Source organism: Pseudomonas sp. M5, from assembly GCF_016907075.1.
Lineage (GTDB): Bacteria > Pseudomonadota > Gammaproteobacteria > Pseudomonadales > Pseudomonadaceae > Aquipseudomonas > Aquipseudomonas putida_E.
Map to the genome: position 1 here is coordinate 3,969,063 of NZ_JAFBBH010000001.1, position 230,686 is coordinate 4,199,748.

Below are 230,686 nucleotides of genomic sequence, written 5' to 3' on the forward strand. Positions count from 1 at the left end.
GGTGCGCCTCATCCAGCGGGATGCAGTCGACCGGGCAGACCTGCTGGCACTGCGGCTCGTCGTAGTGACCCACGCACTGGGTGCACAGGTTCGGATCGATCACGTAGATCTCTTCGCCTTGGGAGATGGCCTCGTTCGGGCACTCGGGTTCGCAGACGTCGCAGTTGATGCAATCGTCGGTGATTATCAGGGACATGGGGACTCCGGCCGGGGCTCACCGCCCGGGCATGTTCAACGCAATGGGCACAATTGTGCCGCATTCGCGCCCGCAGTGCACGCGGGCGCGATAATCAGCGCTCAGGCTTACTTCTTGAAACGCTCAGTCAGGGCCTCGGCCACCACCGGGTGCACGAACTTGGTGATGTCGCCGCCCAGCGCTGCGATTTCCCGGACCAGGGTCGAGGAAATGAACGAATAGCGCTCCGAAGGCGTGAGGAACAGGCTTTCGACCTCTGGCGCCAGTTGCCGATTCATGTTCGCCAGCTGGAATTCGTATTCGAAGTCGGACACTGCCCTCAGCCCACGCAAGAAGACGTTGGCGCCCTGTTCCTTGGCAAAATGCGCAAGCAGGGTGGAGAAGCCGATGACTTCGACATTGGGCAGGTGCCTGGTGACCTCACGGGCCAGCGCTACCCGTTGTTCCAGCGGGAACAGCGGGTTTTTCTTCGGGCTGGCTGCCACTGCGATGATCACGTGGTCGAACAGCCGCGAGGCGCGCTCGACCAGGTCGCCATGGCCCTTGGTAATAGGGTCGAAAGTACCCGGGTACAACACTCGGTTCATCGCGTCATCCTGGCTGGAGTGCGTTGGGGAGTCGGATGGTAGCGCAGCGATTGCGCCCGGCCAAGTCATGCGGCCGGCTGATGGCACTATAGACAGCAGGGGCATTTGTTGTCATGCACTCTGTGCCAGGCGGGCTATCAGGGCGTCGGTGAGCTTCGCGCTGATGGCGTAGACCGACAGTTGTGGGTTGGCACCGATGCTGGTCGGGAACAGCGAGCCGTCGTGAATCGACAGGTTTTCCAGCTGATGGTGACGGCCCAGGCTGTCGCACACCGCGTGACGTGGATCTTCGCCCATTGCGCAGCCGCCCATTACGTGGGCGCTGCCCAGCCGCGTATGGAACGGCTCCAGGCGCAAACCGTCGATCATGCGTTGGGCCTGCGCCAGGCTGGCAGCAGCGCGGGCATCGCTGTGCGCGGGTGTAACCTGCGTGGCGCCTGCTGCGAACTGGATCTGCGCCATGCTGTGAAAGGCGCGGCGCAGGCCGTCTCGCAAGTAGTCGGTGACCGGGTAATCGAGCACCGGTGAGCCATCGCCACGCAGTTCCACCGCGCCGCCCGGGCTTTCGGGGTGGAAACCGTCGCGCAACAGCGCAAGCATGACGTGGGTATGCGGTAGCTCGGCCATGCGCCGGGCATTTTCGACACCATCGCCACCGAGCAAGGTGCTGGCCAGCGCCGGGTGCAGGGGCGGCACTTCAAGTTTGTAGCCGACCGCGCCATCGACGCCGTCCTGCCATTGGAAGTGGTCACTGTAGATGGATTGCGGGGCGCCGTAGTAAGGGTCGATGCGTGCGTCGAAGCGTGCCGCGCTGAAGTTGACCAGGTGCAGGAAGGTCCGCTTGCCCAGGCGCTCGTGGGGGTCAGGAGCCTTGGAACGCAGCAGCAGGGCGGGGCTGTTGATGCCGCCGCCTGCGAGGATGTAGTGGCGTGCGCGCACAGTGATGCTGCGCCCGTTGGTGTGTATCCCTTGAGCATCCAGCCCTTGGCAGCGCAGATGCTCGATGCGCTCGCCGTCATGCTCGAAGCGTTCGGCCCGGGCCAGATACAGCAGCTCGCCGCCCTTGTCGAGCATGGCTGGAATGCGCGTCACCAGCATCGACTGTTTGGCGTTGACCGGGCAACCCATGCCGCAATAGCCAAGGTTCCAGCACCCCCGGACATTGCGCGCAATCACGGCCCATCGGTAGCCGAGCCGTTCACACCCACGGCGCAGTACGTCGTTGTTGGCGTTTGGCGGCACCGCCCAAGGCGTAATGCCGAGGTCTTGCTCGATGCGTTCGAACCAGGGGCGTAGCGCGTCGTTGTCCAGCCCTTTTACGTTGTGGGCCGTGGCCCAGTGGGCCAAGGTCGGCGCGGGCGTGCGAAAGCTGGAGGTCCAGTTGACCAGCGTGGTGCCGCCTACCGCACGGCCCTGCAGAATGGTGATGGCGCCGTCCTTGCTCATCCTGCCCAGGCCTTCCTGGTAGAGACTGGCGTAGGCCTCATTCTCAAGCAGGTGGAAGTCACTGCTGGTCTTGAGCGGGCCTTCCTCGATCAGCAGTACCTTGAAACCTGCGGCACTGAGCATCTGCGCGCTGGTGGCGCCGCCGGCACCGCTGCCTATCACGGCAATGTCGGCTTGCAGGCTGAGGTCCTGCCCCAGGCGTGAGCCGTCGTAGGTGATCCAGCCGCGTTCGAGGCCTTGGCGAAACGGGTCGATGACAGGCATTGAAGATGCTCTTGTTGTTGGTCAGATTTTCGGCGGCCCGGGGTAACCACAGGCGGTCCAACTTTCCGGGCGCTCGTACCAGGCCATCGTCAGCAGTTGCACGATCGACGAGTGCCCCATGCGCAGCAGGTTCAGCGAACTGTCCTGCCAGCGTTGCAGAAACCCCGCAATCTGCTGTTCACTGGCCTGTTCCCAGGCGCCCCAGACCCCGGTCAGTGGGCCACGGGTCAGCGGCAGGTTGAGCACATCGAACAATTGCCGGGTGAGCTTGAGCATTTGCGGGGACAGTGCCGCCAGTTTGGCGTCGAGAGTGGGCAGCACCAGTGCTGCGCTTGCCGAAGTACCGGCGAGCACCACCGGGATCAGTGCCCGCAGCAATGGCAGGTCGTCATCGCGCAATACGTGGTACCCGGTTGCAGGCGCCTGAGGGCTGCAACCGACCAGGCTGGCACTGGCCAGAAACACGCTGGCTCCCAGGCTGAAACGCATGAATTCGCGCCGCTGCATGGCCCGGCCCTCAGCGGATGAACAGTTTGTAGACCAGGCGCTGCAAGGCCTTGCCATACGGCGGGTAGACCAGGCGTGCGGCGTTCAGGCGCTGCTTGGCCAGCACTGCCTTGGCCTTGCTGAAGGTCAGGAAGCCGTCGTGGCCGTGGTAGTGCCCCATGCCCGAGGGGCCGATGCCGCCGAACGGCAGGTCGTCCTGAGCGACATGCAGCAGTGTGTCGTTGAGGCATACACCACCGGAGTGGCTGTGCTGCAGTACATGTTCCTGCTCGGCACGGTCGTAGCCGAAGTAGTACAGCGCCAGTGGGCGTGGCCGTTCATTGATGTAGGCCAGTGCGCCGTCGAGGCTGTCATAGGGTACTACCGGCAGCAGCGGGCCAAAGATTTCGTCCTGCATCACCTGCATGCTGTCGTTCACCTCCAGTAGCAGCTGCGGCGGCAGGCGCCTGCCTTGGCGGGGCTCGTCTGGGTACAGGTCGATGATCTGCGCGCCTTTGCTGCGGGCGTCATCCAGCAGGTGTTGCAGGCGCTGCAATTGCCTCGGATTGATGATGGCGCTGTAGTCGGGGTTGTCGGCGATGCGCGGGTACAACCGGTGGACCGCCCTGCGGTAGGCATCGCTGAAGGCGTTCAGGCGCTCGCGTGGTACCAGGACGTAGTCTGGGGCGACGCAAGTCTGGCCGGCATTGAGGGTCTTGCCGAACGCGATACGCTCGGCAGCGCTGTCCAGCGGCACGCTGGACGAAACGATGGCTGGCGACTTGCCGCCAAGCTCCAGTGTGACAGGGGTCAGGTTTTGTGCTGCGGCCAGCATGACCTGGCGCCCGACGCTGGTGGCGCCGGTGAACAGCAGGTGATCGAAGGGCAACCGGGCAAACGCCTGGCCGACTTCCACCTCGCCCAGCACCACGCTGACCAGCTCGTGCGGGAATACCCGCTCAAGCAAGGTTTTCAGCGCCAGGGCGCTGGCAGGTGTGGCCTCACTGAGCTTGAGCATCACCCGGTTGCCGGCGGCCAAAGCGCAGGTCAGCGGGCCGATGGCGAGAAACAGCGGGTAGTTCCACGGCACGATGATGCCAACTACGCCAAGCGGCTGATACAGCACGCGGGCGCTGGCCGGCTGGAAGGCCAGGCCTACGGTTCGCCTTGCGGGTCGCATCCAGCGCTTGAGGTGGCGCTCGGCATGGCGAATACCTTGTACCGAGGGCAACAGTTCGGCCAGCAAGGTTTCGTCGGCGCTGCGGCCGGAAAAGTCCGTATCGATCGCCTCTATCAGCCGTTGTTGATCCGCCAGCACAGCCTCGCGCAGGCTTTTCAGCCATTGCCGGCGTTGGGCCAGGGGCGCCATGGGGTTGCCCGCAAATGCTTTGCGCTGGGTGGCGAACGTGGCCGCCAGGTCGATGTCGGACTGCAAGGGAGGCACGGCGATAGGTGAAGTCACGGCGGCTCTCATCGGGGCTAGAGAATCTCTAGAGCCTATACTCTAATCGGGACGATGGTACGAATATTTTTCCCGCCACCGCACGGTGCATCCGGGCCCTGTTACCCCGTAATATGGACCCTTACCGTAAGCCTGCAGACTGGGAGCTGAGCATGGCCCCGCGCATGAAGACCCGAGAGCGCATCGTGCAGAACAGCCTTGAGCTGTTCAACCAGCAAGGCGAGCGTAGCGTGAGTACCAACCACATTGCTGCGCACATGGAAATTTCGCCCGGCAACCTCTACTACCACTTCCCCAACAAGCAGGCGATCATCGCCCTGCTGTTCAGCCAGTACGAAGAGCTGGTGGACAGCTTCCTGCGCCCGCCGCAGGGGCGCGCCGCCACCGTCGAAGACAAGCGTTTCTATCTCAAGGCGTTGCTCGCAGCGATGTGGAGCTATCGGTTCCTGCACCGTGACCTCGAGCACCTGCTCGACAGCGACCCTGAGCTGGCTGCCCGTTACCGGCGCTTTTCCGAACGTTGCCTGCGCCAGGGCCAGGCGATCTATCGGGGCTTCGTCGAGGCCGGCATTCTGGTCATGGCACCTGCGCAGATCGAATCGCTGACCATCAACGCCTGGATCGTGCTTACTTCTTGGGTCCGCTTTCTCAGCACCACGCGCGAGCACTCCGCTCACCTGGGTGAAGAAGCCTTCAAGCGTGGCGTCTATCAGGTACTGGTACTGGAACTCGGCTTCGTCACCGCCAACGCCCGCAGTGCCGTGGATGCCTTGTGCCAGGAATTCCATGTTCCGTTCAACCAGGCTCTGGAACGTTAACCCAGAGCCTTCGTGCCATCGATCAGGAGATTGTCATGCCCCTTGCGCAATTGATCACCCCGCAGCAACTGGCCGAGCGCCTGGGCTCGCCCAAGTTGGTGATCCTCGATTGTCGGTTTGCCTTGGAAGACGTGGATTACGGCCAACGCAGCTATGCCGAGGGGCATATCGCCGGGGCGCACTTCGCCGACCTGGAGCGCGATCTGAGTGGGCCGGTAAGCAAGGGCAAGACCGGCCGCCATCCCTTGCCTGATCCGCAGCGGCTGGTCGAGCGCTTGCGTGAGTGGGGGCTGGACAATGACAGCGAGGTGGTGCTGTACGACGATGGGCCTGGTGCCTTTGCCGCTCGTGCCTGGTGGCTGCTGGCCTGGTTGGGTAAACGCACAGGTGTGGCCATTCTCGACGGAGGCCTCAAAGCCTGGCACACCGCGGGCCAGCCATTGAGCCTGGACGCGCCGGCACGCTATGAGGGTACGTTCAACGGCGAGCCGGATGCGAAGCTGCTGATTGACGCCGAGCACTTGGCCACTGAGCTTGCAAGCCCCAAGCTGACGCTGATCGATGCGCGTGCCTTGCCGCGTTTTCGTGGGGATGTGGAGCCGATCGACCCGGTGGCCGGGCATATTCCCGGCGCTCAGTGCGCAGCCTTCACCGACAACCTGGGCGAAGATGGGCGTTTCCTGGCGCCAGAGCAGCTCAGGCAGCGCTTTGCCGAGAAGCTGGCGGGGCGTTCACCGGAACACCTGGTGGCGTATTGCGGTTCGGGAGTGACGGCTTGCCATAACCTGTTTGCCCTGGCATTGGCGGGGTATCCGCTGGGCAGGCTGTATGCCGGGTCGTGGAGTGAGTGGATCAATGATCCGGCGCATCAGGTTGCCACGGGCGACTGATACGCCGGGTTATCGCCTATCCACCAGCCACTGCGGAATCCGCCGCTCAAGGTAATACCCCGGATTTCGCAGGCTGCCTTCGACAAACCCCACATGCCCGCCCCGCTCATGCAGCTCGAACTGAGTTTGCGGCGTCAGCTCGCTGGGGGTGGGCAGGCTGTGGCGGTATACGAACGGATCATCGTTTGCCTGGATGATCAGCGTCGGCGTGCGGTTTTCCCCGAGATAGTAGCGGCTGGATGAGCGACGATAGTAGTCGTGTACATCGTCAAAACCGTTGAGTGGCGCGGTCACCTTGCCGTCAAAATCCCAGAAGGTACGCAGCTTGCGCAACGACCCGAGCCGGTCGAGCGCGGCCAGGCCTTCATGATGGCCCTGTGCGCGGAAATGCCGTTGTTTGACCTGCACATAGGCCATCATTTCACGCATGAAATGCGCCTGATACACCTTGGAAAAGCCTTGGCCGATGCGGTCGGCGCACTGATCCAGGCGAAACGGTACGGAAACCGCCACGGCCGCCTGCAGTTGGCTGGCGCTGCCACTTTCACCCAGGTACTTCAGCAGCACATTGCCGCCCAGTGAATAGCCGACGGCATACAAGGGGGCCAGCGGGCGTTGAGCGCGCAGGTGGGCGACGACCTCGGCCAGGTCCCCGCTGGCCCCGGAATGGTAGCTGCGTGCCAGCAGGTTCGGCTCCCCCGAGCAGCCACGCCAGTTCACCGCAACGCTGGCCCAGCCGCGGGCATCGAGCGCCTGCTGCAGGCCTTTGACATAAGGCGAATGGGACGAACCGGTCAGGCCGTGCAGCACCAGCACCAGCGGTGTATCTGGCTGGTGGGGCCCGTGCCAGTCGAGGTCCATGAAGTCGCCATCGGCCAGCCACAGGCGCTCGCGCTTGCGTTCAAGTGCAGGCAGTTTGCGCCACAGCGGGCCCCAAAGGGTTTGCAGGTGAGGGTTGGACAACCCGGTGGCCGGGCGGAATGTGGCGGTAAGACTGGGCATGCTGGGCGACTCGTGTTGTGCCTGCCTAGATTGCCATGAAACACCGCCGTTGTACTTGCGCTATTGGTCGGTCAGGGCAGCTCGGGCAAAGGTTGTTGCGCATGGGGCGGGCCGAGAGTGATGAACACTTCCTGCGCAGGGCTCAGCCATAAGCGCGCGGCTTCGCGAATGTCCTTGGGCGTCAGGGCTGCCAGGCTTTGGATGTAGGTTGCAAAATGATCTGCAGGTTGGCCAAGGTGGCTTGACGTTGCCAGGCTCTTGGCCAGCTCTGCGTTGCTCGCCATGGTGCGATGCAACCTGCCTGCTATCTGGTTGCGCGCCATGTCGCACTCCGCCTGGCTTGGGCCATGCTCGCGCAGGCAAGCCAGCATCCCGGAAACCAGCTCACGCGAGGCATCTCGGTATTGGGGGGCAATGTCCCATTCAATTTGCAGCAGGCTCGCCGCATCAAAGGGTCTGAGCGACGAGCGGATGGTGTAGGTCAAGGCACGTCGGCTTCGTAGCTCTTGTGTCAGACGCGACTCGAAGCCGCTGCCGAGGATTTCGTCAAGCATGGTCAAAGCTGCATACCCTGGCTTGTCGGGTGATGTGGGCAGCAGCAGAGTCAGCGTGGCCCGGGTCGTACTTGCGGTGTGTTCCTGATGCCGGGTGAGCGCCTCTGGCAACGGCGCCGGTGGCGGGAGCTGCCCTGCCCAGTGTTGTGGTAGCGCCTGGAGCAGTTCAGTGATGAGTGTCTGCGCCTCGTCGCGCGAGAGGTCGCCCACCACGCCGATATCGAGGTTGTTGGCAGAGTAGGCGCGTCGGTGGAAATCGCGCAGCTGCTGCTCGTCGATCTGCTTGAGGCTCTCAGGGGTGCCAGCCCAATGTGTGGCGTAGGGGTGGCCATCGAATACATGGCTCATTGTCGCGTGAGACATCCCTGAGGCCGGGCTCGATGCAACTGCGCCAAGGAAGTTGAGCAGTCGTTCGCGGATGCCTGCGACGGCTTCCTCCCGGAAGGCGGGGCGCGCCAGCATTTGCGTGAGCAGTTGCAGGGCGCTTGTACGCAGTGCCGGCAGGCTCAGGCAGCGCAGCGTGATCACGGCCTCATCCTGGTTCATCTGCCTTGCCATGATCGCACCCAGCCCCTCGATGGCCTGTGCGAATTGGGCGGCATCCAGATGCTCGGTACCCTGATCGAGGCTGTAAAGGACAAGGGCGGCCAGGCCCGGGCTAGTGCCGTCGAGCGCACTGCCAGCGCGAAAGCGTAGCGCCAGGTCGAATATCGGGCGGTCATGGGATGGCATGAAGCTGACCTTGGCGCCTTCGTCGGTCTGCCATTGCTGTATCTGGGCCGGCAAGGGCTGGTGCTGCTCCAGGTCCAGGCCTTGCGTGGACTCCAGCCGGGCCATTGCCGCCACGGCGGTATCGGTCATGGGGCCCTTGCAAATCAGTGGCATGCTGCTGGTGGAAAGAGGTTTGTTCATGCCGGTGCTCCTGTTTGCAGATGAGTGATGGTCAGCCTTTCGCGGCTCAGGTAGTCGAACGCTACCTGTCGTAATGTCGCGCTATCGAGGTGGCGGACACGTTCGGCTTCTTGATCGATCAGCGAGGGAGACAGACCAGCGGCCGCCGCTGCGCCGATGCGCCCAGCTTGCAGGGTGACGCTGTCGCGGCTGAACAGGCGGCGGGTAAGCATGCGCAGTTTCGCGCGCTCCAGTTCCTGGGGGGAAAGCAGCGTATGGCGCAGGGTATCGATCAAGGTATAGATCGCTTCTACGGCGTGCTCGTGGGTGGATCTTTGACTGTTGATATAGGTTGAAAGGGTCAACAGCGTGTCGCCACGCACCATTGGCTCATATGACAGGCCGATGCCCTTGAGCAGCCGTCGGTCTCGCACCAGCTCGCTGTAGAGCCTTGCGCTGAACCCTTTGCCAAGCACTTCACAGAGCACGCCCAAGGCAGGCACTGTGGTTGCCTCGGTGGCCGTGGCGTGGCTTGGTGCATTGAAGGACATGAACAAACCATCACGCAGGCCTGGCAATTTCAGCTTCTGGCTTCGCTCCTGCAGGTGCGCGTCATGCCGGGGGACCGGTGCTGCGCCAAGCGGGGCCCTGGCGATGCTGGCGAAATACCGGCTCACGTGCTGGCGAAGCGTGGGGAGGTCGACGGCGCCCACCACCACGAGGGTGGCGTTATTGGGCCGATACCACGTTTGATACCAGGTGCGCACGGTATCCAGGCGCATGTTGTTCAGGTCTGCCGGGTTGCCAAACGCCGCCGTGGCATACGGGCTGCTGCCGTGAGCAAGCGCTATGTGCCGTTCAGCTGCCTGCTGTGCAGGAGCGTTTTCGACTTTGAGTCGGCGCTCGTCTTCGATCGCTTTGACTGCCCGTTCCATGTCTGCCTGGCCAAAGGTTGCGCCCGCCATGGCATCCGCCATTATTTCGAGTGCAATCGGCAATCGTGCCGCGGGTAACAGGACATCGTATGCCGTTGCGTCATCGGTGGTAGTGGCATTGGCCTTTCCGCCGAGCCGCGCGATCACCTGGGTGTATCGGCCCGCTTCGAGTTTGCGGCTGCCTTCGAATATCAGGTGTTCCAGCAGGTGCGAGAGGTTGGTATGGCCGGCCGGTTCATGGCTGGTGCCAACGTGGTACCAGAGCTGGATTGCGGCGAGCGGGGTGCTGTGGTCTTCACGCAGATAGACAGCCAAGCCGTTATCCAGTGTGAAATGCTGCAACGATGTGGGGGTGGCATCCGCGATGGAGTCGATGCCGGCTGACACCGTTTGGTCGTCGAGGGTAAACGGGGGAGTCGATGGCATTGCTCAAGTGCTCCTGGTTGGGGTGACCAGGAGCAGCTTCGGCGAGATTGTGCGCTTGCCTGCGCTATATAGTTAGGGCCTGCGTTCAGGCGCGCTGCCACAGCGCGTAATGCACCTGGCCGGTCTTTTTTTCGCGGTGCAGGCGCCAGTTGCCTGGCATTTGCAGGGTAGAGGGGGCGGCTTCGCTCTCGGTGTAGATCCACGCCTGCTCGCGCAGCCACTGGTTCTGCTCCAGCAGGTTGCAGGTGTTGGCCAGCAGGTCCTGGTGGAACGGCGGATCGAGAAACACGACGTCGAACTGTTGCTTGGCCGGGGCTTGCAAGTAGCGCTGGGCGTCGGTCTGGAGGATTTGCCCGCGCGGGCAGCGCAGGATCTCCAGGTTGTTCTTCAGGTTGTTGATAGCCGCCGCGTTGCTGTCCAGTGCTACGGCATCTGCAGCACCGCGTGACAACGCTTCGAGCACCAGGGCGCCACTGCCGGTAAAGGCATCCAGCACCCGGGCGCCTTCGATGTAGGGCGCCAGCCAGTTGAACAGGGTTTCGCGCACACGGTCGGTGGTCGGCCGCAGGCCTTCGCCTTCAGGCACCGCCAGGCGGCGGCTGCGCCACTCGCCAGCGATGATGCGCAGGTGGCCCTGTCCCTTGCTTTGGCCCTGCTGAGGTCGGGCGGGAGAGGTGGATCTAGGCATTAGTGCTCCGGTACGCCGAGAGGCTGCTCGGCGGGTTTGTCAGTAGGGGCTGGCAGCGGCTTTTGCGGCACGCTCGGGCCGACGGTGACGATCACCAGTTTGTCGGCTGCCAAATGCTTGTTCATGGCTGCCTTGACCTGCTCGACGGTCAGCGCTTGGGACTGCTGCATGAAGTCTTCCAGCCAGGTCAATGGCAGGTTGTAGAAGCCGATGGCGCCCAATTGGCCGACGATGCTCGCATTGCTGGCGTTCGACAGCGGGAAGCTGCCGGCCAGTTCGCGCTTGGCGTCGTCCAGTTCCTGCTGGGTCGGGCCGCTCTTGAGGTAGTCGGCAAGGATACCCTGCACCAGCTTGAGTGTGCCCTCGCTGAGTTCGGCACGGGTTTGCAGGTTGATCATGAACGGGCCGCGCACCTGCATCGGGCTGAATACCGAGTATACGCCGTAGGTCAGGCCGCGTTTTTCCCGCACTTCGCTCATCAGGCGGGTACCGAAGGCGCCGCCACCGAGAATCTGGTTGCCCAGCGACAGGGCTGGCCAGTCCGGGTCCTGGCGGTCGATGCCCAGCTCGGCCAGCATCAGGTGGGTCTGCTTGGACGGGAAGTCGATGTGGGTGGTGCCTGCCTTGGGCTCGACGGGTTGCGCAGGCTTGGCCAGTGCCGGGCCTTTGGGCAGGGCGGCGGAGACCTGGGCGGCAATCGCCTCGGCCTCTTCGCGGCTGAGGTCGCCGACCAGTGCGATTACCGCGTTGCCCGCTGCATAGGCTTTGGCGTGGAATGCGCGCAGCTGTTCCAGGGTGATGCCCGGGATGCTTTCAGCGCTGCCGTCGCTTGGATGGGCGTAAGGGTGGTCGCCGTAAAGTTTGCCGAACAACGCCTTGCCGGCGATCTTGCCGGGGTTCTGCTTCTCGTATTCGAAACCGGCCAGCAGCTGGTTCTTGATTCGTTTGAGTGCGTCCTCCGGGAAGGTCGGCTTGCCGGTTACTTCAGCGAACAGCTTCAGGGCCGGCTCGCGCTTGTCCTTCACACTCAGGCTGCGCAGCGAGGCCACCGCCATGTCGCGGTAGGAACCGTTGCCGAAGTCTGCGCCGAGCCCTTCGAAGCCTTCGGCGATGGCGGTCACATCCTTGCCGGCAACGCCTTCGTTGAGCATGGCATTGGTCAGGGTGGCCAGGCCCGGCGTGTTGCCGTCCTGGCTGCTGCCGGCGGCGAAGGTCACGCGCAAATCGAACATCGGCAGCTCGCGGGCCTCGACGAACAGTACGCGTGCACCTTCGGCAGTGGTCCAGTTCTGGATGTTCAGCTGGCGCCGGCTGGGGGCCTTGCCGTCCAGCTCGGCCAGCGACTGCAGGGTATTGGCGGGGCGGGCCGCGGTGCTGTCGGTTTCGGCGTGGGCAGGGCGAGCCAGGACGCAGGTCATCGCCACCACCAGTGCGATGATGCCCGTGCCGATCAGGGTGTAGCGTGGTGCGCTGCAATCACTCATGAGCGGACTCCTCAGGCAGTACATGGGCAACGCTCAGGCGTTCGCGGGTGAAATAGGTGCGTGCGGCGGCCTGGATGTCTTCGGGGGTCACGCGCTTGAGTTCGTCCAGTTCGCTGTCGATCAGTTTCCAGGACAGGCCGACCGTCTCTAGCTGGCCAATGGTGGTGGCCTGGCTGCTGATGGAGTCGCGGTCGTAGACCAGGCCGGCGATCACCTGGGCGCGTACACGTTCCAGTTCCTCGGCGCTCGGCGGGGTGGTCTTGAGCTCATCGAGCAACTGCCAGACGCCTTTCTCGACATCGGCGAGCGTCTTCTGCTTCTGTACGTTAGGGGTAGCCGAGATCATGAACAGGCTGTCGCCGCGGGTAAAGGCGTTGTAGCTGGACGAGGCGCCGGCCACCAGTTCCTGGCCACGCTCCAGGCGCGCCGGCAGGCGGGCGCTGTAGCCGCCGTCGAGCAAGGCCGAGATCAGCCGCAGGGCGTGCGCGGTGCGCGGGTCCTTGGCGGTGGCAAGGCCCGGTACGTTGAAGCCGTAGATCAGGCTTGGCAGTTGGGTGCGCACGTGCAGGGTCAGCTGGCGCCGGCCTGGCTCGGCCAGCTCCAGCGGCAGCTTGGCCGGCGGCACGGCGCGCTTGGGGATACTGGCGAAGTACTTCTGCGCCAGGCCTTTGACCTCGGCGGCGGTAACATCGCCGACCACCACCAGGGTGGCGTTGTTCGGCGCGTACCAGGACTCGTACCAGTGGCGCAGCTCCTCGACTTTCATGCGTTCGAGGTCGGCCATCCAGCCGATGGTCGGGGTGTGGTAGCCGCTGGCCGGGTAGGCCATGGCGCGGAACAGCTCGAAAGCCTTGGCGCTTGGCTGATCGTCGGTGCGCAGGCGGCGCTCTTCCTTGATCACCTCAATTTCGCGGCTGAACTCATCGGCCGGCAGGCGCAGGCTGGCCAGCCGGTCGGCCTCCAGCTCCAGAGCCACCGGCAGGCGGTCGCGGGCCAGAACCTGGTAGTAGGCGGTGTAGTCGTCGCTGGTAAAGGCGTTCTCTTCCGCGCCCAGGTCGCGCAGGATGCGCGAAGCTTCGCCGGGGCCGACCTTGGCGCTGCCCTTGAACATCATGTGTTCCAGAGCGTGGGACAGCCCGGTCTGGCCGGGTGTCTCATAGCTGGAGCCGACCTTGTACCAGATCTGCGAAACCACCACTGGCGCGCGGTGGTCCTCGCGTACGACCACTTTCAGGCCGTTGTCGAGGATGAATTCGTGGGTGGGTTGCACATCGGCGGCAAAGGCTGCGAGCGGCAGGCAGAGCGTGCTGAGCAACAGGCCAGCGGCGCGGCGGGCTAGAGCATTCATAAGGTGTTTAACCTGTTCGGCGGCCCGCAGGGTTTAGCGTCGGCGGGCCAGGAGGTGCTAGGATACTGATCCGGTTGCCTGGCGACCATGCCTGTCGCCGTTCTGGCCTGCAGGTCCATTAAGACAAAACATTGCGCATGAACCAGCCGGCTTCAAAACAGTCTGTTCTGCGTTTAGAGAATTCCAGATGAGCCGCTGCTGGCCCATCGCTACCCTGAGATAGCCGTCTTCCATGTTTGGTTCCAACGACGACAAAAAAGCGCCGGCCGAGGCTGGCGAGAAAAAAGGCCTGTTCAGCTGGTTTCGCAAGAAGCCGCAGCAACCTGTCGCCGAACAGCCACAAGCCCCTGATGCTCACGCAGTAGAGCCGGTATCGCCGCCGCCTGCCGCCGAGCAGCCTGAAGCGGCTGCGGCCGAGCCGGTGGTTGCCGAAGCGCCCCCGCCTGCCGTTGAGCCGGTACGTCCCGCTGAGCCGGTACTGGCCCCCCAGCCTGCGCCTGTCGTTGAGCCTGCTCCGGCCCCAGAGGTCGCACCGGCCCCGGAGGTCGCTCCGGCTCCTGAGGTTGCACCGGCCCCTGAGCCTGCTCCAGCCCCTGAGCCAGTGCCGGTTCCCGAGCCTGTCCCGGCCCCTGTGAGGGCGGAGTTGCCTGCGAGTGCTGAGCCCGCTGCTGCGCAGCTCGAGAGCCCGGTTCCAGTCGCAGCAGCCCCCGAAGCTCCGGTCAGCAACCTGGTCCTGCCCGTTGCCGAAGAGCCGGTCGCCCTGGTTCCAGACCTTGAGCCAAAAACCCCGCCAGCGATTCCTGAGCGCCCTGCCCCCGAACCGGCCGTCGCGGCCGTCACCCCAGCCGTTGCCGACCCTGCCAAACCCGGCTTCTTCGCTCGCCTCAAGCAGGGCCTGTCGAAGACCAGCGCCAGCATCGGCGAAGGCATGGCCAGCCTGTTCCTGGGCAAGAAGGTCATTGATGACGACCTGCTCGACGAGATCGAAACACGCTTGCTGACCGCCGACGTTGGCGTGGAGGCGACCTCGACCATCGTTCAGAACCTGACCCAGAAGGTTGCGCGCAAACAGTTGGCCGATGCCGATGCCCTGTACAAGTCTCTGCAGGAAGAACTGGCCGCGCTGCTGCGCCCGGTCGAGCAGCCGCTGAAGATCCAGGCGCAGAACAAGCCCTATGTGATCCTCGTGGTAGGCGTCAACGGCGCCGGCAAGACCACCACTATCGGCAAGCTGGCCAAGAAGCTGCAACTCGAGGGCAAGAAGGTCATGCTGGCCGCGGGTGATACCTTCCGTGCTGCCGCCGTCGAGCAGTTGCAGGTCTGGGGCGAGCGCAACCAGATCCCGGTGATCGCCCAGCACACCGGTGCCGACTCCGCGTCGGTGATCTTCGATGCCGTGCAGGCCGCCAAGGCCCGTGGCGTCGATGTGCTGATCGCCGATACCGCCGGCCGTCTGCACACCAAAGACAACCTGATGGAAGAGCTGAAAAAGGTTCGCCGGGTCATCGGCAAGCTTGACGCCGAGGCGCCGCATGAGGTGCTGCTGGTGCTCGATGCCGGTACTGGCCAGAACGCCATCAGCCAGGCCAAATACTTCAACCAGAGCGTCGAGCTGACTGGCCTGGCCCTGACCAAGCTGGACGGCACCGCCAAGGGTGGCGTGATCTTCGCCCTTGCCAAGCAGTTCAACATTCCGATCCGCTTCATCGGCGTGGGTGAAGGTATCGACGACCTGCGCACCTTCGAAGCCGAGCCGTTCGTCAAGGCTCTGTTTGCCGAGCGAGAGCACCCATGATCCGATTCGAACAGGTTGCCAAGCGCTACCCCAACGGCCATGTTGGCTTGCATGAGCTGAGTTTCCGGGCGCGCCGGGGCGAATTCCTGTTCGTCACCGGCCATTCCGGGGCCGGCAAGAGCACCTTGCTGCGCCTGCTGCTGGCCATGGAACGCCCCACCAGCGGCAAGTTGATGCTGGCAGGGCAGGACCTGGGCCAGATCAGCAACGCGCAGATCCCGTTCCTGCGTCGGCAGATCGGGGTGGTGTTCCAGAACCACCAGTTGCTGTTCGACCGCACCGTTTTCAACAACATCGCCCTGCCGCTGCAGATTCTCGGCCTGTCCAAGGCAGAGATCGCCAAACGCGTGGATTCGGCGCTGGAGCGTGTGTCGCTGGTCGACAAGGGTGAGCTGTTCCCGGCCGACCTGTCCACCGGCCAGCAGCAGCGGGTCGGTATCGCTCGTGCGATCGTCCACCAGCCCGCCTTGCTGCTGGCCGACGAACCCACCGGTAACCTCGACCCGCGCCTTGCCGCAGAGATCATGGGGGTGTTCGAGGACATCAATCGGCTGGGTACCACGGTGTTGATCGCCAGCCATGACCTGGCACTGATTGCGCGCATGCGCCACCGCATGCTGACCTTGCAGCGCGGCCGTCTGATCGGCGATGGGGAGGCCGGGCAATGAGCACTACACGTACACCCAAGGTTTCCGAACGGGTCGCCCCAAAGGCCGCCGACGCGGATACCCGGAAAAAGCGCGGCGAGCATGATGATGACGGCCCGGACTTCCGCACGCTGTTGCACGCCTGGCTGGACAGCCACCGTGCCAGCCTGGCCGACAGCCTGCGTCGCCTGGGCAAGCAGCCGATCGGCAGCTTCTTCACCTGCCTGGTGATGGCGGTGGCGCTGAGCATGCCCATGGGCCTTTCGCTGCTGTTGAAGAACGTCGAGAAGCTGGGGGGCTCCTGGCAGCGCGCCGCGCAGATTTCCCTGTACCTGAAGCTCGACGCGGGCAGCAAGGAGGGCGAGGCCCTGGGCCAAGAGATCAAAGGCATGCCTGGGGTGGCCGATGCCTTGTACATCAGCCCAGCGCAGGCGCTGGAAGAGTTCCAGCAGCAGTCCGGGTTGGGTGAAGCCCTGCGTGAACTGCCCGACAACCCGCTGCCTGGTGTCGTGGTGGTGACCCCGACCGAAGTCGACAAGCCGGCTCTGGAGGCGCTGCGGCAACGTCTGGCCGAGCTGCCGCGGGTGGAAAATGCACAACTCGACCTGGTGTGGGTGGAGCGCCTGGCGGCGATCCTCAAGCTGGGCGACCGGTTCGTCTTCGGCCTGGCGGTGATGCTTATTTCTGCCTTGCTGTTAGTAATCGGTAACACAATTCGTCTACATATTGAAAACCGCCGTACCGAGATCGAAGTCATCAAGCTGGTAGGCGGCACCGACAGCTACGTCCGTCGGCCTTTCCTGTACATGGGCGCGTTGTACGGCCTGGGTGCGGGTCTGCTGGCCTGGGGTATCCTCGCGTTCGGCCTCAACTGGCTGAACGAGGCCGTGGTAGGGCTGTCCGGGCTCTACGGCAGCGACTTCTCCCTGGGCGGTGTGCCAGCATCCGATGGTCTGTCGCTCTTGATCGGGGCGGTACTGTTGGGGTATATCGGTGCATGGATTGCGGTGGCTCGGCATTTGAACGAGTTGGCCCCGCGATAGTTTTCTGAGCCAGCATTGACAATTTTTCATTTTTGGAACTTGCACCTTGGTTCCAGGTCTATGTTGGCAGTGCTCACAAGGCACGAGTCTGGTAAGTCGGAGGTTCTTGAATGACCACATCGTTGCAACCTGCCTATGCCCTGGTTCCCGGTGCAAACCTGGAAGCCTACGTGCACACGGTCAACAGCATCCCGCTGCTGACTGTCGAGCAGGAGCGTGATCTGGCCGAGCGTCTCTATTATGAGCAGGATCTTGAGGCCGCTCGGCAAATGGTGATGGCCCACCTGCGCTTCGTCGTACATATCGCCCGCAGCTATGCTGGCTACGGGTTGGCCCAGGCCGACCTCATTCAGGAAGGCAACGTCGGCCTGATGAAGGCGGTCAAGCGCTTCAACCCGGAAATGGGTGTGCGCCTGGTGTCGTTCGCCGTGCACTGGATCAAGGCTGAAATCCACGAATTCATCCTGCGCAACTGGCGCATCGTCAAGGTGGCTACCACCAAGGCCCAGCGCAAGCTGTTCTTCAACCTGCGCAGCCAGAAGAAGCGTCTGGCCTGGTTGAACAACGATGAAGTGCACCGCGTGGCTGAAAGCCTCGGCGTCGAGCCGCGTGAAGTGCGTGAGATGGAAAGCCGTCTGAGTGGCCAGGACATGGCCTTCGACCCGGCAGCAGAGGCGGACGACGACAGCGCCTTCCAGTCGCCTGCACATTACCTGGAAGACCATCGCTACGACCCGGCTGTGCAGCTTGAGGACGCTGACTGGAGCGACAACTCCACCAGCAACCTGCATGAAGCCTTGCAGGGCCTGGACGAGCGTAGCCGCGACATTCTCTACCAGCGCTGGCTGGCTGAAGAGAAAGCCACATTGCATGAGCTGGCAGACAAGTACAGCGTTTCGGCTGAGCGTATTCGCCAGCTGGAAAAGAATGCGATGAACAAGGTGAAGGCGTTGATTGCTGCGTGATTGGCGCCTGATGCACTGAAAAGCCGCTGGCCCATGACAGGGTGAGCGGCTTTTTTGTTTGCGTATGCTTTACCGGCCTCGGGAAGGGGCAGTCAAAGTCAGCGTATCAATTCAGGGCCTGCGCGAAGCATCCAGCTGCATCAGGTAGCTCGGCCCACCCAGCTGGCTCATTTGCCGGCGAATCCAGCCTGCCCGGCTCGCCACGTAGGCGCTCGGCCGGCTGGCGCTCCACTTGATGGGGCTGGGCAGCACCGCAGCCAATTGAGCAGCCTGCTGGCGGTTCAGGCGGCTGGCATCGATACCGAAGTGGTAGCGCGCCGCAGCCTGGGCACCAAATACCCCTTTGCCCCATTCGGCACTGTTCAGGTAGACCTCGAGGATCCGCTCTTTCGACCAGAACAGTTCCAGCAGCGCCGTGAACCAGGCCTCCAGCCCCTTGCGCAGCCAACTGCGACCCGACCACAGGAACAGGTTCTTGGCCACCTGCTGGGTCAAGGTGCTGGCACCACGGATGCTGCCGCCGCGCTCGTTATAGGCTAGCGCCGCCTGGATGGCGGGGATGTCGAACCCCCAGTGGTTGGCGAACTTCTGGTCTTCACCGGCGATGACCGCGACCTTGAGGTCATCCGAGATATTTTCCCACGGCTGCCAGTCGCGCTGCAGGTCGATCGGCTCGCCACTGATCCACGACTGCACCTTGCGCTCGACCATCAATGCCGTGCCGGGAGGCGGCACCCAGCGGAACACCAGCACCAGCACGATGCTGCCGGCAGCGAACCAGAACAGGGCGCGGGCGAGGCGACGGAGTAGGGATGACAGCATGGCGATGGCTTGGCCGGACCGGTGGAACGGGCCATTATACAGACCCGATCCCAGGAGTCGTCCCATGCTTCGCACCTTCCTCATGCTCGCCGCCCTTTTCGGCTTTACCGGTGTCGGCCTGGGCGCATTCGCCGCCCATGGGCTGAAAAACCGCCTGAGCGCAGATTACCTGGCCATCTTCCAAACCGGAGTGACCTATCAACTGGTACATGCCTTGGCAATCTTCGGGGTCGCGCTGCTCGCGGCGCACTTGCCGGGGCGCCTGGTTGGCTGGGCCGGTGGTCTGTTCGCCCTGGGCATCGTGCTGTTCTCCGGTAGCCTGTACCTGCTGACCCTCAGTGGGCTGGGCAAGCTTGGCATCATCACCCCTATCGGCGGCTTGTGCTTCCTGGCCGGCTGGGTCTGCCTGGGCATGGCAGCATGGCGTTTAGGCTGACCAAGCGGTCCACAATCACGACTAATGGCGTGCACCGCCCTTGGGTTAACGCGTTGATCGGCGCTAGAATGCTGGCCCCCAACGCACAATGGTGGCCGTGCGCATGCGCATTCAATTGAACGGTGAACCCTATGAATTGCCCGCTGGCGAAAGCGTCGCGGCGCTGCTGACCCGCCTGGAGCTGACCGGGCGCCGGGTGGCAGTGGAATTGAACCTGGATATCGTGCCACGCAGTCTGCACGACAGCACGCAGCTCAACGACGGCGACCAGGTCGAAGTGGTCCACGCTATTGGCGGCGGCTGATTCCGGCCTGGCGATTCACCTGCAAGCCCAGCAACCTTTTCCAGAGGATCTTTGATGAGCAACGTTCGTAGCGACAAGCCCTTTACCCTGGCCGGGCGCACTTTCCAGTCGCGCCTGCTGGTCGGCACCGGCAAATACCGTGACATGGAAGAAACCCGCCTGGCCATCGAGGCCTCGGGCGCCGAAATCGTCACTGTCGCCGTGCGCCGCACCAACCTCGGCCAGAACCCGGGCGAACCGAACCTGCTCGATGTGCTGCCACCGGACCGTTACACCATTCTGCCGAACACCGCCGGCTGCTATGACGCCGTCGAAGCGGTGCGCACCTGCCGCCTGGCCCGTGAACTGCTCGACGGCCATAACCTGGTCAAGCTGGAGGTCCTGGCAGACCAGAAGACCCTGTTCCCCAACGTGATCGAAACCCTCAAGGCCGCCGAAGTACTGGTCAAGGACGGCTTCGACGTGATGGTCTACACCAGCGATGACCCGATCATTGCCCGTCAACTGGCCGAAGCAGGCTGCATCGCGGTCATGCCGCTGGCCGGCCTTATCGGCACTGGCCTGGGCATCTGCAACCCGTACAACCTGCAGATCATCCTGGAAGAATCCAAGGTGCCGGTGCTGGTCGATGCAGGCGTGGGTACCGCCTCCGATGCCACCATCGCCATGGAAATGGGCTGTGAAGCGGTGCTGATGAACTCGGCCATCGCCCACGCCCAGCAGCCCGTGCTGATGGCCGAGGCCATGAAACACGCAATCGTCGCCGGGCGCATGGCCTACCTCGCCGGGCGCATGCCGAAGAAACTCTATGCCAGCGCGTCTTCGCCGCTGGATGGTCTGATCAAGTAAGAGCTACTGATGACTGAATCGCAAGATACGCCGATCACCACCGACGGCGAAGCGCGTCCACACCGCCGCATCAAGAGTTTCGTGATGCGCGCCGGGCGCATGACCGAAGGCCAGCAACGCGGCCTGGGCCAGGGCGGCCCGCTGTATATCCTGCCGCTGGCCGAAAGCCCGGTGGACTATGACCAGGTGTTCGGCCGTTCGGCGCCACGCACCCTGGAGATCGGTTTCGGCATGGGCCATTCCCTCTTGGAGATGGCCGCTGCCGCACCTGAGCAAGACTTCATCGGTGTTGAAGTGCACCGCCCGGGTGTCGGCGCGCTGCTTAACGGCGTGCTGACCGAGGGCCTGAAGAACCTGCGGGTGTACGATTGCGACGCCATCGAAGTGCTCAACCGCTGTGTGGCCGATAACAGCCTCGACCGCTTGATGCTGTTCTTCCCTGACCCATGGCACAAGGCGCGCCACCACAAGCGTCGTATCGTGCAGTTGGAGTTCGCCGAGCTGGTGCGTCGCAAGCTCAAACCGGGTGGCATATTCCATATGGCCACTGACTGGGAGCCGTATGCCCAATACATGCTGGAAGTGATGAGCGCGGCGCCGGGGTACCGAAACCTGGCCGCAGACGGGGCTTATGTGCCGCGTCCCGAAGAACGTCCGATCACCAAGTTCGAGCGCCGTGGTGAGCGCTTGGGGCATGGGGTTTGGGATTTGAAATTCGAGAAGGTGGCTTGATTGGCTGTTTGAGCCTTTCGATGTTGCGCTGAGCCGCCTATGCAAGCCCTCCGGGGCTTGTTTGTAAACAAGGCCGAGGGGGTACGCCTGACCGCCTCGGTAGCTCCCTGCAAAGGGCAGTCGAGTGGTAGAGCTGCCCTGGTTTTGCGGGGCAGCTTCCAGTCAGTCAGCTTTACCCCCGCCGATCAGCGACCACGCCAATCAACACCAGCACCACCAACAGCACCGGCGCCAACGCGTAGTTGTTGAACTGGCTCAGCCCCTTCACCACCCACGGCGTGGCATAGATCAGCGCCGCGCCGCTGCCGATCATCACCAGCAGCGCCATGAACGGAACCCGCAGGGCACCTGCCAGGCCGCCCAGCCGTTGTTCCACCCAGCCCTTGATATCGGTGCCAAACAGCACCAGCAGGCAGCCCACCAAGGCCAGCGAAATCTCAGACAGGTTGCTACGGCTCCAGCGGGAAACCGTTGCCAGCAGGTCAAGTACCAGATCCATGGGTCATCCTTAGGTCAAGAAATACTGCAGCAGGTCATTGAGGAACAACTGGCCGCGTGGCGTGGCCACCAACCGATCCGGTTCGACCTGCAAAAGGCCTTTTTGTTCGGCGGCGCGGCGGGCCTCGGCCAGTTGCGCCAGTGGCAAGCCGGTACGCTGGCTGAACAGCTCGGCTTCTACGCCATCGGTCAGGCGCAGCGCGTTCATCAGGAACTCGAACGGCAGCTCGTCCACCGGCAGCAGCTTTTCGCCGGCTTTGAACGGCTTGGCCAGGTTCAGGTAGTCCTTGGGCAGGCGGGTTTTCCAGGTGCGCAGGATACGGCCGTCGGTAAAGGTCAGCTTGCCGTGGGCGCCGGCTCCGATGCCGATAAAATCGCCAAAGCGCCAGTAATTGAGGTTGTGCTTGGCAGCACGCCCCGCCTGGGCATAGGCCGAAACCTCATACTGCTTGTAGCCGTGCGCCGCCATCAGTGCCTGGCCGGCCTCCTGAATGTCCCAAAGGATGTCGTCCTCGGGCAGTTCAGGTGGTTGGTTCCAGAATACCGTGTTCGGCTCCACGGTCAGCTGGTACCAGGACAGGTGCGTTGGCCCCAGGTCGATGGCCTGGCGCAGGTCGCCCAACGCATCGTCCAGTGACTGATCGGGAAGGCCGTGCATCAGGTCCATGTTGAAGTTGTCGAAGCCGGCCGCCCGGGCCATGCCCGCTGCGCGAATGGCTTCGTCGCCATTGTGGATGCGCCCAAGCGCCTGCAGTTTGGCCGGCTGGAAGCTTTGCACGCCAATCGACAGGCGATTGATGCCCGTCTGCCGGTACGCCTTGAACTTCTCCTGCTCGAACGTCCCTGGGTTGGCTTCCAGCGTGATTTCAATGTCCGGCGCGAAGGGGATGCGTTGCTCCACGCCGCGCAGCAACCTGCCAAGGGCATTGGCGCTGAACAGGCTAGGGGTGCCGCCGCCGAAGAAGATCGACGAAATTGGCCTTCCCTGAACCGCAGGCAGCTCTTGGTCTAGGTCGGTCAGCAGGGCATCGACATAGGCCTCTTCCGGAAGCTCAGGCCCAGCTGCATGGGAGTTGAAGTCGCAGTAAGGGCATTTGCGCACGCACCACGGAATGTGGATGTACAGTGCCAAAGGTGGCAACGTGGCGAAACCCGCCACGCCAGGCTGGCGCGGCTGGGTGGACAACAATTCGATCATGCCAGGCCCAGACGTTGGCGCAGCAGGGCCATGGCGCGGGCGCGGTGGCTGAGCTGGTTCTTGTCGGCAGGCGCGAGGTCGGCGCTCGAGCAGTTGCGCTCAGGCACCCAGAACAGCGGGTCATAGCCAAAGCCTTGATTGCCGCTGGCTTCGAACATGATGCGCCCATGCCAAAGGCCCTCGCAGAGGATGGGCAGTGGATCGTCGGCGTGGCGTACCAGTGCCAGCACACAGACGAACTGGGCGCCGCGCTGATCTTGCGGTACATCCTTGAGTGCTTCGAGCAGCTTGGCGTTGTTTGCCGCATCGCCCTTGCCGTCGGCATAGCGCGCCGAGTAGATGCCCGGCGCGCCACCGAGAAAGTCGACCGCCAGGCCAGAGTCGTCGGCCAGCGCGGGCAGCCCGGAGATGCGTGCAGCATTGCGCGCCTTGAGGATGGCGTTCTCGACGAACGACAGGCCGGTTTCTTCGGGTTCTACCTGGCTGAACTCACCAATCGAGCGCAGTTGCACGGTCTGGCCGAGCATGGCCTGAAGTTCCTTGAGTTTGCCGGCATTGTGGCTGGCCAATACGAGTTGCTGGAGATTCATCATTCGCCTGGGAACACTTCCTGGTTGAAGCTGAGTTTATGGCTGACCCCACCGGTTTCGACATTCAGGTCGAAGGTCAGCGTCTCGGCCTGTTGGATCTTGAACTGGGCGATGTAGTAGATCGCGCCTCGATCGGTAATCTGCTTGAACGACAGTGGGTTGCTGCGCCCGGTGAGGTCTTTTACCGTGCCGCTGACCACCGCCATGGCGGGTTTGCTGGCCTTGAGCACGGCGATGTTGAGCACCCCCTGATTCTTGCTGCGGACAAGCCCAGTGGCGGCGGCAATGTCCGGCTGCAGCATGCTGGAGGTGAAGGCGCTGTAGTGCACCGTCACGTCGCCGAACACTTCCTTGCGCTCGGGTTTGGCGGCATCGGCAGCCAGTACCGGCAGCGCCAGGCACAAGCTGATCAGAAACAGGGCTAGGCGACGCATGGTGCGATTCCTCTGCTGGGCGTCAGACCGCGAGCTGGTGCTCCTGCAGGCCGGGGCTACTGACGCGGTAAATGCCGATTTCCCCTAACAGATTAGGCCAAAGCCGGCCGCCCCACCCATTGCGGTGCAAGTGGTCGACGGCCAGGCGGTCCAGGACCTTGGCGCGGCGCTCATGGCACAGCTGTTCGAAGTCGGCAAAGGTGCAGAAGTGGATGTTCGGGGTGTTGTACCAGGTGTACGGCATGAAGTCCGAAACCGGCATGCGGCCTTTGGTCGCCAGGTACCAGCGGCAACGCCAGTGGCCGAAGTTGGGGAAGGTGATGATGCACTGGCGGCCTACCCGCAGCATCTCGTCGAGGATGCGGTCGGGGTACTCCACGGCCTGCAGGGCCTGGGTCATGATCACTACGTCAAAGCTGTTGCTGGCGAAGTTGCCCAGGCCCTTGTCCAGGTCCTGCTCGATGACGTTGACGCCTTTGGCCACACAGGCGGCGATGTTGTCGGGGTCGATCTCCAGGCCGTAGCCGGTGACCTGCTTGCGATCACGCAGCGAAGCCAGCAGCTCGCCACTGCCGCAGCCCAGGTCGAGTACCCGGCTGCCGGCGGGAATCCAGTCGTGGATGATTTCCAGGTCGGCTCTCATGCTGTCCTCAGATGGCGATGCGGTTCATGTAGTTCGCGAAACCCTGCATGTAGCGAGGCGTGGGGATCAGGAAGGCATCGTGCCCGTAAGGAGAGTCGATCTCCAGATAACAGACGTTCTTGCGTGCCGCCATCAGGGCATCGACGATCTCGCGCGAACGGGCCGGCGAGAAACGCCAGTCGGTGGTGAACGACATGATGCAGTAGTCGGCTGTGACGTGGGCCAGGGTCGCGGCCAGGTCGCCGCCATTGGCCGCCGCCGGGTCGAAGTAATCCAGCGCCTTGGTCATCAGCAGGTAGGTGTTGGCGTCGAAGCGGCCAGAGAACTCTTCGCCCTGATAGCGCAGGTAGCTCTCGACCTGGAATTCGACGCTGTGGAAGTCGTAATTGAGCTTGTCGCTCTTGAGCTCCCGGCCAAACTTTTCCCCCATCGAGTCGTCGGACAGGTAGGTGATATGCCCGACCATACGCGCCAGCATCAGGCCACGCTTGGGGATCACGCCCTGGTCCTGGAACGAGCCGCCGTGGAATTCGGGGTCGGTGAGGATGGCCTGGCGCGCCACTTCGTTGAAGGCAATGTTCTGGGCCGACAACTTTGGTGCCGAGGCGATATCGACGCAGTGGCGCACGCGGTCGGGGTAGGTCATGGTCCATTGCAGGGCCTGCATGCCGCCGAGGCTGCCGCCGACAATGGCCGCCCACTGCCGGATGCCCAAGCGATCGGCAAGGCGTGCCTGGCTGTGTACCCAGTCTTCAACGGTCAGTACCGGGAAATCGGCGCCATACGGCTTGCCGGTGGCGGGGTTGACGCTGCTGGGGCCGGTGCTGCCGTTGCAGCCACCGAGGTTGTTCAGGCTGACCACGAAGAAACGGTTGGTGTCGATCGGCTTGCCAGGGCCGATGCAGCTGTCCCACCAGCCGGGCTTGCGGTCGGTGGTGGCGTGGTAGCCGGCCGCGTGGTGATGGCCAGAGAGGGCATGGCAGATCAGCACAGCATTGCTTGCGCTGGCGTTCAGGGTGCCATAGGTCTCGTAGACCAGCTCGTAGCTGGCCAGAGAACGGCCACAGGCCAGGGCCAGCGGTTCATCGAACCGGGCTGTTTGCGGTGTAACCAGACCGACGGAATCTTCGGGAAGGACAGTGGACATCGACCCTGCTCACGCTTGACGGAGGCGTAAGTCTAAAGAGCGCTACCCCCAGCGGCAAGCAAAGGCTTGCCGCCGGGAACAACAGGGCTCAGATCATCCGCCACAGTTCCTGTGGCATGCCGGCATAGGCTGCCAGCGGCGGCATGACAAACGATTGCAGCACCTGGATCGCGATGAAGGCGAAGATCGGCGAAATGTCCATGCCGCCCAGGCTGGGCACGATCCGGCGGAACGGCGCCAGCACGGGTTCGCTGATCTGGTAGGCCAGCTCGGCCGCAGGATTGTGGCTGTTCGGCGCGACCCAGGACACGATCACCATGACGATCATCGCGACCCAGAAAATCTTCAGGAACAGCGAGGTGATGCCGATGATCGCCCACATCAGCAGGTGCAGCACATCACCGAAGGTGCCGTAGGTCACCATCAGCACAAAGCCCATCAGCAGAGCCTGGATCACCACCGCCAGCAGCAGAGACGAGGTATCGAGGCCGCCGACGCTTGGGATGATGCGACGGATCGGTTTGAGCAGCGGTTGCGTGGCGCGCACCGCGAACTGGCACAGCGGGTTGTAGAAGTTGGCTTTTACCAGCTGCAGCACGAAGCGCAGCAGGACGATCACCAGATACAGGCTGACCAGGGTTTGCACCACGAAGATCGCGGCGCCCGACAATGCATTCATCTAATACTCCTTATTTGCCCAATTGCTCGGCCAGCTCGGCAGAACGCTGCGCCGCGGCTGCCAGTGCCTGCTCGACGATGGCTTCGAAACCGTTGCTCTGGAACGACTTGATTGCGGCCTCTGTGGTGCCGGCTGGCGAAGTGACCCGGCGACGCAGCTCGGCGGCGTCAACGTCACTGGCCACCGCCATGTGCGCGGCACCCAGTGCGGTCTGCAGGGTCAGCTGGGTAGCGGTTTCGCGTGGCAGGCCAAGCTTCTCGCCGGCGGCAGTCATGGCTTCGATCAGCAGGAAGAAATAGGCCGGACCGCTGCCCGAGACAGCTGTAACGGCATCGAGCTGGTGTTCATGCTCCAGCCACAAGGCGGTGCCGACGGCCGATAGCAGCTGCTCGGCCTGCTGGTGCTGTGTGCTGGTCACTTCGGCGGTGGCATACAGCCCGCTTACGCCTTGGCGCAGCAGGGCCGGCGTGTTGGGCATGCAGCGCACTACCGGGCGGGTGCCGAGCCAGGCCTGCAGGCTGGCGCAGGTGATGCCGGCGGCAATCGAAACGATCAGCTGGCCATCCTGCAGGTTCGGCTGCAGGGCCTCGCAGACGGTTTTCATCACCTGCGGTTTGACTGCCAGGACGATCACGTCAGCCCCGGCGATGGCCTGTGCGTTGTCTTCGAATACCTCGATACCGTGCTCGGCCTGGACCCGGGTGCGGGTTTCGGCGCCTGGATCGCTGGCGCGGATCTGCGTGGCGTCCAGGCCCTGGGCGCGCAGGCCGCCGATCAGGCTGGCAGCCATGTTGCCGGCGCCGATGAAGGCAATACGTGTCTTGCTCATGTCAGGTCCTTGATGGAAAGAGTGAGTAAAGCATGGAATCAGGCGGGGCCGTAGCTGCGGGCGCCGAACAGGGCGGTGCCGATACGCACCCAGGTCGCACCCTGCGCGATCGCAGCTTCCAGGTCGTGGCTCATGCCCATGGACAGGGTGTCCAGGCCAAGATTCAGGCCCTCCTGCAGCTGGCGCAGGCTAGCGAAGGCGGCTTCTTGCTCGGCGCGGTCCTCGCTGGGTTCGGGGATCGCCATCAGCCCGCGCAGGCGCAGGTTGGGCAGTGCGGCCACGGCATTGGCCAGTGCCGGCAGGTCCTCGGGGGCGCACCCCGATTTGCTGTCCTCGCCGCTGACATTCACCTGCAGGCAGATATTCAGAGGCGGCAGGCCTGGGGGGCGTTGTTCAGACAGGCGTTGGGCGATCTTCAGGCGGTCCACGGAGTGTACCCAGTCGAAATGTTCGGCAATTGCTTTGGTCTTGTTCGACTGAATGGGGCCGATGAAGTGCCAGATCAAGGGCAAGTCCCGCAGGTCCTCCTGCTTGGCCAGGGCTTCCTGCAGGTAGTTTTCACCGACATCGCATACACCTGCGGCATGCAGCTCGCGGATGGCACTGGCCGGTTTGGTCTTGCTGACGGCCAGCAACTGGAGGCTGGCCGGGTCGCGTCCAGCGGCCTTGGCTGCGCTATCGATACGGGCGGCAAGGGCGCAAAGGTTGTCTGCTATGGTGGACATGGATCGATGCCGTTGGCTCAGGAGTCAGCGGCATTCTACCTGCTTGATGGCTGTTGGGGAGTCTCATGGACGTGACTGACCTGTTGGCCCGGGCTGGCGATGCAGGGGCGAGTGACCTGCACCTGGCCGCGGGCGAGATACCGATGCTGCGCGTGGATGGTGAGCTGCGGCGCATGGCGCTACCGAACTTGACGCCAGCGGCGTTGACCGATGCCCTGGCGCCGCTGCTCGATGAGTGCCGGCGCCAGCAGTGGGCGCAAGGTGATGAGCAGGACCTGGCACTGGAGCTGCCCTCGCTCGGGCGCTTTCGCCTGAACCTGTTCCGTCAGTTGAATGGCCCGGCGGCCACCTTTCGCTTGATCCCAAAGCGGATTGCGACGCTCGACGAGCTTGACCTGGAAGATGTGTTTCGGTCTGTTGCACAGTGGACTGACGGCCTGATTCTACTCGGCGGGCCTACCGGCAGTGGAAAATCCAGCACCTTGGCGACGCTGATCGATCAGCTGAACCGGCAGCGGTCCTTGCACATCATCACCCTCGAGGACCCTGTCGAAGTTATCCACAACAGCCAGCGAAGCCTGATCAATCAGCGAGAAATCGGTCGGCATTGCCGCGACTTTTCCCAAGGGCTGCGCAGCGCGCTGCGTCAGGACCCGGATGTGATCGTCATAGGCGAATTGCGCGACCTGGAGACGATTCGCCTGGCGTTGCGGGCTGCGGAGACCGGGCACCTGGTGCTGGCAACGGTGCATACGCGCTCGGCTGCTGGCAGTGTCGACCGGCTGGTGGAGGTGTTTGCCGCCGAGGAGAAACCGCTGGTGCGAGCGATGTTGGCGGAGTCGCTGCGTATGGTTATGGCGCAGGTGCTGGTCAAGTGTGTGCGGGGTGGGCGGGTGGCTGCCCGGGAGGTGCTGGTGGGAACGCCTGCGGTGCGTAACCTGATCCGCGAGGGGCGTATGGCGCAATTGAATTCGGTGATGCAGGCGGGTGCTGCGCAGGGCATGCGGACGATGGAGGGGGCGTTGCAGCGATTGAAGACCCAAGGGTTGATCGGGGCCGTGTAGCAGTGGCCCCAGCAATCCATCGGTTGCCTTGCCAGGTCAGCGCTTGGCCAGGGCCAACTGCTGCGGCGCCTTCGGCAACACTCGCTTGGCCACGACATAGTGCTTCTGCCAGTAAGGCTTGCTCAGGTTGTCGATGCTTACCCGCTTGCCGCGGCGCGGTGCATGGATGAAGCGATCGTTGCCCAGGTAGATGGCTACGTGGTTGACGCGGCGGCTCTTGATGTTGAAGAAGATCAGGTCGCCAGGCTTGAGATCGCTTTTGGCCACCTTCACGCCGTGGCCCGTTGCCATGGCATTGGAGGTGCGCGGCAAGTCGACATCAGCCACGTCATTGAAGGCGTACTTGACCAGCCCGCTGCAGTCGAAGCCTTTTTTAGGGCTGCTGCCGCCCCAAACATAAGGGGTGCCGAGCACATTCACGGCGCGGCTGAGCACGTCGCTGCTCTGTTTCGGCGACATGGCAGCCACTGGCACCTGGCCAGCGTTGTTGGCGCGTGCACGCAAGGCGGTGTGCTTGCTGGGCACGTGTTTCACCGTGGCATTGGTGGTATAGCCGGTGAAACCGTTGGGAAGACGTTGCTCACGGTTGGTGGCGTGGGCGGCCAGGGGCAATAATAGGCAGAGGGTCAGCCATGTCTTGAACAAAGGCGGCATAGATGAAGCTCTTGTGAAGTTTTGGTGTTGGTTTTGGTATTGGCGCGCAACTTTATAACAGCTTTTTGATCAATTTCTGATCCGTTTGTCGATTTTCATGCTGCCGTACGTCGGCCTGCGACGCAAAAGTCACATTTTTTTTTAGAAAATTTTCGGCTAACCCATGGGGGCTATGAATGAACAGTTATGAACAAGGGGCGCCGTTCCACGACACCCATAGCAAGGTCATCGGCTATTTGTTGTGGATTTTCGGCTTCACGGGCTCGCATCGTTTCTACTACGGCAAGCCGATCACCGGAACAATCTGGTTCTTCACCCTGGGCCTGCTTGGCATAGGCTGGCTGATCGACCTGTTCCTGATCCCGTCGATGGACCGCGAGGCTGACTTGCGTTTTCAGTCTGGGCGCATCGACTACAACATTGCCTGGGTACTGCTGACCTTCCTCGGCATTTTTGGCGTGCATCGCCTGTACCAGGGCAAGTGGATCACCGCGATCATCTACTTCTTCACCGGTGGCCTGTTCCTGGTGGGTGTGCTGTATGACTTCTGGACGCTGAACAGCCAGGTTTCCCAAGCCAACGCTGAACGCCGTTGAGCACAAAAAAGGCCTTGTCACGCTGAGCGACAAGGCCTTTTTCGTTACTGGCGGGTCTGGCGCTGCTGCAGTAGCAGGTTACTGAACCCCGCTCCGGCCAGTTGCTTCTGCGCACCGGTCAACTGCTCACGGTTGCTGTATGGGCCGACCAGCACGCGGTACCAGGTTTCATCCTTGACCGTGCCCGACTCCACCTTCACCGTCTGGCCCAACAGGATGATCTGCGCCCGCACCTTGTCGGCGTCGGCCTGTTTGCGGAACGAGCCGGCCTGAAGGAAGTACTGCGTGGTGGCCGCAGGTTTGATCACTGGCGGAGCCGGGGGTGGCGTCTGGCCCAACAGTGCAGCCTGGGCGCGCGCGGTATCGATTTTCGCCGCTTCGGCAGGTGTGACCGGGGTGACTGGCTGGGCTGGGACAGGCGGCGTCTTCTCAGGCACGGCTTCTGGCGGCACGATCACTTCCGACTCGGGCAGCAGGGTGTAGAAGTCATACTTGGGCTTTACCGGCTGCTGCGTAGCGGCCGCGGTTGATTTGCCCGCCTCGGCAACTTTCTCGGGCTTCTGCTGCTCGGGCTTGGCGCGCTTGATATCGCCACCGCCAGGCTCGAGCTTCATCAGGAAGACGATGAAGGCGCCGACCGTCAGGCCGACTGCCAGCCATATCCAGCCGGGGATCGGCTGTTTGGCCGGTGCCTGGGTGCGGCTTGCACCGCGCTTGGGAGCTGGTTTTTTCTTGGCAGCCAACTTACATGCGCTCCAGGGTTTCCAGGCCGAGCAGTTCCAGACCTTGCTTGAGGGTGCGACCCGTCAGGGCTGCCAGGCGCAGGCGGCTCTGCTGTTGCTCGGGGGTTTCGGCGGCGAGGATCGGGCAATTCTCGTAGAAGCTGGAGAACAGGCCAGCCAGGTCGTACAGGTAGGTGCACAACACGTGCGGGGTGCCCTTGTCCGCGACGTTGTTGAGGATCTCGCCGAATTGCGCCAGGCGTGCAGCCAGGTCCTGCTCGTGTGCAGCCTGCAGGACGATGCGGCCTTCCACCTCGTCGAAGCCCTTGCCCAGCTTGCGGAACACGCCGGCCACGCGGGTGTAGGCGTACAGCAGGTAGGGCGCGGTGTTGCCTTCGAAGTTGAGCATCAGCTCAAAGTTGAAGCTGTAGTCGCTGGTGCGGTGCTTGGACAGGTCTGCGTATTTCACCGCGCCGATACCGACCACTTCACCGATGTGGCGCAATTCGTCCTCGGCCAGGCTCGGGTTTTTCTCCTTGACCAGTGCGTAGGCACGTTCCTTGGCCTCGGTGAGCAGGTCGATCAGCTTCACGGTGCCGCCGTCACGGGTCTTGAACGGGCGGCCATCGGCGCCGTTCATGGTGCCGAAGCCCATGTGTTCCATTTGCATCGGGTGGCCGACGAAACCGGCGCGGCGCGCCACTTCGAACACCTGGTTGAAGTGCAGTGCCTGGCGCTGGTCGACGAAGTACAGCGCGCGGTCGGCCTTGAGCACATTGCTGCGGTAGCGCACGGCAGCCAGGTCGGTGGTGGCGTACAGGTAGCCGCCGTCGGCCTTCTGCACGATCACGGGCAGCGGCTCGCCTTCGCTGTTCTTGAACTCTTCGAGGAACACGCACTGGGCGCCTTGGTCCTCGACCAGCAGGCCTTTGGCCTTGAGGTCGGCAACCACGTTGGCGAGGTCGGCGTTATAGGCGCTTTCGCCCATCACGTCGGCCATAGTCAGTTTGACGTTGAGCAGCTCGTAGGTTTTCTGGCAGTGCGACAGCGAAATGTCCTTGAAGCGCGTCCACAGCGCCATGCACTCAGGGTCGCCGGCCTGCAGCTTGACCACCAGGCCGCGAGCGCGGGTGGCGAATTCTTCGGACTCGTCGAAGCGCTTCTTGGCGGCGCGGTAGAAGTTCTCCAGGTCGGACAGCTCGTCGCTGGTGATCGGGTTTTCTTCCAGATAGGCCAGCAGCATGCCGAACTGAGTACCCCAGTCGCCCACGTGGTTCTGGCGGATGACCTGGTCACCCAGGAACTCCAGCACGCGGGCGACGCTGTCACCGATGATGGTGGAGCGCAAGTGGCCGACGTGCATCTCTTTGGCCAGGTTCGGTGCCGACATGTCGATCACCACCTTCTGCGCAGGGCCAGCCTTGCGCGCACCCAGGTGCGCATCGGCAAGGGCGGCGTCCAGGCGGTTGGCCAGGGCGTCGGTGTTCTGGAAGAAGTTCAGAAAGCCTGGGCCTGCGATCTCGACCTTGCTGATGTCGGCACTGGCCGGCAGGGCTGCAATCAGCTTTTCGGCGAGGTCGCGCGGCTTCATGCCAGCCGGCTTGGCCAGCATCATTGCGATGTTGCTGGCGAAGTCGCCGTGGGTCTTGTCCCGGGCGTTTTCCACCTGGATCGCCGGCGACAGCCCTTCAGGCAGCACACCGTCGGTGACGAGTTGGGTGAGGGCTTGCTGGATCAGCTGGCGAATGGTGTCTTTCATGGGGATCTCTTTTCGACCGCTAGCGCGGTGGAGCGCCTGGGTGCGCAGGTGGAAAAACTGGGCATTATCCGTTGCTGGGGCCGGGTTGCCAACCTTTGAGCTGCAAGCTTCAAGCTGCAAGAACAAACGCCATCGCCCGGCCTGCTCTTGCTCTTGCTTGTAGCTTGCAGCTTACAGCTCAATATAGGTCGACCGGGTCGACATCCAGCGACCAGCGTACTTGCCGCCCGCCTGGAAGCTGCTCCAACACTAGCAACCAGGCACTGATCAGTCGATGCAGCGGTGCCCGGGTTTCGGCCTGTATCAGCAATTGCGCACGGAAGCGCCCGGCCTTGCGCTCCATCGGAGCAGGCACCGGGCCCAACAGTTCAATGCCGGGCAAGCGCTGCTCGGTCACCAGCCGCTGCGCGGCGCTGCAGGCTTCGTCGAGAAAACCTTCGGCCTGCCCTGGCTTGTGCGCTTCGGCGCGCAGCAGGGCAAGGTGGGAATACGGTGGCAGGCCAGCGGCGCGGCGCTCGTCCAGCGCCTGTTCGGCAAAGGCGAAGTAGCCTTGCTCGGTCAACTGCACCAGCAGCGGGTGGTCGGCCAGGTGCGTCTGGATGACCACTTTGCCGGGTTCCTCGGCACGCCCCGCGCGCCCGGCGACCTGCACGATGAGCTGGGCCATGCGCTCGGTGGCGCGGAAGTCGCCGGAGAACAACCCGCCATCAGCATCGAGAATCGCGACCAAGGTCACCCGCGGAAAGTGATGCCCCTTGGCCAGCATCTGCGTCCCGACCAGGATGCTCGGCTGGCCGCGCTGAATGGTGCTGAACAAATTGTGCATCGCGTCCTTGCGCGCCGTGCTGTCGCGGTCGACCCGCAGGATCGGGTAATCGGGGAACAGTACCTTCAGACGTTCCTCGGCGCGCTCGGTGCCTGCACCTACCGGGCGCAAGTCGACATGGTCGCACTTGGGGCACTGGTGCGGCAGGCGTTCGTCGTACCCGCAATGGTGGCAGCGCAGTACGCCGGCGCGCTGATGCACGGTCATGCGGGCATCGCAGCGCGGGCATTCGCTGAGCCAGCCGCAGTCGTGGCACAGCAGCGTCGGGGCGAAACCGCGGCGGTTGAGGAAAACCAGCACCTGCTGGCCTGCTTCCAGTGTCTGGCGGATGGCCTGTTGCAGCGGGCCGCTGATGCCGCTGTCCAGCGGCAGGCTTTTCACGTCCAGGCGTAACATGCGTGGCGGGCGGGCACCTCCTGCGCGCTGGTTCATGCGCAGCAGGCGGTAGCGGCCGGTCAGGGCATTGTGCAGGGTTTCCAGCGAAGGGGTGGCCGAGCCGAGCAGGATCGGGATGTTCTCCTGGTGAGCGCGCACCATCGCCAGGTCGCGGGCGTGGTAGCGCAGGCCTTCCTGCTGCTTATAAGAGCCGTCATGTTCTTCGTCGATGATGATCAGGCCCGGGTTCTTCATGGGAGTGAACAGCGCCGAGCGCGTGCCGATGATGATATCCGCCTCGCCATCTCGCGCCGCCAGCCAGGCGTCGAGGCGTTCGCGGTCATTGACGGCCGAATGCACCAAGGCGATGCGTGCGTTGAAACGCTGTTCGAAACGCGCCAGGGTTTGCGGGCCGAGGTTGATTTCCGGGATGAGCACCAGCGCTTGCTTGCCGGCTTCCAGGGTTTCGCGGATCAGTTGCAGGTAGACCTCGGTCTTGCCGCTGCCGGTAACGCCGGCCAGGAGGAACGCATTGAAGCTGCCAAAGCCATCGCGCACGGCCTCGAAGGCCACTCGCTGTTCTTCGTTGAGCGGCAGTTCCGGCTGGGCCAGCCAGTGCTCATGGCGTTGATCTGGCAGGTGGCGGCGTACTTCGAGCTGAACCAAGTCCTTGGCCAGTAACAGGTCAAGGCTGTCCTTGTTAAGGTTGAGCTTGCTCAGCAGGCTGTGCGCAACGCCGTGCGGGTGTTGCGCCAGCGTTCTGAGGGCGTCCCGCTGGCGCGGTGCGCGGGCGATGCGCGGGTCTTCCAGGCGGGCACCTGGGGCCACGTGCCAGAAGCGCTCCTGACGCATCTCGGCCGGCTCGCCCTGGCGCAGCAAGGTGGGCAAGGCCCAGCTCAGGGTGTCGCCGAGGCTGTGCTGGTAGTACTGGGCCGTCCACAGGCACAGCTTGAACAGCGGCGCCGGCACCGGTGAAACCGGGTCGAGCAGGGCGCTGGCCGGTTTGAGCTTGTCGGCAGGGACCTCGCTGTGGTCGCAGACCTCCACCAGCACGCCGATCATCTCGCGGCGGCCGAACGGCACCCGGATGCGCATTCCCGGGGTGAGTGCCTGGTGCGCCATGCTCGCCGGCGCCCTGTAGTCGAACAGGCGACGCAGGGGGGAGGGCAGGGCAAGGCGCAGGATGACGTCGGACACGCGTAAGGTCTCGCAGGGCGTTTCGAAGACTGGCGAGCCTATCAGACGACAGTCGGTGCAAGCGACAACTTGCGTCGACGCGGCGCTCTGGTATTATTCCCCGCCTAATTACGTGCGGTATTCAACAATTGGTGTTGGGTGGCGGCACGCAGCTCGAGGAAGTGACCATGAAAGCTGATATTCATCCGAACTACGAAGCAGTTGCTGTGACCTGCAGCTGCGGCAACAAATTCGAAACCCGTTCGACCCTGGGCAGCACCCTGGCGATCGACGTTTGCAACCTGTGCCACCCGTTCTACACCGGTAAGCAGAAAGTGCTGGACACCGGTGGTCGCGTTCAGCGCTTCGCCGATCGCTTCGGTATGTTCGGTACCAAGAAGTAATCATGCGCATGGCGAATCCTTCGGGCTTCGCGTTGTTGCTGAAAAAGGCGCCCCTTGTGGGCGCCTTTTTTGTGGGCGCGCTCTGGCAAGTGCCGGCCCTGGCGTTTTGCCCATTGCCGGACAGGCCGCAGATCGTGGCGGTGCGTCAGGTGGTCGATGGCGATACCCTGCGCCTTACCGATGGTCGCAGCGTGCGCATGATTGGCATCAACGCCCCGGAGATAGGGCGCAAGGGGCGCACCAGCGAACCTTTTGCCGAGGCCGCCAAGCGGCGTTTGCAAGCCTTGGTCAAAGCCAGCGACGGCCGTGTCGGCTTGGTGCTCGGCGTCGAGCCCAAGGACAAGTACGGCCGCACGCTGGCACACGTTTACGCCCGCAGTGGCGACAATCTTGAAGCCCGATTGCTTGGCGAAGGGCTTGGCTATCGCGTCGCGGTTGCGCCCAATGTGCGTTTGGTGGCGTGCCAGCGAGTGGCCGAGCAATCGGCGCGCAAGGCAGGCGCTGGCCTTTGGCGCCCTTCACCGGTACTTCGCGCCAGCCAGGTTCGCCAGTCGGGCTTCGCGGTGATCGGCGGCAGCATCCGGAATATTGCACGCAATCGCGGTGGAGTCTGGCTGGAACTTGAAACTGACGTGGTGCTGCAGGTTCCCGCTCGTCTGCAACGCAACTTCCCCGTCGGCTTCTTCGATAACCTCAAAGGACGCCAGGTCGAGGCGCGGGGTTGGGTGCTGGATCGTTCCCGCAAGGGTGGGCTCAAGCCGGGGCAGCGACGCTGGGTGTTGCCAATCACCGATCCGAGCATGCTGGAACGCATTTCAAGCTGAAAAGATGTAGACATTTCGCTATTGGATTGTACACACTGTTGTTCGAATGCCCCCGTGTGTTATAGCGTAAAGTCGTAGGCTAAAGGCCTTGACACAAGTGACCGACCAGTCTTGTGGCTCCCCGGCTCTTTGCGTATCCTCGGCGGTCCGTCAGAACAGTAAATAGCGGAATGCCCACCATGTCAGACCTGAAAACCGCCGCTCTCGAATACCACGCTCAACCTCGTCCGGGGAAACTGAGCGTCGAGCTCTCCAAGCCCACCGCCACCGCCCGCGATCTCGCCCTGGCCTACAGCCCAGGTGTTGCAGAACCGGTGCGTGAAATCGGCCGTGATCCTGAGCTGGCCTACAAATACACTGGCAAGGGCAACCTTGTTGCAGTTATTTCCGATGGCACCGCCATCCTCGGTCTGGGTGACCTTGGCCCACTGGCTTCCAAGCCGGTCATGGAAGGCAAGGGCGTTCTGTTCAAGCGTTTCGCCGGTATCGACGTGTTCGATATCGAAGTCGAGTCGGAAAGCCCGCAAGCTTTCATCGACACCGTTCGCCGCATTTCGATCACCTTCGGTGGCATCAACCTCGAAGACATCAAGGCACCCGAGTGCTTCGAAATCGAGCGCACCCTGATCGAGCAGTGCGATATTCCGGTGTTCCACGATGACCAGCACGGCACCGCTATCGTTACCGCTGCCGGCATGATCAACGCCCTGGAAATCGCGGGCAAGAAGCTCGAAGACGCCAAGATCGTCTGCCTGGGTGCCGGCGCTGCCGCCATCTCTTGCATGAAGCTGCTGGTCAGCATGGGCGCCAAGGTCGAAAACATCTTCATGATCGACCGTAGCGGCGTGATCCACGCTGGCCGTGACGACCTGAACCAGTACAAGGCCCAGTTCGCTCACGCTACCGACAAGCGCACCCTGGCTGATGCCCTGGACGGTGCCGATGTGTTCGTTGGCCTGTCCGGCCCGAACCTGCTGAGCGCGGAAGGCCTGAAATCGATGGCTGCCAACCCGATCGTGTTCGCCTGCTCGAACCCGGACCCGGAGATCTCGCCAGAGCTGGCTCATGCCACCCGCAACGATGTGATCATGGCTACCGGTCGTTCCGACTACCCGAACCAGGTCAACAACGTGCTGGGCTTCCCGTTCATCTTCCGTGGTGCCCTGGACGTTCGCGCCAAGCGTATCAACGAAGAAATGAAGATCGCCGCCGCTATCGCCCTGAAGGACCTGGCCAAGCTGCCGGTGCCTAAGGAAGTTTGCGAAGCCTATGGCGTTGAAGGCCTGGAATTCGGCCGTGAGTACATCATTCCGAAGCCGCTGGACGCACGCCTGATCACCGTCGTTTCCGATGCCGTAGCCAAGGCTGCCATCGAATCCGGCGTGGCTACCCTGCCATATCCGAAGCACTACCCGCTCAACAGCGTTGACGAAGTATTCAACGGCTGAAGCAGGGTGCAAAAAAGAACCGGCTCATATGAGCCGGTTTTTTTTTGGGTTCAAGCTGCAAGCTGTCGGCTCAGAACAAATCCATGGGCGCCGCTTCATCGGCCGGCAGCGGGCTGCCCGGCGCTGCACCGTTGCCCAGTTCATCCACCGATGGTGGCGAATCTTCAGCCTTGAACAGTTCGAAATACGCGTTAGGCGTGCTCGGGGAGGCCGCACGGCCGCTGACCGGGTCGACACGCAGGCTGAGGATGCCTTCCGGTTCTGCAGGCGGGTGGTTGGGCTTGTCCTTCAGGGCCGCGCCCATGAAGCTCATCCAGATCGGCAGGGCAGCCGTCCCGCCGTATTCGCGGCGACCCAGGGTTTCCGGCTGGTCGAAACCGACCCAGACGGTAGTGACGTAATCGGCGTTGTAGCCGGAGAACCAGGCATCCTTGGACTCGTTGGTGGTGCCGGTCTTGCCCGCCAGGTCCGTACGACCCAGGGCCAGGGCGCGGCGCCCGGTCCCGCGTTTGATCACGTCCTGCAGCATGCTGGTGAGGATATAGGTGGTACGGCCATCGATGATCTGCTCGGCGGTTACCGGTGCCTGTGTGGCGGGTGCAGGCTGGCCAGGAACCGACGGCGCCTCACCAGGCAGCGACGCCGTGCTGATCGGCTGCTCTGGTGCCGCCAGGCCTGCGTCGTCCTCGGCGCCCTGCGGCACGCGCGCAGGGTTGGCGGTGAACAGCGTCTCGCCGTTGCGGCTCTCGATGCGCTCGATCAGGTACGGGTTGATCTTGTAACCGCCGTTGGCGAAGGTGCTCCAGCCAGTGGCGATTTCCATGGGCGTCAGGGTCGCGGTGCCCAATGCCAGCGACAGGTTGGGCGGCAGATCCTGCTTGTTGAAGCCGAACTTGGTGATGTAGTCGATGGTGCGGCCTACGCCCATGGCCTGCAGCAAGCGGATCGATACCAGGTTGCGCGACTTGTACAGCGCTTCGCGCATGCGAATCGGGCCGAGGAAGGTGTTGGTGTCATTCTTGGGTCGCCATTCCTTGTCCAGGTATTCGTCGACGAACACGATCGGAGCGTCGTTGACCAGGCTGGCGGCGGTGTAGCCGCTGTCCAGCGCCGCGCTATAGATGAACGGTTTGAAGCTTGAGCCGGGCTGGCGCTTGGCCTGCATGGCGCGGTTGTAGTTGCTCTGCTCGAACGAGAAACCGCCAACCAGCGCACGGATGGCGCCGTTGTAAGGGTCCAGCGTGATCAGCGCGCTCTGCGCTGCCGGTACCTGGCTGAACTTGAGTTTGCCGTCGTCCAGCCGCTGCACGCGCACCAGATCGCCAACCTGGGCCACGTCTGCCGGCGACTGTGGTGCCCGGCCCTGCGCATTGCTATTGATGAACGGGCGCGCCCACTTCATGGTGTCCCATGCGACGTCTTCTTCCTTGCCGCCGCGGGTCAGTACTTTCAGGCCGCTTTTTTCAACCTGGGTAACGATGGCCGGCTCCAGCCCGCCCAAGGTGCGCTGCTTGTTCAATTCCTGCAGCCAGGCAGCCTGGCCTTTGCCCGGGAAGCGCGATTCAGGGCCGCGGTAGCCGTGGCGCTCATCATAATCGGACAGGCCACCGTGAACGGCCTTGTTGGCCATTTCCTGCATGTCGCTCGGCACTGTGGTGGTGACGCGGAAACCCTCGGTATACGCATCGCTGCCATAGCGGCCAACCATTTCGGCACGGGCCATCTCGGCGATGTAAGGCGCGTTAACCTCCGGCGCCGATACGTGGTAGCTGGCGTTGAGCGGTTCGGCCAGGGCGGCCTGGTAGCTCGCCTCGTCAATCTTGCCGAGCTTGTACATGCGGCCCAGGATCCAGTCGCGACGCTCTTTTGCACGCACCGGGTTGGCCAGAGGGTTGAAGCGCGACGGTGCCTTGGGCAGGCCGGCGATCATCGCCATCTGCGCCAGGCTCACGTCACGGATCGACTTGCCATAGTAAACCTGTGCGGCAGCGTCGATGCCGTAGGCGCGGTTGCCCAGGTAGATCTTGTTCACGTACAGCTCGAGGATCTCATCCTTGGTCAGTTCGCGCTCGATCTGCAGGGCCAGGAGAATCTCGTTGGTCTTGCGCGAGAAGCTGCGCTCGCTGGTGAGGAAGAAGTTCTTCGCCACCTGCATGGTGATTGTGCTGCCGCCGGTCTGTATATGACCGGTTTTCACCAGTTGGGTCGCGGCGCGCATCAGGCTGGCCGGGTCAACGCCGTAGTGATTGAGGAAATTGTCGTCCTCGGCTGACAGAAGCGCCTGAATGAATTGCGGGGGAATGTCCGCGAAACGGATGGGCGAGCGGCGCATTTCGCCAAACTCGGCGATCAGCTTGCCGTCGCTGCTGTACACCCTCAGGGGGATCTGCAACTGGATGCTTCTGAGCGAATCGACCGACGGCAGGTTGGGACTAAGATACAGAAACGCACCGCTCACACCGAGTACGAGCGCGCAGATGACTGCGACGAAAGACCACCAGAAGAACTTCAGCAGACGTATCAAGGCTTTTGGGTGTCCAGGTTGAGGGGTGAATTGCGCACGGAGCCGGCGGACGAAAAAACGCTGGGCATTATAAGCATTTTTCGCCTCGCCGGGTGACCGGCCGGGCGGCCCGCTGCACCTTCCGGCCATCAAGCCTTGGTGCTGGCGCGGGTTTCAGGGCTGTCACAAAGGAGCAGCGATGCTTGGACGCATTGGCAAGGATGCCGGTTCACTGTTGGGGGTTGAAATTGCCGTCGATTCGGTTCGGCTTGTACAACTGCAACGCAGAAAAGGGCGCTGTGAGCGTCTTGCCTGGGAGGTTGAGCGATTCGAGCCCACAGGTGCTGCTGATTGGTGGCAAGTGGCTGATCGCGTCGTGGCGGCGCTGCGTAGCGCTTGTCGGCGCAGTGGCAGTCGCCAGCGCCGGGTCGCAGTGGCCCTGCCTGCCTCGCAGGTAATCTGCAAGTTGTGCCAGCTACCGGCAGACCAGCCAGTAGCCGAAATGGAGGCGCAACTTCTGGCTGATGCGGACAGGTTGTTTCCTTTCCCGCTGGAAGACCTGGTGATGGACTTCCAGGTGTTGGGGGCTTCATGTGGGCAGGCTGGCGCGCGTGATGTTCTGGTGGTGGCCTGCCGGCAGACCCTGCTGCAGTCGTTGGAAGCGATTTTCGATGACGCTGGGTTGCTGCTGGAAGTCGTCGAGGTCGACAGCATCGCCTTGCGGCGAATGATGCCGCAACCGGGTGCAGACGGCTGCGCGCTGCTGCGCCTTGAGCCCGGCAGCGCTACGCTGCATTGCTGGTCACAGGGTGTATTGCCGCAGCGGCGCGAAGTGCCCCTGGGCCGGCTGGCCGAACTGTTTGTCGATGACCTGCAGGTGCAAGACCTGCTTCTGGCTGGGAGCCTGCAGCTTGAGCAAGGTCGGCTCGGTGACTTGATTGACCGGTTGGAAGTGCCTTATCGGGCGTTGCCCCAGGTGGCTGGCCTTGCATGTCACGACGACAACATGGCATTGGCGTCTGCCCTGGCGCTGGGAGCTTTGCGCTGATGCTGCGTATCAATCTTTTGCCCTGGCGCGAACAGCAACGCTTGGCGGCGCTTCGCCGTTTTCAGCTCATGCTGATTGGCAGCGTGGTGCTGGCACTCTGTGTTGTGTTGTTGATGGACCAGCTGGCGCGCCAGCGGGCGCAGCATCAGGCCGCTGCCAACCTGGGGCGCCAGGCCGCGATCGCGGGGCTCAATAGGCAGCTGGAGCAGCTTGACGTCATTCAGCAGGCTCTCGACGCAGCAAGGGCCCAAACCGCCTCGCTGGACGCTTTGTTTGCGGACCGAGGGCTTCTCACGGCGCTGTTCAGCGATCTGGAGCGGGCATTGCCCGAGGGCGTTCAGGTTGTCGAACTGAAGGTCGAGGGTGAGCGGTTGCACTTGGTTGGGCTGGCCGCTTCCAGCGCTGTGATAGCGCAATTGATGCGTGATCTCGGGCGCTCCGGGATATTGCTCGACCTGGAATTGAGGCGGATCAAGAGCTTGCCTGCTGGTGAAGAGTTTTTGCTGCTGGCGCGGATGTCGGACTCTTGGTCGTGAAGCTGCGCGTGCGTCTGGACTGGCAGGCGCTGGTAGCTCGCTCGCGCTTGTTCCGATGTGCCCTGCAGATAGCTGCGGCGTGCCTGGTGTTTGCGGTCGGCTGCCTGATTCGTTGGCCGGAATGGCGGCAACTGCAGCAGGCAGCGCAGGTAAACCAAAGGGCCCTTAACGACAAGCATCATGCCAAGGCCACCCAGGTGTTGGCGCATGTGCATGCACCGCAAGCGCTGAGTGAAGCCCAGCGGCACCTGCACGATATGCGATGGCGCCTGGCAGCCGGGGGCGAAATCAGCGATCTGCTCGATCAGTTGGCCGCGTCGGGGCATGTGCATGGGCTGCATTTCGAGCAACTTGAGGTACTGGATGAGCAGAAGAAGGCAGGTTTTGCACGAACGCCGCTGGATGTGCAGGTAGTTGGGCGTTACGCGGCGTTGCGACTTTGGCTCGATGAGTGGCTTGGGCAGGTTCGCCTGCTGCGTGTCGGCGACATGCATCTGGCCGATGCTCAAGGCAGGCCCGGCTTGCTGCGATTGAGGCTGCGGGTTGACGCCTTCCACGCCGATGGGCCGGTGGCAGAGCCGGAATCATTGGCCTGGATACCCGCCCGGGGTGAGGTCTTGCCAGCGGTTCTCGATCCGTTTTCGACGTGGTCGGGTCGCGTTGTCAGGCGAGGGCTCGCCTCTGTCCCGCTGGCTCAGCTGGAAATGGTCGGAAGCTTGTCCCGGGGCATGGAACATGAGGCTTTGCTGTCATCTGCCGGTAGGCTCTATCGCGTGCGTTCCGGTGACCGTCTGGGGCGCGATGGGGGGCTGGTGGAACGCGTGGATGAGCACCAGGTAACGGTGCGCGAGCGGTTGTTCGTGGGCGGCACTTGGCGCGAGCGCACGGCATTTCTGAGGCTCAGGCAGGGCGTGGACGGGGAGATCAGGGAAGATCATGAACAGGTTGATGAAGTGGGTGGTGGCGGCCTTGCTGCCGATGCCGTTGCTGGCGGCAACGCCTTATCGGGGTGAGCCGATTTCGCTGAACTTCCAGGACGTGGAAGTGCGCCTGGTGTTGCAGGTGCTGGCCGATTATGCCGGCATCAACCTGGTCGCCAGCGACACGGTGCAGGGCAGTATTACCTTGCGTCTGCAGGATGTTCCCTGGGATCAGGCTTTGGAGCTGGTGTTGCGCAGCAAGGGCCTGGCCCGGCGCGAAGAGGGCAAGGTGCTGTTGGTGGCGCCAGCGGCTGAGCTGGCCGAACAAGCCCTGGGCGCGCGTATAGGCTTGGAGCTGGACGCCCAATCGCAGCCGTTGCGCCGCGAGTTGCTGCCGATACACCACGCCGAGGCCTCAGAGCTTGCCGAATTGCTGCTGGCCACGCTGGCCGATGACGGCATTCTGACGGGTCGCGGTAGTTTGAATGTGGATGTGCGCACCAATACGCTGGTGGCGCACCAGCCTGAGGAGCGGCTTGCCGAGCTGCGCCAGTTGGTGGCGCAACTGGATGTGCCGGTACGGCAGGTAGAGATCGAGGCGCGCATCGTCGAGGCCAATGTCGATTACGAGAAAAGCCTTGGGGTGCGCTGGGGCCCGCGGCTCTACAGCGAAGCTGCTGTTTTGGGCAAGGACGTGTTTGTCGATCTTGGGGTGGAACGGGCCGGTTCCAGCATTGGCTTGGGGGTGTTGCGTGGGAGCGTGCTGCTGGACCTTGAACTCAGCGCCATGGAGAAGACCGGCAATGGTGAAATCATCTCCCAGCCCAAGGTGGTCACCGCCAATAAGGAAACCGCCCGCATCCTCAAAGGCACCGAAGTCCCTTACCAGGAGACCACGAAGAGTGGCGCTACCTCGGTTGCATTCCGCGAGGCTTCGCTGTCGTTGGAGGTCACTCCGCAGATTACGCCGGACGGCAAGGTGATCATGACGGTCAAGGTGACCAAGGACGAGCCTGATTTCGTCAATGCCTTGAACGATGTGCCGCCGATCCGCAAGAACGAGGTCAATGCCAAGGTACGGGTAGCTGACGGGGAAACCATCGTCATTGGCGGTGTGTATTCGACCACGCAAAACAATGTGGTCGACAAGGTGCCATTTTTCGGTGATCTGCCGTATGTTGGGCGGCTGTTTCGACGCGATGCATTACAAGAGAAAAAATCCGAGCTGCTGGTCTTCCTGACTCCGCGTATCATGAATGACCAGGCGATTGCTGTGAGTCGTTGATTCTGTGCGAAATTTGATACTTGTAGGGCCCATGGGCGCTGGAAAAAGCACCATCGGGCGCCTGTTGGCCAAAGAGCTGCGCCTGCTGTTCAAAGATTCCGACAAGGAAATCGAACTGAAAACAGGCGCCAACATCCCGTGGATCTTCGACAAAGAAGGCGAGCCGGGCTTCCGTGATCGTGAGCAGGCGATGATCGCCGAGCTCTGCGCGCTCGATGGCGTGGTCGTGGCGACCGGCGGCGGCGCGGTGATGCGCGAGGCCAACCGCCAGGCTCTGCACCATGGTGGCCGGGTGATCTACCTGCATGCCTCGGTGGAACAGCAGGTCGGGCGTACTGCGCGCGATCGCAATCGCCCTTTGCTGCGTACTGCCAATCCGGAGGCGACTTTGCGTAGCCTTCTTGAAGCACGCGATCCGCTCTACCGTGAGATCGCCGACATCGTGGTTGAAACCGACGAACGGCCCCCGCGCATGGTCGTACTGGATATTCTCGAGCGCTTGCAGCAGTTGCCGCCCCGGTAGGCCGGGACTATTCTCGGCCAGCGCCGAGGCGAGGTTCAACGTTACCGCGTGGGTCGCTCAGCCGACGCCGCGCCCAAGTACATTGTGGGGATACATGCAGACACTAAAGGTCGACCTGGGCGAGCGCAGCTACCCGATCTACATTGGCGAAGGCCTGCTTGAGCAGCCAGAACTGCTGGCGCCGCACATTGCCGGCCGGCAGGTTGCCATCGTTTCCAACGAGACCGTCGCGCCCCTGTATCTCGAACGTCTCAGCAAGACGCTGGGTCCCTATTCGGTGCTGCCAGTGATCCTCCCGGATGGCGAAGCCCACAAAAACTGGGAAACCCTGCAGTTGATTTTCGACGGCCTCCTCACGGCCCGGCACGACCGCCGCACCACGGTGGTGGCCCTCGGTGGTGGCGTTATCGGCGACATGGCCGGCTTCGCAGCAGCGTGCTATCAGCGCGGCGTCGATTTCATCCAGGTACCGACCACCCTGCTGTCCCAGGTCGACTCCTCTGTCGGCGGCAAGACCGGCATCAACCATCCGCTGGGCAAGAACATGGTGGGTGCGTTCTACCAGCCCAACGCCGTGCTGATCGACACCACCACCCTCAACACCCTGCCCGAGCGCGAGCTGTCGGCGGGCCTGGCCGAAGTGATCAAGTACGGGCTGATCTGCGACAAGCCCTTCCTTGGTTGGCTCGAGGACAATATCAAGGCTTTGCGCGCCCTCGAGCCAGCGGCGCTGACCGAAGCGATCCAGCGCTCGTGTGCAGCCAAGGCAGCGGTGGTCGGGGCTGACGAACGTGAGTCTGGTGTGCGCGCAACGCTCAACCTGGGGCATACCTTCGGGCATGCCATCGAAACGCACATGGGCTACGGTGTCTGGTTGCACGGCGAGGCCGTGGCAGCGGGTACGGTGATGGCCCTGGAGATGTCGATGCGTCTGGGCTGGATCGATCAGTCCGAGCGCGATCGCGCAATCCGCCTGCTGCAGGATGCAGGTTTGCCGGTGGTGCCACCACAGGAAATGACCCCGGCGCATTTCATGGAGCATATGGCGGTCGACAAAAAGGTGATCGATGGGCGTTTGCGTCTGGTGCTCCTGCGCCAGATGGGCGAAGCCGTGGTTACCGACGACTATCCGAAAGAGATTCTTCAGGCCACGCTGTCGGCGGATTACCGCGCGATCGTGGCCCAGCTTTGAGGTTGTGACAGCGCAATGACCAGTTTGCATGCCGATGAGGCGTTTCTCGACCATTACCAGTTGAGCCACGATCCGTTCGCGCCGCGTGTGCCCGGCTTCAAGTTTTTCCCTGCCCAGCGCAAGCCTGTGCTCGGCCAACTGCACCACCTGGCCCGTTACAGCCAGCTGATGCTGGTGGTTACAGGCCCGGTCGGCAGCGGCAAGACGTTGTTGCGCCAGGCCTTGGTGGCCAGCACCAACAAGCAGTCGGTGCAGAGCGTCGTGGTATCGGCGCGCGGCGCCAGCGATGCTGCCAGCGTGCTGGGCCAGGTGGCCCAGGCGCTGGACGTGGCTCCGGCGGAAGTTCAGGCGATCCTCTCCAAGGTGGTACAGCTTGCCCTCACCGGGCAGGAAGTCTATTTACTGGTCGACGATGCGGAACAACTCGACGAGTCGGCACTCCAAGCGTTGCTGGAGCTGGCGGCAGGTGTCCCGGAGGGGCGCCCGCACGTGTTCCTGTTCGGCGAAGCGTCGCTGATCGCCGGGTTGGATGAGATCCATGTCGAGGAAGAGCGTTTCCACGTCATCGAACTCGCCCCCTACAGCGAGGAAGAGACCCGCGAGTACCTGGAGCAGCGCCTGGAAGGTGCAGGCCGGGGCATCGAGGTGTTCACCCATGAGCAGATCGTCGATATTCATGAACACTCCGACGGTTGGCCTGGCAACATCAACCAGGTCGCCCGCGATACCTTGATCGAAGCCATGATCGCCAGCCGTAGTACGGCGAAGCGACCAACCATGGGGTTCAAAATGCCTAAGAAACACGTGCTCGCGCTGTCCGCTGTCGTTGTAGTGGCCGTTGCTGCCGCGGTTCTCATGCCCAAGAAAAGCGACAAGGCGGCTACGGATGCGCCCGCAGCCCAAGCCCAATTGCCGCTGGGGGAAGCAAAGCCCGCTGACCCGGCCATCGAATTCTCAGGCTCGTCGCAGCCGATGCCACTGCCCCTGGTTGGCCAGTCGCAGCCGGTGATGCGCGAGCCGCTGGCGCAGGCCGCCGGCATGGGGGATGGTGAAGAAGGTGGCCCGGCGGACAGCACTGCGCTGCAGCCAGGCAATCCGCCAACGGTAACGACCATCGCACCACCGCAGGGTGAAGCTGCAGGCCCCGCACCGACCATGGCTCAGGCTACCACCAGTACGCCGCCGGCCCAGCCGGTTGCGCCTGTGCAGAAGCCGGTAGCAACCCAGCCGGCCAAGCCGGTTGCACCCGCCAAGCCCGCTCCTGCACCGACCCAGGTTGCCACTGCCAAGCCCGCTGCCAAACCTGCAACAGGCGGCAGCGGTAACAGCGGCTGGTACTCCGGACAGAAGCCTGGCAATTATGTAGTGCAGATCCTTGGTACCAGCTCCGAAGCGTCGGCGCAGGCCTTCGTCAAGGCGCAGGGTGGCGACTATCGCTACTTCAAGAAAAGCCTGCAGGGCAAGCCGCTCTACGTGGTCACCTATGGTAGCTTCGCCAACCGCGATGCAGCGGTTGCGGCAATCAAGAACTTGCCAGCGAAGGTTCAGGCTGGTAAACCTTGGCCACGTACTGTCGCCAGCGTCCAACAAGAGCTGGCCACGGCCCGCTGATACCTTCCGGGCGGCACCACCCCGCCGCCCAGTTGCTGAGCGATAACTGACTTTCGTCTAGCCTGCTGCGCCCGAGCGCGGCAGGCTTTTCTGTCCCAGGCTGCCGGCCACAAGCCAATCTTGCAGTCATGGCTGAAACGCTTCAGACTCGAGCCAAGCCGCTATCACGGCGCATGGCGCATAAACATTCAAAATTGCGACATAAATTTTCAATGGTGAGACATGAAAATTTGTGGGCATCGCTGTCGCTGTGCAACAATGGTTTTCCATGGCCACCGCAAAAAAGCTGGCATTTGATCGGCGTGGATGGTAAGTGGTTGTTAAAAAAGAGATTTGCCTCCGGTTGAGAGGTGAACCTGGTGAGAAAGTGTCTATGAAAACAGGTCTGTACCATCCCGAAGAATTCAAGGACAACTGTGGTTTTGGCCTGATCGCCCATATGACGGGCGAACCGAGCCACCACCTTCTGCAAACGGCCATGCAGGCCCTGACTTGCATGACCCACCGTGGCGGCATCAACGCCGACGGCAAGACCGGTGACGGTTGCGGTCTGCTCATGCAGAAACCCGATCAATTCCTGCGTGCCGTGGCCCAGGAACACTTTGCCGTCGAGCTGCCCAAGCAGTACGCCGTTGGCATGGTGTTCTTCAATCAGGACCCGGTGAAAGCCGAAGCCGCTCGCGCCAACATGGATCGCGAAATCATCGCTGCCGGCCTGACCCTGGTTGGCTGGCGCAAAGTCCCGATCGACACCAGCGTGCTCGGCCGCCTAGCGCTGGAGCGCCTGCCGCAGATCGAACAGGTGTTCATCGGCGGTGAAGGCCTGAGCGATCAGGAATTCGCCATCAAGCTGTTCAGTGCCCGTCGCCGTTCGTCCGTGGCCAACGCCCACGACGCCGACCACTACATCTGCAGCTTCTCGCACAAGACCATCATCTACAAAGGCCTGATGATGCCGCGCGATCTCGCGGCCTTCTATCCAGACCTGGACGACGAGCGTCTGCAAACCGCGATCTGCGTGTTCCACCAGCGCTTCTCCACCAACACCCTGCCGAAATGGCCGCTGGCGCAGCCGTTCCGCTTCCTCGCCCACAATGGCGAGATCAACACCATCACCGGTAACCGCAACTGGGCGATGGCCCGTCGCACCAAGTTCGCCAACGACCAGATCCCCGACCTCGAAGAGCTCGGCCCGCTGGTCAACCGCGTAGGGTCCGACTCCTCGAGCATGGACAACATGCTGGAGCTGATGGTCACCGGCGGTATCGACCTGTTCCGCGGCGTGCGCATGCTGGTACCGCCAGCCTGGCAGAACGTCGAGACCATGGACGCCGACCTGCGCGCCTTCTACGAATACAACTCCATGCACATGGAACCGTGGGACGGCCCGGCCGGCATCGTCATGACCGAAGGCCGTCATGCGGTCTGCCTGCTTGACCGCAACGGCCTGCGCCCGGCGCGCTGGGTGACCACCAAGAATGGCTATATCACCCTGGCGTCGGAAATCGGCGTGTGGGACTACAAGCCTGAAGATGTCATCGCCAAGGGCCGTGTCGGCCCAGGCCAGATCTTTGCGGTGGATACCGAGACCGGCCACATCCTCGACACCGATGCCATCGACAACCGCCTAAAGTCGCGCCACCCGTACAAGCGCTGGCTGCGTCAGCACGCCTTGCGCATCCAGGCGACGCTCTCCGACGACCAGGGCGCGGCCAGCTACGACGCTGACCAGCTCAAGCAGTACATGAAGATGTTCCAGGTCACTTTCGAAGAGCGTGACCAGGTACTGCGCCCACTCGGCGAGCAAGGCCAGGAAGCGGTCGGTTCGATGGGTGACGACACGCCAATGGCCGTGCTGTCGCAGCGCGTGCGTTCGCCTTACGACTTCTTCCGCCAGCAGTTCGCCCAAGTTACCAACCCGCCGATCGACCCGCTGCGCGAAGCGATCGTCATGTCGCTGGAGATCTGCCTGGGTGCCGAGCGCAACATCTTCCAGGAATCTCCTGAGCATGCCTCGCGGGTAATCCTCAGCTCCCCGGTCATTTCGCCCGCCAAGTGGCGTTCGTTGATGAACCTGGAGCGCGAAGGCTTCGACCGTCAGCTGATCGACCTCAACTACGATGAAGGCATCGGCCTGGAAGCGGCCATCCGCAACATCGCCGATCAGGCTGAAGAAGCGGTGCGCGCGGGCAAGACCCAACTGGTGCTCAGCGACCGCTACATCGCCCCGGGCAAGCTGCCGGTGCACGCTTCGTTCGCCGTTGGCGCGGTCCACCACCGCCTGACGGAAAAAGGCCTGCGTTGCGACAGCAACATCCTGGTCGAAACCGCCACTGCCCGTGATCCGCACCACTTCGCCGTGCTGCTGGGCTTCGGCGCCTCTGCGGTGTACCCGTACCTGGCGTATGAAGTGCTGGCCGACCTGATCCGCACCGGCGAAGTGCTGGGCGACCTGGACGAAGTCTTCAAGTACTACCGCAAAGGCATCTCCAAGGGCCTGCTGAAGATCCTGTCGAAGATGGGCATCTCCACCATCGCCTCCTACCGTGGTGCTCAGCTGTTCGAGGCCGTAGGCCTGGCCGAAGAAGTGGTCGGCCTGAGCTTCAAAGGCGTGTCCAGCCGCATCAAGGGTGCGCGTTTCGTCGACCTCGAGGGCGACCAGAAGCTGCTCGCCGCTGAAGCCTGGAGCGCGCGCAAGCCGATCCAGCAGGGCGGCCTGCTCAAGTTCGTCCACGGTGGCGAGTACCACGCCTACAACCCGGATGTGGTCAATACCCTGCAGGCCGCCGTGCAGCAGGGCGACTACGCCAAGTTCAAGGAGTACACCACGCTGGTCGACCAGCGCCCGGTGTCGATGATCCGCGACCTGCTGAAAGTGAAGGTGGCCGACGAGGCCCTGCCGCTGGATCAGATCGAGCCGCTGGAGGCGATCCTCAAGCGCTTCGACTCCGCCGGTATCTCGCTGGGTGCGCTGTCGCCAGAGGCTCACGAAGCGCTGGCCGAGGCGATGAACCGCCTGGGCGCGCGCTCCAACTCCGGTGAGGGCGGTGAAGACCCCTCGCGCTATGGCACCATCCGCAGCTCCAAGATCAAGCAGGTGGCCACCGGCCGCTTCGGTGTGACCCCGGAATACCTGGTCAATGCCGAAGTGCTGCAGATCAAGGTTGCCCAGGGCGCCAAGCCGGGCGAGGGCGGCCAGTTGCCCGGCGGCAAGGTCAACGGCCTGATCGCCAAGCTGCGCTATGCGGTACCGGGCGTGACCCTGATCTCGCCGCCACCGCATCACGATATCTACTCGATCGAAGACCTGGCCCAGCTGATCTATGACCTCAAGCAGGTCAACCCCCAAGCCCTGGTGTCGGTCAAGCTGGTGGCAGAGGCTGGCGTTGGCACCATCGCTGCTGGTGTGGCCAAGGCCTACGCCGACCTGATCACCATCTCCGGTTATGACGGTGGTACCGGTGCTTCGCCGCTGACCTCGATCAAGTACGCCGGCGCCCCGTGGGAGCTTGGCCTGGCCGAAACCCACCAGACCCTGCGCGGCAACGACCTGCGCGGCAAGGTACGGGTACAGACCGACGGCGGCCTGAAAACCGGCCTGGATGTGATCAAGGCCGCCATCCTCGGCGCCGAAAGCTTTGGCTTCGGTACCGCACCGATGATCGCCCTGGGCTGCAAGTACCTGCGCATCTGCCACCTGAACAACTGCGCCACTGGCGTGGCCACGCAGAACGACAAGCTGCGCAAGGACCACTACATCGGCACCGTCGACATGGTGATCAACTTCTTCACCTTCGTCGCCGAGGAGACGCGCGAGTGGCTGGCCAAGCTGGGTGTGCGTAGCCTGGGCGAGCTGATCGGCCGCACCGACCTGCTCGACGTGCTGCCAGGCGATACCGAGCGCCAGCACTACCTGGACCTGTCGCCGCTGCTGGGCAGCTCGCACATCCCGGCTGACAAGCCGCAGTTCTGCGAAGTCGACAAGAACCCGCCCTTCGACAAGGGCGAGCTGGCCGAGAAGATGGTCGAAATGGCCCTGCCGGCCATTCGCGATCAGGCCGGTGGCGAGTTCGCGCTCGACATCTGCAACTGTGACCGCTCCATTGGTGCGCGCATCTCCGGCGAAATCGCCAAGCTGCACGGCAACCAGGGCATGGCCGCAGCGCCGATCACCTTCCGCTTCACGGGTACTGCGGGCCAGAGCTTCGGCGTGTGGAACGCCGGTGGTCTGAACCTGTACCTGGAAGGAGACGCCAACGACTACGTCGGCAAAGGCATGACCGGTGGCAAGGTCACCATCGTGCCGCCAGCCGGCAGCCCGTTCGAAACTCAGCACAGCGCCATCGTCGGCAACACCTGCCTGTACGGCGCCACGGGCGGCAAGCTGTTCGCCGCCGGCACCGCGGGCGAGCGCTTCGCTGTGCGTAACTCCGGCGCCCATGCTGTTGTCGAGGGTACTGGCGATCACTGCTGTGAATACATGACCGGTGGCTTTGTCTGCGTTCTGGGCAAGACCGGTTACAACTTCGGCTCTGGCATGACTGGCGGCTTCGCCTACGTGCTCGACATGGACAACAGCTTCGTCGACAAGCTCAACCACGAGCTGGTGGAAATCCAGCGTATCAGTGGTGAAGCGATGGAAGCCTACCGTAGCCACCTGGCGCGGGTCCTTGGCGAATACGTGGAAGAAACCGGCAGCGAGTGGGGGCGTGAGCTCTCGGAAAACCTGGACGACTATGTGCGGCGCTTCTGGCTGGTCAAGCCGAAGGCGGCCAACCTCAAGCAACTGCTGTCCAGCACCCGTGCCAACCCGCAGTAAAAACAGCTGCAAGTGGCAAGCCTCAAGCTGCGAGTAATAGCAGCTCGAGGTTTGCCCGGCTTAAGTGATCGTCTTGCGGCTTGCAGCTTGTAGCTTGCAGCTGCTGTTAAGAGGTTTTGAAAAATGGCTGAACGTCTGAGTAACGACTTCCAGTTCATCGAAGTGGGCCGCAAGGACCCGAAGAAAAAGCTGCTGCGCCAACGCAAGAAGGAGTTCGTGGAAATCTACGAGCCTTTCAAGCCCCAGCAGTCCGTAGAGCAGGCACACCGCTGCCTGGGCTGCGGTAACCCTTATTGCGAGTGGAAGTGCCCGGTGCACAACTTCATCCCGAACTGGTTGAAGCTGGTCTCCGAAGGCAACATCCTGGCTGCGGCGGAACTCTCGCACCAGACCAACACCCTGCCGGAAGTCTGCGGCCGTGTGTGCCCGCAGGACCGCCTGTGCGAGGGTGCCTGCACCCTGAACGATGGCTTCGGCGCGGTGACCATCGGTTCGGTCGAGAAGTACATCACCGACACCGCCTTCGCCATGGGTTGGCGCCCGGACATGTCCAAGGTCAAACCGACCGGCAAGCGCGTTGCCATCATCGGTGCTGGCCCGGCAGGCCTGGGCTGTGCCGACGTGCTGGTGCGCGCCGGGGTTACCCCGGTGGTGTTCGACAAGAACCCGGAAATCGGCGGCTTGCTGACCTTCGGCATCCCTGAGTTCAAGCTGGAAAAGAGCGTGCTGAGCAATCGTCGCGAAGTCTTTACCGGCATGGGTATCGAGTTCCGCCTGAACACCGAAGTGGGCACCGACATCACCATGGAACAGCTGCTCGCCGAGTACGACGCCGTGTTCATGGGCATGGGTACCTACACCTACATGAAAGGCGGCTTCCCGGGCGAGGACCTGCCGGGCGTGCATGACGCGCTGGACTTCCTGATCGCCAACGTCAACCGCAACCTGGGCTTCGAGAAGTCGCCGCAAGACTTCGTCGACATGCAGGGCAAGAAGGTCGTGGTGCTGGGCGGTGGCGACACCGCAATGGACTGCAACCGCACCTCGATCCGCCAGGGTGCCAAGGCGGTGACCTGTGCCTACCGTCGTGACGAAGCCAACATGCCGGGCTCGCGCAAAGAGGTGAAGAACGCCAAGGAAGAAGGCGTGAAATTCCTCTACAACCGTCAGCCGATCGCCATTGTCGGTGAAGACAAGGTCGAAGGCGTGAAGGTGGTCGAGACCCGTCTTGGCGAGCCTGATGCCCGTGGTCGTCGCAGCCCTGAGCCAATCCCGGGTTCCGAAGAAATCCTCCCGGCGGACGCCGTGGTGATCGCTTTCGGCTTCCGCCCGAGCCCGGCACCTTGGTTCGAGCAGCATGGCATCCAGATGGACAGCCAAGGCCGCGTGGTGGCCCCGGAGAAAGGCAAGTTCAAGCACCAGACCAGCAACCCGAAAATCTTTGCCGGTGGCGATATGGTGCGCGGTTCGGACCTGGTGGTGACCGCCATCTTCGAGGGTCGTACCGCTGCCGAAGGTATCCTGGATTACCTCGAAGTCTGATGTGACCGATGGGGCCGCACAGCGGCCTCATCGCTTTTTGTATACAAAATTGCTTGATCCACGGCACCCAATAGACAAAACGCATGGTCTCAACCGTGCCTTTTGCGCTGGCGTCTGAGAAAATGCCCGCACTTTTTTGCCGGATGCCGACATGACTGCCCTGAAGAACGATCGTTTCCTGCGTGCACTGCTCAAGCAACCCGTAGACGTCACCCCTGTATGGATGATGCGCCAGGCCGGCCGTTACCTGCCGGAATACCGCGCCAGCCGCGCCAAGGCCGGTGACTTCATGAGCCTGTGCATGAACCCGCAGTTCGCCTGCGAGGTCACCCTGCAGCCGCTGGAGCGCTACCCGCTTGACGCAGCGATCCTGTTCTCGGACATCCTCACCATTCCCGATGCCATGGGCCTGGGCCTGTACTTCGAGACCGGCGAAGGTCCGCGCTTCAAGAAGGTCATCAGCACCCCGGCCGACATCGAAGCCCTGCCAATCCCTGATCCGCAGAAAGACCTCGGCTACGTGATGGATGCCGTCAGTACCATTCGGCGCGAGCTCAACGGCCGTGTGCCGCTGATCGGTTTCTCCGGCAGCCCGTGGACCTTGGCCACCTACATGGTCGAAGGTGGTTCGTCCAAAGACTTCCGCAAGACCAAGGCGATGGCCTACGACAACCCGCAAGCCCTGCACCTGCTGCTGGACAAGCTGGCACAGTCGGTCACCAGCTACCTCAACGGGCAGATCCTGGCCGGCGCCCAAGCCGTGCAGATCTTCGACACCTGGGGCGGCAACCTGTCGGCGGCGGCGTATCAGGAGTTCTCCCTGGCCTACATGCGCAAGATCGTCAGCGGCCTGATCCGTGAGCACGATGGGCGCAAGGTGCCAGTAATCCTGTTCACCAAGAACGGCGGCCTGTGGCTGGAGAGCATCGCCGAAGCCGGCGCTGATGCCCTGGGCCTGGACTGGACCTGCGAGATCGGCGACGCCCGCCGCCGCGTTGGCGACAAGGTTGCCCTGCAAGGCAACATGGACCCGACCGTGCTGTACGCCAAGCCTGAGGCCATTCGCAACGAAGTGGCACGGATCCTGGCGAGCTATGGCAAGGGTACCGGCCATGTGTTCAACCTGGGTCACGGCATTACGCCGGAGGTCGACCCGGAGCATGCAGGTGTGTTCATCAACGCCGTGCATGAGCTGTCGGCGCAGTATCACCAGTGATCTGAATGGCAGTCAGTCAAGCGATTTGGGGCCGCTTTGCGGCCCATCGCCGGCAAGCCGGCTCCCACAGGTACGGCGCACAGCTCAACAACTGCGCGGTCCTTGTAGGAGCCGGCTTGCCGGCGGGCCGTTTTTTGTTGCATTAAGTTTTAATTCAGCGATTGTCGCTAATCTGGTCCCATCGAAACCGAAACAGGACCCGATCCTCATGAAAGCTCGTTACTTCGCTCTGATTCTCGCCCCCTTGTTCAGTACCGCTGCCTTGGCCGCCGGCTATACCGGCCCGGGCGCCCAGTCGGTGACTACCGTCGCTGCTGCCAATGACGCAGCCGATGACACCCCCGTGGTGCTGCAGGGTTATGTCACCAAGAAGATCAACAACGACGACAAGTACGAATTCAAGGACAACACCGGCACCATCACCGTTGAAATCGACGATGAAGACCTGCCGCCGACGCCGTTCAACGACAAGACCAAGGTCAAGCTGACCGGCGAGGTGGAAAAGCACCTGATGAGCCGTGAAGTGGATGTGGATATTGTCGAGATCGTGAACTGATCTGAAGCCCCAATCGCCGGCAAGCCGGCCCCCACAGGTATCCCACTGCCCTTGAATACAGTGGTTTACCTGTGGGGGCCGGCTTGCCGGCGATTGGGCTGCACAGAGCAGCCCTGTTTCAGGCAGCCTTGGGCGCCAGCTTGCTAAGGTGCAACGCCACCAGCAACGCCACCGCCAGGAGGCTGCCGATGAACAGCCCGATGCCACTCCAGCCCCATTGGTGCCAGAACACCCCGCCTGCCGTCCCCGCCACACTCGACCCCGCGTAATAGCAGAACAGGTACAGCGAAGACGCCTGGCCCTTGGCCTTCAGCGCTCGGCGGCCGATCCAGCTGCTGGCCACCGAATGCGCTCCGAAGAAGCCGAAGGTAAAGATCAGCATGCCGACGATAATCATCACCAGTGGGTTGGCCAATGTCATCAACAGCCCGCCCGCCATGACCAGAATGCTCGCCCAGAACACCCGGCGGCGCCCAAGTTTATCTGCCAGCGCACCCACTTGTGCCGAGCTGTAGATACCCGACAGATAGACCACCGAGAGCAAACCGACCAGCGCCTGGTTCATGTGATACGGCTCGGCGAGCAGCCGATAGCCTATGTAGTTGAACAGGGTGACGAATGCGCCCATCAACAGGAAGGCTTCGAGGAACAGCCAGGGCAGACCCGCGTCCTTGAAGTGCATGACGAAGCCATCCAGCAGGCTGCGCGGTTTGAGCGTCTGCGCCCTGAAATTGCGCGATTCGGGCAGCACCTTCCAGAACACCAGCGCTGCGATCAGGGCCAAACCACCGATGGTCAGCATTGCCGTGTGCCAGCTGACGAAGTCGATCAGCACGCCTGTGATCAGCCGACCGCTCATGCCGCCGATGGCATTGCCACCGATATACAAGCCCATGGCCAGGCCGATGTGCTGCGGGTGGATTTCTTCACTCAGGTAGGTCATCGCCACAGCTGCCAGGCCGCTCAGCGACAGGCCGACCAGCGCCCGCGTGGCGAGTACGCCTTCCCAGGTCGGCATCACTGCGCTGACCATGGTCGATAACGCGGCGCAGAGCAGCGCGAATACCATCACCGGCTTGCGCCCGATGCGGTCGGAAATCGGCCCGGTGATCAGCAGGCCGAACGCCAGCATGCCGGTCGACACCGACAGTACCAGGCTGCTCTGCGCGGCATTGATCGAAAACTCCTGCGACAGCAGCGGCATCATCGGCTGCACGCAATACAGCAGGGCGAAGGTCGCGAAGCCGCCGCTGAACAGGGCCAATACGGTCTTCATAAAGGCAGGGGTGCCTTTCTCGATCCAGATTTCGTTCAGCGGTGCAGGCTCGGGGTCGGCAGGAAGGGGGGCTACAGCAGTTTTCACGGGCGGGTACCTCTGGCGCAATGGAAAAAGCATATAGCTGCCTAATGATTAGATCCAATATATTGTTCGACCTATTTAAGACGTTTTGCGACTTGTTCTGGAGGCCCCATGGAACTGCGCCACCTGCGTTATTTCATTGCCGTTGCCGAAGAGCTGCACTTCGGGCGGGCGGCCCAGCAGTTAGGCATTTCTCAGCCACCCCTGAGTCAGCAGATTCAGGCTTTGGAACAGGAGTTGGGCGCGCGCCTGTTCGAACGTACCAATCGTCGGGTCGAGCTGAGTGAGGCCGGTCGGCTGTTCCTCGAGGAAGCCCGTCAGGTACTTGCGCAGGTAGAGAAGGCGGCCGATGTTGCGCGCCGTGCGCAACTGGGTGAGCTGGGCGAAATGAAGATCGGCTTTACCTCGTCGGCCCCTTTTACCTCGAAGATCCCCAAGGCGATTCATGCCTTCCGCCAGCGCTTCCCGGCGGTGCACCTGAACCTCAAGGAAATGAGCAGCCGCGATGTCGCCGAAGGGGTGTTCGACGAGTCCATCGAGGTCGGCCTGATGCGGCCCATGCCCTTGCCGGAAGGGCTGGTGGCCACGGAGCTGTTTCGCGAACCGCTGGTGGCGGTGATCAATGCCTCACATGCGCTGGCCGAAGGGACCGAGCACGGTGTACACATGGCGGCGCTGGCCCATGAACCGTTCGTGTTCTTCCCGCGCAGTTACGGCAGTGGATTGCACGCCCAGTTGCTGAGCCTGGCGCGACAGGCGGGTTTCAATCCGCATTTTGCTCAGGAAGCAGGGGAAGCCATGACCATCATTGGGCTGGTGTCGGCGGGCCTTGGGGTGTCGATTTTGCCTGCTTCCTTTCAGCGCATGCGCATCGAGGGCGTCGTGTACCGAACGCTTCTGGATGAAGACGCCACCTCTGCTGTATGGCTGGTCCAGCGCCAACATGGCGGATCGGCAATGGCCAAGGCCTTTGCCGCATTGCTGACGGGCGTAACCGCAGGGGGCAATTGAACCCTTGCCGTCGGCGTCGGGCAATTGGCGCTGGCCAATGCCGCTGCGCCGCCACATACTCGGGCATTCGTTGATACACGGAGGTCTCTCATGCGGCGCGTGGTGTTCAATCAGAAAGGTGGTGTGGGCAAGTCGAGCATCGCTTGCAATCTGGCGGCGGTCAGCGCCAGTGAAGGTTATCGGACCCTGCTGATCGACCTGGATGCCCAGGCCAACTCGACTCAGTACCTGACCGGCCTTACCGGAGAAGACATTCCGATGGGCATCGCCGACTTCTTCAAGCAAAGCCTCTCCAGCGGGCCGTTCAGCAAGAAGAACAAGGTCGATATCTACGAAACCCCGTTCGACAACCTGCATGTGATCACCGCCACGTCAGAGCTGGCCGATTTGCAGCCCAAGCTTGAGGCCAAGCACAAGATCAACAAGCTGCGTAAGTTGCTCGACGAGCTCGACGAGGATTACGAGCGGATCTACATCGATACGCCGCCTGCACTCAACTTCTATGCGGTATCGGCGCTGATTGCGGCAGACCGTGTGCTGATCCCGTTCGACTGCGACAGTTTTTCGCGCCAGGCGCTGTATGGGCTGCTGGCCGAGATAGAAGAGTTGAAGGATGACCACAACGAAGAGCTGGTGGTCGAAGGCATTGTCGTCAATCAGTTCCAGTCCCGCGCCAGCCTGCCCCAGCAGATGCTCGACGAACTGCTGGCCGAAGGCCTGCCGGTATTGCCGGTATACCTGAGCAGTTCGGTGAAGATGCGCGAGTCGCACCACGCCAGTTTACCGCTGATCCACCTGGAGCCACGGCACAAGCTGACCCAGCAGTTTGTCGAGCTGCATGACTTGCTTGAGCGCACCGCGTGAAATGCTCATCCTTGCGCGAGGAGTAGATAAGCGCTAGCATCTCCCAAAACGGGAGATCTGCTTGGATGCGCGTCATTGCCAAAAGTACATTGGTGAAATTCTGGGAGTTACCAGGGCATGAAGATGCCAAGGCACCGTTGGAGAGTTGGCACGATATGGCACAAAAAGCCACATGGCGAACACCGCAAGAGGTGAAAAGCCAGATTGGCAGCGCTAGCATATGTGGCAACAACCGCGTGGTCTTCAACATCGGAGGCAATAAATACCGGCTAGTGGTTGAAATGCAGTATCGAGCTGGTATTGCCTGGGTGAAATTCGTCGGAACGCACAAGCGATATGACGAAATTGACGTGGAGACGATCAGTGAATATTAAGCCAATCCGCAATGACGACGACCTTAAAGCCGCATTTCTGCGACTGGAATCCATTTATCAAGCACAAGCCGGTACGCCCGATGCTGATGAAATGGAAGTTCTTGTGACATTGATTGAGGTGTACGAAAACAAGCACTACCCCATTCAGCCCGCAGACCCAATCGAGGCTATCAAATTCTGCATGGACCAGCAGGGGTTGACAGCGCGGGACCTGGAGCCTTACATCGGCCCAAGCGGTCGCGTATCTGAAGTCTTGAACGGGAAGCGCAGGCTAAGTCTGTCCATGATCAAACGGCTTCACGATGGCCTCCGTATTCCCTATGAATCCCTACTGGCGAACGCTTGAGGCTTAAACCCCTTGGCTGCGTAGCCACTCCAGCAACGACTGCAGTGGAAACGCGCCGGCCTGGCGGCTGACTTCGCGGCCGTTCTTGAACAGGATCAGGCTGGGAATCGAACGGATACCCAACTGGCCCGCAAGGTTGCGGTTGGCTTCACTGTCGAGCTTGGCCAGGCGGCAGCGGCCGGTAAGCTGGCGGGCGGCCTGTTCGAAAGTGGGGGCGAAGGACTTGCACGGGCCGCACCAGTCGGCCCAGACGTCTATCAGCAGCGGCAGGTCGCCTTTGATCTGGCTGGCATAGTTGCGTTCGTTGAGCTCGAACGGCTGGCTCAACAGCACATCCTGTTTGCAGCGGCCGCATTTCGGCGCATCGCCCAGGCGGGATGAAGGCAGGCGGTTGAGGCCGTCGCAGTGGGGGCAGGGCACTAGCAGTGAGTCGGACATGTCGTTTCCTTGTGGTGTTTGTTCGGACGCTATCGCCGGCCAGCCATCAGGAGGAGCAGCTGATTTCCAGGTGTTTGCCCCACGCGGGCGGTCGCTCGGCGTAGGCCTGCATTCCGGCTTGTTCCTCGAAAGGCGTGCTCAACACCTGATGCAGCCGCCGCACTTCACTGTAGTCACCGGCCTCGGCGGCTTCGATGGCTTTTTGCGCCAGGTAGTTGCGCAGTACGTACAGCGGGTTCACCGCATGCATGCGCTCGCGGCGGCCATCGCCATTACCGGCTTCACGCTCACAGCGGGCCAGATAGTCCGCGCCCCAGGCATCGAAACCTGCCAGGTCGATGAAATCGTCGCGTACGCCCTTGAGTGCCTCGGCCACCGGTTGATCGCCCAGCCTGCGGAAGAACAGGTTGTAGTCCACACCCCCGCTCTGCATGCGTTGCAGCAGGCGCTCGACCAGCGCCATGTCGTCGTCCTCGGCCGTGGTCAGGCCCAGGCGCCGGCGCATCAGGTCCAGGTAATGTGCCTGGTACAGTGGCAGGAACAACCCCAATGCCTCCTTCAAAGGCTCGACCTCGATCACGGTGGTCAGGGCCTGGGCCAGTGCGCTGAGGTTCCAGTGGGCGATCGGTACCTGGTTGGCATAGCTGTAGCGGCCACGATCATCGGAATGGTTGCAGATGAAGTTGGCGTCGAAGTCGTCGAGGAAGGCATAGGGGCCAAAATCGAAGGTGATGCCCAGGATCGACATGTTGTCGGTGTTCATCACCCCATGACAGAAGCCGTACGCCTGCCAGTGAGCAATCAGTTCGGCGTTACGCTCGACGATGGTGCGGAACATGGCCAGGTAGGGTTGTTCGGCCTCACGGCATTCGGGGTAGTGCTGTTCCAGCACATGATCGATCAGTACCCGCTGCTGTTCCGGTTGCTTGGTGTAGTAGAAATATTCGAAGTGGCCGAAGCGCACGTGGCTCTGCGCCAGGCGGGTGAGCATGGCCGCACTTTCGCGTGTTTCGCGCCATACCGGGGTGCTGGAGCCGATCACGCACAGTGCCCGGCTGGTGGCGATACCCAAGGCATGCAGGGCCTCGGATGCGAGAAACTCGCGGATGGAGGAACGCAGTACGGCGCGGCCGTCGCCCATGCGTGAATACGGCGTCTGGCCGGCGCCCTTGAGGTGCAGGTCCCAGTGTTCGCCTGCGTCGTTGAGCACTTCGGCCAGTAGCAGGCCGCGCCCATCGCCCAGGCGTGGGTTATACGAGCCGAACTGATGTCCGGAATAGACCATCGCCCGCGGGTCGGCCTCTTCCCAGAGCTTTTGGCCGCTGAACACTTCGGCGAACAAGGGCAAATCGGCTTGGGCCGGGTCGAGGTCGAGCAAGGCCATGGCTGACTCGCTTGCCACCACCAGGCGAGGCTCTGCGATGGGCTCGGGCAAAACCTGAGTGGAGAACGCATCGCCCAGGCGGGCGAAGCGGTTGTCGAAGGTGAGTTGGTCGAGGGCTTTCACGGGCTGCTCCTGGGGATCGGTGCCAAGGGGCCGCTTTGCGGCCCAATCGCCGGCAAGCCGGCTCCCACATGACTATCGCAGCGGCGCGGACCCTGTGGGAGCCGGCTTGCCGGCGATCGAGGGCGCAGCCCTCGTATGTATTTTGGGTGTTCAAGCGCTACGGCGTCTACTCACACTGGTTGAGTGCCATCCGGTTTCGGTTGCTCCACCGGTATCAGCTGCTGCTTGCCGCCCTGCATGTCCATCAGGTACACCTCGACCTGGCGAACAGAGATCTTGATGTTGTGCGCTTTGAACTCGCGATTGATAAAGCGGTTGATCTCGTCCAGCGTCGGGTTGCGGTCGCCCAGGTCCCGTACATGCATGCGCAGTTCGTGGTCCAGCGAGCTTTCGCCGAAATTGAGGAAGTACACGAGCGGCTCCGGGTCCTTGAGCACCCGTGGATTCTCGTGGGCGCCCTTGAGCAGCAGCTCGCGCACCAGGTCCAGGTCGGAGCCATAGTCGATGCCCAGTTTCAGCGTGACGCGGGTGACCGTGTCGGTCAGCGACCAGTTGATCAGCTGGCCGGTGATGAAGGTCTTGTTGGGGACGATGATGTCCTTGCGGTCGAAGTCGGTGATGGTGGTGGCGCGGATACGGATCTTGCTCACGGTGCCGGACAGGTTGCCGATGGTGATGGTGTCGCCGATGCGCACCGGGCGCTCGAACAGGATCATGATGCCGGAGATGAAGTTGGCGAATATCTCCTGCATGCCGAAGCCCAGGCCGACCGACAGGGCTGCCACCAGCCACTGCAATTTGTCCCAGCTTACGCCGAGGGTCGACAGGGTACTGACGATGCCTATACCGACGATGGTGTACGACAGCAGCGTGGTGGTGGCATAGGCGCTGCCCTGGGCCAGGTTCAGCCGCGACAGCACCAGCACCTCCAGCAGGCCCGGCAAGTTACCGGCCAGGGCGAAGGTGATGCCGACGATCACCAGCGCGCCGAGCAGGTCGCCGAGGCTGATCGGCACCATGCTGGCGGCCGTGCCGGTGCCGCTGGTGTATTCGTACAGGGTGAAGTTGTTGAGGTAGGCGAACACCGTGATCAAGTCGGCCCACACCCAGTACAAGCCGGCAATGAAGCCACCGAGCAAGGCCAGGCGGATCAGGCGCAACGACTGCTGGTTGACCTGCTCGATGTCCAGTGTCGGCTCTTCGGTGATGACTTCGCCATCCAGCCCTTCCTTGGCGGCCGCACGCTTGCTCAGGGCACGCTGGTAGGCCAGGCGTCGCGCGGCAACCGACAGGCCGCGTACGAAGGCGGCCTCGATCACCAGCCAGAACATCAGCAGATAAAGGGTGTAGATCAACCGGTCGGTGAGTTTGAGTGCGGTGTAGTAATAACCAAAGCAGACTGCCACGAACAAGGCGATCGGCAAGGCCGTGAAGGCCAGCCCGACGGCCCTGCGGAACAGCGAGGCGTCGCGGTGCGCGGGGCTGCTCAGCAACAGGCGGCTGAGCAGCCAGGCCATCAGTGCATAACAGGTCAGCACTACCCCGATGCCCAGCACGTCGTCGGCCAGTGCCGACGGCTGGTGCTCGGCCACCGCCACGACGCCGACCAGCGCCAGCACCACGGTGCCCAGCCTGCGCACCCAGCCGCGCAGGAACTCGACTTGCGGCTTGTGCCAGCGGAAGTGGACTTCCGCCACCCCGCCCGGGGCGAGTATGCGGTAGGCGGTGTAGAACACCAGCCAGGCCTGGGCCAGTTGCCAGAGCGCGGAGCCAAGGTTGGCGTTCTGCCCGCGGGCGTCGATCTGCAGGGCATAGCTGCACAGGGCAAGGCCCAGGCTCACTGGCATCGCCAGGAGGATGTTGATCAGGATCGCCTGGGGCGTATGCCACTGGCTGTCACGGCGAAAATGACCGATGTCCTGGTGCACCTTGCTCAGCCGCTGGTACAGGTATTTGCGGCGCCACAGCAGGGCGCCGATCACCAGCAGTAGCGGCAGGAACAACAGTGGGCGCTGGCTCAGCCCGTCGCCCAGCTCCTTCAGGCCAGACCCCCAAGGCACATCGGCGACCTGCTTGGCAAAGCGCTCCGGAACAGACTTCAACCAGTCCCAGTCCAGCGGCTTGTTGCTCGGGATCCAGAACATCTGTTCGTCGAGCGTGGTGCGCAGGCCTTGCGCAGTGCTGAGCAGCTGCTTCTGGTTGAGCTGCAGGGTGATCGATTCGTTGAGCAGCGCCGACAGTTCTCGGTTCAGGCGTTCGAGCAGGTCGCTGCGGGTGATCGCCACTTCCAGCAGGGCTTTGCGCAGGGCCGGGGTGACGTCTTCCTGCGGCTGGTTGGCCAGCAGCTTGTCGACGTAGGTCACGGGGCTGCTCATCTGCTCGCGCTGCTGGTTGATCTCGAACTGGTACAGGCGGATGTCGGCGATCTGGTCGGCCAGGTCACGGTCGAGCTTCAGGTGCGGCAGGGCCTGTTTCTGCTTGTAGAGGATCTTCGAAAGCAGCAGGCTGCCCTTGAGCACGCTGATCTGCTCGTCCAGGGCCTGGTCGGCCTGGGTCAGGCTGTCGAGCTGCTGCTTGGTGCGCAGGTTCTGCTGGGTCAGCTCGTTAAGGCGGTCGGTGCTCTTGAGCAGGTAGTCGGAAAGTTTGAGGTTGGCTGCGCTTTCGCTGGCCAGCAGGCTACTGCCGCCAGCCTTCTGCGCTTCGATCGACTGCTGGGTGACGGTTTGCTGGGATTGGGCCAGACGCTTCTCATTGATCAGCGTCTGCAGGTCCTGGATTTCCTGTTCCAGGCGTGCGGTGCGTTCAATCAGCAGGTCGTGGCGGGCGTTGCCCAGGTCTTGCAGCAGGCCGTTGCCGGCCAGCTCCTGGCGGCGCAGCAGGGTCACGGCATTTAGCGAAGCCAGTTCGGCATTGAGCTGGTTACGCTGGTCGGCATTGATTGATTTGCCGCCATCCTTGCCGCTCTTGAGGATAGTGTTGATCTGCTGGCTGCGGGTCTGGTTGTTGCTGATCTCAGCCTGAGCGCGCTCGGGGCGGGTCTGCGAATTGATGATCAGGCTGTTGGCGTCGGACAGCGCTTTTTGCAGCTCGCCCTGCAGGGTGTTGCGTTCGCTGAGCATCTGTTCGAGTTGCGGCACGCTAAGGCTGGCGTAGCGCTGGGCCACCGGTTGTGGCTTGCTGGCCTTGAGCTTGGCCAGTTCTTTCTGGCTGTCGCTGGTCTCTTTGGGGGCGCCAGCCAGCTGTTGCTTGAGCGCGGCAAGCTTCTTCTCGCTGTCTTCCTTGTTGGCAAGCAGGCTCAGGGTTTGTTCGAGCACCTGCTGCAAGGCTTTCTGATCGGCCTCGGGCAGCTTGCGTTCGGCGATCTTGTCGAGGCTGTTCTGGATACTGGCAGCGCTCGGGGCTTCGGCCGCAGCAGCGGCGAACGGCAGGGACAGGCACAGCCCGAGCAGGGCTGTGCGAAGGTACACGCGCAGGGACATAGGCAGACTACTTGTGGATCATGCAGAAACGAAGTTTAGAGGAACAATCCTGGTCCGGGTCGCGTTCCTTCGGGGAATCTGACGCCCACTTTCTGGATCTTGTTCCCGTCCATGGTTGCCACGGTCCAGATCGTGCCGTGCCATTCGACCTGATCGCCCACTACTGGAGCGCCCCCGACCTTCTGTCGGATGAACTGCGCCAGCGGCATTTTTGCGTCCAGGCCGTCGAGTTTCAGGCCGTAAAGGGCTGCCACCGCGCCCAGTTCGGCATCGCCTTCGAGCACGAAGTCGCCGAAAAAGCGCAGGTCCAGGCCGCGTTGCGGGGCTTGGCTGAACAGTTTGCCCAGTGCTGGCAGGTTGTGTTCGTGGCCGATCACGCAAAGCATGTCGCCGACTTCGAGCACGGTACTGCCGGAGGGGTGCAATAGCTGTTCGCCACGGAACAGCGCGGCGATGCGGGTGCCCTCGGGCATCTTCAGTTCGCGCAGGGCGGCACCGATGCACCACTTTTCCGCACCCAGGCGATAGACGAACAACTCCCACTCGCTGGTGATGTGCACCTCGAGCGCAGACCGCGAGATCGGTGCCGGGTCCGGTGGTACCGTGACTTTCAGCAGTTTGGCCATCCACGGCAGGCTGGTGCCCTGCACCAGCAGCGATACCAGCACGATGAAGAACGCCAGGTTGAAGAACAGCTGCGCGTCAGGCAGCCCGGCCATCAGCGGAAACACCGCGAGGATGATGGGGACCGCGCCGCGCAGGCCGACCCAGGAAATGAAGGCTTTCTCGCGGCCATGGAAGGCCTTGAACGGCAGCAGTGCGGCAACCACCGACAGCGGCCGCGCGATCAGGATCATCCACAGCGCCAGGCCCAGTGCGGGCAGGGCGATCGGCAGCAGGTCATGTGGCGTGACCAGCAGCCCCAGCACCAGGAACATGCCGATCTGGGCGAGCCAGGCCATGCCGTCGAGCATGTGCAGGATGCCGTGGCGGCTGCGGATCGGTTTGTTGCCCAGCACCAGGCCGCACAGGTAAACGGCAAGGAAGCCGCTGCCGTGCAGGGCGTTGGTCAGCGAGAACACCGCCAGCCCGCCAGCGATGACCAGAATAGGGTACAGGCCACCGGCCAGGTTGATCCGGTTGACCAGTTGCAGCATCAGCCAGCCACCGCCCAGGCCCAGCAGGCCACCGATGCCGAACTCGCGCAGCAAGTGCCCCAGCAGGCTCCAGTGCAGCCCGGTCTGGCCGCTGGCGATCATGTCGATCAGGGTGACGGTGAGGAAGACGGCCATGGGGTCGTTGCTGCCCGATTCGATCTCCAGCGTGGCCGTGACCCGTTCGTTCAGGCCTTTGCCCCCGAGCAGCGAGAACACCGCTGCGGCGTCGGTGGAGCCGACGATGGCGCCGATCAGCAGGCCCTGGATGAGGCTGAGGTCAAACAGCCAGGCCGCGACCAGGCCGGTGAGGGCAGTGGTGATCATCACGCCGATGGTGGCCAGCGACAATGCCGGCCACAAGGCCACGCGGAAGCTCGCTACCCGCGTGCGCAGGCCGCCGTCGAGCAGGATCACCGCCAGTGCCAGGTTGCCCACCAGGTAGGCGGTCGGGTAGTTGTTGAAGATGATGCCGCCACCGTCCACGCCTGCGAGCATGCCGACCGCGAGGATGATGACCAGGATTGGAATGCCAAGGCGCGACGACAGCGAGCTGACCAGGATACTTGCGCCCACCAGCAATGCGCCGATCAGGAACAGGCTGTTGATGGTGCTTGCATCCAAAGGCAGGTACTCCGGGATAACGCGGGGAAGAGGACTCGATAGCTTTGAAGAACTAGCAGGTCGCGTGCCAATCGATTCTAACCTGATGAATTGGCAGCATGTAAAGCGTTTCTGCAGATGTAGAAAAGGCACCGCGGTGGGTGCCTTTTCTTGTGTTGCCTATGCCGGCGATGAGGCCGGAGCAGGTCAGGCCTGCTTCACTTCACGCATTGGCTTGCCTTTTACCGGGGCGCCGTTGGCCACGTAGTACTTGGCAGTGCTGCGAGGCAGCGGCTTGCGGTTGCGGATCTTGTCCGAGATTTTCTCGGCGATCATGATCGTGGTGGCGTTGAGGTTACCGGTGATGATGATCGGCATGATCGACGCATCCACCACACGCAGGCCCTGCATGCCGTGCACGCGGCCTTCGCCATCGACCACCGCCATGTCGTCGGTACCCATCTTGCACGAGCAGGACGGGTGGAAGGCGGTTTCGGCGTGCTCGCGGATGAACTTGTCCAGCTCTTCGTCCGTCTGCACGTGCGCCCCCGGGCTGATCTCGCGGCCACGGTACGGGTCCAGCGCTGGCTGGGCCATGATCTCGCGAGTCAGGCGGATACCGTCACGGAACTCCTGCCAGTCCTGCTCGGTGGCCATGTAGTTGAACAGGATGCTCGGGTGCTGGCGAGGGTCCTTGGACTTGACCTGGACGCGGCCACGGCTAGGCGAACGCATCGAGCCCATATGTGCCTGGAAACCGTGTTCCTTCACGCCGTTGGAACCGTTGTAGTTAATCGCGACAGGCAGGAAGTGGTACTGAATGTTCGGCCATTCGAACTCGGGGCGGGTACGGATGAAACCGCCTGCCTCGAACTGGTTGCTGGCGCCGATGCCGGTGCCGTTGAACAGCCACTCGGCACCGATGGCCGGCTGGTTCCACCACAGCAGCGACGGGTACAGCGACACCGGCTGGGTGCAGGCGTACTGCAGGTAAAGCTCGAGGTGATCCTGCAGGTTCTCACCGACGCCCGGCAGGTCGTGCACGACCGGGATGTCGAGGCTTTCCAGCAGGGCGCGCGGGCCCACGCCGGAGCGCTGCAGCAATTGCGGCGAGGCGATGGCGCCAGAGCTTACGATGACTTCCTTGCGGGCGCGGGCTTCGACGCGCTCCTCGCTGTCGCCGACCAGATAGGTCACGCCAACGGCGCGCTTGCCTTCGAACAGCACGCGGTCGCTCAGGGCATGGGTGACGATGGTCAGGTTCGGGCGCTTCTTGGCCTGGTCCAGGTAACCGCGGGCGGTGCTGGAGCGGCGGCCGTTCTTGGTCACCGAACGGTCCATCGGGCCGAAGCCTTCCTGCTGGTAGCCGTTCAGGTCTTCAGTGCGCGGGTAACCGGCCTGTACGCCGGCCTCGACCATGGCGTTGAACAGCGGGTTGTTGCCGGCTTTGGGCGTGGCAACGCTGAGCGGGCCTTCACCACCGTGGTAATCGTTGGGGCCGATGTCACGGGTTTCCGCCTTGCGGAAGTACGGCAGGCAGTCCAGGTAAGCCCAGTCTTCCAGGCCCGACAGTTTTGCCCAGCCGTCGAAGTCCAGGGCGTTACCGCGGATGTAGCACATGCCGTTGATCAGCGAGGAACCACCCAGGCCCTTGCCGCGGCCACATTCCATGCGGCGGCCGTCCATGTGCGGCTCCGGGTCGGTCTCGTAGGCCCAGTTGTAGCGACGGCCTTGGAGCGGGAATGCCAGGGCGGCCGGCATCTGGGTGCGGAAGTCGAGGCGGTAGTCGGGGCCACCGGCTTCGAGCAGCAGGACGGTGACGCTGGCGTCTTCGGTCAGGCGAGTGGCCAGGGTGTTACCGGCCGAGCCGGCACCAACGATGATGTAATCGTATTCCATGGGCTTTCTCCTCGAAAGCAGCGGCAAGCTTCAAGCTACAAGCTGCAAGAAAACACAGCCGTGCGAAGCTCGCGAATGGATTAGGGCTGCAAGGGCCGGGGCATGATGCACCCGGCACTTGCTTGCAGCTTGTTGCTCGCGGCTTGGAGCTGAGTTTCTCAGAAGACCGACGCGTAGCCGCCCAGTTCGACCTGGACCGACTTGATGCGAGTGTATTGCGCCAGCGAACTGATGCCGTTTTCACGGCCGACGCCCGACTGCTTGTAGCCACCGACCGGCATTTCGGCTGGCGATTCACCCCAGGCGTTGATCCAGCAGATGCCGGCTTCGAGCTTGTGGATGATGCGGTGGGCGCGGGTGATGTCGTTGGTGCACACGCCTGCGGCCAGGCCGTATTCGGTGTCGTTTGCGCGACGGATGACTTCTTCTTCGGTTTCGTAGGTGAGGATGCTCATCACCGGGCCGAAGATCTCTTCCTTGACGATGGTCATGTCGTCGGTGCAGTCGGTGAACACGGTCGGGGCCACGAAGGCGCCCTTGGCGAAATCACCTTCGGTCAGACGCTCGCCGCCGCACAGTACGCGGGCACCTTCTTGCTTGCCCTTGGCGATGTAGCCCAGCACGCTTTCCATGTGCTGGAAGCTGACCAGCGGGCCGAAGTTGGTGTTTTCGTCTTCCGGGTTGCCGGCGCGGATACGGGCAACGCGCTCGGCGATCTTGGCTTCGAAGGCCGCTTTCATCTGGGCAGGGATGAACACGCGGGTACCGTTGGTGCAGACCTGACCGGAGCTGTAGAAGTTGGCCATCATGGCGATGTCGGCGGCCTTGTCCAGGTCGGCGTCGGCGCAGATGATCAGCGGCGACTTGCCACCCAGCTCCATGGTGACTTCCTTGAGCGAGGAGCTCGAAGCGCTGGCCATGACTTTCTTGCCGGTGGTGGTGCCGCCGGTGAAGGAGACTTTCTCGATGCGCGGGTGTTCGGTCAGCCAGGTGCCGACTTCACGGCCGCTGCCGGTCAGCACGTTGAACACGCCGTCCGGCAGGCCGGCTTCGGTGTAGATCTCGGCCAGTTTCAGGGTGGTCAGCGAGGTGACTTCCGAAGGCTTGAAGATCATCGCGTTGCCGGCGGCCAGGGCTGGGGCGGACTTCCACAGGGCGATCTGGATCGGGTAGTTCCAGGCGCCGATACCGACGGTCACGCCCAGCGGCTCGCGGCGGGTGTAGACGAACGAGCTTTCGCGCAGCGGAATCTGCTCGCCTTCGATGGCCGGCACCAGGCCTGCGTAGTATTCCAGCACGTCGGCGCCAGTGACGATGTCGACGTAGCGGGTTTCGGAGTACGACTTGCCGGTGTCCAGCGTTTCCAGCATGGCCAGTTCGTCGTTGCGCTCACGCAGAATGTCGACGGCACGGCGCAGGATGCGCGAACGCTGCATGGCAGTCATTGCGGCCCAGATTTTCTGACCGCGCTCGGCGCTTTCGACGGCTTTCTCGACGTCGGCCTGAGTGGCGCGCTGCACGTGGGCGAGGACTTCGCCGGTCGCCGGGTTGATGGCTTCGAAGGTGGCGTCGCTGCCAGCGTCGACATAACCGCCGTCAATGTAGAGTTTTTGCGTTCCGAAACGGGCCATAGTGTCCTCGCAAGTGCAGTGTGTGAGTGGCTTTCGCGTCACGCTCCGGCCGGCTGGGCAAGGGCTGTGCGCGTTTTTTCAGAGGCCGGTGGTTGCGTGTCCGGGCGCTGCTGTTTAGCCAGTTGTAGTTCCAGGTATTCGTAAGCGATCTGTATCGCCTGGCCGGTGTCGAAGGCATCGCCCGACAACGCTCCGCGCAGCCACAGCCCGTCGATCAAGGCAGCCAGGCCGCGGGCGGCGGTGCGCGCTTCATCGAGCGGCATGGCGCGGCGGAACTGGCAGCACAGGTTGGAATACAGGCGGTGATCGTTGATCCGCTGCAACCTGTGCAAGGACGGCTGGTGCATGCTGGAGGCCCAGAAGGCCAGCCAGGTTTTCATTGCCGGGCCATTCACCTGGCTGGCATCGAAGTTGCCTTCGATGATCACCCTCAGGTGGGCTCGCGGGCTGTCGTCGGTCAGCGCTTGGCGACGAGCGATCACGCCCTCGTTGAGCATGTTCATGATGTAGCGCATCGTCGCCGCTATCAGGCCGTTCTTGTCCTGAAAGTAGTGACTGATGATGCCGTTCGACACACCGGCCAAACGGGCAATCAGCGCAATGCTGGCATCTCCCAGGCCGACCTGATCGACTGCTTGCAGCGTAGCTTCGATCAATTGCTGGCGGCGGATGGGTTGCATACCGACCTTGGGCATCTTGCTATCTCCTCAGGCCTGACGAGCAGCCGAAGTGCGGCTGACTCGGCGAGGACCAGTCTATTTTGTTTTGATTGAACGTTCAATCAATAAAGAATAAGCTCTGCGACAATTTGTGCCATTGACAGTTTTTCAGGCTGTTTCGAGGGCACGGATTGACACCCCAGGAAATCGCGTAACCCCCGGAATACAAGGCGTTGACGGGTATGAGCGATGCGAACTGCAGATTCTGCCGAGCGGTCATCGACCTGCGGCAGGCCCTTGGAGCGGGCGGGGTGCTCTGTGACGAATGCGCGCACCAATCTGATTTGGCGAAGCATTTGCGCCGACCACCTGTCTGGTTTTTGCAACGTTTCTATCAGGGATCACGGTTTCCAAGGTGCTTTTATAACACCTGACGCAGTGGGGGTATTCCACCAATTGCTCGGGAAAAGACTGATTAGCCTCCACAGCCGCACTGCCCGGAGCATTCGTGCAATGAGTTCTGCCTCCCTTACCAAACCCCCCGCCGAGAGGGTACGGGTCAATCGCGTGGTGTTTTTCACTTCCGCGCTGATGATCCTCGTTCTGACTGCCTTGCTTATCGCTGTTCCCGAAACCGCCGGTCAGGTACTGGGCGTGGCCCAGAAGTGGCTGACGCGCACCTTCGGCTGGTACTACATGCTGGTGATCTGCGGTTACCTGCTGTTTGTCGTTTACCTGGCGTTCTCCGATTACGGCAAGCTCAAGCTTGGCGGCAAGGATGACCAGCCCGACTTCAGTTACGGCGCCTGGGCCGGCATGCTGTTTTCCTCCGGTATCGGCATCTCGCTGCTGTACTTCGGCGCCTCCGAGCCGCTGGACCACTACTTCAATCCGCCCCAGGGCACCCCTGCCAGCCTCGAGGCCGCGCGCCAGGGCCTGCAACTGACCTTCCTGCACTGGGGCCTGCATGGCTGGGCGATCTACGCCCTGGTCGGGTTGGCCGTAGGCTACTTTGCCTACCGGCACAACCAGCCGCTGGCACTGCGCTCGGCACTGTATCCGCTGGTCGGCGAGCGTTGGGTCAAGGGCGCTGCCGGCAATGCCGTGGACATCTTCGGCATGTTCGTCACCCTGCTCGGTCTGGTGACCAACCTGGGGATCGGTGCGATGCAGGTGTCTTCGGGCCTTGAATACCTGTTCGGCATGGACCACAGCCAGACCAACCTGCTGGTGGTGATTCTGGTCATGGCCGGCGTGGCTACGGTGGCTGCGGTGTCAGGTGTGGAAAACGGCATCCGCCGCCTGTCCAACCTGAACATCATGCTGTTCAGTGGTTTGCTGATCTTCGTGCTGCTGGGCGGCGAGACCCTGCACCTGCTCAACGGCCTGGTGCAGAACATCGGCGACTACCTCAATGGCATCGTGCTGAAGACTTTCGACCTTTATGTCTACGAAGGCGAGGCCGGCAACTCTGAGCGCTGGTTGGGCCTGTGGACCGTGTTCTACTGGGCGTGGTGGATCTCCTGGGGCCCGTTCGTCGGCATGTTCATTGCCCGTATCTCCAAGGGCCGTACCGTGCGCCAGCTGGTCTGCGGCGTACTGCTGATCCCGCTGGGCTTCACCCTGGCCTGGTTGTCGATCTTCGGCAATACCGCACTTGACCTGGTGATCAACCAGGGCGCCGTGGAGCTGGGCAAGACCGCGCTGGAGCAGCCGTCGATGTCGATCTACCAGCTGCTGGAGTATTTCCCAGCCGCCAAGATCGTGATCGGTGTGGCGGTGTTCGTGGGCTTCGTGCTGTTCCTCACCCCGGCCGACTCCGGTGCGGTGATGATGGCCAACCTGTCGTGCAAGGGCGGCAAGGTCGACGAAGATGCCCCGCACTGGATGGTGGTGTTCTGGTCGGTGATCATCACCCTGGTCACCATTGGCCTGCTGTTCGCCGGTAACTTCGAAGCCATGCAGACCATGGTGGTGCTGGCGGGCCTGCCGTTCTCGGTGGTGCTGGTGCTGTTCATGTTCGGCCTGTACAAGGCCATGAAGCAGGACGTTGCCGTGGAGCAGGAGCGTGCCGAGCTGGCCGCCCGTGGCCGTCGCGGTTTCACCGAGCGCCTGAGCCAGCTGGAGCTGCAGCCGACCCAGGCCGTGGTGCAGCGCTTCATGGACAAGCAGGTCAGCCCGGCCCTGAAAGAAGCAGCCGAGCAACTGCGCACCCTGGGCTTTGATGTCGAGAGCCGTGTTGGCCAGTCGCGCAACATGATGGGCCTGCGGGTGATGATGGAAGAGGGCAACCCCTTCGTTTACGAGGTGAGCCTGGACGGTTACATGGCCGCACCGAGCGATGCGCCGGTCGAGGGCGAGCCGCAGGTGCGCCAGCGCTTCTATCGCGCCGAAGTGTACCTGCACGATGGCAGCCAGGAGTACGACCTGATGGGCTTCGCGCCTGAGCAGATCGTGCGTGATGTACTCGACCAGTTCGAGAGCCATCGCCAGTTGCTGGGCCGCGTCTACAGCTGATCCGGTTAGCCCTTGGGCGGCCGGATGCCGGCCGCCCAACGGCTCCAGCTTTATGTAACGCAGCGAACTTTGCCCCTTGGCACATCCTTGCGCTCCATTTGTCGCGAGGAAGCCGCCCCATGCCCATTCAGCCAAGTCCTGTGCCTGACTTTCGTCGGGCAGTTGCTACCGAGTTTTTCAGTCGTCCAACCCTACGTAGTGTTCTGAGCCAGCAAATTCTCGAATTGCTGGTCCCCTGTCATGCCGCTTTGGCCGGCGCCAGGCTGCCCGATGCCGAACCGCTCATACTCAACATCCCTGCCCGCATTGCGTCCGGCCCGCAGACCTACGACGCGTGGACGCCCCGGCCATTGCTGGAGGTCATGCTTGAGGCATTTCACGCCCGCCAACCCCTGGCATCGCTGGGGGCTGACGGTGGGGATTTCCTGCTGGCAGTCCGGGAACCCTGGTTCCTGCGCGACCAGCAGGGCAACAAATTGCCGTCTGGGGCGATTTCGATCCGGCCCCAACTGGCTGCCTTGGATGACCTCCTGCTTATGCTTGCGGACAACTTCTGCCAAGCCCTGGTCGATTACTGGACGGCGTCAGGCAGTCAAGGCGTGAGCCGGGACCTGTGGCTGCAGCACCTGCTCAAAACGGCATTGCTGCAGAATTTGAGATTGCAAAGCCTGGACGACCAGCAACGTCAGTGTTTGCTCAGCTTGCTCAAGAATCACGGCGCCACTCCTTCTGTATTTATGGTCCAGGTGCAACTCGATAACGACGCTCAGTGGTTGCCTAACCTGCTGGTCAGGGGCGAGTGGGACGAGCGCGAGGTGTTTCTGTGGTGCGCCCCGTCCAGCCTGGTGAGGGCATTTGCATCGCTGGATGACTTCGCTGAAACGTTACGTGACGAGTTTGCCGAGCACCAGCGCTTCGAATCCATGGCATGGCACCGCTATGAGTTGGAAGGTGACGTGTTTGCCCAGCAAAGCAGCCTGTTGTTGGAGATCATGCTTGATGACATAGGGCGTTTGCGTTACGCGCAGTTGCCAGACTGTTCGCTGCTTGAGAGGGCTTTTTCTGCGCTGAGCGACCCCGCGCGCTGGTTCATTGAAGGTTACGGCCAAGCCAGCGAGGCACAGATTGCATTGCCGCCTGGCCTGCGAAATAGCAATGCTGCAAATAACTTTGTCTATCAACGGGGCGTGTTCGAACTGGCTTTGGCTCAGGCTCAGTCCGAAGGGGGTGGGGCGCTTGAGGATGTACTTGATCTGCGCAGCTACACCCGTCAGGCGCTGCGGGCGCGAATGCTTGCTGATTTCCCGGTCGAGGCCAACTATTTTCCGGATGACCTGGTTCTGCAACTGACCATCAATGCCGGCTGGCCCGGTGGTGCCGGCGTCGGGCCGGGCGATTCGGCGGTTGAGCACCGCAGCATGACGTTGACCGATTTCGCCATCGGTAACCTCTGGTCGCTGCAGAGCGCGCAGCTTACCGGCATAACGCACCGTGAAAACCAGTTGATCATGGACTGGATGAATGTCGACTACGTCAAGTCGCTGGTGCAGCGTGTCGACATCGGCAAGCACTACCCCACCTACGTCGCGCAGAAGCTGGACGACCCCGCTACACAGACCGAGCGGATCAAACGCTTTGGCCGTGAATGGCGGTGTTCACTACTGTTCAGCGCGCTCTATGCCCGCTTGCAGGGCGGGCTGAGCGACGCAGGCTTGCAGTGTGTGACCGATTTTTGCCACGGCTACCTTGACCCGCAATTGCCAGCGCTGATGCTGATGCCTCTGGCCTTCAGGCGTGAAGCGAGCGCGATCGAGCAGGATGAGGTCCGTGGCATGTATGTTCTGTTCGCTGCTGAGCCTGCAAAGGTTTTGCTGTATCGGCCTCTGTACAACGCAACGCCGCTGCTCGAGTTTGCCAGCCTGGACCTGATGATGGCTGCAATCCGCAAGCCCGGGCCATTGCAGGACAGCGTCCTTGAGTGGATGTCGCCCGCCTCGCGTGCCGCCTACGCATATGGCGGCTTTTACGAGCCGCATTGGCCAGGGCCTATCCTGGCAAGCGATTTGCTGCCTGAGCGAGGGCGCCCACCAACTTTCGCAGCGCAGTTCTGGCGCAATGATGTGGATGTGAGGCTGTATAAGGCCAATCGCAACCTGCTGGTGGAACTGGCTGACCGCGAATCGGTTTCCAATGCCGAGAGTCGCTGGGCGGTTCTCGTTCAGGGGGCTTGGCTGTTGTTCGACGTTGTAACGTTGCTGCTGCGTGGGCCTGTGGCCGTCGTTGCCTGGCTGGTACAGGCCATTTCCGGATTGCACGACGACCTTGTGGCCTTGCGCGATGGCAGTGCGTTCGAGCGCAGTGCAGCTGTGGTGGACCTGTTGCTCAACGCCTGCATGGCCTTGATGCATTTGCGTTTGCCGCGGTTGCACTTAAGCGAGCCTGTAAGGGACCTTCCCGCTCGGGGCGCAATGCCTGCGTGGCCTGGCGCACAAGCAATGGTTGTTCCCATACAAGGCAAGGTTGGTGTTCCAGGAGGGCTGGCGAAGCATGGCTCTACCCGGCTGGATTTTTCCTGGCGTGGCACACAGGGGTTCAATGTGCTCTCACCGCAGCAGCGCAAGGTGGTGTCCGGTATGCGCGTGGATGTATCGCTGGAAGGCCTGGAACCGCTTGCAGCGGGAGCGGAACGCGGGTTGTACCGCGTTGGCGAGCACTATTACCTTACGCTAGGCGATGGTGTGTACCAGGCCACCTTTGAGGAGCAAGGTTTGCGTATGGTGGGGGCCGACGGCGGCCTGGGGCCCTGGTTGGCGTTCGAGCACGGACAATGGCGTGTCGATCGTGGCTTGCGCTTGCAAGGCGGCATGCCACGCAGTCGCCTTGAAGCCTTGAAAGAGGAAAATCGCAAGAAAATCGAGCAACTCAAGAGCGAAGAAACAGTACTGGCCCGCCAGCACAATGCGCTGGCAGATACGCTGAACAGGCACCGCGACCTGCTCGGTGAAAAGGACAAGCGCATCGCAGTGCTCGAGGCGCTTGCCGAGCCGGACGACTTGGCCCTTCGCGAACTGGAACTGACCCAACGCCTGCGCAAGCAGATCAACTTGAAGATTGTCTATGAGGTCAAGAGCCTGATCGGGAACTCACTCGAGCATGAGCGAGTGGTCGCCAGCCTCTTCAGCATGCGCCATGACAACAATGCCTACAGCAATGCTGTCAGGGAGCAGCGCAGCAGGATCCGCCACAGCCTGATCGAGAATATTTCGACGTTCTATAACGAACTGGCTTCCATCATCAATGATGAGGATGTGCAAAGCCTGGCCGACCAGGTCGTCATACACCCTGAGCAGGCAGAGGAGATCAGCCAGTACGAGCACTTTCGCAGCGTACTGGAAGAGGTCATCAAGTGGGAGTCGGACCTTGTGGACATGTCCCGACTGCTCGACACCCTGCTCGACGAAACGCTCAAGGACGACAGTTACGTTTTCAGAAACGATGAAACCCACCAACGCATCAACAAGGAAGCCGAGCTCAAAGGTACTATTGAGGCGCGTCGGGTATCGGCCATCGATCTGGACTTTCGCCTGCTCCAGGACTTGGCGGAGGTCAGCCTGGACCGGCTGGCCGATGTGGAGGAACGGGTGTTGTCGCAATACCTCGAGTACCTGGCCGGCGACAGCCTGAAAAGTGCAGGCAACGCGCACGGCGATCTGGCTGGCAGTAACCTGGCGCTGGCCGAGCAGATCGAGGTCTTGAGCGGCATCCTGGAAGGTTATGAAGAAGCCGCAGCGATGGCCGATTACCTGGGCAGTGTGGGCGGCGCCGCGATCAGGCAGGAACCGTTGCAGCAGTACAAGAGAACGCTGCGCGGTTTGCAGCGTGCCGCCCAGAACGAGCTGGCCCAAGCGGTACGCGAGCAGGAACTGTCCGAGCCTGCCGCGCCGCGTCCGGTGTTCTACACCCCGCGCGGCGGGCGGCGCAAGCTGGTCCGCACCCATCGCGGGCGCAAGGTGCTGGGCGAGGAAGTCGAGCTGGATGGGGTGGCGGTCGTCCAGCAGCGCGACGAACGTACCCGGCATGTGCTGAAAACCTTCCGTCAGCAAGGTGATGAATGGGTCGAGGATGCGCCACAGCCCGATGAAGCGAAGCCGCCATTCTCGCCGCAGATCCCACGCTTGGCACGCAAGCGGGCTCAGGCACTGCTTGACGAGGTCGATCGGATCAACAAACTGGCCAGAAGCTTTTTCCAGGCTGAGCAACCCAATGGTTTGGCCACGGTCGTCGATGGGCACCTGGAAAAACTGCGGATTGCTCACAGTACTTTGCCCCGCATGACCCCTGACGATGCTTTGTTCGAGCAGCTGGGGGCGGCCATTGAACGCTTGCAGGCCACCCGTCGCGATCTGCTGACCGGTATCTACCTGTCAACCGACCATCCGGATGCCAGTAGCCTGCGCTTTCTGCTCGACAACCACCAAGTGACGATACACCGCGCAGGGCCACGCAAGCTGCTGGCAGCGGGCGATTACCTGGATGTCTACGAAATCAGGCGTATGCCGCGGGCCGGGCAGGCTCAAGGCGACGGGCTGTGGGAGGCGCACTTCCACTACCTGGACATGGATACGACGGCGCGGCAATTCAGCAAGGGCCATCTGAAGCTGTGGGCGCAGCGCAAATTGGGGCGCCTGGCGCAGCTGCGGGCAGCGACCAGCGGTGAAGCCCTGGTGGCGATCTACCGGGGTAATTTACGCCTGAACCAGGTGGAGGGCCTGATCCCTTTCGACTGAAATGCCTCAGCGGTTGCTGTAGCGGCCGTGCTTGCCGTGTGCGGGCATTGCCTGATTACCGCGCTCGGCGATCATCTGTGAGAGCGTGATCAGTTCGATGCCCTGGCTCTTGAGCCGGGGCATTTGCTGTTCCAGTACTTGCAGGGTCTGCGGATAAGGATGCCCGATCAGCACAGCCGAGCCTTGCCTGTGTGCCAGTGCCACGCCTTGCTGCAGCTGTGTGGTGATGGCCTCTGTGGTGCGTACGTCGTCCAGAAACACGTCGCGCGACACATGCCCAAGGGCCTGTGCCTGTGCCTCGGCGGCGGCGACGGTGGCAGCACTGGTACGGCTGTCTACGAAAAACAGATGCCGCCGCTGGAGTTCCCCCATCAGCCAGGTCATGGCGCCACGCTGGGCGGTCATGCGGCTGCCCATGTGGTTGTTGATGCCGGCGGCGTAGGGCACTTTGGCCAAGGCCGCGTCCAGTCGCCTGGCGAGCTCCGGCAAGGCGATGTCCGGGTGCCAGGCATAGGGCCCGGTGGCGGGGTCCATGGGCATATGCAGGATTACCGTCTTGCCCGCCTTGTGCGCCTGGCGGGCGAACTCGCTGGCGTGGGGGGTATCCGGCATGATCGCCATCGTCACAGGGCCAGGCAGCGCAAGCGTTCTGCTGTCGCGCTCGGTGCTCTGGCCCAGGTCGTCGATGATGATGCTCATGTAGGCCTTGTTGGCCGGCGCTGCATGGGCGAACGCGGCCGACAGGCATAACAGCACGGGCAGCAGATACCGCAACGGATGAATCATTTGCCTGAGGTGATGTTCAGCCCCTTGAGCAGGCTGAGCGCCTGGCTCAGCTGGAAGTCATCGTCCTGCGGACGCTCCTTGCGCTTGCTGCTGCCGGTCGGGCGGTCAGCGCCACCGTTGCCGTTGCCCAGGTGGCCTTGCAGGTCGGCTTCCTTGAAGTTCTCGGTATCGACCTCTGCTGTGAGTTTGGCCGGGCGCACCTCGATGTCCGGCACGATGCCCTGGGCCTGGATCGAGCGGCCATTGGGGGTGAAGTACAGTGCGGTCGTGAGCTTCAGGGCACGGTCGTTGGCCAGTGGCAGCACGGTCTGCACCGAACCTTTGCCGAAGCTGTCGGTGCCCATCAGTACGGCGCGTTTCTGGTCTTGCAGGGCGCCGGCGACGATTTCCGAGGCCGAGGCGCTGCCGCCGTTGATCAGCACGACCAGTGGCACGGCTTCGCTGGCGTCGGCCGGGTCGGCGGAGAAGCGCAGTTCGGAGTTGGCGATACGCCCCTTGGTGTACACGATCAGGCCCTTGGTCAGGAAGTGGTCGGCCACTTCCACCGCTGACTGCAGCACGCCACCGGGGTTGTTGCGCAGGTCCAGAACAACGCCGCGCAGTTTCTTGCCGTTGTCTTTGCGCATCTTGGCCAATGCCTTGCCCACTTCGTCGCCGGTCTTGACCTGGAACTGGGTGATGCGGATGTAGCCGTAGTCGTTTTCCAGCAACTGGCTCTTCACGCTCTTGACCTGGATCACCGCGCGGACCAGGTTCACGTCGAACGGGGTGCCGCCGTCACGTACCAGGGTCAGGGTGATCTTCTCGCCGACCTTGCCGCGCATCTTGTCCACGGCTTCGGTCATGCTCTGGCCGCGGGTGGGCGCACCGTTGATCTTGACGATCAGGTCGCCTGCCTGCACGCCGGCGCGCGAAGCGGGGGTGTCATCGATGGGCGAGACCACCTTGATGAAGCCGTCTTCCTGGCCGACTTCGATACCCAGGCCACCGAACTCGCCACTGGTGCTTTCCTGCAGTTCCTGGAAGTCCTCGGGGCCAAGGTAGGCCGAATGCGGGTCGAGGTTGCTGAGCATGCCTTTGATGGCATTCTCCAGCAGCGTCTTGTCGTCTACCGGCTCGACATAGGCCGCCTTGATGCGGTCCATGACCTCGGCGAAGGTGCGCAGCTCTTCCAGTGGCAGCGGCGCCCTGGCGGTCACCTCGGTGGCTGGCACCGCGGCGGGCTTGGCGGGCGCCGGCTCGGCAGCGATGGCCAAAGGCATACCAGTCGCCAGGGCGATGGTCAGGGCCAGCTGGGTGAGACGAGGCGAGTGCAGCATGTCGAACGAACTCCTGATCCTGTAGGCGCTCCCTGGGGAGCATCGGCCCAGCGTGGGGCGCCGGGCCGTAAAAAAGTGACTAGGCTTTAACCTTAACCTTTGCACCACTGCGAAGGGTCGGTTGGCCTGCCCTGCTGGCGGATGGCGAAGTACAAGCCGGCGGCATCCTGGCCGCCGCTGTCGCCAACGGTGGAAATGGCCTCGCCGGCCTTGACGATGTCCCCGGCGCTCTTGAGCAGGCTCTGGTTGTGGCCGTACAGGCTCAGGTAACCATTACCATGGTCGAGAATGACCAGAAGTCCAGCACCGCGCAACCAGTCGGCGAACACCACGCGCCCGCCGTGCACGGCACGCACCTGGGTGCCGGGGTTGGCGCTGATCATCACGCCGTCCCACTTGGCTCGGGCATCGCTGCCACGGGCTTCACCGAAACGTGCCAGCAATCGACCATTGACGGGCCAGGGAAGTTTGCCCCGTGCGGCAGAAAAAGCACCGCCGTAGGTTGAGCTGCTGCTGGAAACCAACGGGCCTAGGGTGGTGCGCGCCTTTTTTGGCGGTTCGCTGTCTTGCTGTGCGGCCAGCGCTTCCTGCTGTCGGCGCTTTTGGGCCTCTTGCTCGGCCAGCAGGGCCTTCTTGCGCGCTTCTTCGGCCTCACGGGCCTGACGGGCCAGGGTTTCCTCAATGGTCTTGAGCACCTTGGCAAGGTCGGCCTGGTCTTGTTCACGGGCCTGCAGCTTCTTGTCGCGGTCTTTCATGTCACTGTTGAGCTTGGCCAGCACCTGCTGACGTTTGCCACGTTCGGCTTCCAGGGCCTGGCGGCGGCTGTCGAGATCGGCGCGCTGGGCCAGCAACTGTTCTTGCTGGCGGGAAATGTCCTGTTCGACATTGGCCAGCTGGCGCAAGGTCTCGTTGAAGGCACGCAGCTGCTCCATACGCGCCTTGCTCAGGTAGTCGTAGTAGCTGAGGGTGCGGGCGAACTTTTCTGGGTTCTGCTGGTTGAGCAGCAGCTTGAGGTATTCCTCACGGCCATTGTTCTGGTAGGCGGACCGCGCCTGAATGGCGATCAGTCGCTGTTGTTCAATGCGCGAGCTCTGGAGTTTTTTTTTCTCGGTATCAAGGCGCTCCAGCTCGCCCTCGGTCTTTTTTAGTTCTTGCTGCAGAGCCTCCACCTGCTTTTCGAGGTTGCCGATGTCGGTCTCGGTGGCTTTGAGGTCTTTCTGCACGCCGGATTTTTCTTCCTGGAGCTTGCCCAGCGTTTTCTTGAGCTCGGCGATGTCCTGGCGGGTGGCGTCCAGTTGTTGCTGGGTCTGTGCGCGCTCGTCGGCGAAGGCCGGGCTGAGCAGGCAAGACAGGGCTAGGAGAATCAGGGCGCGAAGCATGAGGTTGGGCGTACCAAGGATGGAGACTGGCCTAGTATGCCCGCCCGGGGCTGCAAAAAAAACGCCTCACGGCGTCAGCGGCAAGCTTCAAGCTACAAGCGGCAAGCAAAAGCAGGCGCCAGGCCAGGTTTCGCTTGCCGCTTGCCGCTTAATCCTCGAGCAGAATCGAGGTACCGGTCATTTCCGCAGGTTTTTCCAGCCCAAGCAGCTTGAGCATGGTCGGCGCCACGTCGGCCAGCACGCCGCCCTCGCGAACCTTGACCTGGCGCTTGCCGACATAGATGAACGGTACCGGCTCGGTGGTGTGGGCCGTATGCGCCTGGCCGGTGCATTCGTCTTCCATCTGCTCGACGTTGCCGTGGTCTGCGGTGATCAACGCTTCGCCGCCCACCTTGTCCAGTGCCTCGACGATGCGACCGACACAGCCGTCCAGGGCTTCGACGGCCTTGACTGCGGCATCGAACACGCCGGTATGGCCGACCATGTCACCGTTGGCGTAATTGACCACGATCACGTCGTAGCGCTGCTGCTCGATGGCCTCGACGATGCGGTCGGTGACCTCTGGGGCGCTCATTTCCGGCTGCAGGTCGTAGGTGGCGACTTTCGGCGACGGGATCAGGATGCGCTCTTCGCCTTCGAACGGTTCTTCGCGCCCCCCGGAGAAGAAGAAGGTGACGTGTGCGTATTTCTCGGTCTCGGCGATGCGCAGCTGGGTCTTGCCGTTTTTGGCCAGGTATTCACCCAGCACGTTGTTCAGGCTGGCCGGGGCAAACGCCGCCGGGGCCGGGATTTTCGCCGAGTACTGGGTCAGGCCGATGTACGCAGCCAGTTTCGGCAGGCGTGCCCGTGGGAACTCGTTGAAATCGGCTTCGACGAACACGCGTGACAGCTCACGTGCGCGGTCGGCACGGAAGTTCATGAAGATCACGGCATCGCCATCTTCGACCTTTACCGCTTCGCCAATACGTGTGGCCTTGACGAATTCGTCGCTCTCATCGCGCGCATAGGCCGCTTCGAGTCCAGCAATGGCGCTGTCTGCCGTGTGTTCGGCAACGCTGTCGACGATCAGGTTGTAGGCGGCGCTGACGCGGTCCCAGCGGTTGTCGCGGTCCATCGCGTAGTAACGGCCGATCAGGCTGGCGATTCGGCCTTTGCCAAGCTTGGCAAAGGCCGAATCGAGCAGCTCGATGGACGATTGCGCGCTGCGCGGCGGGGTGTCACGACCGTCGAGGAACGCATGCAGGTAGATCTTCTCGGCGCCACGCTGCGCGGCCAGTTCGGCCATGGCAATCAGGTGGTCCTGGTGGCTGTGTACGCCGCCGTCGGAGAGCAGGCCGAGGATATGCACGGCCTTGCCGGCACCTGCAGCCTGGTCCACCGCGCCTGTCAGCACCGGGTTCTTGAAGAACTCGCCGTCGCGAATGGCCTTGGTGACGCGGGTGAAGTCCTGGTAGACGACACGGCCGGCGCCCAGGTTCATGTGACCGACTTCGGAGTTGCCCATCTGCCCGTCCGGCAGGCCGACGTCCATCCCTGAACCGGAAATCAGGCCATGCGGCGCGGTGGCACGCAGGCGGTCATAGACCGGAGTGTTGGCGGCATAGATGGCGTTGTATTCGGGGCTTTCGCTGTGGCCGAAGCCATCCAGGATGATCAGGACCAGGGGTTTGGGCGTACTCGTCATCAATCAAACTCACGGTTGTTCAAAGATGATAAAGACACGCATTTTAGGGCAAATGCGCCACCTGCGGCGAATATTCGTCCTGTTCCCTGACCAGCGCGGCGCCCGCGAGAACGGGAAGGTAGTTTTCCCACCGGCCTGTCGGACTTTGGTGGTCATTGGGGGCTGTGTATACTGGCCGGCATTTTCAATCGCCTGGAACACCGCTGATGGTTGCTCACCTGATTCAATTCGCGACAGATCACTACATCCTGGTTGCGATCTTCGTTGTTCTGCTGGTCCTGCTGCTGCTCAATGAAATCCGCCGTGGCGGCCAGAGCCTGAGCAATGGCCAACTGACCGCCCTGGTCAATGCCGAGAAGGGCCTTGTCATCGATATCCGCCCTGCCAAGGAATACTCCGCCGGCCACATCGTTGGTGCGGTGAACATCCCGCAGGACAAGGTCGCCACCCGCATGACCGAACTGGACAAGCACAAAGAGAAGACCCTGATCGTCGTCGACGCAATGGGCCAGCAGTCCGGCACCATCTGCCGCGAACTGCTCAAGGCTGGTTATACCGCCGCCAAGCTGAGCGGTGGCGTTTCCAGCTGGAAAGCCGATAACCTGCCCCTGGTGAAGTGATATGAACGACGTCATCGTCTACTCCAGCGACTACTGCCCTTACTGCATGCGTGCCAAGTACCTGCTCGAGAGCAAGGGCGTGGCCTTCGAGGAAATCAAGGTCGACGGCAAGCCGCAGGTACGCGCCGAGATGAGCCAGAAGGCCGGCCGGACTTCGGTGCCGCAGATCTGGATCGGCAGTACCCATGTCGGTGGCTGCGATGACCTCTACGCCCTGGAGCGCGCCGGCAAGCTCGACGCGCTGCTCAAGGCCTGATTTGCACTGCATTCAAAAACATTAGGATAAGGATCTGCCATGACTGATCAACAGACCAACGGCGCAGCAGCCGAAGACAACAGCCCTCAGTTCTCCATGCAGCGTATCTACGTGCGCGACCTGTCGTTCGAGGCCCCGAAAAGCCCGCAGATCTTCCGTCAGACCTGGGAGCCGAGCGTTGCCCTGGACCTGAACACCAAGCAGAAGGCCCTGGAAGGCGACTTCCACGAGGTGGTGCTGACCCTGTCGGTGACCGTCAAGAATGGTGACGAAGTTGCGTTCATCGCTGAAGTTCAGCAGGCCGGTATCTTCCTGATCAAGAACCTCGACGCCTCTTCCATGAGCCACACCCTCGGCGCGTTCTGCCCGAACATCCTGTTCCCGTACGCCCGCGAGACCCTGGATAGCCTGGTGACCCGTGGTTCGTTCCCGGCCCTGATGCTGTCGCCGGTCAACTTCGACGCCCTGTACGCGCAAGAGATGCAGCGCATGCAGGAAGCGGGCGAAGCACCGACCGTGCAGTAATTTTGCCCGGTAGCAAAGAGGCGACCTTCGAGGTCGCCTTTTTATTACCCGGCTGCCTGCTTCGGGCTTGTCAGCTCCCGGCAAACCCCTGCTGCCGCCACGCCTCATACACCGTCACCGCCACGGTGTTGGACAGGTTCAGGCTGCGGCACCCCGGCCGCATCGGCAGGCGCAGGCGTTGCTCGGCCGGCAGGCTGTCCAGCACCTCGGCCGGCAGGCCACGGCTTTCCGGCCCGAACAGGAAGGCGTCGCCCGGTTGGTAGGCAACCTCATGAAACGGGTGCGAACCCTTTGTGGTAAAGGCGAACAAGCGTGGGTTGCCCAGGCTCTCCAGGCATCCAGCCAGGCTTTCGTGGCGCTTGAGCGTGGCATACTCGTGGTAATCCAGCCCTGCACGGCGCAGCCGCTTGTCGTCGAGCTCGAAGCTGATCGGTTCGATCAGGTGCAGCGCGCAGCCGCTGTTGGCGCAGAGGCGAATGATATTGCCGGTATTGGGCGGAATTTCAGGTTGAAAGAGGATGACGTGAAACATGCACGGCTCCAAGCGTGAAGATGGCGAGCATTCTACCCCCGAACCTGATGTGCGTTCGAAGGGCTTGCCGAAGGTTTTGCTCTCGTTGGCGATCGTCGGCTTGATGGTCGGTTTGATGATCGGCCGTCTGACTGCACCCGAAGCGCTCGTGCTTGAGCGGGTGGAGGTGGTGCAGGACGGGCTGGACCTGTGGTTCAACGATGAACCGAAGCTGCATGGCGAGAATGTCCAGGGTACGGTCGCGTTGCTGTTCCAGGCCGAAGGCAAAGCCCAGCGTGGGCAACTGACCCTGCAGGGCAAGCCGGTGAGCTGGCGTTTGCAGAAAAGTGAGGAAGGGTTGCTGCTGAGCGTGATTGCCGCGCGCCCTCTGCGTGGCGAATGGGCCGGTGCAGAGGACGCGGGGCGCTGGCGGGTGCAGGTGAGGCTGCACGAATAAAAGAGGGGATGTCCCGGCCTGCCTGTACCAGGGTCCCCAAAGCTTGCGCTACTGCGTGTAAAAGAGGGGATTCCCGGCCTGCCTGTACCGAGGTCCCCAAAGCTTGTGCAACTGCGTATAAAAGAGGGGTTCACCCGGCCTGCCTGTACCGAGGCCCCCGAAACTGGAGATACATTACCTATTGCAGGTGGCGTGCCAGTTTTGAAAAGCCTGGAAACATTGGGTTTCAGGGCGATCTGGCCGGTTTTTGAGGGGATTTGTGCCTTGGCGCGGTGCAGCTGGCACAGCTTCGGTGCATGGGCCGGAAATGGTTGGGGCCGCAAAGCGGCCCCAACGGTGTTACTGATTCAGCAGGAAGTCAGTGATCATCGCCCTCATCGTCATCCCCGCCATCCACGTTCATCCCCAGTTCCTTGATCTTGCGGGTCAGGGTATTGCGCCCCCACCCCAGCAGCACCGCTGCATCCCGGCGGCGCCCGGCAGTATGCTTGAGCGCCGTCTCGATCATGATCCGTTCAAAGCTGGGCACGGCGCTGTCCAGCAGGTTGGATTGCCCGCGTGCCAAGGCTTGGTCGGCCCATTGGCGCAGCGCCTGCTCCCAGTTGGTCACCGGTGCAGCGTCCTGCGGCAGGTTGAGCAATTCGGGCGGCAGATCGCCGACCAGCACTTCGCGGCTGGACGCCATGACGGTGATCCAGCGGCAGGTGTTTTCCAGCTGGCGGACGTTGCCAGGCCAAGGCAGGTTGCGGATGAATTCTTCGGTTTCCGGCTTGAGCAGCTTCGGTTCGACGGCCAGCTCCTGAGCGGCGCGGCCAAGGAAGTGGCGTGCCAGCGCGGGGATGTCCTCGCGGCGGTCGGCCAGGCGCGGGATATGAATACGGATCACGTTCAGGCGATGGAACAAGTCTTCACGGAACTTGCCAGCCTGTACCAGTGACTCGAGGTTTTGATGGGTTGCAGCGATGATTCGCACATCGACCTTTACGGGCACATGGCCGCCCACACGATAGAACTCCCCATCGGCCAGCACACGCAGCAGGCGAGTCTGCGTATCGGCAGGCATGTCACCGATTTCGTCGAGGAACAAGGTGCCGCCGTCCGCTTGCTCGAAGCGGCCGCGTCGCAGGTTGGCCGCGCCGGTGAAGGCGCCTTTTTCGTGGCCGAACAGCTCCGACTCCATCAGGTCCTTGGGTATGGCGGCCATGTTCAGGGCAATGAACGGTGAGGCCGCCCGCGGGCTGTGGCGGTGCAGGGCGTGGGCTACCAGCTCCTTGCCGGTACCGGACTCGCCATTGATCAGCACGGTGATGTTGGAGTGGCTCAGCCGCCCAATGGCACGGAACACCTCCTGCATCGCCGGGGCTTCACCGATGATTTCCGGCGTACGGGCCAGGGCCTGGGGCACATCGAGGCCTTGCTGCTCCTGCGCATGCTGGTTGGCGCGCTTTACCAGCGAGACCGCCTCATCGACATCGAACGGTTTGGGCAGGTATTCGAAAGCGCCCCCCTGGTACGACGCCACTGCGCTGTCCAGGTCGGAATGGGCGGTCATGATGATGACCGGCAGGCGCGGGTGTTGGTCGCGAATCTGTGCCAGCAGGTCGAGGCCGCTGGCGCCGGGCATGCGAATGTCGGAAATGATCACGTCCGGCTGCTGCCGGGCCAAGCGGCCCATCACGCCATCGGCGCTGTCGAAGCTCTGGGTGGTCATGCCCTCCTGTTGCAGGGCTTTTTCCAGGACCCAGCGGATGGAGCGATCATCGTCGACGATCCATACGGTTTCACTTCGGCTCATGAGGCGGTGGCTCCTTGTTCCAGCGGCAGGAAGATCGAAAAGGCGGTGTGGCCGGCGTGGCTTTCACACTCGATCAGGCCTTGGTGCTGACTGATGATGTTCTGGGTAATGGCCAGGCCCAACCCGGTACCGTCCGGGCGGCCACTGACCATGGGATAGAAGAGGGTGTCTTGCAGTTCACTGGGGATGCCGGGGCCGTTGTCGATGATCTCGACGCGGGCCACCAGTCGGTGGCGCACATGGCCGATGGTGAACTGGCGCATCGCGCGGCTGCGCAGGGTGATGCGGCCCAGGCGCAACTCGTTCTGTGAGCTGATCGCCTGCATCGCGTTGCGCACGATATTCAGTACCGCCTGGATCATCTGTTCGCGGTCGATCAGCACGTCCGGTAGGCTCGGGTCATAATCACGCACCAAAGTGATGCATCCTTGGCTTTCTGCGTCGACCAGGCTGCAGACCCGTTCAAGGACTTCGTGAATGTTGGTCATGGCCAGCGATGGCAGCTTGTTCGAACCGAGCATGCGATCGACCAGGTTGCGCAGGCGATCGGCCTCTTCGATGATCACGTTGGTGTAGTCGCGCAGGCCATCTTCGGGCAACTCCCGGGCCAGCAGTTGCGCCGCGCCACGGATGCCCCCCAGTGGGTTCTTGATCTCGTGGGCGAGGCCGCGGACCAGCATCTTGGTGGTTTCCTGCTTGCTCAGCTGGGCTTCTTCCTTGGTGATGCGCAGCAGGCGGTCACGCGGGTGTACCTCCAGCAACAGCAGGGTGTTGCCCTGGTGCAGGATGGGCGTCACGGCATAGTCAACGGTGATGGTCTGGCCGGTCAGCGAGGTCAATTGGGCTTCGCGCTTGGTGAACGGGTGCGCCTGCTCGACCGCCTGGCGCAGGGAGTTGAGCGCCTCGGACGATTCGGTGAACAGTTCGCTGATGAACTGCCCGTGGCTGCGCTGCCCACTCACGGCCAGGAGCATTTCCGCAGCCGGGTTCATGTACTCCAGGCGCAGCTCGGCGTTGAGCAAGAGCGTGGCGGTGGTCAGGTTGTCCAGAAGCAGACGGTGCTGTGCATCGCTGATGGTCATAAGGCGTCGTTGACCTCTTTTGGCGCTTGCCGGGCATGGCGGTGAGCGTGGCCGGCGCACTATGGATCTGCTCATGCCAGGCTCTTTGCGTAGAAAATGCAAGAAACAAACCAAGGCTCCGAAAAGAAGCGGGATTGCTTTATAAACCCCCGAAATTGCGCCTATTCGGACCAAAATGCACTGATTTGCCGTTCAACGTGACCTGTTTTGGGGTGCGGGGCGGGGCAGGCAACGTTGCATTGCACCAATATAGAGCATCGGTGCGCGTGGCGTATGGCGCCAAGGTGTTGGGGCGCTTCCGATCGGGACGGCTGGAAAAACAAAAACGGCCTTCATGAGAAGGCCGTTTCCGGGATTTCATCGGCGCAATGCGCCAATCAAATCAGCAGCTGTAGTACAGCTCGTATTCCAGTGGGTGCACGAAGGTACGGACCTTGATCTCTTCTTCGCTCTTCAGTTCGATGAAGGCATCGATGAAGTCGTCGGAGAACACGCCGCCCTTGGTCAGGAACGCACGGCCTTTATCCAGCTCTTCCAGAGCTTCTTTCAGGCTGCCGCAAACTTGCGGGATATCTTTCGCCTCTTCAGGCGGCAGGTCGTACAGGTTCTTGTCGGCAGCATCGCCTGGGTGGATCTTGTTCTGGATGCCGTCCAGGCCAGCCATCAGCAGGGCCGCGAAAGCCAGGTACGGGTTGGCCGATGGGTCCGGGAAGCGCGCTTCGATACGGCGGGCTTTAGGGCTGCCGACGTAAGGGATACGGATCGAGGCGGAACGGTTGCGTGCCGAGTAGGCCAGCATTACCGGGGCTTCGAAGCCTGGAACCAGGCGCTTGTAGGAGTTGGTCGACGGGTTGGTGAAGCCGTTCAGGGCCTTACCGTGCTTGATGATGCCGCCGATGAAGTACAGGGCGGTTTCGGACAGGCCGGCATAGCCTTCACCCGCGAAGGTGTTCTTGCCGTCTTTCCAGATCGACATGTGCACGTGCATGCCCGAGCCGTTGTCGCCGTACAGTGGCTTTGGCATGAAGGTGGCGGTACGGCCGTAGGCGTCGGCAACGTTGTGCACGACATATTTCAGGGCCTGTACTTCGTCAGCTTTCTTCACCAGGGTGTTGAACTTGACGCCGATTTCGTTCTGGCCGGCAGTCGCCACTTCGTGGTGGTGAACTTCGACGGTCTGGCCCATCTCTTCCAGTGCGTTGCACATGGCAGTACGGATTTCGTGGTCGTGGTCGAACGGCGGAACCGGGAAGTAGCCGCCTTTGACGCCAGGACGGTGGCCTTTGTTGCCGCCTTCTACGTCAGCGCCAGTCATCCACGAGCCTTGCTCGGAGAAGATCTTGAACATCGAGCCGGAGATGTCCGACTGGAACTTCACTTCGTCGAAGATGAAGAACTCAGGCTCTGGGCCGGCGAAGACGGTGTCACCGATGCCGGTGCTCTTGAGGTACTCTTCAGCGCGCTTGGCGATCGCACGCGGGTCGCGATCGTAGCCCTGCATGCTCGACGGGTCGACGATGTCACAGGTGATGATCAGGGTCGGCTCTTCGGTGAACGGGTCCAGTACGGCGGTATCGTCGACCGGCATCAGGATCATGTCGGAGGCTTCGATGCCTTTCCAGCCAGCGATGGAGGAGCCGTCGAACATCTTGCCGACTTCGAAGAAGTCTTCGTCCAGGCCATCACGCGCTGGCATGGTCACGTGATGCTGAGTGCCTTTGGTGTCCGTGAAACGCAGATCAATCCACTTGACGTCATGATCTTTGATGAGTTGAACCGACTTCGACATGTTGTCCTCCGGATGGTCTAGAGCGCGGTGGGCCGCTGCCCTGGAAAAAAGGGTGTTGCCGGGCGCGGATAGTCGGCCAAGCTTACCTGCCTCACAAGGGAGCAAATTGCATGCCAGTGCCCGAAAATGGCGAGGCCGGGATAAAAGGGGGCGTTTGCGGGCATTTGGCGGCGGTTTGGCGGGGAAAAACGCACCCTTACGAGGCGGCTTTTGCTGTGGGTGCACCAATAGCGTGCACAGATCGGGTTGTGTGCTTCCTTTAAGGGCCTCATCGCTGGCAAGCCAGCTCCCACACCCTAAGCGCAGTCTTGAGGCCTACCGACGTCCTGTAGATGCTGGCTTGCCGGCGATGAGGCCAGTACAGGCAATATAAATCCAACCTTCTGTACAAAAGTTGGTCAAATCCTGAGCAATTTCCGATATAATTCGCGCCCCTCATTTTTCGGCAGGCCCTGCGCGCGCTGTTAACCAATGAAACTTATCGTCAAAGTCTTCCCAGAAATCACCATCAAGAGCCGGCCGGTACGCAAGCGCTTCATCCGCCAGCTCGGCAAGAACATCCGCAACGTGCTCAAGGACCTCGACCCTGAGCTCGCGGTCGATGGTGTCTGGGACAACCTCGAAGTGGTCACCCGCGTCGAAGACGAAAAAGTCCAGCGCGAGATGATCGAGCGGCTCACCTGCACCCCGGGCATTACCCACTTCCTGCAGGTGGAGGAATACCCGCTCGGTGACTTCGACGATATCGTCGCCAAGTGCAAGCAGCACTTCGGCCACCTGCTGGCCGGCAAGTATTTCGCCGTGCGCTGCAAGCGCGGGGGCCACCATGACTTCACCTCGATGGACGTCGACCGCTACGTTGGCAGCCAGTTGCGCCAGCAGTGCGGCGCCGCTGGCATCGAGCTGAAGCAACCTGAAGTGACGGTGCGCATCGAAATCCGCAACCAGCGCCTGTACGTGATCCACAACCAGCACCAAGGCATCGGCGGCTACCCGCTGGGCGCCCTGGAGCAGACCTTGGTACTGATGTCCGGCGGTTTCGACTCCACCGTGGCGGCCTACCAGATGATGCGTCGCGGCCTGATGACCCATTTCTGCTTCTTCAACCTCGGCGGCCGTGCCCACGAACTGGGCGTGATGGAAGTGGCCCACTACCTGTGGAAAAAGTACGGCAGCAGCCAGCGCGTGCTGTTCATCAGCGTGCCGTTCGAAGAAGTGGTCGGCGAGATCCTCAACAAGGTCGACAACAGCTACATGGGCGTGACCCTCAAGCGCATGATGCTGCGCGGCGCTGCGCGCATGGCCGATCGTCTGGAAATCGATGCGCTGGTCACCGGCGAGGCGATTTCCCAGGTGTCCAGCCAGACGCTGCCGAACCTGTCGATCATCGACTCGGCCACCGACAAGCTGGTGCTGCGCCCATTGCTGGCCAGCCACAAGCAGGACATCATCGACCAGGCGACCGAAATCGGCACCGCCGACTTCGCCAAGCACATGCCTGAATATTGCGGCGTGATCTCGGTGAACCCGACCACCCATGCCAAGCGTCACCGCATGGAGCATGAAGAGAAGCAGTTCGACATGGCCGTGCTGGAGCGCGCCCTCGAACGTGCCAAGTTCATCTCGATCGACCACGTGATCGACGAGCTGGGCAAGGACGTGGAAATCGAGGAAGTAAGCGAAGCGCTGCCAGGCCAGATCGTGATCGACATCCGTCACCCTGACGCCCAGGAAGACGAGCCTTTGGTGCTCGAGGGTATCGAAGTTCAGGTGATGCCGTTCTACGCGATCAACAGCAAGTTCAAGCAGCTGGATGAAACCCGCCAGTACTTGCTGTATTGCGACAAAGGTGTGATGAGCCGATTGCACGCACACCACCTGCTCAGTGAGGGACATGCCAATGTGCGTGTTTATCGTCCGGCATAAGACCCCAGGGCTGTATGGCGGCAGCATCCGCCATCGCCCTCCCGACCGCCGGGCCCGCTGAGCCTTTTACCTTCATATTGGCCGCCTAGACTGGCGGCAACCGAATCCTCTGATCGAGATACAGTTGTGATCGAAAATCTGCGTAACATCGCCATCATCGCCCACGTTGACCATGGTAAAACCACCCTGGTCGACAAACTCCTGCGTCAGTCCGGCACCCTGGAACGTAACGAGCTCAACGACGAGCGCGTAATGGACTCCAACGACCAGGAAAAAGAGCGCGGGATTACCATTCTGGCGAAAAACACCGCCATCAACTGGAACGGCTACCACATCAACATCGTCGACACCCCCGGCCACGCCGACTTCGGTGGCGAGGTTGAGCGTGTAATGTCCATGGTCGACTCCGTGCTGCTGCTGGTCGACGCCCAGGACGGCCCTATGCCGCAAACCCGCTTCGTGACCAAGAAGGCCTTCGAAGCCGGCCTGAAGCCGATCGTCGTGATCAACAAGGTCGACCGTCCGGGCGCCCGTCCTGACTGGGTTCTGGACCAGATCTTCGACCTGTTCGACAACCTCGGTGCTACCGACGAGCAGCTGGACTTCAAAGTGGTCTACGCCTCGGCCCTGAACGGCATCGCCGGTCTGGACCACACCGCCATGGCCGAAGACATGACCCCGCTGTACCAGTCGATCGTCGACAACGTACCTGCGCCGGACGTTGACCGTGAAGGCCCGTTCCAGATGCAGATCTCGGCACTGGACTACAACAGCTTCCTGGGTGTTATCGGCGTTGGCCGTATCGCCCGTGGCCGCGTGAAGCCGAACACTCCGGTGGTCGCCATCGACACCAACGGCAAGAAGCGTAACGGCCGTATCCTCAAGCTGATGGGCCACCACGGCCTGCACCGTATCGACGTCGAAGAAGCCCAGGCTGGCGACATCGTCTGCATCAGCGGTTTCGACGAGCTGTTCATCTCCGACACCCTTTGCGACCCGACAGCCGTCGAAGCGATGAAGCCGCTGACCGTTGACGAGCCAACCGTTTCGATGACCTTCCAGGTCAACGACTCGCCGTTCTGCGGCAAGGAAGGCAAGTTCGTCACCAGCCGTAACATCAAGGACCGTCTGGACAAAGAGCTGCTGTACAACGTTGCTCTGCGCGTTCAGGAAACCGATTCCCCTGACAAGTTCAAGGTATCGGGCCGTGGTGAGCTGCACCTGTCGGTACTGATCGAAACCATGCGCCGTGAAGGCTTCGAGATGGCCGTAGGCCGTCCTGAAGTGATCATCCGCGAAGTCGGTGGCGTCAAGCAGGAACCGTTCGAGAACGTCACCATCGACATCCCTGAAGAATCCCAGGGCAAGGTCATGGAAGAAATGGGCCTGCGTAAAGGCGACCTGACCAATATGGTTCCGGATGGCAAGGGCCGTGTTCGCCTGGAGTACAACATTCCAGCCCGTGGCCTGATCGGCTTCCGTAACCAGTTCCTGACCCTGACCAACGGCGCAGGCATCCTGACCTCGATCTTCGATCGCTACGACACCATGAAGTCGGGCCAGATGTCCGGCCGCCTCAACGGCGTACTGGTTTCGGTCGAGACCGGCAAGGCACTGACCTACTCCCTGGAAACCCTGCAGGCGCGCGGCAAGCTGTTCGTCGAGCACGGCCAGGAGATCTACAACGGTCAGATCATCGGCCTGAACAGCCGTGACAACGACCTGGGCGTGAACCCGACCAAGGGCAAGAAGCTCGACAACATGCGTGCTTCGGGCAAAGACGAAGTCATCGCCCTGGTTCCGCCGGTTCGTCACACCCTCGAACAGGCTCTGGAATTCATCCAGGACGACGAGCTGTGCGAAGTCACGCCGAAGTCGATCCGTCTGCGCAAGAAGATCCTGGACGAAGGCGAGCGTACCCGCGCTGCCAAGAAAGCCAAGAACTGAGTTAGCTCAGGCTTAATGAAAACGCCCCTGGTCGAAAGGCCGGGGGCGTTTTTTTGTCTGGGCTTTTTGTATCGGCTGTACCGGCCTCATCGCCGGCAAGCCGGCTTCCACAGGTCCTTGCGCAACGATTTTGGGGCGGTGAGGCCAACGATCAGCGCGTGGCCGCCTTGGGCTTGTAAGCGCAATACCCCGGCCGCGGCCCCACCTTCGGGTGGTTCCGGCAAGTATCCGGGCGCTTGTCATAAATGGTGCACAGCCGGCTCTTGCGGTCCAAATACATGCAATCATCGTTGCTCATCCGGGTCAGGGTGAAGATCCCCGACTTCTGGTTGAAGCGTTCGATGATGCCTTCCTTCTGCAGGCGTTTGGCCACGTTCTTCGGCGGTTCGTCCTTTTCGAACTCATCCACCACGCCGATGCGGATCAGGTCTTTGATCTTCACTTCCACAGGCAGGGTGCAGCAGGTCGAATGGCAGCCCCCGCACATGTGGCTGGCATAGCGCTGCCAGGTTTCCAGGCGGTCGACTTCGGCTGCGGCAATCAGGGTCGTTTTCATCGTTATAGGTGGCGGATCACGGTCTTGGGGCGCGCGATCATACCGGAGTTGTTCAATTTGTGAACAACCTTTTGCCGGATTGGCCAAGCCGGCATGAAAACTGCGAACCGAGGCTGTCACTCCCTGTCGAAGGGTCTAGTCTCAACACTCTCCCGCCGCTTTTGCCAATTTGCCCGAGGATGCCGCATGTCCCAGGAACCCAAAGCACGTGACGCCGAGGTGGCCGACTTTCGCGCCGCTGTACTGGACAAGCTGACCTACGCGGTCGGCAAGGACCCGGAGCACGCCTTTGACCACGACTGGTTCGAGGCCATTGCCCTGGCTGCCCGTGATCACATGGTCGATCACTGGATGGATCACACCCGTCAGGCCTACCGGCGCAGCCAGAAACGGGTCTATTACCTCTCTCTGGAGTTTCTCATCGGGCGCCTGCTCTACGACAGCCTGAGCAACCTTGGCCTGCTGGACATCGCCCGTGATGCGCTGGAGGGGTTGGACGTGGACCTGGAGCGCATCCGCCTGCTGGAACCGGACGCCGCACTGGGCAATGGTGGCCTGGGCCGTCTGGCCGCCTGTTTCATGGAGAGCATGTCGACGCTGGGCATCGCCGCCCACGGCTACGGCATCCGCTATGAGCACGGGCTGTTCCGCCAGGCCATGGTCGACGGATGGCAGCAGGAACAGACCGAAAATTGGCTGGATTTCGGCAACCCTTGGGAGTTCGAGCGCGCCGAGGTGATCTACCCGATCAGTTTCGGCGGCAGCGTCGAAACGGTGCAAGATACCCATGGTCAGCAACGTCAGGTGTGGTGGCCGGGCGAGACGGTACGTGCGGTGGCCTACGACACGCCAGTGGTCGGCTGGCGGGGCTCCAGCGTCAACACCTTGCGCCTGTGGCGTGCGCGGGCGCTGGAAGAGCTGCACCTGGAGCGCTTCAATGCCGGCGACCACCTTGGCGCGGTGGCCGAAGTGGCTCGCGCCGAGAGCATCTCGCGGGTGCTGTACCCGGCCGACAGCACAGAAGCGGGGCAGGAACTGCGCCTGCGCCAGGAATACTTCTTCGTCTCGGCGTCGCTGCAGGACCTGCTGCGACGCCACCTGAACATGCACAAGGACTTGCTCAACCTGCCGGATGCTGCGGCCATCCAGCTCAACGACACGCACCCGTCGATTGCCGTGGCCGAATTGATGCGGCTGTTGGTCGACCAGCATGAAATCCCGTGGGAAAAAGCCTGGGAGCTGACCGTCGGCACCCTGGCCTACACCAACCACACGCTGCTGCCAGAAGCGCTGGAAACGTGGCCGGTGGCCCTGATGGAGCGCATGCTGCCGCGGCACATGCAGATCATCTACCTGATCAATGCCTACCATATCGATGCCCTGCGCGCGAAAGGCCTGCATGACTTCGACGTGCTGCGGGCGGTGTCGCTGATCGAGGAAGACAACGGCCGCCGGGTGCGCATGGGCAACCTTGCGTTTCTCGGCTCGCACAGCGTCAACGGGGTATCGGCGCTGCACAGCAAGCTGATGAAAAGCACGGTGTTCTCCGAGTTGCACAAGCTCTACCCCCAGCGCATCAACAACAAGACCAACGGCATTACCTTCCGCCGCTGGCTGTACCAGTCCAACCCGCAGTTGACGGCGATGCTGGTGGATGCCCTGGGCCCAGAGTTGCTTGACGACCCGCAAGGGCGCCTGGCCAACCTGGTGCCGTTCGCCGACAAGGGCGGCTTCCTCAAGCAGTTCGCCGCGCAGCGCCTGCACAGCAAGCGCGCGTTGGCCAGCATCATCCAGGAGCGGGTGGGCGTTACGGTCAACCCTGAGGCGCTGTTCGATGTGCAGGTCAAGCGCATCCACGAGTACAAGCGCCAGCTGCTCAATCTGCTGCACACCGTGGCGCTGTACCAGGCCATCCGTAACGACCCGGGCACCAACTGGGTGCCGCGGGTGAAGATCTTTGCCGGCAAGGCCGCAGCCAGCTACCACCAGGCCAAGCTGATCATCAAGCTGGCCAATGACATCGCCCGGGTGGTCAACAACGACCCTACCGTGCGCGGCCTGCTCAAGGTGGTGTTCCTGCCCAACTACAACGTCAGCCTGGCCGAGAGCATCATCCCGGCGGCGGACCTGTCGGAGCAGATTTCCACGGCCGGCTACGAGGCGTCGGGCACCAGCAACATGAAGTTCGGGCTCAATGGTGCACTCACCATTGGTACCCTCGATGGCGCCAACGTCGAGATGTGCGAACAGGTGGGTGCCGACAACATGTTCATTTTCGGCCTGACCGCGCAGCAGGTGGAGGCGCGCAAGCGTGACGGTGATTTTGGTGCCGTGGCCGCGATAGCCGTCTCCCACCGCTTGAACGATGTGCTGCAGGCGATCCGCAGTGGCGTGTTCTCCCCCGATGATCCGTCGCGCTATGCCGGGCTGATCGACGGGCTGGTGGCTTACGACCGCTTCCTGGTCTGTGCCGACTTCGATGCTTACTGGGATGCCCAGCGGCGGGTGGAGGAGTTGTGGCATACGCCGCAGGCGTGGTGGCGGATGGCGGTGCTCAACACCGCGCGAATGGGGTGGTTCTCTTCGGACCGGACCATTCGCGAGTATGCGACCGAGATCTGGAAGGTGCTGGATTGAGGCTTGGGGCCGCACAGCGGCCCCACCTGACCATCGGCCTGGTGAGCGCTGAACTACCGACCTGTTGTGCCGTCTGACTGCCCAGGCGTGTCTCTTTACTCGCTAGCATTGAACTCTCCCTGTAAACTGCGGGGGTTTTTCTCCCCCATCCTTTCGGAGCCATACATGTCCCGCGTTACCTTGAGTCGCTATCTGATTGAGCAGACCCGCAGCAACAATACCCCTGCCGATCTGCGCTTCCTGATCGAAGTGGTGGCGCGTGCGTGCAAGGAAATCAGCCATCACGTGTCCAAGGGCGCCCTTGGCGGCGTGCTGGGCAGCATGGGCACTGAAAACGTGCAGGGCGAAGTGCAGAAGAAGCTCGACGTGATTTCCAACGATATCCTGCTCGAGGCCAACGAGTGGGGCGGCCACCTGGCCGGCATGGCGTCCGAGGAAATGGACAACGCCTACCAGATCCCGGGCCGATACCCCAAAGGTGCCTACCTGCTGGTCTTCGACCCGCTGGACGGCTCGTCGAACATCGACGTCAACGTTTCGGTCGGCACCATCTTCTCGGTACTGCGTTGCCCTAACGAATACCTGAGCCAGAACGAAACCCTGAACGAAAACGCCTTCCTGCAGCCAGGTACCGAGCAGGTCGCCGCCGGTTATGCCATCTATGGCCCGCAGACCATGCTGATCCTGACCCTGGGCAACGGCGTCAAGGGTTTCACCCTGGACCGTGAGCTGGGCAGCTTCGTGCTGACCCACGAAAACATCCAGGTCCCGGCAACCACCGCCGAGTTCGCCATCAACATGTCCAACCAGCGCCACTGGGAAGCCCCGGTCCAGCGCTACGTGGGCGAGCTGCTGGCCGGTGAGACCGGGCCGCTGAAAAAGAACTACAACATGCGCTGGATCGCCTCGATGGTGGCCGACGTGCACCGTATCCTGACCCGTGGCGGTCTGTTCATGTACCCGCGCGACGCCCGCGAGCCGAGCAAGCCGGGCAAGCTGCGCCTGATGTACGAAGCCAACCCGATGTCGTTCATCATCGAGCAGGCCGGCGGCGCTTCTACCAACGGTTACGAACGCATCCTCGACATCAAGCCAGAGAGCCTGCACCAGCGTGTATCGGTGATTCTCGGCTCGAAGGAAGAGGTCGAGCGCGTCACCGCCTATCACAAGGAGTAAATCATGCTCGCACCTTGGCAGCCGTTGCTGGAGTGGTGGTTCGGTTGGGGCACCAGTCCCCAGGCCGTGGCTGACGAGAAGAGCACGCTGTGGTTCGGCAAGCATCACGATGCCGAAGCCCAGGCGCTGTTTGGCGAGCTCGTCGAGCATGCCCTGGCGGGTGGGCTCGAGGAGTGGCAGCAAAGCCCTCAGGGCTGGCTCGGCCTGTTGATACTGCTGGACCAGCTGCCGCGCATGATCTACCGCGACACGCCGCGCGCTTTCGAGGGCGACCGGCGTGCCCAGGTGGTGGCCATGCAGGGGCTGCAGAAGGGCTGGGATTACCAGTTGCTGCCGATCCAGCGGGTATTCGTGCTGCTGGTGCTGGAGCATGCCGAGGTGCTGGACTGGCAGAACCTGTGCGTTGAGCGGTACCAGGTGCTGCTGGATGAGCAGCCCGAGGCCAACCGTCGGTTGTTCGAAGGGTTCCTCGACTATGCCGAGCAGCACCAGCGGGTGATTGCCCGGTTCGGGCGCTTCCCGCATCGCAATCTGTTGCTGGAGCGGCCGAGCACCAGTGAAGAGATGGACTTTTTGCTGGAGCCTGGCTCCAGGTTTTGAGTGATGAATGGGGCCGCAAAGCGGCCCCGTTCGTTTCAGGTCCTGAAACTCCCTACCAGGTGCTTCAACCGTTCGACCTGGTGTTCAAGGTCGGTGCAGGCACGCAAGGTGCTCTGCAGGTTCTGCACTCCTTCCTGGTTCAGCGTATTGATCTCGGTGATGTCGACATTGATCGACTCGACCACCGCCGTCTGCTCCTCGGTAGCGGTAGCCACTGACTGGTTCATGCCATCGATTTCGCCAATACGCTGGGTCACGCTGCCCAGGCGCTCACCGGCCTGGTTGGCAATCCCGACGCTCTGGTCGCTGTGCTCACGGCTCTGGTTCATGGTGCTGACGGCCATCTGGGCACCGGCCTGCAATTCCTCGATCAGGCGCTGGACCTGCTGCGCCGACTCCTGAGTGCGGTGCGCCAGGTTGCGGACTTCGTCGGCGACCACGGCAAAACCACGGCCGGCTTCACCGGCACGGGCCGCCTCGATCGCGGCATTCAGGGCCAGCAGGTTGGTCTGCTGGGAAATGCCGCTGATCACATCGAGAATCTGGCCGATGTTGGCGGTGTGGGCATTGAGCGTTTCGATGTTGCCGCATGAATCGCTGATGCGCGCCGACAGCTGGTTCATCACATCGATGGTGCGCCCGACCACCTGCTGGCCGTCTTCGGCCAGGCCGCGTGCCTCACTGGAGTGTTGCGAAGCCAGCGCTGCGTTCTGGGCGATCTCCTGGGCTGCGGCACCCAGCTGGTTGATGGCCGCGGCCACGCTGTTGGTGCGGCTGGACTGCTGGTCGGCGTTGTAGATCGAGGCATTCGAGGCGCTCACCACCTGCGTGGCCACCGCATTGACTTGGCCAGTGGCCGAGGCCACTTCGCGGATCGATTCGTGAATACGCTCGACGAAACGGTTGAACGACTGGCCAAGGCTGCCGAACTCGTCCGGCGCGTGGATGGCCACGCGCCGGGTCAGGTCACCTTCGCCTTCGGCAATGTCATGCATGGCGCGACCCATCAGGTGCAAGGGCTCCATCAACACGCGGATCAGCAGACCGAGCAGGGCGATGATGACCAGTATCGCGATCAGCGTCGCGACGATGGCCGAGGTACGCAGCTCGCTGAGCATGGCGAATGCCGCGTCCTGGTCGACCACAAGGGCCACGTACCAGTCCGCTGAGGGCACGCCGTCGACGTGGGTGAAACTGATGAACTGCTTGCGCCCATCCAGCTCGACTTCCTTGAGGCCGCTGCTGATGTGCGGCGTGTTGCCTGGGTAGGCATCCGCCAAGGGCTTGAGCGCCTGCCGACCAACGGTGTAGAACGAAAAAGGCCTGTCAGGGAACCAGGGACCGTTTTTCCCGTCGAAGGTCCCTGCAGGCCTCTCGCCTGCATCCACCTTTCAGGAGTGTTCCTTCATGTCGTTGCGTTCCCTCGCCCTGTTGTCCCTGTGCGTCATCCTGACTGCGTGCAGCAAGATCAATCAGGAAAACTATTCCAAGCTCAAGGCCGGCATGAACAAGGCCGAGGTCGAGCAACTGCTCGGCACGCCCACCGAGTGCTCCGGCGCACTGGGCATGAGCAGCTGTACCTGGGGGGACGAAAAGAGCTTCATCAGCGTGCAGTATGCGGCTGACAAAGTACTGATGTATTCAGGGCAGGGCCTCAAATGACGCGTCTGCACCTGCTGCTGGGGTTGTGCCTGGTGATGCTGCTGGGTGGCTGCGCCACGTCGGCCAACGACCCGTTGGCACCCAAGACCGCCGGCGATATCGACCTCAAGCGCTACCAGGGCAAATGGTACGAGCTGGCGCGCTTGCCCATGCCTTACCAGAGCGAATGCGCCCAGTCCGAGGCGCATTACAACCTCAAGCCTGATGGTTCGTACGGGGTGCTGAGCCGCTGCCGCACCATGGGTGACGAATGGCTGCGCGCCGAGGGGCATGCCAACATCCAGCAGCCGGGGCATACCGACAGGTTGTGGGTGGAGTTCGACAACTGGTTCACCCGCCTGGTACCGGGCCTGACCAAGGGCGAATACTGGATCCTGTACGTGGACGACCGCTACCGCACGGCCATTGTCGGCAGCCCCGACCGCAAGTACCTGTGGATACTGTCGCGTACGCCGACCCTGCCGGCATGGGAGCGCGAGAGCCTGCTGGCCAAGGCACGTCAACAGGGCTACGACACCAGCCGCTTGATCTGGCGCATGGCGGACAAGCAGATCGTGCAGATGCATTGAGGCCTTAGGGGGCCGCTTTGCGGCCCTTTTGTCGTCAGCCCAATAACTGTCGCAACACCTCGACATACGCCCGAGCGCTTTCCTCTTCTTGCCCGTGGCGCCCCTGGCGCACCACCCACTGCCCGTTGACCATCACATCGCGTACCTGGCGGTCGCTCCCGGCAAACAGCCAGCGGTTGAGAATTGCATCTTCGTCGGCCGTGGCGATATACGGGTCTTGCCCATCCAGCACCAGCCAGTCGGCACGTTTGCCCACGGCCAGCTCACCCACGGGCTGCCCCAATGCCTGAGCCCCACCCATCAGTGCCGCGTCATACAGGGTGCGGCCAACCATCGGCTGATCTTCGCGATAAAGCCGGTTGCGCCGCTGGTCACGAAGGCGCTGGCCATATTCGAGCCAACGCAGCTCTTCGACCACGCTCAGCGATACATGGCTGTCAGAGCCGATACCCATCCGGCCACCCTGGCTCAGGTAGTCCACTGCCGGGAAAATCCCGTCACCCAGGTTGGCTTCGGTGGTCAGGCACAGCCCGGCCACCGCGCCACTGCCGGCCATGGCCGCCACTTCGTCAGCCTGCGCGTGGGTGGCATGCACCAGGCACCAGCGCGCATCGACCTGCACATGCTCATACAGCCACTGCAGCGGGCGCAGGCCGCTCCAGGCCAGGCAGTCGTCGACTTCCTTCTGTTGCTCGGCGATATGAATATGAATCGGACATTGCTGATTGCCCGCTGCCAGTACCTGGGCAATCTGCCCCGGTGTAACCGCCCGCAGCGAGTGGAAGCACAAGCCCAGCTGCTGCGCGGGTTGTGCAGCGATTGTCGCAGCGAGTTGCGCGTGCAATTGCAGGTACTGCTCGGTGGAATTGATGAAGCGCCGCTGCCCCTCGCTGGGCGGCTGGCCACCGAAGCCGGCATGGCTGTACAGCACCGGCAGCAGGGTCAGGCCGATACCGCTGCTGGCCGCCGCCGCGCTGATGCGGCGGGACAGCTCGGCTGGGTCGGCATAGGCCTTGCCCGCCTGGTCATGGTGCACGTAGTGGAACTCGGCCACCGAGGTGTAACCGGCCTTGAGCATCTCGATGTACAGCTGGCGGGCGATGACCTGCAGTTGCTCCGGGGTGATCTTGCCGACCAGGCGATACATCAGTTCGCGCCAGGTCCAGAAACTGTCGTTGGGGTTGCCCGCGACTTCTGCCAGGCCGGCCATTGCGCGTTGAAAGGCATGCGAGTGCAGGTTGGGCATGCCGGGCAGAAGTGGCCCGGCCAGCCGTTCGGCGCCGTCGGCCGAAGCGCCGGACTCGATGTGGGTCATTGTGCCATCGCTGGCGACCTCGATTCGGACATCGCTGGCCCAACCATCGGGCAGCAGGGCGCATTCGGCGAAGTAGGCGGACATCTGTGAAATCCTGTTATGGCTGACTTGTATATACATATACAGTTGTTTGCCTGCTGGGTAAACTGCGGCAAGCTACCGCCCATTCAATCGCACAAGGATCCAACGCCGTGCCGACACCTCCTGTCTCCGCGCTGGTTGCCCAGATGGGCGAGGGCCCGGCGCCGCTGTACGCGCGGGTCAAACAGATGATCATCCAGCAGATCGACAACGGCAGCTGGCCGCCCCATCACCGGGTCCCTTCGGAGAGCGAACTGGTCAGCCAGCTGGGATTCAGCCGCATGACCATCAACCGCGCCCTGCGTGAGCTCACTGCCGAAGGCCTGCTGGTGCGCATGCAGGGGGTAGGGACATTCGTGGCCGAACCCAAGAGCCGCTCGGCGTTGTTCGAAGTCAACAACATCGCCGACGAGATTGCCGCGCGTGGCCACCAGCATAGCTGCCAGGTGATCACCCTTGCTGAAGAAGCGGCCGGTTCCGAGCGCGCTCTGGCACTGGACATGCGCGAAGGCCAGCGGGTGTTCCATTCGCTTATCGTGCATTACGAAAACGGCATCCCGGTGCAAATCGAGGACCGCTACGTCAACGCGGCGATCGCGCCCGACTACCTCAAGCAGGATTTCACTCGGCAGACGCCTTACGCCTACTTGTCCCAGGTCGCACCGCTGACCGAGGGTGAGCATGTGGTCGAGGCGATCCTGGCCGAGCCCCACGAGTGCCAACTGCTGCAGATCGAGCGGGGCGAGCCTTGCCTGCTGATTCGCCGCCGTACCTGGTCCGGTCGCCAGCCGGTGACGGCCGCGCGGTTGATCCACCCCGGCTCCCGTCATCGCCTGGAAGGACGTTTCAGCAAATGAACCCGTTGCAGTTGTTGCGTGCGCAGGACTACCCGCGGATGCCGTGGAAGAACGGCGGCGGCTTCACCGAGGAAATCACCCGCGACAGTGGCGAGGGCCTGGAGGGGTTCGGCTGGCGCCTGTCGATTGCGGATATCGAAGCGTCTGGTGGTTTCTCGATGTTTGCGGGCTACCAGCGGATCATCACGGTCTTGCAGGGGGATGGCATGCGCCTGCTGGTCGACGGGCAGGCCAGCCGGCCGCTGTTACCGTTCGACGCCTTCGCTTTCGCTGGCGAGAGCCAGGTCAGTTGCAAGCTGCTGGGTGAGAGGATTCGTGATTTCAACCTGATCTACTCGCCGCAGCGCTATCGCGCGCGCTTGCAGTGGTTCGATGGTACCAGCCGGTTGTTCAGTTCGGCGTCGACTGTGCTGCTGTTTTCGGGCAGTAACCAGGTTGAGGTGCAGTTGGCCGGGCATGGTTTGGAGCGGCTGGGCTTGTATGACTGCCTGCGGCTCGAGGGGAACGACACGCTGCTGGAGTTGCAGGTTCAGGGGCGGTTCTGCCTGATCGAGCTGATTCCAACCTGAGCTGGCTGAGGCTGCTGTGCAGCCCTTTCGCGACACAAGGCCGCTCCGGAAACCGCGCCCGTCTGGGCAAACGCGATCTGTGTAGGAGCGGCCTTGTGTCGCGAAAGGGCCGCGCAGCGGCCCCGGTTTTCTCCAGGCTGTTCAAAAGCGGTCCCACTATTTTGGTTGTCCATGCTTGTACATACAAGTAAAGGTGTGTTTGTATATCCAACACGACACACCTGCCCGCGGACGACCGCAGAGGACCCTTCCCGTGACCGACAACAATAAATACCGTGACGTTGAAATCCGTGCCCCACGTGGCAACACGCTGACCGCCAAAAGCTGGCTGACCGAAGCGCCACTGCGCATGCTGATGAACAACCTCGACCCGCAGGTCGCAGAAAACCCCAAGGAACTGGTGGTTTACGGTGGTATCGGTCGCGCCGCCCGCAACTGGGCCTGCTACGACAAGATCGTCGAAACCCTGACCCGCCTGGAAGATGACGAAACCCTGCTGGTGCAGTCGGGCAAACCGGTCGGGGTATTCAAAACCCACAGCAACGCTCCACGCGTTCTGATCGCCAACTCCAACCTGGTGCCGCACTGGGCCAACTGGGAACACTTCAACGAACTGGACGCCAAGGGCCTGGCCATGTACGGCCAGATGACCGCCGGCAGCTGGATCTACATCGGCAGCCAAGGCATCGTCCAGGGCACCTATGAAACCTTCGTCGAGGCCGGCCGCCAGCACTACGGTGGCAGCCTCAAAGGCAAGTGGGTACTGACTGCAGGCCTTGGCGGCATGGGCGGCGCCCAGCCCCTGGCCGCGACCTTGGCCGGCGCCTGCTCGCTGAACATCGAATGCCAGCAGAGCCGTATCGATTTCCGCCTCCAAACCCGCTACGTCGACGAGCAGGCCAAAGACCTCGATGACGCCCTGGCGCGCATCGCCAAGTACACCGCCGAAGGCAAGGCCATCTCCATTGCCCTGCATGGCAACGCCGCAGAAGTCCTGCCGGAGCTGGTCAAGCGTGGTGTGCGCCCGGACATGGTCACCGACCAGACCAGCGCCCACGACCCGCTCAACGGCTACCTGCCGGCCGGCTGGACCTGGGAGCAGTACCGTGACCGCGCGCAGACCGAGCCGGCTGCCGTGGTCAAGGCTGCCAAGCAGACCATGGCCGTGCACGTACAAGCCATGCTCGACTTCCAGAAGCAGGGCATTCCGACTTTCGACTACGGTAACAACATCCGCCAGATGGCCAAGGAAGAGGGCGTAGCCAACGCGTTCGATTTCCCAGGCTTCGTACCGGCATACATCCGCCCGCTGTTCTGCCGCGGCGTGGGGCCGTTCCGCTGGGCTGCGCTGTCCGGCGAAGCCGAGGATATCTACAAGACCGATGCCAAGGTCAAGGAACTGATCCCCGACGACGCCCACTTGCACCGCTGGCTGGACATGGCCCGTGAGCGCATCAGCTTCCAGGGCCTGCCAGCGCGCATCTGCTGGGTTGGCCTGGGCCTTCGCGCCAAGCTGGGCCTGGCCTTCAACGAAATGGTACGCAGCGGCGAGCTGTCGGCGCCGATCGTCATCGGCCGTGACCACCTGGACTCAGGCTCCGTATCGAGCCCCAACCGTGAAACCGAATCGATGCGTGACGGTTCTGACGCCGTCTCCGACTGGCCGTTGCTCAACGCCTTGCTCAACACTGCCAGCGGCGCTACCTGGGTTTCGCTGCATCACGGTGGTGGGGTAGGCATGGGCTTCTCGCAGCACTCGGGCATGGTCATCGTCTGCGATGGTACCGATGAAGCCGCTGCACGCATCGCCCGCGTGCTGACCAACGACCCGGGCACCGGTGTCATGCGCCACGCCGACGCCGGCTACGACATCGCCGTGGACTGCGCCAAGGAACAAGGCCTCGACCTGCCAATGATCACAGGCTGATCGCTGCACTTTGACCGATACTGAACAACAAGAAAGGGCCTGCGGGCCCTGACAGAATGGAGTAGCGAAGTGACCGAACTGACCCTCAAGCCTGGCACCCTGACCCTGGCCCAGCTGCGCGCAATCCACGCCGCACCCGTGCGCCTGCGCTTGGACGCCAGCGCCGATCAGCCGATCAACGACAGCGTCGCCTGCGTCGAACAGATCCTTGCCGAAGACCGCACGGCCTACGGTATCAACACCGGCTTCGGCCTGCTGGCTTCGACCCGTATTGCCAGCCATGACCTGGAAAACCTGCAGCGCTCGCTGGTGCTGTCCCACGCCGCCGGTATCGGCGCGCCGCTGGACGACGACCTGGTGCGGCTGATCATGGTGCTCAAGATCAACAGCCTCAGCCGTGGTTTCTCCGGCATCCGGCGCAAGGTGATCGATGCGCTGATCGCCTTGGTCAACGCTGAAGTCTATCCGCATATACCACTCAAAGGCTCTGTCGGCGCCTCCGGCGACCTGGCACCGCTGGCGCACATGTCGCTGGTGCTGCTCGGCGAAGGCAAGGCACGGTACAAGGGCCAATGGCTGTCGGCCACTGAAGCCTTGGCCGTCGCTGGCCTGGAGCCACTGACCCTGGCCGCCAAAGAGGGCCTGGCGCTGCTCAATGGCACCCAGGCGTCCTCGGCTTACGCCTTGCGCGGCCTGTTCTACGCCGAAGACCTGTACGCCGCCGCCATCGCCTGCGGTGGTCTGACCGTTGAAGCGGCACTGGGCTCGCGTGCGCCATTCGATGCACGGGTGCATGCCGTGCGTGGTCAGCGGGGCCAGATCGATACCGCCGCCTGTTTCCGCGAACTGCTGGGTGATACCAGCGAGATTTCCCAATCGCACAAGAACTGCGACAAGGTTCAGGACCCGTACTCGCTGCGTTGCCAGCCGCAGGTCATGGGCGCCTGCCTCACCCAGTTGCGCCAGGCCGCCGAAGTGCTCGGCATCGAGGCCAACGCGGTGTCGGACAACCCGCTGGTGTTCGCTGCCGAGGGCGATGTGATCTCGGGTGGCAACTTCCACGCAGAGCCTGTAGCCATGGCCGCTGACAACCTGGCCCTGGCCATCGCCGAAATCGGCTCGCTGAGCGAGCGCCGCATTTCGTTGATGATGGATAAGCACATGTCGCAGCTGCCGCCATTCCTGGTGGAAAACGGTGGGGTCAACTCCGGCTTCATGATCGCTCAGGTCACGGCTGCGGCCCTGGCCAGCGAGAACAAGGCCCTGTCGCACCCCCACAGCGTCGACAGCCTGCCCACCTCGGCCAACCAGGAAGACCACGTGTCGATGGCCCCGGCTGCAGGCAAGCGCCTGTGGGAAATGGCCGAGAACACCCGCGGCGTGCTGGCCATCGAATGGCTGGGCGCCTGCCAGGGGCTGGACCTGCGCAAGGGGCTCAAGACCTCGGCCAAGCTGGAGCAGGCGCGCCAGGCGCTGCGCAGCGAAGTGCCGCACTACGACCGTGACCGTTTCTTTGCGCCGGATATCGAAAAGGCCGTCGAGCTGTTGGCCAAGGGCAGCCTGACCGGCCTGCTGCCGGCAGGCGTTCTGCCCAGCCTGTGATGCCTTTGGGGCCGCCATGCGGCCCATTCGATCTCACGACCACAAAAACAAGATCAGGACGTGACATGCAACAAGCTCAAGGTCTCAAGCGTGGGCTATCGGCCCGCCACATCCGTTTCATGGCGCTCGGTTCCGCAATCGGTACCGGGCTTTTCTACGGTTCGGCCTCTGCCATCCAGATGGCCGGGCCGGCCGTGCTGCTGGCCTACCTGATTGGCGGCGCAGCCGTGTTCATGGTCATGCGCGCCCTCGGCGAGATGGCCGTGCACAACCCGGTCGCCGGCTCCTTCGGCCATTACGCCACCACCTACCTCGGCCCCATGGCCGGCTTCATCCTCGGTTGGACCTACGCCTTCGAAATGGTCATCGTCGCCATCGCCGATGTCACCGCCTTTGGCATCTACATGGGCTTCTGGTTTCCTGAAGTGGCCCGCTGGATCTGGGTGCTGGGCATCGTCTTCCTGATCGGCGGCCTGAACCTGTGCAACGTCAAGGTGTTCGGCGAGATGGAGTTCTGGCTGTCGCTGCTCAAGGTCGGTGCCATCGTCGCGATGATCCTTGCCGGCCTTGGCATCATGGCCTTCGGCTTCAGCCAGGTTGGCACCGGGCATGCGGTCGGTTTGAGCAACCTGGTCGAGCACGGCGGCTTCATGCCCAATGGCGTCGGCGGCTTGATCGCGTCCTTCGCGGTGGTCATGTTCGCCTTCGGCGGCATCGAAACCATCGGCGTCACTGCCGGTGAGGCCAAGGACCCGCAACGGATCATCCCCAGGGCCATCAATGCCGTGCCGTTGCGTATCCTGCTGTTCTACGTACTGACCCTGTTCGTGCTGATGTGCCTTTACCCGTGGCCGCAGATCGGCAGCGAAGGTAGCCCCTTCGTGCAGATATTCAGCAACCTGGGCATCGGATCGGCGGCGGCAGTGCTCAACGTCGTGGTGATTTCCGCTGCGGTTTCTGCCATCAACAGTGACATCTTCGGCGCGGGTCGCATGATGTACGGCCTGGCCCAGCAAGGCCATGCGCCACGCGGCTTCAGCCAGCTGTCCAGGCACGGAGTGCCGTGGATGACCGTGGTGGTGATGGGGGCTGCGCTGTTGATTGGCGTGGTGCTCAACTACCTGATCCCCGAGAACGTGTTTCTGCTGATCGCGTCCATCGCCACGTTCGCCACCGTGTGGGTGTGGTTGATGATCCTGGTTACCCAGGTTGCCATGCGCCGCAGCATGAGCCGCGAGGAAGCGGCCCGGCTCAAGTTCCCGGTACCGTTCTGGCCCTACGGCCCGGCCATGGCCATTGCGTTCATGGTGTTCATCTTTGGCGTGCTCGGTTACTTCCCCGATACACAGGCAGCGTTGCTTGTCGGTGTGATCTGGGTGGTGTTCCTGGTTGCGTCCTACCTGTTGTGGTGCAAGCCGCGAGCAGGGCAGGGCGAGGTGGCCCAGGCAGCGGCCGAGCTGCATCGCTAGTTCAGGAGATTGCATATGAGAACCCTCTGGCAGCACTGCCATGTGGCAACCATGGTGGACGGCCGTTACTCGATCATCGAGGACGCAGCGATCGTTACCAGCGGCGGCGTGATCGAATGGCTCGGCCCACGTAGCGAAATGCGGCCGGTCGAGGCGCAACGTACGGTTGACCTGGGCAATGCCTGGGTCACCCCCGGGATGATCGACTGCCACACCCACGCCGTGTTCGGTGGCAACCGCAGTGGCGAGTTCGAGCAGCGCTTGCAGGGTGTAGGTTATGCCGAAATCGCTGCGCAAGGCGGGGGCATCGCCAGTACCGTGCGGGCCACCCGCGCGGCCAGCGAGGATGAGCTGTTCGCCAGTGCCCGCGAGCGGGTACAGGCGCTGATGCGCGATGGTGTAACCACAATCGAAATCAAGTCCGGCTACGGCCTGGACCTGGCCAACGAGCGCAAGATGCTGCGTGTGGCCAGGCGCCTGGCCGACGAATTGCCGGTTGCTGTGCGCGCTACCTGCCTGGCCGCCCACGCCTTGCCGCCGGAATATGCCGGTCGCGCCGACGACTACATTGCGCATATCTGCGACCAGATGCTGCCTGCACTCGCCGCCGAGGGGTTGGTGGACGCCGTGGACGCGTTTTGCGAGCACCTGGCGTTTTCCCCGGCGCAGGTCGAGCGGGTGTTCATCAAGGCCCGCGAACTGGGCTTGCCGGTCAAGCTGCACGCCGAGCAGCTCTCGTCGCTGCACGGCTCCAGCCTGGCAGCGCGCTACCAGGCGCTGTCGGCCGACCACCTGGAATTCATGACCGAGGAAGACGCCGTGGCCATGGCCGAGGCTGGCACTGTCGCCGTGCTGCTGCCCGGCGCGTTCTACTTCCTGCGCGAAACCCAACTGCCTCCAATGGACGCCTTGCGCCGCCACGGCGTGAGGATTGCCCTTGCCAGCGACCTCAATCCTGGCACATCGCCAGGTCTGTCGCTGCGGCTGATGCTGAACATGGGGTGCACGCTGTTTCGCATGACGCCGGAAGAAGCCCTGGCTGGCGTTACCATCCATGCCGCCACGGCGCTGGGCATGGGCGACACCCATGGTTCGCTGGAGGTCGGCAAGGTGGCGGACTTTGTCGCCTGGCAGATCGAGCGCCCCGCCGACCTGGCCTATTGGCTGGGCGGCGACCTGCCCAAGCGCGTGGTGCGCAAAGGCCATGAAATATCCCACTGAGCGAGGCGAGATGGACAAGGTACTGAGCTTCCACCAGGGCCGTTTGCCCCTGCTGATCAGCATGCCCCATGCGGGGCTCAAGCTGACCCCGGCCGTGCGCGACGGCCTGGTCGACGAGGCGCGCAGCCTGCCGGACACCGACTGGCATATCCCGCGCCTCTACGATTTCGCCCATGAGCTGGGGGCCAGTGTGGTGGCGGCAGAGTATTCGCGCTTCGTCATCGACCTTAACCGGCCGGATGACGACACGCCTTTGTACGCAGGTGCAACCACGGGCCTGTATCCGGCCACACTGTTCGACGGTGCGCCGCTGTTCAAGCAGGGGCAGGCACCCTCTGCCGACGAACGGGCCACTTACCTGGAGCAGATCTGGCGGCCATACCACGCCACCATCGAGCGCGAACTGGCCCGCCTGCGTGAGCAGTTCGGCTACGCCCTTTTGTGGGACGCACACTCGATCCGTTCGCTGATCCCGCACCTGTTCGACGGCAAGCTGCCGGACTTCAACCTGGGTACCTTCAACGGTGCCAGTTGTGATCCTGAGCTGGCGCAGTGGCTGTCGGGCGTGTGTGCCGAGGCGCCGGGCTACAGGCATGTACTCAACGGGCGTTTCAAGGGCGGTCACATCACTCGCCACTATGGTAATCCGGGCAACCATGTCCATGCGGTACAACTGGAGCTGGCGCAGAGCACCTACATGGAGGAAACCGAGCCGTTCGCCTATCGTGCGGACCTGGCGCAACCGACTCAGGCAGTGTTGCGACGTTTGCTGGAAAGCGTGTTGGCCTGGGGCTTACGGCGCTACGGGAGTTGAGCGAAACGGGGCGGCCCGCGCACCGCGGCCGCCCTGCACGCTATTGCTTACTCGGTCGATGAGCGGGGTTTGCGATCAGGATCTGCAAAAGACGTAAGCTCGCGAATCAGGCGCAGCTCGCGCGCCTGTTTGTTGCGTTCCAGTGCCTGGAATTCGTCGCCCAGCGTAGCGATTGGCCTGTCAGGGTACTGATCCGGCAGTTCAAGTATCTGGGCCTGGTAGATATGCTCGATGTCTGCAAAACGTTCAGCATGGGCTTGGCGCAAGTGCTGGACCCACCTCTGGTTACCGGCGGCAAAATTCAGGAAATCCTCTCCCAACTCGCTGCGCTGCACTGCCAACTCCGCATACGCCAACTCGTCGATATTGGCATTGATGGCATAGCGCAGGGTGTCTTCGGGCTGGCCCAGCTCAAGCGGGGTATTGAGCTCACGGCGGTAGGTAAGGCGAACTTCCGCTTCGTCCCGGTTGGCAGCCTCGCTCTTGGCAATCTCATCCAGTGCTTGCAGGCGATACAGGCGCCGCAGTTCCCGATAAAGGTTGCCCTCGCTATCGGCCGTATCGATCTGCAGGCGCTGGTTGGCGATGTACAGTTCGATGTTCTGGAACACCAGCAGAGCGCCGTCGTGGCAGGTCTGGTCACCATTGTCCTGAACAAGTGCTTCGTTGGCCTGATGGTTGAACAGCGCAAGGTCGTCCAGGTTGACCACTGCACTGACCAGGACCTTGCGTACGCGCCCGCAGAATGAAACGCGGGTCTTGCCATTCTGGTATGGGGCCGAGTTGCGCAGACGGCCTACCAGCGCCAGAAGATTTTCGGCACCCCCCGATCGCTGCAAACTCTCCCAACTGTCCCTCAGGGCTTGGTTCTCGATGTCCGAGGCAAGCAGCCAGTTTTCCACGTTGGGGACATCGGCAGCTGGGTCCAGGAGGGGCAGGTGGTTATGACCGACTATCCCGCCGTCTCCCGATGACTCGCTCATGCTGTCTGACAGATCGATGCCAAAGGTGAAACTGTGCTGGCTGTTTGAAGATGCACGGGCACGCATGACCGCTTCGTCCGTCAGCGGATTGCTGAACAACAGAATCGAGCTGATGGGGAAATCGTTGTCCAGGTTGGCCAGTATGTGGGCCGGCAGTTCGGTAAGCCGGTTTTCGCTCAGGTCCAGCATCTCCAGTGGGAACAAGCTGTCTACCCAGGCCGGCCACTGCTCAAGGCCCATGCTGTTGAGGTCGAGTCGGCGAAGTGTTTGCAAGGCCTGAGGAGTGTGTGCGATCGCCCCCATTCGGTTGCCCGTGAGGTCCAGCGAGTTGAGGGTGGGTAAGCCGCCCAACGTGTTGATCACGTTCTGGTCGATCAGCAGGCCTGACTGGCGCAAGGCGATGTCCGTCAACCCCGGCAAGCGCAGAAGCGCAGAAGGCAGTGACTGCTCGGCTTGTCGGTAGTTGTCGATCGTCAGGCGCGTCACCCGTGGGAACCGGCTCAGCAATCCATCGAGCTGTGCCGTCGTACCACTGACGCGCTCAAGCGCAAGGTTATGCACCTGTGCGATGAAGAAGGCCGGCAAGCGTCTTGGAAAATGCGCCAGGGCAACATCATTCAGGCGTAAAGCCGCGCGTGTCAGCCCTGTTTCCTGGTAATGCCAGAACTCGTTCAGTGCCGCAGCGATACGGGTTCTGGCAGTCATTGCCGTTTGGCTGACTGGCGCGCTTGAGCTTGAGGCATTCACATAGTTATCGATGGCGTCGCGCAGTTGCTGGCGCTGCTGCAACTGGGCAGCCAGAAGCGTTCTGAACGCATCAGACTGGTCCATCTCAAAACGTGAGGCGCGGCCATCTTCGCTCAACATAACGCGGCGTATATCATCCTCGAAGAGCGGATTGCCCTGCATGGAAACCAGCGCGTGCTCGGCAATGTTGATTCGGTTATCCCGCAAAAGGTGCGGGAGGAGTCTGATCTGGTTGTTGCGCAGGCCAATGTGCCGAACCTGAGTCAGGGTGTTGTAGCCAACGCCCTCTGGCCAATGATCCAGTGCCATGTCGTCCAGGCCCAGGTAATCGAGTGTCAGTTCATTGAAGAGTGGGGGATGCTGCCCCGAAAATCGGTTACCGCTCAGGTCCAGTCGTCGCAGCCGTGTGAGCCCTGCCAGGCTGTCGATGTCTGTTGAGGACAGCGTGAGATTCTGGTTGGTCAGGCTCAGTGTTTCGAGCGCCGGTAGGCGCTGGGCAATCATGGGCAGGCTGAACTGGAATGCTGAAGGAGTTCCTTCAGGCCGGTAGGCGCGGCTGATCTCCAGCGATCTCAGGTTGGCAAACTGTCGGACCAGGCTGTCCAGTTGCGGACCGTGCTGGTTCCAGCCTTCATAATGTTCGGGTGATGTTTCAATCAATTGCAGGTCCGTGACGCTGGCGCTGAAGAAGTCCGGCAGTTCAAGAGGAAACTGCGCCAGGGATAGGCGCTCGAGACGAAGCGGGGCGATGGCTTCGCTGGTCGCCAGGAACGCACGCTCATACCAGTGCTGGGAGATGGCGTTCATCAACCGCTCCAGGCCATCGGTGCTCTGATGAGATCCTTGTGCGGCTTGTCGACGCCAGTCGTCCAGCCGGCTTTGCAGTCGGTCGCGTTGCTCCATCAGCCCGCTGAGCATCTCATCGATCTGAGCGCGGGTCAGGTTTCTGTTTTCCAGCGCGGCCATGATCTGCTCTGCGGGCCGTGGTACGGGAGTGTGTTGGCCGATCCGGCGTATGGAATTGAGCAGCGTCTGCCTTGAAGTGCTGCCAGCGCGGGGGCGGGTGCCGCCCAGCGGGTAGCCCAGCCGCCCATCTGCCAGGCGCATGGGCGAGCGAAAGCCCGGTGGCACGCCCTGCATGCCCAGCACCCGGCGCAATATCGCCCGTGGCAAGAGAGGCGCGTGTTGAATCCTGCTTCTGAGTGCGTGCATGTCCTCGATCGCCAGCGCCTGCCTTTGCTCGGCAGTGAGTACCTCGAACAGCGCCCCATGCAATGAACCGTGGACGCAAAGCTGATCGTCGGGGCGGGTACTGTCCATGACTACGTAACCTGCCCGGGCGCTGATGATCGACTTGCTTGCTGGCACCTCACTGGCGCCGATCTTGTCGATCTGGGCCGGCGAGTTCTGGCGCTGTTCGAGGGTGATGCCGACCTCGCTTGGCCAGCCAGGCAGTTGCTCGAGGGTGTGCAAGACCAGCACGTCGGTATCCCAGTTGCGTACACCTTCCAGATAAAGCCCTTCATAGGCGCGATTCAACCGTACCTGTTGCGCAAGGCAGCGGACTTCTTCGGCGAGCCGTCTGGGGACTTTGCCAGTGGTCAGCTCACCCTGTTCGAAGGTATTGGCATGGCGCAACAACTCCTCGGTGAGGGGTGCCGGAAGCCGCGGATAGCGAGCCTGGATGACATCGGCGCCGGGCACCTGAGGCGCGGGCAGCTGACGATAGCGCCTTTCGAAGGCTGCATGGAGTTGGTTGGGCTCGGCCAGCTCAGGCAGGTGCTTGAGTGTCTGGTAGAGTTTGAAGCGAGACAGGGTGTCTTCCAGTTGTGCGGGTAGCCGCTGGCTGTTGCAGAGCGCATGGCGCAGAACATCTTCCTGGGTACCACTCACCCGCAGTATGCGCAGGGCGGTTTCATCGTCGAAATGCGCGCCAAGGTGGCCGGCACGTCTGAATAATTGCAGTTCTGGCCATTGCTCGGGCCTTTCTGCCGGTAGCAACCAGGCGCCAGCACCGTTGTGGCGTAGCGGCGGTTCATGGCTCAGGGCCTTGGCGGGGTGCACCAGGCGGTACTCACCATTTTCAGATATCCGTTTGACCGAATAGGTGCTGTCTTCGACTGCCAGCCAGGTCTTTCCAGCATGGCGATACAGGCCGGATTCATCCGGCAGCAGGCCAGCCGGTAGCACGACGTCATGGGCGTACGGGCGGGCGTCTGGTCGCCACAGGCGGCTACTGCCATCGGGCATGAGCACGGGCTCGAGCTCTTCGATGAACGAGGGTGTTTCCACGGAAATCTTCTCGACGGCCGGCCTGCCGTCGGCCGCCCCTGTTGCTACGGCCACAGTGGTTAAGGCAACGTTCTCGACAATATCCATCAGGTAATCGAGCGCTTGCTCACCGTCGCCGTCAGCCCAGCTTTCGAGGCCCTCGAAAACCTCGTAGCTCAGCTGAATGAGCGACAGACCGAGCATCAACTGCCCCAAGCCCGGTACGACGAAGGCGCCAATGTTCAAGGCGCCAGAGGTCAGCTGGGTAAAATAGGCCCTGCGTTTTTCGGCGCTTTTCTGGTCTTCCTGGGCCGTGGAAACGGCATGGAACGAAGCATCGTCCATGCGTCGTTGGCGTTTCTGGCTGACCAGTTCGTTGGGTAGTGGCCGGTTGAAGGGCTGTAGCGTTACCGGTACCCAAGCCTGCGGGTCACGAATACGCCTGGCTTGTTCTCCCTGGTGCGCCGGCGCTGGCAGCAGCAGGGTCCAATCCAATGGTTGTAGACAGTCGCGCAGCTTTTCCATGAAGCGGCCACTGTCACGCGCCGGCACGCCTTGTCGCAGATGGCTGAGTTGCATTGCCCACAGCTGCTCGCGCAAGTGCGCCTGGACTTCATGAACGGTAGCGTGCACTTTCAGCGGGACCCCTGCGCCGGGCAGGTACGTTACCAGCACGTTCTTGTACGCAAGACGGGTTGCGTCGTAACTCAGAAGCAACTCTGGAGAGGGTACGAGGCCTATCATCAGCGCACCGGTCAGGGATATGTCAAAGAGCTTGAGAAAGGCGCACCGCATGGGGCTTTGCAGGTAGTGCGCCTCGCCACCTCTGGCGAGCGTCAGCAGAGCCTCATACAAGGGCAGGTCGATCATGTTGCCCAGGTAAGCCCTGTGCAGCTCAAGGCAAAAGGCGCACTGCTCGGCGTTGCCGAGCGTCTCGATAACGCTTGCGCTCCCAACGTCGGTGCCAGGGTGATAAATGGCGTTGAGCAAAGCTTGATAGGTGCCGCCGATGTCCAAGTCGCGCACTAGCGAGGCGAAGGCCTGCGGGGCTATCTGAACCAGGTTTCCGGTGGGCAGGTGCGCCAGGAACTGGTTGTTGTCGAGTATCACGGACTCCAACGTTTGGCCATCGAGGCCGCCAGGCTGGGCTTCGGCAGCTTCAAAATTCTGCAAGGCGCAGTGCAGCAGGCTTTGGGTAGCCAGTTTGAATGCCCGCTGGGCAGTGGTGAGCGGGTCCCCAGTCATGTTGGCTTGGTAGGCTTCGGCTTTGCCGGCGTTGAACAGGTAGGTCCGGGTGACATCCAGCTCAAGATTGAAACGCTCCTTGATCGCCGAGCCCAGCCGCTCCCTGGCGAACGCCGCCAGGTCGGGAAGCAGGGCGAACAGTGCGCCAGCTTCGCTTTCGGCCTTGCGGTACGTTTCATATTCCTTGACCAGCCGGTGGGCGTCAGCCGGTTGCCTCTGGCAGGCTTCGGCGAACCAGGGTACCGGGGTGCTCACGGCGGCGCGCATGTGCTGATGGGTTTCAGGCGTGGCAGTGAGCATCCAGGCCGGGATCTTGCCCTCTATCAGGGCCTGGGGGTGAAAAGTGTCATCGCTTCGGGATGACCTTGCATCGGGAAGGTGCGTCATTTACTGGCCTCGCGTCATAAAGCAGCGAGGCTATCGAGCGCGGTGGCGGGCATGTGCATAACATGATCTACCCACAGACACATGCTCAAAGCGCAATTCAGGTTTATGATGCCCAACGGCAGACTTAATCCTCACACGGAGTGCGCAATGCAGACCCTCTACCCTCAGATCAAACCCTACGCCCGGCACGATCTGGCCGTGGAAGCGCCGCATGTGCTGTATGTCGATGAAAGCGGCTCGCCTGAAGGTCTGCCGGTGGTGTTCATTCACGGTGGCCCGGGCGCGGGTTGCGATGCCCAGAGCCGTTGCTATTTCGACCCCAACCTGTACCGCATCATCACGTTCGATCAGCGCGGTTGCGGCCGTTCCACCCCGCACGCAAGCCTGGAGAACAACACCACCTGGCACCTGGTCGAGGATCTGGAGCGCATTCGCGAGCACCTGGGCATCGACAAGTGGGTGCTGTTCGGCGGCTCCTGGGGCTCGACCCTGGCCCTGGCTTATGCCCAGACCCACCCCGAGCGGGTTCACGGCCTGATCCTGCGCGGCATCTTCCTGTGCCGCCCGCAAGAGATCGAGTGGTTCTATCAGGAGGGCGCCAGCCGCCTGTTCCCCGATTACTGGCAGGACTACATCGGGCCGATTCCGCCGGATGAGCGTAATGACCTGGTCAAGGCATTCCACAAGCGCCTGACCGGCAACGATCAGATCGCCCAGATGCATGCCGCCAAGGCCTGGTCCACCTGGGAGGGCCGCACTGCCACCCTGCGCCCCAATCCGCTGGTGATCGACCGCTTCTCCGAGCCGCAACGGGCCTTGTCCATCGCCCGCATCGAATGCCACTACTTCATGAACAACGCGTTCCTTGCACCCGACCAGTTGATCCGCGACATGCCCAAGATCGCCCACCTGCCGGCCGTGATCGTGCATGGCCGTTATGATGTGATCTGCCCGCTGGATAACGCCTGGGCGTTGCACCAGGCATGGCCCAACAGTGAGCTGAAGGTGATCCGCGACGCGGGCCATGCGGCGTCCGAGCCTGGGATCACCGATGCGCTGGTACGGGCAGCCGATCAGATGGCCCGTCGCCTGCTCGATTTGCCGCTGGAAGAAGCATGAAGGGGCTGCTGCAGCGTGTACGCGGCGCGCGGGTAGAGGTGGCGGGTGAAATTGTCGGCGCCATCGACCAAGGCTTGTTGGTGCTGGTGGCGGTAGAGCCTGAAGATACCCGTGAACAGGCCGATAAGCTGTTGCACAAGTTGCTCAACTACCGCGTTTTCAGCGATGAGCAGGGCAAGATGAACCTGTCCCTCAAGGATGTGGGCGGCGGTTTGCTGCTGGTGTCCCAGTTCACCTTGGCAGCGGACACCCGCAGTGGCATGCGTCCGAGCTTTTCGACGGCTGCGCCGCCAGCGCTCGGTGCCGAACTGTTCGACTATCTTTTGCAGCAGGCCCAGGGCCAGCATGCAGATGTGGCAAGCGGCCGATTCGGTGCTGACATGCAGGTGCACCTGGTCAATGATGGCCCTGTGACTTTTCTGTTACAAATATGAAGGAAAAAACGGCCTTGGTTGCGCGAAACAAGGTGTTTTGTACGATAAATAGTTGATCCAGCCTGATGCGTTGTAACGCATCCTGCTGGATAATCGCGCGCTGTTAGGGCCTGCGTTCGCAGGTTCGTTTTACTCTGACTCGAGCATTGTCTGGAACCGTTTGGGGAATCATTACGCCCTCACGGGGTCCGAACAGTGCTCGCCAACCCGGCATTTGTCGCTGGCCGTTGGTTTCATGATCTGTTTTCGGCGAGGGTTGCTCGTGATTGTTAGTCCCCATAAAGCATCTAGAATCCCCGGCAATCGGCTGCGCAAGGCCCTGATGGCCAGTGCCGCACTGGTCGGCCTGATGAGCGCGGGCCAGCTGTGGGCATTCAATCTTGACGATGTTGCAGCCAAGGCAAAGGATCTCGCCGGCCAGAAGTACGAAGCACCGAAAAGCAATCTGCCGGCAGTCTTCCGCGACATGAAGTTCGCCGACTACCAGAAGATTCGCTTCCTGCAGGAAAAGGCCGAGTGGGCCAAGGACAAGACGCCGTTCAAGCTGTCCTTCTACCACCAGGGCATGCACTTCGACACGCCGGTGAAAATCAACGAAGTCACCGCCACCACCGTCGAGGAAATCAAGTACGACCCGAACCGTTTCGAGTTCGGCGACGTGCCCCACGACCCGGATACCACCAAGAACCTGGGCTACGCCGGTTTCCGCGTGCTTTACCCGATCAACAAGGCCGACAAGCAGGATGAAATCATGACCCTGCTGGGGGCCAGTTATTTCCGTGTGGTCGGCAAAGGGCATGTGTACGGCCTGTCGGCCCGTGGCCTGGCCATCGACACCGCGCTGCCGTCGGGCGAAGAGTTCCCGCGGTTCACCGAATTCTGGGTCGAGAAACCCAAGCCGGCCGACAAGCACCTGGTGATCTACGCCTTGCTGGATTCGCCGCGCTCAACCGGTGCCTACAAGCTGATCCTGCGCCCGGGCAACGATACCGTGGTCGATGTGCAGTCCCGCGTGTTCCTGCGTGACCACGTCAGCCGTCTGGGCATCGCGCCGCTGACCAGCATGTACCTGTTCGGCCCTAACCAGCCCTCCAAGGTCATGAACTATCGCCCGGCCCTGCATGACTCCGAAGGCCTGTCGATCCACGCCGGTAACGGCGAGTGGCTGTGGCGCCCGCTGAACAACCCCAAACACCTGTCGGTGAGCAACTTCAGCGTCGAGAACCCGCGCGGTTTCGGCCTGATGCAGCGTCATCGCGATTTCAAGGATTACGAAGACCTCGACGACAACTACCAGAAGCGTCCGAGCGCCTGGATCGAGCCTAAGGGCGACTGGGGCAAAGGCACCGTCGATCTGGTCGAGATCCCGACTGCCGACGAAACCAACGACAATATCGTTGCCTTCTGGAGCCCGGAAACCCTGCCGGAGCCGGGCAAGCCGTTCGAGTACGACTACCGCATGCACTGGACCATCGACGAGTCGCGTTTCCAGGCCCAGGAGCTGGGTTCGGTTACCCAGACCATGCGTTCCACCGGTGACGTCAAGCAGTCCAACCTGATCCGTCAACCAGACGGTAGCGTAGCGTTCCTGGTCGACTTCGCCGGCCCGGCCTTGGCAGCCCTGCCGGAAGACGCCGCGGTACGCAGCCAGATCAGCGTCGGCGACAACGCAGAAGTGGTCGAGAACAATCTGCGCTATAACCCAGAGACCAAGGGCTGGCGCCTGACTTTGCGGTTGAAGATCAAGGAAGCCAAGAAGGCTACCGAGATGCGGGCCGCACTGGTCAGCGATGTTCCGGTCGAAGCGGCCAAGCCTGCCGAAGAAACCAAGCACGACAAGACCGCAGCCAAGCATGGCAAGGCTGAAAAAGCCGCCAAGGCCGAGCAACCTGCCAAGGCCGAACAACCTGCCGCCGATGCGGCATCCACCAACGGGACCCCGGCCACCACCGAAAAAGTGCTGACCGAGACCTGGAGCTATCAGTTGCCTGCCGATGAGTAACTCAAGCGCAAGGCCGGAATCGCTTGGCGAGTACCTGGCCCACCTCCCACTGAGCGATGAGCAGCGCGCGGAACTCGCCAGTTGCACCTCGTTCAGTGAGTTGCACCAACGCCTGGCGGGCAATGCGACCGCCACCACCACTGAGGCCGTGCAGGCCTCGGTGGGCCCGCGCCTGACTGTAGGCAGCGCGGCCGAACTGGAAGATGCCCAGATGCTTGGCGTCGACGGCAGCGGCCGGCTTTGCCTGAAGATCGCACCGCCGATCAAGCGTACCCGGGTCGTGCCCGAGCCATGGCGCACCAATGTGCTGATCCGCATGTGGCGGCGCATGACCGGCCGCCCCAACGCGCCGCAGCCGCCAAAGCGCGAGTTGCCGCTGGCGCGCTGGCGCACGGTCGGCTCGATTCGCCGCTATATCCTGCTGACCCTCATGATCGGCCAGACGCTCGTCGCCGGCTGGTACATGAAGGGCATCCTGCCTTACCAGGGCTGGTCGTTCGTCGACCTCGACGAAGTGGTCAACCAGCCACTGTGGGACACCGTAGTGCAGGTCTGGCCGTATGCGTTGCAGACGTCCATCCTGATCCTCTTCGGCATCCTCTTCTGCTGGGTGTCGGCGGGCTTCTGGACGGCGCTGATGGGCTTCCTCGAGCTGCTCACCGGCCGCGACAAATACCGTATCTCCGGCAGCAGTGCCGGCAGCGAGCCGATCGCTCCTGAAGCACGTACCGCGCTGGTGATGCCTATTTGCAACGAAGACGTGCCGCGCGTGTTCGCAGGGCTGCGGGCGACCTTCGAGTCGGTCGCCGCCAGCGGCAACCTCGACCGTTTCGATTTCTTCGTGCTCAGCGATACCAACGACACTGACATTGCCGTGGCCGAGCAACAGGCCTGGCTGGACGTGTGCCGCGAGACCAAAGGCTTCGGCCGCATCTTCTACCGCCGCCGCCGCCGCCGCGTGAAGCGCAAGAGCGGCAACCTCGACGACTTCTGCCGTCGCTGGGGTGGCGAATACAAGTACATGGTCGTGCTCGACGCCGACAGCGTCATGAGTGGCGAGTGCCTGAGCAGCCTGGTACGCCTGATGGAGGCCAATCCGGACGCTGGCATCATCCAGACCGCGCCCAAAGCGTCGGGTATGGACACGCTGTATGCGCGCATGCAGCAGTTCGCCACGCGCGTGTACGGCCCGCTGTTCACCGCCGGCCTGCACTTCTGGCAACTGGGCGAGTCGCACTACTGGGGCCACAACGCGATCATTCGCATGAAGCCTTTCATCGAGCACTGCGCCCTGGCGCCGTTGCCTGGCAAGGGCGCTTTCGCCGGCGCGATCCTTTCCCACGACTTCGTCGAAGCGGCGCTGATGCGCCGTGCCGGCTGGGGCGTGTGGATTGCCTATGACCTGCCGGGCAGCTATGAAGAGCTGCCGCCGAACCTGCTCGACGAGCTCAAGCGCGACCGCCGCTGGTGCCACGGCAACCTGATGAACTTCCGCCTGTTCCTGGTCAAGGGCATGCACCCGGTGCACCGTGCGGTGTTCCTCACGGGCGTGATGTCTTACCTGTCGGCGCCGCTGTGGTTCTTCTTCCTGGTGCTGTCGACCGCGCTGCTGGCAACCAACACGCTGATGGAGCCGCAATACTTCATCGAGCCGTACCAGCTCTACCCGCTGTGGCCGCAGTGGCACCCGGAGAAGGCCGTCGCGCTGTTCTCCACCACCATCGTGCTGCTGTTCTTGCCCAAGCTGCTCAGTATCATCCTGATCTGGGCCAAGGGCGCGGTCGAGTTCGGCGGGCGGTTCAAGGTCACCTTGTCGATGCTGATGGAGATGCTGTTCTCCATGCTGCTGGCGCCAGTGCGGATGATCTTCCACACCCGCTTCGTGCTGGCCGCATTCCTCGGCTGGGCTGCGACCTGGAACTCGCCGCAGCGTGACGACGACTCCACCCCGTGGAGCGAGGCGGTACGTCGCCACGGCCCGCAAACCCTGTTGGGTATTGCCTGGGCGGCGCTGGTGGCGTGGCTGAACCCGAGCTTCCTGTGGTGGCTGGCGCCGATCGTTGGTTCGCTGGTGCTGTCGATCCCCGTTTCGGTGATCTCCAGCCGCACACGCCTGGGCCTGGCGGCCAAGGACGAGAAGCTGTTCCTGATCCCTGAGGAGTACGCAACGCCCCAGGAGCTGCTCGCCACCGACCAGTACACCCACGAGAACCGCTGGCATGCCCTGCACGACGGCTTCGTCCGCGCTGTGGTCGACCCTCGGCAGAACGCCTTGGCCTGTGCCATGGCCACTGCCCGTCATGGCCAGGCAGCACCGATCGAGGCGATGCGCGCCGAGCGCCTTGCCAAGGCGATCGAGGTCGGGCCCAAAGGGCTGGACCTGGGTACTCGCCTTGCCTTGCTGAGCGACCCGGTCGCCTTGGCGCGTCTGCATGCACAGGTATGGGCCGAGCACAATGCCGCCTGGATCGACGTGTGGCGTGCATCGATCAACAACGACCCACATTCGCCGTTGTTGCCGTTGCACCCGGCGGACGAGGCGCAACCTAGCCTGGTTGGCGCCTGACCGACTCTGGGGCCGCTATGCGGCCCTTTCGCCGGCTTGCCGGCGACAGGGTTTTCCAATCTTTCTCATCCCCTCGGATTTTGGCCAACAAAGTCCCCCCCGGCTCTAGGTCCCAGGGCCGCCATGCGTTAGCATCCCTCTCCGATAAGCCATGCCGGCCGGTACGGCCGTGCCAACAATAAGATTCGCTACTTTTCTTGCTAGGGGACTTGGTGATGATGAAGAAATACCTTTCGCGGCTGCTGGTCGGCGTCACGGCGCTGGTCGCGGTGGCCTCGGCCCAGGCCGGTGCCATCGACGACGCGGTCAAGCGCGGTACCTTGCGGGTGGGCATGGACCCGACCTACATGCCGTTCCAGATGACCAACAAGCGCGGCGAAATCATCGGCTTCGAAGTCGATATTCTCAAAGCCATGGCCAAATCCATGGGCGTCAAGCTGGAGACCGTCTCCACCGCCTATGACGGCATCATCCCGGCCCTGCTGACCGACAAGTTCGACATGATCGGCAGCGGCATGACCCTGACCCAGGAACGCAACCTGCGCCTGAACTTCAGCGAACCGTTCATCGTGGTTGGCCAGACCCTGCTGATCCGCAAGGATCTGGCTGGCGAGATCAAGTCGTACAAAGACCTGAACAACGAGAAGTACCGCATCACCTCCAAGCTCGGTACCACCGGCGAGATGGTCGCCAAGAAGCTGATCGCCAAGGCCACGTACCATGGCTACGACAATGAGCAGGAAGCGGTGATGGACGTGGTCAACGGCAAGGCTGATGCCTTTGTCTACGATGCGCCGTACAACGTGGTGGCGGTCGACAAGGCCGGTGCCGGCAAGCTGCTGTTCCTCGACGAGCCCTTCACCTACGAGCCGCTGGCATTCGGCTTGAAGAAGGGCGATTACGACAGCATCAACTTCATCAACAACTTCCTGCACCAGATCAAGCATGACGGGACCTACGATCGTATCCACGACAAGTGGTTCAAGAACAAGGACTGGCTGAAGGAAATGGAATAAGAAGTAGCTTCAAGCCGCAAGCTGCAAGCTGCAAGAGGAGGTGGGCCAATACGCGGGCTGCTTTTCCTTGCAGCTTGTGGCTTGCGGCTTGCCGCTTTCTGGAGTAACCCCGTGATCAAACACAAGAAAGCCCAATGGCCCTGGCATGCGCTGACGGCGCTGGTCCTGGTGGGCCTGGCGATCAGCCTGTACCTGGCCACCTCGATGATTTCCTACGAGTGGCGCTGGAACCGCGTACCACAATACTTTGCCTACAAGGCCGAGGACGTGCAGCGTGCCAGCGATTACGGCACGGTGCAGGACATCGTCGTCTCCGGCGATAACGCCCGCGTTACGCTCAAGGATGAGAACGGCGGTGAGCAGGTGCTCGATGTGGCCAAGGACAGCCTGCAACTGAGCCGCGGTGACGATGTGGCCGAAGGTGATCAGGTCGGCGTCACCCGTCACTGGGCTGCTGGCCCACTGGCCTGGGGCCTGTGGACCACATTGTGGATCTCGGTAGTGTCCGGGGCGCTGGGCCTGGTGATCGGCCTGTTTGCCGGGTTGTGCCGGTTGTCGAACAACCCGACCCTGCGCGACCTGTCGACCGTCTATGTCGAACTGGTGCGCGGCACGCCGCTGCTGGTGCAGATATTCATCTTCTACTTCTTCATCGGTACCGTGCTCAACCTGTCCCGTGAGTTCGCCGGGGTGGCAGCGCTGGCGCTGTTCACCGGTGCTTACGTGGCCGAGATCGTGCGGGCCGGCGTGCAGTCGATCGCCAAGGGGCAGAATGAGGCGGCCCGCTCGCTCGGGCTTAACGCCAGCCAGTCGATGCGCCACGTGATCCTGCCGCAGGCGTTCAAACGCGTACTGCCTCCGCTGGCCGGGCAGTTCATCAGCCTGGTCAAGGACACCTCGCTGGTCTCGGTGATCGCCATCACCGAACTGACCAAGAGCGGCCGTGAGGCCATCACCACTTCGTTCTCGACATTCGAGATCTGGTTCTGCGTGGCAGGCCTGTACCTGCTGATCAACCTGCCGCTGTCGCATCTGGCCAGCCGGCTCGAGCGGAGGCTTGCGCAAAGTGATTGAAGTCCGTGACCTTTTGAAAGTGTTCGACACCCGAGGCCAGGTAGTGCGTGCGGTGGACAACGTCACCACCCAGGTGGCCAAGGGTGAAGTGGTCGTGGTGCTTGGCCCGTCGGGGTCCGGCAAGTCGACCTTCCTGCGCTGCCTCAACGGCCTGGAGCATTTCGACGAGGGCCATGTGGCCATCAACGGGCTGCGGTTGGAAGACCCGAAAACCGACATCAACGCCTACCGCCGCGAAGTCGGCATGGTGTTCCAGCATTTCAACCTGTTCCCGCACATGACGGTGCTGGAAAACCTGTGCCTGGCGCAGAAGGTCGTGCGCAAGCGTGGCAAGGCAGAGCGTGAGGCCAAGGCGCGGGCGTTGCTGGAAAAGGTGGGTATCTCGGAGAAGGCCAATGAGTACCCCTCGCGGCTTTCCGGTGGTCAGCAGCAACGGGTGGCGATTGCCCGTGCGCTGGCGATGGAACCCAAGGTGATGCTGTTCGACGAGCCGACCTCCGCGCTCGACCCGGAAATGGTCGGTGAAGTGCTGGACGTGATGAAGACACTGGCCCAGGAAGGCATGACCATGGTCTGCGTGACCCATGAAATGGGTTTTGCCCGCGAAGTGGCCGACCGCGTGCTGTTCTTCGATCACGGCAAGTTGCTGGAGGATTCGGCGCCTGCGGCGTTCTTTGCCTCGCCGAAGGATCCGCGGGCGCAAGCGTTCCTGCGCCAAGTGCTCTGAAAGCAGCTGCAAGCTAAAGCCGGGCGGTGATGGGCGGCCCATAGCGTTCGGCTTTAGCTTGTGGCTTGAAGCTTTCAGAGGCTGAAACGCCCGACCATACCTCGCAGCTGCTGGCCCAGCTGCTCCAGCTCGCCGCTTGAAGCTGCCGTTTGTTCACTGGCCGCACTGGTCTGGTCTGACGCATCGCGCACGCTGATCACACTGCGGTTTATCTGTTCGGCCACCACACTCTGTTGCTCGCTGGCCGTGGCAATCTGCTGGTTCATGCCCTGGATGCTCGACACCGTATCGGTGATCTGGCTCAAGGCATCCCCGGCCTTGCGGCTCAGCTCGACACTTTGTTCGGTCAGGCGCTTGCTGTTGTCGAGCAGGCTGGTCACCTCGTCGGTGCCGTTGTGCAAGCTTTCGATCAATTGCTCGATCTCCTCCGTGGACTGCTGTGTACGCTGCGCCAAGCCGCGCACTTCGTCAGCCACCACGGCAAAACCACGGCCGGCCTCACCTGCTCGGGCAGCCTCGATGGCAGCGTTGAGCGCCAACAGGTTGGTTTGCTCGGAGACCGACTTGATCACATCGAGAATGCTGCCAATGCGCTGGCTTTCGCCCGCCAGATGCTGCATAGCTGCCAGGCAGTCGTCCATTTGCCTGGCCAGTTGCTCGATACGGCCAATGGCTTCAGTCACCACCTCATCGCCCTGCTGGGCCTGCTGGTCGGCGTTGGTTGCCGCCAATGAAGCTTGTTCGGCGTTTTGCGCGACTTCCTGGACCGTGGCGCTCATCTGGTTCATGGCAGTGGCGACCTGATCGGTTTCCTCACGTTGCTGGCTGATGCGCAGCTTGGTGTCCTCGCTGCTGGCAGCCAGTTGTGTGGCGGCCTGAGACAAATGGCCAACACCTTGATCTATACCGCCGATCAGCTTGCGCAGGCTCAGGGTCATTTCCTGCATGCTGGCCTGCAGCTGGCCCATTTCGTCACGACGACCCACAGGCTCCACCTGGCTCAGGTCACCCCGGGCGATGCGCGCTGCCACCGCCAGGGTCTGGCGTAGCGGCTGGGTGATCTGCAAGGTGATCAGCCAGCCGGCTGCTACGCCCACCAGCAAGGCCAGTACCGCAACGCTGGTCAACAGCGAGCGGGCGGCCAGTGCTTCGCTGTCGCGCTGCTCGACCTTCCTTTCACCCAACTCCAGGCTCACAGCACGCAGTTCGTTGCCCATCTGCTCCATTTCGCTTTGCAACTGCTCGACAATCAGGGCGGCGCTTCGATACTGACCGAGGGTGGCTCGGTACTTGCCCAGCTCGACGCCAGGCTGCTCCATCACTGCCCGCGGCAGGCCCAAGGGGGCAAGAGCCTTGATCAGTTGTTCGAGGCTTTTGTCGGCGCGTCCAGTGCAACCTCGCCGACCTTGGCGTAGTCCTCTAGCGGTGAGAAAGTGTAGGCCGGCACGAGGCTTTGCTGATTGGCCCCGTCTACGTGGCGGCTGAGGGTGTCCATCAGCCCCAGTAGGCCACCTTGTTGGGTATCGGCGGGCATTTTCAGCAATGCCTGGGTCTCGAGCTCATCAATGACGGCGTTGAGTTTTTGTTCCTGCGCCTGCATGGCCTCGCGCAGGGCACGTCGGCTTTCGACGGTACGCTGCAAGCTGGCAAAGTTGTCGTTCAGCCGCTGCAGCAGTTGCAGCTTCTGGGTGAGTATCTGGCGTGACTCGTCGACACTACTGCGTTGTTGCAGTGTCGTCAGCATGCCGTCGAGCTGTTGCAGGATGCTGCTTATCTGCGCCTTGCTGGCATCATCGGCCAGCACCCTATAGGTAATGCGCTCGGCACGCAGATCCTTGACCAGATCATTGATCCGGCCAATTTCGCTGAGCTGTTCCGAGCGGGTAATGGCGCCGTCCAGAGCGCGCCAGCCACTGACCGCGGTGGCCAAGGTTAGCAGCAGCACTACGGCGAAACCCAAGGCGAGCTTGGCGCCGACACTGATGTTGCCAATCCTGCGGTTGAGGTAGCTGAACATGGCAAGTCTCCATCCAGTTGAGTGGGTAAGCCACGCTGGCGCTTTGCCGGCATGGCACTCCTGCCCATCGGCGGATGGCTTGTAGGACTTGACCTGAAAATAAGGTAGGAAACTTCAGTAGCGCATGTAGGAATTAGTACCAGCCCTGTCGGCAGCTCGTTTGCGACAGGGCTGGCGTGGGCTTAAAGCCTGAAACGGCCAACCAGGTTCTGCAGGTGTGTGCCCAGCCGCGCAAGCTCGACACTGGAGCTGGCCGTCTCCTCACTCGCCGCCGAAGTCTGGTCGGAGATATCCCGCACATTGATCACGCTGCGGTTGATCTCCTCGGCGGTCGCACTCTGCTGTTCGGCGGCCGTGGCGATCTGCTGGTTCATCGCCTGGATCGACGACACGGTTCGGGTGATGGTCTCCAGCGAAGTGCCGGCGCGGCGGGTCAGCTCGACGCTGCTGTCGGTGAGCTGGCGGCTGGCGTCCATCACGCTGGCCACTCGCTGCGTTCCGCTTTGCAAACCGGCAATCAGCTCTTCGATCTCTTCGGTGGACTGCTGGGTACGCTGCGCCAGGCTGCGCACTTCGTCGGCGACCACGGCAAAGCCACGGCCGGCCTCACCGGCCCGCGCCGCTTCGATGGCCGCATTGAGGGCCAGCAGGTTGGTTTGCTGGGCCACCGACTTGATCACATCCAGCACGCTGCCGATCTTGTCGCTTTCGGCCTTGAGCTGGTTCATCGCCTCGCTGGAGTTGACCACTTCACCGGCCAGGCGCTCGATTTGCGCCACCGCTTCGCTGACAACCCGATCACCTTCACGCGCCTGCTGATCCGCCATGAGGGCCGCCTCCGAGGCTTGCTCAGCATTGCGTGCCACTTCATGCACGGTGGCCGCCATTTCGTTCATGGCAGTGGCCACCTGGTCGGTTTCGACCTTTTGGTTGTTGACCCCGGCGCTGGTCTGCTCGGTTACCGCCGAAAGCTCTTCGGCGGCGCTGGCTATCTGCGTGACACCGTCACCGATACCACCGATCAGTTCGCGCAGGCCTTGGGTCATGCGCTGCATGCTGGCCTGCAACTGCCCCAGCTCGTCGCGGCGGGTTGCCAGAAGGTCCTGGCGCAGGTCGCCGTTGGCCACGCGCTCGGCGGCGGCCAGTGTCTGGCGCAGCGGGACGATGATCTGCCGAGTGATGGCCCAGGCCGCGAGCAGGCCCAGTACCAACGCCAGTGCCGTGGCAGAGGCAAGCAAGGTTTTTGCCTTGCGCGAGCCTGCATCGCGGACTTCGGTCTGTGAAACCGTCATCTTCTGGCTGTTATCCATCAGCACGGTGCCTTGATCAGTCATCACCTGCAGGGCCTGATCACTGGCCGATTGCGCGCTACCGAACTGGTTGACCGCATCGCGGTAAGCGGCGAGGGCCGACATCGAGTCATCGAGGCTGGCGGCATATTCGGCGGGCAGCTTGGCCGGTAGCGCCTTGAGGTTGGTCATGGCCTGGTCGATGGCGTTGAGCGCAGTCTGCTGGTAGTTCGCTTCGCCACTGTAGGTGTAGCCGCGCACCTGGAAGCGTGCTTGCTGTAGCAGGGCACTGACCTCTACCGTGCTCTGGTAGGGCGTGATATCGCCGGCTTGCAGCAGGCGCTCCTGCACCCGGCTGATAAGCTCGGCTGCCTTGTCGGCACTGTCACCCAGTGCGCTTCGGCTGGCTTCGCGTCGCTGCCCGGCCTGCTTGAGGTCGGCGAAAGCTTGCTGATATTTGCGCACCGCCTCCTGCTGTTGCTGCAGGCGCTGATGATCGATGGGTTGCTCGATCTGGCCGAGCATGAGGCTGATCTGGCGGTCGAGGCCAGCGAGGGCTTTTTCCAGTTCGCCGATCGCCGCTTCGTTGCGATCGCGCTGGTAATGCTGACGCGCGATGCGCAGTTCCTGGGTGCCCTGGCTGATGACCGAGATATTGCCCAGCTTGTCACCACGGTCGATGATGCTGTTCATGCCTTGCCAGCCAGTGAAGGTGATGGCCAAAGTCAGTAGCAGTACCAGGCCAAAGCCCAGCCCCAGTTTGCGATTGACGCTCACATTTCCCAGCGTTTCGGTAACCCATCGGAACATGTTCGACTCCCCGGTAAACTTGGCAGCACGGATTATTGTTGTGTTGCCTAGGCATCGGCCTGCGCCGGGGAAACTTGATGGGAAAATCCTGACCCGTTTGTCAGAAAATCCTTGAAAGCAAGGCTGTTACGGCGGTTTCCACACGCAGGATGCGGTCACCCAACTGCACTGGCGCGAGCCCTGCTTTGCCCAGCAGCTCGACTTCGTAGGGGATCCAGCCGCCCTCGGGGCCAATGGCCAGTGTCACCGGGCCTTCGACGGCGCGCGGGCACGCGGGGTAGGGGCCGGGGTGGCCAACCAGGCCCAGGGTGCCGTCGGCGATGGCAGGCAGGCGGTCTTCGACGAACGGTTTGAAGCGTTTTTCGATGACCACCTCGGGCAGCACCGTGTCGCGGGCCTGTTCCAGGCCCAGTATCAGGTTGTCGCGGATGCTCTCGGGGTTGAGGAACGGCGTCTGCCAGAAGCTTTTTTCGACCTTGTAGCTGTTGACCAGGATCAACCGCTGTACGCCCAGTGTGGCGACGGTCTGGAACAGCCTGCGCAGCATTTTTGGCCGCGGCACGGCCAGCACCAGGGTCAGCGGCAGCTTGGCCGGCGGCGGCTGGTCGAAGCCGACTTCAAGCTCGGCTTCGTGCTGTGCCAGACGTACCACGGTGGCGGTGCCCATCAGGCCATTGATGCGGCCCACGCGCAGGCTGTCGCCCACCACCACGCGGTGAATCTCCTGCATATGGGTGAAGCGCCGATCGGCAAGGACGACGCGGTCGGCCGACACAAAGTCGGCCTCTTCAAGAAGCAACAGGTTCACGGCTGGGTCGCTGGTGGCTGGTCGTTGGGGTCGTTTGCCGTGTCATCTTCGGCGTGGCTGCGCTTGCGGATCAGGCTGCCACACAGCACGCCGATCTCGAACAGCAGCCACATGGGCACGGCGAGCAAGGTCTGCGAGAAGATGTCGGGCGGGGTCAGGATCATGCCGACCACGAAGCAGCCGATGATCACGTAGGGGCGGATTTTCTTCAGGTATTGCACGTCGACCACGCCGATCCACACCAGCAGCACCACCGCTACCGGGATCTCGAAGGCAACACCGAAGGCGAAGAACAACGTCATGACGAAGTCCAGATAACTGGAAATGTCGGTCATCATCGACACGCCTTCCGGCGTGGCGCTGGCGAAGAAGCCGAAGATCAGCGGGAACACCAGGAAGTAGGCGAAGGCCATGCCGGCATAGAACAGGAAGATGCTCGACACCAGCAGCGGAATGGCGATGCGCTTTTCGTGGCGATACAGGCCAGGCGCGATAAAACCCCAGATCTGCTGCAGGATGAACGGGATCGCCAGGAACAGCGAAACGATCATGGTCAGCTTGAACGGCGTCAGGAACGGCGAGGCCACGTCGGTGGCGATCATCGTGGCGTTGGCCGGCAGGTGTTCGCGCAGTGGCGCCGAGACCAGGGTGTAGATCTGCTGGGCGAAGGAGAACAGCCCGGCAAAAATCAGGAAGATGGCAGCCACGCAGCGCAGCAGGCGGGTGCGCAGTTCGGTCAGGTGCGAGACCAGCGGCATGGGCTGGTCGTCTTGCGGTTTTTCGCTCATGGGGCTCGCGGCGGTTGAGGCTGTTCGGGCTGCTCAGGCGCAGGCGCCGGCGCTACCGGTGCCGATGTTGGCGTGGCGGCGGGCTGCTCGGTGGCCACAGCGGCGGGTGGCTGCGCAGGCGGCGTCAGCGGGTTGAGGATGCGCTTGGCTTCCTGTTCCATTTGCAGGATGTGCTCGTTGTGCAACTGTCGGCGGATGTCATCGGCACCGATTTCGCGCTCGACTTCCATCTTGATCGAATTGAAGCTGCGCTTGAGCCGGCCGATCCACAGCCCTGCAGTGCGCGCGGCGCCGGGCAGGCGCTCGGGGCCGAGCACCAGCAGCGCGACGAGGCCGACGAGCAGTAACTCGCTGAAACTCATGCCGAACATGGTTCAGTCTTTCCGCTGCGGCTCTTGGACCGGTTGCGCCTGGCCCTCGATGGTGTGGCCCTGTGGCTGTTGTGCGGTGTTCTGCACCGGCGGTACCGGCTGGGCAGGCGGTGGGGTCTGCTCGGCGGGTTTGCTTTCTTCTTCGTTCATGGCTTTGCGGAAGCCCTTGATCGATTCGCCAAGGTCACTGCCGAAGTTCTTCAGCTTCTTGGTGCCGAACACCAGGACGACGACGACCAGCAGGACGATCCAGTGTTTCCAGTCAAAAATACCCATGGTGCTCTCCTAGAATGCTATTTGGTCAGGCCGAGGGCTCGCGAGCGGCCTTTTCATCGTGCCCGGACAGGCCGAAGCGGCGTTCCAGTTCATCGAGCACGGCTTGTGGGTGCTGGCCCAGTGCACTGAGCATGACCAGGCTATGAAACCACAGGTCGGCGGTTTCATAGATGACATCACTGCAATCCTTGCTGACCTCTGCGTCCTTGGCAGCAATGATGGTCTCTACGGACTCTTCGCCGAGCTTTTCGAGGATCTTGTTCAGGCCCTTGTGGTACAGGCTGGCCACGTAGGAGCTGTCGGGGGCCGCGTGCTTGCGTTCTTCGAGCACTTCGGCCAGGCGGTTGAGGGTGTCGCTCATGTCAGTGTCCTGCGTTGTAGATGGCATGCGGGTCTTTCAACACCGGATCGACGGTTTTCCACTGGCCGTCTTCGAAGACGCGGTAGAAGCAGCTTTCACGGCCGGTATGGCAGGCGATATGGCCCAGTTGCTCGACCATCAGGATGATCACGTCGGCATCACAGTCCAGGCGCATTTCGTGCAGCTTCTGCACATGCCCCGATTCCTCGCCCTTGCGCCACAGCTTGCCACGCGAGCGCGACCAGTAGATGGCGCGTTGCTCGGCGGCAGTGAGGGCCAGCGATTCGCGGTTCATCCAGGCCATCATCAGCACGCGTCCGGTCTTGTGGTCCTGGGCGATCGCCGGTACCAGGCCGTCGCTGCTCCACTTGATCTCGTCCAGCCACTCTTTCATCGTCGACTCCAAAACCGGGCCCGCTCCTGTACCGGGCCCTTTGCGCTAGTGTGCCAGCCAGCAGCGCGGCTGGCTATTGGCGCACGATCAGGTAAAGGCCTGCGGCCAGCATCAGCCAAGCCGGCCAGGCGGCCGGGGCGGCGAGGCTGGCGGCCTCGGCGGCGCCGGCGGCCAGCACCGCACCGCCACCCAGCAGGCCGGCACCGAGCAGGCGCAGTGCCCAGCGGTCGCCCTGGCGGCGCCGCTCCGGCAGTTGCGGGTCGTGCAGGTGCGGCTGGGAAAGACGTTCGAGCAGGTCGCGGGTCATGCCGGCCAGGTGCGGCAGCTGTTCGGCCTGGCTGTACAGGTTGCCGAACATGGCCTTGGGGCTGTAACGCTCGCGCATCCAGCGTTCCAGGAACGGTTTGGCGGTACTCCACAGGTCAAGGTCGGGGTACAGCTGGCGGCCCAGGCCCTCGATGTTGAGCAGGGTCTTCTGCAGCAGCACCAACTGCGGCTGGACTTCCATGTTGAAGCGCCGGGCAGTCTGGAACAGGCGCATCAGCACTTGGCCGAAGGAAATGTCCTTGAGCGGTTTTTCGAAGATCGGCTCGCACACGGTACGGATGGCCGCTTCGAATTCATTGACCTTGGTGTGCGCCGGTACCCACCCCGAGTCGATGTGCAGCTCGGCGACACGGCGGTAGTCGCGCTTGAAGAAGGCGATCAGGTTGCGTGCCAGGTAGTCCTGGTCTTCGGCGGTGAGGCTGCCGACGATGCCGCAGTCGATGGCGATGTATTGCGGGCTCCACGGCTTGACCGTGCTGACGAAGATATTGCCGGGGTGCATGTCGGCATGGAAGAAACTGTGGCGGAACACCTGGGTGAAAAACACCTCCACACCGCGCTCGGCCAGCAGTTTCATGTCGGTGCGCTGGTCGGCCAGGGTGGCCATGTCGGTCACCGGCACGCCGTAGATGCGCTCCATCACCAGCACCTTGGGGCGGCACAGGTCCCAGTAGACCTGGGGCACGTACATCAGCTCCGAGCCTTCGAAGTTGCGCCGCAGCTGGCTGGCGTTGGCCGCCTCGCGGAGCAGGTCGAGTTCGTCGTAGATGGTTTTTTCGTAGTCGCCGACGATTTCCACCGGGTGCAGGCGGCGGGCATCGGCCGAAGCCCGCTCGGCGCCTTTTGCGATCAGGAACAGCCAGGCAAGGTCCTGGGCGATCACTGGTTTGAGGCCCGGGCGTACTACCTTGACCACCACTTCCTCGCCGGTCTTCAGGCGCGCGGCATGCACCTGGGCCACCGAGGCCGAGGCCAGCGGCTCGACGTCGAAGCGGCTGAACACCTCACCCACCTTGGCGCCAAGCTGGCTTTCGATCAGCGCCACGGCCTGTTTCGGGTCGAACGGCGGTACGCGGTCCTGCAGCAGCATCAGCTCGTCGGCGATGTCGGTGGGCAGCAGGTCGCGACGGGTGGACAGCAACTGGCCGAATTTGATGAAGATCGGCCCCAGGTCCTGAAGCGCCAGGCGCAGGCGGGCTCCCCGGCTGAGTTCGGAGGGTGTGCGAGGCAACCAGCGCCACGGCATCAGCAGGCGCAGGCTGCGCAGCCACCACGGCAGCGGCAGGTCGAAGAGCAGGTCATCGAGGCGGTAGCGGATCACCACGCGCTGGATGCGAAAGAGACGACGGACGGCGAGCAGCTTCATGCGTTATCGCTGGTATCAAGGGATCGGGAGAGGCGCTGCAGGCGCGCCTCGAGGCGTTCTAAATCGACCTTCAGGGTATCGAGCTCGCTGAAGGCGGCTTCGGCTTCGCGCTTGCCTACCAGGGTGCGCGACTCTTCGGCCAGGTACTCGGACAGGTTTTGGCTGAAGCGTGCCAGGCCTTGGCGGGTCCAGCGTGCACGCAGGCGCACGTGGCCGGCGAGCAGCGAGGTGGCGACCGGGCCGAGCCAGCGTTGCAGTTCGTGTTCCCAGTCCAGCTCCAGGTCTTGCAACACACCGAACAGGTCGAGCAGCACGGCACTGTCGCCATGCAGCTCGACCTGAGGGCTATGCAGCACGGCCGTCTTGTCCTTGGCCACGGCCAGTTGCAGCAGGCTCCCGGCTGGCGCGCGCAGGCTGCAGTCGACCTCGCCTTGCCAGTGGGCGGCAAGCATCAGGCCCTCTTCATCGGGCAGGATGAACACTTGCAGGGCCGGCTGGCGACAATCGATTTCGATGACCTTGCCTTCCAGCGCGCCCAGCCGCGGCAATGCCGTGCTGTCCATGCGCAGGACGCGGTTCAGGCCATGTTCGACGCTGGCGAGCAGCCCTGCCAGCAACATCAGGGCTTGATTCCCCGGTGCACGGCGACGATGCCGCTGGTCATGTTGTGGTAGGTGACCCGGTCGAAACCGGCATCGACCATCATGGCCTTGAGGGTTTCCTGGTCGGGGTGCATGCGGATCGATTCGGCGAGGTAGCGGTAGCTCTCGGAGTCATTGGTGATCAGCTTGCCGGCCAGGGGCATGAAGGCGAACGAGTAGGCGTCGTAGGCCTTGGACATCAGCTTGTTGGTCGGCTTGGAGAACTCCAGGATCAACAGGCGCCCGCCTGGCTTGAGCACGCGCAGCATCGAACGGATGGCTTCGTCCTTGTGGGTGACGTTGCGCAGGCCGAAGGCGATGGTCACACAGTCGAAGTGGTTGTCCGGGAATGGCAGTTTCTCGGCGTCGGCCTGGACGAATTCGATGTTGCCGGCAACACCACGGTCGAGCAGGCGGTCGCGGCCGACCTTGAGCATCGAGTCGTTGATGTCGGCGAGCACCACTTGGCCGGTAGGGCCGACCAGGCGCGAGAACTTGGCTGCCAGATCACCCGTGCCGCCGGCGATGTCCAGCACCCGATTGCCGCTACGCACACCTGACAGCTCGATGGTGAAGCGCTTCCACAGGCGGTGCATGCCGCCGGAAAGCACGTCGTTCATCAGGTCGTACTTGGCAGCCACCGAGTGGAACACTTCGGCGACTTTCTTCGCCTTCTGGCTCTCGGGCACATCCTGGTAACCGAAATGGGTGGTGGGTTCGGCGTGTTCGCCTTTGCGCTGGTCGTTCATATCGCTTCACCGGAAAAAATTATCGCCATTCTAGGGCGAACGGGCGCATTTGTCTTGGCGGGGTGTACCGTGCGGCAGGGGCGGGCATAATGCCGATTATGTCTTCATATCCAGGAACACCCGCATGACCCAGATCAGCGTCGAACGCAAACACTCCCTCGGTCGCGAGGCCGCCCGTGCCAAGGCCCAAGCGCTGGTGGACAAACTGAGCCAGGAATACGACCTCAAGGCCACCTGGAACGGTGACCGTGTGGACGTCGCCCGCAGCGGCGCCAACGGCAGCGTACATATTGGCGAGGACAGCATCCGTGTCGAATTGAAGTTGGGCATGATGCTGTCGATGATGAGCGGCACCATCAAGAGTGAGATCGAGCGGGCGCTGGACAAGGCTCTGGTCTGAAAGCTGCAGCTGCTCTTAGGGTGAAGATTCTAATTTCACTCATTACCTTATGCTCAAGCCCAGCCTCCATGGGCGGTTTCTCCCTCCACTCATGAGCATGAGGTATAGAGCATGGCCAAAGTGAATGTGAAGAAAAAGGATGACGCCCAAAGCACGCTGGGCGAGGTGCGCGGCTACGCGCGCAAGATCTGGCTGGCAGGCATCGGCGCTTACGCCCGTGTTGGCCAGGAGGGTTCGGACTACTTTCAGGAGCTGGTAAAAGCCGGTGAAGGGGTCGAGAAACGTGGCAAGAAGCGCATCGACAAAGAACTCGATGCCGCCAACACCCAGATCGACGAAGCGAGCGAAGAAGTCAGCCGCGTACGTGGCAAGGTCGAAGTTCAACTCGACAAGATCGAGAAGGCTTTCGACGCGCGGGTCGGTCGCGCCTTGAATCGCCTCGGCATTCCGTCTAAACATGACGTTGAGGCGTTGTCCATCAAGCTTGAACAGCTGCATGAGCTGCTTGAGCGCGTCGCGCACAAACCATAAGGAGAGCAGGATGGCTGGCAAGAAGAATTCCGACAAAGACGGCAGCTCCTGGGTCGGCGGGGTCGAGAAGTACTCCCGCAAGATCTGGCTGGCAGGGCTGGGTATCTATTCGAAGATCGACCAGGACGGCCCGAAGCTGTTCGACTCGCTGGTGAAAGATGGCGAGAAGGCCGAGAAGCAGGCGAAGAAAACCGCCGAGGATGTCGCCGATAACGCCAAGGCCTCGACCACTTCGCGTGTGTCCGGCGTGAAAGATCGCGCACTGGGCAAGTGGAGCGAGCTCGAAGAAGCCTTCGACAAACGCCTGAACAGCGCCATTTCGCGCCTCGGTGTGCCAAGCCGGAACGAGATCAAGGCCCTGCACCAGCAGGTCGATAGCCTGACCAAGCAGATCGAGAAGCTGACCGGCGCCTCGGTCACACCGGTCTCCTCGCGCGCTGCTGCAGCCAAACCGGCAGCCAGCAAGACTGCGGCCAAACCGCTGGCCAAGGCAGCAGCGAAGCCTGCGGCGAAAACCGCGGCGGCAAAACCTGCGGCCAAGACTGCTGCGGCCAAGCCAGCAGCGAAACCTGCAGCCAAGCCGGTTGCCGCCAAGCCTGCAGCCAAACCCGCTGCGGCGAAGAAGCCCGCCGTGAAAAAAGCGCCGGCCAAACCCGCCGCCGCCAAACCGGCAGCCCCAGCGGCCAGCGCCACACCGGCCGCTACCGCAGCGCCGTCGCCAAGCGCGGCACCGGCCAGCAGCACGCCGTCGGCACCGGTGAGCGCTGAAGCCTGACACCGGGTTGCCCTCATCGCCGGCAAGCCGGCCCACAGGTACCCCGCTGGTTTCAATGCCAGCAGGGTAGGTGTGGGGCCGGCTTGCCGGCGATGGGGCCAGCTCCAGCACCTTGTAAGCTATCTACCCCTCCAGATACCGCACCGCCAAATGCTCCGCCGCCTCCCGCGCAGGCGCCTGCAGATGCGGCGCCACCAGCATCATCACCTGGTACACCACGATCCCTACATCCCCCTCGCGCCCCAGTACCCGCTGGTAATCCAGCGAAAACATGAGCGTCAGGGTGATCTGCTCCACCAGTTGCCCCAGTGCCTGCGTCTCACTGACCACCTGGCCCTGGCCCTTGAGGCTGGCCAGCAATGCCGCCAGTGTGCGCTTGAGCGCATTGATCAGGCTGCGCATGCCCCGCGCCAGCTTGGGCAGGCGACCGGTCAGGTTCGACAGGTCCTGGAACAGGAAGCGGTACTGGGCCATGCGTTCGACAATCAGGTGCAGAAACAGCCAGTAGTCCTCGGCATCCAGGCGCACTTCCAGCGGCGGGTCCAGCAGCGGCACAAGCGCTTCTTCGAAGCGCTCGAACAGGCCGATTATCAAAGGCTCTTTGCCGTGGAAGTGGTAATACAGGTTGCCAGGGCTGATCCCTAGCTCGTTGGCAATCTCAAGGGTCGAAACGTTGGGCTCGCCCTGCTGGTTGAACAGCTGCAGGGCGCATTCGAGAATACGGTCGCGGGTCTTCATCCAGTCGTTGTGCTCATCGGGTCAGGACATAGGTGCCTGGCGCGGGGCCCAGCGGTGGGTAGGTTGCGTTGCCCAGCTCCACCCGCGGCGCCTTGAGCGGGCCGGAACGTGGGGTTATCCATTCCAGCCACAGGGGCCACCAGCTGCCGTCGTTGCGCTTGGCATCGTGGAACCAGGCCCGCGGGTCGCTCGATAGCCTGGGGTTGTCCAGGTAGTAGGCCTTGGGGTTTCCGGGCGGGTTGATGATGCTCTGGATGTGCCCGCTGTTGGCCAGCACGAACCGTCGCTCGCCGCCCAACAGCAGGGCCGAACGGTACACGGCATCCCATGGGGTGATGTGGTCATTGCTGCCGGCCACGGTAAAGCTGTCGAGGTTGACCTGCTTGAGGTCGATGGGCGTGCCGCAGACTTCCAGCCCGGCGGGGTGGGTGAGCGGGTTGAGCTTGAAGAAGTCCAGCAGTTCGCCATGCAGGGCAGCGGGCAGTCGCGTGCTGTCGGCGTTCCAGTAGAGAATGTCGAAAGCAGGGGGCGTTTTGCCCAGCAGGTAATTGTTGACCCAGTAGTTCCAGATCAGGTCGTTGGGCCGCATCCAGGCGAAGATCCGCGCCACTTCGCTGCCATCCAGTACCCCGCGCTGGTAAGAGCGGCGCTTGGCCGCTTCGATGGTCTGCTCGTCGGCGAACAGGCTGGCGGGGCTGTCAAACTTGCTGTCGAGCAAGCTGACCAGGTAGGTGGCGCTGCGCACCCGGCGCAGTTGGTGCTTGGCTTGCAGGTGGCCCTGCAGCGCGGCCATGGTCAGGCCGCCGGCGCAGGCCCCCATCAGGTTGGGGTCGCGGTTGCCGCTGATACTACGGCAGGCGTTGAGTGCCTCTTCAAGCGCCTCCACGTAGCTGGACAGGCCCCATTCGCGGTGGCGCGGGTCGGGGTTGCGCCAGCTGACCATGAACACTTGCAAACCGTTCTTGAGCATGTATTGGACGAAGCTGTTGTTCGCCTGCATGTCGAAGATATAGAACTTGTTGATCTGGGGGGGCACCACCAGCACAGGCCGAGCGTGCTGTTTTTCACTCATCGGCTTGTACTGGATCAGCTCCAGCATCTCGTTGCGAAACACCACCGCGCCCGGAGTTGCTGCCAGGTTGCCGCCCACTTCGAAGGCCCGCTCATCCACTTGGCGCGGCAGCCCGTCGTTGTGGCGCAGGTCATCGAGCAGGTGTGCCACGCCGCGCACCAGGCTCTGCCCGCCGGTATTGAGCAGTTCCTTGACCGCCAACGGATTGAGCAACGAGTTGCTCGGTGCCAGGGCGTCGTTGATCTGGTTGAACAGGAAATGCGCACGGGCCCGGTCGTCGTCGTCCAGGTGGCTTTCATCTATCCACAGGCGGGTCTGCTTCTGCCAGGCCAGATAGGCCTGCAGGCCACGGCGGTAAAACGGGTTCTGGCTCCATGTAGGATCGCTGAAGCGCGCATCCCGCGGGCTTGGCGAATAGGGCGTGTCGCCGAGCATCACGCGACCCAGCTGGCCGCTTAGGGCGAGCAGGTGGCGTGCGGTATGCAACGGGTTGAGCAAACCATGGCGGCCAACATTGCGCAGCGTGGAAATCAGGTCGCGGCCGCGCAGGCCGACGATCGCGTTCTGTGCGTTCATGCTCATGGCGGGGAGCGTTGTCGTTCCTTTGGCCGGTTTGTCTTTCATGGCAGCACTCCTTCGTCAGGCCACGGTCGGGACAGAACAACAGCAAACAGCACCCTAGCCGCCGGAGGCCGGGCGGGGGTGCATGACCGCGCGCTGACGTTCTTGCTCGAGGAACTTCATGATGATCGGGGCGACGGCCTCAGCCCGGGTGATCAGGAACAGATGACCGTCGTCGATAATATGTAGCTGGGCATTGGGAATTCGCCAGGCCAGCAAGCGCATGTTGATCAGTGGGATCAGCGGATCGTCGTCGCCGGCCAGCACCAGGGTGGGCTGCTGGATCTTGTGCAGCCAGTGGATGCTGGTCCAGCCCAGCCCGGCGAACAACTGCCAGTAGTAGCCCAGCTTGCCGCCGGAGCGCACCTTGGAGGCATGGTGCATGGCAAGGTCAGGGTTGCGGCGAAAGGCGCCGCCATAGATCAGCGGAGCGATGCGGATCACATGTGAGGGCTGGATGTAACGCCGAGGGCTGGCCATGTTCCACAGTACTTTCGGCTTGCCCGGCACCATCACTGCACCGGCGGCGGTAGCGGCCAGCACCAATTTCTTGCAGCGTTCCGGATAGTCATGGGCGAACTGCTGGGCCAGGGCGCCGCCCCAGGACACCCCGATCACGTTGACCTGGCCGTAGTCCAGGTAGTCGAGCATGCGTGCGGTCAGCTTGGCCAGGCCGGGGAAGCGATAGGGGTGGCGGGGGGTGGAGGAGCCACCCACGCCTGGCACGTCGAAGGCAATGACTTCGAGGTCCGGGTCCAGCGCTTCGATGAACGGGAACACCAGCTCCAGGTTGGCGCCGATGCCATTGAAGATCAGCAGCGGCGTCAGGTGCGGCTTGCCTGGGCGCACGGCAGTGCGGATGGACTGGTCGTCCAGCTCGACGGTCCGGAATATGTAGTGTGACGACATGCGCATGACTCTGTGGTGAATGAAGCGCCGTGGCCTGCCGGTGGGCAGCCACGGCGTTACAACTCAACGTTCGTGAACGTAAGTTCCCGGTGCGGCTTCACCTGCGGCATAGGCACGGTTGCCCAGGCGGGCCGGCGCCTTTTTCAGGTCGCCGGCGCGCTCGCTCAGCCATGCCTGCCAATACAGCCACCAGGAGTCGGCATGCTTGTCTGCGTTCTCTTGCCAGGCCAATGCGTCGCCGGGGCGGTCCGCGCCAGTCAGGAAACGCGCCTTGGGGTTGCCCGGCGGGTTGAGGATGCTCTGGATGTGGCCGCTGTTGGACAGGACAAACTCGATCTTGCCGCCAAACAGGTGCGCCGAGCGGTAGCACGACTGCCACGGGGTAATATGGTCGGCGGTGCCGGCCACACTGAAGATGTCGCACTTGACCTTTTTCAGGTCGATGGCGGTCCCGCACACTTCCAGTGCATCGGCGCGGGTCAACGGGTTGTTCTTGAACATTTCGATCAGGTCGCCGTGGAAGGCCGCCGGCAGGCGCGTGGTGTCGTTGTTCCAGAACAGGATGTCGAATACGGGCGGCTCGTTGCCGAGCAGGTAGTTGTTGACCCAGTAGTTCCAGATCAGGTCGTTGGGGCGCATCCAGGCGAACACTTTGGCCATGTCGCTGCCTTCGAGCACGCCGGCCTGGTAGGAGTGGCGCTTGGCCGACTCCAGAGTCTGCTCGTCGACGAACAATGCCACCTGGGTATCCAGGGTGGTGTCCAGCACGCTGACCAGCAGGGTCAGCGCATTCACCTTCTTCTCGCCCAGCGCGGCGTAGTGGCCAACCAGTGCGGTGCAGGTGATGCCGCCGGAGCAGGCACCGAGCATGTTCAGGTCCTTGCTGCCGGTAATCGCCAGGACCGCGTCGACCGCTTCCTTGAGTGCGTCGATGTAGGTCGACAGGCCCCACTCACGCTGGGCTTTGGTCGGGTTGCGCCAACTGATGATGAAGGTCTGCTGATGCGAGCGCAGGCAGAAGCGCGCCAAGCTTTTCTCAGGGCTCAGGTCGAAGACGTAGAACTTGTTGATCTGTGGCGGCACCACCAGCAAAGGGCGGGCGTGCACCTGCTCGGTGATTGGGCTGTACTGGATCAGCTCCAGCACGTCATTGCGGTACACCACGGCGCCTTCGCTGGTACCGAGGTTCTTGCCCACTTCAAAGGCGTCCATGTTGACCTGGCTGGGCATGCCACCGTTGTTGACCACGTCCTTGGCCAGGTTGGACAGGCCGTCGAGCAGGCTCTTGCCGCCGGTTTCGAAGAAGCGTTTGACCGCCGCCGGGTTGGACAGGGTATTGGTCGGCGCCATGGCTTCGGTCATCAGGTTGATGACGAATTGCCCGCGGCTGATGTCCTGGGGCGACAGGTCGCTGTTGCCGATCCAGTCCTGCAGCTCCTTGCGCCAGGCCAGATAGGTTTGCAGGTAGCGGCGGTACAGCGGGTTCTTGCTCCAGGCCGGGTCCTGGAAGCGACGGTCGTCGCCCTCGGGGGCCAGGCTGGACTTGCCCAGCAGCACGTTTTTCAGCTCCAGGCCGAAATGTGCCACGTGTTTGGCGCTGTGCAGCGGCTGGCGCACGGCCTGGCGCAGCACGGTACGCGCAGAGCTCAGCAGGTCCTTGCGGCGGATGCCGATGACCGGGTTCAGGCCCAGGGTGTTGTCCGAGGCTTGCCGCTGCAACTCATCGTTGTTCTTGTTACTCATCTACGACGCTCCGTTGTCCTGAGACGAGTACCGGTTTGCTGTGGCGCATGCACAGTCGACAGCCCGGTACTGCTACTCGGGTGACCAGTGATAAGGAACAGCGGTGCTGCGGGCCGGATGCAATCGGCGATGAGCTGCGGGGGAATCTGCGTGTGAAGACAGCCTGCTTTCGCTCGCGACCTCTACATACCGGCCATGCCCTGACTGCCTTCAAAGCAATGCAGGGAACTTGCCAGCTCCATTGGTTACCCGACTTTCATGTAATGCGCAAGACAGCCCTTGAATGAGCTGTCTGTAGGGCATTCAAGCAGATGAGATTAGAAAATGCGCTCTAAAGCGTGGAAGGCTTGAGCTAGAGCATCAGTTTGACCACTGTTTCGGCAGGATCGCGGGATTTGCCGGCCTTGTGCAACTCATCGAGGTACTCGGCCCAGAGTTGTTCCTGACGCAGGCACAGTTGCTCCAAGTATTCCCAGGTGAACAGCCCGCTGTCATGGCCGTCGTCGAAGGTCAGTTTCAGTGCATATTGGCCAGCGGGCTCAAGGCCGCTGAGGCCGACATTGATCTTGCCGAATTGCAGGATGGGGTTGCCGTGGCCCTGGACCTCGGCGGAGGGGGAGTGCACGCGCAGGAATTCGGCGGGCAGGTGATAGGCCTCGTCGGGACCGTAGGTGAGGCTGAGTGTCCTGGAGGCTTTGTGCAGGTTGATGGCGGTTGGCATGCGGGCCATGGTCTGAATCTCTTCTGAGCGACAAGCTTCAAGCTTCAAGCTTCAAGCTTCAAGCTTCAAGCTTCAAGCTGCAAGAAGTGATATTAGAGCCACCATGGAAAGATCATGTGAGCGCAGTGCTGCAAGCGACGCCAAACAGCTTGTCGCTTGCAGCTTGCAGCTCGCCGCTTAAAGGATGTAGCGCGACAGGTCTTCGTTCTGGGCCAGCTCACCCAGATGGCCGTTCACGTACGCTGCGTCGATCTGGATCGGTGCTTCATCATGTGCACTGGCCAGGTCGCCGGCACTGAACGACACCTCTTCGAGCAGGCGCTCGAGCAGGGTGTGCAGGCGGCGGGCACCGATGTTCTCGGTCTTCTCGTTGACCTGGAAGGCGATCTCGGCCAGGCGCTTGATACCGTCTGCCTTGAACTCGATGTTCAGGCCTTCGGTCTTGAGCAGCTCGCGGTACTGCTCGGTCAGCGAAGCGTGCGGCTCTTGCAGGATGCGCTCGAAGTCTTCCGGGGTCAGCGCCTTGAGCTCCACGCGGATCGGCAGGCGGCCTTGCAGTTCAGGGACCAGGTCGCTCGGCTTGCTCAGGTGGAACGCGCCGGAGGCGATGAACAGGATGTGGTCGGTCTTGACCATGCCCAGCTTGGTGTTGACGGTGCAGCCTTCGATCAGTGGCAGCAGGTCGCGCTGCACGCCTTCACGGGACACATCAGCGCCGCCGACGTTGCCACGCTTGGCCACCTTGTCGATTTCGTCGATGAACACGATGCCGTGCTGTTCGACCGCTTCCAGGGCCTTTGCCTTCAAGTCATCATCGTTGACCAGGCGGCTCGCTTCTTCGTCGCGAACCATCTTCAGCGCTTCTTTGACCTTGAGCTTGCGCGCCTTGCGCTTGCCCTTGCCCATGTTGGCGAACAGGCTCTGCAGCTGGTTGGTCATCTCTTCCATGCCGGGCGGCGCGGCGATTTCGACGCCGACGGCGTCGGCCACCTCGATTTCGATTTCCTTGTCGTCCAGTTGGCCTTCACGCAGGCGCTTGCGGAACAGCTGGCGGGTATTGGAGTCGCTGCTGGTCTGCGCGGCTTCCTCGCTGAAGCTGGTGACCCGGGCCTGCGGCAGCAGGGCGTCGAGAATACGGTCTTCGGCGGCATCTTCGGCGCGGTGGCGCACGCGGATGATCTCTTGCTCGCGCAGCATCTTCATCGCGGCGTCGGCCAGGTCGCGGATGATCGACTCGACATCGCGGCCAACGTAGCCCACCTCGGTGAACTTGGTCGCTTCGACCTTGAGGAATGGTGCGTTGGCCAGCTTGGCCAGGCGGCGGGCAATTTCGGTCTTGCCGACGCCGGTGGGGCCGATCATCAGAATGTTTTTAGGCGTCACCTCGGCGCGCAGCTCGGCTGGCAGCTGCATCCGCCGCCAGCGGTTGCGCAGGGCGATGGCCACGGCGCGCTTGGCGTCGTCCTGGCCGATGATGTGGCGGTTGAGTTCGTGGACGATCTCGCGGGGGGTCATGGACATGATGAAAATGGTCCTCGAGCAGAATGAGTCAGCGTGGAAAAGCCCCGTCACCGGGACGGGGCGCCAGAACAGCTGATCACTCGGCCAGGTCCTGCTCCTCGATGGTCAGGTTGTGGTTGGTGAACACGCAGATGTCTCCGGCGATGTTCAGTGCGGTTTCGGCGATTTCGCGGGCCGAGAGGTCAGTCTTGTTCAGCAGGGCGCGGGCCGCGGCCTGGGCGTAGGCGCCGCCGGAGCCCATGGCGATCAGGCCGTCTTCTGGCTCGACCACGTCACCGTTGCCGGTGATGATCAGCGATGCGTCCTTGTTGGCCACGGCCAGCATGGCCTCCAGGCGGCTCAGGGAGCGGTCGGTACGCCATTCTTTGGCCAGCTCGACGGCGGCCCGCACCAAATGGCCGGAGTGTTTCTGCAGTTGGGCTTCGAAGCGCTCGAACAGGGTGAACGCGTCGGCGGTGGCGCCGGCGAAACCGGCGATGACCTCACCGTTGTACAGGCGACGTACCTTTTTGGCGTTGCCTTTCATGACGGTGTTGCCGAGAGATACCTGGCCGTCGCCGCCCATGACGACTTTGCCGTGACGGCGGACAGAAACGATGGTGGTCAAGGGGAGAGTCTCCACGCAGCGGGGCAAAATTGCCTGATGCAGACTCATATGGGGGTGGGGGGAAGGATTTCAACCGAGGGGGATGAATGGTTGCTATCAGCCTGTGCGGGGCGCGGTCGCTGTAGGAGCGGCCTTGTGTCGCGAAAGGGCCGCAAAGCGGCCCCAAGATCCCGGCACTATTCGGAAATTCCCGGGGCTGCTTCGCACCCCTTTCGCGACACAAGGCCGCTCCTACAGCGAGCGGTGTGCTTACTCAGCCCTCGTGGCAGACGTGCCCGTCGACCACGGTGTAACGCACCGCGCCGGGCAGGCAGTGGCCGATGAACGGGCAGTTGTCGCCGCGCGAGTACCACTGCTCGCCGGCAACCGTCGAGGCCTTGGCATCGAACAGCACCAGGTCCGCCGAGCCACCGACCTTCAGTTCACCCGCCGGCAGGCGCATGGCGGCCGCCGGGCCGCTGGTCAGGCGGGCGAGCAGGGTCGGCAGGTCGAGCAGGCCGTCTTCCACCAGCGTCATGGCCAATGGCAGCAGCAGTTCGACGCTGCTGATACCGGGCTCGGTGGCACCGAACGGGGCCAGCTTGGCATCGCGCTCGTGCGGCTGGTGATGGCTGGAGATCGCCTGGATCACGCCCGATCTGACCGCTTCGCGCAGGCCATCGCGGTCGGCGGCGCTACGCAGTGGCGGCTGCACGTGGTAGAGGCTTGAGAACTCCCGCAGCGACTCGTCGGTGAGGATCAGCTGGTACAACGCCACATCGGCGGTCACTGGCAGGCCGAGTTGTTGGGCCTGGGCGATCAGCCGCGCGCCACGGGCGCTGGTGATCTGGGTGAAGTGCGCACGTACGCCGGCCTGCTCGACCAGCAGCAGGTTGCGCGCCAGGGCCACGGTCTCTGCGGTTTCCGGAATGCCGGGCAGGCCGAGGAAACTGGCCATCGCGCCTTCATGGGCCAGGCCGCCCTGGGCCAGGTCGCGGTCCTGGGAGTGGAAGACCACGGTCAGGTCGAAGGTGGCAGCGTATTCCAGGGCACGGGCCAGGGTACGGTTGTTGGGGATTTCTTTCAGGCCGTTGCCGAAGGCTACGCAACCGGTGTCACGCAGGGCGACCAGTTCGGCCAGTTGCTCGCCTTCCAGGCCCTTGGTCAGGGCGCCGATGGGGTAGACCTTGCTGTTGCCGGCTTCGCGGGCGCGGTCGAGGATCAGCTCGGCCACTGCCGAGGTATCGAGCACCGGCTTGGTCTGCGGTGGGCAGCACAGGCTGGTGACGCCTCCGGCCACGGCGGCGCGGGTTTCACTGGCAATGGTGCCCTTGCGGCTGTAACCCGGCTCGCGCAGCGATACACCGAGGTCGACCAGGCCGGGTGCGGCGATCAGGCCATCTGCCTGGATTGTACGGCTGGCGCTGAAGCCAGCCGGGGCCGCGCCGATGGCGGCAATGCGGCCACCGTCCAGGTGCAGGTCGGTGACGTGGTCCAGGCCACTCTTGGGGTCGATGACCCGGGCGCCAAGAATGCTGAGGGTCACTGGGCGTTCTCCTGGTCGAGTTGACGTTGCGTGTTCTGCCCGCTCATGGCCATGGACAGCACCGCCATGCGCACGGCGATGCCGTAGGTGACCTGGTTGAGGATCACCGAATGCTTACCGTCGGCCACCGCCGACTCGATCTCCACGCCGCGGTTGATCGGCCCCGGGTGCATGACGATGGCGTCCGGCTTGGCGCCAGCAAGGCGCGCGGTGGTCAGGCCGAACAGGCGGTAGAACTCACCCTCGCTGGGCAGCAGGCCGCCGGCCATGCGTTCACGCTGCAGGCGCAGCATGATCACCACATCGACGTCCTTCAGGCCTTCTGTGAGGTCGGTGTAGACCTTCACGCCGTACTGCTCGATACCGATCGGGATCAGGGTTTTCGGGCCGATCACGCGGATGTCCGGGCAGCCCAGCGCCTTGAGCGCGAGCATGTCGGAGCGGGCCACACGCGAGTGCAGGATATCGCCGACGATCGCCACGGACAGGTTCTCGAAGCTGCCTTTGTGGCGGCGGATGGTCAGCATGTCGAGCATGCCTTGGGTCGGGTGCGCATGGCGGCCGTCACCGCCGTTGATCACCGCGACATCCGGGCATACATGCTCGGCGATGAAGTGCGCGGCACCCGAGTCGGAGTGGCGCACGACGAACATGTCGGCGGCCATGGCTTCGAGGTTGCGCAGGGTGTCGAACAGGGTTTCGCCCTTGCTGGTCGAGGAGGTCGACACATTCAGGCTGATCACGTCGGCCGACAGGCGCTGGGCGGCCAGTTCGAAGGTGGTGCGGGTGCGGGTCGAGTTCTCGAAGAACACGTTGCACACGGTCTTGCCGCGCAGCAACGGGACTTTCTTGACGGCCCGTGCGCCGACTTCGAGGAACGAGTCGGCGGTGTCGAGGATCTCGGTGAGCAGTTCGCGGGGCAAACCGTCGAGCGAGAGAAAGTGGCGCAGCTGGCCCTGATCATTGAGCTGCAGCGGGCGCTTGGCGTCGATTGGCGTCATCGCGAGTGGACTCTTAAAGGGCGGAAGCGGTGGCGAGGTCCTGGCGCTCGAGTGCGAGCGGTGCGGGGCCGGTCAATTTTACCCGTTCATGGGCCGCCAGCGACAGGGTGGCACCCAGCACGTTGGGGCGGATCGGCAGTTCGCCGGCGTCCAGGTCAAGCAGGCAGACCAGGGTCACGCTGGCCGGGCGGCCGTAATCGAACAGTTCGTTGAGCGCGGCGCGAATGGTGCGGCCGCTCATCAGCACGTCGTCGATCAGGACCAGGTGCTGGCCTTCGACCTCGAACGGCAGCTCTGACGGGCGCACTTGAGGGTGCAGGCCGTTCTGGCTGAAATCGTCGCGGTAGAACGACACGTCCAGGGTGCCCAGCGGGCTGGCATCGGCCAGTTCCTGCTGCAGGGCCTGGGCTACCCAGACGCCGCCGGTGCGGATGCCGATGTAACGCGGCTCGGTGATGCCGCGGCGGGCGAGATGGGCGCGAAGGTCGACAGCCATCTGCCGGATCAGATCGGCGGGATTGGGTAGGCTCATTGCGTGTCTCCTGGAGGGCGCCGGGTTGGGCCGACGGCAAAGCGGAAAATTAGGTATTGGCCTCCAGCCAGCCTTGCAGCAGCAGGGCCGCGGCGATGGCATCGACCGGGTTGTCACGGTAACTGCCGCGCTGGCCGCCGCGGGCCATGCGCTCGCCCTTGGCCTCGAAAGTGGTCAGGCGTTCGTCGTGGGTGTGCACCGGCAGGTTGAAACGGCCGTTGAGGCGGCGGGCGAACTTTTCGGCGCGGGCGCTCATTTCGCTTGGCGTGCCGTCCATGTTCAATGGCAGGCCGACAACGATGGCATCGGGCTTCCACTCATTGATCAGTTTTTCCACCTGGGCCCAGTCCGGCACGCCATTCTGCGCTTTGAGCGTACACAGTTCACGTGCCTGGCCGGTCACTACCTGGCCGACGGCCACACCGATCTGTTTGCTGCCGTAGTCGAAGCCCAGCAGCAGGCGCAGCTCGGCCATCAGGCGTGGCCCGCCTGGCTGGTCAGCAGGCTGAGGTTGATGCCCAGGCTGGCGGCTGCGGCCCCCAGGCGCTGTTCACTGGCCAGGCCAAAAATGATGTCCGCATCGAACGGGCAGTTCAGCCAGGCGTTATCGGCGAGTTCCGCCTCCAGTTGCCCGGCTTCCCAGCCGGCATAGCCCAGGGTGATCAGGCTCTTTTGTGGCCCTACACCCTCGGCGATGGCGAACAGCACATCCTGCGAGGTGGACAGCGACAGGCCTTGCAGCTCGACAGTGGCCTGGTAGCTGCATTCGCTGCTGTGCAGTACGAAGCCGCGGTCGGTCTGCACCGGGCCGCCCTGGTAGATCGGCACCTGCAGGGTGCTGGCCGGCGGTTCCTCGTCCGGGCGCAACTGCTCGAGAATGTCCGCCAGGTTCAGCTCCTGAGGTCGATTGACCACCAGGCCCATGGCCCCATTGGCGTTGTGCTCGACGATGTACGTGAGGGTCTGGGCAAAGTTCGGATCGGCCATGTGCGGCATGGCGATCAGGAACTGATGCTTGAGGTAGCTCGGGGCGAGGTTTTTCATGGGGGATAGTGTGGCGCCAGGTGGCGAGGCTGACAAGGCATTCGAGCTTGCAGCTTGCAGCTCAGTTACTGGAAAGCCGATCCCCACGGGCAAACCGCCAGGTACGGATGATTTCCAGCCGGTCGTATTCCGCCAGGTCTCCGGTAAACGGCGCAAACGGCGCCGCCAGCCGCACGATGCGTTGGGCTGCCTGGTCCAGCACCGGCTGCCCGGACGACTCGAGCACCAGCACCTCATAGAGCGAGCCATCACGGTTGATCGACACCATCATCCGCAGGTTGCCGTAAATCTGCTGGCGGCGTGCTTCGTCGGGGTAATTGAGGTTGCCCACCCGCTCGACCTTCTTGCGCCACTCCTCCTTGTACCAGGCGCCCTTGTCGCGCATGGTCGAGGCAGCGTTCAGGCGGTGGATGCGCGGGCGCTTGGCGTACATCTGCTGTTCGTTGGACAGCTCGGCCTCGAGGCTGGCGATCTGGCTCGACAACTGCGAACTGTCGAAATCTGGCGTTGCTGCCGGTTTGGGCTGCGGCTTGCTTTCCTTCGGCTTGGGCTCGACCTTCTGCGCCTTGGGGGCTTGGGTGGCCACGGCGGATTTTTGCGGCGCAGGCGGCGGTTTCACTTCAGGTTTTGCCGCCGGCGGCGGGGTGACCTTGTTGATCTTGCTGTCCTGGAACGGCGCGACCTCGGTAGTGGTGGGTACCGCCTTCTTCTCCAGGGTGCCGCTGCCTTGCTGGTTGGCCTGGGCCTGGAAATCGGCCTTCTCGGGCAGCTTCTCGCTTTTGAAGGTGGCCAGGGTGATGTCCATGGTCTGGCGGATTTCAGCCGGCTTGACCACGGTAAAGCCCACGCCGAGGATCAGCGCCAGGTGCACCAGGGCAGCCAGGAACAGGGTAAAACCAAGCCGGTCCACCGGGCGAACGCGGGGTGGAAGCAGGTCGGCGGGGATGTCGGCGGGCAGCGTCATCAGGTATCCACAGTCAGCTACAAGCTACAAGCCGCAAGCTGCAAGTAAGGGCAGGTTGGTGCAGGCCGGCTTTTTTGCGGCTTGCAGCTTGCAGCTTGCGGCTGCGCATCATACCCCACTCTGCGCTTTTGCTCCGCGTCGGCGGTCAGCGCGCCTTCAACTGGCGATCAATGGCATCCATCAGCTTGCCACCGATATCGGTGTTGTAGGCCGCGTCGATCTCGCGGATGCAGGTCGGGCTGGTGACGTTGATCTCGGTGAGGTAGTCGCCGATCACGTCAAGGCCGACGAACAGCAGGCCTTTTGCACGCAGGGTCGGGCCGACCTGGGCAGCAATCCAGCGGTCACGCTCGCTCAGCGGGCGTGCTTCGCCACGCCCGCCTGCGGCCAGGTTGCCGCGTGTCTCACCGCTGGCCGGGATGCGCGCCAGGCAGTAGTCGACCGGTTCGCCGTCGATCATCAGGATCCGCTTGTCGCCGTCCTTGATGGCCGGCAGGTAGGCCTGGGCCATGATTTGCTGGGCGCCGAGTGCGGTCAGGGTTTCGAGAATGACCGACAGGTTGGGGTCACCAGCCCGGTGGCGGAAGATCGAGGTGCCGCCCATGCCGTCCAGGGGCTTGAGGATCACGTCGCCATGCTGGGCGGCGAAGGCGCGAATGATGTCCGGGCGGCGGCTCACCAGGGTAGGCGGCGTGCATTGCGGGAACAGGGTGGCGAACAGTTTTTCGTTACAGTCGCGCAGGCTCTGTGGGCGGTTGACCACCAGCACGCCTTCGGCTTCGGCCTGCTCCAGCAGGTAGGTGCTGTAGACGAACTCCATGTCGAACGGCGGGTCCTTGCGCATCAGGATCACGTCCAGTTCGGCCAGCGGGCTGTCCTGCTCTTCGCCCAGCTCGAACCAGCGCGCCGGGTCGGCGAACACATTGAGTGGGCGCATCCGCGCGCGGGCCTTGCCTTCGGCCTGGTACAGGTCGCGCTGTTCCATGTAGAACAGGCTCCAGCCACGGGCCTGGGCGGCCAGCAGCATGGCCAGCGAGCTGTCCTTCTTGTAGGAGATGGACGCGATGGGGTCCATGACAATGCCGAGGCGAACGCTCATGGGGGTGGTTCCTCTTGGCGGCGGGTAGCCGCGACGAATCGAAAGAAAAGTGGCTCAGGGTGGCGCCGCGAACGCCGCGGGTCAAGGGGCACGGTAGATGGAATGGCCACCCGGAGTGTGCTAAAAATGAGCTGCAAGCCTTAAGCTACAAGCCTCAAGAAAAGCCAGCCATGTGCCAGTCCGCCTTTTCTTGCAGTTTGACGCTTGCATCTTGCAGCTCAATTTTTTCTGGTAGGCATCTATGGAACAACCCCTGAAGGTGATGGTGATCGACGATTCACGCACGATCCGCCGCACTGCGCAGATGTTGCTCGGTGAAGCAGGCTGCGAGGTGATCACCGCCAGCGACGGTTTCGATGCCCTGGCCAAGATCGTTGACCACCAGCCACAGATCATCTTCGTCGACGTGCTCATGCCGCGCCTGGATGGCTACCAGACCTGCGCCGTGATCAAGCACAACAGCGCCTTCAAGGACATCCCGGTCATCCTGCTGTCGTCGCGCGACGGCCTGTTCGACAAGGCGCGCGGGCGGGTGGTCGGCTCCGATCAGTTCCTGACCAAACCATTCAGCAAGGAAGAACTGCTCGACGCGATCAGGGCCCACGTGCCCGGGTTCGCCGCGCACGAACAACACGCACCCTGACCACGCCCGAGGTGGCGTGGCTTTTATTTTCCTGATGGGGAAACAGCATGGCCCGAGTTCTGATTGTCGACGATTCGCCGACAGAGATGTACAGATTGACCGAGTGGCTCGAAAAGCATGGCCACCAAGTGCTCAAGGCCAACAACGGCGCTGACGCTGTGGCCCTGGCCCGCCAGGAAAAGCCCGACGCGGTGCTGATGGACATCGTCATGCCCGGCATGAACGGCTTCCAGGCCACCCGGCAATTGAGCAAGGACCCGGAAACCAGCGCAATTCCTGTGCTCATCGTTACCACCAAGGACCAGGAAACCGACCGTATCTGGGCGCAGCGCCAGGGTGCGCGCGGCTTCGTCACCAAGCCGGTGGAAGAGCACGCCCTGATCGCAAAGCTCAACGAAGTGCTGGGCGCTTGACCACCCGCCCCCAAGGCGCGTCGCTGACCGCCTTCGAGTTGTTGCTGGACATCGACCGGCGATGCCGACTGCTGGTTGCCGACCAGCCGCCGCAGGACACGCGCCTGCAGCAATGGAGCGGTATCGGCTTTCGCGTTGCCGGGCAGTGGTTCGTCGCGCCGATGGGCGAGGTGGCCGAAGTGTCGCGCGAGCCACGCAGCAGTCGGGTGCCGGGCGTACAGCCTTGGGTTTGCGGGGTAGCCAACCTGCGCGGCAGGTTGTTGCCGGTGATGGACCTGAGCAGCTTTTTCGGCCTCGGTCCCGCGGCAACGGGCAAGCAGCGGCGCGTGCTGGTGCTGGACCATGAGGACCTGTTCGTCGGCCTGCTGGTGGACGAAGTGCTCGGCCTGCAGCATTTTGCCCTGGATACCCTGGAACTTGCGCCGCCACAGCCGCTGATTCGCGCCGCTGCACGGTTCGTTCAGGGGCATTTCCCGCGTGAGCGCAACTGGGCCATCTTCAGCCCCTTCGCCCTGGCCCAGGCGCCGGGCTTTCTCGACGTGGCGCTATAGGACATTCGAACGTGAACAAGCCGGCCACCAATGTCGCCCCTACCAGCATGACCCCGCGCACGCGCAGCATCGCTCAGATCACTGTGCTGTTCGTGGTGCTGATCCTTTCGATCATCCTGCTGTTCGCCAATTTTGCGTACCTCAACACCCAGTCCAATCACGACAAACAGTACATCGGCCATGCCGGCGAGCTGCGCGTGCTGTCGCAGCGCATCGCCAAGAATGCCACCGAGGCTGCAACCGGCAAGGCGTTGGCTTTCAAGCTGCTTTCGGATGCGCGCAACGATTTCGAGCAGCGCTGGAGCTACCTGCGCGAAGGTGACAAGTCCACTGGCCTGCCAGCGGCGCCCGCCGCCGTGAAGGATGAAATGGAAGCGGTGCGCCAGGACTGGGAAAACCTGCGCAAGGACACCGATATCATCCTGGCCAGCGAGCAGACCGTGCTATCGCTGCATCAGGTGGCGGCGACCTTGGCCGAAACCGTACCGCAGCTACAGGTCGAGTACGAGAAGGTTGTGGAGGTCTTGCTGCAGAGTGGGGCTCCGGCCAGCCAGGTGGTGGTGGCCCAGCGCCAGTTGCTGCTCGCAGAACGCATTCTGGGGTCGGTCAACACGGTGCTGGCTGGCGACGACGCAGCCGCCCAGGCCGCCGATGCCTTCGGCCGCGATGCCAGCCGGTTTGGTCAGGTGCTCGAAGGCATGCTGGCGGGCAACCCGGCGATTCAGGTGACACGCGTCGAGGATGCCGACGCACGTGCGCGCCTGGCCGAAATCGCCGAACTGTTCCAGTTCGTCGCCGGTTCAGTCGATGAAATCCTCGAAACCTCGCCCGAGCTGTTCCGCGTTCGCGAAGCGGCCGGGAACATTTTCAGCCTCTCGCAAACATTGCTCGACGAAGCCTCGCACCTTGCCAACGGCTTCGAGAACCTGGCAGCCGGGCGTACCCTCGATACTGTGGGCGGGTATGTTCTGGGGCTGCTGGCGCTGGCCTCGATCATCCTGATCGGCCTGGTGATGGTGCGGGCAACCCATCGTCAACTGCAGGAAACCGCCGAGAAAAATGAGCGCAATCAGCAGGCGATCATGCGCCTGCTCGATGAGATCGAGGAGCTCGCCGACGGTGACCTGACCGTGACCGTGTCGGTGACCGAGGACTTCACCGGTGCCATCGCCGACTCGATCAACTATTCCGTCGACCAATTGCGCGACCTGGTGGCCACCATCAACCACAGCGCCGAGCAAGTGGCTGCCGCAGTGCAGGACACGCAAAACACTGCCCGCCAGCTGGCCAAAGCTTCAGAGCACCAGGCCGAACAGATCAGCGAGGCTTCCGAGGCGGTGGGTGACATGGTCGAATCGATCGACCGGGTTTCCGCGCATGCCTACGAATCGGCCAAGGTGGCCGAGCGTTCGGTGGCGATCGCCAACAAGGGCAACGAGGTGGTGCATAACACCATCAACGGCATGGACAACATCCGTGAGCAGATTCAGGACACCGCCAAGCGGATCAAGCGTCTGGGTGAATCTTCCCAGGAAATCGGCGACATTGTCAGCCTTATCGACGACATTGCTGATCAGACCAACATTCTCGCATTGAATGCCGCCATCCAGGCCTCGCTGGCGGGAGAGGCCGGCCGAGGGTTTGCCGTGGTGGCCGATGAAGTCCAGCGCCTGGCTGAGCGTTCGTCCTCGGCGACACGGCAGATCGAGGCACTGGTGCGCACCATTCAGGCCGATACCAACGAGGCAGTGATATCCATGGAACAGACCACCGCTGAGGTGGTGCGCGGTGCACGCCTGGCGCAGGACGCCGGGGTGGCGCTGGCCGAAATCGAAGGGGTGTCGCAGAACCTCGCCGAACTTATCCACAGCATCTCCGACGCCGCCCAGTTGCAGACCTCTTCGGCAGGGCAGATCTCCCACACCATGTCGGTGATCCAGCAGATTACCGCGCAGACCTCCGCTGGCTCCGGTGCCACCGCCGACAGTATCCGCCACCTGGCGCGAATGGCCAGCGAGATGCGCCGCTCCGTGTCCGGTTTCACCCTGCCTGCACCTGCCGAGCGGCACTGAGGAGTCATGATGGCTGCAGCAGTAAGCCCCGAGCGCCACGATACCGTCGCCCTGGCCTGGACCAAGGCGGCCATCCTCGATTGCCTGGGCCAGGCACGCCAGGCCCTTGAGCGCTTTGCCGGGGAGACGGACGATTTGTCCATGCTGGCGTTCGTGGTGGATAACCTGCACCAGGTTCACGGCTGCCTGCGCATGCTCGAACTGCGCGGTGCCACGCGCCTGGCCGAAGAGCTGGAGTTGCTGGCCAGGGCCTTGGCCGAGGGCCAGGTCAGCCCCCGCGGCGACTGCCTGGGCCCGCTGTTCCGCGGCCTTGAGCAACTGCCCTCGTACCTGGAGCGGCTGCGCGGAGCGCGGCATGACTTGCCGTTGGTCATGCTGCCGCTGCTTAACCAGTTGCGGGCTTGCAGGGGGGTAGAGCCCTTGGCTCAAGGCAGCCTGGTCAGTGGTGCGGCGCAGCGCTTTGCAGGCTCGGACGACCTGGCCAATCTAGACCTGTCGCTGGGCAATTGGCGTGAGCAGGTTCAGGCAGGGCCTGGGCGTGACGCCCTGCGTTCGGTGATCAGCGCATTGTGCGACGACCTGATGCGTATCAAGGAGCGTCTGGACCAGTTCGTACGCGGGGATCGTCAGCACAGCGAACAGCTGGACGCCCTGTTGGCCCCCTTGCGTCACGTGGCCGATACCCTTGCGGTCCTGGGCTTTCAGCAGCCTCGGCGGGTCATCATCGATCAGGTACTGGCCCTGCAGGCGTTGGCCCAGGGTGAACGCGTGGCGGATGACGCCGCACTCATGGATGTGGCGGGCGCCTTGTTGTATGTGGAGGCGAGCCTCAATGGCATGGTCGGCCCGCTGGAGCAGGGCGGGCAGGGCGGCTTGCCCGGCTCGGACCTGGCCGAGATTCGCCAACTGGTGTTGAACGAGTCGCTGAACGTGTTGCAGCAGGCCAAAGACCTGATCGGAGATTGCCTGGAGTCCGGTTGGCCGCGTCAGCGCCTGCAACCACTGCCGGGGTTGCTGCAGCAAGTGCGAGGGGCGTTGGCGATGCTGATGCTGCCGGCAGCTGCCGAAGTCTTGGCCGGTTGTGCAGGTTACGTGCACGGCTGGTTGCAGCACCTGGACGTCGAGCCGCCGCCGGAGGAGCTTGACCACCTGGCCGATGCCCTCAGCGCCAGTGAGTGTTACCTGCAATGGCGGGTGGCCGACCCTCTTGCCGATGCCCAACCTTTCCTCGACAGGGCGCGCGCCAGCCTGGCGGCGCTCGGTGTGCGATGCTCGCTTGGCGTCATTGCCCAGGACGGCAGTACCGACGGGGTTGATGACGAGTTGCGCGAGGTTTTCCTTGAAGAGGCCGGCGAGCTGCTGCCACAGATCGAGCGGCACTGGTTGCGCTGGCGCGCTGATAACAGCCTGCGGGATGCCTTGCTGGAGGTGCGCCGGGACTTGCATACGCTCAAAGGCAGTGGCCGGATGGTCCATGCCCAGGCGGTCGCCGAATTGGCCTGGGGCGGTGAGCACCTGCTCAACCGGGTTCTGGAAGGGCGTATGGCGCTGGCCCCGGAGGGTGTGGTGGCCCTGCAGCAGGTCGTGGTTCATTTGCCCGACCTGCTGGCTGACTTTGCCGCCGGCCAGATGCCACAGGTGACCGAGATCGAGCAGCTGGCGAGCCATCTGCATGCGCTGGCGGAAAACGATTCGCCGGCAGGTGCCGAAATCGATGGCCTCGATCCGCTGTTGCTGGACATATTCCGCAATGAAGTGCAGGGCCATCTGGCCAGCCTGGAGGCATTTCTGCAGGGCGCCGGGGGCCATGACACCGATGTCAGCGACACCCTGCAACGCGCCTTGCATACCCTCAAGGGTAGCGCTGCGATGGCCGGCGTTTTGCCGATCGCCGAGCTGGCCACCGCGTTCGACCGGCTGGTACGCGAATACCGGGGCCACCACTTGCCTTTGCAAATGGCCGAACTGGAATGGCTGGAAGCGGCGCGCGCACTGTTGCACCTGGGCCTCGCGCAATTGGGCAGCAGCCCGCTGGCTCCCATTCCGGGCGCGGCGCAGTTGATCGAGCAGGTCGGTGAGGCCGTGGACATGCGCTTGGCCAGCTTGCATGAGGAGCCGCAGCATGGGCGCCGGGGCAAGCGTGATCCACAGGTGATCGCCAGCTTCCTCGCCCAGTCGATGGACATTCTGCTGGATGCCGAGGCCCTGTTGTCGCGCTGGCAGGAGCAGCCTGGGCAACGCCAGTCGCTGGACAGCTTGCTCGATGAGCTGACCACCCTCTGTCACGGTGCGCACCTGGCCGACCTGAGGCAGATGGACGATGTCTGCGAAGCGTTGCTGGACCTGTATGGCGCGGTGGAAGAGGGCAGCCTTGCTGCTGATGAACGCTTCTTCGCCCAGGCACGGCAAGCCCATGGGGTACTTCTCGACATGCTCGACGAGATCGCTGCCGGCCAGGAACCGTCCGCCCGCCCAGCCTGCATCGACGGCTTGCGTGGCTTGCTGGACGACGCACTGGCACCCGATGCTACCGGCCTGGTGGCACCCGGGTCGGTCACGCGCCTTGATGGTCCCCCGGCGTTGGCCGAAGAGGCCGAAAACCCGGGCGACAAGGAGCTGCTTGAAGTCTTCCTCGAAGAAAGCTCTGACATTGTTGAAAGTGCCGCCGCCGCGCTTGCGCGCTGGCAGGCCGACCCGCGCAACAGCGCCGAGGTGGACAACCTGCTGCGTGATTTGCACACGCTCAAGGGCGGGGCGCGCATGGTGGAAATCGCCGCCATCGGCGACCTGGCCCACGAACTGGAGTTCTTGTACGAACTGCTGGCTGCCGGGCGCTTGCCGCCTGGTGCCCCGTTGTTCGCCCTGTTGCAGAACTGCCATGACCGCCTGGCGCACATGCTTGACGCCGTGCGCCTGGGGCAGCCGCTGCATGCGGCTACCGCGTTGATCGACTACATCCGCAACTTCAGCAGCGCCGCCCTGACCGACAGCGCTGCCGGGCAGGCCCCGGCCGGGGCTGCACCTGCCGACGCACCTGCCGCTACGCCGGAGCGGGCCCCCGGTGACCTGGTCAAGGTGGACGCCGAACTGCTCGATGACCTGGGCAACCTGGCGGGTGAGCACTCGGTCATCCGTGGGCGTATCGAGCAACAGGTCAATGACGCCCAGTTCGCCTTGAGCGAGATGGAAACCACCCTGGAGCGCATGCGCGACCAGTTGCTGCGCCTGGATATGGAAACCCAAGGGCGAATCAGCAGCCGTCAGCCGTTCGAAGGGGACGCCTACGAGGATTTCGACCCGCTGGAAATGGACCGCCATTCCCAGCTGCAGCAATTGTCACGGGCGTTGTTCGAATCGGCTTCTGACCTGCTTGACCTGAAAGAGACGTTGGCCCAGCGCGCGCAGGAGGCGCAGGCCCTGTTGCAGCAGCAGGCGAGGGTGAACAGCCAGTTGCAGGAAGGCCTCACCGCTACGTTGATGGTGCCGTTCGAGCGCCTGGTGCCGCGCCTGCAGAGGGTGGTGCGCCAAGTGGCCAGCGAGTTGGGCAAGCAGGTCGAACTGGTGGTCGGCAATGCCGAAGGTGAGCTTGATCGCAGTGTGCTCGAACGTATGGTTGCACCTTTGGAGCACATGCTGCGCAATGCTGTCGATCATGGCCTTGAAACCCGTGAAGCGCGCTTGGCTGCCGGCAAGCCTGAGCTGGGCACCATCCAGCTGAATTTGCTCCATGAGGGGGCCGATATCGTCATCGAGATGACCGACGACGGTGCCGGCGTGCCGCTGGAGGCTGTGCGGCGCAAGGCGATCAAGCGTGGCCTGCTGGACCCCCAGGCACACCTGAGCGACCACGAGATACTGCAGTTCATCTTGCGCCCGGGGTTTTCCACCGCAGAGAAGATCACCCAGATTTCCGGGCGTGGGCTGGGCATGGACGTGGTGCACGAAGAGGTCAAGCAACTGGGCGGCTCGATGAGTATCGAGTCGGCGCAGGGCAAAGGTGCGCGCTTTCTGATTCGCCTGCCGTTCACCGTGTCGATCAACCGTGCGGTGATGGTCCACCTGGGTGAGGAGCAATATGCCATCCCGCTCAACACCATCGAAGGTATCGTGCGCGTGCCGCCGGCCGAGCTGGCTCTCTGTTACCAGCGGGATGTGCCGCGCTATGGCTATGCTGGCCATGAATACGATTTGCGCTACCTGGGCGAGCTGCTGCAAGGCCTGCCACGGCCAAGCCTTCTGGGCCAGAGCGTGCCATTGCCGGTGTTGCTGGTGCATTCGCAGGAACAGTCGTTCGCCATTCAGGTCGATAGCCTGTCGCCGAGCCGCGAGATTGTGGTGAAGAGCCTGGGCCCGCAGTTCGCCGCCGTGCCTGGGTTGTCTGGCGCGACCCTGCTCGGTGATGGTCGGGTGGTACTGATTCTTGATCTGCTTGGCCAGTTGCGCGGCCAACAGCGTCGCCTGGCGCGGCTGCCGGGGGGTAGCGGGGTGCAGCGTACGCTGTTCGGCCCGGCGCCGCGCCGGGCGTCGCTGGTGATGGTGGTGGACGATTCGGTGACCGTGCGCAAGGTCACCAGCCGCCTGCTGGAGCGCCATGGCATGAGTGTGCTGACGGCCAAGGACGGTGTCGATGCCATGGCGTTGCTGGAGGAGCACCGCCCGGATGTGTTGCTGCTGGACATCGAAATGCCGCGCATGGATGGCTTTGAAGTGGCCACCCGCATTCGTCGCGACGAGCGCCTCAAAGACCTGCCGATCATCATGATCACCTCGCGCACCGGGCAGAAACACCGCGACCGGGCCATGGCCATCGGCGTCAACGACTACCTGGGCAAGCCGTATCAGGAGTCGGTGCTGCTGCAGAGTATCGCCCATTGGAGCCAAACCCATGCTTGAGTTGATCGCAGGCCAGCGCAGCAGCCTGACCGGCCTGCTGTTGCCCTTGGGCGACCGAACCCTGGTGTTGCCCAATGTGGCGGTGGCCGAGCTGATCGGCCAGCGCAACCTGGTGTGCCAGCGTGCCGAGCCGGCCTGGCACCTGGGGTGGATCGATTGGCGCCAGCAGCACCTGCCGCTGATCGGCTTCGAGGCAGCGTGCGGTGATGAAACTCCCTGCGGCGAGCGGGCGCGTATCGTGGTGCTGAACGCTTTGGGCGATACCGGGCTGCGATATCTGGCGGTGTTGCTGCAGGACATTCCACGCTCGTGCAAGCTCGACAGCCAGCTCAATTATGTGGATGTGGCGCTGGGTAGCCTGGAATTGGCGGCTGTGCAGGTGGGCGAGCAGGTGGCACGGGTGCCAGACTTGGTTGGGCTGGAAAGGCTGGTGCGTGACGCGCAGTTGCAATGACTGAAGTTGTAAGCTTGCAGCTTGAACCTTGCAGGTGCTTGGGAGGTCTGTGTTTGCATGTATCACGGTGAACGCTTCAACGCTTGGACCCATCTGGTCGGTGCCGTTCTGGCCTGCATCGGCGCCATCTGGCTGATCGTCGCTGCAGGCCTGCAGGGCGACCCCTGGAAGATCGTCAGCTTCTCCATCTACGGCGGCACGCTGTTGCTGCTCTACAGCATCTCGACCCTCTACCACAGCACCCGCGGCCGGGCGAAGGTGATCATGCGCAAGCTCGATCACCTGTCCATCTACCTGCTGATCGCCGGCAGCTACACACCCTTCTGCCTGGTGAGCCTGCGCGGGCCTTGGGGCTGGAGCCTGTTCGGGGTGGTCTGGGGGCTGGCGGTGATCGGCATGCTGCAGGAAATCAAGCCACGCTCGGAGGCGCGGGTCCTATCGATCATCATCTATGCGGTGATGGGGTGGATCGTGCTGGTGGCGGTCAAGCCGCTGCTGCAAAGCCTGGGCACCGCCGGCTTTGCCTGGTTGGCGGCGGGCGGTGTGTTTTACACCGTGGGCATCATTTTCTTCGCATTTGACAGCCGATTCCGCCACTGGCACGGCATCTGGCACCTGTTCGTCATCGCTGGCAGCCTGATGCACTTCGTGGCGGTATCGCTCTACGTGCGTTAAAAATCGCCCCACAGCTGTTGCGCCACCGAAAGGGCCACCACCGGCGCTGTTTCAGTGCGCAACACGCGTGGGCCAAGACGGGCAGCTTGGAAGCCTGCCCCCTTGGCCTGTTCGACTTCGGCATCGCTCAAACCACCCTCGGGGCCAATCAGGAACGCCAGGCGTGCCGGTTTGTCATGACTGGTCAGCGGCTCTGCAACAGGGTGCAAGACCAGTTTCAGGTCAGCATCGCTGCCCTTGATCCAGTCGGCCAAGGTCACCGGTGGGTGGATGATCGGCAGCGTCGAGCGGCCGCATTGCTCGCAGGCGCTGATCGCGACCTGGCGCCAGTGGGCGAGGCGCTTGTCGGCGCGCTCGTCTTTGAGGCGCACTTCGCAGCGTTCGCTGACGATCGGGGTGATTTCATTGGCGCCCAGTTCGGTGGCCTTCTGGATGGCCCAGTCCATGCGCTCGCCGCGGGAAAGGCCTTGGCCTAGATGAATGTGCAATGGCGACTCGGCCTGGCCGGCAACGGCCTGGTCGAGGCTGACGCGCACGGTCTTCTTGCCCACTTCGAGCAATTGGCCCAGGTATTCCTGGCCGCTGCCGTCGAACAGTTGCACGGCAGCGCCGGGGGCCATGCGCAGTACGCGGCCGATATAGTGGGCCTGGGCTTCGGGCAGGTCGTGCTCGCCGAGGCTCAGGGGGGCGTCGATGAAGAAGCGGGACAGTCTCATGGTTCTGCTCAGGAAGAAGGTTGGACATCGTCCTTGTAGGCGCGGCCTTGTGTCACCAAAGGGCCGCACAGTAGCTCCGGTCATTTGGCGGCGCTGCTGATCCTTGGGGCTGCTGTGCAGCCCGTTCGCGACACGAGGCCGCCCCTACAAGGCGTTGCGATTGCTGGTCGGTTAGCCCGGATCGCGGAAGTCGGGGTGGAAGTTTGCCGGTACCGCCACGCTGACGCTGTCTCGCGTGGCAATATCGATGCCTTCACTGGCCACCTCGGCAAGGAAGTCGATCTGCTCGGGCGTGATCACGTACGGCGGCAGGAAGTACACCACGCTGCCCAGCGGGCGCAGCAGGGCGCCGCGGGTCAGGGCATGCTCGAACACTTTCAGGCCGCGGCGCGCCTGCCACGGGTAGGCGACCTTGCCCGCCTTGTCCTGGACCATTTCGATCGCCAGGGCCATGCCGGTCTGGCGGATTTCGGCAACATGGGCATGATCGGCCAGGTGCGCAGTGGCGCTGGCCATGCGTGCGGACAACGCCTTGTTGGCCTCGATGACGTTGTCCTGTTCGAAGATGTCCAGGGTCGCCAGGGCCGCCGCGCAGGCCAGCGGGTTGCCGGTGTAGCTGTGCGAATGCAGGAACGCGCGCAGGGTCGGGTAGTCGTCGTAGAACGCCTGGTACACCGTGTCGGTGGTCAGGCACGCGGCCAGCGGCAGGTAGCCGCCGGTCAGCGCCTTGGACAGGCACAGGAAATCGGGGCGGATGCCAGCCTGCTCACAAGCGAACATCGTGCCGGTGCGCCCAAAGCCCACGGCAATTTCGTCGTGGATCAGGTGCACGCCATAGCGGTCGCAAGCCTCGCGCAGCAACTTGAGGTAGACCGGATGGTACATGCGCATGCCGCCTGCACCCTGGATCAACGGCTCGATTATTACCGCCGAGAGGGTTTCGTGGTGTTCGGCCAGCGTCTGTTCCATGGCTGCGAACATGTTGCGCGAATGTTCTTCCCAGCCCATGCCCTCGGGGCGCAGGTAGCAATCCGGGCTGGGGACTTTGATGGTATCGAGCAGCAGCGCCTTGTAGGTCTCGGTGAACAGCGGCACATCGCCCACCGACATGGCGGCGATGGTCTCGCCGTGGTAGCTGTTGGTCAGGGTGACGAAGCGCTTTTTTGCCGGCTTGCCGATGTTCTGCCAGTAATGGAAGCTCATTTTCAGCGCCACTTCGATGCACGATGAGCCATTGTCCGCATAGAACACTCGGTCCAGACCGGCAGGCGTCATCGCGACCAGGCGCTCGGACAGCTCGATCACCGGCTGGTGGCTGAAGCCCGCGAGGATCACATGCTCCAGCTGGTCGACCTGGTCCTTGATGCGCTGGTTGATGCGCGGGTTGGCGTGGCCAAACACATTGACCCACCAGCTACTGACCGCATCCAGGTAGCGCTTGCCTTCGAAGTCCTCGAGCCACACGCCTTCCCCGCGCTTGATCGGGATCAGCGCAAGCTGCTCGTGGTCTTTCATCTGGGTGCAGGGGTGCCACAAGACCTTCAGGTCACGCTGCATCCACTGATCATTGAGGCCCATTGGCACTTCTCCTGGCGTTACGGCATGTTTGACCGCGTAAGCCTAAGCAATGCCGGGAGGCAGGACAACCGCTGCGGGTCAATGACGACAGGTGCGGGTCCACTCGAGCTTGCGGATATGCACGGTGCCGGCTCTGGAGGTGGAGATGGTCAGGCGTCGAAACGGCCCGGGGAGGTGCTGGTAGCAGGGTTGAGTGCAGAAATGGCCAGGCATGAACTCGGTGTATCCGCTGCCCGAAAGCGTCAGCCAGTAAAAATTGTGCGGGGTCGGGGCAATCCCGTCCCAATCGAAGCCCTCGGTATCCATGAGCATTGTCACATCTTCGAAATGCTGGTCGCTGACGACGTAGCATTCCAGGCGTAGGCTTTCGACTTCCTGGCTGAAGCTGATTTCCACTTCACTCTGCTCGCCAATCACCAGCTCGGTGCCATCTTCACCTTTGAAGGCTTCATGAACACCGGCCCATGAAGTGCCATTGCTGCGGATACGCAAGCCTGAGGGCGTCAGTAACGTTTGTTTGTGCCACAGGAGCTGCCTTTTGATGTGGGCAAAATGCTCCTCATAGGTCATGCGCAGTTCCTTTTGTCGGTTTTTCCAGTCACCCGGACCAGCGTCGCGCAAGGGCAGCAGGCTCGTCTACTGACAAAAATGCCAGTTGCCAAAAGGACTTGATGGCGCTGTGGTGGCAGGGTCGGCATACCTGACGTATTCTTAACGCATCATCTCGGGGCGTCTTTGCCTCTTCCCATTTCTGTAACGTCAACTCGGAGTTCGCCATCATGGCTGCTGCTTGGGTGCGCCTGTGCGCGTTGGTATTGATCGGTGTGTCCAGCGGCGCCGCGCTGGCAAAGGACAAGACACCTTCGGCAATCGTGGTGGGTGGCGGCCTGGCAGGCCTGACTGCAGCCTACGAGCTGCAGAGCAAGGGGTGGCAGGTGACCTTGCTGGAAGCCAAGGCGGGCATGGGCGGCCGTTCGGGCCTGGCCACCAGTGAGTGGGTCGGCAACAGCAAGGCTCAGCCGGTGCTCAACCAGTACCTCGAGCGTTTCAAGCTTGAAACACTGCCCGCGCCTGAGTTCGTACGCACTCCCGGGTATCTGATCGACGGTGAGTACTTCAGCGCCAGCGACCTGGCTACCAGGCAGCCGGCTACCGCCCAAGCCCTCAAGCGCTACGAGAAGACCCTCGATGACCTGGCCCGTTCGATCGATGACCCGCTCAAGCCACAGGCGACCAGTACGCTGTTCGCCCTCGACCAGATGAACGTTTCCACCTGGCTCGACAAGCTGCAGTTGCCCAGCACTGCACGGCAGCTGATCAACCAGCAGATCCGTACCCGCTACGATGAACCGTCGCGTCTCTCACTGCTTTACTTCGCCCAGCAGAGCCGTGTCTACCGCGGCGTCAGCGACCGTGACCTGCGTGCCGCCCGCTTGCCTGGTGGCAGCCCGGTACTGGCCCAGGCTTTCGTCAAGCAGCTGAAAACCATCAAGACCAGCTCGCCAGTCACCTCCATCGTCCAGGACCGCAGCGGGGTCACTGTCAAGGTTGGCAGCGCCAGCTACCAGGCCGATTACCTGGTCATGGCCGTACCGCTGCGTGCCCTGGCCAAGATCCAGATCACTCCGGCCCTGGACACCCAGCACGTCGCGGCGCTGAGGGGCACCAACTATGGTTGGCGCGATCAGCTGCTGCTCAAATTCAAGCAGCCAGTCTGGGAAAGCCGCGCGCGCATGTCTGGCGAAATCTTCAGCAACGCAGGCCTTGGCATGCTATGGATCGAGCCAGCACTCAAAGGTGGCGCCAACGTGGTGATCAACCTGTCGGGTGACAACGCCCGTCTGCTACAGGCCTTCGGTGACAAACAGATGGTCGACCAGGTATTGATCCGCCTGCATGCCTTCTATCCAAAGGCCCGTGGCGCGTTCACCGGTTATGAGGTCAAGCGCTACAGCGCCGACGCCGGGACTGGCGGTGCTTACCTGGCTTTTGGCCCCGGGCAGATCAGCAAGTACTGGCGCCTGTGGGAGCGCCCGGTGCAACGCATTGCATTTGCCGGTGAGCACACCGACGCGCTGTACCCAGGCACCCTCGAAGGTGCCCTGCGCAGTGGCCAGCGTGCCGCCAGCCAGGTGCAGGACCTGCTGGCCGGCAAGTCGTTCGACCCTGTAAAAGCTGCCCCGGTAGCGGCAACTGCTGGGTCGCAGAAGGACAAAGGTGGGTTCTTCTCCAACATGTTTGGTGGGTCATCCGACAAAGAAGACAACGCCGAAAAGGCACCTGCCAAAGCCGAGCCGGTGAAGGCCGAGGAGGCGCGGGTGGACAAGCCTGGTTTCTTCTCGCGGCTGTTCGGCAGCGCTGGCAAGCCCGAAGCCAAGGCTGCTCCGGCGCCTGTCGAGGCAAAAAAGGCCCCAGCCAAATCGGAGCCTGAAACACAGGCCGTTACCCACTCCCAGGCCAAGGCTGGCTGATGGGTGATCGCCTGGCCCTGTCACCGTCAAGCGGACGGCAGGGCCAGGGCTGACAACCTGGAATTACCCGCTATCGTTAATGTTTCCTTAATAGCCAACTCGGACAATTACTATCGGATTTATCGATAATCCAAAGCAATTTTTTGTGCTTTTATTCGATACGTTACGCGTTAGTCTGTGCATAGCTTTCACGGGGAAACACGGCATCATGCAACTGCGCAATTCACCCTCTCGCTATGGCGTGGTCAGCATCCTCCTGCACTGGGGCGTTGCGCTGGCGGTCTTTGGTCTTTTCGGTCTTGGTCTGTGGATGGTCGGTCTCGATTATTACAGCCCTTGGCGCAAGGCAGGCCCGGACCTGCACAAGAGCATCGGCCTGGTGCTGCTGGCTGTCATGCTTGTGCGTGTGCTGTGGCGCTTCATCAGCCCACCGCCGCCGGCGCCTGCCAGCCACGGGGCATTTACCCGCCTGGCCGCCAGGTTGGGGCATTTGGCGCTGTACACAGGCCTGTTCGCGGTGATGATCGCCGGCTACCTGATCTCTACCGCCGACGGTGTCGGTATTCCGGTATTTGGCTTGTTTGAAGTACCTGCCCTTGTCAGTGACCTGCCTGATCAGGCAGACCTGGCCGGCGTTATTCATTTGTGGCTGGCGTGGGGCCTGGTGATTTTCGCCGCGCTGCATGCCCTGGCTGCCCTGAAGCACCATTACATCGACCGTGACGCGACCCTGGTTCGCATGCTGGGCCGCAAAGCTTGACTCTCAACCTCAATTGCAAGGAACTGAAAGGATGTTGAAAAAGACTTTTGCCGCTCTGGCGCTCGGTACCGCTCTGCTCAGTGCTGGTCAGGCCATGGCCGCCGAGTACAAGATCGACAAGGAAGGCCAGCACGCGTTCGTCGACTGGAAAATCAGCCACCTGGGCTACAGCTTCATTCACGGTACCTTCAAGGACTTCGACGGCAACTTCACTTGGGATAGCGCCAAGCCTGAAGCCAGCAAGATCAGCGTCGACCTGAAAACCGCCAGCCTGTGGTCGAATCACGCCGAGCGCGACAAGCATATCGCCAGCGCTGACTTCCTGGACGTGAAGAAGTACCCGGAAGCGAAATTCGTTTCCACTGCCGTCAAATCGACCGGCGAAAAGACTGCAGACGTGACCGGTGACCTGACACTGCATGGTGTGACCAAGCCTGTGACCTTCAAGGCCACCTTCAACGGTGAGGGCAAGGACCCATGGGGCGGTGAGCGTGCTGGCTTCAACGCTACCACCACGCTGAACCTGAACGACTTCGGTATCAAGGGCCCTGGCGCAACCTCGCAGACCCTGGACCTGGACATCAGCGTCGAAGGTGTGAAGCAGAAGTGATCGTTGCCTGAGCAATAAAAACGCCGCCCCATGGGGCGGCGTTTTTATTTGCCGGTAGCGTTAGCCGCCTTTGCGGGTCAGTAACGCAGGCCGCTCGCCACGTGGGCGGCTTGGCAGGTCTTCCAGTTGCTCAGGCGTTGGGAAACGGTCGAGCTTGGATTCCTTGCGGATGATCACAGGCTGGTTTTGCGGCTCTCGCGAGCTACGTACTGCCGGTTCCTGACGGGATGCGTCATCACGGCCGGCCGAACGGTTGCGGCCACCACCGTTGCTATCGCGGCGCGCATCACCTCCCTTGTTGTTGCGCGGCGGGCGTTTCTCGCCACTGGCGCTGCGCGGCTGGCCGCCGTTACGCCCTTGGCCACCACCACTGTTGCTGCCACCACTGTTGCTGCGCCCAGGGTTGGCCTGGCCTTGACCAGCGCCGGCATTGGCACCCGGGCGACGGTTGCGGCCCTGGTTCTTGGCATTCTGGTAGGGGCTGACGTAGTCGGCACGGTTACCGAAGTTGTCGATTTCGTCGTCCAGGAATTCATCCGGAGCACGGTCGGCCGGTGCCTTCGGCACACTGTTCTGGCTGGCTTGCTGTTGGCGCGGCTTCTTGTCACGCGGCTTGCGCGGCTGTTGCTGCTTGTCGGCGGGCTTTTCCTTGTCGGCAGGCTTGTCGGCGGCCTGCTGCTTGGCCTTGCCTTTATCCTTGCCCTTGTCCTTGCGGCCGCCACTGCCATCTTTGCCACCGTCACCACGGGCCTGCTGATTGCGGCCGCCGCGACCGTTGTTCTGCGGGCGTTCACGCACTTCAGGCTTCTCGGCCTCCACCTGGCTTGGGTCGAAGCCCATCAGGTCGCCATCGGCGATCTTCTGCCTGGTGACCCGCTCAATGCTCTTGAGCAGTTTTTCTTCGTCCGGCGCGACCAGGGAAATGGCCTCGCCCGAGCGGCCGGCACGGCCGGTGCGGCCGATACGGTGAACGTAGTCTTCTTCGACATTGGGCAGTTCGAAGTTGACCACATGCGGCAGTTGGTCGATGTCCAGACCACGGGCGGCAATGTCGGTGGCGACCAGTACGCGTACGCTGTTGGCCTTGAAGTCGGCCAGTGCCTTGGTACGAGCGTTCTGGCTCTTGTTGCCGTGGATGGCCGCGGCGCTCAGGCCGTGCTTTTCCAGGTACTCGGCCAGACGGTTGGCACCGTGCTTGGTACGGGTGAATACCAGTACCTGCTCCCAGGCGCCGAGCGTGATCAGGTGCGCCAGCAGCGCGCGCTTGTGGCTGGCGGGCAGGCGGTAGACGCGCTGCTCGATACGCTCGACGGTGGTGTTCGGTGGGGTGACCTCGATGCGCTCAGGGTTGTGCAGGAGCTTGTCGGCCAGGTCGGTGATGTCTTTGGAGAACGTCGCCGAGAACAGCAGGTTCTGCCGTTTGGCCGGCAGGCGGGCGAGGACCTTCTTGACGTCGTGGATGAAGCCCATGTCGAGCATGCGGTCGGCTTCGTCCAGGACCAGGATTTCCACGTGGGCCAGGTCGACGCGGCCTTGCCCTGCCAGGTCGAGCAGACGGCCCGGGCAGGCCACCAGGACGTCGACACCCTTGGCAATGGCCTGGATTTGCGGGTTCATGCCAACGCCGCCGAAAATGCAGGCACTGACCAGCGGCAGGTCGCGAGCGTAAACCTTGAAGCTGTCGTGTACCTGAGCCGCCAGTTCGCGGGTCGGGGTCAGGACCAGCACGCGCGGTTGGCGCGGGCCGTGGCGCTGGGATTTGTCCGGGTGGCCTGCCGGGAACAGGCGCTCAAGGATCGGTAGGGCGAAACCGCCGGTTTTACCAGTACCTGTCTGTGCGGCGACCATCAGGTCGCGGCCTTGCAACACGGCGGGAATCGCCCGCTGTTGCACCGGAGTCGGCTGGGTATAGCCCGCAGCCTCGATAGCGCGGACAAGTGCCTCGGAGAGACCGAGGGAAGCAAAGGACATGGGCAATCCTGTTCTGTGGGGGCTGGGCCCGTAGGGATATTCTGCCTGGCGCGACGGGCATCGGTGAGATGCGATCGCGTCCGGTCCAGCTGGGCTTTCACTGCACATCCGGAAAACGGAGTTAGGACGCAAGGTGCGTCGGTGCCGATCGGGATGCCTGTTGCGAGGCCGAGCGTCCGGGCGTGAGCCGGGCGGGAAGGCCCGAGTATAACAGAGCTATCGCTGTGTGCTGCTTTCCTGCTGCTCAACGGTGTGAGGAAGGTGGTCAGTGCTGCCGATATAGCGTTCGATTATCGCTAGGTAAGCGGGCTCCTGCTTGAAGCGCCGCAGCCCTTCGGTAAACGCCAGCGCCAAGGCATCGCGGCCAGGTTTGCGTGCCAGCCCCAGGTATTGCGCTTGACGGCTGATGACCAGTGGCAGTTCCTCTACCTGTTGCTCCAGGCCGAGTTGGCGGCGCAGGTAGCGCCCGACCAGGCGGTCGGTAACCAGCAAATCGATGCGCCCGAGCACCAGCTTGCCAAAATTGGCTTCGTGGCTTGGCGCCGCTTCACGCCGAAAGCCTGATGCATCGTTGAACTGTGCTCCATAGGCATAGCCCGGTGAGGTGCCGACAGTCAGGTCGGTGAGGTCGCTCAGTCGGGTTATGGCATGGCGACGGCGGCTGGATTGATACAGCACGAACTCGACATCCGACATGGGCTCCAGCGGGTAGACCATGTATGCCTGGCGCGAGTCCACTTTGAAGATGTCCATGACCCCGTCGGCCTGGCCCTGTTCGATCATTGCCAGGCATCGCTTCCAAGGCATGAACTCCCACTCCAGCTCGACACCCAGGCGCCTGAACACCTCAGTGGTGACTTCGTAATCTATGCCCTTGGGCTGGCCGTTGTGCTGGTACACATAAGGCGCCCAGTCATCGGTAACCAGGCGCAGGCGTTCGGCCTGCGCCATGGGGCTCAGGCAGGCGAGCAGCAGGATGCAGAAGAAGCGGACGATGAACGGCATGAGGCGAGATTACGCGCTCGGCTTGGGTAAGGCCAGTTGCAGGCGCTGAGGCAGCACCTTCGCGGGAGTAGTACGCTCAACGCTGTGCGGGCTGCAGCAGATGCGCTTCGATTTCCTTGCGTTGGGCGCCGAGCGAGAGGCGCAGGCATGGGTGGCGCAGGCACTGGCGTAATTGCTCCGGCTCCATCGGGCCATAACGCTCATTGAGATTCTGCAGTGCCTTGTCCCACCAGGCGGGTGCGCAGGCACGGTCAAATTCGTTGGGGTAGGGGTAGCTGCCATACAACAGTTCGCGGGCAAACTGGCGCTCGCGGCTGGGCAGCGTCAGGCTCATGGCCTTGTAACCCAGGCGTTGCAAGGTCGGCGGGCGCGGCAACTGGTCATTCACCAACAGCACGTCGGCCAAGGCGGCGGTGCTAAGTGGCTGGTCTGCGTGCTTGCGCAGCCAGGCCTGTATCTTGGCCCGGAACTGAGCCTTGCGGCTCCAGTAGTGATGGATGACATCGGTGCATTCAGCCAGCGCCAGCTTACGGTAGGTGGCGACCGCCAGGCAGAACTCTTCCAGCGTATAGGCCGTGCGAACCAGTGGATGGAATTCGTCCATCATCGCGATCGAGTGGTCCAGTATCCCCGCATCTTCGGCGGTCAGGCCAATCACCCCGGAGTTGACCATAGGCATCTGGCCGTCTGCCAAGCCCCGCGCCTGGAGAATGTTCTGCAGGTTCTGGTAGAGCAGGCACTGCTGATTTGCGCCGTAGCGCCCGCCGATCGCGTTGCACAGCAGGCTGCCGGCTTTGACTCGCTGGAACAGGTTCAGTGGCGACTTGCGGAAGAATGTGTCGGTATCGATCAGCACGGCCTGCGAATGCTGCTGGAGGACTTGGCGCAACACGACGTGCTTGCTGCGGAAATGGTAGCCGTGAGGTTCGTTCCAGGCCTTGCGCGTTGCCTCATCGAGCAGATGAACGGTAACCGGCAGCTTGCCGTAGGGCTCGGGGTTGTCGGTGTAGACCTGTATATCCATGGCCTCGCCCGCAGCCGTGCCCAGGTGGGCCAGGGCGCTGACGATGCTGAAGCAGGCCTCCTGATGATAGGTGGCAGGGCCGAAGGCCAGGTAAACCAGTTGAGGGCGCTGGGGTTTGAGATGTTGCATGGCTGGCAAGACCCGTCTGAACCGGAAATGAAATAAGGCCTTAGTCTATGACTAAAGCCTTAAGCATTTCTGAATAGGTTTTTACCAAATGATTTCAGCGAGGCAGCTTCAGGTTGTTCCAGATCGCCAGGCTCGCCTCTGCCTGGTTCAAGGTGTAGAAATGCAGGCCCGGTGCGCCGCCTTGCAGCAGTTGTTCGCACATGCGGGTGATGACTTCTTCACCGAAGGCCTGGATGCTGGCGGTATCGTCGGCATAAGCTTCCAGCTGCTTGCGGATCCAGCGCGGGATTTCGGCGCCGCAAGCGTCGGAGAAGCGCGCCAGCTTGCTGTAGTTGGTGATCGGCATGATGCCGGGCACTACAGGAATTTCCACGCCCAGCTTCTGTGCGCGCTCGACAAAGTAGAAATAGCTGTCGGCGTTGAAGAAGTACTGGGTAATGGCGCTGTCGGCACCGGCCTTGACCTTGTGCACGAAGTTGGCCAGGTCGGTTTCGAAGTTGCGTGCCTGCGGGTGCATTTCCGGATAGGCGGCCACTTCCAGGTGGAAGTGATCAGCGGTTTCCTGGCGAATGAACTCGACCAGGTCGCTGGCATAACGCAGTTCACCACTTGCCATGCCCATGCCCGACGGCAGGTCGCCGCGCAGGGCGACGATGCGCTTGATGCCGGCAGCCTTGTATTGGGCGAGCAGCGCGCGCAACTCGTCCTTGGTGTCGCCGACGCACGACAGGTGCGGGGCGGCAGGCACCTTCACTTCGCTTTCCAGCTGCAGCACGGTGTTCAGCGTGCGGTCGCGGGTGGAGCCACCGGCACCGTAGGTGCAGGAAAAGAAGTCCGGGTTGCAGCCAGCCAGCTGGCGGGCAACACCCATCAGCTTTTCATGACCGGCGTCGGTCTTGGTCGGGAAGAATTCGAAACTGTAGCGGCGTTCTTGTGACATCACTCGTTCCTCAAGCAGCAAGCTTCAAGCGGCAAGCTGCAAGTAAAAGCCAGATCGGTGATGGCCGATCTGGCTTGGCATCGTTCAAGATCGTGGGTGCTGGAGCTGCAAGCGGCAAGGGCACGGTCTGCCTTTTCTTGCCGCTTGCAGCTTCAAGCTTGCCGCTTAGTAGCGGTAGGCGTGCGGCTTGAACGGGCCTTCGACAGTCACGCCGATGTAGTCGGCCTGTTGCTGGGTCAGCTTGGTGACCACGCCGCCGAAGCCGCGGACCATTTCCAGGGCCACTTCTTCGTCGAGCTTCTTGGGCAGTACTTCAACGGTCAGGCGTTCGGCTTTCTTCTCGGCCGAAAGGTCAGCGAACTTCTGCTCGAACAGGAAGATCTGTGCCAGTACCTGGTTGGCGAACGAACCGTCCATGATGCGGCTTGGGTGGCCGGTGGCGTTGCCCAGGTTCACCAGGCGGCCTTCGGCCAGCAGGATCAGGTAGTCGTCGTTCTGCGGGTCGAAGTCGCCAGCGCCGGTACGGTGGATCTTGTGGACCTGCGGCTTGACCTCTTCCCATGCCCAGTGCTTGCGCATGAAGGCGGTGTCGATCTCGTTGTCGAAGTGGCCGATGTTGCAGACCACGGCGCGCTTCTTCAGGGCCTTGAGCATGTTGGCGTCGCAGACGTTGACGTTACCGGTGGTGGTGACGATCAGGTCGATCTTGCCCAGCAGGGCCTTGTCGATGCTGGCTTCGGTGCCGTCGTTGATACCGTCGATGAACGGCGAGACCAGCTCGAAGCCGTCCATGCACGCCTGCATGGCGCAGATCGGGTCAACTTCGGTGACCTTGACGATCATGCCTTCCTGGCGCAGCGACTGCGCAGAACCCTTGCCCACGTCACCGTAGCCGATCACCAGGGCCTGCTTGCCCGACAGCAGGTGGTCGGTACCACGCTTGATGGCGTCGTTCAGGCTGTGACGGCAGCCGTATTTGTTGTCGTTCTTGCTCTTGGTGACCGAGTCGTTGACGTTGATCGCCGGGACCTTCAGCTCGCCTTTGGCCAGCATGTCCAGCAGGCGGTGCACGCCGGTGGTGGTTTCTTCGGTGACACCGTGGACGCGGTCCAGCACGGCCGGGTACTTCTTGTGCAGCAGCTCGGTCAGGTCACCGCCGTCGTCGAGGATCATGTTGGCGTCCCATGGCTGGCCATCCTTGAGGATGGTCTGCTCCAGGCACCACTCGTACTCTTCCTCGGTTTCACCTTTCCAGGCGAACACCGGGATACCGGCGGCAGCGATGGAGGCTGCGGCCTGGTCCTGAGTGGAGAAGATGTTGCAGGACGACCAGCGCACTTCGGCACCCAGGGCAACCAGGGTTTCGATCAGCACGGCAGTCTGGATGGTCATGTGGATGCAGCCCAGAATCTTCGCACCCTTGAGCGGCTGCTCGGCGAGGTACTTGCGACGCAGGCCCATCAGGGCAGGCATTTCCGATTCGGCGATGATGGTTTCGCGACGACCCCAGGCGGCCAGGGAGATGTCTGCGACTTTGAAATCGGTAAAACCTGCAGGCGTGTTTACAGCGCTCATGAGAGCCTCCATTCGTAGTGTGCGAATGGGCGCCGTTGTGCGTTGAGCGTCCGCGGGAGCGGACAACGCCCCATCCGAGCCTGACAGGATGACCCTGCTGCAGCGCCCCTCGGACAGGTGGCGGGCATGGCACCGCGGCGGGTGGCCATGTGAATCGGCGCAGATTATAGCCTTGGCGGGAGTCATCGCCCAAGGTTTTCTGTCGATTAATAGCGACGATAGTCGATGATCAATGGAGCGGCGCCGGCCGCTCTGCCATCATTACCGCACGTTAGCCAAGCAGGTCAGGAGTACAGATGAACTTTCACACCCGCAAATGGGTAAAACCCGAAGACCTCAACCCCAACGGCACACTGTTCGGCGGCAGCCTGTTGCGCTGGATCGACGAAGAGGCGGCGATCTACGCCATCGTCCAGCTGGGCAACCAGCGTGTGGTGACCAAGTACATGTCGGAGATCAACTTCGTCAGTGCCTCGCGCCAGGGCGACATCATCGAGCTGGGCATCACCGCAACCGAGTTCGGCCGCACCTCGATCACCCTCAAGTGTGAAGTGCGCAACAAGATCACCCGCAAGAGCATCCTGACTGTCGACAAGATGGTCTTCGTCAACCTGGGCGAGGATGGCCAGCCGGCGGCCCACGGGCGCACCGAGATCAAATATGTTCAGGACCAGTTTCCGGACAGCGCGGTGGAATAACGTGATGGGGCTGCTTCGCAGCCCTTTCGCCGGCAAGACGGCCCTGGGTTTTCAGGGTTGTGCGCTGACCTTGCGCACCACCCGCCCGATGCTCAAGCCCTGCACCAGGATCGACGACAGCACCACGATGTAGGTGATCGACAGCAGCAGGTCACGCTCCTCGCCCAATGGCAGCGACAGTGCCAGGGCTACCGAAACGCCACCGCGCAGGCCGCCCCAGGTCAGTACCCGCACGGTGCCTTTGGGCACGCTGCGCCAGCGGCGCAAAAGCACGATCGCCGGGGCCACGGTCAGCAGCCGCGACAGCAGCACCGCCAGCGCCAGCACGCTGCCAGCCGCCAGGTGCAGCCAGTTGAACGGCAGCAGCAACAGCTCCAGGCCGATCAGGGCGAAGAGCAGGGCGTTTAGCATGTCGTCGATCAACTCCCAGAAACCGTCCAGGTAGCGACGGGTCATGTCGTTCATCGCCAGGTTGCGCCCCAGGTTGCCGATGATCAGCCCGGCCACGACCATCGCGATCGGTGCCGAGACGTGCAGCTCGTAGCACATCGCCGAACCACCGATGACCAGCGCCAGGGTCAGCATGACCTCGACCTGATACTGCTCGACGCTTTTGATCATGCGGTAGGTGGCGTAACCGAGCAGCCCGCCAAACACCGCCCCGCCAATGGCTTCGCGGGCGAACAGGATCGCTGTGTCAGTGATGCTTGGCGTTTCACCCAGTTGAATGATGCCCAGCAGGACGGTAAACACCACCACGGCGGTGCCGTCGTTGAACAGTGACTCGCCGACGATGGTGGTCTTCAGCGGCTTGGAGGCGTTGGCGGTCCGCAGGGCCCCCAGCACAGCGATCGGGTCGGTGGGCGAGATCAGTGCACCGAACAGCAGGCAGTAGATCAGCGGCACCTGCCAGCCGAACATCGCAAAGACCCAGTGCGACAGAAAGCCGATCACCACGGTGGCGATCAGCACGCCGAGCGTTGCCAGCAGCCCGATCGGCCAGCGGTAGCTGCGCAGATCGGTGAGGTTGACGTGCAGTGCGCCGGCGAACAGCAGAAACGCCAGCATCCAGTGCATCAACAGGTCATTGAAGTCGATCTGGTTCATCAGCCCTTCGACGCGTTCTTCAAGGCCCGGGAAGCCGATCAGGCTAAGCCCCTGCAGCATCAGCGAGAACAGCAGTGCCGTGACCATCACGCCGATGGCAGGTGGCAGGCCGATAAAGCGGTAATTGACGTAGGTGAGGAGTGTTGTGAGGCAGATAAACGCAGCAACTAATTCAAGCATCCCAAATCCTGTAACAATGGCTTCCAAGTCGTAACCCGAATGGCTCGGGCAGTTCTTTGATGATCTGGCGAGGGTCTCGGGACACAGTTTTTGACCTGGTTGGCTGGTTTCGTTCCGCATTTGATGCAGAACCGCCTCGCGCCCATTGTCACTACCAAGGCTATATATTCAGTGGCTGATAACGTCACAAGGACCTGAAGGCGTGCTGGCAACTTCCCTGGTATTGATCGCGGCATTGCTGCACGCGACCTGGAACACCCTGATCAAATTCAGTGGCGAGCGCTTGCTGGTGATCGCCAGCATGGACTCGGTAGCCCTGGCCTTTGCCGTGCTCGCAGTGGCCTTCGTGGACCTGCCGCCTGCCGAGATCTGGCCTTGGCTGATCGCCTCGGCATTGGCCGAGCAGTTGTACCGATTCCTGCTGATCCAGGCATATCGGGTAGGCGATCTGGGGCTGGTCTATCCTCTGATGCGTGGCCTGTCACCGCTGGTGGTGCTGGGGCTGACCCTGGCGTTCGCCGGCGAGTCGCTCAGCCAGCAGCAAATCATCGGCATATTGCTGATCCCGTGTGGCATGGCGTGCCTGCTGTGGCAGGGAGGTGGGGGTGAGCGCCTGCCCTGGTCGATGCTGCCAGTGGTGGCGCTGATCGGCCTGTGCATCGGTTGCTACACCTGGTTCGACGGGCAGGCCGTGCGGTTGTGGGGTAAGCCCTGGGACTACCTGGTATGGCTGACCCTGCTCAGCGCCTGGCCGTTTCCGCTGCTGGCCTGTGTGGCACGGCGGGGGCCGTTCGTGCTGTTCTGGCGCACCCAGTGGCGCTTGGGGTTGGCAGTGGGCTTTTGCGTGTTGTTCAGCTACGCGCTGGTATTGTGGGCCATGCATCTGGGTTCGGTGGCCGAGGCGGCGGCCTTGCGCGAGCTGAGCGTCATCCTGGTGGTACTGCTGGGCATGCGCTACCTCAAAGAACCTTTTGGCGGCCCGAGACTCCTAGCTTGCGGGCTGGTACTGGCAGGCATGCTGGTGATGAAGCTCTAACCTAACGACTGAAGGAGTCCTGTCCATGACCGTTGCCCTGTGGTGCATCCTGATCGCATTGTTCCTGCCGCCGCTGTGCGCCTTGATCGCCAAGGTGAGCAGTGGCCGTTTCGGCTTGAAGGACAATCACGACCCACGCGCCTTCCTCGACACATTATCGGGCCTGCCACGGCGTGCCCATGCCGCCCAGCAGAACAGCTATGAAGCGTTTCCGGCATTTGCCGCGGCGGTGCTGGTGGCCGATATCGTGGGCAATGCCGAGCAGGTGACGCAGGACGTGCTGGGGGTCTTGTACATCACCAGTCGGCTGCTTTACATCATCTGCTATCTGGCGGACTGGGCGGCTTTGCGCTCGCTGGTGTGGTTCGCCGGGGTGGCCCTGATCGTGTCGTTCTTCGTCGTTTCGGCCTGAAGCCTGGCTGCCCTCCTCGCGTGTGAGCCGCGAGGAGGGCAGCAGCCAGTCAAAGGACTTTGGGTACTTCAGGCAGTGGCTTGCCCTTTGGCCATAGCATCCAGATCTGCCCCTGCTGCTTCATGTTCCCCGCCAGTTCGCCGGCCTCAGGCCCGGTGCCCCAGAACAGGTCCGCACGCACTTCGCCGGTAATCGCGCCACCGGTATCCTGAGCGCCCACCGGCCGAACCACCGGTGTGCCGTCCGGGCGTGTGGTGGACAGCCAAAGCAGGCTGCCCAATGGAATGACCTTGCGATCGATGGCCACGCTGTAGCCCGCGGTAAGCGGCACATTCAGCGAGCCGCGCGGGCCTTCGTTGCTGTCAGGGCGGGTGCTGAAGAATACATAGCTGGGGTTGCTCGCCAGCAATTCCGGCACACGCTGCGGATTGGCCTGAGCCCAGGCATGAATGGCGCCCATGCTCACGTCTTCCTTCTTCAACTGGCCCTGCTCGATCAGCCAGCGACCTATCGGCCGGTACGGGTGGCCGTTCTGGTCGGCGTAGCCCAAGCGCAATTGACGGCCATCTTCCAGCTTTACCCGGCCAGAGCCCTGGATCTGCAGAAACTGCAGGTCCATCGGGTCGGTCAACCACGCCAGTACCGGGGCCTTCACGCCGTCCCGGTAGATCACCTCGGCGGGGTCATAGGGCTTGAGCACGCGGCCGTCGAGGCGGCCTCGCAGGCGCTTGCCCTTCAGTTCCGGGTAAACGCTGGCCAGGTCGACCACGATCATGTCATCGGGGATGCCATACACCGGTACATTGGCCGCTTCGGTGCGTGTCAGGCTGCCGGGGTAGACCGGTTCGTAGTAGCCGGTGATCAGGCCATTGGCGTTGTTCTCGGCCGAGCGCAGGCCATAGACCTGCAATTGCGCTTGCAGGAACGTGCGCACCTGGGGCGCCTCCAGGGCAATCGGCTGTGCTGCTTCGCACGTGGCGGCCCACACCGGATCACGCTTGAGCTTTTCACAGCCAGTGCGCCAGGCGTTGAAACCCGCGACCAGGTCGCTGTCGCTGACGCTGGGCAGGTCGGCCCAAGCCGCAGGGGTGTAAGTAGCGACGGCGTGGGGTTCGGGCTTGGCGTTTTCGCCGCCGTTGCAGCCGGCCAGCAAGGCCAGGGCCGGCAGCGCCCAGGCGAGATGGCGCAGAGCAGATTTCATGGTTGAATCCTTGGAGGGCAGCAGCGGATGGCTGCCCATAGTGTTCGTAAGGGTATTGGTCTTTGCATGGCAGGCGAGGATACTGGTGGCCCTTTCCTCTGCCAATGTGACTGTGATGTTCAAATGTTTCACCGCCATACTGCTGATCAGCCTGTCCCTGGTGGCCTGCGACCGTGTCGATCCTAACTCACCCTTGGGGCAGCGCAAGGCGATCTTCAAACAGATGCTCAAGACCAGCGAGGACATGGGTGGCATGCTGCGCGGGCGGTTGCCGTTCGATGGGGCTAAGTTTTCCGAGGGTGCGGTGAAACTCGATAGCCTGGCCCATGCGCCCTGGCAGCATTTTCCGCAGGTAAAGGATGATGGCGACAGCAGTGCGCGGCCCGAGGTCTGGGAGCGTCAGGCGCGCTTTCATGACTTGGCGCAAGCGTTGGAAGGGGTGACAGGCGAGTTGCTGGCGGTGACACGCAAGCAGCCGCTGGATGCGGCGATGCTCAAGGCACCTATGGACAAGGTCGAGGCAGCCTGCAAGGCCTGCCATACAGAGTTTCGTAATCATTGATGCGCCAGCCAATAGTTTGCGGACTGCTGGCTGGCGCGCGTGACTGAAGGCTCAGATTACTTGGTCAATTCGGCTTTGGCGTCTTCGAGTTCTGCTTTGGATTCGGCCAGTTTCTTTTCGCGCTTGGCAATTTTGCTCGCTTCGCCTTTTGCCTGCGCCTGCTTCAGGTCTGCTTCCCGCTCTTGGACTTCTGCTTCGGCTTCGCGCACTTTTTGTTCACGCTCTTCTTTCAAGCCGGCATCGGTGCAGTGCTCGGTGTTCTCCTGCAGGGCCTTCTCCAGGCCGCGGATCTCACCCGAATTATTGTGCGCCCTGGCATATTGCAGCTGGTTTTCGATGGCGCTGCGTTTGGCTGCGCAACCGGTCAAGCCAGGCGTGGGCTGAGCTGCTTGGGCGGCGGATGCGCTCAAACCGAGAACAGCCAGCATGACTACGGAAGAAACAACTTTCATGGAAGCCTCCTTGTAGGGGCATATGGCAGTAGCGCTGCGATGGTGCCCCTTCCCTAAGACCAAGTGAACCCTTCAGTGGGTAACTTCAGAAAAGTCCTACAAGCCAAGAGGAGTAGGAACTTGCTGTCAACGCTCCAGGTCTTCGACAGCTTCCTGCAACTCCTTTTTCGCCTCGGCAAGTTTGTCTTTGCGCTTGTTGATGCGCTCCGGGTCGCCCTTCTTCATGGCCTTGTCCAGGTCCTTGGTGCGCTGGTTGACCTCGTGGCGCGCCTCGAGCACCTTCTGTTCGCGCTCTTTGCGCAAGCCGGCATCGGTGCAGTTCGCGTCAACTTCGCTCAGCGCTTTTTCCAGCCCGGCCTGTTGGTTGCTGTTGTTGTGGGCCTTGGCCTGTTCGATCTGTTCAGCAATCGCTTGGCGCTTGGCTGCGCAACCGGTGAGCGCGGGTTGTTCTTTGGCGGGCTGGGCGGCGTTAGCTGAAAAAGCCAGCGTTGCCAGCACGAAAAGGGTGGAAATACGTTTCATGAAAAGCCTCTTGGACGGGGCGGGGCAGCAGAAAGTGGGGAAATCCTGCCTTGGTTTTACCGATTTATAAACCCTTGGCAGGTTTTTCCAGGCTCAGATTCGGAAATCCCCTTACAGGTCGTTGCGCATTCGCTAGTGGGATTTGGCCTCTTCAGCCATGTGAAAACCGTCGACGCCATTGTTCCCCAGATGTGTTGCAATGCGCTGTACTTCTCCCTGGGCGAAGAAGTCTGCGAGCTGCCTGGCGCGTGTTTCGCCTATGCCGGGCAAGGCTTGCCATTCGCTGGGGGAACGGCTGGCAAGCGCCGGCCAGTACTCATGCTCAGGCACGTTGCCGTGGGCAGGCACGCCAAGGCCCCTCAGCCAATGGGCGAAAGGCCTGGAGCGGGCAATGTCGAAACCGCGTTGCAGCCGCATGGCTTTGACTTCACTGATGCCCGGCACTTGTTGCAGTTGCTGGGCATCGAGCGCCAACCAGTCCGTCAGCGATGTGACCAGGCCCGCGTGCACCAGCAGCCGCCAGGTGCCCGGGCCGGCGCCTGGCATGGCCAGCCCTTGCTTGCCCCCGAGCCAGGCCAGGCGGGCGATGAACTGCTCTTCACACCCCTCGCCGGCTTGCCAGCAACTGTGAGGACCATATCTTCCAGGTACAGGTACCGTCAGCGGTTGTCGCTCGACAGCGCGGTGGACCACCTTTTCGAAACGTGGAATGGTCAGCCCGGCTAGGCTGATCGCCACCCGGTCGCCTGGGCGAATGTCCAAGGTTTGCCAGCGGGCCATGGAGCCGAGGCTGACTTGGCTGATCCGGCGGTCGTCCAGGGTGACCGGCTGCAGCTTGAGCACTGGCGTCACCCTGCCGGTGCGGCCGATTAGAAAGCGTACGTCGCGCACCTCTGCCAGCGCCTGGGCGAAGGGGTATTTCCACGCGGCGATCCAATAGGGGGCGTTGGGCCGCCAGCGGGCGGCTGGCGGGCGGCTGTCCTGGCGCAGAATCACGCCGTCGGTGGCAAAGGGCAGCGGTGAGCGATACCAGTGCAGGCGCCAGTGGGTAGCTTGCGCGGGGGTGTCGATAGCTGTGCTGAAACGCTGACTGTCGGGGAACCCCCAGGCTGCAAGTTGTGTGAGGCGCTCGCCCTGGTTGTCAGGCCCATGCGGCCAGTCCCAGACGAACAGGCCGATGCTCGCGCCCAGTTTCGGGCCAAGCTGCTTGCGCGCCAGCATCCCGGCCACGCTACCGCGCGCATTGCTGCTGCCTGCCTCAGCTTGCACGTGCGCTTGCAGGCGTAGGTACAACTCGCCTTGCAATACGACGTCCAGCGGCTGAGGCAATTGCCGGGTGATGCTGTCGAGGTCCTTGATGTGGCGGCTCCAGTCATGCCCTTGGCGGCCATCACCGCGGCTGAGCAGCTGTACCAGCCGGCCTTGGCGATAGACCAGCGAGACCGCCACTCCGTCGACTTTCGGTTGCACCCACACGCCCTTCTTGCCGGTCATCCAGCGTGCAACGCCAGCTGCGTCAGGGAGTTTCTCGACGCCAGTGTGGGCAACGGGGTGGGCAATTGGGCCGCGTGCGCTGGCCAGTGGGCTTGGGCCTGTGGGTTCCAGGCCAAAGCACTGTTGCAGGTGTAGCAGGTGCTGTCGGGCCTGGTCGTAGAGCTCATCGGCTACGAGCGCTATACCCTGGCGGTGGTAATGGTCGTCCCAGTTGGCCAGGGTGGTGCGCAGTTGTGCAACTTCGGTTCTGGCTTGCTTGGCATCCCAGTCTGGACAGTGGCCGGCTTGGGCGATGGATGTGTGGAGCAGCAACAGGGCGGCGAGGCGCAGGAAAGGTGACATGGCCAGCATCCTTGCGTGGCGGAGTGGAGTGTTCAGGCTAGGCAAGCGTGGGGGAGGTTGGCGGGTTCAGTTGTCAGGTGATGTGTCGAGGGGCGATACCATGGAAACTACAAAAAAGCCCCTGCCGATCACTCGGCAAGGGCTTCGATGCACCGCTGCAGGAGAAATTACAGGCCGGCAGCATCACGCAGCGACTGGGCGCGGTCGGTGCGCTCCCAGGTGAAGGTGGTGAAGGTGTCGTCGCCGACAGTCTTCTGCTGCGGGGTACGGCCGAAGTGGCCGTAGGCAGCGGTTTCCTGGTACATCGGGTGCAGCAGGTCGAGCATCTTGGTGATGGCGTACGGACGCAGGTCGAAGCACTCACGCACCAGCTGGATGATCTTGTCGTCCGAGACCTTGCCGGTACCGAAGGTGTTGATCGAGATGGAGGTCGGCTGGGCTACGCCGATGGCGTAGGACACCTGAATCTCGCAACGTTCGGCCAGGCCGGCGGCGACGATGTTCTTGGCTACGTAACGGCCGGCGTAGGCGGCGGAGCGGTCGACCTTGGACGGGTCCTTGCCGGAGAACGCGCCACCACCGTGACGGGCCATGCCGCCGTAGGAGTCGACGATGATCTTGCGGCCGGTCAGGCCACAGTCACCCACCGGGCCACCGATGATGAAGTTGCCGGTCGGGTTGATGTGGTAATGGGTGTCCTTGTGCAGCAGTTCGGCAGGCAGGGTGTGCTTGACGATCAGCTCCATCACGGCTTCCTGCAGGTCTTTTTGCGAGACTTCAGGGTTGTGCTGGGTCGACAGGACCACCGCGTCGATGCCGACTACCTTGCCGTTTTCATAGCGGCAGGTGACCTGGGACTTGGCGTCCGGGCGCAGCCAAGGCAGCAGCCCGGATTTGCGCGCTTCGGCCTGACGCTCGACCAGGCGGTGCGAGAAGCAGATCGGCGCCGGCATCAGCACGTCGGTTTCGTTGCTGGCGTAGCCGAACATCAGGCCCTGGTCACCCGCGCCCTGGTCTTCCGGCTTGGAGCGGTCGACGCCTTGGGCGATGTCCACCGACTGTTTGCCGATGATGTTCATCACGGCGCAGGTGGCGCCGTCGAAGCCGACGTCGGAGCTGTTGTAGCCGATGTCGATGATGACTTTGCGCACCAGCTCTTCCAGGTCGACCCAGGCCGACGTGGTGACTTCGCCGGCGATGATGGCGACACCGGTCTTGACCAGGGTTTCACACGCCACGCGGGCGTATTTGTCCTGGGTGATGATGGCATCCAGGACCGCGTCCGAAATCTGGTCGGCGATCTTGTCCGGATGCCCTTCGGACACGGACTCGGAGGTGAAAAGGGAGTATTCGCTCATCTCGACGGGTTCCTAAAATTTACCGATGGTGTGTGTCGCCAGCCGTCCGCTGAAAATGGCGGACCTGTATCTGGAAACCGTTACGCAAGCCCACATAGAGGCTGTCCCCCGGGGCCAGCCCGGCAGCGTTGGCCCAACGGGCCAGGTCGTCCTGTTCAAAACCAAGCCAGAGATCGCCGCAGGCTTCCCGCGCCCAATCCTGATCGTGGCTGCACAGTTCGGTGACCAGCAGGCTGCCGCCTGCCTTCACCCGTTTGGCCAAAAGGCGCAGGGCCAGGGCCGGGTCGCTGAAATGGTGCAGGACCATGTTCAGCACAACGCAGTCGGCTTCCACATCCGTTGCACCCAGTGCATCGGCCAACTGCAGGTTTACATTATCCAGGCGTTCGCGTTCGCAGACCTGGCGCGCCAGCTCGAGCATGGTCGGGCTGTTGTCCAGGGCTGTGACACAGGCGAAGCGCCGGGCCAGGTCGGGCAAAAAGCCGCCGTCGCCGGGGCCGACTTCCAGCGCGCTGGCGGTCGGCTCGAAATTCAGTGTGTCGAGCAGCGCCAGCAGGCTTTCGCGGTACTGCGGCAGGCCGGCGATCAGGTCCTGCTGGGCGCGGAACTTTTCTTCCACGCGCAGGAAAAAGTCCTGGCTGGTGGCGGCGCGGCGTTGTTGCACCTGAGCGATGCGCGCCTGCACGTCCAGCGGCAGTGCCAGGTCGTCGACCTCTTCGAGCAGCGCGGTGTGCAGGCGGCCGCCCAGGCGGTGGCTGTCGGGCAGGGCCCTGCGGTAGAAAACCGCATTGCCTTCGCGGCGCGTAGCCACCAGCTCGGCCTGGGCCAAAACCTTGAGGTGATGGCTCATGCCCGACTGCCCGATGTCGAAAATCTGTGCCAGCTCCAGGACGCCGAACGAGTCGCTGGCCAAGGCGCGCAGGACATTCAGGCGCAGTTCGTCGCCACTGGCTTTGCACAGGGCTGCCAGTGTGTCGCTTCGCTGAGGGATCGGTTGCGCACGGAGGTTCATGACGCGGCAGTCTAGACAGGCATCGTTGCCCTAGCAAGACCAATATCAAAAAGTTTTGATATTGGCGATGAGCTGCAAGAAATAGAGCCTTGCGCGCACGCTTCGGCTTTCTCTTGCTGCTTAAAGCTTGCCGCTTGCCGCTTAAATGTTTGCCCCCAGCCCCCCAGTGGGGGAAAATGGCCGCCTTTTTCGTTACACCACCTATTCAAGCCCCAGGAGATAAGCGATGCCCAGCCGTCGTGAACGTGCCAACGCCATTCGTGCCCTCAGCATGGATGCCGTGCAAAAGGCCAACAGCGGCCACCCAGGTGCCCCCATGGGCATGGCGGATATCGCCGAAGTGCTTTGGCGCGACTATCTGAAGCACAACCCGAGCAACCCGAGCTTCGCCGACCGTGACCGCTTCGTGCTGTCCAACGGCCACGGCTCGATGCTGATCTACTCGTTGCTGCACCTGACCGGCTACGACGTCACCCTCGACGACCTCAAGTCGTTCCGCCAGCTGCATAGCCGTACCCCGGGCCACCCCGAGTTCGGCTACACCCCGGGTGTGGAAACCACCACCGGCCCGCTGGGCCAAGGTTTGGCCAATGCCGTGGGCTTTGCCTTGGCGGAGAAAGTGCTGGGTGCCCAGTTCAACCGCGAAGGCCACAACATCGTCGACCACAACACCTACGTGTTCCTCGGCGACGGCTGCATGATGGAAGGCATCTCCCACGAAGTCGCCTCGCTGGCCGGCACCCTGGGCCTGAACAAGCTGGTGGCCTTCTATGACGACAACGGCATTTCCATCGACGGTGAAGTGGAAGGCTGGTTCACCGACGACACCCCCAAGCGCTTCGAGGCCTACAACTGGCTGGTGATCCGCAACGTCAACGGCCACGACGCCGACGAGATCCGCACGGCTATCGAGACTGCGCGCAAGAGCGACCGTCCGACCCTGATCTGCTGCAAGACCATCATTGGTTTCGGCTCGCCCAACAAGCAGGGCAAGGAAGACTGCCACGGTGCTCCGCTGGGCAACGACGAAATCGCCCTGGCCCGCAAGGAACTGAACTGGAACCACGCTCCGTTCGAAGTTCCTGCCGACATCTACGCCGAATGGGACGCCAAAGAAGCAGGCGCCAAGGCTGAAGCCGAGTGGAACACGCGGTTCGATGCCTATGCCGCCGCCTTCCCGGAACTGGCCAGCGAACTCAAGCGCCGTCTGAGCGGTGATCTGCCAGCCGACTTCTCCGAAAAGGCCGCTGCCTACATCGCTGAAGTCGCTGCCAAGGGCGAGACCATCGCCAGCCGCAAGGCCAGCCAGAACACCCTGAATGCCTTCGGCCCACTGCTGCCGGAATTCCTTGGCGGCTCGGCCGACCTGGCCGGCTCCAACCTGACCCTGTGGAAGGGCTGCAAGGGTGTGGACGCCAACGACGCCAGCGGCAACTACGTGTTCTACGGCGTGCGCGAGTTCGGCATGACCGCGATCATGAACGGGGTTGCCCTGCACGGCGGCCTGGTGCCTTACGGCGCGACGTTCCTGATGTTCATGGAATACGCCCGTAACGCCGTGCGCATGTCCGCCCTTATGAAGCAGCGCGTCATCCATGTGTACACCCACGACTCCATCGGCCTGGGCGAAGACGGCCCGACCCACCAGCCGATCGAGCAACTGACCAGCCTGCGCAGCACGCCGAACCTGGACACCTGGCGCCCGGCCGACGCAGTCGAGTCGGCTGTGTCCTGGAAGCACGCCCTGGAGCGCAAGGACGGCCCATCGGCGCTGATCTTCTCGCGCCAGAACCTGCAGCATCAGGACCGCGACGCCCAGCAGATCGCCGATATCGCCCGCGGCGGTTACGTGCTCAAGGACTGCGCCGGCGAGCCCGAGCTGATCCTGATCGCCACCGGTTCGGAAGTGGGCCTGGCCGTTCAGGCGTTCGACAAGCTGACCGAGCAGGGCCGCAAGGTACGTGTCGTGTCGATGCCGAGCACCAGCGTGTTCGACGCACAGGATGCGGCCTACAAGCAGTCCGTACTGCCGCTGCAAGTGGGTGCCCGCATCGCCATCGAAGCGGCTCATGCCGACTTCTGGTACAAGTACGTGGGCCTCGAAGGCCGTGTCATCGGCATGACCACTTACGGTGAATCGGCTCCGGCCAGCGCACTGTTCGAGGAGTTCGGCTTCACCCTGGAGAACATCCTGGGTACTGCCGAAGAGCTGCTGGAAGACTGATGCAACCCTGGAGGGCTTGGCCCTCCATCGCGACGCAAGGCCGCTCCTGCAGTTACCGCGCAGCCTCGATGTTGGCGCGGTGCCTGTAGGAGCGGCCTTGTGTCGCGATGGGCCGCAACGCGGCCCCAACAGCCACCATGCGTTAGCGAGCCCACCAATGCCCCACCCGCGTCCCTACAAAGTTGCACTCAACGGTTACGGCCGCATCGGCCGCTGTGTCCTGCGCGCACTGTTTGAGCGTGGGGCAAAGGCTGGCTTCGAAATCGTTGCATTGAACGACCTGGCCGACCAGGCCAGTGTGGAATACCTGACACGCTTCGACTCCACTCACGGCCGATTCCCCGGCGACGTGAAGGTCGACGGCGACTGTCTGCATATCAATGGTGACTGCGTGAAGGTCATGCGCAGTGCCACCCCCGAGGGCGTCGACTGGGCCGCCCTGGACATCGACCTGGTGCTGGAGTGTTCCGGCGCCTATCACACCCGTGCCGATGGCCAGCGCTTTCTTGATGCCGGTGCGCCGCGGGTGCTGTTCTCGCAGCCCATGGCCAGCGAGGCCGATGTGGATGCGACGGTGGTCTACGGCATCAACCAGGCTTGCCTGACCGGCACCGAGCGCCTGGTGTCCAACGCCTCCTGTACCACCAACTGTGGCGTACCGCTGCTGCGGGTACTGGACCAGGCGTTCGGCATCGAGTACGTACAGATCACCACCATTCACTCGGCAATGAACGACCAGCCGGTGATCGATGCCTACCATCATGAGGATTTGCGCCGTACGCGCTCGGCTTTCCAGTCGGTGATCCCGGTGTCCACTGGCCTGGCGCGTGGTATCGAGCGCCTGCTGCCGGAACTTGCCGGGCGAATACAGGCCAAAGCGGTACGCGTGCCGACCGTCAACGTGTCGTGCCTGGACATCACCCTGCAGACCGCCCGTGACACCAGTGCGGTCGAAGTCAATCGGGTGCTGCGCGAGGCGGCGCTGGATGGCCCGCTCAAAGGCTTGCTGGCTTACACCGAATTGCCCCACGCCAGCTGTGATTTCAACCATGACCCGCATTCGGCGATCGTCGATGCCAGCCAGACACGCGTCTCGGGCCCCCGCCTGGTGAACCTGCTGGCCTGGTTCGACAACGAATGGGGTTTTGCCAACCGTATGCTCGACGTTGCCGAACATTATCTGCACGTCGTCCACCCAACCCGCACCAAACAGCCCTGAAGGACTGCATTCATGACCGTGTTGAAGATGACCGACCTCGACCTGCAAGGTAAACGCGTATTGATCCGCGAAGACCTCAACGTGCCTGTGAAGGACGGTGTGGTAACCAGCGACGCGCGTATCCTGGCTGCGCTGCCGACCATCAAGCTGGCCCTGGAGAAGGGCGCGGCGGTAATGGTCTGCTCGCACCTGGGCCGCCCGACCGAAGGTGAGTTCTCGGCCGAGAACAGCCTCAAGCCGGTTGCCGACTACCTGAGCAAGGCCCTGGGCCGCGACGTTGCACTGGTCGCCGACTACCTCGATGGCATCGAGGTCAAGGCCGGTGACCTGGTGCTGTTCGAGAACGTTCGCTTCAACAAGGGCGAGAAGAAGAACGCCGACGAGCTGGCGCACAAGTACGCGGCCCTGTGCGACGTCTTCGTCATGGACGCCTTCGGCACCGCTCACCGTGCCGAAGGCTCCACCCACGGCGTCGCCAAGTTCGCCAAGGTCGCTGCGGCAGGCCCGCTGCTGGCCGCCGAGCTGGACGCCCTGGGCAAAGCCCTGAAGGCACCGGCCAAACCAATGGCGGCCATCGTTGCCGGCTCCAAGGTTTCCACCAAGCTGGACGTGCTGAACAGCCTGAGCTCGGTTTGCGACCAGTTGATCGTTGGTGGCGGCATCGCCAACACCTTCCTGGCCGCCGCCGGCCACCCGGTGGGCAAGTCGCTGTACGAGCCTGACCTGGTGGAAACCGCCAAGGCCATCGCCGCCAAGGTCAGCGTACCGCTGCCAGTCGACGTGGTGGTTGCCAAGGAGTTTGCCGAGAGCGCCGAGGCCACCGTCAAGGCCATCGCCGACGTGGCCGCCGACGACATGATCCTGGACATCGGGCCACAGACTGCGGCCAACTTCGCCGAACTGCTGAAGTCGTCGAAAACCATCCTGTGGAACGGCCCGGTCGGTGTGTTCGAGTTCGACCAGTTCGGCAACGGCACCAAGGTACTGGCCAAGGCTATCGCCGAGAGCGCTGCATTCTCCATCGCCGGCGGTGGCGATACCCTGGCAGCCATCGACAAATATGGCGTCAGCGCCGAGATCTCCTACATTTCTACCGGTGGTGGTGCATTCCTCGAGTTCGTCGAAGGCAAGGTACTGCCGGCCGTGGCGATCCTTGAAGAGCGGGCAAAAGCCTGACAATGGCGGCGCCTGGCAAAGGGAGCGACCTGATGGTCAAGCAATTGCCTGTGATCTTGCTGGCTGGTTTGCTGAGCGCATGCTCCAGCAGCCCGTCCTCGGACAACGATCCGGCGCAGCCGCCCAAGGGCGGCTGCTACCAGTCTGAGTGGCAGGCCGAGACCGTGCCGGTAATCAGCAAGCGCGTGGGCCCGGAAGGCCTGGAAAAGTATGACGAAGACCACCAGCGCAAGGCGCCTGGCTGCCCATGAACCGATGCGCTTCGTCGGAGCAGGCAACCAAGCGACCATTGTGTGGTCATCTAGAGGATATGCAATGAAAGCGCTGATGGCCTTGATGGCCCTGGCGACACTGGCAGGATGCTCGCTGCTGCAGCCGGCGCAACCCGCCCCGGCAGCCGCCTGGACCCGTTGGGTCTGTGACAGCCAGACCGAAGTGCTCTGGCGCTTCGCCGATGCACAACAGGATTCGGTCGACGTGCGCCTCGGCGGCGGCGACCAGGTCTACCGGCTCAAGTCCGAGCCGAGTGCGTCGGGCGCGATGTACAGCGATGGCGTGCTGGCCTTCCACACCAAGGGCGAGGAAGGCCTGGTGTACTGGGTGGCAACCAACGATCTGATTGGGCGGGGCTGCAAGGCACCGTGACTGGCCGGGCCGCACCGGTGGCCCACACTACTTGAACAGCAACCGCCCCTGCGGCAGGCTTGCACGAAACAAAACGACGCTTGTCGGGAGAGAGATACACAATGGCACTCATTAGCATGCGCCAGATGCTGGACCACGCCGCCGAGTTCGGTTACGGCGTTCCAGCTTTCAACGTCAACAACCTCGAGCAGATGCGCGCCATCATGGAAGCGGCCGACAAGACCGACTCCCCAGTGATCGTCCAGGCTTCGGCCGGTGCCCGCAAATACGCTGGCGCGCCGTTCCTGCGTCACCTGATCCTGGCCGCCATCGAAGAATTCCCGCACATCCCGGTGTGCATGCACCAGGACCACGGCACCAGCCCTGACGTGTGCCAGCGTTCGATCCAGCTGGGCTTCAGCTCGGTGATGATGGACGGCTCGCTGGGCGAAGACGGCAAGACCCCGACCGACTACGAGTACAACGTCCGCGTCACTCAGCAGACTGTCGCCATGGCGCACGCCTGTGGTGTTTCGGTCGAAGGCGAGCTGGGCTGCCTGGGTTCGCTGGAAACCGGCATGGCCGGTGAAGAAGACGGCATCGGCGCCGAAGGCGTGCTGGACCACAGCCAGATGCTCACCGACCCGGAAGAAGCCGCCGACTTCGTCAAGAAGACCCAGGTGGATGCCCTGGCCATCGCCATCGGCACCAGCCACGGTGCCTACAAGTTCACCAAGCCGCCAACCGGTGACGTGCTGGCGATCGACCGCATCAAGGAAATCCACAAGCGCATCCCCAACACCCACCTGGTGATGCACGGTTCTTCCTCGGTACCGCAGGAGTGGCTGGCGATCATCAACCAGTACGGCGGCGACATCAAAGAGACCTACGGCGTACCGGTCGAAGAAATCGTTGAAGGCATCAAGCACGGCGTGCGCAAGGTCAACATCGATACCGACCTGCGCCTGGCCTCCACCGGTGCCATGCGCCGCCTGATGGCGCAGAACCCGAGCGAGTTCGACCCGCGCAAGTTCTTCGGTGAAACCGTGAAAGCCATGCGCGATGTGTGCATCGCACGTTACGAAGCCTTCGGCACCGCCGGTAATGCCTCGAAGATCAAGCCGATCTCCCTGGAAGGCATGTTCCAGCGTTACCTGAAAGGTGAGCTGGCCGCCAAGGTCAACTGATCACAGGCCGCCTTAAAAAGACCCACAGAAATGTGGGTTTTTTTATGGCTGAATGCCCGGCAAACGACCGTTAGTCGACTACCCTTACCTTTAGTCACTGATAGCGTTCTGATTGCATTGCGTGTTACACACTCGAGTCTAGAGTGTTAAACCGGATCCAGATGCAAGTCGAAGTCGGTCATACAAGAGAAAGCAGCATGGATGGCGCTTACCCTCAACCACCGGATGGCAACTCGGTTCTCCTGGTGGTGGACGATTACCCTGAGAACCTCATAAGCATGCGAGCCTTACTGGCCCGCACAGATTGGCAGGTGCTGACAGCAGGTTCAGGGACGGAAGCCTTGAGCGCCTTGCTGGAGCACGAAGTCGACCTTGTCTTGCTCGACGTGCAGATGCCCGAAATGGACGGTTTCGAGGTTGCCCGGCTGATGCGTGGCAGCCACCGTACCCGGCTGACCCCGATCATCTTCCTCACCGCCAACGAGCAGTCCGATGCCGCCGTGCTCAAGGGCTATGCCAGTGGTGCGGTGGATTACCTGTTCAAGCCGTTCGACCCGCAGATCCTCAAGCCCAAGGTGCAGGCGCAACTGGACCAGCAGCGCAACCGGCGCATGCTGCAACGCTTGACGCGCGAACTGGAGGCGGCCAGGGCGTTCAATGCGTCCATCCTGGAGAATGCCGCCGAAGGCATTCTGGTGGTCGACGCCCACGGCAACATCAGCTTTGCCAACCCGGCGATCTCACGCTTGCTCGATGCCCCGGTCGAGCAATTGCAGGGCGTGCAGTTACTTGAGTTGCTGCAACTGCCCAATGCCACCCTCTGGAGCGAATCGGATTTCCATCAGGCCTACCAGTCACGGCAGATCTTCCGTGTACACGACGCCCACCTGCGCACGGCAGGCGGTCATCTGGTCCCGGTGGCATTGTCCTGCGCACCGCTGCCGGCCGATCAGCAGGCGATGGTGGTGACGGTGCTGGACATGTCGGCGGTGCGCAATTTGCACCAGCAGCTCGAATACCAGGCGGTCACCGACCCGCTTACCGGCCTGCTCAACCGCCGTGGGTTCTATCAGGCCGCTGAAAGCGTGCTGCTGCGCAACGAACGCTCAGACAAGGCCCAGGCCTTGATGTACATGGATTTGGATGGTTTCAAGCGGATCAATGACTCGCTCGGCCACGAGGCCGGGGACCGGGTACTGGGTTGGGTTGCCGAGCAGCTCAAAGACTGCCTTGGTAGTGAGGCGTTGCTGGCACGCATGGGTGGCGACGAGTTCACGGCGCTGTTCGATGGCCTGCCGTATCCGGAACAAGCTGGCCGCTTTGCCGAGCAACTGCTCGAGCGTATGTCCGTCCAGCGCCAGGTGGCCGGCCTGGATGTCTGCCTGGGTGTCAGCATCGGCATTGCCACCTTCCCGGACTGCGGTGCCACTGTCGAAGGCCTGTTGCGTGCCGCCGATGCGGCGATGTATGCGGCCAAGCAGGCTGGGCGCGGGCAGTACCGCTTCTATGACCAGGAGCTCAATGGCCGGGCGCGGTCACGGCTGATGCTTGAGGACAGCGTGCGGCACGCCGTCGAGTCGCAAGGCTTCAACATGGTGTACCAGCCCCAGGTCGCTTTCGCCGATGGTCACCTGCGCGGTTTCGAAGCCCTGCTGCGCTGGCAGCACCCCAGCGTCGGCGATGTACCGCCGGGGCTGTTCATCCCTTTGCTTGAGGAGGCGCGACTGATAACGCGCCTGGCCAGCTGGATCTACCGCCAGGGGGCGGCGCAGCGTCAGGCCTGGTGTGAGCGTTTTGCCCCGGATCTGGTGCTGGGTATCAGCCTGAGCCGCGCTCAGTTCGCCATGCCTGGGCTTGTCGATGAGCTGCAGCGGGTGATACAGGATTACCGGCTCAACCCGGCGCAACTGGAAGTGGAAGTTGCCGAGACCTCACTGATGTACAACATCGACGCGGCGATCAAGCAGATCCACCGCCTGCGCGAGCTGGGAGTGCGCGTGGCGCTGGACGACTTTGGTGCTGGTGACTGCTCGCTGCGCATGCTGCGCGACCTGCCTGTCGACACCTTGAAGCTGGACCGCCACCTGGTGGCGCGCCTGCCCGATTCGGCGCCGGACGCCGCGTTGGTGCGCAGTGTCATCGGCCTGTGCGCCGAGTACAACGTCACGGTCATCGCCGAAGGCGTGGAAACTGCGGCCCAGGCTGCTTGGCTCAAGGCAAACGGTTGCGCCTACGTGCAGGGCTTCCTTGTCGCCCGGCCGATGACCGCCGCCGATGCCAGCGGCTTTCCGGCAATTTTTCCCTGGCCGCAGTCCTGATTGGCTAGAATCGGCATTCGTTACGCCGAATGTCATGCCATGACCGTATTACGCTATTTGCAAGCTTACCCGCCGCACCTGCAAGAGCAGGTGCAGCAGATGATCGACAGCGACCGCCTGGGCGACTACCTGCAACGCCGCTATCCCGATCGCCATGAAGTGCAGAGCGACAAGGCGCTGTACGGCTACGCCCAGGATCTGCGCCAGCAATACCTGCGCAGTGCGCCAAGCCTGGACAAGGTACTGTTCGACAACCGCCTGGACCTCACCCACCGTGCGCTGGGGCTCAATACTGCGGTGTCGCGGGTGCAGGGTGGCAAGCTCAAGGCGAAGAAGGAAATTCGCATCGCCTCGCTGTTCAAGGAGGCGGCGCCGCAGTTCCTGCGCATGATCGTGGTACATGAACTGGCGCACCTGCGCGAGCGTGACCACAGCAAAGCCTTCTACCAGCTTTGTCAGCACATGGAGCCGGACTACCACCAACTGGAATTCGACCTGCGCGTCTACCTGACCTATCGGGAGCTGCCGGGTAACCTGTAAGGATCACGCAGCATGGATGTGAGCAAGACCAAGAGCAGTTTCTATCGCCGCCTGTACGTGGCCTGGCTGATCGACAGCCAGACCGCTACCAGCGTGCCAGCCTTGATGGAAGCCACCGGGATGCCGCGCCGCACCGCGCAGGACACCATCGCTGCGTTGGCTGACCTGGACATTGTCTGCGAGTTCGAGCAGCAGGAAGGGGCGCGCAACCATGCCGGGCATTATCGCATCCATGACTGGGGTGCGATCGACAAGCAGTGGATCATCCGCCATCTGCGCCAGATCAGGGAAGTGCTCGGCTACCCGTAAATGCGGGGGGCTGCCTGCTTCGGCCAAAATAGAGGCTAATTGACACTATTGGCCGCTGCCCTGTGCGGCGGCTTTGTGTAGTCTCATGACTTGCGTTATCGAAGACCGCCATCAACAGCCTGTGCCTACCACTGCAAAAGGACTTGAGCATGCGGCCACTGCTTTGCGTTCTGGGATTGTTGGGTGTGATGCTGGCTGGGCCAGCCTTGGGCCAGGGCAAACTACGGCTGGTGGCCGATACCTGGCCGCCGTTCACTGATGCCGGCATGCCCGGTGGTGGCCTTGCCACCAGCATCGTCACCACGGCGCTGGCGCGTGCAGGTTACCCCAGCGAGTACGAGGAAGTACCGTGGGCGCGGGCGCTGCTCGGGGTTAGCGAAGGCCGTTACGACGTACTGATCAATGCCTGGTACAACGATACGCGTACCCGCATCGGCCAGTTTTCCAAGGCCTACCTGACCAACCGCATTCGTTTGCTCAAGCGCAAGGGCGACAGCTTCCGTTACAGGCGCCAGGCTGATCTGTATCCCTACAGCATTGCCGTGGTGCGTGATTATGCCTACTCACCCGAATTCGATAGCGACACCCGCTTGCACAAGGTGCCGGTACGCAACTTTTCCTCCGCCGTGCGCATGCTGGCGGCAGGGCGGGTGGATCTGGCAGTGGAAGATGAGTTCGTGGCGCGCTACAACCTGCAGCGCGAACCCGAGCAGGTGCGTGATGGGGTAGTGCTGGTCGAACCCGCGCTGGGCGAGAACACCCTGCATATTCTGGTGAGCCTCAAGCACCCTGAGCATCGGCAGATCGTCGAGCGGTTCGAACGCAGCATTGCAGCGATGAAGGCAGACGGCAGCTATGCACGGCTTCTGCGCCAGCATGGCTTTTGATGTGCAGCGCAGGCAACGAACAATCAGGCCGGTGAGCCCTCTTTGATCAGGTGCGCGGCCAAGGTCCGCAAGGGCCCCAACTGCCGGCAGATCAGCGCCAACTGGGTCTGCACCAATCGTTGATGTTCATCCAGTTCCTCAGGCATCTGCTCCAGCGTATTGGCCAAGGCTTCTTCGGCATCGCTGTGAATCGCCACGGGTAGCCGCGCGGCCAGGCCGTTGGCGATTTCGTCGAGGCTGGCAGCCAATGCCTGCCCCGCCCCCTCGATCAACTGTTCATGGACCTCTGCCGGCAGCGCCGTATCACGGTGTGCCCCCAGCCCTGAGAGGTAGCTGAGCAAGGTATGCGACAGCACCAGGAAGCGGAAGCCTACATCGGCCTCCTTACGGAAGTGCCCCGGCTCCATGAGCATGTTGGCCAGCGTGGTGGACAGCGCCGCGTCAGCGTTGTGTGCGTTGCGCCGGGCCAGGCGGTAAGCCAGGTCATCGCGCTTGCCGTGGGCATACTGCTGCATGATCTGACGCAGGTACACACTTGCGCAGGCTAAGGTATTGGCCAGCGCCTTGTTAAGGCGGCGGCCCTGCCAGTCGGGGAGGAACAGGAACACGGCGAGAATGGCGATCAGGCTACCGACCAAGGTATCGAACAGCCGTGGCAGGAACAGGCCGTAGCCATCGCCGATCTGGTTGAAGCAGAACAGGATCATCAGCGTGATCGCCGCCGTGGCCAAGGTGTAGCGGGTGGTCCGGTTGACGAAGAACACCACCCCGGCCACCACTGCGAACGCCGACTGGATGAGCGGATTCGGGAACAGGTCGAACAGGGCCCAGCCCACGGTCAGGCCGATGGCTGTGCCGAAGATCCTCTGCACCAGTTTGCGCCGGGTGGCGCCATAGTTGGGCTGGCAGACGAACAGGGTGGTGAGGATGATCCAGTAGCCTTGGGTCGGGTGAATCAAGTGCACCATGCCGTAGCCCACCGACAGCGCCAGCGACAGGCGCAGGGCATGGCGGAACAGCAGCGAGGTAGGTGTGAGCTGGGTGCGCAACCGCTTCCACACATCCTTGAGGTTGCGTGGCGAACGGTCGAGCAGGCTGCTGTCGCTGGCGTCGGCCAGGCTGTCGGGGTTGCTGGCGGCGCCAAGCAGGCGGTCCAGCGTGGCCAGGTTTGCGGCCAGGGCGCGTAGTGAGCGCAACAGGCCACGCCAGGCCGGGTTGTTCTGGTTACGCAGGTGCTCAAGCGAGGCATTGAGGTCCTCGAGGGCCTCGGCGAAGCCGGTGGCCAGAACGAACGGCTGGCGCAGCCGGATCGAGCGTGCCAGTTCCTGGCAGGATGCCCCTTGTTTGCGCAGTAGGCGCTGGCAGCGGAACATCACGTCGCTGTGGAAGAACGCCTCGGTGAGGGCGTTGTAAGGGTAGTGCGAGGCGCTCACCCTTTCGTGGATGTCCTGGGCCAGGAAGTACAGCTTCAGGTAGCGGCTGACCTTGGAGTTGGGCTGGCTGTTGCCTACCCGGTGCAGAATGATTTCCTTGGCGGCATTCAGCGCGGCCACCACCTTGCCGTTTTGCTGGGCCAGTGCCAGGCGCTGGGCTTCGACATCGAGTGTGCGAATCGGCTCGAACAGGCTGGCCTTGAGCTTGAGGTAAGTGCCCAGTTCGAAGAACAGTTTGGCCAGGCTCTGCTGTACCGGTTGGTTGGAGAACAGCGCCTGCCACAGCACCGAGAGCAGGCCATACCAGGCGGCACCGGCCACCAGCAGCAACGGTTCATGCCAGAAGTCGCTGACTTCGCCGCCGCGCTGGTCCACGCCGATCATGGTGTACACCGACAGAATCAGCGTTGCCGATGCGATCGCGCCGTAGCGTTCACCCAATGCGCCAAGCATGGTCAGGGAGAAGGCGGCCAAGGCCATGGAGACGGCGAAGATCCAGGGGTAGGGGAACAGCAGTTCCACCGAAAGCGCGGCAATGGCGAAACACAGCAGGGTGACGAGCAACGCGCTGAGGCGGCCTTGCCAGCTATCGTCGGTCTCGGCCAGGGCGCTGGCGATGATGCCGAGGAACAGCGGGATGAGCAGGCTCATCTCGTTCTGGTACCAGCACCAGGCCATGCTGCCGGTGAGCGCGATGGTCACGCGGATGGCGTAGCTGAACTTGTCTTGACCCCACAGGCGACGCAATGACTGACGGAACGAGCTCGATGACATGATGGCCTGCTGGCAGTGATCGATTGAATGCATTGCGGCACGGACCAGCAAGAAGCGTTCCGTGCTGCTGAATGGATTCTACTCTACACGAACTGTGCTGCAGCGTTGGCCGATGCCCAGGCCCATTGGAAATTGAAACCGCCCAGGTGGCCGGTGACATCCAGCACTTCACCGATGAAATAGAGGTTGGGGCTCTTCAGCGATTCCATGGTTTTCGACGACACCTCACGGGTATCGACGCCACCCAGGGTGACTTCGGCGGTGCGATAGCCTTCGGTACCTGCCGGTACCAGCTGCCAGGCCGCCAGCTTGTCGGCGATCTGCGCCAGCTCCGCCGGGGTGTACTGCTTCATCGGCTTTGACTCGAACCACTGCTCGGCCAGCAGGTTGGCCAGTTTGCGGGTGAACACCTCGCCCAATACGGTCTTGAGTTCCGCATTGGCGCGCTCGGTCTGCTGCTGTTGCAGCCAGGTCAGGGCATCACGGTCGGGCAGCAGGTTGATTTCGACCGTGTCGCCGGCCTCCCAGAACGACGAAATCTGCAGGATCGCCGGGCCGCTGAGGCCGCGGTGGGTGAACAGCAGGTTTTCGCGGAAGCTGGTGCCGTTGCAGCTGGCTGTGCAATCGAGCGAGGTGCCCGACAGCTCGGTGCACAGTGCCTTGAGCTGGGGCTCGGTAATGGTGAACGGCACCAGGCCCGCGCGGGTCGGCAGCAAGGTATGGCCGAACTGGCGCGCTACCTGATAGCCGAAGCCGGTCGCGCCCAGCGTTGGAATCGACAGGCCTCCGGTGGCGATCACCAGCGATTGGCAGGCAAACTGGCCGGCGCTGGTTTGCAGCAGATAGCCGCTTTCGGTCTTCTCGATATGCTCGATGCTGGTTTGCATGCGCAGTTCGGCACCGGCTTCGTCGCATTCGGCCAACAGCATGTCGAGGATGTCGCTGGCCTTGTTGTCACAGAACAGCTGGCCGAGCTTCTTTTCGTGGTAGGGCACGCCATGCTTGGCCACCAGCTCGATGAAGTCCCACTGTGTATAGCGGGCAAGGGCCGACTTGCAGAAGTGTGCGTTCTGGGAGAGGAAGTTGGCCGGCTCGGTGTACAGGTTGGTGAAGTTGCAGCGCCCGCCACCAGACATGAGGATCTTCTTGCCTGGCTTGTTGGCGTGGTCGAGCAGCAGCACCCGGCGGCCACGGCGGGCGCTGAGCTGGGCGCACATCAGGCCGGCGGCGCCGGCGCCGAGGATGATCACGTCGGTGGTGTGCACGGGGTACCTCATTAAGAGTGCTGGGGCTGCTGCGCGGCCCTTTCGCGACACAAGGCCGCTCCTACAGGCGTACGCAATCCATTGGAGCGGCCTTGTGTCGCGAAGGGCCGCAAAGCGGCCCCCAAAGATTTCAGAGAATGCGAACTTTCAGGGCGCGGCCCTTGATCTTGCCGCTGTTCAGGCGCTGCATCGCCTGCTTGGCCAGGGCCCGCTCCACCGCCACGAAGGCCTGGAAGTCGAAGATGGCGATCTTGCCCACCTGCTTGCCCGGGATGCCGGCATCACCGGTCAGCGCACCGAGGATGTCACCCGGGCGCAGCTTGTCCTTGCGGCCAGCGGCGATGCACAGCGTGGTCATGACCGGCAGCAGCGGTTCGCCACCTTTGTTCTTCAGGCTGTCCAGCTGGTCCCAGCGCAGCGGGCTCTTCTGCAGCGCCTCGATGGCCTGGGCCCGATGGCCTTCGGCCGGAGCGACCAGGCTCACGGCAAGGCCTTTCTCGCCCGCGCGACCGGTACGGCCGACGCGGTGCACGTGGATCTCGGCATCGCGCGCCAGCTCCACGTTGATGACCATGTCCAGGCCATCGATATCCAGGCCGCGTGCGGCTACATCAGTGGCCACCAGCACCGAACTGCTGCGGTTGGCGAACATGGTCAGCACCTGGTCGCGGTCGCGCTGCTCGAGGTCGCCGTGCAGGGCCTGGGCCACGATGCCCTTGGCGGTGAGGTGGGCGACCACGTCCTCGCACTGCTGCTTGGTGAAGCAGAACGCCACGCAGGACTGCGGGCGGTAGTGGCCGAGCACGCGGGTGACAGCCTCCAGGCGCTGTTGCGGGTCGATTTCGATGAAGCGCTGTTCGATCTGGTTGTCGGTGTGCAGGCTCTCGACCTTGACCTGCTGCGGCTTGCGCATGAAGTCGGCGGCCAATTGCTCGATACCGGCGGGGTAAGTGGCCGAGAACAGCAGGGTCTGGCGGCGCGACGGGGTCTTGCCGATGATGCTGGCGATAGCGTCGAAAAAGCCCATGTCGAGCATACGGTCGGCTTCGTCCAGCACCAGGGTATTGAGCCCGTCGAGCACCAGGGTGCCTTTGTCCAGGTGCTGCTGGATGCGCCCTGGGGTGCCGACGATGATGTGCGCGCCATGCTCCAGCGAAGCGATCTGCGGGCCCAGCGAGACGCCACCGCACAGGGTGAGGATCTTGATGTTGTCTTCAGCGCGGGCCAGGCGGCGCAGCTCTTTGGCAACCTGGTCGGCAAGCTCGCGGGTGGGGCACAGTACCAGTGCCTGGCAACCGAAGTAGCGCGGGTTGATCGGGTTGAGCAGGCCGATGCCGAAGGCGGCGGTCTTGCCGCTGCCGGTCTTGGCCTGGGCAATCAGGTCCTGGCCCCTGAGGATGACGGGCAGGCTCTGGGCCTGGATCGGCGTCATCGAGGCATAGCCGAGGGCGTCCAGGTTGGCCAGCATGGCGGCGGACAGCGGCAAGGTGGCAAAAGCGGTGGATTCGGTGGTCACGAGGCGGGCCTGCGTTGCGAAGCGAAAAATGCCGCATAGTCTACCAGCCTCGTGGCCATTCGCCCTAAGACTCCATGTGCGGTTCCGGACGACGGGCACGCCTTCCGTCCGTCGGCGACAGCTGCAGGAAGATCGCCGCCGCCAGCATGGCCATGATACCGATGGTCACGAAGGTCAGCTGGAAGGCGCCCAGGGTGGTTTCCACACCATCGGCATTGCCGGCTGCAGTGAAACCGCCCAGCAGTGCGCCTGCGCAGGCCACGCCCAGGCTCAGTGACAGCTGCGCGACCACCGACAGCAGGCTGTTGCCGCTGCTGGCGCTGGCATCGTCGAGGTCAATCAGGGTTACCGTGTTCATGGCGGTGAACTGCATGGAGTTCACCGCGCCCAGCAGGGCCAGTTGCACCAGCAGTACGGCATACGGGGTCTGCCCGTCGACCAGCCCCAGGCTGGCCAGCAGCAGGCCGAGCAGCACGGTGTTGCCGGTGAGGACGATGCGGTAACCGAGGCGTTCGATCAGCGGCCGGGCAACGGACTTGGCGACCATTGCCGCCGCCGCCAGCGGGATCATGCTCATGCCGGCCTGCGCCGGCGAATAGCCCAGTGCCACCTGCAGCAGCAACGGCACCAGGAAGGGCAGGGCGCCGCTGCCCAGGCGTGCGAACAGGTTGCCCAGAATGCCGATGGCGAAGGTGCGCACCCGGAACAGGCTGGGCGAGAACAGTGGCTCGGGATCGCGCCCGGCGCGCAGCCAGTAGGCCGCCAGGCAGGCCATGCCGGCGAACAACAGGAGCATCACCCGCAGGTGCGGCAGGTGCAGCTCGCCCAGGCCTTCCATGGCGATGGTGATCAGCACCATCGCCGCGCCAAACAGGATGAAGCCTGGGCCATCGAAGGTGGTGCGTTCGGCACCGCGCAGGTCGGGGATGAACTTCCACACGGCGTAACAGCCCAGCGCGCCCACGGGCAGGTTGAGCAGGAAGATCCAGTGCCAGGTGAGGATCTCAACCAACCAGCCGCCCAACGTCGGGCCTAGCAGTGGGCCCAGCAGGCCGGGGATGGTGATGAAGCTCATGATCCGCACCAGTTCGCTACGTGGATAGGCGCGCAGCACCACCAGCCGCCCGACCGGCAGCATCAGTGCGCCGCCCAGGCCCTGCACCACACGGGCGAAAATCAGAAAGCCCAGGCTGTTGGCCATGGCACACAGCAGTGAACCGAAGCTGAACAGCACGATGGCGCTGAAGAAGATACGCTTGGTGCCGAAACGGTCGGCGATCCAGCCCGAGGCGGGGATCAGCAGGGCCACGGTGAGCATGTAGGCGATGATCACACCCTGCATGCGCAGCGGGTTCTCTTCGAGCGAGCGGGCCATGGCCGGCAGTGCGGTGTTGAGGATGGTGCCGTCCAGGGATTGCATGAAGAAGGCGATCGCCACTACCCAGGGGATCCAGCGGGCGGTGACAGGGTCCAGCGGAGTGCGTTCGGGCATATGAACCTCAATGTTCAGTGTTGCCTGTCCCGGCCCCATCGCAGGCAAGCCGGCGATGAGGCCGGGATAGCCGATCACAATGTCAGGGTCAGCCCTTTGACCAGCGCCCCCGGCAAATGACTCGAACCGGTACTGCGCTGTCCATAGGTGCTGGTCGACAGGATCATCTCTCGCTCACAGGTCAGGTCTTCCAGCTGGCTGCCCAGCAGACTGTACAGGCTGTCATCGAAACGCATGGTGCTTACCGGCCCCTGAATCTGGCCGTTTTCCACCCAGAAGGTGGCGAAGCGGGTGAGCCCGGTCATGCGCGCAGCCGGCAGGTCCGAGTAGTTCAGGTACCACAGGTTGCTGATGTACAAGCCAGTACCCAACCGCGCCAGGATGTCTGCGTTGGCAAGATTTCCCGCTGCAAGGCTGAGTGCGCAGGGCGATTCGTAGCTGTCCGCGCCATTGGCAAGCAGCTCGAACTCGGCGGCACTGCGGGCACTGACCAGCCTGCCCAGCGCTTGCCCTTCTCTTATCAGTGGTACGTCCTGACGCGGCGAACCCTCATCGGAAAACGCCGGGCTCAACGACCCACTGACCTGCTCGTGGAAACACACCAGCGGGCTCAGCCGGGCATCGCCGCTGTACAGGCGCTGCAACGCACTGTTGCCAGTGGCCAGAGACTGCGCAGAGAAACCGCCCCAGCACAGCATGCCGGCGATTTCGTCCATCGCGGCAGGCGCCAGATAGGCGCGGTAGCTACCAGGCTTCAGGGTAATTGCCGGGCGGCCGAGGAAGCCCAGCTGTTCGCGGGCCTGGCGCAGGCGGGCGGTGAATTCGTCTGCATTCCACGCCTGGCCGGCATAATTCGCCTTCACGGCCTGGCCGTTACTGTGGAACAGGCTCCAGTCGAAGTTGAAACTGTTGGCCTGGTGCCAGCCGAAGGCCCCGTAAGAGCTGGCAAAGCCCCTGCAGATCGGGCCAGCGGCATAGATCCCAACCAGGTCCAGGTCGCCTGCTTCGCCGTCGAGCAGCGCCAGTACTTCGCCCAGCTCAGGCAGCGCCTGATCCTGCAGGCTGTGGCTGTGCCAAGCGCTCTGGTCCAGGCGCAGGTAGGGGTCCGCAGGCAGAAGGGGCAGCGTCTGGCGCAGCTGTTCAAGGGCTTCGCCCAGGCGCTGACGGTCCACTTGCGCATCGCCGCTCAGGGTCACTTGCTGTTCAGCCTGGCGCCCGTCGCGGATCAGCCTCAGGTGCGCACTGGCCTGGCTGACCTCGCCGGCCTGGCGCACCTTGGCATGGTTGAAACGCACGAATTGCGATTGTTCAGCGCTGTAGCCCAGGGTGAACTGTTCTTCTGCATGTTTCACTTCACGCAAGGCACTGACCAGTTGTTCGAAAGCATGCTGTGGTGTTGCGCTCATCAGGCGTCCCCCCCGAATACGTCGATCTGGCGGAACACGCAGGCCGGAGCGGCATGGCCCACCCGCACCACCTGGTTGGGTTCGCCCTTGCCGCAGTTGGGCGTGCCCAGTACCTGGAAGGTGCTACGGTCACCAACCGCCGCGAGGTTGCGCCAGAACTGCGCGGAGATGCCGCGGTAGTTGGGGTTTTTGACGATGCCTTTGAGCTCGCCGTTTTCAATCAACTGGCCCCATTCACAGCCAAACTGGAACTTGTTGCGCGCATCGTCGATGGACCAGGAACGGTTGGTGCGCATCAGGATGCCGTGCTCGATTCCCTGAATCAGTTGTTCAAGGGTTCGATCACCCGGCTCGACATTGAGGTTGGCCATACGGTCGATCGGTGCGCGGTTCCAGCCGCAGGCGCGGCTGTTGGCCACGCCATCGAGCCCGGAACGGAACTGCGACAGCGCGCCGCCCAGCGGGCGCAGCAACAGACCGTCACGGATCAGGAACTGCTTGCTGGCCTGGCTGCCGTCGTCGTCATGGCTGTAGCTGGCGAGTTCCTCCCCGATGGTCGGGTCGAAGGTCACGTTGAGCAGTGGCGAGCCGTATTGCAGGTGGCCGAAATCACTGGCTTTGACGAAGCTGGTGCCCGCGTAGTTGCGCTCGTCGCCGAGGATGCGGTCCATTTCCAGTGGGTGGCCGATCGACTCATGGATCTGCAGCATCATCTGGTCTGGCATCAGCAGCAGGTCACGCTGGCCGCTGGGTGTGTTGGCCGCCAGCAGCAGCTGCAGCGCCTCGTCGGCCACATGCTGAGCAGCACCGACCAGGCCGCAGCGTTCGATGATTTCGAAGCCACCCTGCTGGCCGAAGTTGTCCCGGCCCAGGCTACGGGTCTGGCTGTCCTGGCCGTCGCTGGCGGTGACACTCAGCCCCGGGAACAGGAACCGCTGAGCATGGCGCAGTTCGGCACCGGCGGAGTTCAGGTAGGTCTGCTCGACCAGGCTTTGGCTCAGGCTGGTCTGCCAGTCCACCAGGCGGCTGTCCTTGGGTATGCTGGCTGATTCGGCGGCGAGCAGGCCCAGGCAGTCGGCGAGGCTGGGCAGTGGGCGGTCGAAATTTGGCGAAACATGGTCGTGGCGCGAGCTGGGCACCGGCTGGTCGCGCAGGTCAAGCAGGCTGTGCCTGGCGATCTGCCGGGCCATGGCTTCGGCATGTTCCAATGCTCGTTGTAGCCCTTGCTGGGACAGATCGGCGGTGGCCGCGTAGGCCTCTACGCCGTTGACCCGCACCGTGAGCATGGCGCCCTCGTCCTGGCTGAAGAATGGCGGTTCGGCCACGTTACGGCGTACCGAAAGCGCCTGGTGGGACTGTTTCACATGGCGCAGGGAAAACAACTCGGCCGTGCTGCGCAGCGTGGCAAAGCGCTGGCGCAGCAGGGCGCTGGAATCGAACATGGAAAACCTCCGTGTGCACGGTGGCTCCCCCTAGAACCACCCATCTTGCATGGCCAGGCAGGTATCGTCGCGTGCCTCGAGCAATGCCAGCTCATTATGGCAGCCTGGTACCTCCCAGGTCAGGAAGTAACGGGCTGCCTGCAGTTTGCCCAGGTAGAAGTCGCGGTCTGCGGCATTGCCCTTGAGCAGGCCTAGCTCGGCATGTATCGCTTGTTCCAGCCAGCGCCAGCCGATCACGCAATGGCCAAAGGCCTTGAGGTACAGGGCCGAGTTGGCAAGGGCGCCGGCAGTCTGGCCTTGGGCGAGATCACCCAGCAGGCCGAGGGTCACGGCTTGCAGGCGAGTGACCAGTTGCTCGAGCGGTTGGCGCAAGGCATCAAGATTGGGGTGGTGGCTGGCGCGCTCACCGGTACTTGCGATCAGGCGAATCAGTTGTTTGAGGCCGGCTCCGTTGTGCTGTGCCAGCTTACGGCCCAGCAGGTCGAGTGACTGGATGCCTTCGGTGCCCTCGTGGATCGGGTTCAAACGGTTGTCGCGGTAGTATTGTTCTACCGGGTATTCGCGGGTGTAACCGTGGCCGCCCAGGATCTGGATGGCCAGTTCGTTGGCCTTCAGGCAGAAGGTCGAAGGCCAGGATTTGACAATTGGCGTCAGCAGGTCGAGCAACGCTTGTGCCCTCTGGCGTGCGCTTTCTTCATCAGCCGTCTGGGTGTCGTCGAACAGGCGCGCTGCGTACAGGCCCAGGTCGAAGGCGCCTTCCACGTAAGCCTTCTGTGCCAGCAGCATGCGTTTCACATCGGTGTGCTCGATGATCGGCACCGCCGGGCTTAGAGGGTCCTTGCTGTCCGGCAGCCGGCCTTGCGGCCGCTGGCGGGCATACTCCAGCGAATACAGGTAGCCAGCGTAGCCCAGCATCACTGCGCCCATGCCAACACCGATGCGTGCCTCGTTCATCATCTGGAACATGCAGGCAAGGCCCTGGTGTGGCTGGCCGACCAGGTAGCCGACGCACTGGCCATTGTCGCCAAAGTTCAGTGCCGTGGAGGTGGTGCCGCGCCAACCCATCTTGTGGAACAGCCCGGCCAGCAGTACGTCGTTGCGCTCGCCACGGCGGCCATCCTGATTGACCAGATACTTGGGCACGATGAACAGCGAGATGCCTTTCACACCGGGTGGCGCGTCCGGCAGCTTGGCCAAGACCATGTGCACGATGTTTTCCGACAGTTCGTGGTCCCCGCCGGAGATGAAAATCTTGTTGCCCTTGATCCGGTAGCTGCCGTCTGCGCAGGGTTCGGCGCGTGTGCGGATGTCGGCCAGGGACGAACCTGCGTGCGGCTCGGTCAGCGCCATGGTGCCGAAGAACCGGCCTTCGATCATTGGCTGCAGGAACAGGCGTTTTTGCTCGTCGCTGCCGAAGCTTTCGATCAGGTTGGCCGCGCCCATGGTCAGGAAGGGGTAGGCCGTGGTACCAGCGTTGGCGGCCTGGAAGTGGGCGAAGCAGGCCTGCGAGACCAGGCTGGGTAGCTGCATGCCGCCGACCTCGAAGTCGCGATTGGCGTTGAGGAAGCCGGCCTTGAGGAAGGCATCGACGGCAGGCTTGACCTCGGGGATCAGTTCAGCGCGGCCGTCCACGTAGCGCGGCTCGTTTTCGTCGGCCTTGCGGTTGTGCGGGGCGAAGTACTTTTCGGCGATGGTGCGCGCGGTGGTCAGCGCCGCGTCGAAGGTTTCGCGGCTGTGCTCGGCAAAGCGCGGGCGCTGGGTGAGGGCTTGGGCGTCGAGCACTTCGTAGAGTTCGAAGGCCAGGTTGCGGGGGCTGAGCAGGGTCTCGGGCATGGGGGCGGTCCTTGAGCGGGCTTGAGGCGAGTCTAGGATTGGCCGAATAAGACTGGCTACCATGATTGATTGAGATGATGTTCAGTCAAAAATCCTCGCATTTGGAGCCTCTGATGTTGGTTGACGGGGGAAGGGGCTGGGTTGAGTGAGCGTCAAGGCCACCCGTTCGCAGCAAATCTTGAAGCACGTGTGAGATCAAAAGGCATTCATCTGTCAGCCTTGGCACCTTTTAAGCTCTGCTATTCCACTGACTGCATGAAAAATTTGAGGCGTCAGAGGCGTGCTTGTAGAAGGCGACAGGAATATTCCTACGCGCTGCGCCGAAATCTCCTACGACCGCAGTGATGGAAAATGAGGTAGATATTGATTCTTCACTGTGGAGGAATTCTATGGACAGGATTTGTGAGTGGCGCGACGTTTGGAAAGAAGATTTAGAGAGGGTTGAAGACCCTTTTTTTGCTTGTTCGGTAGTTCAGAGGGCTTTGCTGGAAAATACGACCCTGCGTGGATTGTGTGACTTCCAGAAAGCATGTGATTTGCCTCTGGGGCGTCCTTTGCTGCAGGATGATATCTGGCGAGCTTTGAAGCTGGTGGAAGACGGCAGGTGGTTCCTTATTCGGGAGCAGCCAATTTCTCCAATTGATGTGTCGCGTTACCCTCGTTTGAGATGGGCGGAATCAAAGCTGGATTTACTGCTGTCTGAGAGTAAATACCCAGAAGCTGATGGCCCTGGCAAGTGGAAAACATTTAGTATTGATACAGATTTATTGTGGTCTGGGGTGGCGTTGGCCGCAAACTTTTTAACATCCCGAGGTGACGAGGGACGTCTTTTTTCGAGCGAGGGGAAAGACTATGCTAATACCCGTAGATTGGTAAGTCAGAGGTGGGTGCCATTAGGCGAAAAGGAGCGGAGCTTCGCCAGACTATCGGCTACACATCGATATGGGGATGTACGACGGATAACGCAAAACTATGTACAGGCAGATGATGCCTGGGCGATCACGGGGGAGTCCTGGCACTGGCGTCCTGTGGTACCTGACGAGGAGTATGAATATAGAATAGGGGCCTATTGATGGTGTCAACTACCAATAAGCAGCGAGCTCTATATTTGCTTTGGGCAAGTATGGATGCGTTTTATATTATTTTGTACATCTTGCGTAATATCGCCCGAGGCGCAATACCTTTTTTGTCGGATTTGAATAGTGGTCTTGACGTAGTGCGGAGTTGGGGTGGTTCAGGCATTGTGATCTGGGCCGGGCTGTTTTTACAGTTTTCAGTTATTGTTACATGCGTGGGTTTTTTCAGGTGTAAAAAAATCGTGGTGTTTTTGGCGCTGGTGCAGATGCCATTCAGATTTTTTTTCATCGTTCCGTCAGTTTCGGTGGTTTTGCTCTTGCCTATGGTCGTTGCTGGCATCAATAACTGGATATGGGTTGGGTTGTTGCTTGCTTCAGAAGCGTTTAAGGGGTGGAGTATCTGGTGGCTTTGGCGTAACTCTGGGGCGCGCATGGTGGAAAGATAGCGTGGCAACTGCTCGGCCATGGTTGCCCGCTTTGTGGTTTGACGGTATTTCCCTGTTGGCGCGGCTGCCGCCCCGCATTCCTTCGCTCATGCGACAAGGCTGACAACCATGGCCTCACAGGCATGGCCACGTTGCAACAAATGTGAGCAGCCTTGTGCTGCGCAGCGCCGCGCGGGCGGCGCTCGGCCTCACAGGCGCTGAAAAGGGTGAGGCGCGAACACCTGCCAGTCTCACCGCATTCCGGCCAGTTCCGGCAGATCATTTTAGGTTTTCACCTATTCCATGTAGTCCATTTCCCAAACATACTCCCAACCCCCTCCAAGCCATTGCGGTGCTCTGGGTAGGGCCCTAGTCTCGGGTGGTCGCTGCCGAATCAGTGACCGGCTTTGACAGGCCGCTTAGGTCAAACCGAATCGCTTTGCCTTTATGGCAGCTGTGCATGGGGCACTTCGTGTGCGCCGGGTTTTGGTTTGCCTACCGGTCTGTCAACCCATGTACAGCTGCCACCCTCTTGTTTGACAGCAGGTGTGTAGTGGCCTTTATCACTAGGTGAACCATGATGCTGAAGATAGTCCCCGATCCACCCTAACGCCCATTCCCTTGAAGACACCCTGATCCAGGCCACGGATCACGCGCTGTGTGCCGCAACCGTGGTGCACCACGCCATGCAGCTGCAGCCCAGGTCGCCGGCTTCGATCCTGATGATGACCACGATGCATGAACTGGAGGCGCTGCGGGCTTTGCTTGAGTCTGCATTGGTTCAGGTGCAGATGCCCGCTGAGGCCAGACCTGTGCATTGAGGCTGCGTAATGTGTTGCCTGGGCTGGCCTCTTCGCGGGTAAACCCGCTCCCACAGGTACTGTGCAAGCCTTGGGGCTTGTGATGAACCTGTGGGAGCGGGTTCACCCGTGAAAGGGCCAGGCCAGGCAGTCGAGAATTATCAGGGGATTGAACAATGACAACAGAAGACACCCAGTTCACCGTCGGCAAGACCACCTTCTACCAGGGCGAGAATGGCACACATCCACTGTTTCGCATCGAGCCGGGTATCCCGTGCCGGGATGCCTGAGAGCAGTCTTCGGAGTTGATGGGCTATGTGCGCGAACTGACCATTACCGGGTTGATGGATGAGAAAACGATGATGCTCTGGGCTGCGCATTATTTGAGTGCGATGGCCAAGGCACTGATGGATGATGCTGAGTTGGGGATGAAGCAGTGAGGGCCTGGCTTCAGGCTGCATGAAGGCCCCAATGTATTCGCCGCAGCAGTTTCAGCGCCTGTGAGATCGAGCGCCGCCCGCGCGGCGCTCGATCTCACAGGCGCCAAACATCTCAAGATATGCGCCCATAAAAAAGGAGAGCCGAAGCTCCCCTTTTTTATCAACAGCAATCAGCCAATGGTCATCAAGCTGGCATTCCCCCCCGCCGCCGCGGTGTTCACACTCACCGCCCGCTCAATCACCAGCCGCTCCAGCGCAATCTGGTGATCCCCGCTGGACAGCCCGTGCACACCGACGATCGCACCAGCACGCTTGGCCACCTGCTGGCACACGCTGCGCAGCTGGTCCGAATCGCCATGGTGAATCACGGCGTCGAACGCCACTTCATCCTTGTTCCAGTCCGCCACCAGCTTGACCTTGGCCTGCAGCTCACGCGGCAGGCGGGCACGCAGGGCTTTGCCAGGCTCGCTGTCTGCCCACACCGCCGAGCTGCCGACGGCCAGTACTGCGGCCAACTGCGCCAGCAGGTCAGCCTCGTTGTCGGCCAGGCACAGCACGTGCTCGCGTGGCAGGATGGTGTAGCTGTTGCGCTCGCCGGTCGGGCCTGGCAGCAGGCGGGCGATGCCGCTCTGCGACTGGCTGGCGAACTGGTCGCACAGCGCAGCCAAGTCGGCCAGCTGGTTGCTCTGGGCCCAGGCCTTCAGGCCGTGCAGCGGCTTGATCAGCTGATCGTGCAGGGTGCGGTCCGGTTTGCCTTCGCCATCCTGCTGCTGGAAGTGACGGCCAATGGCGTCTGCCGGGCGGGTCGACAGCAGGCGGTACAGGTACAGCGGGCCACCCGCTTTCGGGCCGGTACCGGACAGGCCTTCACCACCGAATGGCTGCACGCCCACCACCGCACCAACGATGTTGCGGTTGACGTACATGTTGCCGGCGTTGGCGTTCTCCACCACTTTGGCGATGGTCTCGTCGATGCGGGTATGCACGCCGAGGGTCAAGCCGTAGCCGGAGTTGTTGATCTGCTCGATCAACTGGTCGAGGTTGCGGCGGTTGTAACGCACCACGTGCAGTACCGGGCCGAAGATCTCGCGCTTGAGCTCATCGAAGCTCTCCAGCTCGATCAGCGTTGGCATCACGAAGGTGCCACGCTTGGTTTCAGCAGCATCGGCGATGGCGACCTGATAAACAGGGCGGCCTTTTTCGCGCATGCCCTGGATGTGCTTCTCGATACCGGCCTTGGCTTCGGCATCGATCACCGGGCCAATGTCCACGGCCAGGCGGTCCGGGTTGCCCAGGCGGCTTTCGGCCATGGCGCCTTTGAGCATCTCGATCACGCGGTCAGCCGAGTCTTCCTGCAGGCACAGTACGCGCAGGGCCGAGCAGCGCTGGCCGGCACTGTCGAAGGCCGAGGACACCACGTCGATCACCACCTGCTCGGTCAGCGCCGAGGAATCGACGATCATCGCGTTCTGGCCACCGGTTTCGGCGATCAGCGGGATCGGACGGCCCTGGTTGTCCAGGCGCCCGGCGACGTTGCGCTGCAGCAGGCGCGCCACTTCGGTGGACCCGGTGAACATCACGCCCTTGACGCGTTCGTCGCCGACCAGGCCGGCACCAACGGTTTCGCCGCGCCCTGGCAGCAGTTGCAGCACGCCTTCCGGAATGCCGGCTTCGAGCAGCAGGCGCACAGCCTGGGCTGCGATCAGTGGGGTCTGTTCGGCTGGTTTGGCCAGTACCGGGTTGCCGGCAGCCAAGGCTGCGGCCACCTGGCCGGTGAAGATGGCCAGCGGGAAGTTCCACGGGCTGATGCACACCACTGGCCCCAGTGGGCGGTGGGCGTCATTGCTGAAATCGTTGCGCGCCTGCACGGCGTAGTAGCGCAGGAAGTCAACGGCCTCGCGCACCTCGGCGATGGCGTTGGCGAAGGTCTTGCCGGCCTCGCGGATGAGCAGGCCCATCAGCGGCTGGATCTCGGCTTCCATCAGGTCAGCGGTGCGCTCCAGAATCGCTGCGCGCTCGGCGGGTGGAGTGGCCTGCCAGATGGGGGCGGCATTGAGCGCGCACTGGATGGCGTTGTCGACGTCGGCAACGGTGGCTTCCTGCACGTGGCCGACCACGTCGCGATGATCTGCCGGGTTCAGTACCGCTGTGGCAGCGCCTTCGCTGGCGGCGCAGGCCAGCAATGGGGTGGCTTTCCAGTCATTGTGGGCCGTGGCCAGCATGGCGCAGGACAGCGACGCCAGGCGGTGTTCGTTGGCCATGTCGATACCGGCCGAGTTGGCCCGCTCACTGCCATACAGGTCACGCGGCAACGGGATGCGCGGGTGCGGCAGGCCGATGCTGCCTTCCTGGGTGGCCATGCGCTCGATACTGGCGACCGGGTCGGCGACCAGTTCCTGGATGGAGATCGAGTGGTCGGCGATACGGTTGACGAACGAGGTGTTCGCGCCGTTTTCCAGCAGGCGGCGCACCAGGTAGGCCAGCAAGGTTTCGTGGGTGCCGACCGGCGCGTAGACGCGGCACGGGCGATTAAGCTTGCCTTCCGAGACCTTGCCTACAACCTGCTCGTACAGCGGTTCGCCCATGCCGTGCAGGCACTGGAACTCGTACTGCCCCGGGTAATAATTCTGACCGGCGATGTGGTAGATAGCCGACAGAGTGTGTGCGTTGTGAGTAGCAAATTGCGGATAGATGGCTTCCGGTACCGCCAGCAACTTGCGGGCGCAGGCGACGTAGGAAACGTCGGTGTACACCTTGCGGGTGTAGACCGGATAGCCTTCCAGGCCCTCGACCTGGGCGCGCTTGATTTCGCTGTCCCAGTAGGCGCCTTTCACCAGGCGGATCATCAGGCGGTGACGGCTGCGTTTGGCCAGGTCGATGACGTAGTCGATCACATACGGGCAGCGCTTCTGGTAGGCCTGGATGACGAAGCCGATCCCGTTCCAGCCGGCCAGCGAAGGCTCGAAGCACAGGCGCTCGAGCAGGTCGAGCGACAGCTCCAGGCGGTCGGCCTCTTCAGCGTCGATGTTCAGGCCGATGTCATACTGCTTGGCCAGCAGAGTCAGCGACAGCAGGCGCGGGTACAACTCTTCCATCACCCGCTCGTATTGAGCGCGGCTGTAGCGTGGGTGCAGTGCCGAGAGCTTGATCGAGATGCCCGGGCCTTCATAGATGCCGCGGCCGTGGGAGGCCTTGCCGATCGAGTGGATCGCCTGCTCATAGGACGCCAGGTATTTCTGCGCATCGTGCTCGGTCAGCGCGGCTTCGCCGAGCATGTCGTAGGAGTAGCGGAAGCCCTTGGACTCGAAGCGGCTGGCGTTGGCCAGCGCTTCGGCGATGGTCTCGCCGGTGACAAACTGTTCGCCCATCAGGCGCATGGCCATGTCGACGCCCTTGCGGATCATCGGCTCGCCGCTCTTGCCGATGATGCGGGTGAGCGAGGTGGTGAGGCCGGCTTCGTTGTGGGTGGAAACCAGCTTGCCGGTCAGCAGCAGGCCCCAGGTGGCCGCGTTGACGAACAGCGACGGGCTGTTGCCCAGGTGCGGGTGCCAGTTGCCGCTGCTGATCTTGTCGCGGATCAGCGCGTCACGGGTGCCTTTGTCGGGAATGCGCAGCAGGGCTTCGGCCAGGCACATCAGCGCCACGCCTTCCTGGGACGACAGCGAGAACTCCTGCAGCAGGCCCTGGACGATGCCGGCGCGGCCACCGGCGCTCTTCTGGTTGCGCAGCTTCTCGGCGATGCCGGCGGCCATCTTGTTGGTCGCCTCGGCCAGGGGCGCGCTCAGGCGCGCCTGTTCCAGCAGCATCGGCACCACTTCCTGCTCGGGGCGGCGATAGGCGGCTGTAATGGCCGAGCGCAGCACCGACTGGGGCAGGATGCTCTCAGCGAACTCCAGGAAGCACTGGTGCGCATGGTCGGGCTGTACTTCACCGGCATCGTCGGCCGGGCTGTTGGCCTGACCGTTGAGTTCGGTCAGGGTGGCGCCACCCTCGAGCTTCTCCAGGTAGTTGAAGATTGCTTGCTTGATCAACCAGTGCGGCGTGCGGTCGATGGACTGCGCAGCTGCCTTGAGTCGCTCACGGGTAGGGTCATCGAGTTTGACCCCAAGGGTGGTCGTCGCCATTTCTTATCCTCGTTATTGCCACGGTTGTGGCCTAAGCTAACGCCAAGAGTAGCCGTAGGACATTTCGGGTGCAACCAGGTGCAACCCGATTTTTTGACGGAAAAGGTGCAACTCGTCCGATGAATGATCCTACGCTTCAAATACGTTTTTTTCTGATGCGTTTTGTTCTGAAAAACGCGGGTTTTGCTCCATAAAGGAGCAAAAAAGCGGCATTACCTGAAAATGCACGAGAAGGTGCAACTGGCGGACGAAAAGTGGTTGCACCCTATTAACGTTGTTGCATAGGATTCGCCGCCTGGGTGCAACCGTCTCGATTCGGTTGTGCATGAAATAAAAACAAACGCCAGGGCACAAGCATGGGCAATCCACTAACGATCACTTTCGTGATCTATATCGCGGTAATGGTACTGATCGGCTTTGCCGCCTATCGCTCCACCAAGAACCTTTCCGACTACATTCTGGGCGGTCGCAGCCTGGGTAGCGTTGTCACCGCGCTTTCCGCTGGTGCTTCCGACATGAGCGGCTGGCTGCTGATGGGCCTGCCGGGCGCCATCTACTTTTCAGGTCTGTCCGAGGCCTGGATCGCCATCGGCCTGACCGTCGGTGCCTACCTCAATTGGTTGTTCGTCGCTGGCCGTCTGCGCGTGCAGACAGAGCACAACGGCGATGCGCTGACCCTGCCGGACTACTTCTCCAGCCGCTTCGAAGACAGCAGCGGCCTGCTGCGGATCATTTCGGCCATCGTCATCCTGGTGTTCTTCACCATCTATTGCGCCTCCGGTATCGTCGCCGGCGCCCGTCTGTTCGAAAGTACCTTCGGCATGTCGTACGAGACTGCGCTGTGGGCCGGTGCTGCGGCAACCATCGCCTACACCTTCATCGGTGGCTTCCTGGCGGTGAGCTGGACAGACACCGTGCAGGCTTCGCTGATGATCTTCGCGCTGATCCTGACCCCGATCATCGTGCTGATCTCCACGGGTGGCTTCGACACGACCTTCCTGGCCATCGAGGCGCAGAACCCGGCGCACTTCGACATGCTCAAGGGTGCTTCTTTCATCGGCATCATTTCGCTGATGGGTTGGGGCCTGGGCTACTTCGGTCAGCCGCACATCCTGGCGCGCTTCATGGCCGCCGATTCGGTCAAATCCATCGCCAAGGCGCGCCGCATTTCCATGACCTGGATGATCCTGTGTCTGGTCGGTACCTGCGCCGTGGGCTTCTTCGGTATCGCTTATTTCTCCGCGAACCCTGACCTGGCAGGCCCGGTCACCGAGAACCACGAGCGTGTGTTCATCGAGCTGGCGAAGATCCTGTTCAACCCTTGGGTGGCCGGTGTGCTGCTGTCGGCCATTCTGGCCGCGGTGATGAGTACCTTGAGCTGCCAGTTGCTGGTGTGCTCCAGTGCGCTGACCGAGGACTTCTACAAGGCCTTCCTGCGCAAGAATGCCTCGCAGCGTGAATTGGTCTGGGTCGGTCGCCTGATGGTGCTGGCCGTGGCCCTGATCGCCATCGCCATGGCTGCCAACCCGGAAAACCGCGTGCTGGGCCTGGTGGCCTACGCCTGGGCCGGCTTCGGTGCCGCCTTCGGCCCGGTCGTGCTGATCTCGGTGCTGTGGAAAGGCATGACCCGTAACGGCGCGCTGGCCGGTATCGTGGTCGGTGCGCTGACCGTGATCCTGTGGAAACAGTTCGACACCATCGGTTTGTACGAAATCATCCCGGGCTTCCTGTTCGCCAGCATCGCCATTGTCGTGGTGAGCAAGCTGAGCAGCCCGTCGAGCAGCATGGTTTCGCGCTTTGAAACCGCTGATGCCGCGTATCACGCTGAAAAGTAATACCTGACACCTGTCGGGTCGAGGTGCCCCGGCCGCCGCTAAACCGGCGGTCGGGGCGCTGTCGATCGGCAGCCAGGCCTGACTCCGCCGGCAAGGCAAGGTAAACTTGCCGCTCGCGCAGGAGTTGCCATGAACTATCGTCACGCCTTCCACGCCGGCAACCATGCCGACGTCCTCAAGCACATCGTGCTGACCCGCCTCATCGCCCTGATGTCGCGCAAAGAACAGCCGTTCGCCTATATCGACACCCACGCCGGTTTGGGCCTGTATGACCTGCAAGGCGACCAGGCCACCCGTACCGGTGAGTACCTGGAAGGGGTCGCGCGCCTGTGGAACCGCGATGATCTACCGGCCATGGCCGCCGATTACCTGCGCATCATCAAGCGCCTGAACAGCGATGGCGAGTTGCGCTACTACCCCGGCTCGCCGGAGCTGGCCCGCCGCCTGATGCGCCAGCAGGACCGCGCCCTGCTCAACGAGAAGCACCCCGAAGACGGGCCGCTGCTCAAAGAGAACATGAAGAAAGACCCGCGCGTGGTGGTGCACCTGGGTGAAGGCTGGCATGTGCCGCGGGCGTTGCTGCCGGTGCCGGAAAAGCGCGCGATCATGCTGATCGACCCGCCGTTCGAACAGGCCGATGAGCTCAAACGTTGCACCACCTCGATGAAAGAGGCGATCGGCCGCATGCGCCAGACCGTCGCGGCCATCTGGTACCCGATCAAGGACCAGCGCTCGCTCACCCGGTTCTACCAGGACCTGACCAGCACTGGTGCGCCCAAGCTGCTGCGGGTCGAGCTGTACGTTCACCACCAGGACAGCCCGCAGGGCCTCAATGGTTCGGGCCTGGCAATTGCCAACCCGCCATGGGGGCTGGAAGAAGAACTCAAGGAACTGCTGCCCTGGCTGGCCAGAGAACTGGCGCAGACGGCCGGCAGCTACCGGATGGACTGGCTGATCGCTGAATAAAGCGGGTGCCCAGGCCGGCCCTGTCGCCGCCGCGGCGCCGCTCTTTGCGCGGCGCCGCGCCTGTCGGTGCCGGCTTGCCGGCGATAGGGCCAGTTGGAAGTGTTTGCGTTATAATCCCGCCTTTTAGCCGCCACCCGCCCCTGAGGCCGCTGGCGCATCTCTACCGAATGAAGAGGCTAATCCCTTGGCATTGACGATTCTTGGCCTGTCCGGCGCCCTTAGCCATGACCCTTCCGCGGCCCTGTACATCGACGGCAAACTGATTGCCGCCGCCGAAGAAGAGCGCTTCGTGCGTGACAAGCATGCGAAGAACCGCATGCCTTACGAGTCGGCGAAGTTCTGTCTGGAACAGGCCGGCATCAAGCCGTCCGATGTCGACGTGGTCGCCATCCCGTTCGCCCCGATCAGCCTGTTCGGCAAGGCTCGCTGGCACTATGCCAAGCGCTACTGGTATGCCCCGGACCGTGCCCTCGACGCGATCCTGATGGGCAACCGCCGTTACAAGCGCTACCGCAAGAAGATCGTCTGGTGCCTGGAGCAACTGGGCTTCGACCCGAAAAAAGTCAAGATCGAGCCGGTCGAGCACCACCTGGCGCATGCCTCCAGTGCCTATCACTGCTCGGGCTTCAAGGAAAAGACCGCGATCCTGGGTATCGACGGCAAGGGTGAGTACGCCACCACTTTCTTCGGCTATGGCGAAAACGGCAAGATCCACAAGATCAAGGAATTCTTCGACCCGGATTCGCTGGGCGGCCTGTACGGCGCGATCACCGAATTCCTCGGCTTCGAAATGCTCGATGGCGAATTCAAGGTCATGGGCATGGCGCCCTATGGCGATGCCAGCAAATATGACTTCTCCCGCCTGGCCAGCTTCGAGAACGGCGAACTGGTGATCAACACCGAGTATGCCAACGTCATCGGCCTGCGCCGCTATAAAGAGAAGGGCAAGGGCTTCTACTTCTCGCCGAAACTGATCGAATGGCTGGGCCCAAAGCGCGAAGGCGACATTGCCGACGAGCCCTATATCCATTACGCAGCGAGCATGCAGGCGCTGTTCGAGAAGCTGGCCTTGCAGATGATCGACCACTACCTGGGCGACACCCTGCGTGAAACCGGCAAGCTGGCCTTCGCTGGCGGCTGCGCGCTGAACGTCAAGCTCAACCAGAAGATCATCGCCCGTCCGGACGTCAAAGAGCTGTTCGTCCAGCCGGCCTCCGGTGACGCCGGTACTGCAGTCGGTGCTGCGGCCTATGTGTCGCATGCCCGTGGCGTACCGGTCGAGAAGATGGAGCACGTCTACCTCGGCCCTTCGTACTCCAACGAAGACGTGATCGCCGCCTGTGCCCGTCACCCGAACCAGCCGAAATGGCGCAAGCTCGACGACATGCCCCAGCAGATCGCCCGGATCATGGTCGACGGTAACCCGGTGGCCTGGTTCCAGGGCCGCATGGAATTCGGCCCGCGCGCGTTGGGTGGCCGTTCGATCATCGGCTGCCCGAGCGTCGAAGGTGTGGCTGACCGCATCAACCACCAGATCAAGTTCCGCGAACGCTGGAGACCTTTCTGCCCGTCGATGCTCGACACCGTCGCCCCGCAAATGATCAAGATCGATCACCCGGCGCCGTTCATGACCTTCACCTTCGAAGTGGCCGAAGAGTGGAAAACCCGTGTGCCGGAAGTGGTTCACGAGGATGGCACTTCGCGTGCCCAGGTGCTCAAGCGTGAGTACAACCCGCGTTACTACGACATGATGAAGGCACTGGAAGACCTGACCGGCAATGGCGTGTCGCTGAACACTTCGCTCAACCGCCGTGGCGAGCCGATGATCTGCTCGCCGACCGATGCGCTGAACATGTTCTTCGGTTCGGACCTGCAGTACCTGATCATGGAAGACATTCTTGTTGTGAAGGACGGCGCCGCCGCGTATGACCAGCCGCTCTGAACCGCGCATCCTGCAGTTCTGCCATGGCTACGACGGGCCGTTCCTCGACTGCGCCCGTCAGTACGCCAGCCTGTTCCAGGGCAGCGGCTACAAGGTCACCACGGTATTTCTCACCGGCGCCGCCGACCCGCAGGTTGCGGCTGGCTGCGCGTCGGACGAGGTGCTGTTCCTCCAATTCAGCTCCAAGGCCGTCCGCGGCCTGAAGCTCGGCGCCATACGCGCCCTGCGCCGCATCGCGGCCGAGCGCAATTTCAGCTTCTGCATCGCCCACCGTTTCAAGCCGATCTACGTGGCTTTGCTGGCGACGGGCCTGCCGGTGATCGGCGTGCACCATGCGTTCGGCGACTATGAGCGCAAGGGGCGGCGCCTGTTCGCCAACCTGTTCAGCAAACGGCTGAGCCTGCTTGGCGTGTCGGACGCCGTGCGTGACGACATGCGCCGTTGCCTGCCTCAGTGGCCGGCCGAACGTATCCAGACGCTGTACAACCGTATCGACATCGAGGCCCTGCAGGCCGCACTGGTACCGCGCGCTGAAGCGCGTCAGGCCCTTGGCCTGGATGCGCAGGCGTGGGTCGTCGGCAATGTCGGGCGCCTGCACCCGGACAAGGACCAGGCGACCTTGCTGCGCGGCTTTGCCCAAGCCCTGCCTGAGCTGCCGGCCGGCGCTCGTCTGGCGATCCTCGGCATGGGGCGCCTGGAAGACAAGCTCAAGGCGCTGGCTGGCGAGCTGGGCATTGCCGGGCAAGTCGACTTTCTGGGCCAGGTCCCGGATGCGCGCCGCTACTTCCAGGCATTCGACGTGTTTGCCCTGAGTTCCGACCATGAACCGTTCGGTATGGTCCTGCTCGAAGCCATGGTGGCCGGCGTACCTGTGCTGGCAACGGCCTGCGGCGGGGCTCGTGAAGTGGTCGAGGGTGTGGGTGTGTTGTTCCCGCTCGGCGATGCCTCGCAGCTGGCCCAAGGCTTGAAGCATATGGCGTTGCTGGACGAGCAGCAGCGCGATGCATGCGCCTCGCACATGCTGCAGCGCCTGCGCGAGCGTTTCTCCGATCAGGCCGTGCGCGAAGCCTTCTGGCAGCTGCCGCAGGTAAGCGCGCTGGTGGTGGGCAAGTGATGCTCAATCATATTCAGGCTTGGCGAGAACGCGGATGGCAGGTGATCGACGCTGCCGCCTACGCCGAGGCGTGGGCACGCTTCGGTGGCAGCGTTGCCACGCACCCGCTGGTGATCGAGCAGTTGGCGGACCTGGCGCAGATACCCGTGCGTTACCTGGGCTGGCATCAGGCAGGCGAGCTGAAGGCTGGCGTTGCGACCTGGGGGCGTCATTTGGCGCTGTCCAAGGACGTGCTCAAGCGTGCCGGCAAGAAAGGCCTGTTTGACCTGGGCAATGCCGAGATCATTCTGCCAGCCGCTGGCGATGCCGCCGCACCCTTGCGCCATACCGCGCGCTACCTGTCCGAGCTGAACCAGGGGCGCTTCAGCGGCCTAAAGGCTCAGAAAGAGCAGTTGGCGATGGCCCGGGCGCATGAAGACCTGTCGAAGAAATTCCGCTACAACCAGCGCCGCGAGTTGCGCCTGCTGGAAGAGGCGGGTGGTGTGGTGCGCCCTATTACCGATTTCAATACCCAGCAGATCGCGGCCATGTATTGCGACCTGTTCCAGCGCCGCTGGGGGTTCCCGGCCACCGGTGCCGAGCGTATGGCCGATGTGCTCGAGCGCCTGCGTGAGCTGCTGATCGGCTCGGTGCTGTTGCTCGACGACAAGCCCATCGCCATCCAGCTGGTCTATCGGGTCGAAGCGCCGCAGTGGATCAGTGTCGAGTACGTCAACGGCGGCGTCGACCCTGAGACCAAGGCCTTCAGCCCTGGCAGCGTGCTGAGCTTCCTCAACACCCAAGCTGCCTGGGACGATGCCCGCGCACGCAACAAACCTCTGCGCTTCTCGTTTGGCCGTGCCGACCGCGAGTACAAGGACCGTTGGTGCAACCCCGTGCCGGTGTTCCAGGCGTGAGCCGCAAACAGCAGTTGCTCAAGCGCCACCGGCGCAACAAGCGCCTGGGGCTGCTGGCCGGCCTGGCGGTGCTGGTTGCCCTGGGCGTATTCGCCTGGTGGTGGCTGCCGTTGTTGCTGCTGCCGCTGCTCTGGGCTGCCCACGAAGCTTGGTTCGCTGATCATCTGTTCTATGCACCGGGCGAAGATTACGCCTATAACTTCGGCGAGCAGACCGGCGAAGCGCCTGTCACCTTGCGTGACGGCGTGCTCAAGGTCGATGCGGCGCTGCAGGGTAATGAAACGCTGATCCTCGAAGTGCGGGTAAAAAGCGGATGGCTGGGGCGTTTTCTCGACCCGTGTGTCGAGCTGCTGGCCGATGAGTGTGCTGACCGGCAGGCGTTCGAGCGCGGTGTCGACGGCGTTCGCTTCCTGAACCTGACCGGGCTGGCTGCACCGCTGCAGGCCGGTACGCTGCGCGTGCGCGGCCGTCACTGTCGTTTGCAGGGCCAGCCGCGTCTGTGGATAACCGCCGGCGTCGAAACGCAGCGCCGTCGCGTGATGGTGATCGCGCCGCATGCCGATGATGCCGAGCTGGCGGCCTATGGCCTTTACAGCCAGGCGGACGAAGCCTGGGTGGTGACCTTGACCGCTGGCGAAATCGAAACAGAGCACTACCAGCAGATGGGCATGGGCAAGGCCGAGGCGGCACGGCTGAAGGGCCGTCTGCGCGCCTGGGACAGCATTGCCGTGCCGCGCTGGGCCGGGGTGCCAGAGGCGCGTTGCGTGCAATTAGGCTACTTCTGCCTGCAACTGCCCGCCATGCAGGCAGCGCCCGATGTGCCGGCCGTTTCCCGAGAAGCCGACATGGCCGATATCCGCCCGTTCCGTCGCTTCAACCCGTTGCGGTTGCCGGCCGACAGCGATGGCGCGCCAACCTGGAACAACCTGCTGGCTGACTTGCGTGCGCTGCTGGAGATGGCCCGGCCTGAAGTGTTGGTCATGCCGCACCCGCAACTGGACCCGCACCCTGATCACATCTGCGCCCATGTTGCCGTCATGCAGGCGCTGCAGGGCTTGGCGTGGCAGCCGCAGACGCTGCTGTGCTATGCCAACCATCTGCACGACAACGACCGCTGGCCCATGGGCAACAGCGGCGATGGAGTGGCCTTGCCACCGCAATTGAGTGCCGACCAGCCGTGGGCACCCTGCAGCCTGGTGCTGGACCTGCCAACGCAGCGCGACAAGGCGATGGCCCTGGGCATGATGCACGACCTGCAACCTGGCGCACCGTTCAAGCGCCGAGTGCGTCGGCTGTTGCAGCGCTGGCTGGCCGGGCGCCGGCCATCGCCTTACGGTGAGAACGAGTTCTTCCGCAAGGCCGTGCGCCGGCATGAACTGTTCTGGCGCCGTGAGCTGTAGATGATGCCGATGGTTGACCGCGAAGGCGCAGAGCGCCCAAGGAAAGCAATGAAAGTCTTATTTCTGGTGCAGAAGGAACAGCGGGCGATCCTCGATCGCCTGTACGACGGCGTCGCGGCCAACTGTGAGTGCGACCTGCGCTGGTTGACCAGCGATGACCAGCGCAACCTGCGCCGTTATTTCAAACGTGAAGTGCAGGTCGAGCGCTATGACCGCATCGTCTTCTTCCTGCGCTTCAAGCAGGAGATACGCCAGGCGGCGTTCATCCGTACCGTGCCGAACCTGGTGATCCTCGAGCATGATGCCTACCAGAACTACATCCCCTGCAAGTACACCGGCAAGTTCAGTGCGCATTACCGCAAGCTGCCGTGGGCACGGGTGATCAGTTCCGGCTACATGGTCAGTGAGCGCCTGCGCCAGGAAGGTTTCGATGCGGTGTTCGTGCCCAAGGGTTATGACGAGCGCCTGCTCACGGACCAAGGGCTTGAGCGTGATATCGAGCTGGCGTTCGTCGGCAGTACCAACAGTGTTGCCTACAGCGGGCGCAAGGCGTTGCTGGATGAGCTGGGGCGGGTGGAAAACCTGGTGGTGACCCGCACCAAATCAGGCGAAGACTATTGCAACACCCTCAACCGGATCCGTTTCTTCGTCAGTGCCGATGTGGGCATGGGCGAGTACATGATCAAGAACTTCGAGGCCATGGCCTGCGGCTGCGTGTTGCTGGCGTTCGACCAAGGGGCAGAAGAAAATAGCGCCCTGGGCCTGCAGGATATGCACAACGTGGTGTTATACGACAGCATTCCGACGCTCCAGGCGAAGCTGAGCACCCTGCGCGCCGATCCGGGCCTGGCGCAGCAAATTGCGGAAAATGGGCGGGACCTGGCGGTTTCCCGCTTCAGTTTCGCTGAAGTTGGCCGTAGCATCGTCGACCATATGCGCCCGGCACTCAGGCCGCACCCGCCCTTGTCCGCCTGGCAGAGGCTGCGGTTGACGCTGGGCATTTAATCTAAAGAGCTTTCGTGGCCAGGGAGTGGCTACGCAAAGTCTGTTGTCGCAACGCGGAGGGAGTCCGGTGCGCTTTTCAAATGATAGTGATGTCACGCTTGTCGTGACCAGCTGCGGTCGGTTCGATCTGCTCAAGGAAACCCTTGAGAGCTTCGATCGCTACAACACAGCGCCCATTCGCGAGGTCTTCATTACCGAGGACTCCGGTGACGACGCTGTTCACGGTGCCGTACCCGAGCACTGGAAACCCCACTGCACGGTGTTCGTCAACCGCCCCAAGCTTGGGCAGCTGGCGTCGATCGACCTGGCGTACAGCCATGTGAAGACGGCTTACATCTTCCATTGCGAGGACGACTGGCGCTTCTATCGCCAGGCCTTCGTCGAAGACTCCAAGGCGATCCTCGAGGTCAGCCCCGATGTGCTGCAAGTCTGGTTGCGCAGCCACGCCCATGACTTGTCGATCCACAGCCCTTACATTCATCTGGGGGATCGCCAGGTGATCGCCGGCGTGCCGTGCTATCCATTGCACTCCGAGAAAGCCGAATGGCAGGCCTTTTCCCTCAACCCGGGCTTGCGTCGGCTGAGCGATTATCAGCGCTGTGCGCCATTTGCCGCCTATGCCGGCGAGAAGGCGTTGTCGCGCCGTTACGCGGAGTTGAAACTGACAGCGGTGACCCTGGAGGGTGACGCGGTACTGCACACAGGCTTTGGCAGCCACGTCACCGTGCCTGAAGAAGTGCACCGCAAGGCCAAGCGGCGTAATCGCGACCGGGTCAAGCTCGCATTGACGCTGGTGATCGGTGCCTTGGCAGGTATGGGTATATCCATCTTCGTGCACTGACACCGCGCCTGGCAGGTTTTTTCAACGGCCTGCCAGGCGCTGCCGGGCTGATGTTCAACGCGCCAGCAGGGCCGCTTGGAAATCGGCGAGGGGGAAGCGGTCGCCCAGTTTCTCGCGTGCGATGTAACTCACCATATGTTGCACGTTGCGTCGAACCATACGGGCAGACAGCGGCGGGCGCAGGAAGCGCATGTCCGCAACGTCGATCAGGCCCAGCTGCTGGTCGGGCGTGACCACCACATTGCCCAGGTGCAGCGAGCGGAAGTACACGCCGCTACGGTGCAACTGGCGGATCAGGGTGATCAGGCGGGGCAGGTAGATGTCCCAGCTGAAGCCTTCGTCCCGCGACATCTGCAGCAGCGTGCGCCCCGGCAATGGCCGGTACAGCACCGCTGTTCTGCCCGGCAGGTCGAGCTTGTGCTGGCTGATTACCTCGAGCGTAGGGATGCCCAGCTGCGCAAGGCGCGCAGCGTTGTCCACGAAGCGCTGGGAGTAGGGGCGCAGCAGCGCAGATGAAATCAGACGCTTGCGCCGAAAAACCTTGAGGAAGTTACCATCCTCAAGCAGGTAGACTTTGGCGCCATGGCTGTCCGCCTCCAGTATCTGGGCGCCAAGTGTCAGCTGATCGAAGTCGACCTGGGTGAGCCGAGAGCATTGCATGAGTTGAGCCTTGTCGTCTGGCGAGCAAAATGACCGGCAATAATGCCGAAAATAATCCTCCAGCACCACGTTGGTCTCTTTTGACTGACCAGGGGGGGCTCATACCGTACGAAAAAAACCGGGCGCCGGCCTTGTGGGCCGCCGGCCTGGCATGTTGTTGCCTCGCAGGCGTGCCGAAAATGACGCCTGTGGTAAAATTTCCGGTTCAACCTGAACAGCGAGCTCGATGATGGCCGAAACACCGCTACCGGCGGAGCACACCTCCAGCCTGAAGATCTACTTCCGGTTGCTGAGCTACGTGAAACCCTATATCGGCATTTTCCTGCTGAGTATTATCGGTTTCGTGATCTTTGCCTCGACCCAGCCAATGCTGGCCGGGATCCTCAAGTACTTTGTCGATGGCCTGAGCAACCCCGAAGCGGTGTTGTTCCCCAACGTGCCCTACTTGCGCGACCTGCAATTGCTGCAGGCGGTACCGCTGCTGATCATCCTGATCGCCGCATGGCAGGGCCTGGGTTCGTTCCTCGGCAACTATTTCCTGGCCAAGGTTTCCCTTTCCCTGGTGCATGACCTGCGCGTGGAGTTGTTCAACAAGCTGCTGGTACTGCCCAACCGCTATTTCGACAATCACAACTCCGGGCACCTGATTTCACGCATCACCTTCAACGTGACCATGGTAACGGGGGCCGCCACCGATGCAATCAAGGTGGTGATCCGTGAAGGCCTGACCGTGGTGTTCCTGTTTGCCTACCTGCTTTGGATGAACTGGCACCTGACCCTGGTAATGGTCGCCATCCTGCCGGTGATCGCGGTAATGGTCAGCGTCGCCAGCAAGAAATTCCGTAAACAGAGCAAGAAGATCCAGGTGGCGATGGGCGACGTGACCCACGTAGCTTCCGAAACCATCCAGGGCTACCGTGTGGTGCGCAGCTTCGGCGGCGAGGCTTACGAGCAGCAGCGCTTTGGCCGTGCCAGCCAGAGCAACACCGACAAACAGCTGCGCATGACCAAGACAGGCGCCCTGTACACGCCGATGCTGCAACTGGTGATCTACAGCGCCATGGCCGCGTTGATGTTCCTGGTGCTGTTCCTGCGGGGCGACTCGACCGCCGGTGATCTGGTGGCCTACATCACTGCTGCGGGCTTGCTGCCAAAGCCGATCCGCCAGCTTTCTGAGGTCAGCTCGACCATCCAGAAAGGCCTTGCCGGTGCTGAAAGCATCTTCGAGCAGCTCGACGAGCAGCCCGAGATCGACCGCGGTACGATCGAGAAGGAGCGGGTGGCCGGTCGCCTCGAAGTACGCAACCTGAGCTTCACCTACCCAGGTACCGATCGCGAAGTGCTGAGCGACATCAGCTTTACCGCCGAGCCTGGGCAGATGATTGCGCTGGTCGGGCGCTCTGGTAGCGGCAAGTCGACCCTGGCGGCGCTGATCCCGCGCTTCTATCACCACGATCAGGGGCAGATTCTGCTCGATGGCGTGGAGATCGAAGACTACCGCCTGCGCAACCTGCGCCGGCACGTTTCGCAGGTGACCCAGCATGTGACCCTGTTCAACGACACAGTGGCCAACAACATTGCCTACGGCGACCTGGCCGGCGCGCCGCGCGCAGACATCGAAGCTGCGGCTGCCGATGCCTATGCCAAGGAGTTCGTCGACCAGCTGCCCAAGGGCTTTGACACCGACGTTGGTGAAAACGGCGTGCTGCTGTCCGGTGGCCAGCGCCAGCGCCTGGCGATTGCCCGGGCCCTGTTGAAGAACGCGCCGCTGCTGATCCTCGACGAAGCGACTTCGGCACTGGACACGGAGTCCGAGCGGCATATCCAGGCTGCCCTGGACCATGTCATGCAGGGCCGCACCACGCTGGTGATCGCGCACCGCCTGTCGACCATCGAAAAAGCCGACCAGATCCTGGTGATGGACCAGGGCCGCCTGGTGGAGCGCGGTACCCATGCCGAGCTGCTGGCAGCCAATGGCTATTATGCCCGCTTGCACGCCATGGGGCTGGACGAGCCGGCGAAGGCCGATATCACCTGAGTTGCCCTTGATCGGGGCCGTACGGCCCCGATTGTCACCGGAATTTTCCAGGGCCCGATCTGGCCGTAAAGCCGTCGCCTACCCTGTGCTAATATCCTGCCCCTGTTCATTATTTTCATATGGGTTGCCCATGAAGTTGTCCATGCCGCGTTTCGATCAAGCCCCGGTATTGGTGGTCGGCGATGTCATGCTGGACCGCTACTGGCATGGCGGTACTTCGCGTATCTCGCCTGAAGCGCCAGTGCCGGTGGTCAAGGTCGATCAGATCGAGGATCGCCCCGGCGGCGCGGCCAACGTTGCGTTGAACATCGCCGCCCTCGGTGCCCCGGCGGCACTGATCGGCGTTACCGGCCAGGATGAGGCCGCCGACAGCCTGGCCAACAGCCTGCAGGCTGCGGGGGTGCGTTCGGTGTTCCAGCGCATTGCGCACCAGCCGACCATCGTCAAGCTGCGGGTCATGAGCCGTCACCAGCAGCTGTTGCGCATCGATTTCGAAGAGCCGTTCGCCACTGACCCGCTGTCGCTGGGCGCCGAAGTCGAGAGCCTGCTCGAGGGTGTCAAGGTGCTGGTGTTGTCCGACTACGGCAAAGGCGCACTGAAAAATCATCAGAGCCTGATCGAGGCCGCACGTGCCAAGGGTATTCCGGTACTGGCCGACCCCAAGGGCAAGGACTTCTCCATCTACCGCGGTGCCAGCCTGATCACGCCGAACCTCAGCGAGTTCGAGACCATTGTCGGCCGCTGCGCCGATGAGGCCGAACTGGTCGCCAAGGGCCTGCAGCTGCTGCTGGACCTTGACCTGGGCGCGTTGCTGGTGACCCGTGGCGAGCACGGCATGACCCTGCTGCGCACCGGCCAGCCGGCGCTGCACCTGCCGGCCCGTGCCCGCGAAGTGTTCGATGTGACCGGCGCTGGCGATACCGTGATTTCCACCCTGGCTGCGGCCATCGCGGCCGGTGAAGACCTGCCCCACGCGGTCGCCCTGGCCAACCTTGCGGCTGGCATCGTGGTTGGCAAACTGGGTACTGCAGCGATCAGCGCACCTGAGCTGCGTCGCGCGATCCAGCGCGAGGAAGGTTCCGAGCGTGGCGTGCTGGGCCTGGAGCAATTGCTGCTGGCCATCGACGATGCGCGTGCGCACAACGAGAAGATCGTGTTCACCAATGGTTGTTTCGACATCCTGCATGCAGGGCATGTGACGTACCTCGAGCAGGCGCGTGCCCAGGGTGATCGTCTTATCGTCGCGGTCAACGACGATGCCTCGGTAAGCCGCCTGAAGGGCCCTGGCCGCCCGATCAACAGTGTCGATCGGCGCATGGCCGTGCTGGCTGGGCTGGGCGCGGTGGACTGGGTCATCAGCTTCCCTGAAGGTACGCCGGAGAACCTGCTGAGCCAGGTGAAACCGGATGTGCTGGTCAAGGGCGGTGACTACGGTATCGACCAGGTGGTGGGTGCCGATATCGTCAAGGGCTACGGCGGCACCGTGAAGGTGTTGGGCTTGGTCGAGAACAGCTCGACGACCGCGATAGTCGAAAAAATCCGCAAGAACTGATGTGCCCGGGGCCGTAAGGCGGCCCCGGATATTCATTTGTTCAGCGAGGTGCGCGCGCGCTCCAGCAGTGCCCGCGCCTTGTCGCCAAAGCGTCGCAGGTGTGAAGCCTTTGCGGTTTTGCGCTCCACCAGCCCCTGCTGCTTTACCCAATCCTTCCAGCGTATCCGCTCGTCCGCGACCACCCACCCGTCCTGCCGGGCAAAGCTCTCCGCCAGGTACAGCCCGCGGGTACTGGCCGGCACCAGTTCATCTTTCCTCAATGTATACAGCTCGGCCTGCGGCTGACCGTCCTGCACCGGCATCAGGTACAGGTCGGGCCGTTTACGGTTGAGCCGGGCGACCAGCTGATCACCTTCAAGGCGTTCATCGACATGGAACAGGCTCAGCTTCTTGGCGTCCCTGGGTACTTGCAGGCGCATGTCGTAGATCAGTTGCAGCGATGCCGTAGGCAGGTGCACGTAGGCCCGTGGGCGCTCCAGCAACATCAGGTTGCCGCAATGCACCGGCCGGGCGGCACCCGATTCCGGCGTCAGCACGAACGGCAGCGCTTCCCGGTAGTGCAGGGCAGCAGCGTAAGGTGCAGGTAGCCAGGTGTCGTTGAAGCGACCACCCAGCCAGCCTTCCGGCGTTTCCAGCAGGCACTCTTCCGCCACTTCCTGTACCGCGGTGTGCAGCGGCAGGTTGAGCTCCTGAGCCGGGACATACCCTGAAATCAATTTAAGCACCACGTCGCCCCGGTCCTGGCGGCGCTGACGCACCAGTACCCAGTAGTCGCGGTTCTGCCAGTGCAGGGTCAGGCGTACCGATACACCCAGGTTGGCCAGTTCAGCTACGAAACGCTGGTTATCGGGTAGCTGGATGGCCCGGCGCCGTTGTTGGGTCTGGGCGAAGTTCACCGGCATGCCGATGCTCTGGTAGACCAGGCTCTCGGAGGTGGCTTCGACATGCAATGGCAGTGTTTTGAAGTTGCTCGGGTTCTTGCGAATCAGCGTACGCGGCACGAGGCTCCTCCTTGCGTCGGGTCAGTCTCCAGGCCCGGGGTGGGGACAACTCAATGCTGGCCCAAAATGCGGGCGACCGTGGCCACGTTGTGGGCCAGGTGCAACGGGTTGATGGTGCCGACGATAGCACTGCTGACGCCAGGGTGGGCGAACAGCAGTTCGAAACTGGCGTGTACCGGGTCGACACCAGGTGCGAGGCAGACATGCCCACTGGCCAAGGCCTTCTTCACCAGAATGGCTTTGCCGTGCTCGGCAGCGTAGTCCAGTACCGGTCGTTCTGCCTGCTCGTTGAGGTTGAAGGTGACCATGGCACAGTCGCCCTGCTCGAGTGCCTTCAGCCCGCCGGCGACAGTTTTGCCCGACAGGCCGTAGCCGAGGATCTTGCCCTCTTGCTTGAGGGCTGCGAGGGTCTGGTAGACCTCTTGCTGCTCGAGAATCTCCAGGTCGTTGCCATCGGAGTGCACCAGCACCAGTTCGATACGGTCGGTTTCCAGCCGGCGCAGGCTGCGTTCGACCGAAAGACGGGTGTGGGCTGCACTGAAGTCGAAGCGCGACAGGCCGTTTTCGAACTCTTCGCCAACCTTGCTGACGATCACCCATTCATCGCGCTGGCCGCGCAGCAGCGGCCCCAGGCGCTCTTCGCTGCGGCCATAGGCCGGTGCCGTGTCGATCAGGTTGATACCCAGTTCGCGCGCCTGGGCCAGCAGCAGGCGCGCTTCGTCATCGCCGGGGATCGTGAACCCGGTGGGGTACTTCACGCCTTGGTCGCGGCCAAGCTTGACCGTGCCCAGGCCCAGAGGGGACACCTTCAAGCCTGTGCTGCCCAGCGGGCGGTAGAAGTCGTGCAGGGTCGGCAAGGTCATGGCAGCAGTTGCTCCCAGGCGGGCACGCCGAGTGGCGGGCGTGGCAGCCCTGCAAGCTCGGCCTGGGCGCTTGGGCGGATGCCGTCACGTTCCAGGCTGGCCAGCACACGGTCACTGAAGTCGGGCGCCAGGGCAAGTTTGGTCGGCCAGCCCACCAGTAGGCGCTGCTGGTCGGCGAGGAACGCGTTGTCGGGCCGCACCAGGCCCGATTGTGCAGGCTCTGCGCGGTCGACCCGCAGCGTGGCCCAGCGGACCAGGCGTTGATCTACCCACGGCAAGAGCTGGCTGACTTCCTTCTGGGCTGCGGCAATCTGTGCCGCCGTGTCGCGTGCTACGCCATCGGCTTCAGCCAGGTCGCCGCCCAGGTACCAGACCCATTGGCCATCGGCTGCGGGGTGGGTGGTGATGGTGACGCGCGGCTTGGGGCCGCCGCCCAGGCAGTGGGCATACAGTGGTTTGAGGTTAGGGCCTTTGGCCATGACCATATGCAGCGGCCGTGTTTGCATGGCCGGTTGCTCAAGGCCCAGGGCGTGAAGCAGGCCCTCGGTGCCCGCGCCAGCACTGAGCACGATGCGCTGGGCCCGTATTTCACGGCCGTCCACGCGCAGGCCAACCAGTGAATCACCTTCACGCAGGGGCTCGATGTGCTCACCGGCGAGCAAGGAGTCGCCAGCCAGTTCAGCCAGGTTGGCCAGCAGGCTGGGGACATCGATCACCAGTTCGGCCAAGCGATACACCTTGCCTTTGAAGGCGCGGTCCTGCAGTGCGGGAGGCAACTGGTCCCCCTTGACCTGGTCAACCCGGCCGCGCACGGCTTTGCTGGCGAAGAAGCTGGTGAGGTTGCCGGCCAGGGTGCCGGGCGACCACAGGTAGTGGGCGTCGGAAAGCAGGCGGGTGCGGCTCAGGTCCAGTTCGCCGCTGCCGGCCACGGCTTCGCGCCAGCGCCGTGGCATGTCGGCGATGGCTTCCGAGGCCCCCGTCAACGCACCGTGCAGGGCGTACTTGGTACCGCCATGGATGATGCCCTGGGACTTGATGGTCTGTTCGCCGCCAAGGCTGGCGCGCTCCACCAGCACTGTCGAGTAACCCAGGCGGCGCAGGCGGGCATTGAGCCACAGGCCTGCGACCCCGGCGCCGACGATGAGCACGTCAGTGGAAATGGCGGATGGCATGGCGGTACCTCGAAGTCTGGGACAGCTGGCAAGTATACAGGCTATGCCTGGCTTGGCTCATCGCCGACAGGCCCCATCAATGCCCGGCAGTCTTGGAGAACAACTGGATCACCACCACGCCGCCAACGATCATCGCCATCCCCAGCATCGCCGGCACATCGAGTTTCTGCCCATAGATCACCAGCGCCGCCACGCTGATCAGCACAATCCCAAGCCCCGACCAGATCGCATAGGCGATACCCACCGGAATGCTGCGCACCACCAGCGTCAGCATCCAGAACGCGATGGCATA

194 protein-coding genes, 4 pseudogenes and 1 riboswitch (2 of these 199 only partly in view) are annotated in these 230,686 nt (G+C 62.6%); of the genes and pseudogenes, 97 read left to right on the forward strand and 101 right to left on the reverse strand.

Annotated features, from left to right (window positions below; all coding sequences use genetic code 11):
• From JOE27_RS18110 to JOE27_RS18130, 5 genes are all read right to left on the reverse strand, one after another.
• Positions 1–196, reverse strand: the 5' portion of a protein-coding gene (locus JOE27_RS18110) for a YfhL family 4Fe-4S dicluster ferredoxin (RefSeq protein WP_009683359.1). 56 nt of this gene lie to the left of the window's left edge; only the first 196 of its 252 coding nucleotides appear in the window; the start codon lies at positions 194–196; the stop codon falls past the left edge of the window.
• A 107-nt stretch (positions 197–303) separates the two neighbouring features.
• A complete protein-coding gene (coaD, locus tag JOE27_RS18115; RefSeq protein WP_039601221.1) occupies positions 304–783 on the reverse strand; it encodes a pantetheine-phosphate adenylyltransferase in 480 nt (159 codons plus the stop codon).
• A 111-nt stretch (positions 784–894) separates the two neighbouring features.
• Positions 895–2,493: a GMC family oxidoreductase gene (locus JOE27_RS18120; RefSeq protein ID WP_204919399.1), complete on the reverse strand. Its 1,599-nt coding sequence runs from the start codon at positions 2,491–2,493 to the stop codon at positions 895–897.
• A 21-nt stretch (positions 2,494–2,514) separates the two neighbouring features.
• Positions 2,515–3,000, reverse strand: coding sequence for a twin-arginine translocation pathway signal protein (locus JOE27_RS18125; RefSeq protein WP_125923628.1), 486 nt, complete (start codon positions 2,998–3,000; stop codon positions 2,515–2,517).
• A 10-nt stretch (positions 3,001–3,010) separates the two neighbouring features.
• The gene (locus tag JOE27_RS18130) at positions 3,011–4,441 is read right to left on the reverse strand and encodes a coniferyl aldehyde dehydrogenase (RefSeq protein WP_174141029.1); all 1,431 of its coding nucleotides are present in this window, start codon (positions 4,439–4,441) and stop codon (positions 3,011–3,013) included.
• A 152-nt stretch (positions 4,442–4,593) separates the two neighbouring features.
• Here JOE27_RS18130 and JOE27_RS18135 point away from each other — a divergent pair, with 152 nt between their 5' ends.
• Positions 4,594–5,259 (forward strand): TetR/AcrR family transcriptional regulator, encoded by a 666-nt coding sequence (locus JOE27_RS18135; RefSeq protein WP_046787081.1) that lies wholly within the window; start codon positions 4,594–4,596, stop codon positions 5,257–5,259.
• A 35-nt stretch (positions 5,260–5,294) separates the two neighbouring features.
• Positions 5,295–6,149: a sulfurtransferase gene (locus JOE27_RS18140; protein ID WP_204919402.1), complete on the forward strand. Its 855-nt coding sequence runs from the start codon at positions 5,295–5,297 to the stop codon at positions 6,147–6,149.
• Positions 6,150–6,158: 9 nt separating this feature from the next.
• Here the strand turns inward: JOE27_RS18140 and JOE27_RS18145 are convergent, their stop codons facing one another.
• From JOE27_RS18145 to JOE27_RS18170, 6 genes are all read right to left on the reverse strand, one after another.
• Complete coding sequence (locus JOE27_RS18145) at positions 6,159–7,151, reverse strand: hydrolase (protein WP_196997340.1); 993 nt, start codon at positions 7,149–7,151, stop codon at positions 6,159–6,161.
• Positions 7,152–7,222: 71 nt separating this feature from the next.
• Positions 7,223–8,617: a pitrilysin family protein gene (locus JOE27_RS18150; protein ID WP_115273357.1), complete on the reverse strand. Its 1,395-nt coding sequence runs from the start codon at positions 8,615–8,617 to the stop codon at positions 7,223–7,225.
• Positions 8,614–9,957 carry a pitrilysin family protein gene (locus JOE27_RS18155; RefSeq protein WP_196997342.1) on the reverse strand — a complete coding sequence of 448 codons (1,344 nt, stop codon included), beginning with the start codon at positions 9,955–9,957 and terminating at the stop codon, positions 8,614–8,616. The genes JOE27_RS18150 and JOE27_RS18155 overlap by 4 nt, the downstream gene beginning before the upstream one ends.
• Positions 9,958–10,042: 85 nt before the next feature.
• Positions 10,043–10,645 carry a 16S rRNA (guanine(966)-N(2))-methyltransferase RsmD gene (gene rsmD / locus JOE27_RS18160; RefSeq protein WP_119688122.1) on the reverse strand — a complete coding sequence of 201 codons (603 nt, stop codon included), beginning with the start codon at positions 10,643–10,645 and terminating at the stop codon, positions 10,043–10,045.
• A complete protein-coding gene (locus tag JOE27_RS18165; protein ID WP_204919404.1) occupies positions 10,645–12,129 on the reverse strand; it encodes a pitrilysin family protein in 1,485 nt (494 codons plus the stop codon). The genes rsmD and JOE27_RS18165 overlap by 1 nt, the downstream gene beginning before the upstream one ends.
• Positions 12,122–13,477: a pitrilysin family protein gene (locus JOE27_RS18170; protein WP_177010383.1), complete on the reverse strand. Its 1,356-nt coding sequence runs from the start codon at positions 13,475–13,477 to the stop codon at positions 12,122–12,124. The genes JOE27_RS18165 and JOE27_RS18170 overlap by 8 nt, the downstream gene beginning before the upstream one ends.
• Positions 13,478–13,709: 232 nt before the next feature.
• Here JOE27_RS18170 and ftsY point away from each other — a divergent pair, with 232 nt between their 5' ends.
• The 4 genes from ftsY (at position 13,710) to rpoH (ending at position 17,927) form a co-directional block, all read left to right on the forward strand.
• The gene (gene ftsY / locus JOE27_RS18175; protein ID WP_204919406.1) at positions 13,710–15,272 is read left to right on the forward strand and encodes a signal recognition particle-docking protein FtsY; all 1,563 of its coding nucleotides are present in this window, start codon (positions 13,710–13,712) and stop codon (positions 15,270–15,272) included.
• The gene (gene ftsE / locus JOE27_RS18180; protein WP_039601211.1) at positions 15,269–15,940 is read left to right on the forward strand and encodes a cell division ATP-binding protein FtsE; all 672 of its coding nucleotides are present in this window, start codon (positions 15,269–15,271) and stop codon (positions 15,938–15,940) included. The genes ftsY and ftsE overlap by 4 nt, the downstream gene beginning before the upstream one ends.
• A complete protein-coding gene (gene ftsX, locus JOE27_RS18185) occupies positions 15,937–16,962 on the forward strand; it encodes a permease-like cell division protein FtsX (protein ID WP_046787033.1) in 1,026 nt (341 codons plus the stop codon). The genes ftsE and ftsX overlap by 4 nt, the downstream gene beginning before the upstream one ends.
• A 110-nt stretch (positions 16,963–17,072) precedes the next feature.
• On the forward strand, positions 17,073–17,927 hold the full coding sequence (gene rpoH, locus JOE27_RS18190; RefSeq protein WP_012312302.1) for an RNA polymerase sigma factor RpoH: 855 nt from the start codon (positions 17,073–17,075) through the stop codon (positions 17,925–17,927).
• A gap of 111 nt (positions 17,928–18,038) precedes the next feature.
• On the opposite strand, the gene mtgA is transcribed toward rpoH, so the two are convergent.
• On the reverse strand, positions 18,039–18,749 hold the full coding sequence (mtgA, locus tag JOE27_RS18195) for a monofunctional biosynthetic peptidoglycan transglycosylase (RefSeq protein WP_115273362.1): 711 nt from the start codon (positions 18,747–18,749) through the stop codon (positions 18,039–18,041).
• A gap of 64 nt (positions 18,750–18,813) precedes the next feature.
• Here mtgA and JOE27_RS18200 point away from each other — a divergent pair, with 64 nt between their 5' ends.
• From JOE27_RS18200 to trmB, 4 genes are all read left to right on the forward strand, one after another.
• The gene (locus JOE27_RS18200) at positions 18,814–19,185 is read left to right on the forward strand and encodes a DUF423 domain-containing protein (RefSeq protein WP_115273363.1); all 372 of its coding nucleotides are present in this window, start codon (positions 18,814–18,816) and stop codon (positions 19,183–19,185) included.
• Between the two features lie 103 nt (positions 19,186–19,288).
• The gene (thiS, locus tag JOE27_RS18205; RefSeq protein ID WP_033702586.1) at positions 19,289–19,489 is read left to right on the forward strand and encodes a sulfur carrier protein ThiS; all 201 of its coding nucleotides are present in this window, start codon (positions 19,289–19,291) and stop codon (positions 19,487–19,489) included.
• Between the two features lie 54 nt (positions 19,490–19,543).
• Positions 19,544–20,338 carry a thiazole synthase gene (locus JOE27_RS18210; RefSeq protein ID WP_008092966.1) on the forward strand — a complete coding sequence of 265 codons (795 nt, stop codon included), beginning with the start codon at positions 19,544–19,546 and terminating at the stop codon, positions 20,336–20,338.
• A gap of 9 nt (positions 20,339–20,347) precedes the next feature.
• On the forward strand, positions 20,348–21,070 hold the full coding sequence (gene trmB / locus JOE27_RS18215; RefSeq protein ID WP_204919409.1) for a tRNA (guanosine(46)-N7)-methyltransferase TrmB: 723 nt from the start codon (positions 20,348–20,350) through the stop codon (positions 21,068–21,070).
• 172 nt (positions 21,071–21,242) lie between these two features.
• Here the strand turns inward: trmB and JOE27_RS18220 are convergent, their stop codons facing one another.
• From JOE27_RS18220 to JOE27_RS18260, 9 genes are all read right to left on the reverse strand, one after another.
• Complete coding sequence (locus JOE27_RS18220; protein WP_003257821.1) at positions 21,243–21,569, reverse strand: DUF3392 domain-containing protein; 327 nt, start codon at positions 21,567–21,569, stop codon at positions 21,243–21,245.
• A 9-nt stretch (positions 21,570–21,578) separates the two neighbouring features.
• Positions 21,579–22,766, reverse strand: a complete 1,188-nt coding sequence (gene hemW / locus JOE27_RS18225; RefSeq protein WP_115273365.1) for a radical SAM family heme chaperone HemW — start codon at positions 22,764–22,766, stop codon at positions 21,579–21,581.
• The gene (rdgB, locus tag JOE27_RS18230) at positions 22,763–23,359 is read right to left on the reverse strand and encodes an RdgB/HAM1 family non-canonical purine NTP pyrophosphatase (protein ID WP_174141019.1); all 597 of its coding nucleotides are present in this window, start codon (positions 23,357–23,359) and stop codon (positions 22,763–22,765) included. The genes hemW and rdgB overlap by 4 nt, the downstream gene beginning before the upstream one ends.
• Positions 23,356–23,790: a DUF4426 domain-containing protein gene (locus JOE27_RS18235; protein ID WP_046787038.1), complete on the reverse strand. Its 435-nt coding sequence runs from the start codon at positions 23,788–23,790 to the stop codon at positions 23,356–23,358. The genes rdgB and JOE27_RS18235 overlap by 4 nt, the downstream gene beginning before the upstream one ends.
• A 22-nt stretch (positions 23,791–23,812) precedes the next feature.
• Positions 23,813–24,433, reverse strand: coding sequence for a methionine biosynthesis protein MetW (gene metW / locus JOE27_RS18240; RefSeq protein ID WP_012312310.1), 621 nt, complete (start codon positions 24,431–24,433; stop codon positions 23,813–23,815).
• A gap of 7 nt (positions 24,434–24,440) precedes the next feature.
• The gene (locus JOE27_RS18245; protein ID WP_046787039.1) at positions 24,441–25,580 is read right to left on the reverse strand and encodes a homoserine O-acetyltransferase; all 1,140 of its coding nucleotides are present in this window, start codon (positions 25,578–25,580) and stop codon (positions 24,441–24,443) included.
• Between the two features lie 88 nt (positions 25,581–25,668).
• On the reverse strand, positions 25,669–26,259 hold the full coding sequence (locus JOE27_RS18250; protein WP_046787040.1) for a YggT family protein: 591 nt from the start codon (positions 26,257–26,259) through the stop codon (positions 25,669–25,671).
• Positions 26,260–26,269: 10 nt separating this feature from the next.
• Positions 26,270–27,088, reverse strand: coding sequence for a pyrroline-5-carboxylate reductase (gene proC / locus JOE27_RS18255; RefSeq protein ID WP_174141017.1), 819 nt, complete (start codon positions 27,086–27,088; stop codon positions 26,270–26,272).
• 38 nt (positions 27,089–27,126) lie between these two features.
• Entirely contained in the window at positions 27,127–27,813 is a 687-nt protein-coding gene (locus JOE27_RS18260; protein WP_046787042.1) for a YggS family pyridoxal phosphate-dependent enzyme, read from the reverse strand.
• Between the two features lie 65 nt (positions 27,814–27,878).
• Here JOE27_RS18260 and JOE27_RS18265 point away from each other — a divergent pair, with 65 nt between their 5' ends.
• A complete protein-coding gene (locus JOE27_RS18265; RefSeq protein WP_115273368.1) occupies positions 27,879–28,877 on the forward strand; it encodes a PilT/PilU family type 4a pilus ATPase in 999 nt (332 codons plus the stop codon).
• Between the two features lie 36 nt (positions 28,878–28,913).
• Here JOE27_RS18265 and JOE27_RS18270 read toward each other — a convergent pair whose 3' ends face one another.
• Positions 28,914–29,531: a C40 family peptidase gene (locus JOE27_RS18270; protein ID WP_204919411.1), complete on the reverse strand. Its 618-nt coding sequence runs from the start codon at positions 29,529–29,531 to the stop codon at positions 28,914–28,916.
• Positions 29,532–29,707: 176 nt separating this feature from the next.
• Between JOE27_RS18270 and JOE27_RS18275 the strand changes: the two genes are divergently transcribed.
• Positions 29,708–30,127, forward strand: coding sequence for a TM2 domain-containing protein (locus JOE27_RS18275; protein ID WP_039602507.1), 420 nt, complete (start codon positions 29,708–29,710; stop codon positions 30,125–30,127).
• Between the two features lie 44 nt (positions 30,128–30,171).
• On the opposite strand, the gene JOE27_RS18280 is transcribed toward JOE27_RS18275, so the two are convergent.
• The 3 genes from JOE27_RS18280 to JOE27_RS18290 form a co-directional block, all read right to left on the reverse strand.
• Positions 30,172–30,870, reverse strand: a complete 699-nt coding sequence (locus JOE27_RS18280) for an SPOR domain-containing protein (protein ID WP_046787045.1) — start codon at positions 30,868–30,870, stop codon at positions 30,172–30,174.
• A gap of 1 nt (position 30,871) precedes the next feature.
• The gene (argS, locus tag JOE27_RS18285; RefSeq protein WP_115273369.1) at positions 30,872–32,608 is read right to left on the reverse strand and encodes an arginine--tRNA ligase; all 1,737 of its coding nucleotides are present in this window, start codon (positions 32,606–32,608) and stop codon (positions 30,872–30,874) included.
• 178 nt (positions 32,609–32,786) lie between these two features.
• Positions 32,787–35,006 (reverse strand): primosomal protein N', encoded by a 2,220-nt coding sequence (locus JOE27_RS18290; RefSeq protein ID WP_115273370.1) that lies wholly within the window; start codon positions 35,004–35,006, stop codon positions 32,787–32,789.
• Between the two features lie 167 nt (positions 35,007–35,173).
• Between JOE27_RS18290 and rpmE the strand changes: the two genes are divergently transcribed.
• The 3 genes from rpmE to JOE27_RS18305 all read left to right on the forward strand — a co-directional run bounded on the left by rpmE (position 35,174) and on the right by JOE27_RS18305 (position 37,661).
• Positions 35,174–35,389, forward strand: coding sequence for a 50S ribosomal protein L31 (rpmE, locus tag JOE27_RS18295; protein WP_012312321.1), 216 nt, complete (start codon positions 35,174–35,176; stop codon positions 35,387–35,389).
• A 2-nt stretch (positions 35,390–35,391) separates the two neighbouring features.
• On the forward strand, positions 35,392–36,213 hold the full coding sequence (locus JOE27_RS18300; protein WP_046787048.1) for a thermonuclease family protein: 822 nt from the start codon (positions 35,392–35,394) through the stop codon (positions 36,211–36,213).
• Between the two features lie 179 nt (positions 36,214–36,392).
• Entirely contained in the window at positions 36,393–37,661 is a 1,269-nt protein-coding gene (locus JOE27_RS18305) for a malic enzyme-like NAD(P)-binding protein (protein WP_039603148.1), read from the forward strand.
• 70 nt (positions 37,662–37,731) lie between these two features.
• Here JOE27_RS18305 and JOE27_RS18310 read toward each other — a convergent pair whose 3' ends face one another.
• On the reverse strand, positions 37,732–40,185 hold the full coding sequence (locus JOE27_RS18310; protein WP_119688131.1) for a penicillin-binding protein 1A: 2,454 nt from the start codon (positions 40,183–40,185) through the stop codon (positions 37,732–37,734).
• Between the two features lie 178 nt (positions 40,186–40,363).
• Between JOE27_RS18310 and pilM the strand changes: the two genes are divergently transcribed.
• The 11 genes from pilM to JOE27_RS18365 all read left to right on the forward strand — a co-directional run bounded on the left by pilM (position 40,364) and on the right by JOE27_RS18365 (position 55,412).
• Positions 40,364–41,212: a pilus assembly protein PilM gene (gene pilM, locus JOE27_RS18315; protein ID WP_115273373.1), complete on the forward strand. Its 849-nt coding sequence runs from the start codon at positions 40,364–40,366 to the stop codon at positions 41,210–41,212.
• On the forward strand, positions 41,212–41,748 hold the full coding sequence (locus tag JOE27_RS18320; protein WP_119688133.1) for a PilN domain-containing protein: 537 nt from the start codon (positions 41,212–41,214) through the stop codon (positions 41,746–41,748). The genes pilM and JOE27_RS18320 overlap by 1 nt, the downstream gene beginning before the upstream one ends.
• An 86-nt stretch (positions 41,749–41,834) precedes the next feature.
• Entirely contained in the window at positions 41,835–42,761 is a 927-nt protein-coding gene (locus tag JOE27_RS18325) for a pilus assembly protein PilP (protein WP_348632618.1), read from the forward strand.
• The gene (locus tag JOE27_RS18330) at positions 42,685–43,953 is read left to right on the forward strand and encodes a secretin N-terminal domain-containing protein (RefSeq protein WP_115273375.1); all 1,269 of its coding nucleotides are present in this window, start codon (positions 42,685–42,687) and stop codon (positions 43,951–43,953) included. Before JOE27_RS18325 ends, JOE27_RS18330 begins: the two co-directional genes overlap by 77 nt.
• Positions 43,954–43,957: 4 nt before the next feature.
• Positions 43,958–44,476, forward strand: coding sequence for a shikimate kinase AroK (gene aroK / locus JOE27_RS18335; RefSeq protein ID WP_039602073.1), 519 nt, complete (start codon positions 43,958–43,960; stop codon positions 44,474–44,476).
• A gap of 94 nt (positions 44,477–44,570) precedes the next feature.
• The gene (gene aroB / locus JOE27_RS18340) at positions 44,571–45,668 is read left to right on the forward strand and encodes a 3-dehydroquinate synthase (RefSeq protein ID WP_204919415.1); all 1,098 of its coding nucleotides are present in this window, start codon (positions 44,571–44,573) and stop codon (positions 45,666–45,668) included.
• Between the two features lie 15 nt (positions 45,669–45,683).
• The gene (locus JOE27_RS18345) at positions 45,684–47,279 is read left to right on the forward strand and encodes an AAA family ATPase (RefSeq protein ID WP_046787054.1); all 1,596 of its coding nucleotides are present in this window, start codon (positions 45,684–45,686) and stop codon (positions 47,277–47,279) included.
• A 373-nt stretch (positions 47,280–47,652) separates the two neighbouring features.
• Entirely contained in the window at positions 47,653–52,098 is a 4,446-nt protein-coding gene (gltB, locus tag JOE27_RS18350) for a glutamate synthase large subunit (protein WP_204919417.1), read from the forward strand.
• Positions 52,099–52,221: 123 nt separating this feature from the next.
• On the forward strand, positions 52,222–53,640 hold the full coding sequence (locus tag JOE27_RS18355) for an FAD-dependent oxidoreductase (RefSeq protein WP_204919419.1): 1,419 nt from the start codon (positions 52,222–52,224) through the stop codon (positions 53,638–53,640).
• A gap of 151 nt (positions 53,641–53,791) precedes the next feature.
• The gene (gene hemE / locus JOE27_RS18360) at positions 53,792–54,856 is read left to right on the forward strand and encodes a uroporphyrinogen decarboxylase (protein ID WP_115273378.1); all 1,065 of its coding nucleotides are present in this window, start codon (positions 53,792–53,794) and stop codon (positions 54,854–54,856) included.
• A 208-nt stretch (positions 54,857–55,064) separates the two neighbouring features.
• Positions 55,065–55,412 (forward strand): NirD/YgiW/YdeI family stress tolerance protein, encoded by a 348-nt coding sequence (locus JOE27_RS18365; protein WP_115273379.1) that lies wholly within the window; start codon positions 55,065–55,067, stop codon positions 55,410–55,412.
• Positions 55,413–55,530: 118 nt separating this feature from the next.
• On the opposite strand, the gene JOE27_RS18370 is transcribed toward JOE27_RS18365, so the two are convergent.
• The gene (locus JOE27_RS18370; RefSeq protein ID WP_239539539.1) at positions 55,531–56,688 is read right to left on the reverse strand and encodes an MFS transporter; all 1,158 of its coding nucleotides are present in this window, start codon (positions 56,686–56,688) and stop codon (positions 55,531–55,533) included.
• Between the two features lie 195 nt (positions 56,689–56,883).
• Here JOE27_RS18370 and JOE27_RS18375 point away from each other — a divergent pair, with 195 nt between their 5' ends.
• From JOE27_RS18375 to JOE27_RS18390, 4 genes are all read left to right on the forward strand, one after another.
• Positions 56,884–57,783, forward strand: coding sequence for a LysR family transcriptional regulator (locus JOE27_RS18375; protein WP_196997355.1), 900 nt, complete (start codon positions 56,884–56,886; stop codon positions 57,781–57,783).
• A 90-nt stretch (positions 57,784–57,873) separates the two neighbouring features.
• Positions 57,874–58,647 (forward strand): ParA family protein, encoded by a 774-nt coding sequence (locus tag JOE27_RS18380; RefSeq protein WP_115273382.1) that lies wholly within the window; start codon positions 57,874–57,876, stop codon positions 58,645–58,647.
• Positions 58,648–58,712: 65 nt separating this feature from the next.
• The gene (locus JOE27_RS18385; RefSeq protein WP_046784973.1) at positions 58,713–59,021 is read left to right on the forward strand and encodes a type II toxin-antitoxin system HigB family toxin; all 309 of its coding nucleotides are present in this window, start codon (positions 58,713–58,715) and stop codon (positions 59,019–59,021) included.
• Positions 59,011–59,367, forward strand: coding sequence for a transcriptional regulator (locus tag JOE27_RS18390; RefSeq protein ID WP_046784974.1), 357 nt, complete (start codon positions 59,011–59,013; stop codon positions 59,365–59,367). Before JOE27_RS18385 ends, JOE27_RS18390 begins: the two co-directional genes overlap by 11 nt.
• A gap of 3 nt (positions 59,368–59,370) precedes the next feature.
• Here the strand turns inward: JOE27_RS18390 and trxC are convergent, their stop codons facing one another.
• The 8 genes from trxC to JOE27_RS18430 all read right to left on the reverse strand — a co-directional run bounded on the left by trxC (position 59,371) and on the right by JOE27_RS18430 (position 71,093).
• Positions 59,371–59,805, reverse strand: coding sequence for a thioredoxin TrxC (gene trxC / locus JOE27_RS18395; RefSeq protein ID WP_115273383.1), 435 nt, complete (start codon positions 59,803–59,805; stop codon positions 59,371–59,373).
• Between the two features lie 46 nt (positions 59,806–59,851).
• Positions 59,852–61,312 (reverse strand): protein adenylyltransferase SelO, encoded by a 1,461-nt coding sequence (selO, locus tag JOE27_RS18400; RefSeq protein WP_119688138.1) that lies wholly within the window; start codon positions 61,310–61,312, stop codon positions 59,852–59,854.
• Between the two features lie 170 nt (positions 61,313–61,482).
• Positions 61,483–64,791, reverse strand: coding sequence for a mechanosensitive channel MscK (gene mscK, locus JOE27_RS18405; RefSeq protein ID WP_119688139.1), 3,309 nt, complete (start codon positions 64,789–64,791; stop codon positions 61,483–61,485).
• A gap of 35 nt (positions 64,792–64,826) precedes the next feature.
• Complete coding sequence (locus tag JOE27_RS18410) at positions 64,827–66,569, reverse strand: potassium/proton antiporter (protein ID WP_115273385.1); 1,743 nt, start codon at positions 66,567–66,569, stop codon at positions 64,827–64,829.
• 186 nt (positions 66,570–66,755) lie between these two features.
• Positions 66,756–68,447 (reverse strand): choline dehydrogenase, encoded by a 1,692-nt coding sequence (betA, locus tag JOE27_RS18415; protein ID WP_204919421.1) that lies wholly within the window; start codon positions 68,445–68,447, stop codon positions 66,756–66,758.
• 158 nt (positions 68,448–68,605) lie between these two features.
• On the reverse strand, positions 68,606–70,078 hold the full coding sequence (gene betB, locus JOE27_RS18420; RefSeq protein WP_046784980.1) for a betaine-aldehyde dehydrogenase: 1,473 nt from the start codon (positions 70,076–70,078) through the stop codon (positions 68,606–68,608).
• A gap of 38 nt (positions 70,079–70,116) precedes the next feature.
• The gene (gene betI / locus JOE27_RS18425) at positions 70,117–70,773 is read right to left on the reverse strand and encodes a transcriptional regulator BetI (protein WP_039601898.1); all 657 of its coding nucleotides are present in this window, start codon (positions 70,771–70,773) and stop codon (positions 70,117–70,119) included.
• An 86-nt stretch (positions 70,774–70,859) separates the two neighbouring features.
• The gene (locus JOE27_RS18430) at positions 70,860–71,093 is read right to left on the reverse strand and encodes a hypothetical protein (RefSeq protein ID WP_125923652.1); all 234 of its coding nucleotides are present in this window, start codon (positions 71,091–71,093) and stop codon (positions 70,860–70,862) included.
• Between the two features lie 214 nt (positions 71,094–71,307).
• Between JOE27_RS18430 and JOE27_RS18435 the strand changes: the two genes are divergently transcribed.
• Both JOE27_RS18435 and JOE27_RS18440 read left to right on the forward strand, forming a co-directional pair.
• The gene (locus JOE27_RS18435; RefSeq protein ID WP_237859345.1) at positions 71,308–73,254 is read left to right on the forward strand and encodes a BCCT family transporter; all 1,947 of its coding nucleotides are present in this window, start codon (positions 71,308–71,310) and stop codon (positions 73,252–73,254) included.
• Positions 73,255–73,373: 119 nt separating this feature from the next.
• Positions 73,374–78,041, forward strand: a complete 4,668-nt coding sequence (locus tag JOE27_RS18440; RefSeq protein ID WP_204919424.1) for a DUF6543 domain-containing protein — start codon at positions 73,374–73,376, stop codon at positions 78,039–78,041.
• Between the two features lie 6 nt (positions 78,042–78,047).
• On the opposite strand, the gene JOE27_RS18445 is transcribed toward JOE27_RS18440, so the two are convergent.
• The 4 genes from JOE27_RS18445 to gpmI form a co-directional block, all read right to left on the reverse strand.
• Positions 78,048–78,815: a divergent polysaccharide deacetylase family protein gene (locus tag JOE27_RS18445; RefSeq protein ID WP_115275464.1), complete on the reverse strand. Its 768-nt coding sequence runs from the start codon at positions 78,813–78,815 to the stop codon at positions 78,048–78,050.
• Between the two features lie 8 nt (positions 78,816–78,823).
• Positions 78,824–80,146: a S41 family peptidase gene (locus JOE27_RS18450; protein WP_046784985.1), complete on the reverse strand. Its 1,323-nt coding sequence runs from the start codon at positions 80,144–80,146 to the stop codon at positions 78,824–78,826.
• Between the two features lie 92 nt (positions 80,147–80,238).
• Positions 80,239–81,525, reverse strand: coding sequence for a murein hydrolase activator EnvC (locus tag JOE27_RS18455; protein ID WP_125923654.1), 1,287 nt, complete (start codon positions 81,523–81,525; stop codon positions 80,239–80,241).
• Between the two features lie 148 nt (positions 81,526–81,673).
• The gene (gene gpmI, locus JOE27_RS18460) at positions 81,674–83,209 is read right to left on the reverse strand and encodes a 2,3-bisphosphoglycerate-independent phosphoglycerate mutase (protein ID WP_204919426.1); all 1,536 of its coding nucleotides are present in this window, start codon (positions 83,207–83,209) and stop codon (positions 81,674–81,676) included.
• A 206-nt stretch (positions 83,210–83,415) separates the two neighbouring features.
• On the opposite strand from gpmI, the gene JOE27_RS18465 reads away from it, so the two are divergent.
• Genes JOE27_RS18465 through secB form a run of 3 tightly spaced genes read left to right on the forward strand, consistent with a single transcriptional unit; the run spans position 83,416 to position 84,610 of the window.
• Positions 83,416–83,829: a rhodanese-like domain-containing protein gene (locus JOE27_RS18465; protein ID WP_046784988.1), complete on the forward strand. Its 414-nt coding sequence runs from the start codon at positions 83,416–83,418 to the stop codon at positions 83,827–83,829.
• A gap of 1 nt (position 83,830) precedes the next feature.
• On the forward strand, positions 83,831–84,085 hold the full coding sequence (gene grxC / locus JOE27_RS18470) for a glutaredoxin 3 (RefSeq protein WP_046784989.1): 255 nt from the start codon (positions 83,831–83,833) through the stop codon (positions 84,083–84,085).
• 39 nt (positions 84,086–84,124) lie between these two features.
• Positions 84,125–84,610: a protein-export chaperone SecB gene (secB, locus tag JOE27_RS18475; protein ID WP_012312355.1), complete on the forward strand. Its 486-nt coding sequence runs from the start codon at positions 84,125–84,127 to the stop codon at positions 84,608–84,610.
• 70 nt (positions 84,611–84,680) lie between these two features.
• Here secB and trmL read toward each other — a convergent pair whose 3' ends face one another.
• On the reverse strand, positions 84,681–85,142 hold the full coding sequence (gene trmL / locus JOE27_RS18480) for a tRNA (uridine(34)/cytosine(34)/5-carboxymethylaminomethyluridine(34)-2'-O)-methyltransferase TrmL (RefSeq protein WP_011531803.1): 462 nt from the start codon (positions 85,140–85,142) through the stop codon (positions 84,681–84,683).
• Between trmL and JOE27_RS18485 the strand changes: the two genes are divergently transcribed.
• Complete coding sequence (locus tag JOE27_RS18485) at positions 85,141–85,578, forward strand: hypothetical protein (RefSeq protein ID WP_046784990.1); 438 nt, start codon at positions 85,141–85,143, stop codon at positions 85,576–85,578. The genes trmL and JOE27_RS18485 overlap by 2 nt on opposite strands.
• Positions 85,579–85,936: 358 nt before the next feature.
• On the opposite strand, the gene ntrC is transcribed toward JOE27_RS18485, so the two are convergent.
• The 3 genes from ntrC to glnA form a co-directional block, all read right to left on the reverse strand.
• Complete coding sequence (ntrC, locus tag JOE27_RS18490; RefSeq protein ID WP_039603934.1) at positions 85,937–87,373, reverse strand: nitrogen regulation protein NR(I); 1,437 nt, start codon at positions 87,371–87,373, stop codon at positions 85,937–85,939.
• Positions 87,370–88,455, reverse strand: coding sequence for a nitrogen regulation protein NR(II) (glnL, locus tag JOE27_RS18495; protein WP_046784991.1), 1,086 nt, complete (start codon positions 88,453–88,455; stop codon positions 87,370–87,372). The genes ntrC and glnL overlap by 4 nt, the downstream gene beginning before the upstream one ends.
• A 382-nt stretch (positions 88,456–88,837) precedes the next feature.
• Positions 88,838–90,244, reverse strand: a complete 1,407-nt coding sequence (gene glnA, locus JOE27_RS18500) for a type I glutamate--ammonia ligase (protein ID WP_012312360.1) — start codon at positions 90,242–90,244, stop codon at positions 88,838–88,840.
• A 471-nt stretch (positions 90,245–90,715) separates the two neighbouring features.
• On the opposite strand from glnA, the gene thiI reads away from it, so the two are divergent.
• Positions 90,716–92,170: a tRNA uracil 4-sulfurtransferase ThiI gene (thiI, locus tag JOE27_RS18505; protein ID WP_039604090.1), complete on the forward strand. Its 1,455-nt coding sequence runs from the start codon at positions 90,716–90,718 to the stop codon at positions 92,168–92,170.
• Positions 92,171–92,296: 126 nt separating this feature from the next.
• Positions 92,297–94,117 carry a translational GTPase TypA gene (gene typA, locus JOE27_RS18510; protein WP_046784993.1) on the forward strand — a complete coding sequence of 607 codons (1,821 nt, stop codon included), beginning with the start codon at positions 92,297–92,299 and terminating at the stop codon, positions 94,115–94,117.
• A 151-nt stretch (positions 94,118–94,268) separates the two neighbouring features.
• On the opposite strand, the gene JOE27_RS18515 is transcribed toward typA, so the two are convergent.
• Entirely contained in the window at positions 94,269–94,673 is a 405-nt protein-coding gene (locus JOE27_RS18515) for a YkgJ family cysteine cluster protein (protein ID WP_046784994.1), read from the reverse strand.
• 186 nt (positions 94,674–94,859) lie between these two features.
• Here JOE27_RS18515 and JOE27_RS18520 point away from each other — a divergent pair, with 186 nt between their 5' ends.
• From JOE27_RS18520 to JOE27_RS18530, 3 genes are all read left to right on the forward strand, one after another.
• A complete protein-coding gene (locus tag JOE27_RS18520; protein ID WP_204919428.1) occupies positions 94,860–97,310 on the forward strand; it encodes a glycogen/starch/alpha-glucan phosphorylase in 2,451 nt (816 codons plus the stop codon).
• Between the two features lie 165 nt (positions 97,311–97,475).
• Entirely contained in the window at positions 97,476–98,486 is a 1,011-nt protein-coding gene (locus JOE27_RS18525) for a class 1 fructose-bisphosphatase (protein WP_012312365.1), read from the forward strand.
• A 3-nt stretch (positions 98,487–98,489) separates the two neighbouring features.
• Positions 98,490–99,086, forward strand: a complete 597-nt coding sequence (locus JOE27_RS18530) for a DUF924 family protein (protein ID WP_012312366.1) — start codon at positions 98,490–98,492, stop codon at positions 99,084–99,086.
• A gap of 35 nt (positions 99,087–99,121) precedes the next feature.
• Here JOE27_RS18530 and JOE27_RS18535 read toward each other — a convergent pair.
• Positions 99,122–100,375 (reverse strand): annotated as a pseudogene (locus JOE27_RS18535) (methyl-accepting chemotaxis protein); the annotation flags it as partial.
• 118 nt (positions 100,376–100,493) lie between these two features.
• Between JOE27_RS18535 and bamE the strand changes: the two are divergent.
• Positions 100,494–100,748 carry an outer membrane protein assembly factor BamE gene (gene bamE, locus JOE27_RS18540; protein WP_012312368.1) on the forward strand — a complete coding sequence of 85 codons (255 nt, stop codon included), beginning with the start codon at positions 100,494–100,496 and terminating at the stop codon, positions 100,746–100,748.
• Positions 100,745–101,317, forward strand: coding sequence for a lipocalin family protein (locus JOE27_RS18545; RefSeq protein ID WP_115273394.1), 573 nt, complete (start codon positions 100,745–100,747; stop codon positions 101,315–101,317). Before bamE ends, JOE27_RS18545 begins: the two co-directional genes overlap by 4 nt.
• A gap of 34 nt (positions 101,318–101,351) precedes the next feature.
• Here JOE27_RS18545 and JOE27_RS18550 read toward each other — a convergent pair whose 3' ends face one another.
• Positions 101,352–102,716, reverse strand: coding sequence for a formimidoylglutamate deiminase (locus JOE27_RS18550; protein ID WP_119688143.1), 1,365 nt, complete (start codon positions 102,714–102,716; stop codon positions 101,352–101,354).
• Between the two features lie 143 nt (positions 102,717–102,859).
• Between JOE27_RS18550 and hutC the strand changes: the two genes are divergently transcribed.
• From hutC to hutG, 7 genes are all read left to right on the forward strand, one after another.
• On the forward strand, positions 102,860–103,570 hold the full coding sequence (gene hutC, locus JOE27_RS18555; protein ID WP_174141112.1) for a histidine utilization repressor: 711 nt from the start codon (positions 102,860–102,862) through the stop codon (positions 103,568–103,570).
• Positions 103,567–104,139: a HutD family protein gene (locus JOE27_RS18560; RefSeq protein ID WP_046784999.1), complete on the forward strand. Its 573-nt coding sequence runs from the start codon at positions 103,567–103,569 to the stop codon at positions 104,137–104,139. Before hutC ends, JOE27_RS18560 begins: the two co-directional genes overlap by 4 nt.
• A 253-nt stretch (positions 104,140–104,392) precedes the next feature.
• Entirely contained in the window at positions 104,393–106,066 is a 1,674-nt protein-coding gene (gene hutU, locus JOE27_RS18565; protein ID WP_119688144.1) for a urocanate hydratase, read from the forward strand.
• A 69-nt stretch (positions 106,067–106,135) separates the two neighbouring features.
• On the forward strand, positions 106,136–107,668 hold the full coding sequence (gene hutH, locus JOE27_RS18570) for a histidine ammonia-lyase (RefSeq protein ID WP_115273399.1): 1,533 nt from the start codon (positions 106,136–106,138) through the stop codon (positions 107,666–107,668).
• 65 nt (positions 107,669–107,733) lie between these two features.
• On the forward strand, positions 107,734–109,137 hold the full coding sequence (locus tag JOE27_RS18575) for an amino acid permease (RefSeq protein WP_204919431.1): 1,404 nt from the start codon (positions 107,734–107,736) through the stop codon (positions 109,135–109,137).
• Positions 109,138–109,152: 15 nt separating this feature from the next.
• Positions 109,153–110,358: an imidazolonepropionase gene (gene hutI, locus JOE27_RS18580; RefSeq protein WP_115273401.1), complete on the forward strand. Its 1,206-nt coding sequence runs from the start codon at positions 109,153–109,155 to the stop codon at positions 110,356–110,358.
• Positions 110,359–110,368: 10 nt separating this feature from the next.
• The gene (hutG, locus tag JOE27_RS18585; RefSeq protein ID WP_115273402.1) at positions 110,369–111,172 is read left to right on the forward strand and encodes an N-formylglutamate deformylase; all 804 of its coding nucleotides are present in this window, start codon (positions 110,369–110,371) and stop codon (positions 111,170–111,172) included.
• Positions 111,173–111,219: 47 nt separating this feature from the next.
• Here the strand turns inward: hutG and JOE27_RS18590 are convergent, their stop codons facing one another.
• Positions 111,220–116,805, reverse strand: coding sequence for a DUF6543 domain-containing protein (locus tag JOE27_RS18590; RefSeq protein WP_204919433.1), 5,586 nt, complete (start codon positions 116,803–116,805; stop codon positions 111,220–111,222).
• Positions 116,806–116,952: 147 nt separating this feature from the next.
• Here JOE27_RS18590 and pip point away from each other — a divergent pair, with 147 nt between their 5' ends.
• From pip to JOE27_RS18625, 7 genes are all read left to right on the forward strand, one after another.
• Complete coding sequence (gene pip / locus JOE27_RS18595) at positions 116,953–117,924, forward strand: prolyl aminopeptidase (protein WP_115273404.1); 972 nt, start codon at positions 116,953–116,955, stop codon at positions 117,922–117,924.
• Positions 117,921–118,358 (forward strand): D-aminoacyl-tRNA deacylase, encoded by a 438-nt coding sequence (dtd, locus tag JOE27_RS18600; RefSeq protein WP_012312380.1) that lies wholly within the window; start codon positions 117,921–117,923, stop codon positions 118,356–118,358. Before pip ends, dtd begins: the two co-directional genes overlap by 4 nt.
• 262 nt (positions 118,359–118,620) lie before the next feature.
• A complete protein-coding gene (locus JOE27_RS18605; RefSeq protein WP_204919435.1) occupies positions 118,621–120,360 on the forward strand; it encodes a glucan biosynthesis protein G in 1,740 nt (579 codons plus the stop codon).
• Positions 120,353–122,926, forward strand: coding sequence for a glucans biosynthesis glucosyltransferase MdoH (gene mdoH / locus JOE27_RS18610; protein WP_046785006.1), 2,574 nt, complete (start codon positions 120,353–120,355; stop codon positions 122,924–122,926). Before JOE27_RS18605 ends, mdoH begins: the two co-directional genes overlap by 8 nt.
• Positions 122,927–123,144: 218 nt before the next feature.
• Positions 123,145–123,942, forward strand: a complete 798-nt coding sequence (locus JOE27_RS18615) for a transporter substrate-binding domain-containing protein (RefSeq protein ID WP_046785173.1) — start codon at positions 123,145–123,147, stop codon at positions 123,940–123,942.
• A gap of 111 nt (positions 123,943–124,053) precedes the next feature.
• Complete coding sequence (locus tag JOE27_RS18620; RefSeq protein WP_012312384.1) at positions 124,054–125,016, forward strand: amino acid ABC transporter permease; 963 nt, start codon at positions 124,054–124,056, stop codon at positions 125,014–125,016.
• Positions 125,009–125,743 (forward strand): amino acid ABC transporter ATP-binding protein, encoded by a 735-nt coding sequence (locus JOE27_RS18625; protein WP_012312385.1) that lies wholly within the window; start codon positions 125,009–125,011, stop codon positions 125,741–125,743. The genes JOE27_RS18620 and JOE27_RS18625 overlap by 8 nt, the downstream gene beginning before the upstream one ends.
• A 74-nt stretch (positions 125,744–125,817) precedes the next feature.
• Here the strand turns inward: JOE27_RS18625 and JOE27_RS18630 are convergent.
• From JOE27_RS18630 to ubiE, 11 genes and pseudogenes are all read right to left on the reverse strand, one after another.
• Positions 125,818–127,760: pseudogene (locus JOE27_RS18630) on the reverse strand (methyl-accepting chemotaxis protein).
• Between the two features lie 182 nt (positions 127,761–127,942).
• The gene (locus JOE27_RS18635) at positions 127,943–129,859 is read right to left on the reverse strand and encodes a methyl-accepting chemotaxis protein (protein WP_204919437.1); all 1,917 of its coding nucleotides are present in this window, start codon (positions 129,857–129,859) and stop codon (positions 127,943–127,945) included.
• A gap of 100 nt (positions 129,860–129,959) precedes the next feature.
• A complete protein-coding gene (locus JOE27_RS18640) occupies positions 129,960–130,667 on the reverse strand; it encodes a 16S rRNA (uracil(1498)-N(3))-methyltransferase (protein ID WP_115273408.1) in 708 nt (235 codons plus the stop codon).
• Entirely contained in the window at positions 130,664–131,455 is a 792-nt protein-coding gene (tatC, locus tag JOE27_RS18645) for a twin-arginine translocase subunit TatC (protein ID WP_012312389.1), read from the reverse strand. Before tatC ends, JOE27_RS18640 begins: the two co-directional genes overlap by 4 nt.
• Positions 131,452–131,826 (reverse strand): Sec-independent protein translocase protein TatB, encoded by a 375-nt coding sequence (gene tatB / locus JOE27_RS18650; RefSeq protein ID WP_115273409.1) that lies wholly within the window; start codon positions 131,824–131,826, stop codon positions 131,452–131,454. The genes tatC and tatB overlap by 4 nt, the downstream gene beginning before the upstream one ends.
• 3 nt (positions 131,827–131,829) lie before the next feature.
• Complete coding sequence (locus JOE27_RS18655) at positions 131,830–132,102, reverse strand: twin-arginine translocase TatA/TatE family subunit (protein WP_012312391.1); 273 nt, start codon at positions 132,100–132,102, stop codon at positions 131,830–131,832.
• A 25-nt stretch (positions 132,103–132,127) separates the two neighbouring features.
• Entirely contained in the window at positions 132,128–132,463 is a 336-nt protein-coding gene (locus JOE27_RS18660; RefSeq protein ID WP_046785010.1) for a phosphoribosyl-ATP diphosphatase, read from the reverse strand.
• Between the two features lies 1 nt (position 132,464).
• Positions 132,465–132,857 (reverse strand): phosphoribosyl-AMP cyclohydrolase, encoded by a 393-nt coding sequence (gene hisI / locus JOE27_RS18665; RefSeq protein ID WP_115273411.1) that lies wholly within the window; start codon positions 132,855–132,857, stop codon positions 132,465–132,467.
• A 73-nt stretch (positions 132,858–132,930) separates the two neighbouring features.
• Entirely contained in the window at positions 132,931–134,550 is a 1,620-nt protein-coding gene (gene ubiB / locus JOE27_RS18670) for a ubiquinone biosynthesis regulatory protein kinase UbiB (RefSeq protein WP_115273412.1), read from the reverse strand.
• Positions 134,547–135,170: an SCP2 sterol-binding domain-containing protein gene (locus JOE27_RS18675; protein WP_046785013.1), complete on the reverse strand. Its 624-nt coding sequence runs from the start codon at positions 135,168–135,170 to the stop codon at positions 134,547–134,549. Before JOE27_RS18675 ends, ubiB begins: the two co-directional genes overlap by 4 nt.
• A complete protein-coding gene (gene ubiE, locus JOE27_RS18680) occupies positions 135,170–135,940 on the reverse strand; it encodes a bifunctional demethylmenaquinone methyltransferase/2-methoxy-6-polyprenyl-1,4-benzoquinol methylase UbiE (RefSeq protein WP_012312396.1) in 771 nt (256 codons plus the stop codon). The genes JOE27_RS18675 and ubiE overlap by 1 nt, the downstream gene beginning before the upstream one ends.
• Before the next feature lie 124 nt (positions 135,941–136,064).
• On the opposite strand from ubiE, the gene JOE27_RS18685 reads away from it, so the two are divergent.
• From JOE27_RS18685 to JOE27_RS18695, 3 genes are all read left to right on the forward strand, one after another.
• Positions 136,065–136,340 (forward strand): polyhydroxyalkanoic acid system family protein, encoded by a 276-nt coding sequence (locus JOE27_RS18685; protein ID WP_046785014.1) that lies wholly within the window; start codon positions 136,065–136,067, stop codon positions 136,338–136,340.
• A gap of 111 nt (positions 136,341–136,451) precedes the next feature.
• Positions 136,452–136,871, forward strand: coding sequence for a phasin family protein (locus tag JOE27_RS18690; protein ID WP_046785015.1), 420 nt, complete (start codon positions 136,452–136,454; stop codon positions 136,869–136,871).
• 10 nt (positions 136,872–136,881) lie between these two features.
• Complete coding sequence (locus JOE27_RS18695; RefSeq protein WP_119688152.1) at positions 136,882–137,646, forward strand: phasin family protein; 765 nt, start codon at positions 136,882–136,884, stop codon at positions 137,644–137,646.
• Between the two features lie 123 nt (positions 137,647–137,769).
• Here JOE27_RS18695 and JOE27_RS18700 read toward each other — a convergent pair whose 3' ends face one another.
• From JOE27_RS18700 to gshB, 14 genes are all read right to left on the reverse strand, one after another.
• Positions 137,770–138,384: a TetR/AcrR family transcriptional regulator gene (locus tag JOE27_RS18700; protein ID WP_196997369.1), complete on the reverse strand. Its 615-nt coding sequence runs from the start codon at positions 138,382–138,384 to the stop codon at positions 137,770–137,772.
• Positions 138,385–138,397: 13 nt separating this feature from the next.
• A complete protein-coding gene (gene phaC, locus JOE27_RS18705; RefSeq protein WP_012312401.1) occupies positions 138,398–140,080 on the reverse strand; it encodes a class II poly(R)-hydroxyalkanoic acid synthase in 1,683 nt (560 codons plus the stop codon).
• Between the two features lie 54 nt (positions 140,081–140,134).
• Positions 140,135–140,986: a poly(3-hydroxyalkanoate) depolymerase gene (phaZ, locus tag JOE27_RS18710; RefSeq protein ID WP_046785019.1), complete on the reverse strand. Its 852-nt coding sequence runs from the start codon at positions 140,984–140,986 to the stop codon at positions 140,135–140,137.
• Between the two features lie 63 nt (positions 140,987–141,049).
• Positions 141,050–142,729 carry a class II poly(R)-hydroxyalkanoic acid synthase gene (gene phaC, locus JOE27_RS18715; RefSeq protein WP_046785020.1) on the reverse strand — a complete coding sequence of 560 codons (1,680 nt, stop codon included), beginning with the start codon at positions 142,727–142,729 and terminating at the stop codon, positions 141,050–141,052.
• 352 nt (positions 142,730–143,081) lie between these two features.
• On the reverse strand, positions 143,082–143,459 hold the full coding sequence (locus JOE27_RS18720; RefSeq protein ID WP_046785021.1) for a DUF971 domain-containing protein: 378 nt from the start codon (positions 143,457–143,459) through the stop codon (positions 143,082–143,084).
• Between the two features lie 168 nt (positions 143,460–143,627).
• Positions 143,628–144,971, reverse strand: a complete 1,344-nt coding sequence (hslU, locus tag JOE27_RS18725) for an ATP-dependent protease ATPase subunit HslU (RefSeq protein WP_046785022.1) — start codon at positions 144,969–144,971, stop codon at positions 143,628–143,630.
• 76 nt (positions 144,972–145,047) lie between these two features.
• Positions 145,048–145,578, reverse strand: a complete 531-nt coding sequence (gene hslV, locus JOE27_RS18730) for an ATP-dependent protease subunit HslV (protein ID WP_012312406.1) — start codon at positions 145,576–145,578, stop codon at positions 145,048–145,050.
• Between the two features lie 253 nt (positions 145,579–145,831).
• The gene (locus JOE27_RS18735) at positions 145,832–147,103 is read right to left on the reverse strand and encodes a dihydroorotase (protein WP_046785023.1); all 1,272 of its coding nucleotides are present in this window, start codon (positions 147,101–147,103) and stop codon (positions 145,832–145,834) included.
• Positions 147,100–148,104, reverse strand: coding sequence for an aspartate carbamoyltransferase catalytic subunit (locus tag JOE27_RS18740; RefSeq protein WP_012312408.1), 1,005 nt, complete (start codon positions 148,102–148,104; stop codon positions 147,100–147,102). The genes JOE27_RS18735 and JOE27_RS18740 overlap by 4 nt, the downstream gene beginning before the upstream one ends.
• 13 nt (positions 148,105–148,117) lie before the next feature.
• A complete protein-coding gene (gene pyrR, locus JOE27_RS18745) occupies positions 148,118–148,636 on the reverse strand; it encodes a bifunctional pyr operon transcriptional regulator/uracil phosphoribosyltransferase PyrR (protein WP_046785024.1) in 519 nt (172 codons plus the stop codon).
• Between the two features lie 49 nt (positions 148,637–148,685).
• Positions 148,686–149,111, reverse strand: coding sequence for a Holliday junction resolvase RuvX (gene ruvX, locus JOE27_RS18750; protein WP_012312410.1), 426 nt, complete (start codon positions 149,109–149,111; stop codon positions 148,686–148,688).
• Entirely contained in the window at positions 149,111–149,680 is a 570-nt protein-coding gene (locus JOE27_RS18755; RefSeq protein WP_046785025.1) for a YqgE/AlgH family protein, read from the reverse strand. The genes ruvX and JOE27_RS18755 overlap by 1 nt, the downstream gene beginning before the upstream one ends.
• 61 nt (positions 149,681–149,741) lie before the next feature.
• Positions 149,742–150,644, reverse strand: a complete 903-nt coding sequence (locus JOE27_RS18760) for an energy transducer TonB (RefSeq protein ID WP_204919440.1) — start codon at positions 150,642–150,644, stop codon at positions 149,742–149,744.
• 145 nt (positions 150,645–150,789) lie between these two features.
• Entirely contained in the window at positions 150,790–151,743 is a 954-nt protein-coding gene (gene gshB, locus JOE27_RS18765; RefSeq protein ID WP_039602037.1) for a glutathione synthase, read from the reverse strand.
• Between the two features lie 241 nt (positions 151,744–151,984).
• Between gshB and JOE27_RS18770 the strand changes: the two genes are divergently transcribed.
• The 7 genes from JOE27_RS18770 to JOE27_RS18800 are packed head-to-tail and all read left to right on the forward strand — an operon-like array spanning position 151,985 to position 161,444.
• Positions 151,985–152,386 carry a response regulator gene (locus JOE27_RS18770; protein ID WP_039602038.1) on the forward strand — a complete coding sequence of 134 codons (402 nt, stop codon included), beginning with the start codon at positions 151,985–151,987 and terminating at the stop codon, positions 152,384–152,386.
• 47 nt (positions 152,387–152,433) lie between these two features.
• Positions 152,434–152,799 carry a twitching motility response regulator PilH gene (pilH, locus tag JOE27_RS18775; RefSeq protein WP_012312415.1) on the forward strand — a complete coding sequence of 122 codons (366 nt, stop codon included), beginning with the start codon at positions 152,434–152,436 and terminating at the stop codon, positions 152,797–152,799.
• The gene (locus JOE27_RS18780; protein ID WP_046785027.1) at positions 152,796–153,350 is read left to right on the forward strand and encodes a chemotaxis protein CheW; all 555 of its coding nucleotides are present in this window, start codon (positions 152,796–152,798) and stop codon (positions 153,348–153,350) included. Before pilH ends, JOE27_RS18780 begins: the two co-directional genes overlap by 4 nt.
• Positions 153,351–153,397: 47 nt before the next feature.
• Positions 153,398–155,422: a methyl-accepting chemotaxis protein gene (locus JOE27_RS18785; protein ID WP_239539541.1), complete on the forward strand. Its 2,025-nt coding sequence runs from the start codon at positions 153,398–153,400 to the stop codon at positions 155,420–155,422.
• 9 nt (positions 155,423–155,431) lie between these two features.
• Entirely contained in the window at positions 155,432–160,315 is a 4,884-nt protein-coding gene (locus JOE27_RS18790) for an Hpt domain-containing protein (protein ID WP_204919444.1), read from the forward strand.
• On the forward strand, positions 160,308–160,769 hold the full coding sequence (locus JOE27_RS18795) for a chemotaxis protein CheW (RefSeq protein WP_204919447.1): 462 nt from the start codon (positions 160,308–160,310) through the stop codon (positions 160,767–160,769). The genes JOE27_RS18790 and JOE27_RS18795 overlap by 8 nt, the downstream gene beginning before the upstream one ends.
• A 57-nt stretch (positions 160,770–160,826) precedes the next feature.
• Positions 160,827–161,444, forward strand: coding sequence for a hemolysin III family protein (locus JOE27_RS18800; RefSeq protein WP_125923465.1), 618 nt, complete (start codon positions 160,827–160,829; stop codon positions 161,442–161,444).
• On the opposite strand, the gene JOE27_RS18805 is transcribed toward JOE27_RS18800, so the two are convergent.
• The 3 genes from JOE27_RS18805 to JOE27_RS18815 form a co-directional block, all read right to left on the reverse strand.
• Positions 161,441–162,160, reverse strand: coding sequence for a 16S rRNA (uracil(1498)-N(3))-methyltransferase (locus JOE27_RS18805; protein ID WP_046785030.1), 720 nt, complete (start codon positions 162,158–162,160; stop codon positions 161,441–161,443). The two genes, JOE27_RS18800 and JOE27_RS18805, sit on opposite strands and share 4 nt — an antisense overlap.
• 171 nt (positions 162,161–162,331) lie before the next feature.
• The gene (locus JOE27_RS18810) at positions 162,332–163,738 is read right to left on the reverse strand and encodes an adenosylmethionine--8-amino-7-oxononanoate transaminase (RefSeq protein WP_204919449.1); all 1,407 of its coding nucleotides are present in this window, start codon (positions 163,736–163,738) and stop codon (positions 162,332–162,334) included.
• 78 nt (positions 163,739–163,816) lie between these two features.
• On the reverse strand, positions 163,817–164,308 hold the full coding sequence (locus tag JOE27_RS18815; RefSeq protein ID WP_115273422.1) for a hypothetical protein: 492 nt from the start codon (positions 164,306–164,308) through the stop codon (positions 163,817–163,819).
• Between the two features lie 209 nt (positions 164,309–164,517).
• On the opposite strand from JOE27_RS18815, the gene JOE27_RS18820 reads away from it, so the two are divergent.
• The 3 genes from JOE27_RS18820 (at position 164,518) to JOE27_RS18830 (ending at position 167,579) form a co-directional block, all read left to right on the forward strand.
• Entirely contained in the window at positions 164,518–166,209 is a 1,692-nt protein-coding gene (locus JOE27_RS18820; RefSeq protein WP_115273423.1) for a flavin monoamine oxidase family protein, read from the forward strand.
• Positions 166,210–166,417: 208 nt separating this feature from the next.
• The gene (locus tag JOE27_RS18825; protein ID WP_046785034.1) at positions 166,418–166,969 is read left to right on the forward strand and encodes a cytochrome b; all 552 of its coding nucleotides are present in this window, start codon (positions 166,418–166,420) and stop codon (positions 166,967–166,969) included.
• A 31-nt stretch (positions 166,970–167,000) separates the two neighbouring features.
• Positions 167,001–167,579 carry a YceI family protein gene (locus JOE27_RS18830; protein ID WP_012312426.1) on the forward strand — a complete coding sequence of 193 codons (579 nt, stop codon included), beginning with the start codon at positions 167,001–167,003 and terminating at the stop codon, positions 167,577–167,579.
• Positions 167,580–167,639: 60 nt separating this feature from the next.
• On the opposite strand, the gene JOE27_RS18835 is transcribed toward JOE27_RS18830, so the two are convergent.
• The 5 genes from JOE27_RS18835 to ahcY form a co-directional block, all read right to left on the reverse strand.
• Positions 167,640–169,550 (reverse strand): DEAD/DEAH box helicase, encoded by a 1,911-nt coding sequence (locus JOE27_RS18835; RefSeq protein ID WP_204919451.1) that lies wholly within the window; start codon positions 169,548–169,550, stop codon positions 167,640–167,642.
• A gap of 216 nt (positions 169,551–169,766) precedes the next feature.
• Positions 169,767–170,555: a transporter substrate-binding domain-containing protein gene (locus tag JOE27_RS18840; protein WP_046785036.1), complete on the reverse strand. Its 789-nt coding sequence runs from the start codon at positions 170,553–170,555 to the stop codon at positions 169,767–169,769.
• 76 nt (positions 170,556–170,631) lie between these two features.
• On the reverse strand, positions 170,632–171,708 hold the full coding sequence (locus JOE27_RS18845; RefSeq protein ID WP_204919453.1) for a hypothetical protein: 1,077 nt from the start codon (positions 171,706–171,708) through the stop codon (positions 170,632–170,634).
• A 94-nt stretch (positions 171,709–171,802) separates the two neighbouring features.
• Positions 171,803–172,648, reverse strand: a complete 846-nt coding sequence (gene metF / locus JOE27_RS18850) for a methylenetetrahydrofolate reductase [NAD(P)H] (RefSeq protein ID WP_119688161.1) — start codon at positions 172,646–172,648, stop codon at positions 171,803–171,805.
• 165 nt (positions 172,649–172,813) lie between these two features.
• Positions 172,814–174,223: an adenosylhomocysteinase gene (gene ahcY, locus JOE27_RS18855; protein ID WP_046785039.1), complete on the reverse strand. Its 1,410-nt coding sequence runs from the start codon at positions 174,221–174,223 to the stop codon at positions 172,814–172,816.
• Between the two features lie 20 nt (positions 174,224–174,243).
• A riboswitch (S-adenosyl-L-homocysteine riboswitch) is annotated at positions 174,244–174,340 on the reverse strand.
• 179 nt (positions 174,341–174,519) lie between these two features.
• Between ahcY and JOE27_RS18860 the strand changes: the two genes are divergently transcribed.
• The gene (locus JOE27_RS18860; protein ID WP_012312432.1) at positions 174,520–174,921 is read left to right on the forward strand and encodes a hotdog domain-containing protein; all 402 of its coding nucleotides are present in this window, start codon (positions 174,520–174,522) and stop codon (positions 174,919–174,921) included.
• 51 nt (positions 174,922–174,972) lie between these two features.
• Here the strand turns inward: JOE27_RS18860 and JOE27_RS18865 are convergent, their stop codons facing one another.
• Complete coding sequence (locus tag JOE27_RS18865) at positions 174,973–176,208, reverse strand: sodium:proton antiporter (protein ID WP_119688162.1); 1,236 nt, start codon at positions 176,206–176,208, stop codon at positions 174,973–174,975.
• Between the two features lie 202 nt (positions 176,209–176,410).
• Between JOE27_RS18865 and JOE27_RS18870 the strand changes: the two genes are divergently transcribed.
• Entirely contained in the window at positions 176,411–177,244 is an 834-nt protein-coding gene (locus tag JOE27_RS18870) for an EamA family transporter (protein WP_115273427.1), read from the forward strand.
• 25 nt (positions 177,245–177,269) lie between these two features.
• A complete protein-coding gene (locus JOE27_RS18875) occupies positions 177,270–177,656 on the forward strand; it encodes an MAPEG family protein (protein ID WP_012312435.1) in 387 nt (128 codons plus the stop codon).
• A 49-nt stretch (positions 177,657–177,705) separates the two neighbouring features.
• Here JOE27_RS18875 and JOE27_RS18880 read toward each other — a convergent pair whose 3' ends face one another.
• The gene (locus JOE27_RS18880) at positions 177,706–178,857 is read right to left on the reverse strand and encodes an MltA domain-containing protein (RefSeq protein WP_204919455.1); all 1,152 of its coding nucleotides are present in this window, start codon (positions 178,855–178,857) and stop codon (positions 177,706–177,708) included.
• 115 nt (positions 178,858–178,972) lie between these two features.
• Between JOE27_RS18880 and JOE27_RS18885 the strand changes: the two genes are divergently transcribed.
• Positions 178,973–179,419 carry a cytochrome c gene (locus tag JOE27_RS18885; RefSeq protein ID WP_115273428.1) on the forward strand — a complete coding sequence of 149 codons (447 nt, stop codon included), beginning with the start codon at positions 178,973–178,975 and terminating at the stop codon, positions 179,417–179,419.
• 56 nt (positions 179,420–179,475) lie between these two features.
• Here JOE27_RS18885 and JOE27_RS18890 read toward each other — a convergent pair whose 3' ends face one another.
• The 5 genes from JOE27_RS18890 to JOE27_RS18910 all read right to left on the reverse strand — a co-directional run bounded on the left by JOE27_RS18890 (position 179,476) and on the right by JOE27_RS18910 (position 184,599).
• The gene (locus tag JOE27_RS18890; RefSeq protein ID WP_039601823.1) at positions 179,476–179,871 is read right to left on the reverse strand and encodes a DUF1090 domain-containing protein; all 396 of its coding nucleotides are present in this window, start codon (positions 179,869–179,871) and stop codon (positions 179,476–179,478) included.
• Positions 179,872–179,997: 126 nt separating this feature from the next.
• Positions 179,998–180,393, reverse strand: coding sequence for a DUF1090 domain-containing protein (locus tag JOE27_RS18895; protein WP_115273429.1), 396 nt, complete (start codon positions 180,391–180,393; stop codon positions 179,998–180,000).
• Between the two features lie 132 nt (positions 180,394–180,525).
• Positions 180,526–182,229, reverse strand: coding sequence for an NAD-dependent DNA ligase LigB (ligB, locus tag JOE27_RS18900; RefSeq protein WP_204919457.1), 1,704 nt, complete (start codon positions 182,227–182,229; stop codon positions 180,526–180,528).
• A gap of 167 nt (positions 182,230–182,396) precedes the next feature.
• Positions 182,397–183,587 carry a methionine adenosyltransferase gene (gene metK / locus JOE27_RS18905; protein ID WP_046785045.1) on the reverse strand — a complete coding sequence of 397 codons (1,191 nt, stop codon included), beginning with the start codon at positions 183,585–183,587 and terminating at the stop codon, positions 182,397–182,399.
• 19 nt (positions 183,588–183,606) lie between these two features.
• The gene (locus tag JOE27_RS18910) at positions 183,607–184,599 is read right to left on the reverse strand and encodes a metalloregulator ArsR/SmtB family transcription factor (RefSeq protein WP_046785046.1); all 993 of its coding nucleotides are present in this window, start codon (positions 184,597–184,599) and stop codon (positions 183,607–183,609) included.
• Positions 184,600–184,825: 226 nt separating this feature from the next.
• On the opposite strand from JOE27_RS18910, the gene tkt reads away from it, so the two are divergent.
• The 10 genes from tkt (at position 184,826) to JOE27_RS18960 (ending at position 195,083) form a co-directional block, all read left to right on the forward strand.
• Positions 184,826–186,823, forward strand: a complete 1,998-nt coding sequence (gene tkt, locus JOE27_RS18915) for a transketolase (RefSeq protein ID WP_119688164.1) — start codon at positions 184,826–184,828, stop codon at positions 186,821–186,823.
• Positions 186,824–186,980: 157 nt separating this feature from the next.
• The gene (epd, locus tag JOE27_RS18920; protein ID WP_046785048.1) at positions 186,981–188,042 is read left to right on the forward strand and encodes an erythrose-4-phosphate dehydrogenase; all 1,062 of its coding nucleotides are present in this window, start codon (positions 186,981–186,983) and stop codon (positions 188,040–188,042) included.
• Between the two features lie 12 nt (positions 188,043–188,054).
• Positions 188,055–189,218 (forward strand): phosphoglycerate kinase, encoded by a 1,164-nt coding sequence (locus JOE27_RS18925; RefSeq protein WP_046785049.1) that lies wholly within the window; start codon positions 188,055–188,057, stop codon positions 189,216–189,218.
• A gap of 32 nt (positions 189,219–189,250) precedes the next feature.
• The gene (locus JOE27_RS18930) at positions 189,251–189,469 is read left to right on the forward strand and encodes a hypothetical protein (RefSeq protein WP_012312446.1); all 219 of its coding nucleotides are present in this window, start codon (positions 189,251–189,253) and stop codon (positions 189,467–189,469) included.
• 64 nt (positions 189,470–189,533) lie between these two features.
• Positions 189,534–189,863, forward strand: a complete 330-nt coding sequence (locus tag JOE27_RS18935) for an MliC family protein (RefSeq protein ID WP_046785050.1) — start codon at positions 189,534–189,536, stop codon at positions 189,861–189,863.
• Positions 189,864–189,964: 101 nt separating this feature from the next.
• Positions 189,965–191,029 carry a class II fructose-bisphosphate aldolase gene (gene fba / locus JOE27_RS18940; RefSeq protein WP_008093958.1) on the forward strand — a complete coding sequence of 355 codons (1,065 nt, stop codon included), beginning with the start codon at positions 189,965–189,967 and terminating at the stop codon, positions 191,027–191,029.
• Between the two features lie 197 nt (positions 191,030–191,226).
• Positions 191,227–193,347, forward strand: coding sequence for an EAL domain-containing protein (locus tag JOE27_RS18945; RefSeq protein ID WP_046785051.1), 2,121 nt, complete (start codon positions 191,227–191,229; stop codon positions 193,345–193,347).
• Between the two features lie 39 nt (positions 193,348–193,386).
• A complete protein-coding gene (locus tag JOE27_RS18950; protein WP_119688165.1) occupies positions 193,387–193,887 on the forward strand; it encodes a M48 family metallopeptidase in 501 nt (166 codons plus the stop codon).
• A 12-nt stretch (positions 193,888–193,899) separates the two neighbouring features.
• Complete coding sequence (locus tag JOE27_RS18955) at positions 193,900–194,196, forward strand: winged helix-turn-helix domain-containing protein (RefSeq protein WP_012312450.1); 297 nt, start codon at positions 193,900–193,902, stop codon at positions 194,194–194,196.
• 149 nt (positions 194,197–194,345) lie between these two features.
• Complete coding sequence (locus JOE27_RS18960) at positions 194,346–195,083, forward strand: transporter substrate-binding domain-containing protein (RefSeq protein WP_046785053.1); 738 nt, start codon at positions 194,346–194,348, stop codon at positions 195,081–195,083.
• A gap of 23 nt (positions 195,084–195,106) precedes the next feature.
• On the opposite strand, the gene yccS is transcribed toward JOE27_RS18960, so the two are convergent.
• The 7 genes from yccS to JOE27_RS18995 all read right to left on the reverse strand — a co-directional run bounded on the left by yccS (position 195,107) and on the right by JOE27_RS18995 (position 206,244).
• Positions 195,107–197,290 carry a YccS family putative transporter gene (yccS, locus tag JOE27_RS18965; RefSeq protein ID WP_046785174.1) on the reverse strand — a complete coding sequence of 728 codons (2,184 nt, stop codon included), beginning with the start codon at positions 197,288–197,290 and terminating at the stop codon, positions 195,107–195,109.
• 83 nt (positions 197,291–197,373) lie between these two features.
• A complete protein-coding gene (locus JOE27_RS18970) occupies positions 197,374–198,555 on the reverse strand; it encodes an NAD(P)/FAD-dependent oxidoreductase (protein ID WP_046785054.1) in 1,182 nt (393 codons plus the stop codon).
• A gap of 130 nt (positions 198,556–198,685) precedes the next feature.
• Entirely contained in the window at positions 198,686–200,023 is a 1,338-nt protein-coding gene (gene dbpA, locus JOE27_RS18975; RefSeq protein WP_237859352.1) for an ATP-dependent RNA helicase DbpA, read from the reverse strand.
• A gap of 112 nt (positions 200,024–200,135) precedes the next feature.
• Positions 200,136–201,563, reverse strand: coding sequence for a multidrug transporter subunit MdtD (mdtD, locus tag JOE27_RS18980; RefSeq protein ID WP_039604767.1), 1,428 nt, complete (start codon positions 201,561–201,563; stop codon positions 200,136–200,138).
• A 74-nt stretch (positions 201,564–201,637) separates the two neighbouring features.
• Positions 201,638–202,969 carry a TldD/PmbA family protein gene (locus JOE27_RS18985; protein WP_115273438.1) on the reverse strand — a complete coding sequence of 444 codons (1,332 nt, stop codon included), beginning with the start codon at positions 202,967–202,969 and terminating at the stop codon, positions 201,638–201,640.
• Positions 202,969–204,411 carry a TldD/PmbA family protein gene (locus JOE27_RS18990; protein ID WP_204919460.1) on the reverse strand — a complete coding sequence of 481 codons (1,443 nt, stop codon included), beginning with the start codon at positions 204,409–204,411 and terminating at the stop codon, positions 202,969–202,971. Before JOE27_RS18990 ends, JOE27_RS18985 begins: the two co-directional genes overlap by 1 nt.
• Before the next feature lie 30 nt (positions 204,412–204,441).
• On the reverse strand, positions 204,442–206,244 hold the full coding sequence (locus JOE27_RS18995) for an acyl-CoA dehydrogenase (protein WP_204919462.1): 1,803 nt from the start codon (positions 206,242–206,244) through the stop codon (positions 204,442–204,444).
• Positions 206,245–206,588: 344 nt separating this feature from the next.
• Between JOE27_RS18995 and JOE27_RS19000 the strand changes: the two genes are divergently transcribed.
• A complete protein-coding gene (locus JOE27_RS19000; RefSeq protein ID WP_144415439.1) occupies positions 206,589–207,317 on the forward strand; it encodes a hypothetical protein in 729 nt (242 codons plus the stop codon).
• A gap of 61 nt (positions 207,318–207,378) precedes the next feature.
• Here the strand turns inward: JOE27_RS19000 and JOE27_RS19005 are convergent, their stop codons facing one another.
• The gene (locus JOE27_RS19005; protein WP_158621129.1) at positions 207,379–207,786 is read right to left on the reverse strand and encodes a hypothetical protein; all 408 of its coding nucleotides are present in this window, start codon (positions 207,784–207,786) and stop codon (positions 207,379–207,381) included.
• Between the two features lie 539 nt (positions 207,787–208,325).
• Between JOE27_RS19005 and JOE27_RS24910 the strand changes: the two are divergent.
• Together JOE27_RS24910 and JOE27_RS19010 are read left to right on the forward strand one after the other, a co-directional pair.
• Positions 208,326–208,566: pseudogene (locus JOE27_RS24910) on the forward strand (hypothetical protein).
• A 155-nt stretch (positions 208,567–208,721) separates the two neighbouring features.
• A pseudogene (locus tag JOE27_RS19010) lies at positions 208,722–208,985 on the forward strand (DUF3077 domain-containing protein).
• A gap of 170 nt (positions 208,986–209,155) precedes the next feature.
• Here JOE27_RS19010 and putA read toward each other — a convergent pair.
• Positions 209,156–213,109 carry a trifunctional transcriptional regulator/proline dehydrogenase/L-glutamate gamma-semialdehyde dehydrogenase gene (gene putA, locus JOE27_RS19015; protein WP_119688170.1) on the reverse strand — a complete coding sequence of 1,318 codons (3,954 nt, stop codon included), beginning with the start codon at positions 213,107–213,109 and terminating at the stop codon, positions 209,156–209,158.
• 356 nt (positions 213,110–213,465) lie between these two features.
• Here putA and putP point away from each other — a divergent pair, with 356 nt between their 5' ends.
• The 8 genes from putP (at position 213,466) to JOE27_RS19055 (ending at position 223,108) form a co-directional block, all read left to right on the forward strand.
• Entirely contained in the window at positions 213,466–214,944 is a 1,479-nt protein-coding gene (gene putP, locus JOE27_RS19020) for a sodium/proline symporter PutP (RefSeq protein ID WP_119688171.1), read from the forward strand.
• A gap of 129 nt (positions 214,945–215,073) precedes the next feature.
• Positions 215,074–215,910 carry a 23S rRNA (adenine(2030)-N(6))-methyltransferase RlmJ gene (gene rlmJ / locus JOE27_RS19025; protein WP_115273445.1) on the forward strand — a complete coding sequence of 279 codons (837 nt, stop codon included), beginning with the start codon at positions 215,074–215,076 and terminating at the stop codon, positions 215,908–215,910.
• 184 nt (positions 215,911–216,094) lie between these two features.
• Positions 216,095–217,852: a carbamoyltransferase gene (locus tag JOE27_RS19030; protein WP_115273446.1), complete on the forward strand. Its 1,758-nt coding sequence runs from the start codon at positions 216,095–216,097 to the stop codon at positions 217,850–217,852.
• Positions 217,836–218,966 carry a glycosyltransferase gene (locus JOE27_RS19035; protein WP_046785063.1) on the forward strand — a complete coding sequence of 377 codons (1,131 nt, stop codon included), beginning with the start codon at positions 217,836–217,838 and terminating at the stop codon, positions 218,964–218,966. Before JOE27_RS19030 ends, JOE27_RS19035 begins: the two co-directional genes overlap by 17 nt.
• Positions 218,966–219,862 (forward strand): antimicrobial resistance protein Mig-14, encoded by an 897-nt coding sequence (locus JOE27_RS19040; protein WP_119688173.1) that lies wholly within the window; start codon positions 218,966–218,968, stop codon positions 219,860–219,862. The genes JOE27_RS19035 and JOE27_RS19040 overlap by 1 nt, the downstream gene beginning before the upstream one ends.
• On the forward strand, positions 219,859–221,262 hold the full coding sequence (locus tag JOE27_RS19045; protein WP_115273449.1) for a PIG-L family deacetylase: 1,404 nt from the start codon (positions 219,859–219,861) through the stop codon (positions 221,260–221,262). The genes JOE27_RS19040 and JOE27_RS19045 overlap by 4 nt, the downstream gene beginning before the upstream one ends.
• 48 nt (positions 221,263–221,310) lie before the next feature.
• Positions 221,311–222,267: a glycosyltransferase gene (locus JOE27_RS19050; protein ID WP_115273450.1), complete on the forward strand. Its 957-nt coding sequence runs from the start codon at positions 221,311–221,313 to the stop codon at positions 222,265–222,267.
• A 67-nt stretch (positions 222,268–222,334) separates the two neighbouring features.
• Positions 222,335–223,108 carry a hypothetical protein gene (locus tag JOE27_RS19055; RefSeq protein ID WP_046785067.1) on the forward strand — a complete coding sequence of 258 codons (774 nt, stop codon included), beginning with the start codon at positions 222,335–222,337 and terminating at the stop codon, positions 223,106–223,108.
• Between the two features lie 54 nt (positions 223,109–223,162).
• Here the strand turns inward: JOE27_RS19055 and JOE27_RS19060 are convergent, their stop codons facing one another.
• On the reverse strand, positions 223,163–223,768 hold the full coding sequence (locus JOE27_RS19060; protein ID WP_039603331.1) for a hypothetical protein: 606 nt from the start codon (positions 223,766–223,768) through the stop codon (positions 223,163–223,165).
• Between the two features lie 229 nt (positions 223,769–223,997).
• On the opposite strand from JOE27_RS19060, the gene msbA reads away from it, so the two are divergent.
• Both msbA and hldE read left to right on the forward strand, forming a co-directional pair.
• Positions 223,998–225,806 (forward strand): lipid A export permease/ATP-binding protein MsbA, encoded by a 1,809-nt coding sequence (gene msbA, locus JOE27_RS19065; RefSeq protein ID WP_046785175.1) that lies wholly within the window; start codon positions 223,998–224,000, stop codon positions 225,804–225,806.
• A gap of 130 nt (positions 225,807–225,936) precedes the next feature.
• Positions 225,937–227,358 (forward strand): bifunctional D-glycero-beta-D-manno-heptose-7-phosphate kinase/D-glycero-beta-D-manno-heptose 1-phosphate adenylyltransferase HldE, encoded by a 1,422-nt coding sequence (hldE, locus tag JOE27_RS19070; RefSeq protein WP_039602848.1) that lies wholly within the window; start codon positions 225,937–225,939, stop codon positions 227,356–227,358.
• Positions 227,359–227,390: 32 nt separating this feature from the next.
• Here the strand turns inward: hldE and JOE27_RS19075 are convergent, their stop codons facing one another.
• The 4 genes from JOE27_RS19075 to JOE27_RS19090 form a co-directional block, all read right to left on the reverse strand.
• Complete coding sequence (locus JOE27_RS19075; RefSeq protein ID WP_115273451.1) at positions 227,391–228,359, reverse strand: metal ABC transporter ATPase; 969 nt, start codon at positions 228,357–228,359, stop codon at positions 227,391–227,393.
• Positions 228,360–228,409: 50 nt separating this feature from the next.
• Positions 228,410–229,222, reverse strand: coding sequence for an aldo/keto reductase (locus tag JOE27_RS19080; RefSeq protein ID WP_046785069.1), 813 nt, complete (start codon positions 229,220–229,222; stop codon positions 228,410–228,412).
• Positions 229,219–230,394 (reverse strand): FAD-dependent oxidoreductase, encoded by a 1,176-nt coding sequence (locus tag JOE27_RS19085; protein ID WP_115273452.1) that lies wholly within the window; start codon positions 230,392–230,394, stop codon positions 229,219–229,221. The genes JOE27_RS19080 and JOE27_RS19085 overlap by 4 nt, the downstream gene beginning before the upstream one ends.
• Before the next feature lie 76 nt (positions 230,395–230,470).
• Positions 230,471–230,686, reverse strand: partial view of an SMR family transporter gene (locus JOE27_RS19090; RefSeq protein ID WP_046785071.1) — the 3' portion only. The gene runs 117 nt beyond the window's last position; only the last 216 of its 333 coding nucleotides appear in the window; its start codon lies off the right edge, out of view; its stop codon occupies positions 230,471–230,473.

Coding starts and splice junctions, on each gene's coding strand:
- coaD (WP_039601221.1), bottom strand. CDS start 783: ATGAACCGAGTGTTGTACCCGGGTACTTTCGACCCTATTACCAAGGGC.
- JOE27_RS18120 (WP_204919399.1), bottom strand. CDS start 2,493: ATGCCTGTCATCGACCCGTTTCGCCAAGGCCTCGAACGCGGCTGGATC.
- JOE27_RS18125 (WP_125923628.1), bottom strand. CDS start 3,000: ATGCAGCGGCGCGAATTCATGCGTTTCAGCCTGGGAGCCAGCGTGTTT.
- JOE27_RS18135 (WP_046787081.1), top strand. CDS start 4,594: ATGGCCCCGCGCATGAAGACCCGAGAGCGCATCGTGCAGAACAGCCTT.
- JOE27_RS18140 (WP_204919402.1), top strand. CDS start 5,295: ATGCCCCTTGCGCAATTGATCACCCCGCAGCAACTGGCCGAGCGCCTG.
- JOE27_RS18145 (WP_196997340.1), bottom strand. CDS start 7,151: ATGCCCAGTCTTACCGCCACATTCCGCCCGGCCACCGGGTTGTCCAAC.
- JOE27_RS18150 (WP_115273357.1), bottom strand. CDS start 8,617: ATGAACAAACCTCTTTCCACCAGCAGCATGCCACTGATTTGCAAGGGC.
- JOE27_RS18155 (WP_196997342.1), bottom strand. CDS start 9,957: ATGCCATCGACTCCCCCGTTTACCCTCGACGACCAAACGGTGTCAGCC.
- rsmD (WP_119688122.1), bottom strand. CDS start 10,645: ATGCCTAGATCCACCTCTCCCGCCCGACCTCAGCAGGGCCAAAGCAAG.
- JOE27_RS18165 (WP_204919404.1), bottom strand. CDS start 12,129: ATGAGTGATTGCAGCGCACCACGCTACACCCTGATCGGCACGGGCATC.
- JOE27_RS18170 (WP_177010383.1), bottom strand. CDS start 13,477: ATGAATGCTCTAGCCCGCCGCGCCGCTGGCCTGTTGCTCAGCACGCTC.
- ftsY (WP_204919406.1), top strand. CDS start 13,710: ATGTTTGGTTCCAACGACGACAAAAAAGCGCCGGCCGAGGCTGGCGAG.
- ftsE (WP_039601211.1), top strand. CDS start 15,269: ATGATCCGATTCGAACAGGTTGCCAAGCGCTACCCCAACGGCCATGTT.
- ftsX (WP_046787033.1), top strand. CDS start 15,937: ATGAGCACTACACGTACACCCAAGGTTTCCGAACGGGTCGCCCCAAAG.
- rpoH (WP_012312302.1), top strand. CDS start 17,073: ATGACCACATCGTTGCAACCTGCCTATGCCCTGGTTCCCGGTGCAAAC.
- mtgA (WP_115273362.1), bottom strand. CDS start 18,749: ATGCTGTCATCCCTACTCCGTCGCCTCGCCCGCGCCCTGTTCTGGTTC.
- JOE27_RS18200 (WP_115273363.1), top strand. CDS start 18,814: ATGCTTCGCACCTTCCTCATGCTCGCCGCCCTTTTCGGCTTTACCGGT.
- thiS (WP_033702586.1), top strand. CDS start 19,289: ATGCGCATTCAATTGAACGGTGAACCCTATGAATTGCCCGCTGGCGAA.
- JOE27_RS18210 (WP_008092966.1), top strand. CDS start 19,544: ATGAGCAACGTTCGTAGCGACAAGCCCTTTACCCTGGCCGGGCGCACT.
- trmB (WP_204919409.1), top strand. CDS start 20,348: ATGACTGAATCGCAAGATACGCCGATCACCACCGACGGCGAAGCGCGT.
- JOE27_RS18220 (WP_003257821.1), bottom strand. CDS start 21,569: ATGGATCTGGTACTTGACCTGCTGGCAACGGTTTCCCGCTGGAGCCGT.
- hemW (WP_115273365.1), bottom strand. CDS start 22,766: ATGATCGAATTGTTGTCCACCCAGCCGCGCCAGCCTGGCGTGGCGGGT.
- rdgB (WP_174141019.1), bottom strand. CDS start 23,359: ATGATGAATCTCCAGCAACTCGTATTGGCCAGCCACAATGCCGGCAAA.
- JOE27_RS18235 (WP_046787038.1), bottom strand. CDS start 23,790: ATGCGTCGCCTAGCCCTGTTTCTGATCAGCTTGTGCCTGGCGCTGCCG.
- metW (WP_012312310.1), bottom strand. CDS start 24,433: ATGAGAGCCGACCTGGAAATCATCCACGACTGGATTCCCGCCGGCAGC.
- JOE27_RS18245 (WP_046787039.1), bottom strand. CDS start 25,580: ATGTCCACTGTCCTTCCCGAAGATTCCGTCGGTCTGGTTACACCGCAA.
- JOE27_RS18250 (WP_046787040.1), bottom strand. CDS start 26,259: ATGAATGCATTGTCGGGCGCCGCGATCTTCGTGGTGCAAACCCTGGTC.
- proC (WP_174141017.1), bottom strand. CDS start 27,088: ATGAGCAAGACACGTATTGCCTTCATCGGCGCCGGCAACATGGCTGCC.
- JOE27_RS18260 (WP_046787042.1), bottom strand. CDS start 27,813: ATGTCCACCATAGCAGACAACCTTTGCGCCCTTGCCGCCCGTATCGAT.
- JOE27_RS18265 (WP_115273368.1), top strand. CDS start 27,879: ATGGACGTGACTGACCTGTTGGCCCGGGCTGGCGATGCAGGGGCGAGT.
- JOE27_RS18270 (WP_204919411.1), bottom strand. CDS start 29,531: ATGCCGCCTTTGTTCAAGACATGGCTGACCCTCTGCCTATTATTGCCC.
- JOE27_RS18275 (WP_039602507.1), top strand. CDS start 29,708: ATGAACAGTTATGAACAAGGGGCGCCGTTCCACGACACCCATAGCAAG.
- argS (WP_115273369.1), bottom strand. CDS start 32,608: ATGAAAGACACCATTCGCCAGCTGATCCAGCAAGCCCTCACCCAACTC.
- rpmE (WP_012312321.1), top strand. CDS start 35,174: ATGAAAGCTGATATTCATCCGAACTACGAAGCAGTTGCTGTGACCTGC.
- JOE27_RS18300 (WP_046787048.1), top strand. CDS start 35,392: ATGCGCATGGCGAATCCTTCGGGCTTCGCGTTGTTGCTGAAAAAGGCG.
- JOE27_RS18305 (WP_039603148.1), top strand. CDS start 36,393: ATGTCAGACCTGAAAACCGCCGCTCTCGAATACCACGCTCAACCTCGT.
- pilM (WP_115273373.1), top strand. CDS start 40,364: ATGCTTGGACGCATTGGCAAGGATGCCGGTTCACTGTTGGGGGTTGAA.
- JOE27_RS18320 (WP_119688133.1), top strand. CDS start 41,212: ATGCTGCGTATCAATCTTTTGCCCTGGCGCGAACAGCAACGCTTGGCG.
- JOE27_RS18330 (WP_115273375.1), top strand. CDS start 42,685: ATGAACAGGTTGATGAAGTGGGTGGTGGCGGCCTTGCTGCCGATGCCG.
- aroB (WP_204919415.1), top strand. CDS start 44,571: ATGCAGACACTAAAGGTCGACCTGGGCGAGCGCAGCTACCCGATCTAC.
- JOE27_RS18345 (WP_046787054.1), top strand. CDS start 45,684: ATGACCAGTTTGCATGCCGATGAGGCGTTTCTCGACCATTACCAGTTG.
- gltB (WP_204919417.1), top strand. CDS start 47,653: ATGAAAACAGGTCTGTACCATCCCGAAGAATTCAAGGACAACTGTGGT.
- JOE27_RS18355 (WP_204919419.1), top strand. CDS start 52,222: ATGGCTGAACGTCTGAGTAACGACTTCCAGTTCATCGAAGTGGGCCGC.
- hemE (WP_115273378.1), top strand. CDS start 53,792: ATGACTGCCCTGAAGAACGATCGTTTCCTGCGTGCACTGCTCAAGCAA.
- JOE27_RS18365 (WP_115273379.1), top strand. CDS start 55,065: ATGAAAGCTCGTTACTTCGCTCTGATTCTCGCCCCCTTGTTCAGTACC.
- JOE27_RS18370 (WP_239539539.1), bottom strand. CDS start 56,688: ATGAAGACCGTATTGGCCCTGTTCAGCGGCGGCTTCGCGACCTTCGCC.
- JOE27_RS18375 (WP_196997355.1), top strand. CDS start 56,884: ATGGAACTGCGCCACCTGCGTTATTTCATTGCCGTTGCCGAAGAGCTG.
- JOE27_RS18380 (WP_115273382.1), top strand. CDS start 57,874: ATGCGGCGCGTGGTGTTCAATCAGAAAGGTGGTGTGGGCAAGTCGAGC.
- JOE27_RS18385 (WP_046784973.1), top strand. CDS start 58,713: ATGCGCGTCATTGCCAAAAGTACATTGGTGAAATTCTGGGAGTTACCA.
- trxC (WP_115273383.1), bottom strand. CDS start 59,805: ATGTCCGACTCACTGCTAGTGCCCTGCCCCCACTGCGACGGCCTCAAC.
- mscK (WP_119688139.1), bottom strand. CDS start 64,791: ATGTCCCTGCGCGTGTACCTTCGCACAGCCCTGCTCGGGCTGTGCCTG.
- betA (WP_204919421.1), bottom strand. CDS start 68,447: ATGGAATACGATTACATCATCGTTGGTGCCGGCTCGGCCGGTAACACC.
- betB (WP_046784980.1), bottom strand. CDS start 70,078: ATGGCCCGTTTCGGAACGCAAAAACTCTACATTGACGGCGGTTATGTC.
- betI (WP_039601898.1), bottom strand. CDS start 70,773: ATGCCCAAGGTCGGTATGCAACCCATCCGCCGCCAGCAATTGATCGAA.
- JOE27_RS18430 (WP_125923652.1), bottom strand. CDS start 71,093: ATGCTTCGCCAAATCAGATTGGTGCGCGCATTCGTCACAGAGCACCCC.
- JOE27_RS18440 (WP_204919424.1), top strand. CDS start 73,374: ATGCCCATTCAGCCAAGTCCTGTGCCTGACTTTCGTCGGGCAGTTGCT.
- JOE27_RS18450 (WP_046784985.1), bottom strand. CDS start 80,146: ATGCTGCACTCGCCTCGTCTCACCCAGCTGGCCCTGACCATCGCCCTG.
- JOE27_RS18455 (WP_125923654.1), bottom strand. CDS start 81,525: ATGCTTCGCGCCCTGATTCTCCTAGCCCTGTCTTGCCTGCTCAGCCCG.
- gpmI (WP_204919426.1), bottom strand. CDS start 83,209: ATGACGAGTACGCCCAAACCCCTGGTCCTGATCATCCTGGATGGCTTC.
- JOE27_RS18465 (WP_046784988.1), top strand. CDS start 83,416: ATGGTTGCTCACCTGATTCAATTCGCGACAGATCACTACATCCTGGTT.
- grxC (WP_046784989.1), top strand. CDS start 83,831: ATGAACGACGTCATCGTCTACTCCAGCGACTACTGCCCTTACTGCATG.
- secB (WP_012312355.1), top strand. CDS start 84,125: ATGACTGATCAACAGACCAACGGCGCAGCAGCCGAAGACAACAGCCCT.
- JOE27_RS18485 (WP_046784990.1), top strand. CDS start 85,141: ATGCACGGCTCCAAGCGTGAAGATGGCGAGCATTCTACCCCCGAACCT.
- trmL (WP_011531803.1), bottom strand. CDS start 85,142: ATGTTTCACGTCATCCTCTTTCAACCTGAAATTCCGCCCAATACCGGC.
- ntrC (WP_039603934.1), bottom strand. CDS start 87,373: ATGAGCCGAAGTGAAACCGTATGGATCGTCGACGATGATCGCTCCATC.
- glnL (WP_046784991.1), bottom strand. CDS start 88,455: ATGACCATCAGCGATGCACAGCACCGTCTGCTTCTGGACAACCTGACC.
- glnA (WP_012312360.1), bottom strand. CDS start 90,244: ATGTCGAAGTCGGTTCAACTCATCAAAGATCATGACGTCAAGTGGATT.
- thiI (WP_039604090.1), top strand. CDS start 90,716: ATGAAACTTATCGTCAAAGTCTTCCCAGAAATCACCATCAAGAGCCGG.
- JOE27_RS18515 (WP_046784994.1), bottom strand. CDS start 94,673: ATGAAAACGACCCTGATTGCCGCAGCCGAAGTCGACCGCCTGGAAACC.
- JOE27_RS18520 (WP_204919428.1), top strand. CDS start 94,860: ATGTCCCAGGAACCCAAAGCACGTGACGCCGAGGTGGCCGACTTTCGC.
- JOE27_RS18525 (WP_012312365.1), top strand. CDS start 97,476: ATGTCCCGCGTTACCTTGAGTCGCTATCTGATTGAGCAGACCCGCAGC.
- JOE27_RS18530 (WP_012312366.1), top strand. CDS start 98,490: ATGCTCGCACCTTGGCAGCCGTTGCTGGAGTGGTGGTTCGGTTGGGGC.
- bamE (WP_012312368.1), top strand. CDS start 100,494: ATGTCGTTGCGTTCCCTCGCCCTGTTGTCCCTGTGCGTCATCCTGACT.
- JOE27_RS18545 (WP_115273394.1), top strand. CDS start 100,745: ATGACGCGTCTGCACCTGCTGCTGGGGTTGTGCCTGGTGATGCTGCTG.
- JOE27_RS18550 (WP_119688143.1), bottom strand. CDS start 102,716: ATGTCCGCCTACTTCGCCGAATGCGCCCTGCTGCCCGATGGTTGGGCC.
- hutC (WP_174141112.1), top strand. CDS start 102,860: ATGGGCGAGGGCCCGGCGCCGCTGTACGCGCGGGTCAAACAGATGATC.
- JOE27_RS18560 (WP_046784999.1), top strand. CDS start 103,567: ATGAACCCGTTGCAGTTGTTGCGTGCGCAGGACTACCCGCGGATGCCG.
- JOE27_RS18575 (WP_204919431.1), top strand. CDS start 107,734: ATGCAACAAGCTCAAGGTCTCAAGCGTGGGCTATCGGCCCGCCACATC.
- hutI (WP_115273401.1), top strand. CDS start 109,153: ATGAGAACCCTCTGGCAGCACTGCCATGTGGCAACCATGGTGGACGGC.
- hutG (WP_115273402.1), top strand. CDS start 110,369: ATGGACAAGGTACTGAGCTTCCACCAGGGCCGTTTGCCCCTGCTGATC.
- JOE27_RS18590 (WP_204919433.1), bottom strand. CDS start 116,805: ATGACGCACCTTCCCGATGCAAGGTCATCCCGAAGCGATGACACTTTT.
- pip (WP_115273404.1), top strand. CDS start 116,953: ATGCAGACCCTCTACCCTCAGATCAAACCCTACGCCCGGCACGATCTG.
- dtd (WP_012312380.1), top strand. CDS start 117,921: ATGAAGGGGCTGCTGCAGCGTGTACGCGGCGCGCGGGTAGAGGTGGCG.
- mdoH (WP_046785006.1), top strand. CDS start 120,353: ATGAGTAACTCAAGCGCAAGGCCGGAATCGCTTGGCGAGTACCTGGCC.
- JOE27_RS18615 (WP_046785173.1), top strand. CDS start 123,145: ATGAAGAAATACCTTTCGCGGCTGCTGGTCGGCGTCACGGCGCTGGTC.
- JOE27_RS18635 (WP_204919437.1), bottom strand. CDS start 129,859: ATGTTCCGATGGGTTACCGAAACGCTGGGAAATGTGAGCGTCAATCGC.
- tatC (WP_012312389.1), bottom strand. CDS start 131,455: ATGAGCGAAAAACCGCAAGACGACCAGCCCATGCCGCTGGTCTCGCAC.
- tatB (WP_115273409.1), bottom strand. CDS start 131,826: ATGTTCGGCATGAGTTTCAGCGAGTTACTGCTCGTCGGCCTCGTCGCG.
- JOE27_RS18655 (WP_012312391.1), bottom strand. CDS start 132,102: ATGGGTATTTTTGACTGGAAACACTGGATCGTCCTGCTGGTCGTCGTC.
- JOE27_RS18660 (WP_046785010.1), bottom strand. CDS start 132,463: ATGAGCGACACCCTCAACCGCCTGGCCGAAGTGCTCGAAGAACGCAAG.
- hisI (WP_115273411.1), bottom strand. CDS start 132,857: ATGAAAGAGTGGCTGGACGAGATCAAGTGGAGCAGCGACGGCCTGGTA.
- ubiB (WP_115273412.1), bottom strand. CDS start 134,550: ATGAAGCTGCTCGCCGTCCGTCGTCTCTTTCGCATCCAGCGCGTGGTG.
- JOE27_RS18675 (WP_046785013.1), bottom strand. CDS start 135,170: ATGTTGCTGGCAGGGCTGCTCGCCAGCGTCGAACATGGCCTGAACCGC.
- ubiE (WP_012312396.1), bottom strand. CDS start 135,940: ATGAACGACCAGCGCAAAGGCGAACACGCCGAACCCACCACCCATTTC.
- JOE27_RS18685 (WP_046785014.1), top strand. CDS start 136,065: ATGACCCAGATCAGCGTCGAACGCAAACACTCCCTCGGTCGCGAGGCC.
- JOE27_RS18690 (WP_046785015.1), top strand. CDS start 136,452: ATGGCCAAAGTGAATGTGAAGAAAAAGGATGACGCCCAAAGCACGCTG.
- JOE27_RS18695 (WP_119688152.1), top strand. CDS start 136,882: ATGGCTGGCAAGAAGAATTCCGACAAAGACGGCAGCTCCTGGGTCGGC.
- JOE27_RS18700 (WP_196997369.1), bottom strand. CDS start 138,384: ATGAAGACCCGCGACCGTATTCTCGAATGCGCCCTGCAGCTGTTCAAC.
- phaC (WP_012312401.1), bottom strand. CDS start 140,080: ATGAAAGACAAACCGGCCAAAGGAACGACAACGCTCCCCGCCATGAGC.
- phaZ (WP_046785019.1), bottom strand. CDS start 140,986: ATGTCGTCACACTACATATTCCGGACCGTCGAGCTGGACGACCAGTCC.
- phaC (WP_046785020.1), bottom strand. CDS start 142,729: ATGAGTAACAAGAACAACGATGAGTTGCAGCGGCAAGCCTCGGACAAC.
- JOE27_RS18720 (WP_046785021.1), bottom strand. CDS start 143,459: ATGGCCCGCATGCCAACCGCCATCAACCTGCACAAAGCCTCCAGGACA.
- hslU (WP_046785022.1), bottom strand. CDS start 144,971: ATGTCCATGACCCCCCGCGAGATCGTCCACGAACTCAACCGCCACATC.
- JOE27_RS18740 (WP_012312408.1), bottom strand. CDS start 148,104: ATGACGCCAATCGACGCCAAGCGCCCGCTGCAGCTCAATGATCAGGGC.
- pyrR (WP_046785024.1), bottom strand. CDS start 148,636: ATGAGCCTACCCAATCCCGCCGATCTGATCCGGCAGATGGCTGTCGAC.
- ruvX (WP_012312410.1), bottom strand. CDS start 149,111: ATGGCCGAGCTGCGCCTGCTGCTGGGCTTCGACTACGGCAGCAAACAG.
- JOE27_RS18755 (WP_046785025.1), bottom strand. CDS start 149,680: ATGAAAAACCTCGCCCCGAGCTACCTCAAGCATCAGTTCCTGATCGCC.
- JOE27_RS18760 (WP_204919440.1), bottom strand. CDS start 150,644: ATGACGCTGCCCGCCGACATCCCCGCCGACCTGCTTCCACCCCGCGTT.
- gshB (WP_039602037.1), bottom strand. CDS start 151,743: ATGAGCGTTCGCCTCGGCATTGTCATGGACCCCATCGCGTCCATCTCC.
- JOE27_RS18770 (WP_039602038.1), top strand. CDS start 151,985: ATGGAACAACCCCTGAAGGTGATGGTGATCGACGATTCACGCACGATC.
- pilH (WP_012312415.1), top strand. CDS start 152,434: ATGGCCCGAGTTCTGATTGTCGACGATTCGCCGACAGAGATGTACAGA.
- JOE27_RS18785 (WP_239539541.1), top strand. CDS start 153,398: ATGACCCCGCGCACGCGCAGCATCGCTCAGATCACTGTGCTGTTCGTG.
- JOE27_RS18790 (WP_204919444.1), top strand. CDS start 155,432: ATGGCTGCAGCAGTAAGCCCCGAGCGCCACGATACCGTCGCCCTGGCC.
- JOE27_RS18795 (WP_204919447.1), top strand. CDS start 160,308: ATGCTTGAGTTGATCGCAGGCCAGCGCAGCAGCCTGACCGGCCTGCTG.
- JOE27_RS18800 (WP_125923465.1), top strand. CDS start 160,827: ATGTATCACGGTGAACGCTTCAACGCTTGGACCCATCTGGTCGGTGCC.
- JOE27_RS18805 (WP_046785030.1), bottom strand. CDS start 162,160: ATGAGACTGTCCCGCTTCTTCATCGACGCCCCCCTGAGCCTCGGCGAG.
- JOE27_RS18810 (WP_204919449.1), bottom strand. CDS start 163,738: ATGGGCCTCAATGATCAGTGGATGCAGCGTGACCTGAAGGTCTTGTGG.
- JOE27_RS18815 (WP_115273422.1), bottom strand. CDS start 164,308: ATGACCTATGAGGAGCATTTTGCCCACATCAAAAGGCAGCTCCTGTGG.
- JOE27_RS18820 (WP_115273423.1), top strand. CDS start 164,518: ATGGCTGCTGCTTGGGTGCGCCTGTGCGCGTTGGTATTGATCGGTGTG.
- JOE27_RS18825 (WP_046785034.1), top strand. CDS start 166,418: ATGCAACTGCGCAATTCACCCTCTCGCTATGGCGTGGTCAGCATCCTC.
- JOE27_RS18830 (WP_012312426.1), top strand. CDS start 167,001: ATGTTGAAAAAGACTTTTGCCGCTCTGGCGCTCGGTACCGCTCTGCTC.
- JOE27_RS18835 (WP_204919451.1), bottom strand. CDS start 169,550: ATGTCCTTTGCTTCCCTCGGTCTCTCCGAGGCACTTGTCCGCGCTATC.
- JOE27_RS18840 (WP_046785036.1), bottom strand. CDS start 170,555: ATGCCGTTCATCGTCCGCTTCTTCTGCATCCTGCTGCTCGCCTGCCTG.
- JOE27_RS18845 (WP_204919453.1), bottom strand. CDS start 171,708: ATGCAACATCTCAAACCCCAGCGCCCTCAACTGGTTTACCTGGCCTTC.
- metF (WP_119688161.1), bottom strand. CDS start 172,648: ATGTCACAAGAACGCCGCTACAGTTTCGAATTCTTCCCGACCAAGACC.
- ahcY (WP_046785039.1), bottom strand. CDS start 174,223: ATGAGCGCTGTAAACACGCCTGCAGGTTTTACCGATTTCAAAGTCGCA.
- JOE27_RS18860 (WP_012312432.1), top strand. CDS start 174,520: ATGAACTTTCACACCCGCAAATGGGTAAAACCCGAAGACCTCAACCCC.
- JOE27_RS18865 (WP_119688162.1), bottom strand. CDS start 176,208: ATGCTTGAATTAGTTGCTGCGTTTATCTGCCTCACAACACTCCTCACC.
- JOE27_RS18875 (WP_012312435.1), top strand. CDS start 177,270: ATGACCGTTGCCCTGTGGTGCATCCTGATCGCATTGTTCCTGCCGCCG.
- JOE27_RS18880 (WP_204919455.1), bottom strand. CDS start 178,857: ATGAAATCTGCTCTGCGCCATCTCGCCTGGGCGCTGCCGGCCCTGGCC.
- JOE27_RS18885 (WP_115273428.1), top strand. CDS start 178,973: ATGTTCAAATGTTTCACCGCCATACTGCTGATCAGCCTGTCCCTGGTG.
- JOE27_RS18890 (WP_039601823.1), bottom strand. CDS start 179,871: ATGAAAGTTGTTTCTTCCGTAGTCATGCTGGCTGTTCTCGGTTTGAGC.
- JOE27_RS18895 (WP_115273429.1), bottom strand. CDS start 180,393: ATGAAACGTATTTCCACCCTTTTCGTGCTGGCAACGCTGGCTTTTTCA.
- ligB (WP_204919457.1), bottom strand. CDS start 182,229: ATGTCACCTTTCCTGCGCCTCGCCGCCCTGTTGCTGCTCCACACATCC.
- metK (WP_046785045.1), bottom strand. CDS start 183,587: ATGAGCGAATACTCCCTTTTCACCTCCGAGTCCGTGTCCGAAGGGCAT.
- JOE27_RS18910 (WP_046785046.1), bottom strand. CDS start 184,599: ATGAACCTCCGTGCGCAACCGATCCCTCAGCGAAGCGACACACTGGCA.
- tkt (WP_119688164.1), top strand. CDS start 184,826: ATGCCCAGCCGTCGTGAACGTGCCAACGCCATTCGTGCCCTCAGCATG.
- epd (WP_046785048.1), top strand. CDS start 186,981: ATGCCCCACCCGCGTCCCTACAAAGTTGCACTCAACGGTTACGGCCGC.
- JOE27_RS18925 (WP_046785049.1), top strand. CDS start 188,055: ATGACCGTGTTGAAGATGACCGACCTCGACCTGCAAGGTAAACGCGTA.
- JOE27_RS18930 (WP_012312446.1), top strand. CDS start 189,251: ATGGTCAAGCAATTGCCTGTGATCTTGCTGGCTGGTTTGCTGAGCGCA.
- JOE27_RS18935 (WP_046785050.1), top strand. CDS start 189,534: ATGAAAGCGCTGATGGCCTTGATGGCCCTGGCGACACTGGCAGGATGC.
- fba (WP_008093958.1), top strand. CDS start 189,965: ATGGCACTCATTAGCATGCGCCAGATGCTGGACCACGCCGCCGAGTTC.
- JOE27_RS18945 (WP_046785051.1), top strand. CDS start 191,227: ATGGATGGCGCTTACCCTCAACCACCGGATGGCAACTCGGTTCTCCTG.
- JOE27_RS18950 (WP_119688165.1), top strand. CDS start 193,387: ATGACCGTATTACGCTATTTGCAAGCTTACCCGCCGCACCTGCAAGAG.
- JOE27_RS18955 (WP_012312450.1), top strand. CDS start 193,900: ATGGATGTGAGCAAGACCAAGAGCAGTTTCTATCGCCGCCTGTACGTG.
- JOE27_RS18960 (WP_046785053.1), top strand. CDS start 194,346: ATGCGGCCACTGCTTTGCGTTCTGGGATTGTTGGGTGTGATGCTGGCT.
- yccS (WP_046785174.1), bottom strand. CDS start 197,290: ATGTCATCGAGCTCGTTCCGTCAGTCATTGCGTCGCCTGTGGGGTCAA.
- dbpA (WP_237859352.1), bottom strand. CDS start 200,023: ATGCTGGCCAACCTGGACGCCCTCGGCTATGCCTCGATGACGCCGATC.
- mdtD (WP_039604767.1), bottom strand. CDS start 201,563: ATGCCCGAACGCACTCCGCTGGACCCTGTCACCGCCCGCTGGATCCCC.
- JOE27_RS18985 (WP_115273438.1), bottom strand. CDS start 202,969: ATGAGCGCAACACCACAGCATGCTTTCGAACAACTGGTCAGTGCCTTG.
- JOE27_RS18990 (WP_204919460.1), bottom strand. CDS start 204,411: ATGTTCGATTCCAGCGCCCTGCTGCGCCAGCGCTTTGCCACGCTGCGC.
- JOE27_RS18995 (WP_204919462.1), bottom strand. CDS start 206,244: ATGCCCGAGACCCTGCTCAGCCCCCGCAACCTGGCCTTCGAACTCTAC.
- JOE27_RS19000 (WP_144415439.1), top strand. CDS start 206,589: ATGGAAAATGAGGTAGATATTGATTCTTCACTGTGGAGGAATTCTATG.
- JOE27_RS19005 (WP_158621129.1), bottom strand. CDS start 207,786: ATGGCCGAGCAGTTGCCACGCTATCTTTCCACCATGCGCGCCCCAGAG.
- putA (WP_119688170.1), bottom strand. CDS start 213,109: ATGGCGACGACCACCCTTGGGGTCAAACTCGATGACCCTACCCGTGAG.
- putP (WP_119688171.1), top strand. CDS start 213,466: ATGGGCAATCCACTAACGATCACTTTCGTGATCTATATCGCGGTAATG.
- rlmJ (WP_115273445.1), top strand. CDS start 215,074: ATGAACTATCGTCACGCCTTCCACGCCGGCAACCATGCCGACGTCCTC.
- JOE27_RS19035 (WP_046785063.1), top strand. CDS start 217,836: ATGACCAGCCGCTCTGAACCGCGCATCCTGCAGTTCTGCCATGGCTAC.
- JOE27_RS19040 (WP_119688173.1), top strand. CDS start 218,966: ATGCTCAATCATATTCAGGCTTGGCGAGAACGCGGATGGCAGGTGATC.
- JOE27_RS19050 (WP_115273450.1), top strand. CDS start 221,311: ATGAAAGTCTTATTTCTGGTGCAGAAGGAACAGCGGGCGATCCTCGAT.
- JOE27_RS19060 (WP_039603331.1), bottom strand. CDS start 223,768: ATGCAATGCTCTCGGCTCACCCAGGTCGACTTCGATCAGCTGACACTT.
- msbA (WP_046785175.1), top strand. CDS start 223,998: ATGGCCGAAACACCGCTACCGGCGGAGCACACCTCCAGCCTGAAGATC.
- hldE (WP_039602848.1), top strand. CDS start 225,937: ATGAAGTTGTCCATGCCGCGTTTCGATCAAGCCCCGGTATTGGTGGTC.
- JOE27_RS19080 (WP_046785069.1), bottom strand. CDS start 229,222: ATGACCTTGCCGACCCTGCACGACTTCTACCGCCCGCTGGGCAGCACA.
- JOE27_RS19085 (WP_115273452.1), bottom strand. CDS start 230,394: ATGCCATCCGCCATTTCCACTGACGTGCTCATCGTCGGCGCCGGGGTC.